Origin of the sequence: Caulobacter sp. RHG1, assembly GCF_013181195.1 — a bacterium.
In the GTDB taxonomy this organism is placed as follows: domain Bacteria; phylum Pseudomonadota; class Alphaproteobacteria; order Caulobacterales; family Caulobacteraceae; genus Caulobacter.
Window position 1 is genome coordinate 286,906 of the sequence record NZ_SMZP01000002.1, and the last position, 227,279, is coordinate 514,184.

General features: G+C 67.4%; 201 protein-coding genes, 4 tRNA genes and 4 pseudogenes (2 of these 209 only partly in view). 92 read left to right on the forward strand and 117 right to left on the reverse strand.

What is annotated here, in order from left to right; genetic code table 11:
* Together E1H18_RS05120 and E1H18_RS05125 are read left to right on the forward strand one after the other, a co-directional pair.
* Positions 1 to 268, forward strand: partial view of an ABC transporter permease subunit gene (locus E1H18_RS05120; RefSeq protein WP_172264352.1) — the 3' end only. Its footprint begins 1,133 nt before the window's first position; 268 of the gene's 1,401 nt are visible here — the last part of the coding sequence; its start codon lies beyond the left edge, outside the window; its stop codon occupies positions 266 to 268.
* A gap of 10 nt (positions 269 to 278) precedes the next feature.
* Positions 279 to 989, forward strand: coding sequence for an ABC transporter ATP-binding protein (locus tag E1H18_RS05125; protein WP_172264354.1), 711 nt, complete (start codon positions 279 to 281; stop codon positions 987 to 989).
* Here E1H18_RS05125 and E1H18_RS05130 read toward each other — a convergent pair.
* From E1H18_RS05130 to E1H18_RS05145, 4 genes are all read right to left on the reverse strand, one after another.
* Positions 986 to 2,614, reverse strand: coding sequence for an ABC-F family ATP-binding cassette domain-containing protein (locus E1H18_RS05130; protein ID WP_172264356.1), 1,629 nt, complete (start codon positions 2,612 to 2,614; stop codon positions 986 to 988). The genes E1H18_RS05125 and E1H18_RS05130 overlap by 4 nt on opposite strands.
* A gap of 41 nt (positions 2,615 to 2,655) precedes the next feature.
* Entirely contained in the window at positions 2,656 to 3,735 is a 1,080-nt protein-coding gene (locus E1H18_RS05135) for a phosphatidylinositol-specific phospholipase C1-like protein (protein ID WP_172264358.1), read from the reverse strand.
* Positions 3,736 to 3,746: 11 nt separating this feature from the next.
* Positions 3,747 to 6,002: a GH92 family glycosyl hydrolase gene (locus E1H18_RS05140; RefSeq protein WP_172264360.1), complete on the reverse strand. Its 2,256-nt coding sequence runs from the start codon at positions 6,000 to 6,002 to the stop codon at positions 3,747 to 3,749.
* 79 nt (positions 6,003 to 6,081) lie between these two features.
* On the reverse strand, positions 6,082 to 8,547 hold the full coding sequence (locus tag E1H18_RS05145) for a TonB-dependent receptor (protein ID WP_172264362.1): 2,466 nt from the start codon (positions 8,545 to 8,547) through the stop codon (positions 6,082 to 6,084).
* A gap of 119 nt (positions 8,548 to 8,666) precedes the next feature.
* On the opposite strand from E1H18_RS05145, the gene E1H18_RS05150 reads away from it, so the two are divergent.
* Entirely contained in the window at positions 8,667 to 9,284 is a 618-nt protein-coding gene (locus tag E1H18_RS05150) for a TetR/AcrR family transcriptional regulator (RefSeq protein ID WP_172264364.1), read from the forward strand.
* 16 nt (positions 9,285 to 9,300) lie between these two features.
* On the opposite strand, the gene E1H18_RS05155 is transcribed toward E1H18_RS05150, so the two are convergent.
* From E1H18_RS05155 to E1H18_RS05170, 4 genes are all read right to left on the reverse strand, one after another.
* The gene (locus E1H18_RS05155; RefSeq protein WP_172264366.1) at positions 9,301 to 10,047 is read right to left on the reverse strand and encodes an IclR family transcriptional regulator; all 747 of its coding nucleotides are present in this window, start codon (positions 10,045 to 10,047) and stop codon (positions 9,301 to 9,303) included.
* Between the two features lie 57 nt (positions 10,048 to 10,104).
* Positions 10,105 to 11,571, reverse strand: a complete 1,467-nt coding sequence (locus E1H18_RS05160) for an MmgE/PrpD family protein (RefSeq protein WP_172264368.1) — start codon at positions 11,569 to 11,571, stop codon at positions 10,105 to 10,107.
* Positions 11,572 to 11,645: 74 nt separating this feature from the next.
* Complete coding sequence (locus E1H18_RS05165) at positions 11,646 to 14,558, reverse strand: TonB-dependent receptor domain-containing protein (RefSeq protein ID WP_206679024.1); 2,913 nt, start codon at positions 14,556 to 14,558, stop codon at positions 11,646 to 11,648.
* 136 nt (positions 14,559 to 14,694) lie between these two features.
* On the reverse strand, positions 14,695 to 15,429 hold the full coding sequence (locus E1H18_RS05170) for an IclR family transcriptional regulator (RefSeq protein WP_172264372.1): 735 nt from the start codon (positions 15,427 to 15,429) through the stop codon (positions 14,695 to 14,697).
* A gap of 144 nt (positions 15,430 to 15,573) precedes the next feature.
* On the opposite strand from E1H18_RS05170, the gene E1H18_RS05175 reads away from it, so the two are divergent.
* The 4 genes from E1H18_RS05175 (at position 15,574) to E1H18_RS05190 (ending at position 20,983) form a co-directional block, all read left to right on the forward strand.
* On the forward strand, positions 15,574 to 16,689 hold the full coding sequence (locus E1H18_RS05175) for a serine hydrolase (RefSeq protein ID WP_172264374.1): 1,116 nt from the start codon (positions 15,574 to 15,576) through the stop codon (positions 16,687 to 16,689).
* 11 nt (positions 16,690 to 16,700) lie between these two features.
* Positions 16,701 to 18,308: a carboxylesterase/lipase family protein gene (locus tag E1H18_RS05180; RefSeq protein WP_172264376.1), complete on the forward strand. Its 1,608-nt coding sequence runs from the start codon at positions 16,701 to 16,703 to the stop codon at positions 18,306 to 18,308.
* Positions 18,309 to 18,330: 22 nt separating this feature from the next.
* Complete coding sequence (locus tag E1H18_RS05185) at positions 18,331 to 19,923, forward strand: carboxylesterase/lipase family protein (protein ID WP_172264378.1); 1,593 nt, start codon at positions 18,331 to 18,333, stop codon at positions 19,921 to 19,923.
* Between the two features lie 133 nt (positions 19,924 to 20,056).
* Complete coding sequence (locus tag E1H18_RS05190; protein WP_172264381.1) at positions 20,057 to 20,983, forward strand: SDR family oxidoreductase; 927 nt, start codon at positions 20,057 to 20,059, stop codon at positions 20,981 to 20,983.
* On the opposite strand, the gene E1H18_RS05195 is transcribed toward E1H18_RS05190, so the two are convergent.
* The 5 genes from E1H18_RS05195 to E1H18_RS05215 are packed head-to-tail and all read right to left on the reverse strand — an operon-like array spanning position 20,980 to position 24,236.
* On the reverse strand, positions 20,980 to 21,657 hold the full coding sequence (locus E1H18_RS05195; protein WP_194247877.1) for an MOSC domain-containing protein: 678 nt from the start codon (positions 21,655 to 21,657) through the stop codon (positions 20,980 to 20,982). The genes E1H18_RS05190 and E1H18_RS05195 overlap by 4 nt on opposite strands.
* The gene (locus E1H18_RS05200) at positions 21,654 to 22,349 is read right to left on the reverse strand and encodes a glutamine amidotransferase (protein ID WP_172264383.1); all 696 of its coding nucleotides are present in this window, start codon (positions 22,347 to 22,349) and stop codon (positions 21,654 to 21,656) included. Before E1H18_RS05200 ends, E1H18_RS05195 begins: the two co-directional genes overlap by 4 nt.
* Positions 22,350 to 22,406: 57 nt before the next feature.
* Positions 22,407 to 22,949, reverse strand: coding sequence for a carboxymuconolactone decarboxylase family protein (locus E1H18_RS05205; RefSeq protein WP_172264385.1), 543 nt, complete (start codon positions 22,947 to 22,949; stop codon positions 22,407 to 22,409).
* 16 nt (positions 22,950 to 22,965) lie between these two features.
* Complete coding sequence (locus E1H18_RS05210; RefSeq protein ID WP_172264387.1) at positions 22,966 to 23,502, reverse strand: redoxin domain-containing protein; 537 nt, start codon at positions 23,500 to 23,502, stop codon at positions 22,966 to 22,968.
* A gap of 11 nt (positions 23,503 to 23,513) precedes the next feature.
* Positions 23,514 to 24,236, reverse strand: a complete 723-nt coding sequence (locus tag E1H18_RS05215) for a hypothetical protein (protein ID WP_172264389.1) — start codon at positions 24,234 to 24,236, stop codon at positions 23,514 to 23,516.
* Between the two features lie 122 nt (positions 24,237 to 24,358).
* Between E1H18_RS05215 and E1H18_RS05220 the strand changes: the two genes are divergently transcribed.
* Positions 24,359 to 25,243 carry a LysR family transcriptional regulator gene (locus tag E1H18_RS05220; RefSeq protein ID WP_172264391.1) on the forward strand — a complete coding sequence of 295 codons (885 nt, stop codon included), beginning with the start codon at positions 24,359 to 24,361 and terminating at the stop codon, positions 25,241 to 25,243.
* Positions 25,244 to 25,259: 16 nt separating this feature from the next.
* Here the strand turns inward: E1H18_RS05220 and E1H18_RS05225 are convergent, their stop codons facing one another.
* The 3 genes from E1H18_RS05225 to E1H18_RS05235 form a co-directional block, all read right to left on the reverse strand.
* Positions 25,260 to 26,585 (reverse strand): hypothetical protein, encoded by a 1,326-nt coding sequence (locus E1H18_RS05225; protein ID WP_172264393.1) that lies wholly within the window; start codon positions 26,583 to 26,585, stop codon positions 25,260 to 25,262.
* Positions 26,586 to 26,662: 77 nt separating this feature from the next.
* Positions 26,663 to 29,728, reverse strand: coding sequence for a TonB-dependent receptor domain-containing protein (locus E1H18_RS05230; RefSeq protein WP_172264395.1), 3,066 nt, complete (start codon positions 29,726 to 29,728; stop codon positions 26,663 to 26,665).
* Between the two features lie 49 nt (positions 29,729 to 29,777).
* A complete protein-coding gene (locus E1H18_RS05235) occupies positions 29,778 to 31,112 on the reverse strand; it encodes a C4-dicarboxylate transporter DctA (RefSeq protein WP_172264397.1) in 1,335 nt (444 codons plus the stop codon).
* A gap of 246 nt (positions 31,113 to 31,358) precedes the next feature.
* On the opposite strand from E1H18_RS05235, the gene E1H18_RS05240 reads away from it, so the two are divergent.
* Entirely contained in the window at positions 31,359 to 33,197 is a 1,839-nt protein-coding gene (locus tag E1H18_RS05240) for an ATP-binding protein (protein WP_172264399.1), read from the forward strand.
* Positions 33,197 to 34,546, forward strand: a complete 1,350-nt coding sequence (locus tag E1H18_RS05245; RefSeq protein WP_172264401.1) for a sigma-54 dependent transcriptional regulator — start codon at positions 33,197 to 33,199, stop codon at positions 34,544 to 34,546. The genes E1H18_RS05240 and E1H18_RS05245 overlap by 1 nt, the downstream gene beginning before the upstream one ends.
* Before the next feature lie 54 nt (positions 34,547 to 34,600).
* On the opposite strand, the gene E1H18_RS05250 is transcribed toward E1H18_RS05245, so the two are convergent.
* From E1H18_RS05250 to E1H18_RS05265, 4 genes are read right to left on the reverse strand one after another with little or no spacing between them, the layout of a single operon-like run.
* Positions 34,601 to 35,404 (reverse strand): hypothetical protein, encoded by an 804-nt coding sequence (locus tag E1H18_RS05250; protein WP_172264403.1) that lies wholly within the window; start codon positions 35,402 to 35,404, stop codon positions 34,601 to 34,603.
* Between the two features lie 26 nt (positions 35,405 to 35,430).
* Entirely contained in the window at positions 35,431 to 35,790 is a 360-nt protein-coding gene (locus tag E1H18_RS05255; protein WP_172264405.1) for a PepSY-associated TM helix domain-containing protein, read from the reverse strand.
* Complete coding sequence (locus E1H18_RS05260) at positions 35,787 to 38,759, reverse strand: amidohydrolase family protein (RefSeq protein ID WP_172264407.1); 2,973 nt, start codon at positions 38,757 to 38,759, stop codon at positions 35,787 to 35,789. Before E1H18_RS05260 ends, E1H18_RS05255 begins: the two co-directional genes overlap by 4 nt.
* A 33-nt stretch (positions 38,760 to 38,792) precedes the next feature.
* Positions 38,793 to 41,921, reverse strand: coding sequence for a TonB-dependent receptor domain-containing protein (locus E1H18_RS05265; RefSeq protein ID WP_172264409.1), 3,129 nt, complete (start codon positions 41,919 to 41,921; stop codon positions 38,793 to 38,795).
* Between the two features lie 335 nt (positions 41,922 to 42,256).
* On the opposite strand from E1H18_RS05265, the gene E1H18_RS05270 reads away from it, so the two are divergent.
* On the forward strand, positions 42,257 to 44,125 hold the full coding sequence (locus E1H18_RS05270; protein WP_172264411.1) for a gamma-glutamyltransferase family protein: 1,869 nt from the start codon (positions 42,257 to 42,259) through the stop codon (positions 44,123 to 44,125).
* A 4-nt stretch (positions 44,126 to 44,129) separates the two neighbouring features.
* Entirely contained in the window at positions 44,130 to 46,001 is a 1,872-nt protein-coding gene (locus E1H18_RS05275; protein ID WP_206679025.1) for a gamma-glutamyltransferase family protein, read from the forward strand.
* 323 nt (positions 46,002 to 46,324) lie between these two features.
* Here the strand turns inward: E1H18_RS05275 and E1H18_RS05280 are convergent, their stop codons facing one another.
* Both E1H18_RS05280 and E1H18_RS05285 read right to left on the reverse strand, forming a co-directional pair.
* Complete coding sequence (locus E1H18_RS05280; protein ID WP_172264413.1) at positions 46,325 to 47,230, reverse strand: aldo/keto reductase family oxidoreductase; 906 nt, start codon at positions 47,228 to 47,230, stop codon at positions 46,325 to 46,327.
* A 35-nt stretch (positions 47,231 to 47,265) separates the two neighbouring features.
* Positions 47,266 to 48,144: an alpha/beta hydrolase gene (locus E1H18_RS05285; RefSeq protein ID WP_172264415.1), complete on the reverse strand. Its 879-nt coding sequence runs from the start codon at positions 48,142 to 48,144 to the stop codon at positions 47,266 to 47,268.
* 165 nt (positions 48,145 to 48,309) lie between these two features.
* Here E1H18_RS05285 and E1H18_RS05290 point away from each other — a divergent pair, with 165 nt between their 5' ends.
* From E1H18_RS05290 to E1H18_RS05305, 4 genes are read left to right on the forward strand one after another with little or no spacing between them, the layout of a single operon-like run.
* Entirely contained in the window at positions 48,310 to 50,589 is a 2,280-nt protein-coding gene (locus E1H18_RS05290; RefSeq protein ID WP_172264417.1) for a TonB-dependent receptor, read from the forward strand.
* An 18-nt stretch (positions 50,590 to 50,607) separates the two neighbouring features.
* Positions 50,608 to 51,672: an LLM class flavin-dependent oxidoreductase gene (locus tag E1H18_RS05295; RefSeq protein ID WP_172264419.1), complete on the forward strand. Its 1,065-nt coding sequence runs from the start codon at positions 50,608 to 50,610 to the stop codon at positions 51,670 to 51,672.
* Between the two features lie 3 nt (positions 51,673 to 51,675).
* Positions 51,676 to 52,929, forward strand: coding sequence for an MFS transporter (locus tag E1H18_RS05300; RefSeq protein ID WP_172264421.1), 1,254 nt, complete (start codon positions 51,676 to 51,678; stop codon positions 52,927 to 52,929).
* A gap of 18 nt (positions 52,930 to 52,947) precedes the next feature.
* Positions 52,948 to 54,030, forward strand: a complete 1,083-nt coding sequence (locus tag E1H18_RS05305) for a Gfo/Idh/MocA family protein (protein ID WP_172264423.1) — start codon at positions 52,948 to 52,950, stop codon at positions 54,028 to 54,030.
* A gap of 114 nt (positions 54,031 to 54,144) precedes the next feature.
* Here E1H18_RS05305 and E1H18_RS05310 read toward each other — a convergent pair whose 3' ends face one another.
* Entirely contained in the window at positions 54,145 to 54,561 is a 417-nt protein-coding gene (locus tag E1H18_RS05310) for a hypothetical protein (protein ID WP_194247878.1), read from the reverse strand.
* A 389-nt stretch (positions 54,562 to 54,950) separates the two neighbouring features.
* Here E1H18_RS05310 and E1H18_RS05315 point away from each other — a divergent pair, with 389 nt between their 5' ends.
* From E1H18_RS05315 to E1H18_RS05330, 4 genes are all read left to right on the forward strand, one after another.
* Complete coding sequence (locus E1H18_RS05315; RefSeq protein WP_172264425.1) at positions 54,951 to 56,447, forward strand: DUF4153 domain-containing protein; 1,497 nt, start codon at positions 54,951 to 54,953, stop codon at positions 56,445 to 56,447.
* A 5-nt stretch (positions 56,448 to 56,452) separates the two neighbouring features.
* Positions 56,453 to 57,157 (forward strand): response regulator transcription factor, encoded by a 705-nt coding sequence (locus E1H18_RS05320; RefSeq protein WP_241735898.1) that lies wholly within the window; start codon positions 56,453 to 56,455, stop codon positions 57,155 to 57,157.
* Complete coding sequence (locus E1H18_RS05325; RefSeq protein WP_172264429.1) at positions 57,154 to 58,737, forward strand: HAMP domain-containing sensor histidine kinase; 1,584 nt, start codon at positions 57,154 to 57,156, stop codon at positions 58,735 to 58,737. The genes E1H18_RS05320 and E1H18_RS05325 overlap by 4 nt, the downstream gene beginning before the upstream one ends.
* A 92-nt stretch (positions 58,738 to 58,829) precedes the next feature.
* A complete protein-coding gene (locus E1H18_RS05330; protein ID WP_172264431.1) occupies positions 58,830 to 59,027 on the forward strand; it encodes a hypothetical protein in 198 nt (65 codons plus the stop codon).
* Positions 59,028 to 59,089: 62 nt separating this feature from the next.
* On the opposite strand, the gene E1H18_RS05335 is transcribed toward E1H18_RS05330, so the two are convergent.
* The 3 genes from E1H18_RS05335 to E1H18_RS05345 all read right to left on the reverse strand — a co-directional run bounded on the left by E1H18_RS05335 (position 59,090) and on the right by E1H18_RS05345 (position 61,613).
* On the reverse strand, positions 59,090 to 60,334 hold the full coding sequence (locus E1H18_RS05335; RefSeq protein WP_206679026.1) for a DUF2252 family protein: 1,245 nt from the start codon (positions 60,332 to 60,334) through the stop codon (positions 59,090 to 59,092).
* Positions 60,331 to 61,155 (reverse strand): DUF1206 domain-containing protein, encoded by an 825-nt coding sequence (locus E1H18_RS05340; RefSeq protein WP_241735899.1) that lies wholly within the window; start codon positions 61,153 to 61,155, stop codon positions 60,331 to 60,333. Before E1H18_RS05340 ends, E1H18_RS05335 begins: the two co-directional genes overlap by 4 nt.
* Positions 61,156 to 61,265: 110 nt before the next feature.
* On the reverse strand, positions 61,266 to 61,613 hold the full coding sequence (locus E1H18_RS05345; RefSeq protein ID WP_172264435.1) for a CsbD family protein: 348 nt from the start codon (positions 61,611 to 61,613) through the stop codon (positions 61,266 to 61,268).
* Between the two features lie 177 nt (positions 61,614 to 61,790).
* Here E1H18_RS05345 and E1H18_RS05350 point away from each other — a divergent pair, with 177 nt between their 5' ends.
* Complete coding sequence (locus E1H18_RS05350) at positions 61,791 to 63,005, forward strand: FAD-binding oxidoreductase (RefSeq protein ID WP_172264437.1); 1,215 nt, start codon at positions 61,791 to 61,793, stop codon at positions 63,003 to 63,005.
* A gap of 40 nt (positions 63,006 to 63,045) precedes the next feature.
* On the opposite strand, the gene E1H18_RS05355 is transcribed toward E1H18_RS05350, so the two are convergent.
* The 3 genes from E1H18_RS05355 to E1H18_RS05365 all read right to left on the reverse strand — a co-directional run bounded on the left by E1H18_RS05355 (position 63,046) and on the right by E1H18_RS05365 (position 67,659).
* Positions 63,046 to 65,139 (reverse strand): catalase, encoded by a 2,094-nt coding sequence (locus E1H18_RS05355; protein WP_172264439.1) that lies wholly within the window; start codon positions 65,137 to 65,139, stop codon positions 63,046 to 63,048.
* A gap of 386 nt (positions 65,140 to 65,525) precedes the next feature.
* Entirely contained in the window at positions 65,526 to 66,659 is a 1,134-nt protein-coding gene (locus E1H18_RS05360; protein ID WP_172264441.1) for a hypothetical protein, read from the reverse strand.
* Positions 66,660 to 66,765: 106 nt separating this feature from the next.
* Entirely contained in the window at positions 66,766 to 67,659 is an 894-nt protein-coding gene (locus tag E1H18_RS05365; protein WP_172264443.1) for a LysR family transcriptional regulator, read from the reverse strand.
* 160 nt (positions 67,660 to 67,819) lie between these two features.
* On the opposite strand from E1H18_RS05365, the gene E1H18_RS05370 reads away from it, so the two are divergent.
* The 5 genes from E1H18_RS05370 (at position 67,820) to E1H18_RS05390 (ending at position 72,935) form a co-directional block, all read left to right on the forward strand.
* A complete protein-coding gene (locus tag E1H18_RS05370; protein ID WP_172264445.1) occupies positions 67,820 to 68,395 on the forward strand; it encodes a flavodoxin in 576 nt (191 codons plus the stop codon).
* Between the two features lie 25 nt (positions 68,396 to 68,420).
* Positions 68,421 to 69,419, forward strand: coding sequence for an aldo/keto reductase (locus E1H18_RS05375; protein WP_172264447.1), 999 nt, complete (start codon positions 68,421 to 68,423; stop codon positions 69,417 to 69,419).
* 27 nt (positions 69,420 to 69,446) lie between these two features.
* Positions 69,447 to 70,589 carry an aldo/keto reductase gene (locus E1H18_RS05380; protein ID WP_172264449.1) on the forward strand — a complete coding sequence of 381 codons (1,143 nt, stop codon included), beginning with the start codon at positions 69,447 to 69,449 and terminating at the stop codon, positions 70,587 to 70,589.
* 28 nt (positions 70,590 to 70,617) lie between these two features.
* The gene (locus E1H18_RS05385; RefSeq protein ID WP_172264451.1) at positions 70,618 to 71,805 is read left to right on the forward strand and encodes a carboxymuconolactone decarboxylase family protein; all 1,188 of its coding nucleotides are present in this window, start codon (positions 70,618 to 70,620) and stop codon (positions 71,803 to 71,805) included.
* 122 nt (positions 71,806 to 71,927) lie between these two features.
* Positions 71,928 to 72,935 carry an alpha/beta hydrolase gene (locus E1H18_RS05390; RefSeq protein ID WP_206679027.1) on the forward strand — a complete coding sequence of 336 codons (1,008 nt, stop codon included), beginning with the start codon at positions 71,928 to 71,930 and terminating at the stop codon, positions 72,933 to 72,935.
* A gap of 59 nt (positions 72,936 to 72,994) precedes the next feature.
* Here the strand turns inward: E1H18_RS05390 and E1H18_RS05395 are convergent.
* The 3 genes and pseudogenes from E1H18_RS05395 to E1H18_RS27230 form a co-directional block, all read right to left on the reverse strand.
* Positions 72,995 to 73,099 (reverse strand): annotated as a pseudogene (locus E1H18_RS05395) (integrase); the annotation flags it as partial.
* A gap of 51 nt (positions 73,100 to 73,150) precedes the next feature.
* The gene (locus E1H18_RS05400) at positions 73,151 to 74,467 is read right to left on the reverse strand and encodes a hypothetical protein (protein WP_241735900.1); all 1,317 of its coding nucleotides are present in this window, start codon (positions 74,465 to 74,467) and stop codon (positions 73,151 to 73,153) included.
* Positions 74,468 to 74,578: 111 nt separating this feature from the next.
* Positions 74,579 to 74,734: pseudogene (locus E1H18_RS27230) on the reverse strand (DUF4236 domain-containing protein); the annotation flags it as partial.
* Positions 74,735 to 74,845: 111 nt separating this feature from the next.
* Here E1H18_RS27230 and E1H18_RS05405 point away from each other — a divergent pair.
* Positions 74,846 to 75,127: pseudogene (locus E1H18_RS05405) on the forward strand (hypothetical protein); the annotation flags it as partial.
* A 722-nt stretch (positions 75,128 to 75,849) separates the two neighbouring features.
* Here E1H18_RS05405 and E1H18_RS05410 read toward each other — a convergent pair.
* Positions 75,850 to 76,368: a hypothetical protein gene (locus tag E1H18_RS05410; RefSeq protein ID WP_172264459.1), complete on the reverse strand. Its 519-nt coding sequence runs from the start codon at positions 76,366 to 76,368 to the stop codon at positions 75,850 to 75,852.
* A 146-nt stretch (positions 76,369 to 76,514) separates the two neighbouring features.
* Between E1H18_RS05410 and E1H18_RS05415 the strand changes: the two genes are divergently transcribed.
* From E1H18_RS05415 to E1H18_RS05435, 5 genes are all read left to right on the forward strand, one after another.
* The gene (locus E1H18_RS05415) at positions 76,515 to 77,987 is read left to right on the forward strand and encodes a HEPN domain-containing protein (protein ID WP_172264461.1); all 1,473 of its coding nucleotides are present in this window, start codon (positions 76,515 to 76,517) and stop codon (positions 77,985 to 77,987) included.
* A 165-nt stretch (positions 77,988 to 78,152) separates the two neighbouring features.
* Positions 78,153 to 79,319: a hypothetical protein gene (locus E1H18_RS05420; protein WP_172264463.1), complete on the forward strand. Its 1,167-nt coding sequence runs from the start codon at positions 78,153 to 78,155 to the stop codon at positions 79,317 to 79,319.
* Positions 79,320 to 79,552: 233 nt separating this feature from the next.
* A complete protein-coding gene (locus E1H18_RS05425) occupies positions 79,553 to 79,990 on the forward strand; it encodes a hypothetical protein (protein WP_172264464.1) in 438 nt (145 codons plus the stop codon).
* Positions 79,991 to 80,077: 87 nt separating this feature from the next.
* Positions 80,078 to 80,518, forward strand: coding sequence for a hypothetical protein (locus E1H18_RS05430; RefSeq protein ID WP_172264465.1), 441 nt, complete (start codon positions 80,078 to 80,080; stop codon positions 80,516 to 80,518).
* Positions 80,519 to 80,567: 49 nt separating this feature from the next.
* Positions 80,568 to 81,830, forward strand: a complete 1,263-nt coding sequence (locus tag E1H18_RS05435; RefSeq protein WP_172264466.1) for an SIR2 family protein — start codon at positions 80,568 to 80,570, stop codon at positions 81,828 to 81,830.
* Here E1H18_RS05435 and E1H18_RS05440 read toward each other — a convergent pair.
* Together E1H18_RS05440 and E1H18_RS05445 are read right to left on the reverse strand one after the other, a co-directional pair.
* Entirely contained in the window at positions 81,749 to 82,657 is a 909-nt protein-coding gene (locus E1H18_RS05440; RefSeq protein WP_172264467.1) for a DUF3800 domain-containing protein, read from the reverse strand. The two genes, E1H18_RS05435 and E1H18_RS05440, sit on opposite strands and share 82 nt — an antisense overlap.
* The gene (locus E1H18_RS05445) at positions 82,658 to 82,954 is read right to left on the reverse strand and encodes a hypothetical protein (protein ID WP_172264468.1); all 297 of its coding nucleotides are present in this window, start codon (positions 82,952 to 82,954) and stop codon (positions 82,658 to 82,660) included.
* Positions 82,955 to 83,125: 171 nt separating this feature from the next.
* On the opposite strand from E1H18_RS05445, the gene E1H18_RS05450 reads away from it, so the two are divergent.
* On the forward strand, positions 83,126 to 83,359 hold the full coding sequence (locus E1H18_RS05450) for a hypothetical protein (protein ID WP_172264469.1): 234 nt from the start codon (positions 83,126 to 83,128) through the stop codon (positions 83,357 to 83,359).
* 28 nt (positions 83,360 to 83,387) lie between these two features.
* On the opposite strand, the gene E1H18_RS05455 is transcribed toward E1H18_RS05450, so the two are convergent.
* Both E1H18_RS05455 and E1H18_RS05460 read right to left on the reverse strand, forming a co-directional pair.
* Positions 83,388 to 83,792, reverse strand: a complete 405-nt coding sequence (locus E1H18_RS05455; RefSeq protein WP_172264470.1) for a helix-turn-helix transcriptional regulator — start codon at positions 83,790 to 83,792, stop codon at positions 83,388 to 83,390.
* 155 nt (positions 83,793 to 83,947) lie between these two features.
* Positions 83,948 to 85,378, reverse strand: a complete 1,431-nt coding sequence (locus E1H18_RS05460; RefSeq protein ID WP_172264471.1) for a hypothetical protein — start codon at positions 85,376 to 85,378, stop codon at positions 83,948 to 83,950.
* Between the two features lie 113 nt (positions 85,379 to 85,491).
* Here E1H18_RS05460 and E1H18_RS05465 point away from each other — a divergent pair, with 113 nt between their 5' ends.
* Positions 85,492 to 86,526, forward strand: a complete 1,035-nt coding sequence (locus E1H18_RS05465) for a DUF2726 domain-containing protein (RefSeq protein WP_172264473.1) — start codon at positions 85,492 to 85,494, stop codon at positions 86,524 to 86,526.
* 107 nt (positions 86,527 to 86,633) lie between these two features.
* Positions 86,634 to 88,265 (forward strand): hypothetical protein, encoded by a 1,632-nt coding sequence (locus E1H18_RS05470; protein ID WP_172264475.1) that lies wholly within the window; start codon positions 86,634 to 86,636, stop codon positions 88,263 to 88,265.
* A 15-nt stretch (positions 88,266 to 88,280) separates the two neighbouring features.
* Here the strand turns inward: E1H18_RS05470 and E1H18_RS05475 are convergent, their stop codons facing one another.
* Entirely contained in the window at positions 88,281 to 88,787 is a 507-nt protein-coding gene (locus tag E1H18_RS05475) for a hypothetical protein (RefSeq protein WP_172264477.1), read from the reverse strand.
* Positions 88,788 to 88,856: 69 nt separating this feature from the next.
* Positions 88,857 to 89,648 (reverse strand): hypothetical protein, encoded by a 792-nt coding sequence (locus tag E1H18_RS05480; protein ID WP_172264479.1) that lies wholly within the window; start codon positions 89,646 to 89,648, stop codon positions 88,857 to 88,859.
* Positions 89,649 to 89,742: 94 nt separating this feature from the next.
* On the opposite strand from E1H18_RS05480, the gene E1H18_RS05485 reads away from it, so the two are divergent.
* The gene (locus E1H18_RS05485) at positions 89,743 to 90,372 is read left to right on the forward strand and encodes a hypothetical protein (protein WP_172264481.1); all 630 of its coding nucleotides are present in this window, start codon (positions 89,743 to 89,745) and stop codon (positions 90,370 to 90,372) included.
* Here E1H18_RS05485 and E1H18_RS05490 read toward each other — a convergent pair.
* Positions 90,369 to 90,899, reverse strand: coding sequence for an antirestriction protein ArdA (locus tag E1H18_RS05490; protein WP_172264483.1), 531 nt, complete (start codon positions 90,897 to 90,899; stop codon positions 90,369 to 90,371). The two genes, E1H18_RS05485 and E1H18_RS05490, sit on opposite strands and share 4 nt — an antisense overlap.
* Before the next feature lie 170 nt (positions 90,900 to 91,069).
* Here E1H18_RS05490 and E1H18_RS05495 point away from each other — a divergent pair, with 170 nt between their 5' ends.
* On the forward strand, positions 91,070 to 92,638 hold the full coding sequence (locus E1H18_RS05495) for an MBL fold metallo-hydrolase (protein ID WP_172264485.1): 1,569 nt from the start codon (positions 91,070 to 91,072) through the stop codon (positions 92,636 to 92,638).
* 122 nt (positions 92,639 to 92,760) lie between these two features.
* Here the strand turns inward: E1H18_RS05495 and E1H18_RS05500 are convergent, their stop codons facing one another.
* From E1H18_RS05500 to E1H18_RS05510, 3 genes are all read right to left on the reverse strand, one after another.
* Entirely contained in the window at positions 92,761 to 93,813 is a 1,053-nt protein-coding gene (locus tag E1H18_RS05500; protein WP_172264487.1) for a hypothetical protein, read from the reverse strand.
* Positions 93,814 to 93,952: 139 nt separating this feature from the next.
* Positions 93,953 to 94,546: a hypothetical protein gene (locus E1H18_RS05505; RefSeq protein WP_172264489.1), complete on the reverse strand. Its 594-nt coding sequence runs from the start codon at positions 94,544 to 94,546 to the stop codon at positions 93,953 to 93,955.
* A gap of 11 nt (positions 94,547 to 94,557) precedes the next feature.
* Positions 94,558 to 94,926, reverse strand: coding sequence for an MmcQ/YjbR family DNA-binding protein (locus tag E1H18_RS05510; RefSeq protein ID WP_172264491.1), 369 nt, complete (start codon positions 94,924 to 94,926; stop codon positions 94,558 to 94,560).
* A 279-nt stretch (positions 94,927 to 95,205) separates the two neighbouring features.
* Between E1H18_RS05510 and E1H18_RS05515 the strand changes: the two genes are divergently transcribed.
* Positions 95,206 to 95,658 (forward strand): hypothetical protein, encoded by a 453-nt coding sequence (locus E1H18_RS05515; RefSeq protein WP_172264493.1) that lies wholly within the window; start codon positions 95,206 to 95,208, stop codon positions 95,656 to 95,658.
* A gap of 125 nt (positions 95,659 to 95,783) precedes the next feature.
* Here the strand turns inward: E1H18_RS05515 and hutC (E1H18_RS05520) are convergent, their stop codons facing one another.
* Both hutC (E1H18_RS05520) and E1H18_RS05525 read right to left on the reverse strand, forming a co-directional pair.
* The gene (gene hutC, locus E1H18_RS05520) at positions 95,784 to 96,491 is read right to left on the reverse strand and encodes a histidine utilization repressor (RefSeq protein WP_172264495.1); all 708 of its coding nucleotides are present in this window, start codon (positions 96,489 to 96,491) and stop codon (positions 95,784 to 95,786) included.
* Positions 96,488 to 97,855: a formimidoylglutamate deiminase gene (locus E1H18_RS05525; RefSeq protein WP_172264497.1), complete on the reverse strand. Its 1,368-nt coding sequence runs from the start codon at positions 97,853 to 97,855 to the stop codon at positions 96,488 to 96,490. The genes hutC (E1H18_RS05520) and E1H18_RS05525 overlap by 4 nt, the downstream gene beginning before the upstream one ends.
* A gap of 89 nt (positions 97,856 to 97,944) precedes the next feature.
* On the opposite strand from E1H18_RS05525, the gene hutI reads away from it, so the two are divergent.
* From hutI to E1H18_RS05550, 5 genes are read left to right on the forward strand one after another with little or no spacing between them, the layout of a single operon-like run.
* On the forward strand, positions 97,945 to 99,150 hold the full coding sequence (gene hutI / locus E1H18_RS05530) for an imidazolonepropionase (protein ID WP_172264499.1): 1,206 nt from the start codon (positions 97,945 to 97,947) through the stop codon (positions 99,148 to 99,150).
* Positions 99,135 to 100,676: a histidine ammonia-lyase gene (hutH, locus tag E1H18_RS05535; protein ID WP_172264501.1), complete on the forward strand. Its 1,542-nt coding sequence runs from the start codon at positions 99,135 to 99,137 to the stop codon at positions 100,674 to 100,676. Before hutI ends, hutH begins: the two co-directional genes overlap by 16 nt.
* A 2-nt stretch (positions 100,677 to 100,678) precedes the next feature.
* Positions 100,679 to 101,512, forward strand: coding sequence for an N-formylglutamate deformylase (gene hutG, locus E1H18_RS05540; protein WP_172264503.1), 834 nt, complete (start codon positions 100,679 to 100,681; stop codon positions 101,510 to 101,512).
* Positions 101,509 to 103,176 (forward strand): urocanate hydratase, encoded by a 1,668-nt coding sequence (gene hutU, locus E1H18_RS05545; RefSeq protein ID WP_172264505.1) that lies wholly within the window; start codon positions 101,509 to 101,511, stop codon positions 103,174 to 103,176. Before hutG ends, hutU begins: the two co-directional genes overlap by 4 nt.
* Entirely contained in the window at positions 103,173 to 103,748 is a 576-nt protein-coding gene (locus E1H18_RS05550; protein ID WP_172264507.1) for a HutD family protein, read from the forward strand. The genes hutU and E1H18_RS05550 overlap by 4 nt, the downstream gene beginning before the upstream one ends.
* A gap of 78 nt (positions 103,749 to 103,826) precedes the next feature.
* On the opposite strand, the gene E1H18_RS05555 is transcribed toward E1H18_RS05550, so the two are convergent.
* The 11 genes from E1H18_RS05555 to E1H18_RS05605 form a co-directional block, all read right to left on the reverse strand.
* Positions 103,827 to 104,708, reverse strand: coding sequence for a copper resistance protein B (locus E1H18_RS05555; RefSeq protein WP_172264509.1), 882 nt, complete (start codon positions 104,706 to 104,708; stop codon positions 103,827 to 103,829).
* A complete protein-coding gene (locus E1H18_RS05560; RefSeq protein ID WP_172264511.1) occupies positions 104,708 to 106,408 on the reverse strand; it encodes a copper resistance system multicopper oxidase in 1,701 nt (566 codons plus the stop codon). Before E1H18_RS05560 ends, E1H18_RS05555 begins: the two co-directional genes overlap by 1 nt.
* Positions 106,409 to 106,418: 10 nt before the next feature.
* On the reverse strand, positions 106,419 to 107,687 hold the full coding sequence (locus E1H18_RS05565) for a DUF418 domain-containing protein (protein WP_172264513.1): 1,269 nt from the start codon (positions 107,685 to 107,687) through the stop codon (positions 106,419 to 106,421).
* Between the two features lie 83 nt (positions 107,688 to 107,770).
* Complete coding sequence (locus E1H18_RS05570; RefSeq protein WP_172264515.1) at positions 107,771 to 108,607, reverse strand: DUF4198 domain-containing protein; 837 nt, start codon at positions 108,605 to 108,607, stop codon at positions 107,771 to 107,773.
* A 40-nt stretch (positions 108,608 to 108,647) separates the two neighbouring features.
* Entirely contained in the window at positions 108,648 to 109,319 is a 672-nt protein-coding gene (locus E1H18_RS05575) for a hypothetical protein (protein ID WP_172264517.1), read from the reverse strand.
* Positions 109,319 to 110,011, reverse strand: a complete 693-nt coding sequence (locus E1H18_RS05580; protein ID WP_172265673.1) for a HupE/UreJ family protein — start codon at positions 110,009 to 110,011, stop codon at positions 109,319 to 109,321. The genes E1H18_RS05575 and E1H18_RS05580 overlap by 1 nt, the downstream gene beginning before the upstream one ends.
* Before the next feature lie 64 nt (positions 110,012 to 110,075).
* The gene (locus tag E1H18_RS05585) at positions 110,076 to 110,390 is read right to left on the reverse strand and encodes a DUF5666 domain-containing protein (protein ID WP_172264519.1); all 315 of its coding nucleotides are present in this window, start codon (positions 110,388 to 110,390) and stop codon (positions 110,076 to 110,078) included.
* Positions 110,391 to 110,446: 56 nt separating this feature from the next.
* Positions 110,447 to 111,184 carry a histidine utilization repressor gene (gene hutC, locus E1H18_RS05590; protein WP_370526435.1) on the reverse strand — a complete coding sequence of 246 codons (738 nt, stop codon included), beginning with the start codon at positions 111,182 to 111,184 and terminating at the stop codon, positions 110,447 to 110,449.
* Positions 111,185 to 111,318: 134 nt separating this feature from the next.
* The gene (locus E1H18_RS05595; RefSeq protein WP_172264521.1) at positions 111,319 to 112,332 is read right to left on the reverse strand and encodes an ImmA/IrrE family metallo-endopeptidase; all 1,014 of its coding nucleotides are present in this window, start codon (positions 112,330 to 112,332) and stop codon (positions 111,319 to 111,321) included.
* Positions 112,332 to 113,003 carry a cupin domain-containing protein gene (locus E1H18_RS05600; protein ID WP_172264523.1) on the reverse strand — a complete coding sequence of 224 codons (672 nt, stop codon included), beginning with the start codon at positions 113,001 to 113,003 and terminating at the stop codon, positions 112,332 to 112,334. The genes E1H18_RS05595 and E1H18_RS05600 overlap by 1 nt, the downstream gene beginning before the upstream one ends.
* Positions 113,004 to 113,111: 108 nt before the next feature.
* The gene (locus E1H18_RS05605; protein ID WP_172264525.1) at positions 113,112 to 115,781 is read right to left on the reverse strand and encodes a TonB-dependent receptor; all 2,670 of its coding nucleotides are present in this window, start codon (positions 115,779 to 115,781) and stop codon (positions 113,112 to 113,114) included.
* Between the two features lie 896 nt (positions 115,782 to 116,677).
* Between E1H18_RS05605 and E1H18_RS05610 the strand changes: the two genes are divergently transcribed.
* Complete coding sequence (locus tag E1H18_RS05610; protein WP_172264527.1) at positions 116,678 to 116,932, forward strand: hypothetical protein; 255 nt, start codon at positions 116,678 to 116,680, stop codon at positions 116,930 to 116,932.
* A 101-nt stretch (positions 116,933 to 117,033) separates the two neighbouring features.
* On the forward strand, positions 117,034 to 117,309 hold the full coding sequence (locus E1H18_RS05615) for a metal/formaldehyde-sensitive transcriptional repressor (protein ID WP_172264529.1): 276 nt from the start codon (positions 117,034 to 117,036) through the stop codon (positions 117,307 to 117,309).
* Positions 117,310 to 117,340: 31 nt separating this feature from the next.
* Here E1H18_RS05615 and E1H18_RS05620 read toward each other — a convergent pair whose 3' ends face one another.
* The 5 genes from E1H18_RS05620 to E1H18_RS27240 form a co-directional block, all read right to left on the reverse strand.
* Positions 117,341 to 118,186 carry a DUF4198 domain-containing protein gene (locus tag E1H18_RS05620; RefSeq protein WP_241735901.1) on the reverse strand — a complete coding sequence of 282 codons (846 nt, stop codon included), beginning with the start codon at positions 118,184 to 118,186 and terminating at the stop codon, positions 117,341 to 117,343.
* A gap of 23 nt (positions 118,187 to 118,209) precedes the next feature.
* Positions 118,210 to 118,710: a DUF2271 domain-containing protein gene (locus E1H18_RS05625; protein WP_172264533.1), complete on the reverse strand. Its 501-nt coding sequence runs from the start codon at positions 118,708 to 118,710 to the stop codon at positions 118,210 to 118,212.
* Positions 118,711 to 118,933: 223 nt separating this feature from the next.
* Entirely contained in the window at positions 118,934 to 119,110 is a 177-nt protein-coding gene (locus E1H18_RS27235) for a DUF1289 domain-containing protein (protein WP_172264535.1), read from the reverse strand.
* On the reverse strand, positions 119,107 to 121,128 hold the full coding sequence (locus E1H18_RS05635) for a cation-translocating P-type ATPase (RefSeq protein WP_172264537.1): 2,022 nt from the start codon (positions 121,126 to 121,128) through the stop codon (positions 119,107 to 119,109). Before E1H18_RS05635 ends, E1H18_RS27235 begins: the two co-directional genes overlap by 4 nt.
* A 13-nt stretch (positions 121,129 to 121,141) precedes the next feature.
* Positions 121,142 to 121,417, reverse strand: coding sequence for a metal-sensing transcriptional repressor (locus tag E1H18_RS27240; protein ID WP_172264539.1), 276 nt, complete (start codon positions 121,415 to 121,417; stop codon positions 121,142 to 121,144).
* 326 nt (positions 121,418 to 121,743) lie between these two features.
* On the opposite strand from E1H18_RS27240, the gene E1H18_RS05645 reads away from it, so the two are divergent.
* The 9 genes from E1H18_RS05645 to E1H18_RS05685 all read left to right on the forward strand — a co-directional run bounded on the left by E1H18_RS05645 (position 121,744) and on the right by E1H18_RS05685 (position 131,518).
* On the forward strand, positions 121,744 to 122,043 hold the full coding sequence (locus E1H18_RS05645; protein WP_172264541.1) for a CnrY/NccY family anti-sigma factor: 300 nt from the start codon (positions 121,744 to 121,746) through the stop codon (positions 122,041 to 122,043).
* Complete coding sequence (locus tag E1H18_RS05650; protein ID WP_172264543.1) at positions 122,040 to 122,486, forward strand: periplasmic heavy metal sensor; 447 nt, start codon at positions 122,040 to 122,042, stop codon at positions 122,484 to 122,486. The genes E1H18_RS05645 and E1H18_RS05650 overlap by 4 nt, the downstream gene beginning before the upstream one ends.
* Positions 122,483 to 123,031, forward strand: coding sequence for a sigma-70 family RNA polymerase sigma factor (locus tag E1H18_RS05655; RefSeq protein WP_172264545.1), 549 nt, complete (start codon positions 122,483 to 122,485; stop codon positions 123,029 to 123,031). Before E1H18_RS05650 ends, E1H18_RS05655 begins: the two co-directional genes overlap by 4 nt.
* A 110-nt stretch (positions 123,032 to 123,141) precedes the next feature.
* Positions 123,142 to 124,401: a TolC family protein gene (locus E1H18_RS05660; RefSeq protein WP_194247914.1), complete on the forward strand. Its 1,260-nt coding sequence runs from the start codon at positions 123,142 to 123,144 to the stop codon at positions 124,399 to 124,401.
* Positions 124,402 to 124,405: 4 nt separating this feature from the next.
* Positions 124,406 to 125,557 (forward strand): efflux RND transporter periplasmic adaptor subunit, encoded by a 1,152-nt coding sequence (locus E1H18_RS05665; protein WP_172264547.1) that lies wholly within the window; start codon positions 124,406 to 124,408, stop codon positions 125,555 to 125,557.
* Complete coding sequence (locus E1H18_RS05670; protein WP_172264549.1) at positions 125,554 to 128,766, forward strand: CusA/CzcA family heavy metal efflux RND transporter; 3,213 nt, start codon at positions 125,554 to 125,556, stop codon at positions 128,764 to 128,766. The genes E1H18_RS05665 and E1H18_RS05670 overlap by 4 nt, the downstream gene beginning before the upstream one ends.
* 241 nt (positions 128,767 to 129,007) lie before the next feature.
* A complete protein-coding gene (locus tag E1H18_RS05675) occupies positions 129,008 to 130,168 on the forward strand; it encodes an acyltransferase (RefSeq protein WP_172264551.1) in 1,161 nt (386 codons plus the stop codon).
* 44 nt (positions 130,169 to 130,212) lie between these two features.
* Positions 130,213 to 130,899, forward strand: coding sequence for a HupE/UreJ family protein (locus E1H18_RS05680; protein ID WP_370526452.1), 687 nt, complete (start codon positions 130,213 to 130,215; stop codon positions 130,897 to 130,899).
* A 13-nt stretch (positions 130,900 to 130,912) separates the two neighbouring features.
* Complete coding sequence (locus E1H18_RS05685; protein ID WP_172264555.1) at positions 130,913 to 131,518, forward strand: transmembrane anchor protein; 606 nt, start codon at positions 130,913 to 130,915, stop codon at positions 131,516 to 131,518.
* A gap of 8 nt (positions 131,519 to 131,526) precedes the next feature.
* On the opposite strand, the gene E1H18_RS05690 is transcribed toward E1H18_RS05685, so the two are convergent.
* On the reverse strand, positions 131,527 to 132,846 hold the full coding sequence (locus E1H18_RS05690; protein WP_172264557.1) for an MFS transporter: 1,320 nt from the start codon (positions 132,844 to 132,846) through the stop codon (positions 131,527 to 131,529).
* A 308-nt stretch (positions 132,847 to 133,154) separates the two neighbouring features.
* Here E1H18_RS05690 and E1H18_RS05695 point away from each other — a divergent pair, with 308 nt between their 5' ends.
* Positions 133,155 to 133,913, forward strand: a complete 759-nt coding sequence (locus tag E1H18_RS05695) for a DUF4198 domain-containing protein (protein WP_172264559.1) — start codon at positions 133,155 to 133,157, stop codon at positions 133,911 to 133,913.
* Between the two features lie 182 nt (positions 133,914 to 134,095).
* Positions 134,096 to 134,785 carry an amino acid racemase gene (locus E1H18_RS05700; protein ID WP_172264561.1) on the forward strand — a complete coding sequence of 230 codons (690 nt, stop codon included), beginning with the start codon at positions 134,096 to 134,098 and terminating at the stop codon, positions 134,783 to 134,785.
* Positions 134,786 to 134,879: 94 nt separating this feature from the next.
* Here the strand turns inward: E1H18_RS05700 and E1H18_RS05705 are convergent, their stop codons facing one another.
* The 6 genes from E1H18_RS05705 to E1H18_RS05730 all read right to left on the reverse strand — a co-directional run bounded on the left by E1H18_RS05705 (position 134,880) and on the right by E1H18_RS05730 (position 143,566).
* On the reverse strand, positions 134,880 to 136,898 hold the full coding sequence (locus E1H18_RS05705) for a heavy metal translocating P-type ATPase (RefSeq protein ID WP_172264563.1): 2,019 nt from the start codon (positions 136,896 to 136,898) through the stop codon (positions 134,880 to 134,882).
* Between the two features lie 78 nt (positions 136,899 to 136,976).
* Complete coding sequence (locus tag E1H18_RS05710; RefSeq protein WP_172264566.1) at positions 136,977 to 137,453, reverse strand: SRPBCC family protein; 477 nt, start codon at positions 137,451 to 137,453, stop codon at positions 136,977 to 136,979.
* Positions 137,454 to 137,504: 51 nt separating this feature from the next.
* Positions 137,505 to 140,729 (reverse strand): efflux RND transporter permease subunit, encoded by a 3,225-nt coding sequence (locus tag E1H18_RS05715; RefSeq protein WP_172264569.1) that lies wholly within the window; start codon positions 140,727 to 140,729, stop codon positions 137,505 to 137,507.
* Positions 140,726 to 141,892 carry an efflux RND transporter periplasmic adaptor subunit gene (locus tag E1H18_RS05720; RefSeq protein WP_172264572.1) on the reverse strand — a complete coding sequence of 389 codons (1,167 nt, stop codon included), beginning with the start codon at positions 141,890 to 141,892 and terminating at the stop codon, positions 140,726 to 140,728. Before E1H18_RS05720 ends, E1H18_RS05715 begins: the two co-directional genes overlap by 4 nt.
* A 10-nt stretch (positions 141,893 to 141,902) precedes the next feature.
* The gene (locus tag E1H18_RS05725) at positions 141,903 to 143,135 is read right to left on the reverse strand and encodes a TolC family protein (RefSeq protein WP_172264575.1); all 1,233 of its coding nucleotides are present in this window, start codon (positions 143,133 to 143,135) and stop codon (positions 141,903 to 141,905) included.
* A gap of 59 nt (positions 143,136 to 143,194) precedes the next feature.
* Positions 143,195 to 143,566: a hypothetical protein gene (locus tag E1H18_RS05730; RefSeq protein ID WP_172264578.1), complete on the reverse strand. Its 372-nt coding sequence runs from the start codon at positions 143,564 to 143,566 to the stop codon at positions 143,195 to 143,197.
* Between the two features lie 216 nt (positions 143,567 to 143,782).
* Here E1H18_RS05730 and E1H18_RS05735 point away from each other — a divergent pair, with 216 nt between their 5' ends.
* From E1H18_RS05735 to E1H18_RS27100, 8 genes are all read left to right on the forward strand, one after another.
* Entirely contained in the window at positions 143,783 to 144,151 is a 369-nt protein-coding gene (locus E1H18_RS05735) for a hypothetical protein (protein WP_172264580.1), read from the forward strand.
* Positions 144,152 to 144,319: 168 nt separating this feature from the next.
* On the forward strand, positions 144,320 to 145,108 hold the full coding sequence (locus tag E1H18_RS05740; RefSeq protein WP_172265682.1) for an ImuA family protein: 789 nt from the start codon (positions 144,320 to 144,322) through the stop codon (positions 145,106 to 145,108).
* Between the two features lie 13 nt (positions 145,109 to 145,121).
* Entirely contained in the window at positions 145,122 to 146,546 is a 1,425-nt protein-coding gene (locus E1H18_RS05745) for a DNA polymerase Y family protein (protein WP_194247916.1), read from the forward strand.
* Positions 146,543 to 149,707 (forward strand): error-prone DNA polymerase, encoded by a 3,165-nt coding sequence (locus tag E1H18_RS05750; protein ID WP_172264585.1) that lies wholly within the window; start codon positions 146,543 to 146,545, stop codon positions 149,705 to 149,707. Before E1H18_RS05745 ends, E1H18_RS05750 begins: the two co-directional genes overlap by 4 nt.
* Positions 149,708 to 149,715: 8 nt before the next feature.
* Positions 149,716 to 150,309: an alpha-ketoglutarate-dependent dioxygenase AlkB gene (locus E1H18_RS05755; RefSeq protein WP_172264588.1), complete on the forward strand. Its 594-nt coding sequence runs from the start codon at positions 149,716 to 149,718 to the stop codon at positions 150,307 to 150,309.
* Between the two features lie 188 nt (positions 150,310 to 150,497).
* On the forward strand, positions 150,498 to 151,271 hold the full coding sequence (locus E1H18_RS05760) for an exodeoxyribonuclease III (RefSeq protein WP_172264590.1): 774 nt from the start codon (positions 150,498 to 150,500) through the stop codon (positions 151,269 to 151,271).
* Positions 151,268 to 151,606: a hypothetical protein gene (locus E1H18_RS05765; RefSeq protein ID WP_172264593.1), complete on the forward strand. Its 339-nt coding sequence runs from the start codon at positions 151,268 to 151,270 to the stop codon at positions 151,604 to 151,606. The genes E1H18_RS05760 and E1H18_RS05765 overlap by 4 nt, the downstream gene beginning before the upstream one ends.
* Before the next feature lie 33 nt (positions 151,607 to 151,639).
* Entirely contained in the window at positions 151,640 to 151,765 is a 126-nt protein-coding gene (locus tag E1H18_RS27100) for a hypothetical protein (RefSeq protein ID WP_255500839.1), read from the forward strand.
* Between the two features lie 32 nt (positions 151,766 to 151,797).
* On the opposite strand, the gene E1H18_RS05770 is transcribed toward E1H18_RS27100, so the two are convergent.
* Positions 151,798 to 152,628, reverse strand: a complete 831-nt coding sequence (locus E1H18_RS05770; RefSeq protein ID WP_172264596.1) for a hypothetical protein — start codon at positions 152,626 to 152,628, stop codon at positions 151,798 to 151,800.
* Positions 152,629 to 152,788: 160 nt separating this feature from the next.
* On the opposite strand from E1H18_RS05770, the gene E1H18_RS05775 reads away from it, so the two are divergent.
* Complete coding sequence (locus E1H18_RS05775; protein ID WP_172264599.1) at positions 152,789 to 153,082, forward strand: hypothetical protein; 294 nt, start codon at positions 152,789 to 152,791, stop codon at positions 153,080 to 153,082.
* 66 nt (positions 153,083 to 153,148) lie between these two features.
* Here E1H18_RS05775 and E1H18_RS05780 read toward each other — a convergent pair whose 3' ends face one another.
* On the reverse strand, positions 153,149 to 154,618 hold the full coding sequence (locus tag E1H18_RS05780) for an RES family NAD+ phosphorylase (protein ID WP_172264602.1): 1,470 nt from the start codon (positions 154,616 to 154,618) through the stop codon (positions 153,149 to 153,151).
* 107 nt (positions 154,619 to 154,725) lie between these two features.
* Positions 154,726 to 154,929, reverse strand: coding sequence for a hypothetical protein (locus tag E1H18_RS05785; protein ID WP_172264605.1), 204 nt, complete (start codon positions 154,927 to 154,929; stop codon positions 154,726 to 154,728).
* Positions 154,930 to 155,071: 142 nt separating this feature from the next.
* Between E1H18_RS05785 and E1H18_RS05790 the strand changes: the two genes are divergently transcribed.
* Positions 155,072 to 155,467, forward strand: a complete 396-nt coding sequence (locus E1H18_RS05790) for a helix-turn-helix domain-containing protein (RefSeq protein ID WP_241735904.1) — start codon at positions 155,072 to 155,074, stop codon at positions 155,465 to 155,467.
* On the opposite strand, the gene E1H18_RS05795 is transcribed toward E1H18_RS05790, so the two are convergent.
* From E1H18_RS05795 to trbB, 11 genes are all read right to left on the reverse strand, one after another.
* Positions 155,464 to 155,685 carry a DUF2274 domain-containing protein gene (locus E1H18_RS05795; protein WP_172264608.1) on the reverse strand — a complete coding sequence of 74 codons (222 nt, stop codon included), beginning with the start codon at positions 155,683 to 155,685 and terminating at the stop codon, positions 155,464 to 155,466. The two genes, E1H18_RS05790 and E1H18_RS05795, sit on opposite strands and share 4 nt — an antisense overlap.
* Complete coding sequence (locus tag E1H18_RS05800) at positions 155,682 to 156,860, reverse strand: TrbI/VirB10 family protein (RefSeq protein WP_172264611.1); 1,179 nt, start codon at positions 156,858 to 156,860, stop codon at positions 155,682 to 155,684. Before E1H18_RS05800 ends, E1H18_RS05795 begins: the two co-directional genes overlap by 4 nt.
* Positions 156,857 to 157,642 carry a TrbG/VirB9 family P-type conjugative transfer protein gene (locus tag E1H18_RS05805; protein ID WP_370526436.1) on the reverse strand — a complete coding sequence of 262 codons (786 nt, stop codon included), beginning with the start codon at positions 157,640 to 157,642 and terminating at the stop codon, positions 156,857 to 156,859. The genes E1H18_RS05800 and E1H18_RS05805 overlap by 4 nt, the downstream gene beginning before the upstream one ends.
* Positions 157,639 to 158,325: a conjugal transfer protein TrbF gene (trbF, locus tag E1H18_RS05810; RefSeq protein WP_172264614.1), complete on the reverse strand. Its 687-nt coding sequence runs from the start codon at positions 158,323 to 158,325 to the stop codon at positions 157,639 to 157,641. Before trbF ends, E1H18_RS05805 begins: the two co-directional genes overlap by 4 nt.
* Positions 158,325 to 159,572: a P-type conjugative transfer protein TrbL gene (gene trbL, locus E1H18_RS05815; protein WP_172264617.1), complete on the reverse strand. Its 1,248-nt coding sequence runs from the start codon at positions 159,570 to 159,572 to the stop codon at positions 158,325 to 158,327. The genes trbF and trbL overlap by 1 nt, the downstream gene beginning before the upstream one ends.
* Positions 159,569 to 159,796 carry a putative entry exclusion protein TrbK-alt gene (gene trbK-alt / locus E1H18_RS05820; protein ID WP_172264620.1) on the reverse strand — a complete coding sequence of 76 codons (228 nt, stop codon included), beginning with the start codon at positions 159,794 to 159,796 and terminating at the stop codon, positions 159,569 to 159,571. Before trbK-alt ends, trbL begins: the two co-directional genes overlap by 4 nt.
* On the reverse strand, positions 159,793 to 160,509 hold the full coding sequence (trbJ, locus tag E1H18_RS05825) for a P-type conjugative transfer protein TrbJ (RefSeq protein WP_172264623.1): 717 nt from the start codon (positions 160,507 to 160,509) through the stop codon (positions 159,793 to 159,795). Before trbJ ends, trbK-alt begins: the two co-directional genes overlap by 4 nt.
* Positions 160,506 to 162,950 (reverse strand): conjugal transfer protein TrbE, encoded by a 2,445-nt coding sequence (gene trbE / locus E1H18_RS05830; protein ID WP_172264627.1) that lies wholly within the window; start codon positions 162,948 to 162,950, stop codon positions 160,506 to 160,508. Before trbE ends, trbJ begins: the two co-directional genes overlap by 4 nt.
* 3 nt (positions 162,951 to 162,953) lie before the next feature.
* Entirely contained in the window at positions 162,954 to 163,220 is a 267-nt protein-coding gene (locus tag E1H18_RS05835) for a VirB3 family type IV secretion system protein (protein WP_172264630.1), read from the reverse strand.
* Positions 163,220 to 163,525: a TrbC/VirB2 family protein gene (locus tag E1H18_RS05840; protein WP_172265694.1), complete on the reverse strand. Its 306-nt coding sequence runs from the start codon at positions 163,523 to 163,525 to the stop codon at positions 163,220 to 163,222. The genes E1H18_RS05835 and E1H18_RS05840 overlap by 1 nt, the downstream gene beginning before the upstream one ends.
* Positions 163,526 to 163,668: 143 nt before the next feature.
* A complete protein-coding gene (trbB, locus tag E1H18_RS05845; protein ID WP_172265691.1) occupies positions 163,669 to 164,577 on the reverse strand; it encodes a P-type conjugative transfer ATPase TrbB in 909 nt (302 codons plus the stop codon).
* A gap of 655 nt (positions 164,578 to 165,232) precedes the next feature.
* On the opposite strand from trbB, the gene E1H18_RS05850 reads away from it, so the two are divergent.
* The 9 genes from E1H18_RS05850 to E1H18_RS05890 all read left to right on the forward strand — a co-directional run bounded on the left by E1H18_RS05850 (position 165,233) and on the right by E1H18_RS05890 (position 173,461).
* Positions 165,233 to 167,398 (forward strand): TonB-dependent receptor, encoded by a 2,166-nt coding sequence (locus E1H18_RS05850; protein WP_206679028.1) that lies wholly within the window; start codon positions 165,233 to 165,235, stop codon positions 167,396 to 167,398.
* 12 nt (positions 167,399 to 167,410) lie between these two features.
* Positions 167,411 to 167,785, forward strand: a complete 375-nt coding sequence (locus E1H18_RS05855; protein ID WP_172264633.1) for a DUF6152 family protein — start codon at positions 167,411 to 167,413, stop codon at positions 167,783 to 167,785.
* The gene (locus E1H18_RS05860; RefSeq protein WP_172264636.1) at positions 167,772 to 168,533 is read left to right on the forward strand and encodes a hypothetical protein; all 762 of its coding nucleotides are present in this window, start codon (positions 167,772 to 167,774) and stop codon (positions 168,531 to 168,533) included. Before E1H18_RS05855 ends, E1H18_RS05860 begins: the two co-directional genes overlap by 14 nt.
* A gap of 4 nt (positions 168,534 to 168,537) precedes the next feature.
* Entirely contained in the window at positions 168,538 to 168,870 is a 333-nt protein-coding gene (locus E1H18_RS05865; RefSeq protein ID WP_172264639.1) for a hypothetical protein, read from the forward strand.
* Positions 168,867 to 170,402 carry a PepSY domain-containing protein gene (locus tag E1H18_RS05870; RefSeq protein WP_172264641.1) on the forward strand — a complete coding sequence of 512 codons (1,536 nt, stop codon included), beginning with the start codon at positions 168,867 to 168,869 and terminating at the stop codon, positions 170,400 to 170,402. The genes E1H18_RS05865 and E1H18_RS05870 overlap by 4 nt, the downstream gene beginning before the upstream one ends.
* Positions 170,399 to 170,722 (forward strand): DUF3325 domain-containing protein, encoded by a 324-nt coding sequence (locus E1H18_RS05875; protein WP_172264644.1) that lies wholly within the window; start codon positions 170,399 to 170,401, stop codon positions 170,720 to 170,722. Before E1H18_RS05870 ends, E1H18_RS05875 begins: the two co-directional genes overlap by 4 nt.
* A 42-nt stretch (positions 170,723 to 170,764) precedes the next feature.
* Positions 170,765 to 171,274: a DUF6644 family protein gene (locus tag E1H18_RS05880; RefSeq protein ID WP_172264647.1), complete on the forward strand. Its 510-nt coding sequence runs from the start codon at positions 170,765 to 170,767 to the stop codon at positions 171,272 to 171,274.
* A 4-nt stretch (positions 171,275 to 171,278) separates the two neighbouring features.
* Positions 171,279 to 171,794: a DUF6644 family protein gene (locus E1H18_RS05885; protein WP_172264650.1), complete on the forward strand. Its 516-nt coding sequence runs from the start codon at positions 171,279 to 171,281 to the stop codon at positions 171,792 to 171,794.
* A 128-nt stretch (positions 171,795 to 171,922) separates the two neighbouring features.
* The gene (locus E1H18_RS05890) at positions 171,923 to 173,461 is read left to right on the forward strand and encodes a hypothetical protein (protein ID WP_172264653.1); all 1,539 of its coding nucleotides are present in this window, start codon (positions 171,923 to 171,925) and stop codon (positions 173,459 to 173,461) included.
* A 7-nt stretch (positions 173,462 to 173,468) separates the two neighbouring features.
* Here the strand turns inward: E1H18_RS05890 and E1H18_RS05895 are convergent, their stop codons facing one another.
* The 10 genes from E1H18_RS05895 to E1H18_RS05940 all read right to left on the reverse strand — a co-directional run bounded on the left by E1H18_RS05895 (position 173,469) and on the right by E1H18_RS05940 (position 184,410).
* Complete coding sequence (locus E1H18_RS05895; RefSeq protein ID WP_194247883.1) at positions 173,469 to 176,459, reverse strand: TrlF family AAA-like ATPase; 2,991 nt, start codon at positions 176,457 to 176,459, stop codon at positions 173,469 to 173,471.
* Positions 176,460 to 176,619: 160 nt separating this feature from the next.
* Complete coding sequence (locus E1H18_RS05900) at positions 176,620 to 177,033, reverse strand: CopG family transcriptional regulator (protein ID WP_172264656.1); 414 nt, start codon at positions 177,031 to 177,033, stop codon at positions 176,620 to 176,622.
* Positions 177,030 to 178,985 carry a conjugal transfer protein TraG gene (locus E1H18_RS05905; protein ID WP_172264659.1) on the reverse strand — a complete coding sequence of 652 codons (1,956 nt, stop codon included), beginning with the start codon at positions 178,983 to 178,985 and terminating at the stop codon, positions 177,030 to 177,032. Before E1H18_RS05905 ends, E1H18_RS05900 begins: the two co-directional genes overlap by 4 nt.
* Positions 178,986 to 179,000: 15 nt before the next feature.
* Complete coding sequence (locus E1H18_RS05910; RefSeq protein ID WP_172264662.1) at positions 179,001 to 180,713, reverse strand: DUF3363 domain-containing protein; 1,713 nt, start codon at positions 180,711 to 180,713, stop codon at positions 179,001 to 179,003.
* Positions 180,714 to 180,941: 228 nt separating this feature from the next.
* On the reverse strand, positions 180,942 to 181,550 hold the full coding sequence (locus tag E1H18_RS05915) for a lytic transglycosylase domain-containing protein (protein WP_370526438.1): 609 nt from the start codon (positions 181,548 to 181,550) through the stop codon (positions 180,942 to 180,944).
* A gap of 221 nt (positions 181,551 to 181,771) precedes the next feature.
* On the reverse strand, positions 181,772 to 182,278 hold the full coding sequence (locus tag E1H18_RS05920) for a S26 family signal peptidase (RefSeq protein WP_206679029.1): 507 nt from the start codon (positions 182,276 to 182,278) through the stop codon (positions 181,772 to 181,774).
* Positions 182,275 to 182,733 carry a DUF2840 domain-containing protein gene (locus tag E1H18_RS05925; RefSeq protein WP_172264664.1) on the reverse strand — a complete coding sequence of 153 codons (459 nt, stop codon included), beginning with the start codon at positions 182,731 to 182,733 and terminating at the stop codon, positions 182,275 to 182,277. The genes E1H18_RS05920 and E1H18_RS05925 overlap by 4 nt, the downstream gene beginning before the upstream one ends.
* Positions 182,730 to 183,032 (reverse strand): AlpA family transcriptional regulator, encoded by a 303-nt coding sequence (locus E1H18_RS05930; protein WP_172264667.1) that lies wholly within the window; start codon positions 183,030 to 183,032, stop codon positions 182,730 to 182,732. The genes E1H18_RS05925 and E1H18_RS05930 overlap by 4 nt, the downstream gene beginning before the upstream one ends.
* Positions 183,033 to 183,142: 110 nt before the next feature.
* Positions 183,143 to 183,895, reverse strand: coding sequence for a DUF2285 domain-containing protein (locus E1H18_RS05935; protein ID WP_172264670.1), 753 nt, complete (start codon positions 183,893 to 183,895; stop codon positions 183,143 to 183,145).
* Between the two features lie 170 nt (positions 183,896 to 184,065).
* Positions 184,066 to 184,410 carry a helix-turn-helix domain-containing protein gene (locus tag E1H18_RS05940; protein ID WP_172264673.1) on the reverse strand — a complete coding sequence of 115 codons (345 nt, stop codon included), beginning with the start codon at positions 184,408 to 184,410 and terminating at the stop codon, positions 184,066 to 184,068.
* Positions 184,411 to 184,436: 26 nt separating this feature from the next.
* On the opposite strand from E1H18_RS05940, the gene E1H18_RS05945 reads away from it, so the two are divergent.
* The 4 genes from E1H18_RS05945 to E1H18_RS05960 all read left to right on the forward strand — a co-directional run bounded on the left by E1H18_RS05945 (position 184,437) and on the right by E1H18_RS05960 (position 191,681).
* Positions 184,437 to 185,078 (forward strand): RNA polymerase sigma factor, encoded by a 642-nt coding sequence (locus E1H18_RS05945; RefSeq protein WP_172264676.1) that lies wholly within the window; start codon positions 184,437 to 184,439, stop codon positions 185,076 to 185,078.
* Complete coding sequence (locus tag E1H18_RS05950) at positions 185,075 to 186,067, forward strand: FecR family protein (RefSeq protein WP_172264678.1); 993 nt, start codon at positions 185,075 to 185,077, stop codon at positions 186,065 to 186,067. The genes E1H18_RS05945 and E1H18_RS05950 overlap by 4 nt, the downstream gene beginning before the upstream one ends.
* Before the next feature lie 116 nt (positions 186,068 to 186,183).
* Complete coding sequence (locus E1H18_RS05955) at positions 186,184 to 189,234, forward strand: TonB-dependent receptor (RefSeq protein ID WP_241735905.1); 3,051 nt, start codon at positions 186,184 to 186,186, stop codon at positions 189,232 to 189,234.
* A 35-nt stretch (positions 189,235 to 189,269) separates the two neighbouring features.
* Positions 189,270 to 191,681 (forward strand): prolyl oligopeptidase family serine peptidase, encoded by a 2,412-nt coding sequence (locus E1H18_RS05960; RefSeq protein ID WP_172264681.1) that lies wholly within the window; start codon positions 189,270 to 189,272, stop codon positions 191,679 to 191,681.
* Here the strand turns inward: E1H18_RS05960 and E1H18_RS05965 are convergent.
* The 3 genes from E1H18_RS05965 to E1H18_RS05975 all read right to left on the reverse strand — a co-directional run bounded on the left by E1H18_RS05965 (position 191,603) and on the right by E1H18_RS05975 (position 195,592).
* Positions 191,603 to 193,387: an asparagine synthase C-terminal domain-containing protein gene (locus tag E1H18_RS05965; protein WP_172264683.1), complete on the reverse strand. Its 1,785-nt coding sequence runs from the start codon at positions 193,385 to 193,387 to the stop codon at positions 191,603 to 191,605. The two genes, E1H18_RS05960 and E1H18_RS05965, sit on opposite strands and share 79 nt — an antisense overlap.
* Positions 193,388 to 193,445: 58 nt before the next feature.
* The gene (locus E1H18_RS05970; RefSeq protein ID WP_172264685.1) at positions 193,446 to 194,093 is read right to left on the reverse strand and encodes a lasso peptide biosynthesis B2 protein; all 648 of its coding nucleotides are present in this window, start codon (positions 194,091 to 194,093) and stop codon (positions 193,446 to 193,448) included.
* 914 nt (positions 194,094 to 195,007) lie between these two features.
* Positions 195,008 to 195,592 (reverse strand): GntR family transcriptional regulator, encoded by a 585-nt coding sequence (locus E1H18_RS05975; RefSeq protein ID WP_172264686.1) that lies wholly within the window; start codon positions 195,590 to 195,592, stop codon positions 195,008 to 195,010.
* Between the two features lie 337 nt (positions 195,593 to 195,929).
* Here E1H18_RS05975 and E1H18_RS05980 point away from each other — a divergent pair, with 337 nt between their 5' ends.
* Entirely contained in the window at positions 195,930 to 196,481 is a 552-nt protein-coding gene (locus tag E1H18_RS05980) for a helix-turn-helix transcriptional regulator (RefSeq protein WP_172264688.1), read from the forward strand.
* On the opposite strand, the gene E1H18_RS05985 is transcribed toward E1H18_RS05980, so the two are convergent.
* A complete protein-coding gene (locus E1H18_RS05985) occupies positions 196,478 to 196,807 on the reverse strand; it encodes a DUF736 domain-containing protein (protein WP_172264690.1) in 330 nt (109 codons plus the stop codon). The genes E1H18_RS05980 and E1H18_RS05985 overlap by 4 nt on opposite strands.
* A gap of 378 nt (positions 196,808 to 197,185) precedes the next feature.
* The gene (locus E1H18_RS05990) at positions 197,186 to 197,506 is read right to left on the reverse strand and encodes a DUF736 domain-containing protein (RefSeq protein WP_172264692.1); all 321 of its coding nucleotides are present in this window, start codon (positions 197,504 to 197,506) and stop codon (positions 197,186 to 197,188) included.
* A gap of 720 nt (positions 197,507 to 198,226) precedes the next feature.
* On the opposite strand from E1H18_RS05990, the gene E1H18_RS05995 reads away from it, so the two are divergent.
* On the forward strand, positions 198,227 to 198,646 hold the full coding sequence (locus tag E1H18_RS05995) for a thermonuclease family protein (protein WP_172264694.1): 420 nt from the start codon (positions 198,227 to 198,229) through the stop codon (positions 198,644 to 198,646).
* A gap of 12 nt (positions 198,647 to 198,658) precedes the next feature.
* On the opposite strand, the gene E1H18_RS06000 is transcribed toward E1H18_RS05995, so the two are convergent.
* Both E1H18_RS06000 and E1H18_RS06005 read right to left on the reverse strand, forming a co-directional pair.
* A complete protein-coding gene (locus E1H18_RS06000; RefSeq protein WP_172264696.1) occupies positions 198,659 to 198,955 on the reverse strand; it encodes a hypothetical protein in 297 nt (98 codons plus the stop codon).
* Between the two features lie 174 nt (positions 198,956 to 199,129).
* Positions 199,130 to 201,319: a ParB/RepB/Spo0J family partition protein gene (locus E1H18_RS06005; RefSeq protein ID WP_172264699.1), complete on the reverse strand. Its 2,190-nt coding sequence runs from the start codon at positions 201,317 to 201,319 to the stop codon at positions 199,130 to 199,132.
* Between the two features lie 682 nt (positions 201,320 to 202,001).
* Between E1H18_RS06005 and E1H18_RS26410 the strand changes: the two genes are divergently transcribed.
* The 5 genes and pseudogenes from E1H18_RS26410 (at position 202,002) to E1H18_RS06030 (ending at position 206,223) form a co-directional block, all read left to right on the forward strand.
* Positions 202,002 to 202,676 carry a hypothetical protein gene (locus E1H18_RS26410; protein WP_194247884.1) on the forward strand — a complete coding sequence of 225 codons (675 nt, stop codon included), beginning with the start codon at positions 202,002 to 202,004 and terminating at the stop codon, positions 202,674 to 202,676.
* A gap of 56 nt (positions 202,677 to 202,732) precedes the next feature.
* A pseudogene (locus E1H18_RS06015) lies at positions 202,733 to 203,014 on the forward strand (HU family DNA-binding protein); the annotation flags it as partial.
* A 189-nt stretch (positions 203,015 to 203,203) separates the two neighbouring features.
* On the forward strand, positions 203,204 to 203,959 hold the full coding sequence (locus tag E1H18_RS06020; RefSeq protein WP_172264705.1) for a TIGR02391 family protein: 756 nt from the start codon (positions 203,204 to 203,206) through the stop codon (positions 203,957 to 203,959).
* 16 nt (positions 203,960 to 203,975) lie between these two features.
* Entirely contained in the window at positions 203,976 to 205,544 is a 1,569-nt protein-coding gene (locus E1H18_RS06025; RefSeq protein ID WP_172264708.1) for a hypothetical protein, read from the forward strand.
* A complete protein-coding gene (locus E1H18_RS06030) occupies positions 205,531 to 206,223 on the forward strand; it encodes a hypothetical protein (RefSeq protein ID WP_172264711.1) in 693 nt (230 codons plus the stop codon). Before E1H18_RS06025 ends, E1H18_RS06030 begins: the two co-directional genes overlap by 14 nt.
* A 70-nt stretch (positions 206,224 to 206,293) precedes the next feature.
* Here the strand turns inward: E1H18_RS06030 and E1H18_RS06035 are convergent, their stop codons facing one another.
* From E1H18_RS06035 to E1H18_RS27245, 4 genes are all read right to left on the reverse strand, one after another.
* Positions 206,294 to 207,742 carry a Shedu immune nuclease family protein gene (locus E1H18_RS06035; RefSeq protein WP_172264714.1) on the reverse strand — a complete coding sequence of 483 codons (1,449 nt, stop codon included), beginning with the start codon at positions 207,740 to 207,742 and terminating at the stop codon, positions 206,294 to 206,296.
* Positions 207,735 to 209,582 carry a hypothetical protein gene (locus tag E1H18_RS06040; protein WP_172264717.1) on the reverse strand — a complete coding sequence of 616 codons (1,848 nt, stop codon included), beginning with the start codon at positions 209,580 to 209,582 and terminating at the stop codon, positions 207,735 to 207,737. The genes E1H18_RS06035 and E1H18_RS06040 overlap by 8 nt, the downstream gene beginning before the upstream one ends.
* Before the next feature lie 231 nt (positions 209,583 to 209,813).
* On the reverse strand, positions 209,814 to 210,146 hold the full coding sequence (locus E1H18_RS06045; protein ID WP_172264720.1) for a DUF3768 domain-containing protein: 333 nt from the start codon (positions 210,144 to 210,146) through the stop codon (positions 209,814 to 209,816).
* 519 nt (positions 210,147 to 210,665) lie between these two features.
* On the reverse strand, positions 210,666 to 211,601 hold the full coding sequence (locus E1H18_RS27245) for an AEC family transporter (RefSeq protein ID WP_172264723.1): 936 nt from the start codon (positions 211,599 to 211,601) through the stop codon (positions 210,666 to 210,668).
* An 89-nt stretch (positions 211,602 to 211,690) separates the two neighbouring features.
* Here E1H18_RS27245 and E1H18_RS06055 point away from each other — a divergent pair, with 89 nt between their 5' ends.
* The 3 genes from E1H18_RS06055 (at position 211,691) to E1H18_RS06065 (ending at position 214,704) form a co-directional block, all read left to right on the forward strand.
* On the forward strand, positions 211,691 to 212,584 hold the full coding sequence (locus tag E1H18_RS06055; protein ID WP_172264726.1) for a LysR family transcriptional regulator: 894 nt from the start codon (positions 211,691 to 211,693) through the stop codon (positions 212,582 to 212,584).
* Between the two features lie 119 nt (positions 212,585 to 212,703).
* Positions 212,704 to 212,946 carry a hypothetical protein gene (locus tag E1H18_RS06060; protein WP_172264729.1) on the forward strand — a complete coding sequence of 81 codons (243 nt, stop codon included), beginning with the start codon at positions 212,704 to 212,706 and terminating at the stop codon, positions 212,944 to 212,946.
* Between the two features lie 15 nt (positions 212,947 to 212,961).
* Entirely contained in the window at positions 212,962 to 214,704 is a 1,743-nt protein-coding gene (locus E1H18_RS06065; RefSeq protein ID WP_172265710.1) for a recombinase family protein, read from the forward strand.
* Here the strand turns inward: E1H18_RS06065 and E1H18_RS06070 are convergent.
* From E1H18_RS06070 to E1H18_RS06130, 13 genes are all read right to left on the reverse strand, one after another.
* Positions 214,663 to 214,739: transfer RNA gene (locus E1H18_RS06070), tRNA-Arg, on the reverse strand. The two genes, E1H18_RS06065 and E1H18_RS06070, sit on opposite strands and share 42 nt — an antisense overlap.
* A gap of 28 nt (positions 214,740 to 214,767) precedes the next feature.
* On the reverse strand, positions 214,768 to 215,073 hold the full coding sequence (locus tag E1H18_RS06075) for an ETC complex I subunit (protein ID WP_172264732.1): 306 nt from the start codon (positions 215,071 to 215,073) through the stop codon (positions 214,768 to 214,770).
* Positions 215,074 to 215,099: 26 nt separating this feature from the next.
* A tRNA-Pro gene (locus E1H18_RS06080) sits at positions 215,100 to 215,176 on the reverse strand.
* Between the two features lie 55 nt (positions 215,177 to 215,231).
* Complete coding sequence (locus E1H18_RS06085) at positions 215,232 to 215,687, reverse strand: DUF192 domain-containing protein (protein ID WP_172264735.1); 456 nt, start codon at positions 215,685 to 215,687, stop codon at positions 215,232 to 215,234.
* 87 nt (positions 215,688 to 215,774) lie between these two features.
* On the reverse strand, positions 215,775 to 216,377 hold the full coding sequence (gene cspD / locus E1H18_RS06090; RefSeq protein WP_172264737.1) for a stationary phase survival cold shock domain protein CspD: 603 nt from the start codon (positions 216,375 to 216,377) through the stop codon (positions 215,775 to 215,777).
* 172 nt (positions 216,378 to 216,549) lie between these two features.
* Positions 216,550 to 216,624, reverse strand: a tRNA-Glu gene (locus tag E1H18_RS06095).
* A 46-nt stretch (positions 216,625 to 216,670) separates the two neighbouring features.
* Positions 216,671 to 216,745, reverse strand: a tRNA-Glu gene (locus E1H18_RS06100).
* Positions 216,746 to 216,824: 79 nt separating this feature from the next.
* Positions 216,825 to 218,639, reverse strand: a complete 1,815-nt coding sequence (gene recJ, locus E1H18_RS06105) for a single-stranded-DNA-specific exonuclease RecJ (protein ID WP_172264740.1) — start codon at positions 218,637 to 218,639, stop codon at positions 216,825 to 216,827.
* A 76-nt stretch (positions 218,640 to 218,715) separates the two neighbouring features.
* Positions 218,716 to 219,693, reverse strand: a complete 978-nt coding sequence (locus E1H18_RS06110) for a class 1 fructose-bisphosphatase (protein ID WP_172264743.1) — start codon at positions 219,691 to 219,693, stop codon at positions 218,716 to 218,718.
* A gap of 61 nt (positions 219,694 to 219,754) precedes the next feature.
* On the reverse strand, positions 219,755 to 220,708 hold the full coding sequence (gene glpX / locus E1H18_RS06115; protein WP_172264746.1) for a class II fructose-bisphosphatase: 954 nt from the start codon (positions 220,706 to 220,708) through the stop codon (positions 219,755 to 219,757).
* Positions 220,709 to 220,779: 71 nt separating this feature from the next.
* On the reverse strand, positions 220,780 to 222,069 hold the full coding sequence (locus E1H18_RS06120; protein WP_172264749.1) for a homoserine dehydrogenase: 1,290 nt from the start codon (positions 222,067 to 222,069) through the stop codon (positions 220,780 to 220,782).
* A 30-nt stretch (positions 222,070 to 222,099) separates the two neighbouring features.
* Positions 222,100 to 223,320, reverse strand: coding sequence for an LL-diaminopimelate aminotransferase (locus E1H18_RS06125; protein WP_172264752.1), 1,221 nt, complete (start codon positions 223,318 to 223,320; stop codon positions 222,100 to 222,102).
* A 112-nt stretch (positions 223,321 to 223,432) separates the two neighbouring features.
* Positions 223,433 to 223,870 carry a hypothetical protein gene (locus E1H18_RS06130; RefSeq protein ID WP_172264755.1) on the reverse strand — a complete coding sequence of 146 codons (438 nt, stop codon included), beginning with the start codon at positions 223,868 to 223,870 and terminating at the stop codon, positions 223,433 to 223,435.
* An 89-nt stretch (positions 223,871 to 223,959) separates the two neighbouring features.
* Here E1H18_RS06130 and E1H18_RS06135 point away from each other — a divergent pair, with 89 nt between their 5' ends.
* Positions 223,960 to 225,954 carry a class I poly(R)-hydroxyalkanoic acid synthase gene (locus tag E1H18_RS06135; protein WP_172264758.1) on the forward strand — a complete coding sequence of 665 codons (1,995 nt, stop codon included), beginning with the start codon at positions 223,960 to 223,962 and terminating at the stop codon, positions 225,952 to 225,954.
* Here the strand turns inward: E1H18_RS06135 and E1H18_RS06140 are convergent.
* Positions 225,951 to 226,313, reverse strand: a complete 363-nt coding sequence (locus E1H18_RS06140; RefSeq protein WP_172264761.1) for a hypothetical protein — start codon at positions 226,311 to 226,313, stop codon at positions 225,951 to 225,953. The two genes, E1H18_RS06135 and E1H18_RS06140, sit on opposite strands and share 4 nt — an antisense overlap.
* 52 nt (positions 226,314 to 226,365) lie before the next feature.
* Between E1H18_RS06140 and soxR the strand changes: the two genes are divergently transcribed.
* Positions 226,366 to 226,839: a redox-sensitive transcriptional activator SoxR gene (gene soxR / locus E1H18_RS06145; protein ID WP_172264764.1), complete on the forward strand. Its 474-nt coding sequence runs from the start codon at positions 226,366 to 226,368 to the stop codon at positions 226,837 to 226,839.
* 58 nt (positions 226,840 to 226,897) lie between these two features.
* On the forward strand, positions 226,898 to 227,279 hold the 5' portion of the coding sequence (locus E1H18_RS06150; protein ID WP_172264767.1) for a DUF1287 domain-containing protein. The gene runs 248 nt beyond the window's last position; 382 of the gene's 630 nt are visible here — the first part of the coding sequence; it begins with the start codon at positions 226,898 to 226,900; its stop codon lies off the right edge, out of view.

A 227,279-nucleotide genomic window follows, 5' to 3' on the forward strand; every position in this document is an offset into this window, starting at 1 on the left:
CGGCTCCGACGCCGATCGCGCCGTCGCTTTCCAGGGCCAGGCCATGGCCTTCATGGTCCGCGCCAAGGCCTGGCTGGGCGATCGCCTCGATCGCGACCTGCCCATGCAGATGGAAGACTACGGCCGCCTGCCCCGCTTTGAATATCAGGAGGCCAAGGGCGGCGCCTTCCAGGCCGGCGTGCTCGTCGACTTGGCCGTCCTCCTCGCCGCCATCGCCCTGCTCGCCGTCGCCGCCGTGTTCGGCCGCCGCGCCGCCGCCCAACTCTGAGAGCCTAGCCATGCTGACCGCGACCACCCTGACCAAGCGCTACGGCGACCACACCGCCCTGAACGGCCTGGACCTGAGGGTCGAACCCGGCCAGATTCATTGCCTGCTCGGCGCCAACGGCGCAGGCAAGTCGACGACCATCAAGCTGTTCCTGGGCCTGCTGCAGCCGACCAGCGGCTCGGCCACGGTCGACGGGATCGATGTGGCGGCCGACCCGCAGAGCGCGCGGCGGCGTATGCTCTATATCCCCGAGACCGTCGCGCTCTATGACGAACTGACCGGCCTGGAAAACCTCGCCTATCTGGCTGAACTGGGACAGGTTGCGGAACGCTCGCCCAGCCGCCTGAAGGATTGCCTGGCCGAAGCGGGCCTGCAGCAGGACGCCTTCGATCGTCGGACGGCGGGCTTTTCCAAAGGCATGCGCCAGAAGGTCGGCATCGCGCTGGCCATCGCCAAACAGGCCAAGGCGCTGCTGCTGGACGAGCCCACCTCGGGACTGGACCCGCAGGCCTCCGCGGAATTCCACGACCTGATCAGCCGCCAGCGCGATCGCGGCGCGGCGATCCTGATGGCCACCCACGACCTCTTTCGGGCCCGCGAGGTCGGCGACACGATCGGCCTGATGCGCGCCGGCCAACTCCGCCGCACCCTCGCCGCGAACTCGGTGACCGCTCTGGACCTGGAGGCGCTGTATCTCGAAGAGATGGGGCGCAGCGCCTAGCCGCCTGGGTGCAGCCCCGGCGCTTCCTGACCCGTGCGGGCGACATATTCCGTATAGCCGCCGCCGTACTGGTGGACGCCCTCAGGCGTCAGCTCCAGAACACGGTTGGACAGCGCGCCCAGGAAGTGGCGGTCGTGCGAGACGAAGAGCATGGTGCCCTCGAAGTCCGCCAGGGCCGCGACCAGCATCTCCTTAGTGGCCATATCCAGGTGGTTGGTCGGTTCGTCGAGCACCAGCAGGTTTGGCGGATCGAACAGCATCTTGGCCATGACCAAGCGCGCTTTCTCGCCGCCCGAGAGCACACGGCAAGGCTTTTCGACGTCGTCGCCCGAGAAGCCGAAACAGCCTGCCAGGGTGCGCAACGCGCCCTGGCCGGCTTGCGGGAACGAACGCTCCAGCGACTCGAAGATCGTCTCTTCGCCGTCCAGCAGGTCCATGGAGTGCTGGGCGAAATAGCCCATCTTGACGCTGGCCCCGATATTGACCGCGCCCTGGTCGGGCTTGGTGTCGCCGGCCACCAGCTTCAACAGCGTCGACTTGCCGGCCCCATTGGCGCCGAGCACGCACCAGCGCTCCTTGCGGCGCACCAGGAAGTCGAGACCGTCATAGATCGGCTTGGCGCCATAGCCCTTGTGGACGTTGCGCAGGCTGATCACGTCTTCGCCCGAACGCGGCGGGCTCTGGAACTCGAACTGCACCGACTGGCGACGGCGCGGGGCCTCGACGCGTTCGATCTTGTCGAGCTTCTTCACCCGGCTTTGCACCTGGGCGGCGTGCGAGGCGCGCGCCTTGAACTTCTCGATGAACTTGATTTCCTTGGCCAGCATGGCCTGCTGGCGCTCATACTGCGCCTGGCGCTGCGCCTCGCCCAGCGCGCGCTGCTGATCATAGAAGTCCAGATCCCCGGAATAGGTGATCAGCTGACCGCCGTCGATCTCGACCACCTTGCCGATGATGCGGTTCATGAAGGCGCGGTCGTGCGACGTCATCAGCAACGCGCCATCGTAGTTCTTCAGGAACGCCTCGAGCCAGATCAGGCTTTCCAGGTCCAGGTGGTTGCTGGGTTCGTCCAGCAGCATGCCGTCAGGCCGCATCAGGAGGATGCGGGCCAGCGCCACGCGCATCTTCCAGCCGCCGGACAGCATACCGACATCACCGTCCATGCGCTCCTGGCTGAAGCTGAGGCCCGCCAGCACTTCGCGAGCCCGCGCTTCCAGCGCGTAGCCGTCCAGCTCCTGGAAGCGCTCCAGCACCTCGCCATAGCGCTCCATGATGGTCTCGAGCTTGTCGGCCTGATCCGGATCGACCATGGCCGCTTCCAGCGTGGCCATCTCGGCGGCCAGCGCGCTGACGGGGCCGACGCCGTCCATCACCGCGGCGACCGCACTCTGGCCCGACATCTCGCCGACATCCTGGCTGAAATAGCCGATCTTCATGCCGGGATCGATCGCGACCAGTCCGTCGTCAGGCTGCTCCTGGCCGGTGATCATGCGAAACAGCGTGGTCTTGCCGGCGCCGTTCGGGCCGACCAGGCCGGCCTTCTCACCCTTCTGGACGCCCATCGAGGCTTCGATGAACAGGAGCTGGTGGCCGTTCTGCTTGGAGATGTTGTCGAGGCGGATCATGGGCGGTCTGCTAGCGCGAGCCGGAAGAGAACACCAGCCTTCTAGGGCTGCGCACCAACCGTCTCGAGTTGGCGACCGGCGCAGCGCTCCGCCCGAACGGGATTGCAGATCACCGCCGCGCCGTTGGGTAGCCGCACGGCGTAGCTGGGGAAACGCGGATCAGGCCACAGATAGTCGGTCGAGACGTACTGCGCGCCGCTGGCGAAGGCTGCGGTCCTGCGGGTCGTGTCGGCGCCGCGGGCCTCGATAGTCTCGGAGTCGGCGCGCGTGCGGACGATGAAGCCCTGGCGCACGGCGGCGCGGATCCGCTCGCCCGCCTTCAACGGATCGTTGATGGTCAGATAAGCGGCGGCCGGGCTGGCCTCGTCGGTGTTGACGAACATGGCTCGCCCCTGCAGCGACGGATGGCCTGCCAGATACGAGGCGATCTTCTCTCCCTTCTCGTCGAGGGCGAAGAACACCTTGCCGCGCGCGGCGTCCAGCTTGGGCCAGCCGCCGGCCAGCACGCCTTCTCGAAGCGTAGCGTGGCCGCCGCGCACCTGGTCCGGCGTGATAAGGCGGCCGTCGCCGAACACCGAGCGGATCTCGGCGTCCAGCGCGTCCCAGGCTGCGGCGTCGAAGTCCAGCGCCGCGACGCCGCCGGGCATCGAGGCCTTGCCGGTCTTGGCGTTGAGCATGATCAGCATCGGCGCGTGGCCGGGATGGGCCTTCGACCAGGTGCTGATCTGCGTCAGACACGCCACGAAGGTCAGGCACGAGCTGCGGAAGTCGATGTCGGGAATGTGTAGGGTCTTGAAGCCCGGCTTGGCCATCGCCGCCTGGAAGGCCGCATCGACCGGGATCCCGCCGCCCAACGCCGTCAGCGGCTTGGCGTAGCGCCCGCCCTGCGGATCGTGGAGCACGTCAATCTCGATCTGGCGCGCGCCGGCGTCCAGTTGCTCGGTCAGCGGCCGATGGGCGTAGTCGATGCCCAGGGCCAGGGGCGAGACGGCCAGCATGGCGTCCATCTCGGCCTTGGGGATGGCCTGCTTGTAGCTGTTGTGGGTGCCGACGACCTGGATGTCGGTCATCGATAGGCCCGGTTGGGCGGCCAGCAGCAGCGCCGCGAGAAGATCGAGCATCGAAAGGCTCCTTACGACTTGGGGAGGCAGCGCAGGGCGGCGCTGGCGGCGTCGGCGCCCGAGAGCGACGGCGGCAGCTCGCGCGTGCCGAAGGCGGTCGGCGCCGGCCCCATGGTCAGCACCAGCTTGCCGCCGCCGGCGATCTCGCTGTGGCGGAACCAGGCGCGATCGATGGGCTTGCCGTTGAGGGTCGCGGCTTGAACGTAGCGGTTGGCCGGATCGGCGACGCCCTTGGCCTCGATCTCGAAGGTCTTGCCCTCACCCAGCGCGATCTTGCTCTTCGTGAACAGCGGCGTGCCGATCAGGTAGAGGTCCTGGCCGGCCACCGGGAAAAAGCCCATGGCGTGGAAGGCGAACCAGCTGGACATGGCGCCGGAGTCCTCAGGGCCCGGCGTGCCGCCGCGCTCGTCCAGGAAGGCCTTGGATCGGTAGTCGATGATCCGTTGGGCCGACTTATCCGGCCGCCCGGCCCAGTGGTACAGCATCGGGACCAGGAAGCCCGGCTCGTTGGTCATGTCGAAGTGCAGGCGGTCGAAGGTGGCGTCCAGCCGCTGGATGAACGCCTCGCGGCCGCCGGAGAGCGCGATCAACCGGGCCACATCGTGCGGCGCGTACAGCGAATAGGTCCACAGGTCGGACTCGTAGAAGAAGTCTGGCCAGGTGCCACGCTTGGTCAGGTAGGGCTCAGCCCAGGTCCCGTCCGGCTTGCGCGGCCGCAGGAAGCCCTTGATCCCCTGATGGCTGAAGTCCTTGTCCCACAGGTTGGCGAAGTTGCCCGACTGCTTGAGATAGGCCTGGGCCACGTCCGGCTTGCCCAGTCCACAGGCCACCTGGGCGATTGCGAAGTCGTCATAGGCGTACTCGACCGTGCGCGAGCCGGCGCGGTCGTAGTCGGTGCTGATATAGCCTTTGGACAGATAGTCCGGCAGGCCACCGCGGCCTTCCTTCTCGGCGTCGGGCGGACTGACGGTGGCGTTCTTCAGCATGGCCTGGAAGGCGGTCGCATAGTCGATGCCTTGCAGCCCCTTCACGAAGGCGTCGGCGACCACGACGTCGGAATTGCTCCCGCCCTGGGTGCGGCCGTTGGCGTTGCCGACCCGCGCGTCCGGCATCCAGCCCTCATGCCGATAGACGTCGATCAGCGAGCGCAGCAGGTCGCGGCTGCGGTCTGGGTGGATCAGGGTCAGCAGCGGCCAGGCGCTGCGGAAGGTGTCCCAGACGGCCTGGTAATCGTCGTAATAGGGCTCGGTCGAGGTCCAGCCGGGGTTCTCGCCCGTGCGATCCGACGGCATCAGCTGCAGCTGGTAGAGCGCGGTGTAGAACTGGCGGCGATCGGACTCCCGGCCGCCCTCGACCTGGATCGGCGACAGCGCAGCGTTCCAGGCGGCCTGCGCCTGCTTGCGCGTCGCATCGAAGTCGCCCGCGTCCTGGGCGTTACGCCGCGCCTGCTCGACGCTGACGAACGAGATGCCGACGCGAGCATTGACCACCCGTCCGGCCTTGCCCGCGAAGTCGAAGACCGCGCCTAGCGGCTTGTCGCCCTCGACGGCGAGGCGCTGGTCGGCCTTGAAGCCTTCGGGACCCCAGACGCGCTGGCCGGCGGCGTCCTGGTCCAGGATCATCACGAAATGGACCCGGTACTCGCCGCCCAGGTTCCAGCCGCCGGTATAGCGGCCGACGCCGCGGATCTCGCGCGGCGAGTTCAGCGAGAGCTCACCACCCAGAAACTTCTGGCCTTCGCGGCCCGGGCTTTGGGTCAGGATGCGGTCCAGGCGCACGGTCAGGTGGGCGTCATCGCCCGAGCGGAAGGCATAGCGATGCAGGCCCGCGCGCTCGCTGGTGGTCAGCTCCACGCGCACGTCCGGGCGGGTCAGCGTGCCGGCATAGTAGCCAGGCTTGGCGACCTCTTGATTGGCCGGCGAAGCGATGTCGGCGAAGTCGACCGGACCGGTCGCCGGCATGATCCGGATATTGCCGTACTTGCCCGCCGCCCCCTGCAGGTGGAGGTGACTGTAGCCCAGAACGCGGCCGCCGCTCATGTAGCCGAACTTCGAGGCCTTGCCGTCGAAGCTCTCCATGTCCGGGCCCAGCTTGACCATGCCGAATGGCCGGGTCGCGCCTAGGAAGGCCTGTCCGTACCAGTCCGTGCCGATGAAGGGATCGACCTGGTCGACAGGCGCCCTGCCCTGCGCGACGGCCGCCGAACCATTGGCCAGCAGGCCGACCGCGGCGCAGGCCGCCAGAAGCTTGAGCGAGAACTTGCGCATGGCGGGCCTCGGATGGGATCGAGAAAGGTAGAAAGGCCGGCGACGCGAGGTCGCCGGCCCAGAAGGTTTGGAAGAAGGCTTAGAACTGGAAGGTCACGGCGGCGCGAATGCTGCGGCCGAAGATCGAGCTGCCGATATAGACGGACTTGCCCACCTCGCTGTTGTCGATCGTGCCCGCGCGCGGGTTGCCGTTCACCAGACCGATCTCGTCGGTCAGGTTGTTGACCACCAGGTTGAACTGCGTGTGATCGTTCAACTCGTAGCGGGCGCTCATGTCGACCTGCCAGTAGGCCGGCAGGTTGATCTGGTTGGCGACCTCGGCGAAACGCTGGCCGTAATAGCCGATGTCCGACTGCACCCGCAGGCGGCCGTCCATCAGGTTGACGCCCGGCGTGATGCGGAAGCTGTTCTTCGGGACCCGGATCAGGCGGTTCTTGGAGTAGTCGATCCGCTGGCCGGCGCTGTTGGTGTAGACGAAGTCGGTGAAGCGGGCGTTCTGGTAGGTCCACATCGCCCGGATGTCGAACCACTTGGTCGGACGCCACGAGCCCTCGGCCTCAATGCCGGTGGTCTTGGTGTCGCCGAACACGCGGTTCAGCACCAGCGTGCCGTCGGCGGCCGTGCGGTAGTCGCTGATCTCGTAGCTTTCGTAGATGGTGCGGAATCCGGTCAGGTACAGGTCGACGTTCCGGCGGCTGAACTTCACGCCAGCCTCGGTGAAGTTCATCGTCTGGATGACCGGATCGGCGCCGGCGTTCGACAGGAAGCTGGAAATGTTCGGCAGGCGGAACGTCTCGGTGTAGCGGGCGAAGACGCCGAAATCGCGCTGGAACTGGTAGTTGGCGCCCAGGGTCCAGGCGGCCTTGTCGAACTCGCGATCGTATTGGGCGAAGACGCCGTTGCCGACGGTCACCGAGTCATCCGCGGCCGTGGGGCTCTGATTCAGGTTGATGCGGCGGCGACCTTCGACCTGGCCGTCGATCTTGATCTTCTCCCAGCGCACGCCGCCGTCGATCCGCAGCTTGTCGGTGACCTGCCACTCGTCCGAGGCGTAGAGGGCGAAGGTCTTGGACGTGCCCTTGGCGTTGTTCCACTCCGAGCCGTAGGCCATCACCCCGCCGTTGGTGAACTGATACAGACGCTGGCCCGAGGCGCTCAGCAGATAAGCGTCCAGCACACCGGCGTTGTCACGCACGTCGGTCAGAACAGCGGCCGAGTTGGTGCCGTACTCCTCGTCGACCGAGGCGTAATAGGCGCCGACGGCCAGGTTGTGCGTACCTAGAACATCGAGCTTGGCCGTGAGGCGGGTGTCGGAGATGAACTCGTCCAGCGGCACGGTGTAGGAGCGCGCCAGGTTGACCAGGGCCAGACCGTTGCCATTCTGGCTGGCTTGGTTGAAGGTCGCGCCGCCCTCTCGATAGAACAGGCCCAGGCTCTGGCCTGCCCCGACAAAGCTGCCGTAGTTGGCCTTCAGCAGGTCAGCGGCGCTGGCGACACTGTAGGGCGTGATGCTGTTGCGGCGCGTGTAGCTGTCGCGATAGCGCAGGCGCTGCTCGATCTTCACGTCGTCGGTCAGGGCGTAGTCGCCGGTGAAGGTGAACTGGTTCAGCTCGACCTTGGTGCCGTTGGCGGCGTCGAACTTGTAGGCGCCGTTCGGACCCAGGAAGTCGAAGTAACGGCTCTGCGGGCCGGCGATGGTGTCGGTCTTGACGTCGAAGCCCGGCACGCCAACCGGATCGCCCGAGGCGTTGGTCATGAAGATGCCGCCGGCGGCGTTGCCGATCGTCTCGTCGATGCGCTTGACGCCGAACATCACCGAGCCGCGGCTGAACTCACGCGACAGGGTGGCGCGGATCTGGCCGCCGCCGTCCTGCTGGTAACCGCTGTGACGCTGGCCGTCTGACACGCGGTAATAGCCGCCGACGAAGAAGCGCCAGTCGGTGTCGGCGATCGGACCGCCCAGCCAGCTGTCGATACGATGCGAGCCGAAATCGGCCGCCTCATAGCGAACCAGGCCTTCCAGGTGGTCGCCGCCGCGGCGGGTGATGAAGTTGATCACCGCGCCCGGAGCGTTCGAATAGAAGATCGACGACGGACCACCGCGCACGACCTCGACGCGCTGCGAAGTCTGGTCGACGCGCATCGACTGGTCGGCGTTCAGCCAGCCGAGACCGGCGTCGGCCTGGGCCGGAATGCCGTCTTCCAGCAGGCCCACGGTCGAGTAGCCGTCGTTGGGAATGCCGCGCACGCGGATGTTGCCGCTGGCTTCGCCCGACGAGTTCTCGATCCAGAAGCCCGGGACGTTCTTCAGCACTTCGCCGACGCCCACGGCGGCGCGAATCTTCAGGTCCTCTTCCGAGATGGTCGAGATGGCGTAGCTGGCCTCGACCTTCCGCTGGGCCGCGCCCGAACGGGCGGTGACGATGATCTCGTCCAGTGCGGCGGCGTTGGGCTGGGCGACCTGGGCCAGAACGGGCGAAGCGCAGGCGCTGGAGGCCATCAGGGCGGCGAGCAACGACCAGCGTCGGGCGGAGGGACGGAACATGAAAGGGACCCCTTGGTTGAGGCCGCCCATATGATAGGTTTTAGTATCGTTTTTACGACGATCCGTGTTTTACAAGGCTCTGGCTGGACGCGGCCAACGCGTTGGGAGAGGAAGGGCCCATGTCGGGTCATCGCAAACCAGTGCAGGAACGGTCGCGACGGACCTACGACTCCTTGCTGGACACGGCTGCCCACCTGCTGGGCGAGGTCGGCATCGAGAAGCTGTCGGCCAATCTGATCTGCGAGCGCGCAGGCCTGACGCCGCCGGCCTTCTATCGGTATTTCGACGACAAGCAGGCCATCGTCGTGGCTCTGGCCGAACGGCTGATGGAACAACAGAACGTCGTCCTGGAGGCCTGGGTCGCGCGCTACGGCCAACAGGATCTGGCGATGATCTCCAGCAAGGTGGTCGAGCTGATGCGCCAGATGCATGTGGTGACCTCAAGCGCGCCGGGGGGCCTTTGGACGATGCGGGCGCTACGGGCGATGCCGGCGCTGACCCACCTGCGCCTGGGGTCGCACAACTATGTCGCCGACCTGCTCACCGACATCTACGCGCCGCACTACCCGCATGTGCCACGCGCGCTGCTGCGTCGCCGCACGCGCCTGTCGGTCGAGATCGCCTATGCGATGGACGAGATGCTGAAGGAGGGCGAGGCCGAGGCCGAGACCCTGTTCGAAGACGCCTCGCACATCTTCGGCGCCATGCTGGAATATCCGGACTACGCGCCGAAGTAAGGCTGGCGAAACAGCCTCAGCGGCGCGCGAGACCCAGGCTGATGCGCCGCGCGGCGTCGGCGAGCAGGTCGCCCATCGCATCGCAGGCGCTCTCGCTGACCCGTTCCACCGGCGCCGAAACCGAGATCGCCGCGAACGGAACACCCCGATTGTTGCGGATTGCCGCCCCCACGCCGTTTTCGTTTGGCCAGTTGGTGCGGAAGGCCGTCGCGAAACCGCGCTCACGCGTGCGGACCAATTCGGCCCGCAATTTCTCGGGATCGATGACGGTCAGTTCCGTCACGCGAGTGAGGGGACGCGCAAGATAGGCGTCCAACTCCTCGGGCGGCAGAGTCGCCAGGATCGCTCGCCCCAAGGACGACGGATGCATCGGCCCCAGCCGCCATAGGGGCCAAGCGTGGACGACGGGGTTGATGCCGTCCAACCGCTCGACCAGCGCCACGCCGTTGTCCTGCCGAATGGCAAGATAGACCGACTCCAGCGTCCGCCGGCGAAGCTCTTCCATCACTGGAATGGCGGCTGCGCGCAGGTGTCGAACCGCAAAATCGGCAGGCCCGACCGCCAAGCCGGCGCGCAGGGATAGCGACCAGGCGCCCTTCTCTTCAGACACCGCCTCGATCCAGCCGGCTTCGCCCAGCGATTTCAGAGCGCGCTGGACGGTCGACTTAGGCAAGTCGAGCGCCCGCGACAGTTCCGAAACACCGGCCGGCTGCAAGCGGCCGAGCGTCTCGAGGATGTGCAGTGCCGTGTCGATGGGGCGCATAGATTGTCGTCGATAAGGTTGTACGCCCACTGAAGCTGGTTCGTGGGCCAATGCAAGTCAGCGCGCGACGAGGCGCGCCAACTCGCCACCGGCCGGCAGCGACTGGAGGTCCCAGACCGCCGCAACGACCGCCTTGGCGCGGGCTGCGCCCAGTAGCGGGCTCATCAGCTCCAGCGCCTTGGCCTCGACATCGGCCTTGCTCATCGGATGCGACGGGAATCCGGCGACCCAGGGCACGAAGATCTCGTGGCGGCGACCGCCTTCCTCCTCGACGATCACACGGGCCGACTCCGTTCGCGCCTTCCCCTCCTCATGTTCCTGAGCCGGGTCGTGGACGACGTCGATCCTCGCCATCAGCGCCTTGACCGCCGCATCGCCGTGCATGCGATCCAGGGACTGGGCCGAGACGAAGTCCAACCGCCCGTCGATCAGGATGATCGCGCTCAGATACCGCAGGTTCAGCGCCGGCATCTCGGCGTCGCGGAACGCCTGCCAGCGGCCGGGCATCGAAATGGTCACACTGCGCACCGGACGGCGACCGACCTTGGGGAGCAGCTGCAACAAGCCGTGGACGGCGGGCTGGGTAGGGCCGCCGACCGGATAACGCTTATAGGCCGTCTCCAGCAGTTCGCTCCGCTCGCCCAGTTGCTCGATCAGATAGTCGGGCCGTGCGCCCTCGCCCCGGAAGATCGGCGAATTGAACCAGCCGGTCGGCTGGTCGAAGCTGTCTCGCACGCCTCGGAAACCCGTCTCGACCATGAGCGCCGCCTGCAGGCCGTTGCGCGCGCCCATGCCGGCGAACACAAAGGACTTCTCGATGTGCTCGACGTCGAGCATCCACTGCCAGGAACCGGAGGCCTGCTGGGCGCAGTAGGTCAGCACATCTCCGATGCGGTCCTCGGGCAAGCGCAGAAGCGAGGCGGCCGTGGCCGCGGTCCCGAACACCGGCCCAAGGCCATGGTTGGCGATATTGGCCTTCTGCAGATTCTTATTGCCCAAGGCTCGGGGGATGCGGCCGGCCAGTTCGTAGCCGACGATCACCGATCGCAGCACCTCCTCGCCGGTGCGACCCCGCGCCTCGGCCAGGGCGATGGCGGTGGTCACCACGCTGGGTCCGGGCTGCACGAAGGACGCGGGATTGAAGTCGTTGATCTCCGCGCCATGGGCGGTCATGGCGCCAGCGAACACCGCGTCGACCAGCGCGGCCTTTTCGCTGACGCCCAGGATCGTCACGGCGCTTTTGCGCGCGTCGCCGCTCTGGGCCAGGGCGTAGGCGCGCGCCAGGCTGGAGGGCTCCAGGTCGCGGCAGGCGACCGCCGAGGCCAGGGTGTCCAGGATGTGCCGTCGCGCCAGTTCGCGATGCTCCTCGGGGAAGGCGAAGCTCTGGCTGGAGGCGATGTAGCGCGCCAAGGCCGGCGTATAGCGCGGCCCTGGCGCCTGCCGTGCGAAGGCGGCGCCCGAGGGCGGCAGGCCGGCCAGCGCCACGGCGGCGGCCACGAAGTCGCGACGGTTGAACTTGGGCATGGCGATCCTTTGTCGAAGAAGCGCGAGCCCGTCCCGGTTTTGGAGGAACACAGAGGACGGGCTCGCCAGTCAGCCTAGAAGCGACGGGTCAAGCCGACCGAGTAGCGGCGCTGCAGCAGATCGTAGAGGCCCAGGTCGGTCGCCCCCTGCCCCACCCAACCGGGAGGAGCCTCGTCGAACAGATTCTGAACGGTGGCCCGCAGCTGGGTCTTGTCATCCACGCGCCAAGTGGCGGCCAAGTCGAAATACTGCCGCGTCTTGACGCCTGGCAGCGTGGAGTTCGCCACCCCGACGGCGCTGTAGTGGCTCATCGAGTCGGACCAGCGATAGCTGAGACGCAGGTCCAGGGGCCCCGTGCGCCAAGTGGTGGCCAGCGCCACCTTCCAATCCGGGAAGCCGATCGCCCCACTGTCGACCTGGCTGTTGCCGATCGTGCCGGCATAGTCGACGAACGCCGCGCCCTGCAGGTTCTGGATCTTGTACTGAAGCAGGCGCGAGACGATCAGATTGAAGCTGAGCGAGCCGCGATCGCCCAGGCCGATGTCGGCAAGATCGAAGCCCCAATCGATCTGCAGGTCGACGCCCGAGGTTTTGTAGGCGGCCAGGTTCAGGGTGGGCTGCACCTGGGTCTCGATGCCGCCGTTGGTGTTTCGCTGGGTCAGCTGGCAGTAGAAGTTGTTGGGGTCGTAGGTCGGATTGGACGCCCCATCGGCATTGAAGCAGCGCGACAGTCCGACCTGGGCGGTGATCACCCCGATCGCGTCTTCGACCTTGATGTCATAATAGTCGATCGAGGCTGACAGCCGGCGAGCCAGAGGGGCCTGGAAGCGGCTTTGCCAGACCACGCCGGCGGTGACAGTGTCGGCTGTCTCCTCCTTCAGATTGACGTTGCCTGAGGCCAAGCCGCCGACCGAACTGCCGGCGAAGCGGTAGATGTCGATGATGCTGGGCGTCACGCCCTGGGCGATGCAGAGCGAACGGACCTGAGCGGCGTTGGCGTTGAGCGCCGGATTGCGCAACCGCCCCGCGACATCGCAGGGATCGCCAGCCCCGATCGCCGTCGAGCCCAGCGCCGCCGAGGCCCGTTCCGGTGGCGCATAGAGCTCACCCAGGCTCGGGGCGCGAATGGCCCGCTGGTAGCCGCCGCGCAGGCGCACGCCCGCCCCGACGGCCCAGTCGACGCTGGCCTTGTAGGTATTGACCCCGCCGACGGTGTTGTAGTCGGAGTGACGCCAGGCCAGGTCCAGATTGAGCTCGTCGATGAAAGCGATATCCCTCAGCACCGGCACGAAGACTTCGGCGAAGGCCTCGCGCACGTTGTAGGCGCCGCGAGTGGGCCCGGTCAGTTGCACGGGCCAGACCTCGTTGCGCACCCGAGCCTCGGCGGGGTCATAGTCGTAGGTCGAGCGGCGATAGCTGCCCCCCGCGGCGAAGCGCAAGGCGCCGGCCGGCAGGGTAAACAGACTGCCCTGCACCGAGCCTTCGACGACCTGCTGGGTCAGCTCGGTGCTCTCCGCCAGGGTGCGGTTGAGATAGTTGAAGCAGGCCTCCTGCCCTGGAGTGTCTTCCAGAGCGGCGGGAATGAAGGGATTGAACCCGCCCGGGCAGATCGAAGCCCCGCCGTCGGCGGCATTGACCAGGTTGTTCCAGGCCTGGATGTTCACCCAGCCCGAGCTGGTCTCGTCCGACTTGGTCGTCCCGTAGGAACCGTAGAGGTCGAAGGTCCAGTCGCGGACCGGCAGCCCGCCCTTCAGTCCCAGCAACGTCTCGTTCAGATCGTAGCTGAAGTCGTATTGCGTGCGGCCGATCCGGCTGGTGCTGAAGACAAAATTGACCGGCGCGGTGGGATTGGGACGCGACGCCAGGATCGTGCGCATGCCCGCTGGGATGAAGGGGTTGGTGACCGGGATCAACGCCGTCGGGGCGGCCGATCCCGCCGACCAGCCTGGCCGGCTGTAAGCGGCGTCATACTGCATGTGGTTGAACTGGAAGTAGGCTTCCAGCGTGTCGCTGATCGCGTAGGAGCCCTTGGCGAAGGCGGTGTAGCGCTCGATGGGCGTCTGCAGCGGCAAGGTGTTGCCCAGCGGGAAGACGACCCGGTCCTCGTAGACGATGTAGGGCTGGTCATCGGGATAGCGCAGGTTCAGGACAGGCGCGGCGGTGGTGAAGAGGGTGCCGTCGGCATTGACCCCGAACGAGGCGTTGCGGACCGGCGCGCCCGCACCGTAACCGGCGAAGACGCCGTTGAGCGCCGCCTGAGTCGGCAAGTTGGTGGAGCTGGAGACGAAGCTGCCCCCCTGTAGAGCGCTGGCGAATCCCGAACGCTCGAAGAACGGCCGGCTGTCTCGAAACGTGCCGCCCCGGTCGAAATAGGTCAGAGCCGCCACCAGCCGGCCGCGATCGTCCCCGGTCCGCGCACCGAAGGTGGCCGACAGCGACACGGCCTTGGCGTCGTCGCGCTCGGTCACGCCGTATTGGGCGTCCAGCTCCAGTCCTTCGAAATTACGCTTGAGCTTGAAGTTGACGACACCGGCGATGGCGTCAGAGCCGTAGATCGCCGAGGCCCCGCCCGTGATCACTTCGATGCTCTCGACCAAGGCCGGGGTGATGGTGTTGAGGTCCACTGCGCCCAGGGCGTCCGACGGCTGCGTCCGGCGGCCATTCAGCAGAACGAGCGTGCGCTGAATGCCCAAGCCCCGCAGGTTGGCGTTGTTGCGCCCTTGCCGCGCGGGACTTGAGCCGCTGTTGGCGTTGCTGGCCGCGAACTGCGGCATCTGGTTGAACGTGCCGTCGATCGTGGCCGGGCCGCGCGCGGCCAGGGCTTCGGCGCCGATCGTGACGATCGGGCTTTCTGCGACATAGTCGGGTCGGGCGATACGCGAGCCCGTCACCACGACAGCTTCGACTTCCTGGACAGCTTGGGACTCTTGGGCGACGGCCGCACCGCCGCAGACGAGGGCCAGCGCCGAGGCGCCCCCCACCAGCATCTTCCGCATCGTTTCCAACCCCGGCATTTTGTTATGTGCCGCTTTACGGCACGCCTTGCCGATATACGCTGTCAGCAATGGAACAGCGTGTCAAACGAACGTTGGAAATCGCCATTTCTAAGCGCGAAAGACGGTGTCAGATCTCGCCGACGGCCTCGGCCATGCTGGCGCAGGCGTGCAGCATGGCTTCGATGATCAGGGCCTGCTTGGCGTCGGTCAGTCTGGCGGTCGGCGCGGTGACGGAAAGCGCGCCGGCGGCGTGTCCGTCCCGCCCCAGGATCGCTCCACCGAAGCCCATCACGCCGGCAATGGGCTGCGTCAGGGAATAGCCCCGCTCACGCACCTGCTGCAGCTGGGCCATGAAGGCGGCGCCATCGAAGTCGCGGCGGTTCAACAGGCGCTGCGCAACCCGCTCGACGATTTCGCCAGCGCCGGGCTCCTGGGCGAGAATGGCCACGCCACCAGCCGCCAGCGGCGCAGGAACCCTGCTACCGACCCGTGTGGAGTAGGCCATGGGCCGCGGCGCGGTGATCTTGTCCAGATAGAGCACGTCGTCACCGGCCAGCACCGTCAGGGCGACGGTTTCGCCGGTGGCCTGATGCAGCCCCTGCAGGAACGGCGCGGCCGCCCGCCGGACCGGGTGCTCGTCGACCACGGCCATGCCGATCTCCCAGACCTTCAGGGTCGGACGATAACGATCGGTGACGAGCTCCTGCTCGACGTGGCCCAGTTCGACCAGGGTGCGCAGAATTCGATGCACGGTGCTCTTCTGCAGCCCCAGATCATGGGCCAGGTCCGACAGCCGCAGGGGCGTGCTGGCGCGGCAGATCCGCTCCAGGACCATCAGGCCGCGCGTCACCGATCTGTCCATGAGTCTCCCCTGCAATGCCGAGCCTAGGCGCGCACCCGACGACGAGCAACGCCGGCCGAGAGTTGACAAGCCACCAAAGCCTCGAACAGATGTTCGAATAGATTTGGCATATTGTGCCGCATAACGGAACGCAACGGAGATCAGATGGCGCAGACCCTTCGGCCAGACCGTCGCGCCCTGCTGATCTCGGCCACCCTCGCGGCGACCGGTCTTTCAGCCTTGCCTGCCTGGTCTGCTGCGCCCCGCGGCCCTGGCAGGGGGCCATGGGGGATCGCCAAGCCAGAAAGCGCGGGCCTTTCGACAAAGGCCCTGGATCAGGCGGCCGACATCCTCGGCACGGCTGGCGAGCGGCAAGGCCTGGTGATTATTCGCGGCGGCCGTCTCGTCTACGAACGTTACTGGGCCAACGCCTGGCACGAGGCGCGCCCCGACTGGCGCAACGTCTCGTTCTCGTCGGGAAAGTCATGGGGCGCGACCCTGGTCGGCCGCGCCTACACTCAGGGCCTGCTCGGACTGGACGACCTGACGACCCGCTATCACCCGGCGGCCGTGTCGGGCCTGCGTCCGGAGACCACGATCCGGCACCTGCTGACCATGACCTCGGGCGGCACACTGGTGGTCAAGCCAAGCTCCAAGCCGCCGCGCCGCCTGGACGATCCAGCCCTGCCCGGCCCAGGCGTCGAGTATGCCCGCCAGGCTGAGGGCGAGCCTGGATCGCCACCCGGCTATGGTCGCGACATCCCGGCTGGCGCGCGCTTCTACTATGATGGCGCGGCGGCAGATCATCTGGCCGACATCGTAGCCAGCGCGACCGGCCGCACCAGCCTGCGCTACATGATGGACGAAGTTGTCGCGCCGCTCGGCTGCGAGACCTTCCGCTACCAGCCCGAAGGCGTCGACGCGGCGGGCCAGATCCGCATTGGCGGCTCGATCGAGCTGTCTTGTCGCGACATGGCCCGTCTGGGCCAGCTCTACCTGGATCGCGGCGTCTGGGGCGGCAAACGCCTGATTGCCGAGGACTACATCGTCGCGGCTGGAGCGCCCTCCCCGCTCAATCCCTCTTACGGCTTCCTGTGGTGGCTGAACACGCAAGGCCGCGTTCCCAAGGCGCCGAAGGACATGATCTTCGCCGCCGGCGCACGCGGGCAGTTCTGCTTCGTCTGCCCCGACCAAGACCTGGTGGTCGCCACCATGGGCTTTGGCGCCGCCCAGCTGAGCGCCGAGCAGGCCTGGGCCGCGCTGGCCCCGGCCCTGCTGTAAGGTCCGCCCGGATGTTGCATCGTCGACAGGCGCTGCTGGGCGGATTGGCCCTGGCGTCCCCCGTTTCCGCGCGCGCCGCGCCCGAACTCTTTCCCGTGGCGACCACGGCTGACGGAAAGGTGCGCGGCCTGGCCTCGGGCGGCATCCTGGCGTTCAAGGGCCTGCCCTATGGCGCGCCGACCGGCGGCGCCAACCGCTTCCACCCGCCCCGCCCCGTCAAGCCGTGGACCGGCGTTCGCGACGCCGTCGACTACGGCCAGATCGCCCCGCAGATTCCGTCAGACCGCCGCCATGCCTATGCCGACCTGATCCTCAACGACGTCCAGCCCGGCGGCATGGGCGAGGACTGTCTGGTCCTGAACCTGTGGACCCCGGCGTTGGATCACGCCAAACGGCCGGTGCTGGTGCGCTTTCACGGCGGCGGCTTCTACGGCGGCTCCAGCAACACGCCAGGCTCGGACGGCGAAATGCTGGCGAGGTTCGGCGACTGTGTCGTCGTCACGGTCAACCACCGCCTCAGCGCCTTCGGCTATCTGCATCTCGGCGGCGATGGCCCGCTTGCCGGTGCAGGCTCGGCGGGTTTGCAAGATCTGGTCGCCGCCCTGGCCTGGGTAAAGACCAACATCGAGCGCTTCGGCGGCGATCCGGAGCGGGTGCTGATCTTCGGGCAGTCCGGCGGCGGGGCCAAGGTCTGCCACCTGATGGCCATGCCCGCGGCCAAGGGGCTCTTCCATCGCGCCGCGGTGATGAGCGGTCCGCGCCTACGTGCAATGGACCCCGAGACCGGCCTGGCCGCCGCCGACCAGTTGCTGCGCAAGCTGGGCCTCGCCAAGGGCGATGTGCGCAAGTTGCAGGCTACCCCCTACGCAGTCATCCTGGCCGCGCAGGCGCAGATCGAGGCCGAAGCGCGAGCGCGCGGCGAAGCGCCCAACAGCTTCGCCCCGGTGCTGGGTCCGGCCCTGCCCCGCCATCCGTTCGATCCCGACGCCCCGTCGATCTCGGCGCACGTACCGCTGATCGTCAGCACGGTGTTGGATGAGCGGACGTATCGCGAGCGCAACTTCGACCAGACCTGGGACGGTGTGCTGGGACGCCTGCGGGCCCAGGTCGGCGCCGATGCGGCAGAGCTTCTGGCGCGCTACCGGGACGATGACTCCAAGGCCTCGCCGTTCGTGATGCAGGCGCGCATCGCGGCCGACCAGACCTATCGCCTGGGCGCTCATCTGATCGCCGGGCGCAAGGCGGCCCAGGCCGCGGCCGGCGGCGCGCCGGTCTGGAGCTATCTCTGGACGCAGCCCAGTCCGGCCTATGGCGGCCGCTATGGCGCCACGCACGGCATGGATGTTCCCGCCGCCATGCATGACGTACGCCTGCCGTTGCTGGGCCCGACGGCCGCGCACCAGCACTTGGCGGATCAGTTGGCCGGCGCCTTCGTCGCCTTCGCCGCCGACGGAAACCCCAACCATCCGGGCCTGCCGAACTGGCGCCCGTACGACACCGCCAACCGCGCGACGATGGTCTTCGGCTCGCCGACGCGACTGGAGAACGATCCGCGCGGCGCGTTCCGCGATTTCTGGACCCGCCGCGCCTCGACCGTCCCCAAGCCCGACGACGCCTGACGCCATGACCTTGGAGCCTCTCATGTTCGCCCCCGCCCTCACCCGTCGCTCGGTCCTGGCGACCGGCCTGCTGGCCGCCGCCCCTGCCTTTGCCGCGGCGGCCGAGCCCGTCGTCGAGACTGCTCAGGGACGCTATCGCGGGCGAGCGCTGGACGGCGTCCAAGTGTTCAAGGGGCTGCGCTACGGCGCCTCCACCGCCGGCCCGGGGCGCTTCTGGCCGCCCTCACCGCCCGAACCTTTCGCCGGCGTGCGCGACGCCTTCGACTATGGCGATCAGGCCCCTCAGATGCGCAGCCTCCTGGCCGGGTCGCAGCCGATGACCGAGGACTGCCTGCGGATCAATGTCTGGACGCCGGAAGCCTCTCGCGCCCGCAAGCGGCCGGTGATGGTCTGGTTCCACGGCGGCGGGTTCGAAGCCGGCTCCGGGTCCAGCGGCCTCTATGACGGCTCACGCATGGCGAGACGCGGCGACGTCGTCGTCTGCACGATCAACCACCGGCTCAACGTCTTCGGCTTCTGCGACCTCTCAGCCCTGGGACCTCAGTTCGCCCAATCGGGCAATGTCGGCTATCTCGACCTGGTCGCCGCGTTGAAATGGGTGCGCGAGAACATCGCCGCGTTCGGCGGCGATCCGGCCAATGTGATGATCTACGGCCAATCCGGCGGCGGACGGAAGGTCAGCCTCTGCTTCGCCGGCGCACAGGCCGCCGGGCTGTTCCACAAGGGTGTCGTCCAATCGGGATCGCATCTGCTTGTCCAGACGCCTGATCAGTCCCGAGCGCTCAGCACGGCGCTGATGAAGACGCTGTCCCTGGCCCCGACCGATGGCGCGGCCCTTCAGACGGTCCCCATCGAGCAACTGATCGCCGCCCAGCGTACGGTCATCACTGAGATCGGCTACCGGTTTGAACCCACCCTGGATGGCGTGTCGTTCACCGCCCACCCGTTCATCCCCCGAGCCCCGGCCCGGACCGCCAAGGTCCCGATGATGGTGGGCACGACCCAAACCGAACTGTCCAACCAACTGGGTCGGGACCCGAGCGTCTACACGCTGGACAAGGCAGGCCTGGCCGAACGGCTCAAACGCTTCCTGCCCGACGCCGACGTCCCCGACGCGATCGCCGTTTTTCAAGCGTCGGCGCCCCAGGCTTCACCGACAGAGCTCTTCTTCCGGATCACGTCGTGGCGATCTTACATCCGCAACGCCACCCTGATGGCCGAGCATCGGGCCAGTCTCAACGGCGCAAACAATCCGACCTGGATGTATCAGCTCAGGTGGCGTTCGCCCGCAGAAGACGGGAGGCGGTTCAGCCAACACACCCTGGATCTGCCATTCATGTTCGACAATGTCGATCGCGCCGCCCTCCTGACCGGCCCGGCCAGCGAGCAGACCCGCGCACTCACCGAAAGCATGGCCGGCGCCTGGCTTGCCTTCGCGCACAGGGGCGATCCCAACCACGACGGCCTTCCCGCCTGGCGGCCCTATGGCCTCAAGCGCCGCGAGACCCTGCTGTTCGATGTTCCGTGCCAGGCCGTCTCTGATCCCTCCAGGACCGAACGGGAGTTCATGACACGCTATCAGCCAGTCCGCGCGACAACCCGCGACGACTCCTGACGGCCCACACAGGCCAGTCGCCGCTCGCAAGGCGAAGGGAGACGAAGTCGTTCTTGATCTCGCCGCGCAGGATCTATCCAGTATGCTCGGCGCGGGCTCGGCGCTGTTTCAAATCCACCTCGAGGAGGTGATTTTGCAAGATAAGCGCGTCATCGTCGTCGGCGCTTCGGGAACCTTGGGCGGCGACATCGTCAAAGCCCTCCTCGACAAGGGCGCCAAGGTGCAGGCGATGGTTCGGGCGACCAGCAGTCGGGCCAGGCTCGAGGCGATGGGCGTGACGGACTTCGTGGTGGCCGACCTCAACGACCCAGCCTCGCTGCGTCAGGCCTTGGCGACCGAGCCACGAGCCGACGCCGTCGTCGCCAGCGCCGCGGGCTTCACCGCCCATTCGGCGCGCACGAAAGCTGACAACTCCAAGGCCGATACGGAAGGGTATCGCGATCTGATCGACGCGACCAAGGACGCTGGCGTGCCTCGCTTCATCCTCATCTCGATCCTCGGCTGCGATCGCGCGCCGGGCGTGCCGCACTTCTTCCAGAAATTCGAGACCGAGACCTATCTGGCCAAGACGGGACAGCCCTATCTGGCCCTGCGCGCCGGAGCATTCCTGGACCGGGCCCGGGACATCGTGCCCGACCAAATCGCCAAGGGCGTCTTTCCCGACATCCTGCCGGGAGTCCCGATGGCTCTGGTCTATTCGCGCGATCTGGCGCGGTACGCGGCCCAAGCGGCCCTGGAGCTTCCAGAGTCGGCGCTGAATCAGAGCGTCGACATTGGCAGCGCCTCGCCAGCTACGGGCGCGATGGTAGCCCAGGCCTTCACCCGGGTTCTGGGACGGCAGATCGTCGCCAAGCCGGTGTTCCCGGCGCTGGTCATGGCTCTGGCCCCGCTGCTTGCGTGCGTTCAGCCGCGCCTCCGCGACAACCTCGCGGTTATGAAGTGGCTGCGGAAAGGCGGTTATGTCAGCGACGATCCCCAAAAGCAGCAGCGGTTGTTCGGCGACCTGCCCACCATCGATGAAATCGTGGCCCGCTACAGTCGGGACAAGAGACTGAACTAGGGGCCATCGAGCCGCCGCGTCCAGTTCTCGACAAGGCCTGTGCGAAGCCGCTCGCGGGCGTAGGCCCTCCAGGTGTCCGGCAGAACTTCCAGCGCGGCCATGGCGGTCAGCTCTCCAGGGTCTAGCAGCCGGACATAGAGTATCCGCCACAGGCGCTCGATCGTCCAATCGGGCCAGGGACGCTCCAGGCGCTCCAGGCTGTCGCCGGCCCGCACGAGTCCAGGCTCGACGACCCGATAGTACCAACCGATCCGGCCACTGGCCTGAACCCGCCTCGCCATGTCGCGATGGCCAAAGCGCAGGTTCAACTTCCAGCACGGCTGACGGCCTTGGGTCACCGCCACCACCGCCTCGCCCAATCGAAAGACGTCGCCGACCGCGACGTCGGCCTCGGTCAAGCCGCGGGTGGAGAGGTTTTCGCCGAAGCCGCCCGGAACCGGCCCAAGAGGGTCTCCTTCGGCCCGCCAAGCGTCGTAGTGTTCACGCGGATAATGATGCAGCGCCTTGTCGACGCCGCCATGAAAGCGTCGGTCGCCTTGGGCGTCCCCGGTCAGGCCCAGCGGCGACAGAAACAGCGGCTGGTCAGACGGTCGCTTGTCGATACCGCTGAGCGCGCCCTGGTGGCCAAGCGGCGCGACCGCGCCGATCAGAAGATGATCGACACGGACGATCAAGGCGCCAGTCCGTCCAGCCAATCGTTCAGCATCGCCTGCCCGGCGCTCTCAAGGACTGCGGCATGGCGGCGGGCCTCGGCCCGAAGCGCGACAGGATCGACGCTCGCTGCCGCCAGTTCGCTTGCGTGGCCGACCAACCAGGACTCGATAGCCAGACAGTCGGCCTCCGCGTGAAACTGCAGGCCCAAGGCGTGAGTCCCGATGGAATAGGCCTGGTTGGGGCAGATCTCCGTACCCGCCAGCCGCACGGCGTCGGACGGAATCTCGAACATGTCGCCATGCCAGTGCAGCACTGGCACATCCTCGAGCCGGCTGAGCGGACTCGCGCGACCGGCTTGGGTCAGGGACACTGGCGCAAAGCCAATCTCCTTGACGCCCATCGGCCTGACCTTGGCGCCCAAGGCTGCGGCCATCAGCTGCGCGCCCAGACACAGGCCCAAGGTCGGCAGCCCAGCCGTGAGCCGCTCGTGCAGGATCGCCAGCTCATGGCCCAGGAATCGATAGGTTTCGACGTCGTCGACGCCCACGGGCCCGCCCAGCACGATCAGCAGGTCCGGCGCCCCGATGGTGGTAAGATCGGCCAACGGCGCGTCGATGATCCGGACCTCGTAACCACGCGCCGCGAGAACAGGCGCGAAGACGCCGAGGTCTTCGAAATGGACGTGGCGAAGGGCAAGAGCGGTCTTGGCCATGGTGTCTCCTGAAAGTCCGGCCGGGGAAGCGTCGAGCCTCCCCGGCGCGGCCTGTTCCTAAGCGCGCTTCAGCGCGACGGACGGGAAGTCGACCGGGACGTCCAGCGCGACATTGACGTAGTTGGTGAAGAGATTGAGCGCCACATGCGCGATGATCTCGACAATGGCCTCATCGTCGAATCCCGCGGCGCGCACGGCTTCGACGTCGGCCGCGGCGACAGCGGCCCGCTCGCGGACGACTTTCAGCGCGAAAGTCAGGGCGGCGTGGGTGCGCGGGTCGGTGGAGCGGCCTTCCTGAGCTTGCGCCATCTCTTCGGCCGTGGCGCCGGCCTTGCGGCCCAGGGCGGTGTGGGCGGCCAGGCAGTACTCGCAGTGATTGGCGTTGGCGATGGCGACGGCGATCTCCTCGCCAAGCCGCGGGCCCAGCTGTCCGCTCCCGAGCGCGCCGAACGCTCCCCACATGCTCGCCAGGGCCGCGGGTGAGTTGGCCACGGCCTTGAACATGTTGGGTACGACGCCGAACGCGCCCTTGATCTGATCGAGGGTCGGCTTGACGGTCGCAGGGGCCAGGGCCGGATCGACGAGGTTTACGTGGGTCATGGGTCTATCTCCTTGGTCAGGTGGGGATGGAACAGGCGCCGGCCGCGCAGTCGTCGGCCGGCGTGGCAGTGGGCTGGTTTGGCGCGGATTGCAGGATCCGGGTGATCTCAGCGCCGACGTTCAGATCGGGAGCATGGCCGAACACCTGCCGGCGCAGACGCCCCTCGGCGTCGATCAGCACCAAGGTCGGAGTGCCCCGCATGCGGTAGTCGAACATGGTGCGGGGGAGCGGGCCTTCGCTTCCCGGCGCATCGATGCCGACCGGGAAGTCGATCCGGTACTCGTGCAGGAAGGCTTCCAGCGTCGCGGGACTGTTGGCCTGGTGATGCTCGAAGACGCTGTGAAGGCCGACAACCTCCAGAGCTTCGGACGGAAAGGTCTCTCGCAGCCGCTGGGCCTGAGGCAGCGCCTGGCTGACGCAGCCGGGGCACAGCATCTGGAAGGCGTAGAGCGCGACCGCCTTGCCCCGTAACCCTTCCAGGGTCAGGGGCTTGGCCGTGTTGAACCATTGCGTCGTCGTCCAGGACGGCGCGGGATCGTTTAGCGAAGGCATGGCGAGACTCCTCAGTGGCCATGGACCGGGGCGACCTTGCCCGGCAGGCTCAGGTCTCCAGACGCCACGTCGAAGACATCCGACACGCAAAGCAGCGGCGCATGCAGGTTGGCGTTGACCTTCAGCGCCGAGGTGACGCCGTCGAACTTGACGCCCTCGAGCGCGCCGACCGCCGAGACCGGCACGCGCACCTCGACGGTGTCGGTCGCCAGGGTCGTCGGATAGGTCGGGCTGTCGATCAGCAGAGGCACGCCGGGCCAAGTGGCGGGCAGCTTCGGCTTGGCGCCGGGCGGGATGTCCTTGACCTTCAGGGCGGCCGGGCCGCAGACGGCGTCCTTGGTCAGCACGACCCAATGCGGATGCCAGACATGGCGATTGACCGCCCCGGCCGCGCCGTCGTCGAAGTCCGGGTGGAAGGTCACAGCCAGAGCAACGATACCCTGAGCTTTGTCGAAGCCGACCGTCGAGCTGTCCAGCGAGGTCGGCCAGACATAGCTGTAGACGGCGCTGCCGGCGAACTGGCCCGTGGCCTTGGGCTTAAGGTCGCCAGCCTTGCCGCGCACCTGGACCCGGAACGCCACCTCCGCGCCGTTCGAGACCACCTCGGTGCGGACGATGTCGAACGGCGCGGCGACGGCAGCTTGGGTGGGCGCATCGATCGCCTGGGCGCCGGCGCCACTGGCGGCCAGCAGGCTGGAAACAGTGGCGGCGAGAACCGAACGCGGGACGGACATGGAACAACCCCTTGGGAGGCGCCGCGGGGAGATCGCGGCCGATGCAGCCAAGGTGGTGGTTGAATTTCGACGCAGGACTGCCCAGGTTCGCCTGATCGCTATTCAAAATCGCATGGGCAAGCATGGACTGGGACGATCTCCGCGTGTTCCTGGCGGTGGCCAAGACGGGCAGCCTGACTCGCGCGGCCCAGGCTCTGGGTCTCAGCCAGCCGACCGTCGGCCGACGCATCACCGCGCTGGAGAAGCAGACAGGCGCGCGTCTGCTGGAACGCACCCCAACCGGTTACGCCACCACCGTCGCCGGCGCGGCGATCCTGTCCAGCCTGGAGCGGATGGAAGGCGAGGCTCTAACCGTCGAGCGCATGATCAGCGGCCATGACGCGGGCCTGAGCGGGCCCGTGCGGGTGACCGCGATCGAATGGTTCGCCTCCCGGGTGCTGGCTCCCATCTATGCGGGCTTCGCCCAGGTCCACCGCGAGGTGACGATCGAGCTCCTGACCGATGTGCGCCTGTTCAGTCTGACGCGACGCGAGGCCGACATCGCCCTGTCCTTCAACCGCTTCGACCAAGGCGACATCTTTCAGCGCAAGGTCGCCGAGGTTCCGCACGCCTTGTTCGCCGCGCCCAGCTATATCGCGCAATTTGGCAAGCCCAGCTGCGCCGACGGCATGCATGGCCACACCGTCATCCAGATGGACGAGCAACATGGCGGCCAAGTCGACGCCGAGTGGTTGGCGGGATTGGCGTCCAGCGCCCACATCGCCCTGCGCAGCAACAGTCGCGAGGCTCAGGCGCAGGCATGCGCCGGCGGCGCGGGCGTGGCCGTGCTGCCTCGCTGCCTGGGCGAGAAGACCGCTGGGCTGGTCGAGATCGTCACGCCCTCCCCGCCGCCCTGCAGAACCGTATGGCTGGGCGTGCATCGTGATGTGCGCCAGACGCCTCGCGTCCGCGCCCTCGTCGAAGCCACGGCGGAAGGACTGAAGGCCTCAGGCTACTTCGCCGACTGAGCGCGCCATCGATGCTCTACTTCAAGCCCGGCTTTGCGCGCGGATAGCTGCGGGTCACAAGGGCCGGCGGCCGGTAGTCGATCCTGAAGTGACAGGCTTCACCGTAGCGCTGCGCCGCCTCGCTGCAGCTCGCTGCCAGCGAAGCCGGGCTGGGCTTGGTCCCCTGCTCGATCCAGGCGCTCATGGCGCGAAACAGGGCTGCATACTCGGGCGTGGCCAGTTTGGAGTGCTCGTTCTCGTCCGTGAACGACTGGACCAGCAGGTCACTCTTGCCGGCCTTGGCGACGGTGTCGTGCAGCACCTGCTCCAGCTCTACGAAGGCCGTCGGGTCGTCGATGGCGTGCATGGTTAGGGTCGGGACCATCAGCTTGCCGGTCAGGTCGCTGTCTTCGGCCAGGCGGCGCACGCCGACGGGGTCGGCTTTGAAGCGGGTCACACCCTTGTTCAGCGCCTTGTCATCGTCGGAGCCCTTGTAGGCCACGCCAATGTTCGTGAAGGGGTTGGCCCCGCCCAACCGCTTGTTGACCATGTCGGCGAAGGTGAAGGTCGCCCAGTTCAGGTGGTTGTCCAACGTGCGCTCGGGGATCTTGGTCACCGCCAGGATATTGGCCAGCTTGCGCGCCTGTTCGGGACTGCGCTGGCCGGCCGGCAAGTTGAAGCCGGTGCAGGCGTTGAGGCGCTCTTCCAGCTGCTTGTTGGTCAGTTTCGAGCCGACCGGCTGGCCCTGCCACAGCGGATACTGGACCTCGTCCTTGGCCGGGTGGTTGCCGCAGTAGAACTGGTAGACGGCCCGCAGGTCGGCGCGGAAGTCGTAGGCGCGCGTGCCGCCCGAGACCACGCCGTTGGTGAGGATCACACCGTCATAGACCGGCTTGCTGTCAGCGCCCTGGCCGTACAGTTCGGCGGTCTTGGCTGCGATGTTGCCGCCCCAGGATTGGCCATGCAGCAGGGTGCGCTTGGGCCGACCATAGGTCGCCCAGAACAGCTTGCGCAGGTTGTCGCTGTCCTCCGCCGCCGAGCGGACCCCAAAGCCTTCGCGGCGATAGTTCGAGCCAGCCCAGGCAAAGCCCTCGGCCACGGTGACCGCGAAGCGCTGCAGATCCTCGATGGCGTCGTCGGGCTTGGGCGTCTTCAGCCGCGGACCGCCGTGGGTGTGGACCACGAGACTGCCGTTCCAGGCCTTGGGAATGGCGATCCAGTACCAGGCGCCGTTCTGGTCCTGACCGGCCAAGCACTTGGTCTCGGCCGGCAAGCCATCGGGACAGGTCTTTGGGGTCGGCGCCTCCGCGTGAGCGGCCGTGGCGACCATCAGACCCACGACGGCCGAGAGAAGCTTGATCACCTGCGAGACCTCATCATGCGAGAATGGAAAGGCGCCGGCCGCCCCCGGGGAGGAAGGAGCGGCCGGCCGGCTCAGCATCAGAACGACTTGCTGACGCTCATGTACCAGTAGCGGGCATAGGGATTGTAGAGCGAGCCGATGAAGCCGCCCGACGACAGCGGCGGATCCTTGTCGAACAGGTTGCGCGCGCCGACCCGGATGCGGGTGTCGTTGGCCCAGCCCTTCTGCTCGAAACGATACTGGCCATACAGGTTGACCGTGGTCAGGGGCTGCACGCGCCAGGGCTCGCCGGCCGTCGACAGGAAGTCGGTGTCCAGCACCGAACCGGTGTAGATCACAGAGGCGCCGACCTGGAACGGACCGCCGCGCCAGGTGGCGTTGCCGCTCCACTTCCACTTCGGCTTGCCGTTGCGCTTGAGCAGGTCGCCCGGATCAGTCAGCGGCGTGGCCGGGTTGATCGTACCGGCGCTGCGGGCGGCGAACAGCTCGGCGATCGGCGGGGCCAGCTGCTGCGAGTACTTGTCCATGTAGGTGCCGTCGACATTGACGGTGAAGCGGCCGACGCTCTCGGTGCGCAGGGACCAGTTCAGGCCGAAGTCGATGCCGCTGACCGTCTGAGGCTGCAGATTCTTGAACTGGTCGCGGATCTCCAGGATCTGGCCGACCGGCGTCAGGCCCGTGCCAGCGAAAGCGGCGACGTCGTCAACCGTCGGCGCCGAGCGGATCACGGCGGGGTTGCTCGCACCGCTCAGGCGGAACAGGTAGTCTTGGATGGCGATATTGGTCGAGCCCAGCGTGCCGACGATGCCTTCCTGCTTGATCTGCCAGCGGTCGACCGTGAACGTGAAGCGGCCGAACTGCTCGGGGATGAAGGTGGGCTGCAGCACGACGCCGACCGAATAATTCTCGCTCTCCTCGGCCTTCAGATCGGGATTGCCGGCCGTCGTGAAGCGGATGCCGACGCCGCGCGTACAGGCGGTGAACGTCGCGATGCGGCCCGAACGCAGATCGGCCTCGCAGCGGTAGTAGTCGGTGACCGTATTGGTCCGCGAATAGTTGAAGGGGTTGGTCGTCTCCAGGTTCGGAGCCCGGAAACCCTGCTGCCAGGAGCCGCGGAACCGCACGCCGTCGATCACGTCCCAGGCGAAGGCGATCTTCGGCTTCGCGACCGAGCCGAAGTCGCTGTAGTTTTCGTAGCGGCCAGCCAGCTGAAGGTCGATGCGGCGAACCAGCGGGATGTTCATCTCCGGCGAGACCAGCGGCACCGCGAACTCGAGGAAGGCCGAGCCGACGTCGCGCGAGCCCTTGGTGCTGGGCGTGTCGTTGACGCCGGTGACATTGCTGGCGGAGCGGTTGCCGGTCACCGGGTCGGTAAAGGGTGTTCGCCCATCCAGCATCGGATCGCGGCGGTCTTCCTGCGTCTCGTGGCGGAACTCGACGCCGGCGGCGACGCCCACCGGGCCCGCCCAGATGTTGACCAGGTCAGGCTTGGAGACCTTGAAGTCGGCCAGGGTCAGGGTGGTGGTCGAGTGGCGCTTCAGGCGGAAGCGGATGGCGTCCAACGCAGCCTTCGAACTGGGGGTGCAGTCACCGCCGCCTCGCCCGTCAAGGCAGCCGCCGTTGAACGGGTTGTAGGCGTCGGGGGTCGACAGGGCCAGCGAAGCGGCCAGCTTGGCGCTGTCGATGCCGTCGCTCTCGTCCTTGGCGTCGGCCTTGGAGTACAGCAGCGCCGAGTCCCAGCTCCAGCCCCACTTCTCGCCCTTCAGCCCTCCCAGGAAGCGGGTCTGGTAGTTCTCGACCTCGACCTTGTTCGGGCCCAGGTCGTTGAAGCGGTAGTTGGTGAAGGTGACCGGCAGGCCGGCGGCCGGCACGTTGGTCAGGTTCGCCAGGCGGTTGGGGTTGGCCTGGCCATTGGCGAAGGTCACCGGGCCAAAGGGGTTCCAATAGTTGCTGGCCGGTACGCCGATCACCACCAGGCTTGTGCCCTGGGTGGTCAGGGCCTCCGACGTGGCGTGGTAGAAGCCGACCTCGCCATAGGCCGTCAGGGTGTCGCTGATGTCGTAGTGGCCGTTCAGGAACAGGTTCTGACGCTTGATCTCCGGCGCGATGGTCGTCGCGTCGTTCTGAGGCGCGTTGTAGCGATAGGCGTTGGCGGTGCTGCCGGTCGCCAGGTTGCCCGTGCCCAGGCACAGTCCGTTGGCCAGTTGGGCCGCACAGCCGGCGATGGTGTTGGGCTGGACGTGAGTGGCGCCGGCGGCCGTGGTCAGGGCCGTCGTACCCTGGCGGATCACGCCGGGTCCGCCGAACACCGTGAAGTTGGCGAAAGAGTTCTGATTGCCGCGGTTGTCCGGCGCAGCGCTGGCGGCGTAGTCGGCATAGCCGGCGAACAGCGGGCGCAGATCCTGGGTCGCGGTATAGGGCCGATCGCTGGGACGCTGGGCCGTGCGCCAGGTGAAGTTGGCGTTGACCGAGATGTTGCCCCGCCCTTCGGCGAAGTTGCGGCCGGCGAAGATGTTGCTGCTGTATTCCTTGCGGTGCGTGCCCTCGGCCCAACCGTACTGGGCGTCCATCGACAGGCCGTCGAAATTGCTCTTCAGCACGGTGTTGACCACCCCGGCCACGGCGTCCGAGCCGTAAATGGCCGCGGCGCCGTCGCGCAGCACTTCCAGGCGATCCAGGTTCGAGGTCGGAATGGCGTTGGCGTTGAAGCCCAGCAGCGGCACGGTGCCCGACGACTGGCTGGTCGGGTGCGACACCAGCCGGCGGCCGTTCAGCAGCACCAGGGTGTTCCCGACGCCCAGGCTGCGCAGGTTGATCGAGTTGACGTCGCCGCGCGTCGAGTTGCTGGTCTGCGGGCTGTTGCTGGGGTTGATGAAGACGTCGCCCATCTGCGGGATCGAGCGGAACAGGTCATCGCCTGAGACCGCGCCGGTAGCAGCGATCGCGCTCTCGTCCAGCACCGTGACCGGCAGGGCCGCCGTGGTCTTGGCGCCCTTGATCTGGGTGCCGACGACGACGACTTCCTCAACGTTGTTGGCCTCGATCGATTCCTGGGCGGCGGCGCCGGTGGCGATCAGGAGACCGGCCAGGGCTGCGCCCTGAGCCAGCCGGCGGCGATACCCGCGAAGGCTTTGGTAGTTCATGTTTCAGCTCCCCAATATTTATTATTTTACGGGCCTTTAGGGCCCGGCGCTAAGGTCGCGCCGGATCCGGAAGTGGTCCATCGGACGGTGGCGGCGGCGCCTTGCCCGGGCTGAGCGCCGCCTTCAGGGCGTCGGCGTCCAGGCCGCGCTCCCAGCGCGAGACGACGATCGCGGCGACGGCGTTGCCGATGAAGTTGGTCAGGGCCCGGCACTCGCTCATGAAGCGGTCGACGCCCAGGATCAGGGCCATGCCGGCCACGGGGACCGACGGCACGACCGACAGGGTCGCAGCCAGGGTGATGAAGCCAGCGCCGGTCACGCCCGCCGCGCCCTTGGAGCTCAGCATGGCCACGCCCAACAGCAACGCCTGCTGCTCCCACGACAGGTGCACGCCGGTGGCCTGGGCGATGAACAGCGCCGCCAGCGTCATGTAGATATTGGTGCCGTCCAGATTGAACGAGTAGCCCAGCGGAACCACCAGGCCGACCACCGACTTCGGACACCCCGCCTTTTCCAGCTTTTCGATCAGGCTGGGCAGGGCCGCTTCGGACGAACTGGTGCCCAGCACCAGCAGCAGTTCCGCCTTCAGGTAACGGATCAGGCCGAAGATCGAGAAGCCGTTGGCCCAGCCGACCGCGCCCAGCACCACGATCACGAACAGGATCGAGGTCAGGTAGAAGGTTCCGACCAGCATGGCCAGGTTGGCGATCGAGGCGATGCCATATTTGCCGATCGTGAAGGCGAAGGCCCCGAAGGCGCCGATCGGGGCGGCCTTCATCACGATGTGCACGAACTTGAAGAAGGCCTGGGCGATGCGCTCCAGCATGTCGACGACCGGTTCGCCGGCCTCGCCGATCAGGGTCAGCGACAGGCCAAACAGGATCGAGATCAGCAGCACCTGCAGGATCTCGCCCTCGGCGAAGGCGCCCACCACCGTGTTCGGGATGATGTGCATCAGGAAGCCGACGGTGGTCTGGTCGTGCGCCTTGGCGGCGTATTCGGCGACCTTGTCGGTCTTCAGGGTGGCGGGGTCGATGTTCATGCCCGCGCCCGGCTGAACGACGTTGGCGACGATCAAGCCGACGACGAGAGCCAGGGTCGAGAACACCAGGAAATAGCCCAAGGCCTTCAGCGCCACGCGGCCGACCTTCTCCAGGTCGCGCATGCCGGCGATGCCGGTGACCACGGTCAGGAAGATCACCGGCGCGATGACCATCTTCACCAGCTTGATGAAGGCGTCGCCCAGCGGCTTCAGAGCCTGGCCGGTGTCGGGCGCGAAATGGCCTATGGCCCCGCCCAGCACGATGGCGACCAGCACTTGGAAGTACAGGTGGCGGTAGAACGGCAAGGGACGCGCCGGAACGGCCGGTTGGATCGTCTGCACTCAGAGCCTCTTCACCTGGCCCCGAGGGACCGCATTTCCACCCTGCGTCCCTTTGCCGGGACGCCTGGATAGACGATCCTCGTCGGAAGGACGGCGCGCAAGCGCTCCATGGAAAAGCCGCAAGACGTTGGTTTATATATTAATTTGCATGATCGAAGAGATCTGCGCCTGGGACGTCGGGGCGAATTTCCCCACCTCAGACGGATCGTTTGTGCGAATATCCGCACAAATCGCGGAAAAGCGTTCATGACCTCGTCCCGCCTGCCGAATCTGAGAGACCCCGCCGTGCGCCAATGGGCGGCGTTCCTGATCGTCGGCCTTGTCTTGCTGGCCGGCCTGGTCGGTTTCGCCGGCGCCATAGCCGAGCGGCGGGCCACAGCGGACCTCTCACGGCAGGCCCAGGCCTCGGCGACGCTGCACGCGGCGGTGCTGCGTAGCGAGTTGGCCAAGCACCGCTCCCTACCCTTCGTCCTGGCCCAGGATCCCGACGTCGCCCAACTGCTGCGCTCGAACGATCAGCGCGGCGTCGAGGCCATGAACCGCAAGCTGGAGACCCTCAGCGGCGGCACCCGCGCGGCGGTGATCTATCTGCTGAACGCCAAAGGCATGGCCGTCGCCGCCAGCAACTGGCGCGAGCCGACCAGCTTCGTAGGCTCCGACTACAGCTTCCGACCCTATTTCAAGGAAGCTCAGGCCGACGGCACGGCCGAGCTCTTCGCACTGGGCACTGTCAGCCGCCGCCCAGGCCTCTTCATGTCCAAGCGTATCGACGGCCCCGAGGGCGTGCTGGGTGTCGTGGTGGTCAAGGTCGAGTTCGACGCCCTCGAGGCCGAGTGGTCGGCCGCCGAGCCGGCCTTCGCGGCCGACGCGCGCGGCGTGATCATGGTCACCTCCATCCCGGCCTGGCGCTTCTCCACCCTCACGCCCCTGCCCCGCGCCGAGCAGACCCGCCTGCACGCCGAGCATCGGTTCGGCGACGCGCCGTTCGCCGTGCTGAAGATGTCCCCCCCGCCGCGCGCCGGCCGGGCGCCGACCTTGACCAGCGTCTCGCCGCCCGACCAGGAGGAGAGCCGCTTCATCGCGGCCAGCGCCGAACTCGGGGCCGTGGACTGGACCGTCTACACCTTGACCCCGGTCGGCGCGCCGCTGCGCACGGCGGTCGCCGGCGCGCGCGCGATCGCCCTGCTGATCGGCCTTGTCGCCTGCGCCATCGCCGCCGCCCTGCTGCGCTGGCGCGGCCAGTCCAGCATCCGCGCCGCCCGTCAGGAGGCCGCGCGCCAGGAGCTGGAGACCCGCGTGCAGGAACGCACCGCCGAACTGCGCAAGAGCAACAAGCGCCTGACCGTCGAGATGGAGGAGCGCCGCCGGGCAGAGGCTCACGTCCACCGGATGCAGGACGAGCTGATTCAGTCCAACAAGCTGGCCACCCTGGGCCAGATCGCCGCCGGCGTAGCCCACGAAATCAACCAGCCGGTGGCCGCGATCCGCGCCTATGCCGACAACGCCGCCGTCTTCCTGGAGCGCGCCGACGACAAGACCGCCAAGGCCAATCTCGGCTTGATCGCCGGCCTGACCGATCGCATCGGCCTGATCACCGATGAACTGCGCGCCTTCGCCCGCAAGTCCAGCGCACCGCCTGCCCCGGTGGTGGTGCGCGAGGCCATCGACGGCGCCTTGCTCCTGATCGGCCCACGCCTGCGCCAACAGGGCGTGAGTGTGATCCGCAACGAGGCCGACGAGGCGGCGAAGGCCATGGCCGAGCGTTTCCGGCTGGAGCAGGTGCTGGTCAACCTGCTGCAGAACGCCGTCGAGGCGATGGACGGCCGCCCCGATCCGGAAATCCTTATCCAGGTTTCCGTGAAGCGATCGCAGGTGCGGATCCTGGTCGTCGACAACGGCCCGGGCGTCGCGCCCGAGGCGGCCCAGACCCTGTTCACGCCGTTCGCCACCACCAAGCCCCGCGGTCTGGGCCTGGGCCTGGTGATCAGCCGCGACATCGTCGCCGAATTCGGCGGCGAGCTATCACTTGAGCCTGGCCCTGGCGGGGCCCGGTTTCTCCTGACCCTGTCCAAGGCGCGTTCCTAATGCCGATCACCATCAACCGGGTCGCCTTCATCGACGACGACGACGTTCTGCGCGACGCTAATGTCCAGACCCTGCAGTTGGCCGGGTTCGAGGTGTCGGCCTTCGCGTTGGCCGAGACGGCGCTGGCCGCCCTGTCCGAACGCTTCGCCGGCGTGGTGGTCAGCGACATCCGCATGCCGCACATGGACGGCCGCCAGCTGTTTCGTCGTCTCAAGGATCTGGACGCCGATCTGCCCGTCATCCTGATCACCGGACATGCCGACGTCAGTGAGGCGGTCGAGGCCATGCATGACGGCGTCTACGACTTCGTCGCCAAGCCCTACGCCCCCGAGCGACTGGTCAGCAGCATCCGGCGCGCGATCGAAAAGCGACGGCTGGTGCTGGAGAACCGCGAACTCCGCCGCCTGTCCGTCGAAGCTCAGGGCGATTGGCCGCTGATCGGTCAAACACCGGTCATGGAGCGCCTGCGCGCCATCCTGCGCCAGCTGGCCAACGCCGATGTCGACGTCCTGCTGGAGGGCGAGACCGGGGTGGGCAAGGAACTGGCCGCCCGCGCCCTGCACGCCTGGGGCCGACGTCGCGACCGCGAATTCATTGCCGTCGACTGCGCCGCCCTTCCCGCTGGCGCGCTCGACAGCGAGCTGTTTGGCCATGAACTGGGAGCGTTCAACGGCGCGGTTCGTCAGCGCACAGGCCGGATCCAGCAAGCCGACCGGGGCACGTTGTTTCTCGACGAGATCGAGACCCTGGCGCTGGAGGCCCAGGGCAAGTTCCTGCGGGTTCTGGAAGAGCGCGAGGTCACGCCCTTGGGAGCCAACACTCCACGGACGCTGGATCTGCGCGTTGTCGCCGCGGCCAAGTCGGACCTGACCGACGCCGTCGCCGCTGGAACCTTCCGCGAGGACCTGTTCCATCGTCTCAACGTCGTGCGCATCCGCATACCGCCCTTGCGCGAGCGTCGCGAGGACGTGCCGCTGCTGTTTGCTCACTTCCTGACGCGCGCGTGCGAGCGACTGCGCGTTTCCACGCCGGCCGTGGACGACCGGGTGCGCTGGCGACTGCTCAATGACGCCTGGCCAGGCAACGCTCGAGAGCTCAACCACTACGCCCAGCGCGTCGCCCTCGGACTCGCCGAAGACGGCCCTGCCTCGGACGCGCGGGATGTCGCTCCCCTGCCCCAGCGCGTGGCGACCTATGAAGCGCACCTGATCGAGGAGGCTCTATCCGGCTGTGGCGGCGACGTCCGCACGGCCCTGGAGCGCCTCCAGATCCCGCGCAAGACCTTCTACGACAAGATCCAGCGCCATGGCCTGGATCTGGACAGATTCCGGAGCCATCGACCGATTTGAACGAGATCCGGCCTGGCCCGCGAGTGAAGAATTCAGTTCGCCCCTCCGAACACGCTACTTCTTGAGCAGGTAGAACGTTCGGTTCGGGTAGTCCCAGACCGTTTTGTACTGCTTCAGCAGCGCGTGGCCGAGGCTGAGGATGTTGGGCGCGGCGTCAACGCCGATGGGCTTGGCGAAGGGAGCGGCCTGCGCGATGGGGTAGGTCCACAGCTTCGGCAGCACGACCTCGGGGCCATCGACGAAGCGCATCGTGACATCGGCGGCAGACTCCTCTTCGCCGGCCACGGGCTTCACCGCGGCGGCGTCGACCAGGCGCTTCATCGTCACCGCGTCGGTGTAGAGGCCGCCATATTGCCCGGTGTCGAACAGGGTGAGGAACGCCACGTCGCCGACCTTTGAGGTCATGACCGGATGGTTCGGCAGCTTCGGCAGCTGGAACGGCAGGGCCGCGACCACCGTCTCGCCCTTCAGGAAGGCGTCCGGCCCGCCGCGATAGAAGGTGGCGCGCGAAGCGACGTAATCCATCTTCACCGCGTAACCGTCCCAGAACCAGTATCCGAGCCAGCCGAGGAAATCGGGCGTGATGCCTTCGAGCTGCTTGGCGTCCTGGCTTTTGACGTGGCTGACCCGGGCGTAGGACAGCCCCCCGGCCAGGCGCACATTGTCGACGCCGGGGCGCAGGACGAGCGCGAAGCGCTGGCCGCTGCCGAACTGGCCCTGGCCCATGTCACGCCCCTCCTCCAGCTTGAGCGGATTGTGGTTCAGGCTGAGCGCTTCGGACGCGCCGGTATCCAGCATCAGCTTGCCTTTGACGCCGTCGATCTCGGCTTCGACAAACGGAAACTCGCGCACCATCACGAAGGGGATCGAGACCTCGTCGCCCTTCAGACGGAATTCCGGGGCCATGGCCGGCCCGCGCGGAATCTCCTGACCTGCGGACTGGCGCCCGGCTTGGATCGCAGGGTTAGCGTCGTCACGTTGGCGTCCGGCATGGCGCGCGCGAAGCGTTCCAGCAGGACGTCCGGCGACAGAGTCGGCGCGGACCGGACAGGCACGCTGGCCGCGCCCGGACTGAGCGCCGCCATGATGGGCTCCTCGAACGCCATGGTCGCGCCCGTTAGTCCCATGACGGCCAGCACCAGGCCCAGCGTCAGGCCCAGCCAGCGGTGGACTTGCAGGAAGCCTGCGCGCACCTGCACGCTCGTGATCCGCGCCCCGGCTCCATTGCGTGGAGCGACGGTCATTTGCCGACCAGATCCTCGACCGCGAAGACGCGGCCGTTGCTGATCACCTGGCGCACTCGGGTGGTGTTGGCGATGTCCTCGCGCGGGTCGCCGTCCAGCAGGACGATGTCGGCCAGCTTGCCCTTGGCGATCACGCCCGCATCCAGGCCCAGCAGGTCGGCGGGGGTCGCGGTCGCCGATTGCAGCGCCTGGAACGGTGTCAGGCCGGCGTCGACATAAGAGGCGATTTCGGCGTGCAGGTTGATGGCCACCTGGCTGTCGGTGCCGGCCACGACCCGCGCCCCGGCGTCGAACAGCGCCTTGATCCCCGCCAGATTGCCGGCGGCCGCTGACGCCGTGCGCGAAGGACGTTCGACCCGTACGCTATCCTGCGCCCATCCTGGATAGAGGTCGATGCGCGGGTCCTGACGCAGCTCGGGATGCGCCTTCAGATAGGGCGTCAGGGCGCCGAAGTTGGTCGGCGTGATCGAGCGCCCGCTGCGGCCGAAGATGTTGATCACGTCGGCATAGGAGCGGCCCAGCGGTCCCTGCTTGGGCGAATAGCCGCGCCGGCTGGTGGCGCCGATATGCTCGGTGGCGTCGACGCCGACGAAGGCGGCCGGGTAGACCTCGTGGGTGCCGACCGGCACGCCCATGGCGTTGTGGGCGAAGTCGGTCAGGCGGCGCTGCTGCAGGTCGGGCAGGCGCACATAGCTCTTCAGCAGATCGAACTTCAGGGCCTTGGCCCGCTCCAGTTCCAGCTCCAGATGGGCCGGTCCCGAAACCGCCACCCCCATCTTGTAATAGACGCGCTGCCACTCCAGCAGATTGCCGGTCGTGTAGATGCGAGGGCCGATCCTCACGCCCGCCTCGCTGGCCTCTCGGTCCTCGACGCCGTGATAGGGCTGGTTGCCGGGATCGCGCACGGTGGTGACGCCGAAGGCCAGCCAGGCCTTGTGGACATTGGCCCCGAAGTCCTTCTGGACGTGGGCGTGATAGTCGATCAGCCCCGGGATCGCCGTCAGTTTCGAGCCGTCCACCACCCTGGCGCCCACATGCAGGGCCGGATCGTGCGGACGGACATCGACGATGCGGTTGGCCTCGATGACGACGTCGACGTCCTGCTGGGTCTCGTCCTTGATCGCATCGACCAGGCGGCCGGCATGGACCACGATCCGGCCCTGCGGCTTGGCCAGGGTGTAGGACAGGTTCAGCGGAACCTCGGCGATGACGCCGGTCTCGATGTCGACGGTCTTCAGCTTGTCGTTCGACTGGAAGAGGATCGTGCGCGAGTCCGCCGCCCAGCTGGGATTGTGGGCGATCTCGCGGGTCAGGGTGCGCGGCGGCCCCAGCGGCTCGCCGTCAACCGAGACCGGCCAGACCCGCAGCGTGCCTTCGTAGATGGCCGCCATCTTGCCGCCGTCGGGCGACCAGACCGGCCCGCCGCCACCGCGGGTGTCGATCGAGAGGTTCGGAACCGGCGTGCGCCAGACCCCCTCCCCCTTGCCATCGGCCGACAGGACGAAGACTTGGTTAGTCCCCTCGCGGAAGCTCTTGGAAAACGACAGCGACAGGCTGATCGCCACGTTGCGGCCGTCCGCCGACCAGCTGGGCCGGCCCGGCTGGCCCAGGGTGCCGCTGATCCGCCGCGAGACGCCGGTCGCAACATCGACCACCGCCACGCCCGCTGTCCCCCATTGGCCGTCGAGATCGATATAGGCGATCGACTTGCCGTCCGGCGACCACACCGGCTCCAGCGGTTGCAGGTTCAGCGACGTCAGCCGCTTGTCGGTCCCGGCCGCCAGGTCACGGATCCACAGCTGCGGCAGACCACCGCCCTTGTCGGAGACATAGACCAGCCGCTTGCCGTCCGGCGACCAGGCCGGATCGGTGTCGACATAGGCGTCCTGGGTCAGGTTGGTCGCCGCCCCATCCTTAACCGACGAGACGTGCAAGTCGCCCAGGCCGGCGAACGCCACCTGGGTTCCATCCGGCGACAGGGCCGGCCGCACGATCCCCAGCGCGCGGCGGGGCGAGGTGGAGTCGAAGTCGCGCCGGGCCTTGTCGTAGACCGGCTTGACGACCTCCAGCCGCGCCGTGAACGGCGAGGTCCTGAGTTTGCCGCCCACCGCGTCGCGCCGACGGATCTTGCCGTCGGAGACGTAGTAGAACCCCTGCCCGCCCGGCAGCCACGAGACGCGGAACGGAAAGACGTTCTCGGCCCCCGACACAGGCTTGCCGTCGATCTCCAGCCGGCTCTCGATCCCCTGCTGGACGACATAGGCCAATTGCCCGCCCGGCCCGAACGACGGGGCGTCGATCTTTCCGTCGATGCGCCGCAGTTCCCGCTCCTGCCGCGTGGCCAGGTCGACGGCGTAGAGGGCCGAGACCCCGTCGCGGGTGGTCGAGAAGGCGATGGTCCGGCCGTCCGCCGACCAGGTCGGCAGGCGGTCCTCGGCCGGGTTGGTGGTCGCCTGCTCCAGCCGGCTGCTGGCCAGATCCAGTGTCCAGATGTCGTAGCTGCTCTTGCCGGGCCCGCCGCGATCCGAGGCGAAGGCGATCTTTGTCCCGTCCGGCGACCAGGCCGGGTCGCGGTCGTCGAACGCCCCGCTGGTCAGCTTGCGTCGATTGGAGCCGTCCGGCGCGATGGCCCAGAGGTCGTAGCCGCCGTCGCGATAGGCGAAATAGGCGATGGTCTTGCCGTCCGGCGACCAGACCGGCTGGCGCGCGTCATTGAAGAGATCGGTGATACGCCTGGCCTTGCCGCCCGCGGCCGGCAGCACCCACAGCGACCCTTGCAGATCGATCACGGCCTGGCGGCCGTCGGGCGAGACCGACACCGCCATCGACGAGCCCTCGTCGACCTCGAACGCCACCCGTTCGTCGCGGGGCGAGACCTTGGCCTCAAGGAGATCCTGGGCGGCGACCGGGCTCGACACCACGACCACCGCCAGGAGCGCCGCCGACAGCAGCAGGGAGGATCGGCTCATGTCACTTGCTTTCGAAACGCGGGCCATGACCGATCAGAAGGTCTTGCTGAGGTTGACGTACAGATAGCGGCCCAGCGGCTGGTACAGCGTCGGCAGATAGACCCCGCTGGCGTTCAGCGGCGGATCCTTGTCGAAGATGTTGCGTCCGCCGATCTCGGCGTTCAGGCCCGACTTGAAGGCGTACTGCAGCGAGGCGTTGTACAGCGTCGTGCCTTTGGCGATGAAGTCGCTGCCGTCGGGCCACGTCCCGGCCTGCACGTCGTCGATATATTGCGACGACACCCGCCCGGTCAGGTCCTTGTAACGCCAGACGAAGGTGCTGGTGACCTTCCATTCCGGCTTGGCGCCGTTGCGGGCCACTTGCTCGGCGCCGCCCGTGCCGACGATGATCGCCGGATCCAGCTTGCCGGCCTGTTGGGCGGCCAGCGCCTCCTGCAGGATCGGCAGCAGGTCCTGCTTGAACGAGCGCAACTGGCTGGCATTGACCGAGACCAGGAAGTCTCCGAACCGCGTGCCGCGCAGGTTCCACTGCCCCGACAGGTCCAGCCCCTTGGCGGTGACCGGCAGCAGGTTCTGGTAGAGGTCGTCGACACCGATCACTTGGCCCACCGGCGTTAGGCCCGTACCGGCGAACAGGTCATAGTCCTCCTGGATCAGCGCCGCACGCTTGACGGCCCCATAGGGCTGGCCGGTGGTGAGACGGTAATAGGCGTCCAGCACCAGACCGGCCTGCTCGCCCAGGATGCCGATGACGTTCTTCTGCCGGATCTGCCACAGGTCGGCCGAGACCGTGAACGCACCGAACTGCGATGGGATGAACGCCGGCCGGAAGACGAAACCGACCGACTTGCTGGTCGATTCCTCGGGCTTCAGGTTGGGATTGCCGCCGCGATAGGACTCGGTCGGGAAGCTGATATTGGCGCAGTCGGCATAGCGCTTGACGTTGGCGTACTGGGGATTGGTCGAGCGGACCTGGGCCTCGCAGCGGATCCAGTCGGTGGCGCTGTTGCGGCGGGTCAGGTTGGAGCCGTTGATCAGCTCCAGGTTCGGGGCCTTGAAGCCGCCCGACCACGAGCCGCGCACGGTCAGGCCGTCGAACACGCCCCAGGCCGCGGCGACCTTGGGCTTGGCGACCGAGCCGACGTCGCTGTAGCGCTCGACCCGTCCGGCCAACTGCAGCTCCAGCGACCGCACCAGCGGGATGTTCAGCTCGGGCGAGACCAGCGGCACGGCCAGCTCGGCGAAGGCCGAGGCCACGGTGCGGTCGCCGCGCGAGTCCGGCGTCGGGCTGGTGCCGCCCAGGTCGGTGGGGTTCACCGCGCCGGAGTACCAGTCGGTATAGGTCAGGGTGCCGTCGATGCTGGCGTCGCGGTCGTCGCTGTAGGTCTCGCGGCGGAACTCCACGCCCAGCGCCACGCCGACGTCGCCGGCCCACAGCTTGATCAGGTCGGGCTTGGTGGCCTTCAGGTCCCATAGCGCCAGGCTGGTCTTGGTCTTGCGCCAGCCCCAGAAGAAGAACTCGTCGCTGTTGCCCGGCGTGGCGTCGCCGACGCCGTAGTTCGAAAGGTCGCCGCCGTTGAAGGGGTTATAGGCGTCCGGCGTGCTGCGCGAGATCGCCAGCGCCAGGCGCGTGGGGCTCAGATACCGGCCGACGTCGTCAGCGGTGGCCCAGGAATAGACCAGCGCGCTGTCCCAGTCGAAGCCCAGCGCCTTGCCCTTCAGCCCCCCCAGCAGGCGGCCCTGGTCGTTGGTCACCTTGGCGTAGCCCAGGCCCTGGTCGGCGAAACGGTAGTTGCGGATCTCGATCGGCAAGCCGCTGTCGGGCACGCCGGTGAGGCCGGAAAGGCGGTTGGGGTTCAAGGTCCCGTTGGGCAGGTACAGCGCGCCGAACGGGTTCCAGTAGGCGGTCGCCGGGATGACGATCGGCTGGGTCGAGGACACGCCGCCCGACGCCACGCGCATCCGCGACGAGGCCCAGTAATAGCCCACCTCGCCATAGGCCTCGATGTCGTCGGTGACGTCGTAGCGGGCCGTCGTGAAGACGCTCAGGCGCCTGGTGGCGGGATTGATCTCGACGCCCTGCTCGGTCTCGTAGCGCAGGTCGCGATCATCGCCGGTGCCGGCATACTGGCCATCGTCGGTGGACAGGCCCTTGCCCAGATTGCCGAGACTGCCCGGCAGGACGGTGGGCTGGATGTGGAAGATCCCCGTCGCGCCGGTAATCCGCACGCCGTTCTGGGAAATCGGGACGCCCGCGCCTAGCACCCCCTTGCCGGCGGCGACATTCGGCAGGACCTGGAAGAACCCGCCCCACGGCGTGCTGGTCGAGCGAGTGTCCAGCGATGACAGCCCCTCGAGCGGCGTGCCGGGGAAGAAGCCGCGCCGATCGGCCGTGGCGGTGTACCAGTTGTCGGACACCCGCAGCGCGCCCCGCTTGGAGGCGGCGAACTGGAACGAGATGTTGCCCCGGTCCTGGGCGAAGTTGCGGCCGAAATAGCCGCTGGCCTCGATGTCGTTGACATGGGTCCCCAGCGCCTTGCCGTACTGGATCTGCAAGCCGCCGCCCTGCAGGTCGCGGCGGGTGACGATGTTGACGACGCCGGCGATGGCGTCCGAACCGTACAGCGCCGCCGCGCCGTCGCGCAGCACCTCCAGCCGCTCCAGGCCATAGGTCGGGATGGCGTTGGCGTTGTACGAGACGTTCGAGACCCCGCCGTCGCTGGTTTGCAAGGTGGCGTGGACGACGCTGCGGCGGCCATTGACCAGCAGCAGGGTGTTGGAGGCGCCCAGGTTGCGCAGGTTGATCGAGGCCACGTCGCCGCGGGCGGCGTTCTGCTGGTTGCCACCGTTCAGCCAGGTCGGGTGCCAGGTGACGTCGCCGGCCTCGGGCAGGCTGCGGATCAGGTCGTTGCCGTTGTTGACGCTCAGGGCGTCCAACTGGTCGGCGCCATAGACGGTGACGGGAATGGCGTCGCGCACGCCGGAACGGGCGATTTGCGAGCCGACGACGGTGATCGCCTCGACGGTCGAGGTTTCCTCAGCCAGGGACGCGCCCCCGCCGATCAGGGCCAGGGCCAGCGCGCCCCCGCCTACCGAGGCCAGGAGGTTACGGCGCTTGCCGCGCTGCGACGCGACCGCGCCAGCTTCAAGAGAACGATCCATTCGGCAGAGACCCCCAAGCGAAAACAAGCCCGCAAGAAGATCAGTCCTCCGGAAGCTCTCCAGAACCTGTCGATCGTCTTCGGGCGATAGCCTTCGGACGCGCCGCAAGACAGCATCCGCTGCACCGAGAAATGGATGTTTCTAAATCTGCTTTGAAATGATCGCGGAACATATGGTTATGGTCGGCACATAGGGATCGATATGCATGCCGACGACTGAGCTTATCGCCTCTGGTTATTTGCGGACGACCTAGGCCGCCCTCACCTTCCCGCGCCCGTTGCGGCGGTCGCCCGTGACTGTCTAGGCTCGCGCGGGCAAGGAGAGGCGGAGCAGACATGAACCAAGACGATAGAGCCGGCCTCAACCGCCGCGACCTGGGCCTGGCCGCCCTGGCCGCTGCCGCGGGTTTGACGCCCGCCGCCGCCCGCGCCCAAGCCCGCCCCGCGCCCGTCGAGCCGACGCGTCTGAAGGCCGCCGGCGAGACCCTGCGCCCTGAGATCACCGGCACGTTCGGCATCGTCGCCGCTGGCCGCCACTATGCGGTGTCAGCCGGGACGCAGATCCTGGCGGCGGGCGGCAACGCCACCGACGCGGGCGTGGCCGCCGTGTTCGCCGCGGCGGTGACCGAGTTCTCGCACTTCGGGTTCGGCGGCGAGGCGCCGGCGATGATCTTCGACGCCAGGAGCCGCAAGATCTCGGTGATCAACGGCCAGGGCTGCGCGCCAGGCCTGGCCACGCCGGCCCTGTTCGCGGCGCAGGGCGTGATCCCCGGCAACGGCCCCAATGGCGGCACCGTCCCGGCCGTGGTCGACGCCATGGCCCTGGCGCTGCAACTGAACGGCACGATGACCTTGAGCCAGGTGCTGCAGCCGGCCATCGCCTTGGCCGACGGCTTCGCCATGTACGGCTTCCTGCGCGGCGTGCTGATCAGCCAGCGCAAGGCCACCGAGACATGGCCCGCGTCCAAGGCGGTCTACTATCCGGAGGGCCGCGTCGCCGAGGTCGGCGAGATTTTCCGTCAGCCGGCCCTAGCCAAGACGCTACGGACAATCGCGGCGGCCGACGCCGAGGCCTTCGCGGCGAGCAAGGACCGTGACAAGGCCATCGAGGCCGGCCGCGACGCCTTCTACAAGGGCGACATCGCTCGCCGCATCGCCGCGGCGGTCGAGCAGGACGGCGGCGCGCTGCGCTATGACGACCTGGCCCGCTATCGCGGCAAGGTCGAGGCGCCCGCCACCACCGACTTCTACGGCTGCACGGTCTGCAAGCCCGGCTTCTGGAGCCAGGGTCCGGCCCTGCTGATGACGCTGAACATCCTCGAGGCCGCCGACATTCGCGGCAAGACGCCCTATGGCGTCGAGCACCTGCATCTGGTCGCCGAGGCGTTCAAGCTGGCCTTCGACGACCGCAACGCCCACTTCGGCGACCCGGCCTTCGTGACCCCACCGGTGCAGGGCCTGCTGTCCAAGGCCTATGCGTCCGAACGCGCCAAGCTGATCGGAACCGCCGCTTCGCTGGAGCATCGCTACGGCGATCCCTACACCTTCGACGCCAAGGCCAAGCGGCCCAAGGGCCCGCGCTTCACCCCGCACCGGCAGGAAAAGACCGGCCCGACGGCCGACACCACCGCCATCGAGGTGGTCGACAAGGACGGCAACCTGTTCAGCTGCACGCCCAGCTCGGGTTGGCTGCTGGGCGGGGCCTATGTGGCCGGCGACACCGGCGTGCCGCTCAGCAACCGGATGACGGTCTTCGATCTCGACCCGGCCAGCCCCAATGTGCTGGCGCCCTACAAGCGGCCGCGCACCACCCTGTCGCCGTCGCTCGTGCTCAAGGACGGCGCGCCGTTCCTGGCCATCGGCACACCCGGCGGCGACAACCAGGACCAGCAGATCTGCAACGTGCTGCTGAACCTGCTGGTGTTCGGCATGGGCCTGCAGCAGGCCATCGAGGCGCCGCGCATCAACTCCAACCACTTCCACAACTCGTTCGGCGACAAGAAGGACGAGCCCGGCGTGCTGGAGATCGAGGATCGCGTCGCCCCCGACGTCCGCCAGGCCCTGACCGATCGCGGCCACAAGCTGGACGTGCTGGGGCCGTTCGGCGTCTCGACCGGTATCGTTGCTGTCGGCCCGGCGCCGGGTCAGCCCAGCTTGAGGGGGGCGGCCGACGTGCGCCGCGAACGCTATGTCTTTGGCTGGTGATCCCATGACCGACCCGATGAATACCGAAGGCCTGGCGCGTCGCCGCCTACTGACCCTGGGCGCGGCCGGCGCGCTGGCGGGCGCCCTGCCCGCTTCGGCCGCGTGGGCGCAGAGCGGCGAGGCCGCGCCCGACGCCCCGCAATCGGCCCCACGCGACGTCGCCGCCCACCGCATCGAGGTTCCCGGACCCAATGGCGTGGTCACGGCCGGCCATCCCCTGGCCGCCAGCGCAGGCCTGCGCATGCTGATCCAGGGCGGCAGCGCCGCCGACGCCGCGGTGGCGGCCATGGCGGTGCTCAATGTCGTCGAGCCTTGGGCGTCCAGCGCCGCGGGCAACGGCTATGCGACGGTGTTCGAGGCCAAGACCAAGGCGGTGCGCAATCTCAGCTTCGCCGGCGCCGCGCCTCAAGGGCTGGATCCCGCGACGATCACGCCCGCCGATCTGGATTGGGGCCCCAAGGCCGCGGCCACGCCGGGCGCGTTCGGCGGCTGGATCGCGCTGGCCTCGCGCCATGGGCGGTTGTCGTTGAAGCAGCTCTTGGAGCCGGCCATCGGCTACGCGCGCGACGGCCACGCGCTGGAGGCCTCGATCGCCCGCACCATCGCCCGCGCCGCACCTCGGCTGGCCCAGTTTCCGACCACCGCCGCGATCTTCCTGCCCGGCGGCCAGCCGCCGGCCCCGGGCGCGATCTTCCGCAATCCCGATCTGGCCAGGACCTTCGAGACCCTGGTCGCGGCCGAGCAGACAGCGCTGAAGGGCGGCGCGGATCGCGCCCGCGCCTTGCAGGCCGCCCATGACGCCTTCTACGCCGGACCGATCGCGGCCGAGCTCGATCGCTTCTATCGCCAGGCCGGCGGCCTGCTGCGCAAGGCGGACCTGACCGCCTACCAACCGCACTGGAGCGATCCGGTGACGACCTCCTATCGCGGCTACCAGGTGTTCAGCTCGCCCCCGGCCTCGCGCGGCGGGCTGGAGGTGTGCCAGCAACTGAATCTGCTGGAAGACTTCGAGATCGCCCGCCTGCCGCGCCTGTCGGCGGCCTCGCTGCACTTGCAGATCGAGGCCATCAAGCTGGCCAAGGCCGATATCTATCCGTACGTCACCGATCCCGCCTCGCTCCGCGTCCCGGTGACCGGCCTGCTGTCCAAGGCCTATGCGGCGCAGCGGCGAGGCCTGATCCAGGCCGAGCGCGCGATCGCCTTTCCGGGTCCGGGCGACCTTCGGCCCTTTGATCCGACAGCGCCCGCGCCGCCGGCCGCGCCCGCGCCGGTCGCCGACGAGGCCTCGCGGTTCTCGGACACCACCAGCCTGTCGGTCGTCGATCGCGACGGCAATGTCGTGGCCGTCACGGTCACAGTCGGCGGCGGCTTCGGCACCGGGGTCGTGGCCGGAAGCACGGGCCTGCTGTTCAACAACGGCATGCGCCGCGGCTCGACCTCGCCCTATCCAGACACCGTCAACTATGTGGCGCCGGGGCGCGTGCCGGTGCTCAACAACGCCCCCACGATCGTGACCCGCGACGGCCGCTTCCATCTGAGCCTGGGATCGCCCGGCGGCGAAACCATCGGCCAGACCCAGTTCCAGCTGCTGGTCAGCCTGCTCGACTACGAGGTCCCGTTGCAGGAGGCGATCGAGGCGCCGCGTTTCGCCCTGGCGGCCAAGCCCAGCTTCTATCGCCCGGGCGCGGCGATCCAGGTGCAGGCCGAGTCCCGCATCGCCGGCGAGACCCTGGCCCAATTGCGAGCCCTGGGCCATCAGATCGCCGTCGCCGGCCCCTACGCCATCGGCAGCCTGCAGGCGATCCGGGTGAAGGGCTCGGGCGCCTGGACCGCCGGCGCCGATCCCCGGCGCATGGCCGCTGCGGTCGGATGGTGAGCCGCCCCGCTTATAGATGGGAAGCCTTGCCTTATAACCGCAGAGGGCCCGCTAAAGCCGACCCCAGGTTTTCTAGATTTGAGCAACAGCGCACCGGGCCTAGACAAGATCCGTGAAGCGCCATCGCTTCTGCCCTTCCTGGGCGTTTCCTCCTCGAAACTAAGCCCGGCCGCGTGTCGGGCTTTTCTTTTTACCGCAAGCGTCCCTCCAGACACCATCGCGGCTCTGCTTGCGGCGGTTTCGGGATGATCATGTTTGCTTTTCGATAGAGGAGATTATTGCGCCTGCAGCCGGCGTGAAGCGCACACTGGACTGCAGGGTGGTCATGGCAGCGCGACGCCGCGGCTGGCCGTCAGCACAGCGTACCACTGCGCGCGCGTGAAACGCACCGTCAGGGCCTGCGCCGCCTCGCGGATGCGTTCGACTTTTTGCGAGCCGATGATCGGGATCGGCCGGGCGGGATGGGCGATGATCCAGGCATAGGCGGCGGCGGCCCGGCTGACGCCGTGCGTTTCGGCCACGACATCCAGCGCCGCGATCACCGCCTGGGCGCGATCGTCGCCCCCGCCCAGGCGTCCGCCCGCCAGCGGCGACCAGGCCAGGACGCCGAGGCCGTGTTGCAGCGCCTGGTCCAGCACGCCGTCCGACAGCGGTTCGATGGCCAGGGCCGAGAACTCCGGCTGGATGCTGGCCAGCGGGAAGTCGAGATGGGCCTGCAGGGCCGAAACCTGCGACGGCGCGTAGTTCGACACCCCGACCTCGCCGATCTTGCCGGCCTCGCGCAGCCGCGTCAGGGCGTCCGCCGTCTCCGCTGGATGGGCCAGGCTGTCGGGGCGGTGGACCTGGTAGAGGTCGATGTGCTCGACGCCCAGCCGACGCAGCGAGGCCTCGCAGGCCTGCGTGAGATAGGCGGCCGAGGAATCGTAGGGCACGCCGAGGACGATGCCGCCTTTGGAGGCCAAGACCATGCGGGCGCGCAGCGACGGCGCCTGCCGCAGCACCTGGCCCAGCAAGGCCTCGGCCGAGCCGAAGCCTTGCGGCGTGTCGACGCCGTAGATGTCGGCGGTGTCCAGCAGGGTCAGGCCGGTGTCCAGCGCGGTCTCGACCAGGGCCTGGGCGTCATCCACCGACTCGCCCTTGAAGCGCCACATGCCCCAGGCCAGCGGGGAAGCGGTCAGGGCGCTCTGGCCCAGGACGCGCGGCGCGCTGGGGTCTTGGCGATCGGTCATGGGCGCTCTTTCGTCGATAACGAGGTGGAAATCGATCAGGTCTTGGCCGGCTTAACCGAGGCGAGCCAGGTCAGGAAGAGCCCCGGCCAAGCCGCCGCCGACGACCCTGTCGGCGCGCGCAGACCAAAGCCGTGTCCGCCCTGCTCGAAGACATGCAGCGCGGCCTCAGCCCCCGCCGCCTTCCAGGCCTGGAAGGCCTGAAGGCTGTTGTCCACCGACACGCGCGCGTCGTCGGCGGCGTGGAACAGGAACGCGGGCGGCGGCGCCTTGGGCGGGCCGGAATAGAGCGCCCGGCGCGGCGAGGCGGGAACGGTCAGATAGGGATAGCCCAGCCCCAGGAAGTCGATACGCAGCGGCGCCCGGTCGGCCGCGTCGACCGGCGCATAGGCGATCTCGTCCGCGCGGCTCGTCAGAGCGGCGGCGATCGTGCCACCAGCCGAGAACCCCAGCACCCCGATCCGCTTGGCGCCGGTGCGCGCGGCCAGGATCCGCAAGGCTCTGGCCGCGTCATGCAGCATCACGTCCTGCCCGGCCGCCCAGCCATCGCCGGGCAGGCGATAAAGCAACGCGCCGGCCGCATAGCCCGCGCCGGCCAGCCACTGGCAGACCTCCTCGCCCTCCTTGTCGAACACCACGCGGTTGAACGCCCCGCCGGCGATCACCAGCACGGCGGTGTCGGACGCGCGATCAGGCTGATGCACGCTGAGGCGTGGCTCACGGACGCCGGAAATGTCCCGACCCTTGTGGCCCTGGTCATCGACCACGCGCACGGTCTCCTGGACGGTGACGCCGGCGCCGCCGGGCGCGCCCGCGGGCCATAGCAGGATCGTTTCAGGCAATGCGGCCTTCGCCAAGGCCGGGGCTGAAAGGCTCGAAACACCAAGCCCGCCAGCAAGAAGGGCGCGTCTGTTCATGCAGATCTCCATCAGCCAATCCGCACGTAACAGAGATCACCGTTACCCCGCTTTTTAAAATCCTATAAATCCTATAGGAAAAATTGCATAACCTCGTGATCGCCCCTCACGCTACTCCGCAAGCCTCACAGGCCGGCCGTGGCCAAGCGCGTTGGGGGAGTTTTCATGTCGTCGTTTTTCCCGGGGCGCCGCGCCCTTCTCGCGCCGGCGCTGTTGCTGGGCGCCAGCCTTCCCGCCCTGGCCTGGGCCGCCGACGCGCCGCCCGAGGCGGCTGGCGCCGCGCAGATCGACCAGATTGTCGTCACGGCCCAGCGCCGCGCCGAGAACCTGCAAAAGGTGCCGGTGGCCATCACCGTGATCAGCGGTGAAGACCTGGAGAAGCGCCAGACCTTCTCGGCCGAACAGCTGGTTCAGCAGGTGCCGTCGCTGACGTTCCGCAAGGGCACCACCAACGTCAATTCGTCGCTGAACATCCGCGGCATCGGCACGACCTCGTTCTCGTCGGGCTCGGAGCCGGCGGTCTCGACCGTGGTCGACGGCGTCGTCTACGCCCGCTCGGGCCAAGCCTTCTTCGACTTCTTCGACGTCGAGCGCATCGAGGTGCTGCGCGGCCCACAAGGCACGCTGTTCGGCAAGAACGCCTCGGCGGGCGTCGTGTCGGTGGTCACCCGCCGCCCGTCGGCGACGACCAGGGGTTTCGCGGAGGCCAGCTATTTCGAGGGCGACGAGTATCGCCTGCGGACCGGCGTCTCGGGCCCGATCAGCGACACCCTGCGCGGCGGCCTGACGGCGGTCTACGGCAAGTACGACGGCTCGGGCGTCAACGTCTATGACGGCTCCAAGATCAACGGCTACGAGCGGCTGGGCTTCCGCGCCAAGCTGGAATGGACGCCGAACGACCGCCTGACCGTCGGGCTGATCGCCGACACGGTCAACGCCGTCGACAACGGCTCGGCCGATGTGATCGGCTACGCCACGCCGGGCGACGCGATTATCGGCCTGCAAAGTCCTCTGGCTGTCGGCCCCAGCAATCGCAACATCAACAACGACGTCGCGCCGGTCACCAAGGACAGCACCTGGGGCTATTCGGGCCAGGTCGACTATCTGGTCGGCGAGCACACCCTGACCTCGATCACGGCCTGGCGCGGCTGGGGGAACACCGAGGTGCGCGACGGCGACTTCACCTCGACCCTGGGCCGGCGCGTCGGCACGGCCTCGTCGCGCGACATCGGCGTGCTGGACTTCACCCAGTTCACCCAGGAAGTGCGCCTGGCCTCGCCGACCAGCGGCTTCATCGACTACGTGGTGGGCGCTTTCTACTACAAGACCAAGCAGGACAATTATTTCAACCGGACCAATGTCGCCTGCGCCAGCACGACGCTTGCCGGCGGCGTCTGCGCCCCCGGCTCCTCGACCTTCGCGGTCACCTCGAACGGCACGGCCAACTTTACGACCGAGCTCGAGAACTATGCGGCCTTCGGTCAGGCTAACCTGAACTTCACCCCGCGCCTGCGCGGCATCGTCGGCCTGCGCTGGTCGCACGACCAGATCAGCTACGACTTCGCCCGCGTCTCGGCCTTCCCGACCGCCACGGCCGGGGTGCGTCCCAGCTTCACGGCCCAGGGGACGACGACGACCGACGGCGTCTCGGGCCGAGTGGGCCTGCAGTACGACTTCTCGGACGCGGTGATCGGCTACGTGAACTACGCCCGCGGCTACAAGGGCCCGGCGATCAATGTATTCTTCAACATGCAGAGCTTCGACACCCTGCCCCTGTCGCCGGAGAAGTCCGACGCCTACGAGGCCGGCCTGAAGACGACCCTGCTGGACCGCAAGCTGGTGCTGAACCTGGCGGCGTTCTCGACCAAGTTCAGCGGCTTCCAGACCACCAATTTCGACACCGTGGCCGGCACGATCGTCAGCCGTCTGGTCAACGCCGGCGACGTCTCGACCAAGGGCCTGGAACTGGACGCCATCGCCCGCCCGATCAAGAACCTGACCCTGACCGGCGGCGGCAGCTATACCAACGCCAAGATCGTGAGCTTCTATTGCCCGCCGGGTTCGCCGGCCAGCTGCTCGGCGATCAACGGCCAGCCGCTGGGCCCGGCGAAGTTCCGCTGGTCGGGCGCGGTGGACTATCTGGTCGAGACCCCTGCCCTACCCTTCGACATCGGGCTGAACAGCTCTATCGCCTATCAGGGCAAGGGCCGGCCCAACGTCAACAACCCCAATATCGGCCCCGCGCCGGAAGGCTTCAGCCTGTGGGACGCCAGCGTGGCCCTGGTCGATCGCGACGACCGCTATCGCCTGACCTTCATCGCCAAGAACATCGGCGACAGCTTCTACACCACGGCCCGGATCCCCAGCACCTACATCCGCCAGCAGGTGCCGCGCGACTCCGAGCAGTATTTCGGGGTTAGCCTGCGCGCCAACTTCGGCCGCTGACGACAAGGCGCTCCTGGCATGACCGCATCGTGTGAAGTTTCCTGGTTCTCGGCGTTGTGCGACGACGACTACGAATTCCTCGGGGTTCCCGACCCCGCTCTGCAGTCAAGCTGGGAGCACTGCCGCAACATCGCCCTGGCCGCCGAGAAGGGCGGCTTCGACAACCTGCTGTTGCCGTCCGGCTATGGTCTGGGGATCGACACCCTGGCCTTCGCCGGCGGCATAGCCCCCCTGCTGAAGCGGATGCGACTGCTGACCGCCGTGCGGATTGGCGAAGTGTGGCCGCCGCAGCTGGCCCGTCAGCTGGCGACGATCGACCAGATGCTGGGCGGTCGGTTGACCATCAACATCATCTCCAGCGACCTGCCCGGCGAGACCCTGGCCAGCGGTCCGCGCTATCGCCGAACGGTCGAGGCCATGGCCCTGCTGCGCGCTTTCCTGAACGGCGAAAGCGTCGATGTCGACGGCGAGTTCTACAAGCTGAAGCTGGACCCGCCGCGCATCCGGCCGGTTTCTGGTCGCGCCCCGCCCTTCTATTTCGGCGGCCTGTCGGAGGACGCCCGTGAGGCGGCCGCCGAAGGCGCCGACGTCTATCTGATGTGGCCCGACCGGTTGGAGGCGGTGCGCGACACCATCGCCGACCTGCGGGCCCGCGCCGACAAGCACGGCCGCCAGTTGAAGTTCGGCTACCGCGTCCATGTCGTGGTGCGTGAGACCGAGAACGAGGCCCGCCTCGCCGCCGACCGCCTGCTGTCGCGCCTGGACGCCCAGACCGGCGAGGCGATCAAGAACCGCTCGCTGGACAGCCAGTCGGCCGGCGTCCGTCGTCAGGTCGAGCTGCGCGAGGCCGCGGCCGGCGACGGTTTCGTCGAGGACAATCTGTGGACCGGCATCGGCCGCGCGCGCTCGGGCTGCGGCGCGGCGATCGTCGGCGATCCCGACCAGGTGCTGGCCAAGCTCAAGGCCTACCAGGACCTGGGCATCGAGGCCTTCATCCTGTCGGGCTATCCGCACCAGGCCGAGGCCGACCTCTTCGCTCGTCACGTCCTGCCCCATCTCGAACACGGCCCGCTGGAGCTCTAGATCATGGCGCAGGCTGAAAACGTGCAGGCCGCGTCGAGGCGGCGTTGGCTGCTGCTGGCCTTCCTGATCGGGGCCGGCATCCTCAACTATGTCGACCGCCAGATCATCGCGATCCTCAAGCCGGTGATCGAGAAGGATCTCGGCTGGACCGACGCCGACTACGGGACCCTGGCGGCGCTCTTCCAGTTCTCGGCCGCGGTGGCCTTCGCCTTCACCGGCTGGATCGTCGACCGCCTGGGCGCGCGCCTGGCCGCCCCGGTCGGGGTGGCGGCGTGGAGCCTGGCGGCTATGGCCCACGGCGTGGCCGTCACCTTCGGCCAGTTCGGCCTGGCCCGGGTGGCGCTGGGCGCGACGGAATCGATGGGCACGCCCGCCGGCATCAAGGCGCTGCGGGCCCTGTTCAACGACCGCATGCGCTCGCTGGCCGTCGGCATCTCGAACGGCGCACCGAACGTCGGCGCCATCGTCACGCCGCTGCTGCTGCCGCTGCTGGCCGCCGCCATCGGCTGGCGCGCCTCGTTCCTGCTCGTCGGGGCCCTGGGCTTCATCTGGGTGGCCGCCTGGTTCGCCGTCTCGCGCAAGGCCGACCTACCGCACGAGGCTCCGACCGCCAGCGACCGCGGCCAGACCCGGGCGATGCTGACCGACCGCCGCACCTGGGGCCTGGCCGGCGCCAAGGCGCTGTCGGACCAGGTCTGGTGGCTGATGCTGTTCTGGGCTCCGGACTTCTTCCACCGGGTCTTCGACCTGACCATGGCGCAGCTGGGCCCCGCCCTGGCCGGCGTCTACGGCCTGGCGGCCCTGGGCTCGATCGCCGCCGGCTGGATCGGCGCGCGGCTGCTGGCCAAGGGCTGGAGCCTGAACGCCGTGCGCAAGACCTCGATGCTGGTCTGCGCCCTGCTGGTCCTGCCCGTGCCGCTGGCGGTGCTGGCCAGCAACCATTGGATCGCCGTCGGGCTGCTGGGCCTGACCCTGGCCGCGCACCAAGGCTTCTCGGTCAATATCTTCGCCACGATCACCGACGTCATCCCGGCCAAGCGGATCGGCGCGGTCACCAGCTTTGGCGCGCTGTGCGGCAACTTCGCCGGCATGGGCATCGTCTATCTGGCCGGCCGCATCCTGAGCGCCGGACTGGGCTACCTGCCGTTGCTGCTGATCGCCGCGGCGTCCTACCTTGTGGCGCTGGCTTGGCTGCAGCTTTGGCTGCCCCGCCTGGTTCCCGCCGAGGACGACGTCGTCCCCGCCCCTTCGATCTAGTTCAGCGTGAGTAGAGACATGACGCAGCCCCTACGGTTCGGGATCGTCGGCGCCGGCATGATGGGCCGCGAGCACATCCGCAACCTGAAGCTCCTGCCCGGCGCGCGGTTGACGGCCCTGGCCGATCCGACACCCGGCTCGCTGGACTGGGCCCTGACCGAGGCCGGCGATCCCGGCGTTGCGACCTTCGCGACCTCGGAAGCCCTGGCCGCCAGCGGCTTGGTCGACGCGGTCATCGTCGCCTCGCCCAACTTCACTCACCGCCAGGTGCTGGGGCCGTTGTTCGCCGCCGGCCTGCACATCCTCTGCGAAAAGCCGCTGTGCACGACGCTGGAGGACGCCCGCTGGGCCGTCGAGCGCGCCAAAGCCCACGACAAGGCGTTTTGGACGGGCATGGAGTACCGCTTCATGCCGCCGGTCGCCGCCTTCGTCGACCGCGTCCACGGCGGCGAGATCGGCCGGCTGGTGCAGCTGTCGATCCGCGAGCACCGCTTTCCGTTCCTGCCCAAGGTCGACGACTGGAACCGCTTCTCGCGCAACACCGGCGGGACGATGGTCGAGAAGTGCTGCCACTTCTTCGACCTGATGCGGCTGATCGTCGGGGCCGAGCCCGTGCGGGTGTTCTGCTCGGGCGCGATGGACGTCAACCACCTCGACGAACGCTATGACGGCCAGGTCCCCGACATCATCGACAACAGCTTCACGGTCGTCGACTTCGCCGGCGGCCAGCGGGCCATGCTGGACCTCAACATGTTCGCGGACGGGGCCGAGAACCAGGAAGAGATCGGCGCGGTCGGCGACACCGCCAAGCTGGAGGTGTTCATCCCCAGCGGCGACGTCGTTCTGAGCCCGCGCGTCGGCTTCCTGCAGCCCAAGCAGGTCAGTCGCACCCATGTCACGGTCGATCCCGCGGCGCTGCAGGCCGGGTCGCACCACGGCGCGACCTTCCATCAGTTGGAGGCGTTCCTGGCCGCCGTCGCCGGCGACGCGCCGGTCCAGGTCACGGCCGAGGACGGCCTGCGCGCGGTCGCCATCGGCGTCGCCGCCGAGATCAGCGCGCGCGAGAAGCGGGTCGTCGAGATGCGCGAACTAGGCTTCTAAGCGCAGCTGGAGGGCAGGAGCGCGCCAGAAGCAGGTCGTAGCGCAACTCCAGATCCTGGACCTTCAATGGAAGAGCCGGCGGCCACGTCCGACCTACGACCGCAAACGCTTCAGCTATTGGCTGTGGCGCCCAGGCTTGAACTCTACGCGTAGCGCCAGGAATTGGCCTGTCCCGCGGTTACGGACGGCGTGTAGCCCTTCAGGCGGCGCCGAGACTGCGCCAGTCAAGGCGTCGACCGGGGCGTCCACGCGTTCAATCTCGACCGGAGCGCCATCTACCAGCTTGTAGGTGATGTAGGTGATGGGCTGCGCCCTTTCGAAATACATCACGCTGGGCCACTGATGGTCGTGAACCGGCTCGGTCGCGCCAGGCGCGATGCTGACGCGCAGGACGCGGAGGCTTTCGTTCTCGAGGAGGACTTGGTGGCTGCTCGGCGCCGCTGCCACGGCATCGAAGTTTTTTGCGCCCTGCGACCATGCGGGCGAAGCCGCTGCGAGCAGCAGGATTGTGGTGGCGAGGTGCTTGATCATCGTCGGATCCCTGCAGCGAGTGATTGCCGCGCAACTCTATGCGAGCCCTAAGCGTGGGCAACCGCCAGAGCCGTCAGGCGCCAGCTGATCCACCTGAGAAGCGGGAATGTATCGACTTCGATCCCACCCAATCCATTGGCGCCGCAGCCTTCGTCGATGCTCCATTGGCCGACGTTGGCTCAAGTGCCGAAGACGGACGCCAAAAGACCGACCAATCGGCGAACTGCACCGAAACTGCACGCAACTACCGAGCCGCCTGCACCGATCCGACGGTCGCCGCTGGACGCCAGCATCGCATCTGTCGAGCTCCTTTCACGGGGTCTCGAACTATGCCGATCATGCCCGGACCACACGGCGCTTTCTGGCGGAAGAGCGCATTGGCGGTTCTTATGATCACGCTCGCCGACGTGGCGTTCTACCACCGGTCTATCGGCGCGAACTTCGGCGTCTACGCCCTGTCCCTGGTCCTTGCGGTGCTGGTTGCCGCCCCGGCGGCGAGGCGCTCGTCGCGCGCCTTGGTCGCCCTGATAGCAGCGGCCGGCGCGGCGCTTCTCTTCCTGGAGCATCCCACCGTCACCATGGCGTGCCTCTTCGTCCTGGCGTTGGGCGTGGCAGTGCTTTCGCCGCGCGCGCCCGCCAGCGATGACGTCTGGCCGTGGGCGCAGCGCCTGACCATGGCCATGCTGCGCGGCTTGATCGGGCCGTTGAAGGATCTTCGCCGGCTGCACGCTCACCGCCTACGCCAGCGACGCAGCGGTATGGGCCTTTCACGCTTCTCGGTCCTGCTGTTGCCGCTGGCGGGCGGCCTGGTGTTCTTCGCCCTCTTCGCGGCGGCCAATCCGCTGATCGCCGTGCTGCTGGAGGCCATTCGCCTACCGCGCCTCGATCTCGCGCGTTCGATCTTCTGGCTGCTGACCGGAGTAGCGGCCTGGGGCGTCCTGCGACCACGCGGCCTGCGCCGGACGATCGCGCTGCCGGATGGCCGCGGCGACCTCAAGGTCTTCGGCGTCACGCCAACCTCGCTCTTCCTGTCGCTGGTCGTCTTCAACGCTCTCTTCGCCCTGCAGAACGGCCTCGACCTGGCGTTTCTGTGGAGCCATGCGCCGCTCCCTGCTGGCGTGACCCTGGCAGAGTACGCCCACCGGGGCGCCTATCTGCTGATCGCCACCGCCATCCTGGCCGGAGCCTTCGTGCTGATCGCCCTGCGGCCTGGATCGACCACCGCCGCGTCGCCGGCCGTGCGGCGGATGGTCGTGCTGTTTGTGGCCCAGAACCTGCTGCTGGTGGCCTCCAGCGCCGTGCGGACACTGGACTATGTCGAGGCGTACGGCTTGACCCAGTTGCGCCTGGCCGCCCTGGCCTGGATGGTGCTGGTCGCGGTCGGCCTCATCCTCATCTGCGTGCGCCTGCTGCAGGACCGCAGCTCCGGCTGGCTGATCAACACCAACGCTGCGGCCACCGTCTTGGTGCTGGTCATCGCCAGCCTCGCCGATCTCGGCGCCGTCGCGGCGACCTGGAACAGCCGCAACGCCCGCGAGGTCGCCGGCCATGGCCCCCGGCTAGACCTCTGCTACCTCGAAGCGCTGGGCCCGGCCGCGCTGGTTCCGCTCGCCGAGCTGGAAGGCCGCTCCCTGCCCGCGCCCCAGGCCGAGACCATCACCTCGGCCCGCATCCAGGTGCTGACCGACCTGGATCATCGGCAGATGGACTGGCGGACCTGGTCCTGGCGCAACGCCCGTCGCCTGAACGCCGCTCGGGCGCTGATAGCCCATCACGCGCCGCCTCCGCCCTGGCCGACGCGGTACTGCGATGGCCGGCCTTACGGAGAAGAGAACATGTCGCCGCCGCCTGGGGCGTTGACCGACGCGGCTCAACCCGGAACATGACCGCCATGTCGCAACGCATCCTCATCGTCGACGACGATCCGCACATCCGCCAGCTCCTGGTCTTCGCCCTCGAGAAGGCCGGGTTCGCGACCCGCGACGCCGAGGATGGCGAGGCGGCGCTGGCCGCCATCGCCAACGCCGCGCCCGACCTCGTCGTGCTCGACATCAACATGCCGCGCATGAACGGCCTGGAGGTCTGCCGTCGCCTGCGCGGCGAGAGCGACGTGCCGATCCTGTTCCTCTCCTCGCGGGACGAGGAGATCGACCGGGTCCTGGGCATCGAGCTGGGCGCCGACGACTATGTGGTCAAACCGTTTAGTCCGCGCGAAGTCACGGCCCGGATCAGCGCAATCCTGCGGCGGACCGGCTCGCAGTCGATGAAGGTCGAGACGCCGCTCGCTATGGGCCGGGGCCGCCTGGGCCTCGACCCCGACGGCTGGATCGCTTCGTGGGACGGCCAGGAACTGACCCTGACCGTCACCGAGTTCAGCATCCTGCGCGCCCTGGCCGCCGCGCCGAGCAAGGTCTTCTCTCGCGACGCCATCATCGATCGCCTGCGTGGCCCCGGTTTCGCGATCACCGATCGCACCGTCGACAGCCACGTGCGCAACCTGCGCGGCAAGTTTGCGCAGGTCGGCGGTCATGACGTCATCGAGACCCGGGCCGGCGTCGGCTATCGCCTGGGCGCGTGCCAGGGCGGCGGCGCTTGATCGATCGGGCCAAGGCTTTCCTGAAGCGCCGCTGGCCGCGCCTGCGGCTGAGGGTAATCCTGTTCGCCGTGCTCTTCTTCGCCGCCGCCATGCCGGGGATCAGCGCGATCTTCTTGCGCGTCTACGAGAACACCCTGGTGCGCCAGACTGAGGCCGAACTGGTGGCTCAAGGGGCGGCCCTGGCCGCCATGGCGGCCGTCAACTGGCCCGGCGCACCGCCGCCGCCAAACTCGTCTCCCGATCGCGCGGAACCCGGCTACTACGCTCCCGAGCCGACGACCCTGGATCTGCGCACCGCCAGCATCCTGCCCGAGCGCCCGGTCCCGAGCGCCAACGGCAAGGTCGCCGACCCGGCCGCGACGCGCGTGGCCCATGTGTTGGACCCGGTCATCGAGCGCACGGCCCGCACGACCCTGGCCTCGATCGTGGTCCTGGATGGCTATGGCGTGGTCGCGCGGGGCTATGGCCTCGGCGGCGATCTTTCGGCCTTGCCGGAAGTCCGGGAGGCCATGGCCGGGCGTCCGAGGACGGTCGTCCGTCACAACGGCGACTATCGCCCCAGCTACGCCTTCGAATGGCTGAGCCGGGCGTCGGATGTCCGTCTACACCACGCCCGACCGATCCTCGTCGGCGACCGGGTGGTCGGGGTCATCCTGCTCTCCCGTTCGCCCCGCGCGCTGTTCCGCGGGCTCTACGAGGATCGCGGCAAGATTATCCTGGGCGTGGCAGGCATCTTCGCCATCCTCGTCCTGCTGTCGGGCCTGGTCTCGCGCGGCGTGACCCGGCCGATCGAGGCCCTGAGCGCGGCCTCGCGGGATATGGCGACCGGGCACGGCGCGCCGCCAGAGACGCCGACGACGGCGGCCCTGGAGATCCAGGCCCTGTATGACGACTTCCGCGCCATGGCCCAGGCCATCGATCGCCGATCGAGCTATTTGCGCGATTTCGCCACCGCCGTCAGCCACGAGTTCAAGACACCGCTGGCCGGGATCGCCGGCGCCGTGGAATTGCTGCAGGACCACGGCGAGACCATGACTCCGGAAGAGCGACGGCGCTTCCTGGACAACGCCGGCGCTGACACGGCGCGGCTGTCCCTGCTGGTCACGCGCCTCCTGGATTTGGCCCGCGCCGACATGGCCCGCGCGGAAACGAACGCGGCGACCAGCATTCTCGCTCCGCTTCGCCGCGCCGCCGACGCAGCCGTCGGCCGGTCCTTCAAGGTCGAGCTGCGCGTGTCGGACGAGACGCCGCTCGCGGCGGTTTCCGAAGCGACCCTGGACACCGTACTCAGCGTGCTCTTGCAGAACAGCCGCCAGGCTGGGGCCTCTGTCGTCGTTGTCACTGTGGACGAGACGCCGGACACGATCCGGCTGCACATCAGCGACGACGGCCCCGGCGTCCCCACCGCCGATCGCGGCCGGCTGTTCGAGGCCTTCTTCACCAGTCGACGCAGCGAGGGTGGTACGGGCCTGGGCCTGTCGATCGCCCGATCCCTGCTCGCCGCCAGCCACGGCGCGATCCAGCTGGTCGAGAGCGACGCCGGCGCGGCGTTCGAGGTGACCCTACCTCGCGCCGCCTAGGTTCTGCACGCCGTCTCCATCGGATCTCGACATCGACAGCGGTCGCGCCTGCACCGCCTCGCGCCATGCTCCTGGCTCAGGGAGGATACGACATGGATGACGATGGCTTCGGCTCGCCCTATCGGCTGGCGGTGTGCGAGGAGCGCGGGGCTTGGAGTTGGACGCTCCTGCGCGGCGAGGCAGTGGCTATGACGGGCCAGGCGCCTGGTCTGGAAGAGGCTGTCCGCCACGCCGCGTTCGCCGCGGGCGCCCATGCTGCGTTCGAGAGGATCGGGCGAAAGCGCTTCTAGTGCGGTCAAATGGACCGCGCCCGATCCAAGAGACCAAGCCCTATCGTCGGGCAAGTCGCGCTCTAGCTTTTGGGTTGCGCCAGGCCCAAGGCATAGCGACGACAGTGTTCCAGATAAGCCGCCTCGTGGACTGCAACGAGGTCCACAACGCTCGACCATAGCCAAGACGGCGCATCCAGCGCCCCCGAACGGTTGCGCGCCAGGTCGGCGATCCAGGCCTTGCGCGTGGCGGCGTCCATCTGCCGGCCATGCGCGTCGCCGACCACGCGCGCGAGTGAACGGGCCGCATCCATGGCCTCAGTCGGCTCTAGACCCACAACCTCCAGCTTCATGTCCTGCGGCATCAGCTCGCGCACGAAGACGGCCTTGTCGAGCAGACGGCCAGCCGCCATGCGTTGGCCAAGGTTCGGCGACAGCGCCCTCGCCCCGGCCACCACCCGCTCTGCGTTGCCGCGTGGCATGGCCGCGCCCGCCTCCCGCGGTGCGGCGGCCTTGATCGCCTCCTTGATGTCCAGAAAGCAGATGTCGGGCGGTCCATCGCCGCCATCGACCTCCAGCAGCGCGGCGAACCGCAGGCGGCCCAGGGAACTGCAGCCCTTTACCCAATAGGCGGCGTCCAGCATCCGGATCTCGTCCTTGCGCCCGCGCGACTTCAGACTGGTCACCAGGTCGCGCACCGGCGGGCTGGCGCAGATCGCTTCAATCTCGTGGCGTTCGGTGCAGGTAATGGGCCAGAAGTGCTTGCCGATCGAGATTTCCGGCCGCACGCCCGCCAGCCGATCATTGGCCAGGTGCTTCCAGGTTCGGCGATCGGCCTGGCGCAGGACCGCGCCGATCATCGGCGGATGCGGGGCCTCCTGATCGAAGTCGGCGGCCAGCGCCTCTTCATAGCCCACGATCATGGCCTCCAGCATCTGGGCGGTGATCACGCCCGGCAGATCCGAACCGCGCGCGGCCGACGCCAGGGATAGTCCCAGCCGGATCAGGTCGTGGGCGGGATTGCCGACCACGGTCTGGTCGAGATCGCGGATCTGGATGTCGACCCGCCCCTTGGCGTTGGCCAGGGGGCCGAGGTTGCCCAGATGGCAATCGCCGCAGATCCAGACGGACGGTCCGCTCGGCAAGATCGAGGCGCGCGTCCCCAGCCACTCGTAGAACTTGACGGTGCTGCCTCGAACATAGGCGTGGGCCGAGCGCGCCATTTTGAGGTTTCGGGTGCGCGCCAGGATCGGACCACGCTCACCGGGCTTCACCGCCTGGGCGCGCCGCGCGGCCCTCAGTCGGTCCAGGCGCTCGGCCTTGCTCAAGACGCCAGCGCCAGGCTGGGATGGATATGCCGAAAGCGGGCTTCAACGAAACCGAACAAGCCAAAGGCGATCAGGCCGAGGGCCACCAGACCCAGCATCCAGGATCCGAAAGGCTGAGCTTCAAGCGCCTGCAGCGCGCCGCCCCAGCTGCGCGCATCGCGGCTGCGCGCCTCCAGACCCGCCAGGATCAGAAATATACCCGCCGGCAAAGTCGCCAGCCCTCTCGCCGCGTAGCCGACCTTGGCCATCGGCACGACCCAGCGGCAGATCCGGTCGTCACAGCGCAAGCGCTTGGCGAAGTCCTGGGCTAGGCCCTGGACGACGTTGCCGATACCGACGCCCAGCATCACGGCACCCGCCAGGAGCAACAGGATTTCACCATATGGCAGAGCCAGAACGGTGGCTGCCGCCCCACGTGCGGTCTGTTCCTCGTCAGCCTCTCCGACATCCTCGAACGCGTCGAGTAGTTCCAGCGCCCAGAAGCCAAGGCCGCCATAGATCAGGCCGCTGACCGCCTGCCCAATCCGAACCGCGACGCCCTTGGGCGAAGCGCCATGCTGGTCCGCGTCGAAGATCGCTTGCAAGGCACGCCAGACGGCAAAGGCCAGCAGGCCCACCGCGACAATGCCAACCAAGGCCAGGCCAAGCGGCCAGCCCGCCCAGGCCGCCAGCATCGCCTTGGCCCCTTGGGCCCGTGGCGTCACGTCGGTCGCCGCCAGCAGGACGATCACCCCAAGACCGACATAGACCAGCCCGCGCGCCGCATAACCCAGGCGAGACGCCCCTTCGAGCACCCACGTCACGTTCAGCGTCGCCGCCAAGCGCCGCGGCGTCCGCACGATCCTCGCCAAATCCATCAATTTCACAGCCCCGCCAAAGGCGACGCCCTCGGGGACGACCCGAGGGCGCGATGAGTCAACGCCTCGGGACGCTAGCGCGGAGCGCGGGTATAGACCGTCCTCGTACGGCCACGCAGCAGCAGCCCCAGCAACAGACCCACGCCGGCCGCGACGCCAAGCGCTTGCAGCGGGCGCGTCACAACATAGCCTTCAACCGTGTCGAGCTGTGTGTGGAGCTCGCCGCGCACGCTGCCGACGATCTCGTCGACGGCTTCGAGAAGGCTGCTCTTGGCTTCACCGAAGGCGTGCTGCGCCGCACCGGCGGCTTGGTTGATCTTGCCCTTACCCTGCAGGGCCGTGTCGCCCGTCAGGCCACCGACAGCGTCCTGCACCCGACCAAAGCCTTGCTTGGCCACACCCATCACTTGATCGTCCATCATCTGCTCCTGCGGCGCTGAAAGCCCGCGTCTGTCGCGGCGCTATCCCCCAAACCCGCGCCCATGGTCGCGGTTCCAGATCAAACGTCGACCCAGGGCGGCAAGCTCAAAGCTAAGGCTCAGCGGCGGCGGAACTGCAAAGGACTTGGAGAGCTAACTCTCGCTCATAGAGAGGCCCTGATGACCGGAACCACGATCAAGCGCGATCTCAGAACAGGCCGATCGCTGTGGGCCGACAGCCCTGGATTGGGCGTGCCCGTACGGCCACTGGACGCCGCGATCAGCGTTGATGTCGCCATCGTCGGGGCAGGCATCAGCGGCGCCTTCATGGCTCACGCGCTGTCGAAGGATCACGCGGTCGCGGTGCTGGACCGCCGCGCGCCCCTGATGGGGTCGACCCTGGCGTCGACGGCGTTGCTGCAGTGGGAGATCGATCTGCCGCTGACGACGCTCACCCAGAAGATCGGCGTAGCCAACGCCAAGCGGGCTTATCTCAGGTCCCGCCAGGCGGTGGACGCCCTGAAGCAGATCGTCGCCGAAGAGCGCATCGTCTGCGGGCTGAAGGACAAGTCTTCGCTCTATCTGGCGGGCGACGCTTATGGCTGTCGCGCGTTGGAAGCCGAGGCGGACGCCCGCGCGGCGATCGGCCTGGATAGCCAGTCCTTGAGCGCGGCAGCCTTGAGCGAGCGGTTCGGCGTGACGCGAACGGGCGCCATCCTTTCAAGCGGTTCGGCGAGCGGCGATCCCGCCCGACTGGCGGCAGCGCTTCTGAGACGCGCCCATGCGAACGGCGCGCGGATCTGGTCGCCTGTCGAGGTGATGCAAGTCGTCAGCGATCCAGACGGGGTGACGCTGCTGACCGATGCGGGTCACGCGGTGCGGGCCAAGTCGGTGGTGTTCTGCTGCGGCTACGAGTTCCCCAAGGGTGTCCCGACCCCGGGGGCAGAGATCATCTCGACCTGGGCGATGGCGTCCAAGCCGCGCCAGCGTTGTCCTACCTGGCTGAAGGACACGGTGATCTGGGAGGCGTCCAACCCGTACCTCTATCTGCGTATGGGCGGTGACGGTCGCCTGATCGTCGGCGGCGAAGACGAAGCCTCTGCGACCGCCCACCAGGACAAAGCGAAGCTGAAGCGCAAAAGCGAGATCCTCACCGGAAAGCTGCAACGGCTTCTGCCGGATGTATCGTTCGAGCTCGATTATGGCTGGGCCGGCGCCTTTGGCGAGAGCGCGACGGGGCTGCCCAGCATAGGCCCCGTGGAGAGCATGGATCATACCTGGGCCGTCATGGGCTTTGGCGGCAACGGCATCACCTATTCGGTAATCGCCTCGCAGATCGTCGCGGCCGAAATCCGAGGTGAACGCGACCCTGACGCCGACCTCTATCGAGCCTGACCCAGGTGACGCTCGCACCACGAGCGTCACCTCATCAAGGCTAGGCTAGCACGCGCACCTTCGGCTCGCGATCCCAGAAGCGCTTGGCCGCCGCAGCGATGAAATCGCCGCCCAAGTCAGTCACGCCTCCGTCTGGCTCGACGCCGGCCTTGTCGAGCAACGGCTGAGCCGCCTCTGTCGCGCCAATGGCTTTCAGGTGGCCGAACGCATCCATGACGAATTGGACGGCGGCGGCCTCCTTGAGCAGGGCCGAGCAGCCGTCCTCGGAGAGAACAAGCGCGATGGCGTCGACAGTCACGGACGGCGTCCCAGCCAGCTGGCCGTCAGCCGGTATCAAGGTTCCGTCTGCGCCCTTGGCCCCGCCGATTTTCGGGGCGATGACCTTGGCCACCGCGCCGGCCTTCTTGATCGCCGCCTTCAGCTTGTCGACCGCCTTGGCGTCCGACCCGTCTGCGACAAGCACGCCGATGACGTGGCCCTTGATGTCGGTCGGTTCCAGCGGACCGTTGATGATCCGCAAGGCCGGCGACAGCTCCAGGTCCTGGACCGGAACCGCTGCTTTCGAGGCCTTGGGAACGGGCATGTTCAGGCCCGCGCCGACCCGCTTGGCGAGGTCAGGGTCGACATTGACCAGGTTGGACAGCATCCGCGTCCGCACCGCCTCGATGCCGACTTTGGAAAGCTCGAACACCAGGGCAGAGGCCAGGTGAGCTTGCTCGGCCGGGTCCAGCGAACGGAAGAACAAACGCGCTTGGCTGTAGTGGTCGGCGAAGCTCTCGGGACGGACCCGCAACTTCTCCACACCCAGGTCGCCGCCAGCGCTGGTGGTTCGGAATCCAGTCACCGGGCACTCACGCGGCCCGCCCTCCTCGCTCGCCGTCTCCGCCAAGCTGTTGGGCTCATAGTTGGCGCGCCCCTTGGGCTGCAGCATCTGCATCATGCCGTCGCGCTGGAAGTTCATCACCGGGCACTTGGGCGCATTGACCGGGATCTGATGGAAGTTGGCCGTGCCCAGCCGGCTCTTCTGTGTGTCGAGGTAGGAGAACAGGCGTCCCTGCAGCAGGGGGTCCTCGGTGAAGTCGACGCCCGGCACGATATTGCCGGGACAGAAGGCCACCTGCTCGGTTTCGGCGAAGAAATTGTCGGGATAGCGATCCAGCACCATTCGGCCAATCGGCTGCACCGGCAGCACCTCTTCGGGGATGATCTTGGTCGGGTCCAGCACATCGAACGGCAGGCTGTCGGCGAAGGCCTGGTCGAAGGCCTGGACGCCCAGCTCCCACTCGGGGAAGTCGCCGCGCTGGATGGCCTCGAAAAGGTCGCGCCGCTGGAAGTCGGGATCGGCGCCGGCGATCTTCACCGCCTCGTCCCAGATCGTCGAGGCCACGCCCTGCTTGGGTTTCCAGTGGAACTTGACGAAGGTGACCTTGTCCTTGGCGTCGACCAACCGGAAGGTGTGGACCCCAAAGCCCTGCATGGTGCGCAAAGAGCGCGGGATGGTCCGGTCGCTCATCGCCCACATGATCATGTGGGTGGCCTCGGGCATCAGGCTGATGAAGTCCCAGAAGGTGTCGTGGGCGCTGGCGGCCTGCGGATAGCCGCGATCGGCCTCCATCTTCACCGAATGGACGAGGTCGGGGAACTTCATGGCGTCCTGGATGAAGAACACCGGGATGTTGTTGCCCACGAGATCCCAGTTGCCCTGCTGGGTGTAGAACTTCACCGCGAAGCCGCGCACATCGCGGGGCGTGTCGACGCTGCCCGCGCCGCCGGCCACCGTGGAGAAGCGCACGAAGACCGGGGTCCTCTCGCCGGGGCACTGGAAAAGGTCGGCCTTCGACAGCTTGGCCGCGCCCTCATAGGCCTCGAAGTAACCGTGCGCGGCTGAGCCGCGGGCATGGACGATGCGCTCGGGAATCCGCTCGTGATCGAAGTGGAAGATCTTCTCGCGAAGGACGAAGTCCTCCAGCAGCACCGGCCCACGCGCGCCGGCCTTCAGTTGGTTCTGGTTGTCGGAAACGCGAATCCCCTGGTTGGTGGTCAGGTGGCCTGCGGAGCTATGCGGGCCGCCGTCGGGAACGCGCTGATGGGTCTCATCGCCCTCGCCGCGCTCGGTGGTGAAGCCGTCGTCCATGGTCGCCTCCTCGATCTGAAAATCGAGGGGCAAACTCGCCCTGGCCACGCCGGTTCCTAAAGCCAACCTTAGGCAAAGCGGAGCGGGTGAAACTTGCTCGCCTCCTCCTTTTTCACACCGCTTTTGCAGAACGCAGCGCCATTTGCTGTTTCGAGCACTCTCCGGAATCGGGCGTTCAAGGGAGGTGCTGGCGTCGCAGGCGGGGGCCTTGGTCATCACTCCCGGACACCGGCGAACCCTATAACGACCGCTGGAGCTTTCGATACGTTCGGCGCAACAACGGGTGGCGATGCGCCAAGAGCTGTCGTTGGCAATCCACCAGGAAAGTGGCGGCTTCTCCGGCTTTTCGTGCTGGGCGGCTGGATCGCGCGACTTTCAGCATCGAGCTAGAAAGGTCGCCCGGCCCGTTCATCGACCCATTTGAGGATGATGTCCGCGATCTGCAGGTTGTTCTTATCCTGCATCAACATGTGGCTGTTGCCCCTAATGCCGCGGTCGGCCGTCACGACTATGTCCGCTCGCCCACCTGCCGCCACGATCCGCGTCGCATAGGCCCGGCATCCGTCGAGCCGGTTTTGCCAGGTCATCGCCCCCAGCCCAGTCGGCGCGGTCAGATTGTCGCCAAACACTACCAAGGTCGGGATCTTCGCGAGCTTGGCGATCTGGTCGTCGGTGTAGTTGGCCCGGCAGACGCCCGGCTCGAGGGCGACGATGGCGCCAATGCCCTTCGGATCGACCAGCGCCGCATCCATGGGGAACGGACCGGACTGCGAGTGGCTGATCAGGACGGAGCCGTTCAGGCCGCCCGCCAGTTCGGAGAGCGCCTTCAAGGTCGGATTGGGCTGCGGCACCTGCGAAGTCAGATCCGGGATGGCCTGCTTGGAGAGTTCACCGACGGCCTCGACCGGGAACTGCCCCCCGGGGAACGCCTCGCCGAACCTTGGCCCGAAGCGGAAGTTGGTCCAGACGCCGATGCGATCGCCGAAGCGGAAGGCTCCCTGCCCGATCGCCGCCGGTGCGCCCGGCGCGGTCGGAGCCACCGACCCGGTCGGCGCGGTGCTGGCGCCCGAAAGCCTGTTGTTGATGGCCGACTGGTTGAACCCGGAGCGCGCCCGACCGACCTGGTCGACGACATAGGTGGGATGGGATTTGCGGACGAAATATTCGAACCACCCCATTCGCCCGTCGGGCGTGGTGTCGTAGCTCTTCCCACTCAGGCCCGCGCCGTGGATCATCACCACTGGGATCTTGGCCTTGCCGGTTGGGACCATGTACTCGACGTACATCTGGTCGACGGTCACGCTATCGTCCGGGCCCAGCAGGATTTCCCCCGCTTTCTGCTCGACCGAACGCCCGCCCACGAAGAAGCTGCCGCGATCCTTCAGGACGAGGGGCTTGGCCGGCGCCTGAATGGACTTGAGTGTCTGCGCCGGCGCCGTCCCGGCAAGCGCAAGGCCGCCGAGGATCGCGCCGAGCACAGCGAGGCTGGCGCGCTGCGAAAGCTTGGTGGTTAAGCCCATGACGGATCTCCCTTCGTGTTCGAAGGGAAGCTATCGCGCCGCCATATCGACGATTAGCCGGTAGAAAGGACTTGCTCCCTTTAGTCCTGCTTACAAGTACTCGACGCTACAGCTCCCTGAACCGCAGGGCGTCCAGAAGCAGCGAAAAGGCCGGCGAGGCGTGGCGGCGGCTGGGATAGTAGAGGTGATAGCCGGGGAACGGCAGGCACCAGTCCTCCAGCACCCTGACCAGTTCGCCGGACGCGATGCAGGACGTGGCGACGTCCTCGGGCATGTAGGCCAGGCCCAGGCCCTGCAGGGCGGAGTCCAGCCGCTGCCGGATGGTGTTGAAGGTCAGCTGGCCGTCGACCCGGACCTTCACCTCGCGGCCGTCCTTCTCGAACTCCCAGGGGAAAAGGCCGCCATAGGTCGGTAGCCGCATGTTGATGCAATTGTGCTCGGTCAGATCCTGCGGGATCTGGGGCTTTGAACGATCGGCGAAGTAGGCCGGGGAGCCGACCACGGCCATCCGCATCTCCGGGCCGATGCGCAGGGCGATCATGTCCTTGGCCACCTGCTCGCCCAGCCGCACGCCCGCGTCGAACCCCTCCGACACGATGTCGACCAGGCCGTAGTCGACCACGATCTCGACCCGGATGTCGGGATAGTCCGGCAGCAGCTTGGCCAAGCCGGGCTGCAGGACCGAGCGCGCGGCATGCTCGCCGGCGGTGATGCGGATCGTGCCAGCGGGCCGCTCTCGCATCTCGCCCAAGGCCGCCAGCGCCTGTTCGATCTCCTCGAAGCGCGGCGCTACCGTCAGCAACAATCGGTCCCCGGCCTCCGTTGGCGCCACGCTACGCGTGGTGCGGGTCAGCAGCCGCACGCCTAGCCGCTCCTCCAGGCCCTTGATCGTCTGGCTGAGCGCCGAGGGCGAGACACCCATCTTAGCGCCGGCGCGCGTGAAGCTACGTTCCTTGGCCACAGCGGCGAAGGCGGCCAGCTCGTCGAAACCTCGCGCCATTTATTAGCCCTACTAAAAGCGACATGGCGATTATCGCGCCTAATTCGATCAGTGGGCCAGCGCTATCTTTTCCCCTGTCGAAGGCGTTGGGGGCTTCGCGTTCGCGAACGAGGAGCACGGGATGACCAAATCCACGACGAGATCCAAATCCCCTGAAGCCATGTCCCGCCGCGCCGCGCTCGGCGCGCCGGCCGCCTTGATGCTGGCCTCGGGCGCCAGCGCATGCATGGCCCAGGAGCGTGATAATGCCTCGCCCGGTTCGGGCCAGCTGGTCGCCTATTTCACCCGCTCGGGCAACACCCGAGTCATCGCCGGTCAGCTGCATCGCGAGCTGAAGGCCGACCTGTTCGCGATCGAACCCGCCAAGCCCTATCCCGAAGACTACGAGCAGACGGTGCAACAGGCGCGCCAAGAACGTGACGCGGGTGTTCGGCCGGAGCTGAAGGCCAAGATCCCAGGCATCGCCCGCTACGACACCCTGTTCCTGGGCTTTCCGATCTGGGGCGAAACCGCCCCGCCGATCATCCGCAGCTTCCTGGCCGCGCACGATCTTTCGGGCAAGACGATCCGGCCCTTCATCACCCATGGCGGCTTCGGGCTCGGCGACAGCCAGGACGTCCTGAAGCGCCATGCGCCCCAGGCGCGCTTCCTCCCGGCCTTCTCGATGGAAGCCGATCAGGAGCGGCGGACCATGACCCAAGTCCGCCAATGGCTGGGCGCGATCGCCCGCGCCTGACCCACCCAATTCAGGAGAAGAGATCATGCAAAAGCGCAAGCTCGGCCAAGCCGGCCTGGAAGTCTCCGCCCTCGGCTATGGCTGCATGGGCCTGAGCTCGGCCTACGGCGCGCCGACGCCCCACGAGGAGGCCCTGGGCGTCATCCGCGCGGCGTTCGATGGCGGCGTGACCCTGTTCGACACGGCCGAGGCCTATGGGCCGTTCGCCAACGAGACGCTGTTGGGCGAAGCCGTCGCGCCGTTTCGCGACCAGGTGGTGATCGCCACCAAGTTCGGCTTCGACATCGACCTGGAGACCGGCGGCCGCAACGGCGGTCTCAACAGCCGGCCCAAGCACATCCAGGCCGTGGCCGAAGCCCAGCTGAAGCGCCTGCGCACCGACCACATCGACCTGCTCTACCAGCACCGTGTCGATCCTGCCGTGCCGATGGAGGATGTCGCCGGGGCCGTGAAGGACCTGATCGCGGCCGGCAAGGTCAAGCATTTCGGGCTCTCTGAACCGAGCGTGGAGTCGCTTCGCCGGGCCCACGTCGTTCAGCCCGTCGCCGCGCTGCAGAACGAGTACTCGCTGTGGACCCGCGACGTGGAGCACAACGGCATCCTCGCCGCTTGCGAGGAACTGGGCATCGGCTTCGTGCCGTTCAGCCCGCTGGGCGCGGGCTTCCTGACCGGCAAGATCGACGAGACCACCAAGCTCGACCCCACCGATTTCCGGTCGATCTCGCCGCGCTTTGCCACCGACGCCCGGGCTGCCAACATGGCGCTGGTCGATCTGCTCAAGGCCATCGCCGAGCAAAAGCAGGCCACGCCCGCTCAGGTCGCCCTGGCTTGGCTGCTGGCCCAGAAGCCCTGGATCGTACCGATCCCCGGCACCACCAAATTGCATCGTCTGACCGAGAACCTGGGCGCGGCCAACGTCGAGCTGACCGCGCAGGACCTGGCTTCGATCGAAGAGGCCGCCGCGAATATCCCCATCCAGGGCGCGCGGCTTCCTGAAGCCGTCCTGGCCCAGACCGGCCGCTAGCCCATCTTCCCGCGACAGGAACTCTTCATGGATGACAAGACCAACAGCATCGCCGGCGTCGGCCGCCGCAATCTCCTGGCGCTAAGCCTGGCGCTGCCGGCCGCAGCTGCCGCCGGCGGGGCCGCAGCCCAGACCAGGGCCAAGGCGCCCGCCGCCAGCGGCGAGCGGCGCAAACTCGGTAGGCTGGAGGTCTCCAGCATCGGCATGGGCGTGCAGAACATGCACCGCGCGTATACGACCACGGTCCCCTATCGGCCCGAGATGCTGAACATCCTCCGGGCCGCCTATGAGCGGGGCGTCACCTTCTTCGACACGGCCGAAGCCTATGGTCCGTTCGAGAACGAGCGCATCCTGGGCGAGGCCATCCAGTCGTTCCGCGACAAGGTGGTGATCACCAGCAAGTTCGGCTGGAACATCGATCCCGAGACCGGCCGGCGCGGTCCCGGCCTCAACAGCCGCCCCGAGCACATCAAGACGGCGGTCGAAGGCATGCTCAAGCGCCTGCGCACCGACCGCATCGACCTTCTCTACCAGCACCGCGTCGATCCCCAGGTCCCCATCGAGGACGTCGCCGGCGCGATCCAGGACCTGATGAAGGCGGGCAAGGTCCTGCACTGGGGCCTCAGCGAGATGGGCCAGCAGACCCTGCGCCGCGCCCATGCGGCCCTGCCGGTGACCGCCGTCCAGAACGAGTATTCGCTGCTCTGGCGCGGGCCGGAGAAGTGGGTCCTGCCGACCTGCGAGGAGCTGGGCATCGGCTTTGTCTGCTGGAGCCCGCTGGGCGTGGGGTTCCTGAACGGCGCCATCGACGCGGGCACCCGCTTCGCCGACGGCGACATCCGCAAGGTCGAGGGCCGGTTCGCGCCGGAGAACCTGCCCCACAACCTGGCCCTGGTCGAGCTGCTCAAGGCCTGGGCGCAGCGCAAGAACGCCACCCTGGGCCAGATCGCCCTGGCCTGGCTGCTGGCCCAGAAGCCGTGGATCGTGCCGATCCCGGGCGCCACCCAGATGGCGCACATGATCGACAACACCGGGGCCGCCGGCGTCCGCTTCACGCCTGCCGAACTTGGCGAACTGACAGCCGCCGCCTCTGCGATCGAGATCCAGGGCTTGCGGCTGCCCCAGGGCGTCCTGGCCTTCTCGGAGATCGAGGCCCCCGCCAAGACCTGATCCCCATTCCTCCGAAAAGGAGCTTTCGATGAAGAAGCCTGTCGTCGCCGCCATCGCGGCCTTGACCTTGGCGACCCCGGTCGAGGCGCAGGACCGCAAGTCCGTCGCGCCCAAGGCCATGCAGGCCGTCGCCCCGGGGCTTGCCGGCTACACCGACGACGTCCTGTTCGGGGACGTCTGGATCAATCCGGCGCTGAGCCCGCGCGATCGAAGCCTGGTGACCGTGTCGGTGCTGATCGCCACCGGCAAGACCGCCCAGCTGACGGGGCACCTGGGCCGCGCGCTCGACAACGGCGTCACGCCCGGCGAGATCTCCGGCGCCGTCACCCACCTGGCCTTCTATGCCGGCTGGCCCAATGCGGTGTCATCGCTGGAGGTGATCGAGAAGGCGTTCACCGACCGGGGCGTCGACATGGCTGCCTTGCGCGCCCCGGTGACGGCGAGCGTGCCCCTCCCCGCCTCGGACGCGGCCCGCGCCAAGGCGGTGACGGCGACCATCGGCCCGGTCGCACCCAAGCTGGCGGCGCTGACCAACGATGTGGTCTTCGCCGACCTGTGGCGGCGGCCCGACCTGACCTCACGCGACCGCAGCCTGGTGACCCTGGCCGCGCTGGCCGCCAACGGCGACGAGGCGGGCCTGGCCTTCCATGTCGGCCTGGGCCTGCAGAACGGCCTGACGCGGGCAGAGATCGGCGAGACGCTGACGCACCTGGCGTTCTACGCCGGCTGGCCCAAGGCGACCGCCGCGGTCGCCGTCGCCGAGAAGGTGTTCAAAGACCAGGACCCCGCGCAGGCGCCTTCGGCGGCCGAGGGCCTCGCGATCACCGGCCCCGAGCGGCAGCCGGTCCAAGGCCCTGCGGCGACCTTCACGGGCGCGGTCAGCGTGACCTCTCCGTTCAAAGGAACCGGCCAGGCCCGTCTCGGCGGCGCCACCGTCACCTTCCAGCCGCGCGCGCGCTCCAACTGGCACAGCCATCCGCTCGGCCAGCTCCTGATCGTCACCGCCGGCGAAGGCCTGGTCCAGGCCGAGGGCGGGCCGGTCCGCCGGATGAAGGCCGGCGACGTCGTCTGGACCGGCCCCGGCGTCAAGCACTGGCACGGCGCCGCGCCGACCAGCGCCATGACCCATGTCGCCGTGGCCGAGGCCCTAGACGGCGCGAGCGTGAGCTGGCTGGGCCCGGTGAGCGACGCCGAATACCGCACGCCATCCCAATAGGCGCTGAGCCCGCGATCCAAAACGGAATTCCCATGACCAACGATGCGATCAGCAAAAACAGGCGGCAGTTCCTTGGAGCGTCCGCACTCGCCCTTTCAGGCTCAATTCTCGGAGTGACGGCCATGAGCACGACCCCTGCCGCCGCGGCGGCCGAGAGCAGCAACCCCTTCACCCTGGTCTATGGCGGCGCGATCACCAAGAACGAGCCGGGCAAGGTCAATATCCATCCAGTCACCTACAAACTGGGCGGTCTGGACATCGTCGCCAACGTCTACACCCCGGCGGGCTACGATCCGGTTCGCAAGTATCGGGCGATCGTCGTGGCCCACCCCAATGGCGGGGTGAAGGAACAGGTCGCGGGCCTCTACGCCCAGCACCTGGCCGAGCAGGGCTACATCACCATCACTGCGGACGCGGCCTATCAGGGCGGCAGCGGCGGGCTGCCCCGCAGCGTCGACAAGCCGATGTTCCGGATTGCGGACATCCACGGCATGGCCGATTTCATCACTCGCTATCCCGGCGTGGATGCGGAGCGCCTGGGCCTCTTCGGGATCTGTGGCGGCGGCGGCTATTCCCTGGCCGCCGCCAAGACCGATAAGCGCTTCAAAGCGCTGGCCACGCTCAGCATGTTCAATTCCGGCCGGGTGCGCCGCAACGGCTACCAGGACTCGGCCCTGGCGACGATCCAGCAGCGCCTCGACCAGGCCTCGGCCGCTCGCGCGCAGGAGGCGGCCGGCGGTGAAATCCTCTACTCCGGCGACGCCAACCTGACCGACGCCCAGATCGCGGCCCTGCCGTTCGATCTCTATCGCCAAGGCTACGAGTACTACTGGAAGACCCACGCTCATGCGGGCTCGACCTTCAAATACACGACCAGCAGCTTGCTGGATCTGATGCGCTGGGACGCGACCGACCAGATCGACCTCATTGACGTGCCGCTGTTGATGATGGCCGGCAGCAAGGCCGACAGCCTCTACATGACCGAGGACGCCTTCCCCAAGGCGACCGGCACCAAGGACAAGACCTTCTTCAAGATCGACGGCGCCACGCACATCGAGACCTATTGGGCGCCGAAGTTCGTCGACGCGGCGATGGGACAGCTGACGCCGTTCTTCGCCCGCACGCTCTGAACAAATCGTCAGCCCGCCGGTAGGCCTAAAGCCGGCCGGCGGTGATCGCCACCGGGGGTCTAGAGGTCGATCTGCTCTGACATCTCGAGAGCATCATCGACCTCGATCCCACAGTATCGAACCGTGCTCTCAAGCTTCCTGTGTCCGAGGAAGAGGTGGCAGGCTGATACCCGCGCACGCAGGGAACTCCCCGGCCTCGCGACCACTGACGGAGACTAGTAGATCGCCGCGGCCACGGCCTCGCTGCTCGCGGTCTGGGCGGGCGCCGTTGCGCTTGGTTGAGCCTCGTCGGGCTCGGAAGGCTCGGCGGCGGGCGCCGGCGGCATCGCGGCGGCGGCGCGGCTCGCGACCTTGCGCTTGTTCCGAGCCGGCTCCTTTTTGACCACAACAGGTTGCGGCCCTGCGACGGGCGTAACGGCCGCAGCGTCATCGGCGGCGCCCGCGCTTCTCGGCCAATGCGCCTGGGTCCAGCCCGCGCCGAAAACCAGCGCGACCACGATGACCGACAGCAGAACCCAGTCGGCCGCCAAGTGTTTGCGCGGCTTGGCGGCGAATGCCAGGGGCCCTTCAAAAGGGTCCTGATCCGCGAGGGCCTCATCGACCGGCGCCGGCAAGGCGACGGCGTCAGCGCTGCTTCCCAAGGACAGCTGCCGCTCGTGCTCGGCCAGGACCCTGGCCAAATCGGCACCCTTGTCGAAGTCGCTCACCATGTACGCCTCGGCCAGGCCGGTCTGGCTCGAGAGGGCGAAGGCGCCGTACTGCATCACGGGGATCTGGTAGTTGTTGTTGAAGCGCATGTCGCGCGAGCCATTCTTGTTGGCGTACTTCCAGGTCGCGCCGACCTGCGTCGCGTCCGCGGGAGCGGATTCTTCCTCGATGAAGTTTGAGGGGCCATAACGGCAATCGACTTCGTCGAATTCGATCAGGGCAAAATCGCCGCTCGGCTCCCTCATCATGAAAAACCCTGGATAGATCTGAAGAGGGCGGCCGTTGGCGTTGCCCAGTCGGAGGGCCTTGAACTCGGTCCGGACGAGTTCTGGCTCCACCTTCTCGAAAGTCACCGGCTCGCGCGTCAGGGCGGTGGAGGCGGTTGTCCGTGCCGCGACCCGATCAACCCCTGCCCGGCTCGTGACGTCCCAAATGCGGCGACAGGAGGCGACGCGCTCAAAGGCCGTGACCAGGTTGGCGTAGCTCGCCCGGGCTTGCGGACCGAGATTGAAATCGACCTCGACAAAGCAACCGTCGAGCTGGGCCTTGACGTCCTCGTGCGCGTCGTGCGCCGCGTTGGCCGCGTCCACGAGACCCGGGACCCAGCGCTTCGTGACCAGGCGCACGATCACCGCCTCCGCCAAGCGTAGACGCCCCCTGGCGCGCCTCAGGACCTCGGCCGTATTGGTACGCTCGCGGAGAAGTTCGGACTTTCGCTGCCAGGCGGCGTTGATCAGGGCCTTCAACTCGTTAAGCCCCGCGCTCGTCAGTTGGGAGACGTCCGCGCTGCGGATCTCCTGCTCGGTTCCAGGGATCGCTGCCACACCTGGAGCGCCCCGAGGGATTGGACGTCGAGATTCAGGCCAGGCCGACACCGGCTCTTCGACCTGCAGCGGCCTGCTCGTCGGCGGTGAAATACGCGTTCGGTAAGATAAGCCCGAGCCGGGAAGGCCAAGGTTAAGATGAGCGCCGTGCTGGCCAAGGGTCACGGCGGCGCCACGAACTCCAACGGTCGTGCTCACCCCGCTGCCGCTGAAGTTAAGCCTGACGCCCGGAAACAGCCGCACTGATCGCCGAAATCGTAGTCCCATTTCCCTGCGCGCCCCTGCACACGTGGAGCGACACCCCACGCAGCCCGCCCGCGTTACAGTAGAGCTAGACTAGAGAATGGCGCAATGCCTTGAGAGGGCGGCGCCTATCGCTACTACACCTGCAGCACCAAGGCCCGGCAAGGCGCTCGCGGTTGCAGCGGCATGAGCGTGCGCATGGACCTGCTCGCCGCCTCGGTCATCGACCACATGGAAAATCGCCTGCTCAATCCGACCAGAGTGATGACCGTGCTGGAAAAGATTGTCGAACGCCGGGCCAACTGGAACAGGCGCCGTCATCGCCAAGTCGCCGACCTGCGAAAGCGGGCGACCGAGGTCAACCAACGCCTGCAACGCCTCTACCTTCCATCGAGCAAGGCGTCGCCAACCCGATAGCAGCGCGCCGCCGCTAAGATCCACCAGATCCCGCCTAACGTGACGCATAGCTTGTCCGGACCTTCTCTGAGCAGCCAGGGCGATGGTCCGGAGCCACAACGGCGCCTATCGTCGCAACCTCATTCGAGCCGTAGTCCGGCGGGTGGAAGTGATCTCTCCGCTCGAGATCAAGATCTACGGGTCGAGAGCTGACTTGCTCCAGACGCTCAGCGGCGCAACGTCTTAGGCTCGACTGCTCACCACAATCGCATCAGACAGTACGACGGATGCTGTCTCCCCTCACCCGCCATCACACTTGACGATTTGGGGCGTTAAATCTGATCGCTTGAGACAATTGGACTGGCCAACGCCATGGATCGTTCGGCTCGAAAAATTCCTCGCGACCATATCGGGGCTTCCCGGCCAAATACACGTCAGGGCGCCGCGCCCAAAATTCACTAAACCTCTGAATTCAAAGAGCTCTATTACCCGAAAGACCGGTGGCGCCCTTTGTCGGACGAAACCGATTACTATGAGTACGCTATTGTACTCCAGAGGATCCCTAGGAGCGACAAAGGGCGTCCGCGACCGTCAACACGGAAGATCTCTTGAATGCCAAGAGGTCGCCGTCGCTGCAAATTCTACTCCACAGTACGAGACAGTATCCAGTGCCCCGCTAGGGGCGCCGATTACACGAGTCCCGATCGGCAATCTCTTCGCTCCTTGATCATCGCGATACCGCTTCAGCTTTTGAGATTGCTGCAGGTCACGTGGAACGCTTCGCTGGCGCTCTTGGCGTCGGACCGAAGCTTGACCGCCGCATCGAAGGCCTGCGTGCGTTCGATGACAAATCTCCCGCGCTCGAATCTATCACTTGATAGACCTCTCCAGGGATCAAGCTCGCCGTCACGAGTCGCGGGCCCTCGCCCAATCCCAGACGCATAGTCATCGAAGTGCTCGATCATGTCGCGGATCGCCTTTAACTGGCGAACGCCATCCACTGTGAACTGATCATCGAAAGCTCGGATCGCGGCCTTCGCTTCTACTTCAATCGCTGGAAGTTTCGTCAGCGCCAAGACCCTGGCTCGATACAGCCAGAGCCGAATGATGAAATTCTCCCAGTGGTACTCAACTTCGATGGTCAGCTCTTCGTCCGCCCCGAACCTCTCAAGCGCTCGATGGGATAGGACCAGCATGTTCCATGTGTGCGTATGCCTTGGCCCATAGAAGCCCCAGACGGCGAGTTGCTCTTTCAGGTCCACGACTAACGGTGCCTCGCTGACTGACGCCTGCCCTCAAGCATATCTTCTAAAGCGGTTACGGTTGCCCTCCACCGCGGGCGCATATCCTTGATATCGGGCAGACACATGGTTCAGCTTGCCTAGCCCCGCCGTCGAGACCCGGTATCGTGCACGACCTGGAAAACACAAAACATTCTGGACGCTTCCGGATCGGCGATCGGTGGATCGACGGCGATCTCGACTGCCGGGGGCCAGACACCACCTTGCGCCTCCACGATGAGACACGCTTCGAGGTCGCCGACGGCGCCACTATTGAGGGACTGTTGTCCAACCGCGTGAGCGTCACACTGATCGGCTGCCTGCCACCGAGTGGCCTGTCCGCGGCTGGCGCAAGCGATCGCCTTTTCTACTACGCCGACATCTTCGTGCACCATGTCGTCGCTGGGCCTCGTCACTTCGATCCTGCGGCGGCCAGCGTTCGTCGGCTAGCGTTCATCACTGGTGATACCAACATCATCTTCCACGACCGGTCCGCCTTCGGAACCGTCCACGGCCAGGTTCGGGACGATCTCTTCAAGCGCCTGGTCGCCGAGGCCGGGCGCCCCGTCGAGATCGGAGATTACGCCGAGTTGATGTACTTCACCGGCAAGTTGGAGATCTGTGCGGTCGAGACTGACATTGGCCGCCTCGTCGCCGAGCATCGTCCCCGCGGCCGGCTCGGAAGCATCATGGGCGTCGGCATCAGCAACCAGGTGATGGTGACCTACGCCCCGCGCGAAGCCAGATGCTTCGCCGATGCACTGGACGACTTTCTGGTCTTTCTGCGGTTCTTTGGCCAACTGACCGGACGCCAGCAGTCGCCCACCGAGTTCCTCCTCGAGACGAGCGACGACGACGAACCCTGGCAAGACTGGCTGCGCGTCCATTGGTCGCTCAGACCACCGCGGCCGTCCCCCCAGTACGGACCGCAGCCGGGCGATCTGCCGCTCCAGGCCGCCAAGGATCCTGAGGTGTTCGGCGAGGTCCTGGCAAGCTGGGTGGCGCGCGAGGCCACCTGGCGCACGCCCAGAATGCGGCTCGACCGGGTATGGAGCCAGACGCGCGGCTACGACGTCGATCGCTTGGTCTCGGCGGCCAACATGTTCGACATCCTTCCGGCCAGCGCAGCGCCCAGAAAGGTCGCGCTTACGGCCGAGCTGGAGACCGTACAGCAAAAGATCCTCGCGCTCTTGAAACCGCTTCCTGAGAGTCTCGAGAAGGACAGTCTCCGCTCCGCCGCGGGCCGGCTCGGCAGCGCCAGCCTGAAGCGCAAAGTGCTTCACTGCGCCGACCGGCTTCCGCAGGGCGTGCTTGACCGTCTTCCTGACCTTGCCCAGGTGCTGAAGGAAGCGGTCGACTGCCGAAACCACTTCGTCCACGGTTCGGCGCGGCGCTTCGACTATGACGACGGCGCTCTCGTCACATTCTTCACCGACGCTCTGGAGTTCGTTTTCGTGGCCTACGACCTGGCCTTGGCGGGCTGGTCGCCGCACTGGCCCGCCCGCGGCTTTGGCGGCAGCCATCCGTTCCAGGCTTTCGTGTCAGGCTACGACCCGCGCCTTGCGGATCTCCGCAGCCGCAGGTTCACCGCCCAGCCTTAGAAGCGGTTCTGGAGGCGAGGCTACACCTCACGGCGCAGCAGACCGAGGAGCCGTAAACTCAACCGTGTGATAGCCTTGCCTTTACGCGCGCGTTCCGCGCGAGGGGCCGCCCATGAGGCCGCCTGGATATCATAGGGTCATGACGAGGCGCGAAGGGAGGACGCATTGGCCGAGGCCGGAAGCAATCCAAAGTACGACAACTTGGCCGTACTGTTGCCGAACGTGGCCGCGCTACGCGCTGGCGACTTGGTATTGACGCGCAACCAACATGGCACCAAGCCTGCTGGATGGGCGATGTCGCAGCTCGTCCTGAAGACGACGGGCGGCAACTTCGATCACGTGATGATATGCACCGTGCCACCAACCTTGCTTGAGGCGGTGACTTCTGGCGTCGGGAATTTGTCGATGGCTCGCGCCTTCGCACACGGCCTTACCGGCGTCCGAGTGCTTCGCTATCACGATGCGAGTATCGCTGCGGCGGCTGCATCGGCGGCGCTGAGCTACCTGGGTCGCCCTTACGCCCATATTGGCGCGGCTAAATCGATATTTCCGGCTGGCATCTTCGGGGAAATCTCCGGGAACAACATCTTCTGCTCAGCGCTGGTCGCTCAAGTTTACCAAAAGGCCGGTGCGAGCGAATTTTCGGCCACGCCTGTGGAAAAGACGACACCCGCGACCATCGAGCGGATGGCAGGCCTGACCGACGTAACCGCCGAAGTCTTCGTAACTGGCCTGGCGCCGCGCAATGTCGAAGAAATGGCCGCGCTCGATGGTGACCGAACCCCCTCACCTGCCGACAAACAGGCGGCGTTGTTCGCCAGCTACTTCCTGCATCTAGAGCCTAAGGCCCGAGCGATCGTATCAAAATATCCCGACGCGAGGCTGGTCGCGCCACGGTCGTTCCTTGAATGCCTCGGGTTTTTGATGAGCGCTCACGACGCCGCACGGAGCGCGCCACCGGCCCTGCAGGTCAGCTTCGCGTCCGACCTTGCCTCCTTCGATGATGCCGCCTTCGCGTTGATCGACAAAGGCGAATGGGACGCGATCCAAACCGAAATCGGCCTCAAGGACGAGATCACGATGAAGCGCGATCTGGATGAGTCGAGAAGGCCTGATCCAGACATTGATCCCCGTGCTATGGCCGGCCTGAGGGATGCGACCGCCATGCAGCTCAAGGAGCGGTCCGGCGCTGTCGAAGGCATTCGAAACTGGGGCTTAGGTCGGTCCAACACCATCGACCGCTATCTGGTGATCGCCGAGAAGACATTGATCCATCTGCATCACCGCGAGCACGCGATCTGGGAAATCGAGAAACGTTTGGGAGGCTTGTGAGGCTAGGACGGCATGGCCGGAACGACCGCCAGCGCATTCGGTAGGGCCGGCGCGGATTGGGCCTGCGCAGATTCTGAGCTTGAAGGGGCTGCGGCCAGTGTTTCTGTTGGACCGTTAGACCAACTACAGCTTGGCGTGAGCACACCTGAATTCAACCGCCGTAGGCGTCGCTTCAGCCTGTTGTTACGCTGCGATGGGCTCTGTCATCTGGGACCAAGAGATCGGACTGGATCATGGCGCCTGACTTCACGAGAGCGGACCTTCTCCATCGCGCCTGCCTGCGGGCGGCCTTCTGTATCCGCAGCCTTTATGAGGAGAAGGCCAGCTCAGACTCTCGCCTGCTCAACCCGCCGATCATCCCTGACGCCCTGACCATCGTGGGCCGGTCGAAGAACTGGTCCGCGCCAGGACGGCGCGAGCACGTGGTGCCGAGGCGGGTGATCACGATGGAATGCCACGAGATGATCAAGGCCGGGCGAAGCGACGAGGAGATCGCCGCCTTCATCGCCGCCCACCTGAAGATCGTTCTGGTCAGCCCGCAGGAAAGCGCCCATCTCGACGCCAAGGCCGGCGCCGATGTCCGCCAGAAGATGCCGCTGGATTGGAAGCTTGGCGGCGATCCCTATCGTCGTCTCGGTGACGCCGGCATCGTGTGGGACCCGATCTCCTAGAGGCCTTTCGGCGAAGCGAACTTGGGCGCTATCGTTCGCCCCCACGAGATGGCGTCGACGCCACAGGATCCTAGAGAGGAAGTCCCCATGGCCGCCTACAACGAAGATGACATCCGCAAACTCGTCCAGGGCCTCGGCAATCCCGAAAACCCCACTTTCAACGCGCAAGCACGTCACCTGTTGAAGAAGGTGGTGGGTGATCCGGCCTCAGGCCTCAGTGACGCCCTGCTCGACGAAACCAGACGTGTCCTTGATCTCCCCTCCACCCACGAGATCTCGACACCTCGTCCGGTGTGGATCCAGCTCTATCGGACAATGCCGGGAGATCTGGAAATAGGTGACATCGCTTGGCCCGCAGATGAGGATCCGATCGAAAGGGCCAGACAAACGCTGCTGCTACAGCTTCAAGAGGCCCCACGTACCGGATGGGAGAAGCCACGCTACGCACGGGTAATTGACGACCGCACGGGGGCCGAGCTTTGCCTCTGGAGGGTCACCCCCGCGGGAACCGTGGAAGCGGCGTCCTAATCGCGCCGATGCTGATCGCGAGACCCCATCCTTGAAGGCCGCGAGATCCATGCCCGCCAAACCCAAGCTTCTGGTCGTGCTAGGCGCGGGCAGCTCGCTCGGCCTTGGGTTGCCCAAGGTCGAGACGCTGAGCGCGCGCATGCGGGACTGGGCCGCCGAGTGGAGCCGACGCTACGGACAGCTAAACTACTACCAGGCCGTCGAAGCCGCCGCTCAGGCCTATGCGGCGGACGGCCAGGCCTGTCCCCGGCCCGCCGTCACCTTCGAGACGGTTCTGGGCGACATGGCCCACCTGTCGCACTGGGTGACGCCGGCCCCGCTGGGCGCATCCCTGCGCCAGTTGGTCGGCGCCGACACACCACCCTTCCCGCGCCCCGCCCACTATGGCCAGGCCCACCTGGTGCAGGACCAGCTCCAGTTTCTGCTGGCCGCGCTGGCGGACCATATCCGCCAGGGCTCGCGGCGGATCGATCCCGCGGGACCGGCGATGGCCGAGTACAGGCGGTTGATCGACGGCCTGCGCGCACGGTTTGAACTGGGCGTCTTCAACCTCAACTACGACACCGGGGCGCTGACGGCTTGGCCCGATGCCGACACCGGCTTCGTCGGAGCCGACTTCGCGGCCGCGCGCCTGCACGCCAAGCGGCGCTGGAACTTCCTCTATCACCTGCACGGCAGCGTCCATCATGATCTGGCCGATCACGCCAGCACGCGCCTGACCTGGCGCACGGACCTCCACGGGGCCTTCAACGACAGCCTGCAGAGCGTGCTGGGCGACGAGCGATCGGAGGGCCGCACCTTCCCGCGCTCGACCTTGATCGCGGGCGGGCTGAAGCTGGACCAACTGCTGCCCGAGCCGTTCCATTCGATGCACGCCGCGCTCGTCCGCCACACCTATAGGGCCGACGCGATCCTGATCGGCGGCTACGGCTTTGCCGACGTCCATGTGAACCGCGCGCTGCGCAACCGCCTGCGAGACCTTGCCCCATCATCGCGGCCGCCGATCATGGTGCTCGATTGGGCCTCGCCCCAGACTCCAGCCATGCCGGAGCGCCGGGACGCCTGGAGCCGCAACCTCGACCGCGCCCTGGCCGCCCCCGCTGGGCTGTTCACCGATCCAAGCGGGCAAGGCTGGGCGCATTCGGCCCGCCTCGCCGGCCCGGGCGGCTTCGAGGTCTCAGCGAGCGCCCGGACGGCGATTTGGCGGGGCGGCTTTCTGGAGGCGGCGGCTCATGTCGAGGCGATCGCCGATTGGCTGTCGGGTGCGGACGGCGCATTGAGCGCCTCGGGCGGGCCAGCGCCAGCGGCCTGAAGGGCCAGGATCGCCTGGCGGGTGTCGCGCCAGGATCGTTTGGTCCGCACGCTGTCGAGATTGGGGACGGTACGCATGTCGCGGGCCAGATCCGCCAGGATGTCGGCGGTCAGGTTGAGCATGACGTGACGGCCATCGCCGCGCAGCAGATCCAGCGCCGGCCGGCTACCCGGCGGATCCAGGCCCTCGGCGTCGCGCCGCACGTGCCAGGCCAGCATGTCGGCCGCCTGCAGCTGCGGAAGGCTGCGATCGTCGCCGAAGGTCGGGGGCGGCCCGAGAAGCCGGCTCCAGGGCTCGGGCCGTCCGGCCTTGACCCAGTCGTAGACCATGGTGGCGTCCTGGCCGAGCACGCCCTGCTCGTCGAAGACGAAGGCGATGGGGTCCTTGACGCCGCCGGCGTGAGCGAAGCGCGCCAGACCCAGGGTCAGGGCGTAGAAGCAGGTGAAGTAGGGCTGGGAGAGGCCATAGGGCGCGTTGGGGGCCAGGATCGCCTGGAAGGTCTGGCGGCTGACGCTGACTTGCATCGACACAGGGCGGGAGTCGGCGATCAGCTTGGCCAGCCCCAACACCTTGCGGTCGCGATCGGCCTCGGACCAGCCCTTGAACTGGCCGCGCAGGTTTTGCGCCTCGACCATGTGCAGGTAGTCGATCGACGGCGGCGCCTTCAGCGCCGCGCGCCAGGCCGCCGAGAACACCGCCCACTGGGCCTTGCGGTTCAGATAGCCGGCCAGGAACATCTGCTGGGCGCCGGACTGGCCCACAGAGTCATCGACGAAGCACAGGAGGGGTCCAGGCTGAAGCAGGCGCTCGCGGCGCGGCCGGGCCAATCAGGGCCTCGCGCCGGGGCGGCTGTCGCTCCATCCGGCCACGGCGCGGACCGCCAGCTGGTTGGCGGCATAGCTGGCGGCGAACTTCCCGGTCATCAGGACCATCAGCCAGGCGGCGATCGCCAGGCTGGTCGCGCTCAACCCGTCGCCGCCCTGCGCCAGGACTCGCAGATAGGTCGGGGCGATTTGGGCGAAACTCTCCAGCAGCACCCCGGCGAACAACAAGAGCGACGCCGCGCAGAGCCCGTTGATCGCCCTCTGCGTTTTGCTCAGCTCGACCGCGATCCGACCCGTCATGTCCGCCTCCCTGGATACCAGGTTTAGATTGCCTCGCCGCGGCCCCGGCGCAAGTCCGCCCCATGCCAGGTTTCGTGCAGAGGAGCCTCGGCGCAGGCCGTCCGCACCGGCGGCATGGACGGGTGGCCCCGAACCGGCTAGCTCACCGGCTTTCCTCGACGAAGCCGCCCCATGCCGCAGACCCCCGCCGAAGCCGTGTCCCAAGCTCGAAAGCTTTGCCGCACCCTGGCCAGCGCGCCGCTGCCCCAGGCGCGCGCCAAGGACCTCTTCCAGATCCTGGCGCGCGCCCGCGGCTGGAGCCCGGCTCAGCAGGACCAGATCCTGGCCTTTGGTCAGTGGCTCGACACGCGGCCCGCGCCAGGCGCGATCAAGGCGCAGTGCGATCGGTTGCTCGAAGCCCTGTAGTGCGGCCGCCCTGTGGCCGGCCGGGCGTTCAGGTCTCGGCCTCGTCGGCCAGAGACCGCGCCAGCGCGATGATCGTGGCCTTGCAGTCCGGCGACAGGGCTGGAAAGGCCTTGGCCAGTTCAAAGCCTTCGCGCTGGAGAAAGAAGGCGTGCAGCGACGGGCCTTCGCGCCCGTCGGGCGCGTCTTCCCCCGACATAGGATCGGGCAGTCCCTCAAAGAACCACGCCACCGAGGTCTGAAGGACCGCGGCCAGCGCGTGGAGCTTGGAGGCGCTGATGCGGTTGGCCCCGCGCTCGTACTTTTGCAGCTGCTGGAACGTCAGGCCGACGGCTTGAGCGACGGCGCCCTGGCTGCGGGCCAAGGCCCTACGGCGCATCCTCAGCCGCGCGCCCACATGCAGATCGACGAAATGAGGCGTGGTGTCGGGCGCCATCAAGACCTTCTCACAGACCAGAGCGTCCTTGGGAAACCTCCGAGGCCGCCGATCGGTCCAGAAAATCCTCAGCTCTCCGAGTAGGTCCGCCCACGAGCCCGGCGAGGTCAACTGGCCACATCCGTTTTCCAGGCGGCGTATGCGCCGCCGCACGCTCAGGGCTGCTCCTCACCAGGAAGCCTGATCGGCGCCTCACCGTCGAACACGACATCGACGTGAGCGGGATGGGTGATGGCCAGGATGCGGTCCCAGCCGCCCAGCCTGTCGGTTCCCCACCGCGACCAGGAGAGATGGATGACCACGCCCTCGACCGTCAGGGTCTGGGGATCCTCGCTCAGCAGCCGCGGGGTCAGATCCGCGACGGCCGCCTCGCCCAGCGCCCAACCGACCAAAGCCTGGGCCAGGTCACGCCAAAGCGCCTCGATCTCCGCGTCGTGACCCAGCTGGTTGACCTTCAACTGAAGCCTCAGGCGGGTGGCGGCCTCCTGATTGCCGGTGACGGAATAGGAGACCGACGGGCGCCAAGGCCCCTGCCCCATCTTGAGGGTCTGGGCCTGGGCCGACCAGGATCCGAAGGCGCGATGATAGTCGCCCGGCGCCAGGCCTTGGCTGGCCAGGGCCGAAGCGGCCAGGAATGGCGACCAGCCGACAGCGCGATCGATGGGCGGCGGATGGCGCGCCTGGCGCGCCACCGCCTTGATCTCGGCGATCGCCGCGCGAACTCCGGCTCGATCGGTGATGTCGCGTAGCTTGATATCGCGGGTCAGACGTCGCGCCCCTGCGAAATCGACGCCGAAGGCCAGGAACGCCTGACGCTGGACGAAGCCGACGAAGGCGCGGTCGTGGCCGCGGAAGGTGAGGCTCACCGTCTCGGACTCGGCCTCCATCACCACCGCCAGGACCAGCAGGAACGGGATGAAGGCCAGGGAGAGGATGATCGGGACGGCGAACTCGCGAAGATTGTTCCAGGTCAGGAAGTCGTCGGGGTCCTTGATCACGCCGATCAGGCTGAAGACCAGGATGGCAAGGCCCGCCCAGATCTGCAGCTTGGTCAGGGGGCCAACCAGGATGGCGTGTTCGGACTGGCTTTGCGCCACGATCAGCAGCAGGCCCAGCAAGGTGAGCGCCGGCAAGAGCAGGAGTTCTCCCCACAGCGGAAGGGTGTGGACCTCGCCCAGGAAGAGGATGATTTCGGTCCAGGCGATGGCCTCGCCGGCCATCCGCCGCACCGCCGTTGGATCCTTGGGGATTTCGACGGCCTTGGAGACGGCCGTGAACCCGACCGTCAGCCACCAAAAAAGCGTGGTCTTCAGATTGCTCGCTTCCCAGGCGTTCAAGGCCCAGAGCACCGCGACCATGGCGACGACATAGAGCGTCATGATCGCAAACAGCGATCCCAGCTTCGGCCCCAGGATGATCTTGGCGATGTTCAAGGCGCTCTGGCGGATCTTGCGCTGGCTCAGGGCCCAGACCGCAAAGAAGCCCAGATAGATCAGGCTCGCCCACTCGCGGCTGTTGAGGTCAAAGCCAAAGTGGGCGGGATCCAGACTTTGCGAGGATGTCGGCGGCGTAAGGGGCGCGGCCATGGACGAGGCGACTCTTGGCGAAGGGGCGGCGATGGGCGGGAGGCTGGAGGGTTACCGCAAGCTTAGCAATAAACATTCAGCGCTCGGCATGGCTGCTCGCCCTAGGGTTGGCCATGCCCAAACCCCTCCTCGCCGCCCTGCTGGCCGTTTTCCTGCTTTTCCCGATCAGCGCCGCAAACGCATCGCCTTCCTCCGTCTCAGGTCGCAGCGCCGTGGCCGAACCCGCCGCGCCCCATCCCGTGGCCCGCGTGATGCTCAAGCCGCCGAGCTGGCTGGACACGCTGACCGCCGTCGCCTTGGCGGGCGCTGTGCTGACCTTGCTGGGTCACCGTCTGGCGCGATCGGCGGGCGACGCACGCACGCGAGCCCGCCCGCAAGCTGGAACACAGGGCGCCGCGCCCCGAAACCTGACGCGGTTCGACCAGGCGCAGGTCGAGATCCAGACCTTGCCGCACATGACCCCGGCGGTAGGGCTGGCGGAGACGGAGCGAACGGCGACGTGGCAGGCGACAATCGAGCCCGAGCTGGATCGCGCGCGCGATGACACTCTGTTCGACGACGACACTGACGTGGAGGTTTCCGAAGACGCCTACGTCGAGACCGGCGGCCGGCGCGACGACGCGGAGGCCTGGCAGCGCGAAGCGTTGGGGCGGTTGAAAACGGCCTTGGCGAGCCACCCTAAGGCCCTCCAACGCAAGCGCCTGCTGAACCGCGAGGAATGGCCGCTGTTCGAAAAGGTTCTCGATCGCTGGGCCTGGTCCCAGCAGCTGAGGGTGATGGTCCAGGTCAATATGGGTGAGTTCATCCGCACACGGAAAGATGCGCCGGACACTGATGACCTCTACCGCGTCTTCGGCTCCAAGCGCGTCGACTTCCTGGTCTGCGACTGGCGGTGCCGGCCCTTGCTGGCGGTCGAGTATTTCGGCGGCGGCCATGGCCAGGGTACGGCCGAGCTTCGCGATGTGATCAAGGCGCAGGCCCTTATGGCGGTCGGAATCCCCCTGGTGATCGTCCAGGAGGCTTATGATCCCTTTGAGGTCCGGTGTTCCCTGGACGCTGCCCTGGCCCAGGCGCGCGACGTCGGCGAAGTGCAGCCGGTCTTTGCGATGAAGCCGATCCGCGGAGAGAGGCCGCGTCGCGTGAACTAGCCCGCGCGGCCTGCTCGCGTTGAGGGCTGCGGCGCATGGGAGCGCGCGGGCTGGCGCAAAGGCCTGCGCGCCCCAAGATAGAGAGCTCGCAGCCAAGCTGAGCCGCCATGACCGACCGCACCCGCTTTCTCGATCACAAGGCCTTCGGCGCCCTGCTGGCCGATCTGCGCCTGACCCCGAATGTGTCCCAAGACCGGCTGCTGGAGTTCCTGGAACGGGTGGGTCTGGTCGCGCCCATCGCCCGCATCGATTGGCCCCGCGCCCTGGTCGTGGAAGGCCGGGGCGGCGTGGCCTCGCCCCCGGCCACGCCCACGGAGCGATCGGAAAGCCAGGCGCTGTCGGACGCGTTGGACGGCTGGCGGCGGCGCGACGCCGATCCGGCCGCGCCCCATCCGCTGGACATGGACCCGACGTCGCCGGGCGGGACGCTGATCACCCGGACCTTCTCGCCTGAGACCTTCCGACCGTGGACCCGCTTTGACACCGAGATCGTCGGGGTCCGGGCCAAGCCGTTCTCCGTGCCGGACGCGGTCGACACCTATTATCACGACTGGCAGGCGCTGCTGGTGGCCGACGCGCTGGAGACGGGGATGCGGCTGGTGTTCGACACCCGCGATCCGCAGCTCTTGGCCCTGGCCATGGATGGCGACCTGGCCGCCCTCCCCCAGGACCGGATCTACCAGCATGTCTCGTTCGAGGGGCCGCGGGGCCTGCGCGACGGCATGACCTGGGCGGGTTATTTCGACGCCGCCGCCCAGCTGGAGGTCGCGCGAAGCCGCAAGGTTCTGCAGCTGGCTCAACGCCAGGATGGCCCGGCCTTTCGCCTGAACGACGCCGAGATGCAGGAACTGGCCGATCTCGAGGCCGCGCGCGCCGTCGCGGCGCTGGCGGCTCTGGAGGCGCCCCGGTCCCAGGTGATGGCTTTCATCGTCTATCTCTGCGAGCGCTGGGACGAGAAGCGACGGCGCGGCCAGGGGGAGATCGCCGCCGAGTACAAGCGTCAGATCGAGCTGGCCGCGCGGCTGGCGATGTCGGCCTATGGCGTCGGCATCGCGGACCTATCGGTGGAGGTCGGGCGGGTGACGGGCCACTTCGCCAACACGCTCGACGTCATCTTCCCCGACTGGTCGCACAGCGCGCGGCAACGGGCGGAGCTGTCGCTGAAGGCTTCGGTGGTCGCCCAGGCCCCCTTGGCCTCGCCCGAATTGATCCTGACCGACGCCGATGTTGGCGATCTCCTGGATTGGCTCGAGCGCGATGGCCAATGGCGCGTGCATCTGGGCATCGAGGCGATGCTCAAGCACCAGTTCACCGGAGACCCGGTGGACCATGCGGCCCTGGCCAAGGAGGTCGAGACCCTGGCCACGACCCTGGAGCATCTGATCAACGCCCTGCTGCGCGAGGCCGGTTGCGACGACAAGGGCACGCTCATGAAGAAGCTTGCCCGGTACTGGGGCGCGGTTGCCGACGTCGGCGCGATCCTGCGCGATCGCTATGACCTCGTTACCCTCAAACGTCCCCTCTCCGACCAGCTCGCCATGATCGCCGAACTGCCCGCGACCGGTCCGAACCTCTCCGTGGCCCAGACCCTGCTGCGAGCGGTGCTCTACCGCAACGCCGGCCAGCACACGGGCATGGCCAGTTTCACGGAGGAGGCGCTGCACGAGGCCGCGCGGGCCATGCTCACGGCGATGCTGCTGTGTCGCAAGGCGCTGCGGGTCGCCCCGCCTCAGCCCTGACCGGCCGGCGCGGTTTCAGCGGGCGGCGATCTGGTAGGTCTTGGCCTCGCCCGACCCGTCGCTGTAACGGGTGGTGATGGTAACGGAGGGACCGGCGACGGCGAAGGTCATGACCTCGTCCTCAGCGGCCTCGCGCCAGCGCCCCGGACCGCCGCCGGGACCATAGATATCGATGCCGGCCCAGATGATCCGCTGGCCGTCGGCGCGGCAGCGGTTCTTCCAGACCTTGCCGTCGTCGGGCCGGGCGTAGCTGACATAGGCCATGCCATCCTCGACGCGATCGAGTTTGATGATGGCCGGATCGCGCCCGTTGACGGCCCCGATCGCGGCCCGGCAGATCCGGCCCAGGTCCTTGTCGCTGAGCGCCACCGGCGCCGGGGGCGCGACGGGCGCCGGTGCCGCGACAGCCGGCGTCGAGGCGGTGCGCACAGCCGGCGGATCGGCTGGCGTGGTGGGACTGGAGGACTGGCCGCAGGCGGACAGCAGCAGGAAGGTCATCACAGCCCATACAAGGCGAATCATTTTGCGCTCACCACCTTCGATTGACCCATCGTCGTGGGCGCGGATCCGGGCCGCAAGCCTGACGCGCGCCTACTCGCCGCGTGGGGCGATGATCACCCGCACGGTCATCGGTGCGTTGTGCTGTTCCAGATCGCGCTCGATGCCGACAGGGTTGCCGATCCTGCCGTCCGGATCATAGACGAAGCAGAACAGCGCCTTGCAGTCGGGGTGGGCCTGATAACGCTCACGATCGACAAGCAGCTGCTCGCCCAGCTCCCTGGCCTTCAAGGTCGCGCGGGTCTTCTTGACCTCGATGACGATCTGCTCGGCCTTCAGCAGGAAATCGACCCGCGAGGCCCCGCCGGCATAGCTGGGGGTCCATTCCTCGCTGCGGATGTCGTCGAAGTGCAGCCGCAGCAGGCCGTGCAGCAGGTCCTGGACGTCATACTCGTCCTCGATCTCCAGGGTCGCGCGCTCGGCGTGGCGGTGTTGCAGCTGCCGGGCGACCTTGTGAAACCGCAGACAGATCTTCTCGACCAGAGCCAAGGCGTCCACGGCGACACCGCCGTCGTCGCGCTCAAAGCCGAAGGTGTTGATCTCGTCGATCATCGAGTTGATCACGGCCCGCGCGCTGTCGAGTCCATTGCTGTAGGCGGCCAGCTGCCGCGACGTCGGCCCCGTGGCGTGGTAGGCCACCACGGAAAATCGGATGGCGCGAAAATCGCTGATGTTGCGGGCCTCGGCGCCGAAGATCTTCTCGATCGCGACCTCGGTGTCGCGGCGCCACTTCTTGAATTCCGGGCTGGTGACGTAGCCGTGCCCGAGGGTGGAAATGGCCTCGCGGCGCTGCTGGAGAAGGTCGAGAGCTTGAGCCTTGTTCATACTCCAGGCGTGCCACAAACCCGTCCGGCAAGCCAAGCCTTGGCGGTCCGACGCCGCCGTTGCGGGCAAAGCTGCGCCGTTCTAGCGTTGCGCCATGCCCCCTCCTCCGCCGCCCTTCAAGATCGACATTTCCAGTCTTTTGGAGACTGCCGCGCGCGGCGAGGCCGCCCTCTATTCGCCGATCGCCATCGATCTGCCGTTCCTGACCTTGCTGGTGGAACCGACGGGCAAGGACGCGCGCCTGGGGCGTGAACTGTTGGTGAGGATGCGCGACCGGCGCGTTCTGGATCAAAACGAATGCTGCGACGACTGCATCGACCGGGCGCTGGTTTCCCTGCAGGAGGTCCGCAGCGCCCTGGTCGCGGTGCAGCTGGAGTTGGCGAAACGGCCCGAGAGCCCGCTGGCCTTGCTGACCCAGTTGATGGCCGCGGCGATCCGTCAGTTCCTGACCTATGAGCAGCGCCTGAACGCCAGCGCCGCCCCGGCCCGCGACGCCCCGCGTGGCGACGCCCCTGAGCCCCGCCCTCGGCCGTGGGAAATCCACCAAGCCTATCGCGACGCCTTGGAACGGCTCCGGGGCCATCTCAACCGTTGCCTGGGCCTGATCGCGGTGATCGCTGAAGACGAGGCCTTCGCCGCCGCCTTGAACCCGCACTATCAAGGCCCCTGGCCGTTGGACGCCTATGTCACGCCCATCGCCCTGGATCACCTGACCGGGACCTAGCGCCCATGGAAGACATGCACTTCGTCATGCCCAGTCTCGACGGTGAAAAAGTCGCCATTGATCTCGGCGTCGCGGGCCATGGCCTCATAGTCGATATAGGAGCGTAGCGCTTCGGGAATGGTGACGGTTTCCTCGGTCAGATCCTGGAGATAGTCGGCGAGACGCGCGAAGACCCCGCAGTATTGCTCGTCGAGCGCCTCGGCGGCCGCCTCCAGGTCGCCGCCGACATGGGCCAGGACCAAGGCGCCGAGCCCACCGCGTTCGCGCAGGAAGACGGCGATGGCCACCACGGCGTCGATGGCGGCGTATTCCGACAGTTGCACGCCGCCGAAGTCTTCGTAGTCGTGGATGGCCCATTCTTCGGCGTCGGGCTCTGGAGAGCCCCGCAGCATCGCGGCGATGGCGCCCCGCACCGCGTCGGCATCGTCTTCGACATCAATCCAGGCCCCATGAAGCCGGCCGCTGTTATAGGCGGCCAGACAGGCGACATAGATACGGGGCTCAAGGTTTTCAGCAGCTTGTCCCATGATCCTGATCCTCAAGGCAGGGGTTCGAACATCGAACCCTTGCCCGTCGGCGAGACCGGGGGTGCAAGCGGAGGGGCGGCTTCGCGGGGACCCGGCTGCAGGACGGCCAAAGGCCGGACGAAGCTGGGCGGAAGCCGATCCGAAGCGCGCCGGGGGCGGCGCCCCAAGCCATGGCCGCGGACGCGGCCCAGCAAAAGCCGGCCGCCTGCAACGCCGTCGTCGAGAACCGCACGGCCCTGGGCTGCTTTCGCGATCGCCGTGGCTCAACCTGCAGGACCCTTCACGACCGAGTCGTCCGCATGAGCCGCCCTTTCGCCATCGAGGTCATTCCCGCCGAGGCAGGCCAGACCCGTCCCAACGCCATCGTCCACGATCGCCGGCAGATGCCCGTGGGCCAGGGCGGTTTCCATGTCGGGGCCCTGCGCGCGCTGACCTTGGACGACCTGTTCGGTAGCCGGCGTGGTGTCGCCCGCTTCCAGGCCGCCGATTATCTCTACGTCTACGACTGCGGCTCCGAGCCCAAGGCCGCCGTCATTCGCGAGATCAAGGCCCTGGCGGCGGCTCGCACCAGCCAGCGGCTGGACGTGCTGGTCCTGTCCCACTTCGACCGCGACCACATCTGTGGGACCCCGCATCTGCTGCACGCCAAGACCGGCCTGAGGGTCGACACGATCGTCCTGCCCTATATCAATGACGTCGAGCAGATCGCCGCCTTCGCCCGCGCGGCCGCAGCCGTCGAGGACCATGGCGGCGAGATCGACGACTTCTTCAGCGACCTCTGCGTGGACCCGGTCGGGACGCTCGCCGCATTCGGGCCGGAACGCATCATCCTCGTGAGGGCGGAGGGGCCGGACGGCGCCGTGGACGAGACGGGCCCCAAGGGCGAGCCTGACGAACCGGCGGATGGTGAGCGCAAGACCCGCGATCGGTCTCGGCGCGAGCCGGACCTGATCGCGAAGGATCCTGCCCGCCCCATCGATCAGGTCCGGCTCCCCCAGCGCCGCGGCGCCGAGGTGCTGAGCGTGCGCAACGCCGCCCTCCGGGCGGTCGATCCCACCACCGCGATCGCCTGGAAGCTTTCGCCCCATGTCCGCGACGCCGACCCAGCCGACCTGGCCAAGTTCCGGACCGAAGTGGAGACGCGCATGGGTTGGGGCCCAGGAACGTTTGCCGCGCAAGTCGCTCGGCCGGCCATCCGCAGACAGTTGGTGACGACAAAGCGCACGCCTCTCGCTGCCGCCTACCGCGAGGCCTTTGGCGACAAGAACCTCACCTCATTGTCGCTGTACTCTGGTCCCCTCGAGCCAGAGACCCTCGACGCCCGCTGCGTCGACCATGACCTGCCCCTGCATCCCCTGACCAAGATCGGCTGGCTGGGGACAGGCGACGCGCATCTTCGGCTCGGGGCCGACATCGCCGCCTTCAAGGCCGGGCTGGGCGCGGACCTGGATCTGGTCTGCACCTTCGTGCTGCCCCATCACGGTTCGATCGAAAACAGCGACCCCACGGCCCTGGTCAGCCAGGCCGAGCAGTGGGTGGCGTCGGCCGATCCGATCCACAATTGGAAGCATCCGCACTGGAAGCTGCAAGCGGCGGTGGACGGCCTTGGCGCCAACTTCCACCACGTACGGGCGTCCGAGCACTCGGCCTTCGACGAGTGCTTCCATGTCGCCCGCCGGGGGGTGACGGGCCCCTTCTGGGTCTGCGGACCCGACTGGCTGTGTTGGCATATCGATTAGGCCCCAGCATGAGCGCAAGTCGCCGGCGCGGTCATTACGCCGTCAGCGACGGACGGCTAAACCCACTGGCGCCCGATACCTCGATATCGGGCCATGCCTCTCATCACTGTTGAAGCTTTGCCCTAACGCGCCCGATCGATCTCATAGAGATAGGCCATCGGGTGCCGTCGCAGCACAGTTCGGCGGGCTGTCGCGAGCTTCGTCTGCGCGCTCAAAATTCCCCCAAGCGCGATGCTTGCTCCGCTAGCGCCGAGCACCTCGGGGACCGGCGCTGAGACGCCCGTCACGGCGGCTCCAACGGCGCCGATCCCGATCGCGACCAGTCCAACGACTTCCTTCGTCAAAAAGGCTTCGCGCCGCGCCAGACCAAGTTCCGACTTCAGGTCGGCGAGGTCGTCCTCCATTCTCTGTTCGAAGACCCGGTCCACTTCCCGGCGATCCGCCGACCCGTGGGGATGTTCAACCGCCACTTTCAGGTGCGCATTGATCTGATCAAGATAGTTGTGCCGCAGCGCGCGCCGGGCCGCGCCGCCTTCCCTGGCTTCCCGTTTCCGGAAATCGACAAGCCGTTCGATCGGCACATGCTCCAGAGCAAGGGTCTTGAAGGTCAGAGGGACGATCTGGAGGTGGTCGGCCGTAAGCGCTTCACCGGTGTGCGGTCCTAGGAGCTTGATCAAGGTGGAGTAGGCGCGGGTCCGGTCTGTGACGCGGGCGTGCGCCTTACCCGCCATGACATCAGCAAGCATCGACATCATCAAAAGCCCGAGATGTCTGTGCGTGTGGTGCCAGCCGTCCCTTTCCCCGGTCGCGAGATCAGCCTCAAAAAGCAAGCGCCAGGTGTTGCGCATGAATTTCTCGACCCTGATCCCGTACATCTCCGATTCCAGGAAATAGTCTTCGTCTGGATCGGGGTCCCTGGGGAGACGGAAGGCGTCAGGGAGGCCTCTGGTCACCAGATCCTCGATCAGGACATGAACCTCTTCAAGCTCGGCGGAACTGGGCCGGCGGAACCGCACCAGAACCTCGACGGCCTCAGCCAGGTCTTCCCTAAAGTTCCGACGCGCGAACCGAGGATCAGGGGAGATGATGTCCAGGTGATCCCAGGTCAGGAGAGCGGTGCGCAGCAAGCTCTCGCTCTCGATCGTCATGTGCGGATAGTAGATCGCTGAATACATGTGGGCCCCTCCGCTCGCGATCAAAGCACAGGCGCCACAACCCTGGCGAGGCCCGTCATGGCGGTCAAGCTCAGGCCCTGGCGCCTGGCCGGTCGTTCGGGCGGAGCCGTCTCCCCGGTCCGCCTCGCGACGTTCTGGTCTAGGGATGGTGGGGCAGTAGTTGTCGTTGGTTGATCGCTTCGATGACCCCCTGGCAAAGGCGGCTCAATCGGGTGGCGCGCCGGGCCATGGCCTGCAGCTCGACTAGTTGGTAGCGCCGCCTGCGCTGCTGCAGCTCGCCATCGAACCGGCCGACCTCCCGGAAGGTGATCCCCATCGGCGGCAGGACCTCCATGCGCGCATGGGCCATGGTGTTGCGCAGGGCCGCGCTGTCGACGAAGCGCTGCAACAGCCCATGTCCATATGAGCGATAGGGATGCAGCGGGCCCGGTGCGTCCAACACATCGCGCAGATACTGTACGCGCTCGTGCAAGATGCGCGGGTACTTGGCCAGTAGCGGCTGATAGTCCTCATGCCAGGAACAGCGCACGGCGGTTTCGTTGAGATGGGTTTCGATGAACCCCCACGCCGACACGATGGCCCCGCGATAGAGCATGGCGCTCAACGCCTCGTGCTCGGGGGTCCAGGGATTGATCTCGACCATGCAGTCGAAACGGCCAGGATCGCGGCGCGCGCCCGGCCCGACCATGCCGCGAAGAAGCCCGTCGTGGGTGAAGCGTTGCGCGAGGTCCATGATCGCCTCTCCTAGCCGCGCGCCACCAAGCCCAGGCGATCGGCAGGCCTGGACGCGCCGCGCCCCGCCTGGCGATAGACTTCGCCGAAAGCCGCGGCCAACACCTCGGCGACCAGGTCTGGTTCGGCGTCATGCAGGCGCACCAACGTCACCCCGGTCTTGCGGCGACGCCCCGGCTCGAGGCTCAGGGCGTCGCTGCGCGGCAGGAGATCGGCCTGATCTTTGCGGCTGAGCTTGACGACGGCCCAACCCGGCGCGGGCCAGCCCAGGGTCGCGAACGCCCTGTCGCCCACCCGAAACTGGACGGCGTCAAGGATGGAGCGGACCTGGACGCCCGGTCCCAGGCGATGGGCGAGTTCGGAGAAGGCTTCAGGCGTCATGCGGGTCCTCGCGCGCGGCGGCCCGCCTTGTGTCTTACGAGTCGCGCCATCGTCGCAAAGCTGAGCCCGCCCTGCGTCAGGATCGGTCGGACCGCGTGATGTCGGATGCGGTAGGGATTAAGGCCAGCCCCGAGGCTCTCTCCAGAGCAGAACCAGGCGCGGTGGGTGTTCTGGCTTCGGCGTCGCCGCTCAGGCGAGGGAGAGGCTCGCGGCCCGCGTAAAGGATGATGCCTGGGATGATCTCGTGTCGGGCGACCTGATATCCGACGGATTGTCCCGATGAGCTTTGCCCCGCCGTCCTGGCTGCAGTTACTGCTGGCCGCGCTTGTCCTGGTCGGGGCTGTGTGGTTCGCGCGCGGCTTCCGGGAGCGGATGCACGAGACCTTCGCCGGCCGCCGCCCCGTGCTTGGTCGGCAGTGGATCGTGGCGACGCAGCCGCAGCCGCTGCTCTTGAGCCTCCACGAAGGCCCAGAGGGCGTCCGGTTTCAGGTGCGCGCCGCCTTGGGCAAGCCGCCCCGGGCGCGTGACATCACCCTGATCTCGCTGCGATCGGACGGCCTTGGCCAACGGTTCGATCTCGTCGATCGCGGGACCTATCTCGAATCCAAGGCCCTGGTCCCCAAGCCGCACGCCTTCACGGTTCGCTTGTGGCGTCGGCCCGATCCGCAAGGCTATGATGTCGAGATCGAAGATATCGACGGCCAACACCACCTCGACGGGACGGCGTCCTAATCCGGACCGCCTATCGCACGATCAGATCCATCAACCGCTTCTGGCGCGGCCTCTGGCAGCTTCGGCGGGCGAACCAAACGAGGATGCAGGCTGGTGCGCACGAGCCGGTCCAGCCCAAGAGTTGTCTACGGCGTTGGTCCAAACCGGGCGACCAGATCGTAGCTCTCGCCGGGGAACAGCTGCCAGACCCGGGTGACGTGCTGGCCTTCACGCCAGGTGCGGCGCTCGACGACCAGGCAAGCGGCCCCCTTCTCCAAAGCCAACAGGCGCGCGTCCTCGGTGTCGGCATTGGCGGCGCTGATGCGGCTTTCGGCCTCGGTCCAGGCGACATTCTCCAGGAGCCAGGCGCCGGGCGGGGCCGCCTCGAAATCGGCGTCGGCGATCTCCGGCGCGGCCTTCAGCGACACCAGGCGCCGTTCCAGCGCGAACGGCCGCCCGCCGGCGTCATGGACGCCCTGCAGCTCCAGCAGCTTGCCGCCCGCCGCCAGCTCGATCTCGTCGGGACTGTCGCGATCGGCCGCCCGTACCGCCCGCGACAGCAGACGAAAGGCGTAGGCCTCCCCCCGCGCCACGATCTCCGACTGGATGTCGGGGATGTTCAGAACCGGCGCGTGGACGCGTGGCCGGGCCACGAACGAGCCGGCCCGCTTGCGACGCACGATCAACCCGGCTTCGACCAGGGCGGTCATGGCTTTGTTCACGGTCATTCGCGAGCAGCCGTATTGGGCCATCAGTTCGGTTTCGAACGGCACGCGGTAGCCCGGCTCCCAATCGCCCGATCGGATCTTGGCCTCGATATCGGTGCGGATGCGCTGATGCAGTGGGCCGGTCACGCCAGTAGGACCTTCAAGGTTTCGGCATAGCGCGCCTGGATAGCGTCGCGCGCCTGGTGACGCCCGCCTGAGACGACCTGACGTCCGTGACGCCAGACCGTGTCTATGGCCCCGCCGGCGAAAACCAGACTGTCGATTAGGGCGTCATTGGCACGCCCGACCATCGCCGGATGCGACGGATCCAGGGTCAGGAAATCGGCGGGCGCGCCGCGCCGCAGACCAAAGCGCACGCCCAGCGCCTGAGCGCCGCCGGTTCCGGCCGCGCGCCACAGATCACCGCCGTTCGAGCGTCCCGCGCCCAGCGCCAGCAGGTTGCGCCCTCGGTGCGTCAAGCGTTGGCCATATTCCAAGATGCGCAGCTCCTCGGCGGCGTCGATCAGCACATTGGAGTCAGAGCCGATTCCGAACGCACCTCCAGCGGCGACATAGCTAACGGCCGGGAAAACGCCGTCGCCGAGATTGGCCTCGGTGATCGGGCATAGCCCCGCGATCGCACCGCTCTTGGCCAGGCGCTCGGTCTCGGTCGCGTTGATGTGGGTGGCGTGGACAAGACACCAACGCTCGTCCACCTCGGCGTGGTTCATCAACCACCGGACAGGACGCTGGCCAGTGGCGGCCAGGCAGGCGTCAACCTCCTGGGTCTGCTCGGCGATGTGGATGTGGATGGGGCCGCCCGCCGCCAGGGGCGTGATCGCGGTCAGTTCTTCGGCAGTCACCGCCCGCAGGCTATGGGGGGCGATGCCCACGACAGCATCGGGCAGATTGGCCAGGGCGCGACGGCTGGCCTCGACCAGAACGCCGAAGCTGTCGACATCATGGATGAACCGCCTTTGGCCAGGGGTCGGGGCCGCGCCGCCAAAGCCTGAATGGGCGTAGAATACCGGTAGCAGGGTCAGGCCAATGCCGGTCTCTTCGGCGGCGGCCGCCATCCGCGCCGCCATCTCGGCCGGGTCGTCGTAAGCGCCGCCGTCGGGGGCATGGTGCAGATAGTGGAACTCGCCCACCCGCGTGAAGCCGCCCTCGAGCATCTCGACCTGGGCCATCGCGGCGATGGCTTGGACCGCCTCAGGATTCAGCCGTTCCAGGAAACGGTACATGACCTCGCGCCAGGTCCAGAAACTGTCGCTCCCCTCCCCGCGATGTTCCGCCAGACCCGCCATGGCCCGCTGAAAGGCATGGCTGTGCAGGTTGGGCATGCCGGGAAGCGCAACGCCCAATCGCGCCGCATCGCCGGGCGCGACATCGGTATCGATCCTGGCGATCCGGCCCTCAGCGAGGGTGAATTTCACGTCACGCGCCCAGCCGTCGGCCAGCAGCGCGCTCTGGCACCACACCACGCGGGTTTCCGGTTCAAGATTTTGCATCACGGTCACTAGACAAACGCCCACGGTCGAAAATATGTATATACATATGAGAGCGGTTCGCAAGGGCGGCCGCATGCCTCGGATTCGACATGCGCTGCGACAAAGTTTGGATCAACGCTCGCCTCGCCACCCTCGCGCCAGAGCGTGAAGGGCTGGGCGTCATCGAGCGTGGCGTCGTCGCCAGCCTGGACGGCGACATCGCCTATGCCGGCCCCGCCGCCGACGCGCCGGTCTTCGAAGCGCAAGAGACCATCGACTGCGAAGGCCGCTGGATCACGCCCGGCCTGATCGATCCGCACACCCATCTGGTCTTCGCCGGCGACCGCGCTCATGAGTTCGAACTCCGCTTGGCCGGGGCCTCCTACGAGGAGATCGCAAGGGCCGGCGGCGGCATCGTCTCGACCATGCGGGCCACGCGCGCCGCGACCGAGGATGAGCTGATCCAAGCCGCCCTGCCCCGCCTGGACGCCCTGATCGCCGAGGGCGTCACCACGGTCGAGATCAAGTCCGGCTATGGCCTCTCCCTCGACGACGAGATCAAGAGCCTGCGCGCCGCCCGCGCCCTCGCCGACATCCGCCGCGTTGGGGTCAGCACCACCTTCCTCGGCGCCCACGCCCTGCCGCCGGAATATCGCGACGACCCGGACGGCTACGTGACCCTGGTCTGCGAGACCATGATCCCGGCGATCGCCGCGCGCGGCCTGGCCGACGCCGTCGACGGCTTCTGCGAAGGCATCGGCTTCTCGCCCGCCCAGATCCGCCGCGTGTTCGAGGTGGCGCGCCGTCACGGCCTGCCCGTCAAGCTGCACGCCGAGCAGCTGTCGAACCTGAATGGCGCGGCGCTGGCGGTGGAGTTCGACGCCCTGTCGGCCGACCACCTGGAGCACCTGGACGAGGCCGGCGTCGCGACGATGGCCGCCTCGCGCACGGTCGCGACCCTGCTGCCCGGCGCCTACTACTTCACCCGCGAGCACAAGGCCCCGCCGATCGCGGCGCTGCGGGCCGCGGGCGTGCCGATGGCCCTGGCCACCGACTGCAATCCCGGCACCTCGCCGCTGACCTCGCCGCTGCTGGTCATGAACATGGCCGCCACCCTCTTCCGGATGACCGTCGAGGAATGCCTGGCCGGCGTGACGCGCGAGGCCGCGCGGGCGCTGGATCTGCTGAACACCTGCGGGACGCTGGAGGCCGGAAAGGCCTGCGATCTCGCCATCTGGGACATCGAGCGTCCCGCCGAACTTGTCTATCGCATGGGCTTCAATCCGCTCCATGCGCGCGTGTGGAGAGGCCAGTGACCGACGTTGTTCTGAACCCCGGCGACGTGCCGCTGGCCGACTGGAAGGCGATCTATCGCGGCGCGACGGCGACCCTGGCCGAGACCGCCTGGCCGGTGATCGCCGAAAGCGCCGCCGCCGTCGAACGCATCCTGGCCAAGGGCGAGCCGGTCTACGGCATCAACACCGGCTTTGGGAAACTGGCCAGCGTCCGCATCGGCGACGAGGACCTGGAGACCCTGCAGCGCAACATCGTCCTGTCGCACGCGGCCGGGGTGGGCGAGCCCTCGCCCGTGCCGGTCATCCGCCTGATGATGGCCCTGAAGCTGGCCAGCCTGGCGCAGGGCGCCTCGGGCGTGCGGGTCGAGACCGTGCGGATGCTGGAGGTGATGCTGCGCCAGGGCCTGACGCCCGTCGTGCCAGCCCAAGGCTCCGTCGGCGCCTCAGGGGATCTGGCGCCGTTGGCCCACATGGCCGCGACCATGATCGGGGTCGGCGAGATCTTCGTCGACGGCGAACGCAAGCCGGCGGCCAAGGCGCTGAAGAAGGCCGGCCTGGAGCCCCTGACGCTCGGCCCCAAGGAAGGCCTGGCCCTGCTGAACGGCACCCAGTTCTCCACCGCCAACGCCCTGGCGGGCCTGTTCGACGCCGAGCGGCTGTTCCAGTCGGCCCTGGTCACTGGCGCGCTGTCGACCGAGGCCGCCAAGGGCTCGGACACCCCGTTCGATCCGCGCATCCACGCCCTGCGCCGCCACGCCGGCCAGATCGAGACCGCCGCCGCCCTGCGCAGCCTGATGGCAGCTTCCGCCATCCGCGCCTCGCACCTGAAGGAGGACGAGCGCGTCCAGGATCCATACTGCCTGCGCTGCCAGCCCCAGGTGATGGGCGCGGCGCTGGACGTGTTGCGCCAGGCCGCGACCACCCTGGCGACCGAGGCCAACGGCGTCTCGGACAACCCGCTGATCTTCCCGGAAGCCGACGAGGCCCTCTCCGGCGGCAACTTCCACGCCGAGCCGGTGGCCTTCGCCGCCGACATGATCGCCCTGGCGGTCTGCGAGATCGGCTCGATCGCCGAGCGCCGCATCGCCATGCTGGTCGACCCGGCGCTGTCTGGCCTGCCGGCGTTCCTGACGCCCAAGCCGGGCCTGAACTCCGGCTTCATGATCCCGCAGGTCACGGCCGCCGCTCTGGTCTCGGAGAACAAGCAGAAGGCCTATCCGGCCAGCGTCGACTCGATCCCGACCTCGGCCAACCAGGAAGACCATGTGTCGATGGCCGCCCATGGCGCCCGGCGCCTTTCGGGCATGGTCGAGAACGCCATGGCGGTGCTGGGCATCGAACTGCTGGCCGCCGCCCAGGGCTGCGACTTCCACGTGCCGCTGCGGTCGAGCGAGGCCCTCGAAGCCGTCCGCGCTCTGACCCGCGCCCAGGTCCCGCACCTGGATGACGACCGCCACTTCCACCCGGACATGGAGGCGGCCAACGAGCTGATCCGTTCGGGCGCCGTGATCGAAGCGGCGGGCGATCTGCCAGGCGTCAGCGCGTGACGATGGCCGACGCCCTGAATTCTGAAACTTGGCTGACGGTGACGCGCGGCGAGGCGCCCCTGGTCGTCAGCATCCCCCACGCTGGAACCGAGATCCCGAGCGAGGTCGAGGCTCGTCTCGCCTCGCCATGGCTTGCCCGCAAGGACGCTGATTGGTGGATCCCTGAGCTCTACGCCTTCGCGGCGGACTTGGGGGCGACCATCGTTCGCACGGCGATTTCGCGCACTGTCATCGACGTCAATCGCGACCCGTCGGGCGCTTCGCTCTACCCAGGCCAGGCGACCACGGGCCTGTGCCCCACTGAAACCTTCGACGGTGAACTGCTCTACCGTGAAGGCCAGGCGCCCGACGACGCCGAAACCGCCGAACGTCGCGAACGGTTCTTCCAGCCGTATCACCAGGCCTTGGCTGACGAGCTGGACCGGTTGAAAGCGATCCATGGCCGAGTGGTGCTGTACGACGCCCATTCGATCCGCTCCCATGTCGCCCGGTTGTTCGACGGCGAGCTGCCGCAGTTCAATCTCGGGACCAACAGTGGCGCGTCGTGCGCAGACGCCCTGACCGCCGCTGTCGAGGTTGCCTGCGACGACTCGGGCTTCTCCCGCGTCACCAACGGCCGCTTCAAGGGCGGCTGGATCACGCGCCACTACGGCCAGCCCGCGACGGGCATCCACGCCATCCAGATGGAACTGGCCTGCCGCGGCTACATCGACGAGCCGGTCGCGCCGGACGAGCGCAACTGGCCAACACCTTTCGACCAAACCCGCGCCGCGCCGCTGCAAGCCGCGCTCAACGACATCCTCAAGGCCTGCGTCGCCTTCGGAGCCTCCGCATGACCCGCCACGACAACACCCGCGTCATCCGCCCCGCCACCGGGAGGCAGCTCTCCGCCAAGTCGTGGCTGACCGAGGCCCCGCTGCGGATGCTGATGAACAACCTGCACCCCGACGTCGCCGAGCGGCCGGAGGAACTGGTCGTCTATGGCGGCATCGGCCGCGCCGCCCGCGACTGGGAAAGCTACGACAAGATCGTCGAGACCCTGCGTCGGCTCGAAGACGACGAGACGCTGCTGGTGCAATCCGGCAAACCGGTCGGCGTCTTCCGCACCCACGCCGACGCGCCGCGCGTGCTGATCGCCAACTCCAACCTGGTGCCGCGCTGGGCCAATTGGGAGCACTTCAACGCGCTCGATAAGAAGGGTCTGGCCATGTATGGCCAGATGACCGCCGGCTCGTGGATCTATATCGGCGCCCAGGGCATCGTGCAGGGCACCTACGAGACGTTCGTCGAGATGGGCCGCCAGCACTATGCCGGCGACCTGTCGGGCAAGTGGCTGCTGACCGCCGGCCTGGGCGGCATGGGCGGCGCGCAGCCGCTGGCGGCGGTGATGGCCGGGGCGTCCTGCCTGGCGATCGAGTGCCAGCCGTCGCGGATCGAGATGCGCCTGCGCACCGGTTATCTCGACAAGTCCACCGACAACGTCGACGAGGCGTTAGCCTGGATCGCGGAGGCCAACACCGCCAAGTCGCCGATCTCGGTCGGCCTGCTGGGCAACGCCGCCGAGCTGCTGCCGGACCTCTTCAAGCGCGATGTCCGGCCCGACCTGCTGACCGACCAGACCAGCGCCCACGACCCGATCAACGGCTACCTTCCGGCGGGGTGGGCGTTGGACCAATGGGCCGAGGCAAAAGAGCGTGACCCCGCCTCGGTCGACAAGGCCGCTCGCGCCTCGATGGCCGTCCACGTGCAGGCCATGCTGGACTTCCAGGCCGTTGGCGTCCCGACCGTCGACTACGGCAACAACATCCGCCAGATGGCGCTGGAAGAAGGCGTCGCCAACGCATTCGACTTCCCCGGCTTCGTGCCGGCCTATATCCGGCCGCTGTTCTGCCGAGGGATCGGCCCGTTCCGCTGGGCGGCGCTGTCGGGCGATCCCGAGGACATCGCCAGGACCGACGCCAAGGTCAAGGAACTGATCCCGGACAATCCGCACCTGCACAACTGGCTCGACATGGCCGGCAAGAAGATCAAGTTTCAGGGCTTGCCGGCGCGCATCTGCTGGGTCGGCCTGGGCGACCGCCACCGCCTGGGCCTGGCCTTCAACGAGATGGTCGCATCGGGTGAGCTGAAGGCCCCGATCGTCATCGGCCGCGACCACCTGGACTCAGGCTCGGTCGCCTCGCCCAACCGCGAGACGGAAGCGATGCAGGACGGCTCGGACGCGGTGTCGGACTGGCCGCTGCTGAACGCCCTGCTCAACACCGCCTCGGGCGCGACCTGGGTGTCGCTGCACCACGGCGGCGGAGTCGGCATGGGCTTCTCGCAGCACTCGGGCATGGTCATCGTCTGCGACGGGACCGAGGCGGCGGCGCGGCGGATCGAACGCGTGCTGTGGAACGACCCAGCCACCGGCGTCATGCGCCACGCTGACGCCGGCTACGACATCGCCCTCGACTGCGCGCGGGACAAGGGCCTGGACCTGCCGGGGATCTTGGGTTGACCACGACCCTGCTCCGCGCCGCCGATCGGGTGGCCCGGCCGTGGAAGAACGGCGGCGGGGTCACCCGTGAGGTCGCCGCCTCGCCCGCGGACACCGCCTTCGACTTCGACTTCGAGTTCGAGTTCGAGTTCGAGTTCGACTGGCGCGTCAGCATAGCGGAGGTGTCGTCTAGCGGTCCGTTCTCCAGGTTCTCGGAGGTCGATCGCATCCTGACCGTGCTGGACGGCGCCCTGCGCCTGTCCATCGCGGGCCGTCCGCCCGTCACGCTCGACGCTGCGTCAGGGCCCTTCGCTTTCAAGGGTGATGAGGCCTGTGAGGCCGAACTGATTGCGCCTGTCGTCGACTTGAACGTCATGGTTCGTCGCGGCGCCGCCAGCGCCAATGTCCACCTGCAAAGCGATGGCCTCTTGGCCTTCCCAGCCTCGACCACCTTGCTGATCGCGCGATCTCCTGCGGTGTTGGGCAGCCTGACCTTGGCCCCCCTCGACGCGGTGCGGATTGACGGCCCCGACGCCGAAGCCCTCGCCTTCTCGGGCTCGGCTTGGCGCGTGACGATCGAGGCCGACCGCTAGCTGCCCAGTATTCAGCCCTCCGAATGCCGGGTCCCGCCCGCCCCCCGTTCGATAACGTCCTAAGCGTCTCGCGCGGGCTCAGCGCCAGGCGCGGACGCCGACCACCACCGCCGTGCTTCCCGCCCGCTCGCCAATGACGACGGCGGGTCCGAAGGCCCGCTCACGGACGATGCCGACATAGGGCGCGAACTCGCGCTTGAACTCGTAGCGCAGGCGAAGACCGCCTTCGAGCCGCGCCGCGCCGGCCTCGGCGACATCGGCCTCGACGCGCGGCTGCAGGATCAGCTTCTGGGTCAGACGCAAGTCGTAGGAAGCCTCGGCCCGCGCCGACACGTCGCCCTGGTCGGAGACATAGGCCGCGCCCTGGATCTCGAACCAGTACGGCGCCAAGCCCTCGAAGCCGAGGCTGGCATAGGTTCGCCCCTTGGGCGCCAGGTCGTAGCGGATGCCGGCCTGGAGGTCGAAATAGGGGCCGATCGTCCAGGCCTTCAGCGCCTCGAACTCGCCGTTCTCCCAGCCGCTGCCGTCGGCGCGTTCGCCGCGCGCCTTGATCACCCACTTGTCGAAGTCGTTGCCCCACCAGGCCTCGCCCTCGAAGGCCTGGGCGTCCGCGCCCTTGCGGAACCGGTGCTCGGCCTGGTCGGCGCGAACGGTCCAGAAACTGCCGCCGCCATGCTCCTGGGCCAGCTGGGCGCGGGCGGCTCCCATAACCTGCGGATTGTAGAACCGCTCGGCGGCGTGATCGGTCGGGACCGGCGGCGGTCCGGCGCTGGCGACGGGCGCCGCCATGGTGTGGCCCGCGTGAGGGTCGGCCATAGGAGAGGGAGCCATCTGATGGCCCGCATGCGGGTCGGGGGCCGGCGCGGGCATGCGATGGCCCGCGTGCGGAGCCGGCGCGGGCGTCGGCGCGGCCTGGTGATGCTCGTGCTGGCCGGCGGCGAGGAGGAGAAGCAGCAGCATCACGCGCCCTCCCCTTCCATCTGACCCTCAAGCGGTCGCACGGTGACGACGTTGAACATACCCGCATGCATGTGAAGCAGCAGGTGGCAGTGGAACGCCCAGTCCCCCGGCTCGCTGGCGGTGAAGTCGAAGGCGACCTTGCCGCCCGGCGCGACATTGACCGTGTGCTTCAGCGGCTGGCGGTCCTTGCCGTTGACCAGCTCGAAGAAGTGGCCGTGTAGGTGGATCGGGTGGGCCATCATGGTGTCGTTGATCAGCACCACCCGCGCCCGCTCGCCGCGCCGGAACGGGATGGGCTTCTTGACCGGCCCATAGGCCTCGCCATCGAACGCCCACATGAAGCGCTCCATGTTGCCGGTCAGGTGGATCTCGACCGTCCGCTCGGGCGGGCGCGGATCGTCGGGCGGGTTGAGATTGGCCAGTTCGGCATAGCGCAGCACCTTGTGCCCGACATCAGCCAGGCCCTGCGGCGGCTCGGCCATGCGGTCGGCCGGCATGGGCGAAATGGTCTGCACGCCGGGCGTCAGTGGCACGTTCGGCGCGTTGCTCTGGGCGCGCATCGACATGTCCATGCCGGGCATGTCCATCCCATGGTGCATGTCGCCCATCCCCATGTCCTTCATCGTGGCCACAGGACGCTTGCGCAGCGGCGGGACGGCGGCGGACATGCCCGCGCGCGGGGCCAGGGTGGCGCGGGCCAGGCCCGAACGGTCCGAGGCCTCGGCCACCAGGGTGAAGGCGCGGTCCTCCGTGGGCCGCACGATGACGTCGAAGGTCTCGGCCGGCGCGATCTGGAACTCGTCGACGCTGACCGGCGACACCGGCTGGCCATCGGTCGCCACGACCTCCAGCGATAGACCCGGAATACGCACGTCGAAGATGGTCATGCCGGCGGCGTTGATGAATCGCAGCCGCACCCGCTCGCCCGGCGAGAATAGGCCCGTCCAGTTGTCGCCCGGCCCGTGGCCATTGACGAGGTAGGTGTAGACTGAGCCCGTGACGTCGGCGATGTCGGTCGGGTCCATGCGCATCTTGGCCCACGCGGCGCGGTCCTTCAGCGACTGATCCTGGCCCGCCAGCAGGCCGCCGACCGTCTGGCGCTGCATGTTGAAGTGGCCCGGATTGACCTTCAGCTTTCGGAAGAGGTCGTGCGGATGCAGGAAGCTCCAGTCCGACAGCACCACCACGTGTTCGCGGTCATAGGCGATCGGGTCTTCGCCGGCCGGGTCGATGATCATCGGCGCATAGAGGCCGACCTGCTCCTGCAGGCCCGAATGGCTGTGCCACCAGTAGGTCCCGGACTGCCGGACCGGGAAGTCGTAGATGAAGGTCTCGCCCGGCTTGATGCCCGGGAAGCTGACGCCCGGCACGCCGTCCATTTGGAACGGCACCAGCAGGCCGTGCCAATGAATGGAGGTGTCCTCGTCATGCAGCGCGTTGGTCACCGCGATGCGGGCGCGCTGGCCTTCCTTCAGCCGGATCAGTGGCCCCGGGACCGTGCCGTTGGCGGTCACCGCATGGCCGGACTTACCGTCGATCCGCGCCGCCGCGTGCCCGATCGTCAGCTTGATGTCCCCGCCCATCAGCGCTGCGGGCGACCGTCCCGGATCGGCCGCCCGCGCCCAGGCCGGCAGAAGCCCGGCAGCGCCTAATCCCAGGGCGCCGCGCAGCAGGGTCCGTCGATCGAAAGCCGTCATCACTGATCCGTATTCATGGCTTCAAGGTCCGAACCTGGGCGCATCGCGGCCCGTAGGCCCAGCGGCGCAAGATCCATTCGAGCGGCCCGGTCTCGAAGACCCTGAGCCACAGAACACTGGCGAGGCCCTGCCCCAGCCAAATAACGCCCGCCAAGGCCGCCAGCTCAGCGAAACCAAGGCGGTCGAATAGGCCAAGACCCATGAACACAAGCAGCGCAATGGCCGACTGGGCCATGTAGTTGGTCAAGGCCAGACGCCCGACCGCCCCCAGGGTCACGCCCAGCACCCGTGGCAAGCCGAGCTTGAAGGCCAGGAGCACCAAGCCTGTCAAACCCAGCGTAATCGACAGCCGCGCCCCTTCCGAGACGAACCCCTGCCATGCGGCGGAGGTCGGGTCTGGTACGAAGCCGTGATGCCAGCCGATCCCCGCCAAGGCGCCCCGCGCCGTAGCCCCCAGAGCGTAACCGCCAGCGGCCAAGCCAGCATAGAACCGAAGGGATCGCTCGGCCGTCAGCACGCCGTTCGCCAGGAGCGCCATGCCGATCAGCATGAAGGCCAGCGACCTCAATTTGTGCAGCACGCCCTGCCAGGAGATGTTGGACGCGATCCAGCGCTGCAAGCTCCAAGTCACGGCCTGCGGGAAATGGGTTCGCGCCTGGCGCTCGGCCTGCCGCTCCGGGGCGGTCACGATCTGGTTGGAAACGATGTCTTCGCGCGCGAAAATCGCCGCAGCCTGGTCCAGAGTCACGGGCCGCCCTTGGGTCTGGATGGCCAGCGCAGTCTCGCCAGCACGCAGCGCGCCGGCCCGCGTCAGGCCTGGCGCCCCCTCTATCAAGCTAACCACCAACAGGATCACCAGAGCCGCCGACCCGAGAAGGCGTGGGTTGGCGGCGCGGAACAGCAGCAACACCAGGCCGCAGACGCCGTAGTCGAACAGGATCTCGCCGGGCCAGAGCAACACCGCGAAACTGGCGACACCCAACGCCATCAAGGCGAAGGCTCGGGTGGCGAAGGCCTGGACCCGTTCGCCCCGCCCAGCCTTATCCGCGTCCTGGAGCATCAGGGCCATGCCCGCGCCGAAGAGCAGCGTGAAGAGACCCCGCATGGCCCCCGAGAGCAGGACGTCCTGGACCATGAACACGATCCAGTCGGCGTTCAGCGCGACGGGCGGATCGGGGCGTCCAAGGAAATACGGACGTCCCATCTGCTGGATATTCATCAGCAGGATGCCCAGCACCGCGACGCCGCGCAGCACATCGAGCGCCTCGATCCGTGATCGCATCGCGATCGGCCCTGGGGCCTGCCCAGTCAGGCCGTCCCGTCCTGGACTGTCGAGAACGACCGATCCCACCACGGGTGATCCGGTCAGCGGATTTCGAAGGTCAAGGTCGACCAGTTGGACTCGTAGGTCGCCTCGCCGCTGGCCTTTTGCATGTTGATCAAGGTGATGAACCAGCGACCTGGCCGGGTGACCTTGAAAGCAGCCCTGCCGTCGGTGTCGGTGCGCAGGCGAACGGCCCTGCCCGCGCCGCCACCGGCGATCTCACCCTCGAAGCCCTCGTAGCTGGCGTAGACCAGCTGGTCCGCCATCGGCGCGCCTTTCAGCAGGGCTTGAAACGCGAGCGTGTCGCCGGCCTTCACTGTCGCGGGATTGGCCGCCAGCAGGATCTCGGCGGGAAGCCCCAGCGGCCGGGCATAGTCGTCGGTCTGGGCGTCACCGACCTGCAGGATCGTCTTGACGTGCTTGGAATAGCGCTCGCGAACGGCGGTGCGCGGCGTATGTTCGGCGACGCGGGCTTTCAGCGTGTCCTCAATGCCGTCGTGGCGCAGGTATTCCTCGAAATTGTCGGCCGACAGTTCAATGATCCTGGCCTTGGTCGAGACACCGACGATGTAGGTCCCCGGCCCGGCGACCGGCAGGTCGAGATAGGACGTGACCTTGTCGTCACGCCATTGGCCCGCGTCGGGTGTGGTGGTCGTGGCGTTGGCCATCACCAGGACGCGGTTCATCCGGTCGCGGGTGATCGGGTTCTCGCTCTTGTCGATGGTCCCGTTGAAAAGCGCGATCACGGCGGTAGACCCAGGGACAGGATCAAAGCGCGTGGGTTTGAGGAACATCTCGTGCGCCCCGGCCGGAGCCGAGAGCATCGCAAGCGCCGCGCCCAGGCAAAGCACAAGGCGATTTGCGGTCTTTCGCGTCATGTCCGTTGTCCTTGCATTGACCACCGTGATCGTCAGTCGGCTAGCGCCCCGACGCGGCCGGCGCCGCGTCGGGCTGGATCCCCGCCAAGTTGCCTTCCTGGCCGCCGGGGATGAGCGTGTAGAAGCCCGAGAGCTTCAGGCGGATCTTGATCGGCTTGGCGGCCCGGTTGCGGAAATACCAGCCGTGAATGCCGTCGACCGCCGCGACCAGAGCGCCGTTGGCCCCCGCGCCGCTGCCGCGCTCGTAGTTGGCCACGCTGACCGGCCCCTTGGTCTCGGCCGCCACGCTGTGTCCGTGGAAGTCGAACATCAGGTCCTCGGGCGTATCGAGCCCTTCAGCCTGCCAGCTGTAGAGGACGCTGGCGCCCTTCGGCAGGCGCACCTTGAACTCCAGCGCATTGCGGCGAGCTTCGTCTCCACTGGCGGCGAGCGGGATTTCGAAGGTGTCCGTGCGGAACGCCACCGACTCTCGTCTGGCCGACGGCCCGGAGGCGGCGTTGGCGTCGACGGTGATTTCCTCGGGCGCCCAGAGGCGCGAAAGCCCCGTGGCGCGGCCAAGGCCGAGCGGATCCTTGTTGTATTCGGCGGGCAGCACCGCGGCGAAGGTGATCACCACCGCGGTGATCGCAGCCCCGCCGATCGAATACAGCAGGGTTCGCTTGGAAGGGGACGCAGCGTCGATCGCGTCCGCCGGGATCTTGGGGTCCGACATCAGGCCGGTGCTCCGTAGGCGAGGCCCCCGAGTTGGAGGCCGATGAGAATAAAGCCGAGCGTCATCAGGACGACGTTGGCGGCGGTGGACATGCGCCGGTAGCCTGGCAGGGTGCGCCAGATCATGATGAAGGCCAGCATGAAGGTGAGCGCGATCAGCTGACCGATTTCGACGCCGACATTGAACGCCAGCATGTTGGTCAGCAGGCCGTTCTGCGGCAGCTCGAGGGCTTGCAGCTTGGTCGCCAGGCCAAAGCCATGGATCAGGCCAAAGCCAAAAACGGCCGTCTTCGGATTGGGCTGAACGCCGAACAGGGTTCGAAAGCCGCCCAGGTTGTCGAAGGCCTTGTAGGCGACCGATAGGCCGATGACCGCGTCGACGAGGTAGGAATTGACCTCGATCCGGCCCAGCACCCCGGCCAGCAGGGTGAGCGAGTGACCCAGCGAAAACAGGGTCACATAGAGGCCGACGTCCTTCATCTTATAGAGGAAGAAGATGACGCCCAGGATGAACAGCAGATGGTCGTAACCGGTGACCATGTGCTTGGCCCCCAGGTACAGGAACGGGATAATGTCGGGCCCGGTGGTGCCCGCGACGAAGGCGGCGTCCTTGCCGCCTAAGCCGTGAGCCATGGCCGGACCGGCGGCCGCGAGGATCAGGAGGACGACGACGCCCAGCGTCGCGCGCCCCATGCCCCGCGGTGTGAGAGAAAGGTCTTTCACGGGATCATCGAGATTGGCGTTTGCGGATCGGGGCTCAGCGACCCTTGGCGGGGGCCAGGATCGTCACGTCGATCGCGACCAGGTCGGTCATGCTGTCGCCGTAGCCCAGAGCCTTGACCGTTTGGCCGACCTTCAGGTCCTTCAGACCGACGCGTTTGCCGCCCTGCTCCACCCGCGTGTTGTTGTCGACGTCGAGCGTGGCGACTTGGCCGTCCTTGGTCTTGACCTTGATGGCCGTGGCGGTCACGGCCGTGACTTGGCCGTCGATCGGCAGCTCGTCGTGGGCGGCGGCCGGCAGGGCCGACAGCAGGGTCGTGGCCAGGACGAGCGGAGCGAGGAACTTGCGCATTGGGAACTCCAGTTGGGGTTAGTCAGAGAGAAGGAAAGAAGAGAGCCCCGACCGTGTCAGGCCGTCGGCGGGTTGGGTCGCGGCGAGAAGCGCGCGACCAAGTCGTAGGCGTCGCCCGGATAGGTCAGCCGAACGTGCGTGATCTTGTCGGAGCCGCGCCAGGTGCGCCGTTCGACGACGAGGCAGGCGGTGTCGATGGCGATGGCCAGGATCGCGGCGCTGGCGCGTGCGGCGTTTACCGCGCTGATGCGGTGTTCGGCCTGGGTCCAAGGCACGTGCGCCAGAAGCCAGCTGTTGGGAGGCTCGGCGCTGAAGTCCGCCCGTTCGGCTTCGGGCGCCGCCTCCAGATTGATCACGCGTTCCTCGAAGCCGTAGGGCCTACCGCCGGCGCGATGCAGGCATCGCATGACCAGCACCCGAACCGGGCGATCCAGATCCAGGTGTTCCAGGTCGGCCTGGGTGGCGGTGCGGATCGTGTGGGACAGAAGTTCGTAGGCGTAGGTCTCGCCGCGGGCGATCACTTCGGCGGCTATGTCGGGCACGTCCAGCACCAGCGAATGGGTTCTCGGGCGGGCCACGAAGGTGCCGAGTTTACGACGGCGCTCGATCAATCCCGTTTCCGCCAGCGCGCCGAGGGCGCGGCTCACGGTCATGCGCGAGCAGCCATACTGAGCTGTCAGCTCGTGCTCGAAGGGGATGCGGTAGCCCGGCGGCCAGTCTCCCGACAGGATGTGATCGGAAATCTCCGACCGGATGCGCCGGATCAAGGACTTCTCGGGCTGATCGATGGTCACGCGCGGTGGGCTCCTGGTCCCGAATCTTCCGTGCTCCCGGCGCTCTAGGTCGCGCGGGATCAAGACGCGATGGGCCGGTCGCGCCGCCAAGGCGGCCGCACAAGGGCGAACCGAGGGGCGCGACCGGCCGCAGATCACCAGTTGGGATCCATCTTCGACTGGCCCGGGAATTGGACGGCCTTCTGGCCGTACAGCGGGTCGTAGTAGTGGCCGCCCTCCTTGTAGTCGGGGTTCCACTGCTTGGTCCCGTCACTGCGCAGCCGGTAGAGGTAAGGCGACGCCAAGAGGCGCTCCAGATGCCAGCGACCAGCCTCGCCCGCTGGCACATCCACGCCTGTGCCGTACAGCATCAGCCCGCCGTCGGCGTACACCTCATGGGCCGGCGAGGTCGTCTTGTACTCATGGCTGACGTTCATCACCTTGTGGCCGATCTCATGGGCGATCGTCCGGCGCGCCCGTCCGGGCGTGGACAGGTTGGTGATGGTGATGGCTCCGCGATAGGCCTCTGGGATGGTGTTGTAGTAAGAGTAGGACGGGAACGAGAGCCCCCCGGTCCGCACCATCTTCACCGTCCAGTTGCGGCCTTCGGCCAGTTCCAGGAACGGCATGATCACGTCCTGCAGGCCGATCAAATAGAGCGTCCGTGTGTTGTCCTTGTCAGGCTCGATCACGCTTTCGAACGCCTCGCGCGCCATCTGCGTCAGCTCTGTGGGATGGCGTTTGCTGGCCTCGTAGGAGTTGAGATACTCGGTGTCGGGCACCCGCGGGATTTCGTTGGCCTGGATCGACAGAAACCGAGGATCAATGACCCCCGTCTTGACCGACACCAGCTTGATCTGGACGCCGGTGGGCGCATAGATCTCCTTGGCCGCGCGGATGCCGTCGATCATCTGCTCGACGGAAATCTTTTTGAACGCCGGGTCGAAGTTGGACGGCACATAGACCGCCACGTCCATCGTCGGTTTGCCGGCGACCAGGTCCTTGTTGAACGCGGCCAGATCCACCGATGCGACCGTCTTCCAGGCGACCGGCGTGACCTTGGCGTGCCCGGGGTGCGCCTGAGCGGAAGCGGCGCAAGCCGCTCCCACCACCAGCGCCGCCACCGCGGCCGACAGGGCCCGCGAACCTTGCTTGGGCGAGCTGCGCATCAGGGCTTGATCTTCAGGACGGCGTCGAAGTCGGGGTTGACGCTGCGGGCGAAGGCCAGGGCCGGATCGTCAGGCTTCAGCTCGCTGTAGTAGAAGGCCATGCCCTTGGCGCGATCCTTCTCGGTCGAGGTCTTCATCGCCTTGATGCTGCGGTTGAAGAGATCGAAGCTAGTGCTCTCGCCCTTGGGCTTGACGACCAGCAGCAGGGCCGGTTCGCCGAACGGGTCTTCCCAGCCGGTCGGCATCTTGTCGCCGAAGCGGAACAGCGAGCCGGCTTCCATGACCTGGCGCTTGCCTTCGCTGGCCAGCACCCACTTACCGCGCACGGTGTAGATGATGCTGCCGATGTCATGCGGGTGCTCGGCCAGGAACATGCCCGGCTGCAGCTCGATGAAGAAGGCGCGCGTCTGCTCGGCGAACAGCAGCGGTCCAAACAGACCCTCGTGGGTCATGGTCGCGGCCTGGGATTTGACCGCGGCCTCCAGGTTGGGGATCACCTCGACATTGGTGGCCAGCTGGACGAAGGACGGGGCCACGGCCGTGGCCGGCACAGTGGTTTTGGGCGCAACGGCTGCATGCGGGTGCGCATGGCCTTGGTGAGCGTCGCTCGTTTGGGCGAGTGCGGCGGCCGGCAGGGCCAGCGAGATCAGGAGAGCAGCGGCTAGTCTCACGGGGGTACCCTTTCGTGTGGGTCCGCGCTTTTGGCGCGCGGGCTGGGATGGTCTCGAAGATTGAGGATCGCGCCGCCGCCCATGCGGCGACGGCGCGCGCCAAGGGGGTTAGAACTTGTACTTCATGCTCACGTAGCCGCGCCGCCCGACCAGGTCGTAGGTCATGGTGTCGGTGTTGCCGTCCGTGTAGCTGGGCAGGTACGGGGCCTTTTCCTCGAAGAGGTTGTCGACGCCGACGGCCAGGGTCGCGTTCTCCTTCACGCGATAGGCGAACTGGGCGTTGTGGTAGAAGACGTTCGGCGTGCGGTAGCCGATCGCGGTGGGGGCGGCGTTGAAATCCGTCGCCTTGCCGATCCACTGAACCGTGTAGCTGGCGCTCCACTTGGGATCTTCGATCGAGATGCTCGTGAGGCCGCGCCACTTGGGGTAGCCGCCGTTACCGCCGCCGATGTGGCCGCGATAAACGATCGGCGCCCCGCCCGGGTAGGGAATGATCGTGTAGTCCTTGAGGTAGGTCACACTGCCCTGCCAGGTGGCCCGGCGGCTGAGCACGTCGAAGCCGTAGGTGACCGCCGCGTCGTAACCGCTGGTCGACTCCGCGCCGACATTGACCTGTTGCGAGGACAGGAAGTTGATCTCGCCGGTCAGCGTGTTGCGGGTGAAATTGTCCGCCGTGCAGAACGGGTGGTTGCGACTTGGCGTGTTGTAGCAGACCGACAGTTTGGTCGAGCCGGCGATCGAACGGATCGCGTTGTCGATGTCGATCTTGAAGTAGTCGAGGGTGAAGGCCAGGCCCGAGACGAACCGCGGCTCCCAGACCAGGCCCAGGGTCAAGGTCTCGGCCTCTTCGGGCGTCAGGTTCAGGTTTCCGCCGGTCGTGGTGAGAATGGCGTTGGTGGGCTGGCTATACCCAGCCGGCACACCCGCGGCCTGACAGTTGGCGACCAGGACGGTGTTGGTGCTGGTCGAATAGCGGCTGCACGGATCGCTCGTGGTCAGCTGGCCTTGCGTGACGCCGCTGAACAGCTCAGCGACATTGGGCACGCGGAAGGCCGTGCCCCAGGTGGCGCGGGCGCGAAGACCGAAGGCCACCGACCAGTCGAGGGCGGCTTTGTAGTTCACGTCGCTGCCGAACCGCTTGTAGTCCGAGTAGCGGATGGCGCCATCGAACCGAAGGCTTTCGATCAGAGGCAGATCCTTCAGCAGCGGGGCGCTGATCTCGGCATAGGCTTCAACAGCCTCCACCGCGCCGCGGATCGGGCTTTGCTGGTTGGAGTTGGCGATGCCCAGGACAATCAGGTTGTCCGGGTCACGCCACCCCTTGTCCTTGCGGTAGGTTGCGCCGGCCGCGACCTGCAGCAGGCCGGCCGGGAGCGAGAACAACGAACCTGCCGTATCGAAACTGGCGTTGACGGTTTCGTTGCCCCCCGTGTCGATCGTGGTGGCCATGATATATTTGAGCACCGCCGGCGAAACGTCGCCCGGGCCCAGGTAGTCGCCGCACGGGATCGCCGCGCCGGCCGCGAACGAGCAGACCGCCGTGTTCAGCGTGTTGGCCACGTTCTGCTTGTTGGCGATGTTGGTGAAACCGTCACGACCGCTGTTGCGGCCATAGTTGGCGGCCAGTTCCCAGGTCCAGTCCGCGCCGAACTTGCCACGCGCGCCGCCCGTCACCTGGAAGGTGTCAGTTTCCTGGAACGCCATTCGCGCGCCGCCCTCGACCAGACGACGCTGGATCAGGGTGACTTGCTGGCCGGTGGGATTGGTGGGGTTGTTGGCCGCCACCACGAAATTGGCCAGCGTGCCGGGCGCGCTGCTCTGTTCGGTTTCGCGGTGGGTGTAGAGGAACTCGCCGAAGACCTGGACGGCGTCGGTGACCTGATAGTCGCCGAACAGGCCCGTGGTCAGGCGCTGGATCGGATTGACGGCGTTGATATAGCTGGTGCCGTCGAACCCGTGCCTTGCGGCGCTATAGGTTTCGTAGGCGTTGCCGCCGGTGAAGTTGATGATCTGGCCATTGGGCAGTGAGGCGCGGCCGCCGGCGGTGGCCCCGCCGCCCAGGCAGATCAAAGAGCCCGAAGCGCCATTCAACTGGCAGCCGGCGCGGCTCAGCATGCCCACGGGCTTGGTCTTCTGGTAGCTGGCGGCGAACTGCAGGCCGCCCCGCTCGTTGCGCACGCCATAGGCCAGATCGGCGGTGAAGTCCTGGCCGTCTCCATCGTCGCTGGCGCCATAACGCGCGCCAATCTCCAGGCCGTCGATATCCTTGCGGGTGATGATATTGACCACGCCCGCAACCGCATCCGTGCCATAGACCGCCGAGGCGCCGTCCTTGAGCACTTCGATCCGGCCGATGATCGAGGTCGGAATGGTGTTGAGGTCCGGCGCGCTGTTGGCGCCGGTGCCGCCGTTCACCAGGCGACGGCCATTGAGCAGGACCAGCGTGCGGTTGATGCCCAGGCCGCGCAGATTAACGGTGGCCGTCCCCCAGCCCCGCGACGCCCAGTAGGCGTTGCCCTGCCCGCCGGCATAACCGGCCGCGGCCGGCAGTCGCTGCAACAGTGTTTCGACATTGACGATGCCGGTCTTGGCGATCTCGGCCGCGCCAATGACAGTGGCGGGCCCGACCCCTTCGATGTCGGTGCGCTTGATGCGGCTGCCGGTGACGACGATCTCGTCGACGGCGGCGCTGTCTGGCGTCTGGGCCAAGGCCATTCCTGGCGGCGCCAACACAGCGCAGGCGCTGGCGAGCAGAAGCTGTTTGCCGAACTTTTTCATGATCAAACCCCCGTGGTTTTCCGCGCCGCCCGCCGTCCGCAGGTCTTGGCCACGAGGCGAGAACACCGTTCCCGCACCCCTCCCGTCAAGTCATGTATATACATATTCACCAGGCAAGCTCAGAACGCTTAGCCCCGAAAACGACGGTTTTTCCGGACGATATTTTGCCAAATTGCGGCGATACCGCACAAAGCATTCCAACTAACCCCCACATCAAAGCACGATGAAATCTATTTTTACATGACACTCCGGAGACAAGCCGACTCCGCAGTTGATCACTGAATCGACAAACCATGATGCGGATTCGAGCAAATGAAAACACTCTTAAGACGCAACACATGACAAGCCATACACCGTCGATTGACTCTAAATCACGAGCCCCATCGCACGGACGCGCCACACAACATCATACTCACGTGAGTTCAATTTGATTGAATATTTTGATATACTTGCAAACGACTTTAACCGCAGCCCAAGTTGAGCTACGGGCGACCGGCGCACTGCGTCGTTACGGGGCGCATCGGAAGCGCGCCTCATTGACAGTTACGCAGCTGATTGGAGCCCCCCTCGCCCGGCCTGCTAAAAATGCGCGAAAGCTTCCGCTGGCCGTTTTTCGGTCAACTGCGCGGGCGCCTCACTGGGCGGCCGGACAATCCTCAGTGAGCGCGTCACTGCCAGGTCGAGGGCGCCGCCGCGCTGCTGCGTAAGTCGATTGCCGGCCGGGCATTGAGACCCCGGGCAAGTTCGAGACCGCTTTTGTCTGCAATGGCCCTACGCACCCCACCCACACGATCCGCCACCCTGCCCGGACACCCCCTGCCCTGCCCAGACGCCAAGGTCAGACGTCTCGCCAACGCATCATGCCGGTAGTCTCGCGACTGTCTGGCGAAGGGCGATTGCGCATCGGCGCGATCACCCACGAAGTGGGCTACACGTTGGTGGTCACCCTGCGCCGCCGAGGCTGTTCGGCCGAAGGCGTCATCGAAGCGAGCGCCAAGACGATCACCGCGGCGTTGGTCCAGCCGACCTGCCGCTTGGCGCTAAGCGACGGCACGGTAGTGCGCGTGTCCCTGCGCCGGCGCGGTGCAGACGGCCCTCTGCTGGCCAAGTCTGTGGGCCCGATCCCGTTCCTGCGCCCCTTTGCCTGGTGACCGGGCCTATCGCCTGAAGTCGAAAAGGTGGCGCCCGTGCGGGACCGGCGTCGAAAAGCGCTACTCGCCTAGGGCCGCGCCATAGGCTATGGGGCTAGCCTATGGCTCACCTCCAGGTCCAATCCCCAGAACTGATCGCGCGCATCCGGCGGATCGCCGGCCAGGTCGCCGCGATCGAACGCGGCTTGGAAAACGGCGCGGGCTGCGCCGAGATTCTTCATCTGACAGCTGCGGTCCGCGGCGCGGTGAACGGCTTCCTCGACGAGGTTGTCGTCGAACACCTTGAGGCCCACGTCTCGGCCCCGGGCCTCTCCGACGCCGACCGTGTCCAAGGGGCCGAAGAGCTGAAGACCGTCATCCGGCGCTACAACAAATAGGCCCCCTGGCTCAGGCCGAGCGGCTTTTCCGCTAAGGCAGCTGAGCCTCGATCGTCGCGGTGTAGCTGGCGCTGTAGCCATCGCCGGGCAGAGGTTGAGCCGGCCCCTGTTGCCCGCCGGGGCCCGGGCCGCGAACGCTTTCGCCCGTGCGCACACTGGCGCTGATCCACCAGACGCCGCCTTCGGGCGGCGTGATCTTGAACTCGCCGTCAGGCCCGGTCTTGACCTTCAACTCGGCGGGTTTGGTTGTCCAATGGTCGCCGCCGCGCATGGCCACCACCTCGACGCCTGCGACCGGTTTGCCGTTCAGCAGGAAGCGGAAGCTGGCGACCTCGCCAACGACGACGTCGGACGGATGGGTGATCGCGTCCATCTCCAGGCCCTGACCTGTGGTCTTTAGGGCCGCCCTGGTGGGGGTGTCGCGCGTGACGAAGCTTTCGCTGCGGCTGACGGACCGGATGGTCTTCAAGGCTTCAGCGCTGGCGGGGACCTGTTTGGCGAAGTCCTCCTCGGTCCCGCGGAAACGCTTGGTCTCGCCGTTCTCGCTCCAGCTGGCGACAACCGACGTCGTGACCGAGGCGATCTTGTAGGTGCCCGGCTTGGCGAGCTGCACGTCGAGGGTCGAGCGCAGCTTGCCCATGATCGCGCCCTGCAGCGCGACGGGCTGACCATCGGCGTCCAGCACCGTGATCGAGGTCAGCGGGAGCGGTCGAAGGCCGGGGATATAAAGTTCGTCTGAACTGGCCGCGTCCACCGTCACCCAGGCGTTGGGCCCCGACAGCACGGTCGACGACGGCAACACCCAGTTTCGTGCGGCCTGGGCGGCGGCGGGAACCAGGATCGCCGCGCCCATGGCGACGGCGAACAGGCGGCTCATGGATCGGTTCATGCGCCTTGCCCTCACTTCACCGACACGGTGACAGCGCCCAGCTCTGTCGCGCCCTTTACGGTGACAGGCTTGCCGGGCTTGCCCCAGGTAAACGGCACGCGAACCGACTCGTGGCCGCCCGCCTCACGGGCGGCTTCGACCACCAGCGTGTACTGGCCCGGCTTGAGATCCTTGAGCGCGCCCTTGGCGCCGCTGAACACGACCTTCTGGGGACCAGGCGCGCGGGTCGCGCCCGTGACGCCGTCGGCCTGCCAGGTCATGGTCCGTCCGGCCTTGCGCCACCACTGGCGCATGTCCTTGAGCCACTTTTCGTGGTTGGGCTTGAACCAGATCGAAAGGGTGGCGGCCGCACTCGCGTCGGGGTTCTCGATCCAGACGCTGACATAAGGCGCGTGATATTCCGCCACCGACAGCTTGGGCACCTCGAACGCGACATTGAGATCGGTGGCCAGGGCCGGCGCGGCGCTGGCTGCGCCCGCCGCGAAGGTCAGGAAAGAGATCGAACGCTTCACGGATCTGCCTCGGTTTGCTCGGAGATGGACGACCTGGAGCGGCCTTGACCTCACGGCCAAGCCGACGCTCATGGCGCTGCATATTGAGAACGACTTGCAGCTTCAAGCGCTCTGACGGCCCTCGAAAAATAAACCGCCGACCACGAGGGTCGTCGCTGGACGCTGCGTAAATAGGCCCGCCGACGGCCGGCGCGGACGCCTTGCGTGAGCCGCCGGCAGGGCGTCAGGCCGCGCCCAGCCGCTGCAGTCGGCGCGCGAGGTCGCGATCGATGACTGTGCGCGCGCGCGGCTGGAGTTTGCGCCAAGCGCGCACTTCTTGCAGCGTGCGCCCGCAACCGAAGCACCAACCGGTCCGGCCATCGAACCGGCAAACAGAGGTGCAGGGATCTTTGACGCTCATTGTGTTTCGGTCGCTGTCGCGACGCCGCCTTCCTTGTTTCGCGCCGGCAAGAGCCGCGCGGAGTTGAGAATGAACGCCATTTCCGAGGCCACGTGGATGAACGCCGCCAGCAGCGGCCCCAACAGGCCAAACGCCGCCAGGCCGATGCCCAGCAGATCGATAGCGATGGTGCCGGCGAAGTTCTGCCAGATGATCCGCCGGGTCCTTCTGGCGACCTTCAGCGTCTCGACGAACCGCACCAGATCGTTGCCCAGCAGGACGATATCGGCGCTCTCCTGGGCCACATCAGTGCCCGAGCCCATGGCTACGCCGACATTGGCTTGAGCCAGCGCCGGGGCGTCGTTGACGCCGTCGCCGATCATGGCCACGCAGCGTCCTTGCTGCATCAGCGCCTGCACGCGTTGCAGCTTGTCCTCCGGCAGCAGACCCGCCTCGATATGCGAGATATTGAGCGTGCGGCCGACGGACGTGGCGACCGCTTCGGAGTCGCCGGTCAGCAGGACGATCTTCAGACCCATCATCCAGAGCGCATGGATGGCGTCACCGGCTTCAGGCCGGACCGTGTCGGCGACGGCGATCGCGCCGAGATAGCGGCCATCGCGCCCGACAAAGACCTCAGACACCGCCCGCGCCTCATCGGCGAGATCGGCTGGCAAGGCGATCGTCTGGTCGCGCATCCAGGCGGCGTTGCCGACGACGACGCGCGCGCCGCCGATCGAGGCGATGATGCCGCGGCCCGGCGTGTAATCGAAGCGCTGCGGCTCGACGATGACCAGGCCATCGGCCTTGGCGCGCGCCACGATCGCCTTGCCCAGCGGGTGTTCCGATCGCAGCTCGGCCGAGGCGGCCGCCGCGAGCAGGTCTTCGACAGCCACGCCCGAGGCGGGCGACAGCTGCTGGATTTCGGGCCGCCCGAAGGTCAGGGTCCCGGTCTTGTCGACGACGACCGTGTCGACACGGCCGAGCGTTTCCAGGTGGACGCCGCCCTTGATGATCGCGCCAAGGCGCGCGGATCGGCCGATGCCCCCCAAAATCGCCAGCGGCGTGCCCGCCGCGATGCCGCAGGCGCCCGCTACGATGATCACCGAGATCGTCGCGTAGAGATCGCGGGTAATGGCGTAGGTGAGCGCCGCCGAGCCGATCGCGAAATAGACGAGGTAGCCCGCCATGCGGTCAGCCAGGCGCTGGACTGGGGCGCGCGAGCGCTCGGCGCGCTCCACCGCCTCGATGATCTTGCCGTAGCTGGTGTCGCGGCCGATGCGGTCGGCGCGGATCTCGATCGCGCCCGACTGGTTGATGGAGCCGGCGAAGATTGCCGAGCCCGCGAGCTTCTCCACCGGCATGGATTCACCGGTGATGCGCGACTCGTCGACGAACGAGTGTCCTTCGAGAACAACGCCATCGACCGGGATCCGGCCGCCGGGCGAGACGAGGATCGCGTCGCCGACGCCGAGATCTTCGGCGGCGATCGTGGAGACCTGACCGGTGCGTCGCACCGACACTTCGCGCGGCAGGAACTCCAAGAGATCACGGATGGCCTTACGCCCGCGCCCCACTGTCAGGCCTTCGAGCACTTCAGCGACCAGAACGAAGAGCGTGATGACGAGCGCGGTGAAGAATTCGCCGATCGCCGCGGCCGCGACGATCGCGATCGACATGGACAGCTCCATGGTCATCCGCTTTTGCAGGATGTTCTCGAACGCCTCCTTGAAGATCGGCCACCCGCCGATCGCCAGGCCGGCGACGCCGATCACGCTGACGGCTGTCAGCGGCTCCCAGAGCTTGAACCAGACGGCAAGCGCAGCCAGCGCCACCAGCCCGATCCGGACGGCTTCGGCGACCTCGAACGGATGGTCATGGTCGTGGCCGTGTTCGTCATGATCATGATCATGATCATGATCGTGATCGTGATCGTGGTCGTGGCCATGGTGCGTGTCCGCCCCCTTGGCGGAACGGTGCGCGGCTGGCGCGATCGTGCGCGCCTCAGCCGCGTCGGCGAGGTCTTGCGGTGCGGACATGGTCGTTCCAGTGCTATTTCAAATAGGATCGCAGGACGTCGATGAGCTCGTCGGCGCCTTGTTTTCGCGCCTCAGGCGTCAGGGCCGGGTCGGCGAGGTGGCAGGCGATGTGGTCTTCGACGACTTCGACCATCAGACCGCCGATCGCGCCGCGCGAAGCGGCGATGAGCTGCAGGAGAGCGGCACATTCCTTCTCCTCGTCGAGGGCGCGTTCGATCGCTTCGACCTGGCCCTTGATGCGCCGGACCCGGTTCAGAAGCTTGGTCTTGTCTCGAAGGGTGTGGGCCACGGCCGCCTCAGGTTCGCATATATCATACCCCCCTACCCTATATCGGACCCTAAGTCCATCGTAGCGACGGAGATGGGCGCCGCCTGAATCGCCACCGAGGCTGACGCAGGACGCATTCCGCCCTAGAGCGGCGCGGGTGAGACCGACCGGATGCGTAAACCCTAGAGAACGCCTTCGGGTTTGGCCGACGTGAGACGCCTGTTGATGAGCTGCACCAATGCCGACCCGAAGCACGCGCTCGCGCTCGCGCTCGCGCGTTGTATGGGTGACAAAACGCTCGACGCGCAGCCGTGGCCGGCGATTGATGGCGTTCGTGGAGAACTGCGATGAATGATATCGATAAATGGTTGGAGGACGCGGGCAAAGCACGCGTCGATCTTTCCGTTCAGGCGGTTGACGCCCTGGCCTTGCGGCTAGCCGGTGAGCCCGCGCCCAAGACGATTGAATCGCGCCGTGAGTGGCGGCAACTGACGGCCTGCCTGTTGGTGGCGACCCTGATTGGCGGGGCGACGACCAGCGGGCTCGGCCTGATGCTGCGGCCGCAAGTGGAGGTGGCCACCCTTTGGCCGGCCGCCGCTTTCACGGCCTCGCCCTCGAACCTGCTCGCGCCGCGACCCGCCGGATGAGCCGCGCCAACTGGACGCGAATGGTGGTGAGCGCCGCGATCGCCGGCGCGGCCGGCGCGGTGGTGGTCTCGGCCGCCCACTGGCTCTTGCAGTCGGCCCATCCAACCTCGACGGACCTGCACCAGGAACTCCACGAGCAGGTGCCTTTGAGCGCCCAGGAGTCCCAGCGATTGGAGTCGCGCGAGCAAGCCTACCAGACGCGCCGGGCGGCGATCGAACAGCGCGTGAAGGCTGCCAACGGACGTTTGGCGCGCGCCATCGCCCTGCAACCAGGCTGGACGCCGGAGGTCGAGGCCGCCAGCCGTGAGGTCGAGGCCGCGGCGGGCGAACTCGAGCGCGCCACCCTGCAGCATGTCGTTGAAATGCGCGAAGGGTTGGACGCCCAGCACCGGCCAGCCTACGACGCGGCTCTGGTCAAGGCGCTGTCCGACGGAGCCAAGTGATCGACGCCCCGGATGACGCCGCGCTCGCCGCCCGCGCCATCGCAGGCGATCGCTCAGCCTTTGTCGAACTTTTCCGCCACCACGGCCCGGCGGTCGCCAAGCTGAGCCGCGCCTATGGCGCCCCGACTTCCGAGGTCGAGGACGTCGTGCAGGAGGTGTTCCTCTCGGCCTGGCGACGGCTGGCGGACTATGATCGCCAGAGGCCTTTTCGCGCCTGGCTGTTCGGCATTGCGCTGAATCGGGTGCGCGACATGGCGCGCCGCCGCCGGGTGCGGGCCTTTTTCTTTGGCGCGTCCGAACTGGACGAGAACGCCACCCGCATCGAGGTCGAAGCGCCCGATCCAGAGGCTGAAGCCCATCATCGCCTGGCGCTGGAACAGGTCTGGGGCCGTATCGCTCACCTGCCCGACGATCTTCGTAACGCCCTCGTGCTGACCGCTGTTTCTGGCCTCAGCTACCAGGAAGCGGCCGACAGCCTGAACATCACGATCAAAGCACTGGAAGGCCGCATCGCCAGGGCGCGCAAGCGCCTCGCGGCGGGCTGACCCCACCCTAGAAAAATCTCCCCCGCGACGTGGGCGCCGCCACGGGCCTGCGTAATCGCAAGTAGGCGGCTGACGGCTCCACCGCGTCGGCCAAGCTCTGGGGATGTATCCTGTCTAGACTCTCATACCTCGCCCTCGCGTGCGCCGCGTGGGGCGCCGCCGCGGCGGCGACGCCCGCCTGGGCTCAAACCGCTCCGCCCTTTGCCGACCTCCTGCGCCAGGCCGGCCAGGTCGCGCCCCGCTTGAAGCAAGCCGAGGCCGATATCCGCGAGGCCGAGGGCTTGGCCACCCAGGCGCGCGCCCGGCCCAATCCTGTGGTGGGCTTAGAGTTCGAAAACTTCACGGGTCAGGGTCCCTACAAGGGATCGGGCATGATGGAGTCCACGGTTTCGGTCGCCCAGGCCCTGGAATTGGGCGGCAAGCGCTCGGCGCGACGCATCGCGGCAGACGCGGCGGTCACCGCCGCCGAGGCGCGCAGCCGCCAGGCCGCGGCCGATTTCGCCTACGATCTGGCCCTAGCCTATGCCGGCGCCGAATCCGCGGAGGCCCGCGCCGCGTTGACCGCCCAGGCCCTCAAGCGCTCCCAGGATGACCTTGGCGTCTCGCGCGCCCTTGTCGAGGCCGGGCGTGAAGCCAATCTACGCCTGGTCACGGCGCAGGCGGCCGAAGCCTCGGCCCGCGCCGACGCCGAGGCGGCCCGCGCCGACGCCATCGAAGCCTTGGCCCGACTGTCGGCCCTGGCCGGCGCGAACGAGCCTTACACCAGCCTTTCGGGGGGCCTACTCGACGCGCCCGCCTTGCCCGAAACCGCAGACGCCATTCCACCGGCTGACATGCCCGCCTTGCAGGTGGCGCAGGCCGAACGCGAGGCCGCCAGCCGCGAGGTGGTCGCCGAGCGTCGCCGCGCGGTTCCCGACCTCACCGCTTCACTGGGCGTGCGCCGACTGAATGGCCAGGGCTTTGGCGGCGACAACGCCACCGCGCTCATCGCGGGCGTTTCGCTGCCGTTCCCCGTCTTCGATCAGAACCGCGGCAACGTCGCGGCCGCCTCGGCGCGAGCCAACGCGGCAGACGCGCGGTTCCAGGACGCCCGACTGCGGGCCGAGGCCGACTGGCGCTCGGCGCGCGCTCAGGCCGACGCCGCGGTCAGTCGCCTGGGGGCCTCCAAGCAATCAGAAGCCGCCGCCGACGAGGCCTATCGCCTGGCCCGCCTCGGCTACGAGTCCGGCAAGACCCCGCTCGTGGAAGTCCTCAACGCCCAGCGCGCCCTGACCAGCGCGCGCGGGGCCACCCTTGATGCGCGTGTGGCGCGGGTACGCGCCCAGGCCACCTTGGCCCGCCTCGCCGGCCGCGCCCCTTTCGGAGAATAGAAGTATGGCTATCCGTTCCGCGGCCGGACCGCGCAATCTCCTGCTCGGAGTCGCCGCCGTCGCGCTGCTGGGCGCCGGCTTTGGCCTGGCCAAGCTGACGACCAAGGCGCCGCCAGCGCCTACTGCCGCGCCCGCGGCTGAGACCGGCCCCGTCGAGGTCAAGGTCGAGGATGCTTATCTGAAGGTCTCCAACATCGGCCTGCAGACGGTGTCGGCCGGCGATTTCGGCGGCCAGATCCAGGCTTCGGGCAGCGTCGCCGCCGCCCCGGGCGGGGAAGCCGTCCTGACGGCTCATTCCGCCGGCACGGTGATGCGGGTGTTCAAGCGCATCGGCGAGCCGGTCCGCGCTGGCGAGACGCTGGCGCTGGTGGAGAGCCGTGACGCAGCGCTCGTCGCCGGCCAGCGGGGCGCGGCCGAAGCCAGGGCCGCCTTGGCGGTGTCAAACCTGGCCCGGGAAAAGACCCTGTTCGAACAGGGCGTCACCTCTCGCCAGGACTTCGAGACGGCCAGGGCGCAAGCCGACGCGGCTCGCGCTGAAGCCGCCGGCGCGCGCGCCGCGGCGGGCGCCGCGCGGGTCTCAAACGATGGTCGCAGCGTCACCGTCATCAGCCCGATCAGCGGGCGCATCACCGCCGCCCCGGCGGTCCTGGGCGCCTTCGTCCAGCCCGAGAGCGAACTCTTCCGGGTCGCCGACGCCCGCGCCATTCAGATCGAAGTGGCCGTAAGTCCTCAGGACGCCGCCCAGATCTCGGTCGGCGCCGCCGCGACCGTGCGCAATGCCGCCGGTTCGGACTTTCCGGCTGTCGTTCGCTCTGTGACCCCGACGCTCAACCCCGAGACCCGATCGGCCACCGTGCTGCTCACCGTGAGCGGCGCGGCGCTGGTTCCCGGCGAGGCTGTTCAGGCGATCATCACCGGCCAGGCCAGCGGCGGGGCCGGGTTCATCGTTCCCGATGAAGCGATCCAGTCGATGGGCGGCCGCGACGTCGTCTTTGTCCGCACCGCCGGCGCCTTCGGGGTTCGGCCGGTGGTCGTGGCCAAGCGCAGCGGCGGACGCGCGCTCGTCGTCTCGGGCCTGAAGGCCGGCGAGACGGTGGCCACGCGCAACGCCTTCCTGCTGAAGGCCGAAATCGTCAAGGGTGGTGACGAGGAATGATCGACAAGGTCCTCTCGTTCTCGGTCCGGTCGCGATGGATTGTCCTCGCGATTGTGACGATCATCTCCGTGTTCGGCGTCTGGCAGCTGTGGAAGCTTCCGATCGACGTCACGCCCGACATCACCAACAAGCAGGTGCAGATCAACACCGTCATTCCCACCCTGGGTCCGGTGGAGGTCGAAAAGCGGGTGACCTTTCCCATCGAGACCGCGTTGGCGGGCTTGGCCGGCGTGGAGAGCACCCGCTCGTTTTCACGCAACGGCTTTTCCCAGGTCACGGCGATCTTCAAGGATAGCGCCGACCTCTACTTCATGCGTCAGCAGGTGTCCGAGCGCCTGGCTCAGGCGCGTCCGAACCTCCCCCAAGGGGTCGAGCCGCAGATGGGGCCGGTGTCTACCGGCTTGGGCGAGATCGTCCACTATGCGGTGGACTTCAAGAACCCCGAAGGCAAGGGCGCGAAGGTTACGGACGGCAAACCCGGCTGGCAGAGCGATGGCGCGTTCCTGACCGAGGACGGTGAGCGGCTGGGCGACGAGATCTCGCGCCTGGCCTATCTGCGCACGGTGCAGGACTGGATCGTTCGCCCGCAACTGCGCAGCGTTCCGGGCGTCGCCGACGTCGACTCCCTGGGCGGCTTCGTCAAACAGTACGTGGTCGAACCTGATCCGGCCAAGCTGGGGGTCTACGGCATCTCCTACAGCGAGCTGGGCGACGCCCTGGAACGGGCCAATCTCTCAGTCGGCGCCAACTTCATCCAGCGCTCGGGCGAGAGCTACATGGTGCGCGGCGACGCCCGCATCCGCTCGGCCGACGAAATCGCCCGCGCGGTCATCGCCACGCGCGGCGGCACGCCGGTGCTGCTGCAGGACGTGGCGCGGATCAATGTCGGCGGCGAGCTGCGCCGCGGCGCGGCCAGCCGCGACGGCCACGAGATGGTGGTCGGCAGCGTGCTGATGCTGGTCGGCGAAAACAGCCGGACAGTCGCGGCGGCGGCGTCCAAGAAGCTCGAGACGATCGTCACCACCCTGCCCCAAGGCCTGACCGCCGAGGTGGTGCTCAGCCGCTCGCAGCTGGTGGAGGCCACGATCGCCACGGTGGCGCGCAACCTGACCGAGGGCGCGCTTCTGGTCGTCGCCATCCTGTTCTTCATGCTGGGCAACTGGCGTGCGGCGCTGATCGCCACCTTGGTCATTCCCCTGTCGCTGCTGTTCAGCGCCATCGGGATGAACGCCTTCAAGATCTCGGGCAATCTGATGAGCCTGGGCGCGCTCGACTTTGGCCTGATCATCGACGGTGCGGTGATCATCGTCGAAAACACCCTGCGCCGGCTGGCCGAGCGACAGCATCATGAAGGGCGGATCCTGACGCTTCAGGAGCGCCTGGAGGTGTCGCTGCGCTCCACTCAGGAAATGGTCAGGCCCTCGGTGTTCGGCCAGATCGTGATCTTCCTGGTCTTCCTGCCGTGCCTGACCTTCCAGGGCGTGGAGGGCAAGATGTTCTCGCCGATGGTCATCACCTTGATGCTGGCCCTGGCCTCGGCCTTCGTGCTCTCGCTGACCTTCGTGCCGGCGATGACCGCCATCCTCATCCGCGGCAAGGTGTCGGAGAAGGAAGTCTTCATCGTCGCCAAGACCAAGGAGGCCTACGCGCCGTGGCTTCGCCGCGCCGTCGACCGTCCCTGGCCGTTCATCGGCGCGGCGGCGGGGGTGTTCGCCCTGGCGGTCATCACCTTCGGCTTCGTGGGCCGCGAGTTCATGCCCTCGCTCGACGAGCAGAACCTCAACCTGTCCTCGGTCCGCATCCCTTCGACGTCGATCGACAAGTCCGTCGAGCTGGATCTGCCGATCGAACGGGCGATCCTGCAATTGCCGGAAGTCGAGACGGTCTATTCGAAGGCCGGCACCGCCAGCCTCGCGGCCGACCCGATGCCGCCGAACGCCTCGGACAACTACGTCATCCTCAAACCCAAGAAGGACTGGCCTCAAGGCGTGAAGACCAAGGAGCAGGTGGTCGAGCGGATCCGCAAGGTCACCGAGCCGATCGTGGGCAACTTCTACGACGCCACCCAACCCATCGAGATGCGCTTCAACGAGCTGATCGGCGGGGTGCGCAGCGACGTGGCGGTCAAGCTATACGGCGACGACCTGGGCCAGATGACCGCCACCGCGGATCAGATCGCCAAGGTCCTGCGCAGCATCCCTGGCGCGGCCGACACCCGCGTGGCCCAGACGGAAGGCTTCCCGACGTTCGACATCAAGTTCGATCGCGACGCCATCGGCCGCTACGGCCTGACGGTGCAGGATGTGGCCGACACGGTTTCGGCCGCACTCGGCGGGCGCGAGGCTGGCCAGGTGTTCGAAGGCGACAAGCGCTTTGACATCGTGGTGCGCCTGCCCAACGCCAAGCGCGACGACCTCGACGCGCTGGGCGCCATTCCGGTGATGCTGCCGCAAACGGGCGTTGGGCCGCGCGCCTCGGCTCCGCTGCGTCAGCTGGCCAGCTTCCACTTCACCGAAGGCCTCAACGAGGTCAGCCGCGATAATGGCAAGCGCCGGATCTATATCGAGACCAATGTCGAGGGGCGCGATCTGGGCTCCTTCGTCGACGAGGCCCAAAAGAAGATCGCCCAACAGGTGCGCGTCCCGGCCGGCTCGTACATCGCCTGGGGTGGCCAGTTCCAGAACCTCCAGGCCGCGTCCCAGCGCCTGGGCCTGATCGTCCCTGTCTGCTTCCTGATGATCTTCGGCGTCCTCTATCTGGCCCTGCGCAGCGCGGCCCTGGCCGGCACGGTGTTCACCGCCGTACCGCTGGCGCTGGCGGGCGGGATCTTCGCAATCTTCCTGCGCGGGATCCCGTTCTCGGTCTCCGCGGCGGTCGGCTTCATCGCCGTCTCCGGCGTGGCGGTGCTCAACGGCCTGGTGCTGATCGCGGCGGTCCGCCGCAACATCGAGGAGGGGATGGGGGTCGACCGGGCGGTGATTGACGGCGCACTGGAGCGCTATCGACCCGTTCTGATGACCGCCCTGGTGGCTTCGCTCGGCTTCGTACCCATGGCGATCGGGACCGGCACCGGGGCGGAGGTCCAGCGGCCGCTGGCCACCGTCGTCATCGGCGGCCTGATCACCTCGACGGCCCTGACCCTGTTCGTGCTGCCCGCCATCTGCGGCCTGGTCCTGCGCCGGGGCCGGCGGACAGGGTCAGCCGCCTAGGAGAGCGCCGGAGCCATGCCCTTTCCCCCGCAAGGCTCCGACGTCCGCAGCCGGGTCCACCCCAGCCCCCGGCTGCAAGCCCCCTTCCCCAGCCTGGGAAGGGGGCTCCCCTCTCGCCGCCGAGGTGTCCCCCGCTCGCTCGACCGCCGCGGCTCTCCAGGGCCCGTCAGTCTTGGGCCCGGCCATCCCTCCAAGACCTGCGTGATCCGACACCGCCCGAGCCGTCCGCCTGATGGAGATCATGTCCTTGTTCACGGCCCAAAGAGGCGCAGGCCGGCCACCGCCTCTGGCCTCCGCGGGAGGCTCGTACGCGGCCCAGAACCTTCCAGCCCTGACCAGCATAAGGTTCCTGCTCGCCCTGGGCGTGGTCCTGTTCCACCTCCAGATCGTCATGCTGTCGCCGGACGCGCCCCCCATCGCCATCATCGAGCGGGCTCGGCTGGGGGTGGATATCTTCTTCATCCTGTCGGGCTTCGTGCTGGCCCACACCTATGGCGAGGCCTATCGCGAAGGTCGCTATAACCACCGCCGCTTCCTGGTCGCGCGGCTGGCGCGGATCTATCCGAACCATCTGGCCATGTTGCTGCTGATGACGGGGGTGGCCGGACTGGCGATCGCACTGCGCCAGCCTTTCGACGCCGAGCGCTATTCGCTGTCGCGCTGGGTCATGGAGCTGACGCTCACTCAGGCCTGGCTTCCCGTGATCCCCCCTTCGGAGTGGAATGGGCCGGCCTGGTCGCTATCGGCCGAATGGGCGGCCTATCTGGCGTTTCCGCTATTTGCCTTCGTGGGCCTGAAGGCGGGCCGCAAGCCCTGGGTGACGCTCCTGGCGGCCGGCCTGGTGCTGGTGATCATGGACCAGCTCTACCAGTGGCGGTTCGGCCAGATCGTCACCCATGCCGACTCCCTGCTGGGCGTGATGCGCATCCCTGCGCCGTTCCTCTACGGGATCGGACTGCAGCAGCTTGGCCTGCGGATCCAACCTGGCCGCAGCCTTTCGCGTCTGGTGGTGGTCATCGCAGCCCTTGTGCTTCTGACGGCCATGCAGTGGCGGATCGACGAGCGCGTCACCGTCGCCCTCGCCGGTCCGCTGGTCTTGGGCCTGGCCTGGCTCAGCGCCACGGGCCCGTTGAAGATCCTGGGCCACCCTTTGGCCGTCCGGGCGGGCGAGGCGTCCTTCGCCCTCTATCTTCTGCACCTGCCGATGCTGGTGATCTGGAAGAACGCCGCGACCGTGCTGTCGGGGATCGACAGCAGCTACCGCATGCCCTTGTGGGAAGCGGCGCTGTTCCTGCCGCTCTGCATCCTGTCCGCCTTCGTGCTCCACGCCGCCTGGGAAGTCCCGGCGCGCGACTGGTTTCGATCGCGCTTTTCTCCCCGCCACCCCGAAAGGATCCCATGAGCCCTCTTGTCTCGCATGGCGCGCCGGCCTGGCGCGGCGCTTCCATGGCCAGGCTCTTGCTCTTCGCCGCAGCCGCACTGCTGATGTCGGGCGTCTTGGCCCCGGCGTTCGCCCATGGGGTGGCCGAAGGCGACAAGGGCTACATCCAGGAGACCACGGGCTTCCTGTTTTGGCCGTTCGTCTATCTGGGGGCCAAGCACATGGTCACCGGCTATGACCACCTGCTGTTCCTGTTCGGCGTGATCTTCTTCCTCTACCGGATGAAGGACATCGGCGCGTATGTGACGCTGTTCGCCATCGGCCATTCCACCACCCTGCTCCTGGGCGTGCTCACCGGCGTGTCGGTCTCCAGCTATCTGGTTGATGCGATCATTGGCCTATCGGTCGTCTATAAGGCTTTGGACAATCTTGGCGCCTTCCAGCGTTGGTTCGGGTTCCAGCCATCGACCAAGGGTGCGACCCTTGTGTTTGGGCTGTTCCATGGCTTTGGTCTGGCGACAAAGCTTCAGGACTTCAAGCTCTCGCCCGACGGCCTGCTGGGCAATCTCGTAGCCTTCAATATCGGCGTCGAGATCGGCCAGCTCCTCGCCCTTGGCGCCATCCTGATCCTGATGGGCTTTTGGCGGCGCACCAACAGCTTCTGGCGCTTGGCCTTCGCCGCCAATGTCGTCCTGATGACCCTGGGCTTCCTGCTGACGGGCTATCAGCTCGCCGGCTTCTTCATCCTCTGATCGGAGCAGCAAGATGTTCAACGCCAATCGCCCCGACCTTTCCGATCTGCCCTCGACATTCCAGTTGCTCAACGCCACGGGGGGCGCATTGCTGGTGGCCGCCGGCCTCTTGGTGACTGTGGTCCTGCCGGCCGAGTACGGCGTGGACCCGACCCGGGTCGGCTCTGTCTTCGGCCTGACCGAGATGGGCCGCGTTAAGCGTCAGCTGGCCATCGAAGCCAAGGCCGAAGAAGCCGCGGCGCGCGCTGCCCCCGCGAGCCCCAGCCGCAGCGCCGAGCCGGCCCCCGCCAAGGGTCCGGTCACGGAACGCACCGACGAAATGCAGGTCGCCCTGGCGCCGAATGAAGGTGCGGAAATCAAGCTGACCATGCCGGCCGGCGCCTCGGTGCGCTACAGCTGGCGCAGCACCGGCGGCAAGGTCAATTTCGACATGCACGGCGACCGGCCCGGCATCTCCTATCACGGCTACGCCAAGGGCTCGATGCAGGCCTCTGAGGGCGAGCTGGAGGCGGCCTTCGACGGCAAGCACGGGTGGTTCTGGCGCAACCGCTCAGGCGGGCCGGTCACCGTCATCCTGAAGACGACCGGGGCCTACAGCCAGATCAAGCGCGTCGGCTGATCCCTGGCCTATCGCTTCGTCCTTGGCCAGCGGCGGTGTTGCTGGTCGATGACGAAGGGATGGGCGTGGTCGCCGTTCTGGCCCGACTGCGCCAGGTGCGCATGATCGTCGGGCAGATCCTCATGCGTGTGGGGCAGGTTGTCGGGATCGTTCGCGGGCCAGACCAGCAAGCCCAGGATCGCCCCCAGGCCGCAAAGACCGGCCAGCACCAGGAAGGCCGCGCTCGGATTGGCCTGGGCCGAGACCAGTCCCGCTACGGGATAGGCGATCAGCCAGCAGGCGTGCGACAGCGCGAACTGGGCGGCGAAAAGGGCCGGCCGATCGGCGGCGGTCGCCGAACGGCGCAGGGCGCGCCCTGCCGGGGTCAGGGTCAGCGAATAGCCAAACCCCGTCACCAGCCACAGCGCCAGAAGCGCCGGATAGGATTTAGCCACGAAGGCGCCGGCCAGCAGCACGGCCGTCATCAGCACCGCGCCGCAGACCATGGCGCGACGATCGGTGATCTTTTCAAGCACCCGCGGCAGAGCGAGGGCCGCGCTCATCGAGCCTAGCCCGAACACCGCCAGGGCCCAGGCGCTGGCCTGATTTGAAAGGCCGAAATTGGACTGCACCAGCACGACGGTATTGATGAACACCATCGCCCCGCCCGCCGCGGTCGCCAGGCTGACGGCCAAGAGCCCACGCAAGCGCGGCGTCAGGGCGAAGAGCCGCAAGCCTCCAGTCAGCCGCTGCATGAACGGCAGGGCCTGGGCGGTCGAGGCCACCGGTAAGGTGGCGGTCACAACGAACCCCGCCGACAGCATGAAGCCCAGCGCCGTGCCTAGGAAGAGATCGTTGAAGCTGATCAGCGACAGCAAGAGCGCGGCCAGCACGGGGCTGGCGACGCTTTCCAGGTCGGCCGCCAGACGCGAGAGCGAGAGCGCCTTGGTGTATTCGGCTTCGTCCTCCAGCAGGTCGGGGATCATGGCCTGGAAGGCCGGGGTGAAAGCGGCCGAGGCGATGTAGAGCACCGTCATCAGGCCGTAGATCTGCCAAGGCTCACGGACGAACGGCAAGGCCACGGCGACACCGGCGCGAACGACGTCGAGCGCGACCAGCAGCGTCTTGCGGGGAAGCTTGGTGGCCAGGGCGCTGGCGAAGGGCGCGACCCCAATATAGGCGACCATCTTGATCGACAGCACCGCGCCGAGGATCTGACCCGCGCTCGCGCCGGCCAGGTCGTGGGCCAGCAAGCTCAGGGCCACGGTCGCCATGCCCGTGCCCAGCAAAGCGGCGATCTGGGCGCTGAAGAGGTGACGGTAGGCCTTGTTGCGCAGCGGCGAGAACACGATTTCGACTTCCCTTGTGGTGGACCGCGCGCTTCACGGCCTTGATCGACGATGTCGCCGTCGCAGAGCGGGTTTCCAGTCAGACTTACGCACGCGCGGGTCCGTCCCCTCGCCGCTCCTGCGCAGTGTGCGCTGAAAACACCGTCGCCGCTGGGCAAACTGTCGCTCACGACCGCCCTCGTCGGTTCAGGAGGCACGACCCGACATATTTCGTCTGATTGTCAGACAATCATCGCCTGATCGTAGCCCTGGGAATAGGGCTCCGTCACCGCGCCTCGTCCCTCGGCGGCCGGTCTTTGGAGCCCGACATGAGACTTCCCCTTCGGCTATCGATTTGCCTGGCCTTAGTAGCGCCCGCGGCCGCCTGGTCGCATGACCTGACCATCTTCCCGCGCGTGTCGTCCAATGCGCTGACCCTGCGGCTGCACCTGGGTGATCCTGGCGCCTATCAGCCGATCGAGCCGGTTCAACTGGTCCGAATGCAGTTGATCGCGCCGGATGGCGAGGTGAGCGAGCATCGGGCGGACGTCGTGCGCGACACGCCCGACCAGACCCTGGCGAGCGCCAAGCTGCCGCGCCCGATCAGGCCGGGCCTGCACATGATCGCCTCGGTCTATGACAACCGCTTCGCCACCTTCGACGCCAAGGATGTCGCGATCGGCACCACAAAGGACTGGCGCCCAGACGCTGTCGATTCCGCCCATTTCATCAAGTTCGCCAAGACCCTCTTCATATCGGGCAAGTCCGGGCCAGGGTTTGACCGAAAGCTCGGCGCCCGCCTTGAGTTCGTGCCCCTGGCCGATCCGTTCGGCCTGCCGGTCGGCGCGAGGCTGCCGGTGCAGGTTCTGTTCGACGGCCAACCCTTGGCGGGCCACAAGGTGGAGTTCGGCGACGCCACGACGTCGTCCCTTGGCGGTCCCCTGAAGACCGACGATCGCGGCGTCGTCGAAATCGCCCTGTCGCGGGCGGGGGTCTATCGCCTGGCGGTCGATATGCGCGCCAAGTCGCCCTATCCTGCGCTCTATGACTTTGACGACTACACCGCGTCGCTGGTGTTCGAGCGCTGAGATCGACGCGGGGGTTCTTGCCCTATCAGAACCGCAGGGCCGGCCGCCCCCGCGTTCCGGTCTTGCGGGCTAGGCCGCGCGAGGTTCAGCCCCTTTTCGCCAACACACAGAATTTCTCGCTCAAGCTTGCCGTCTGTCCCTGCTAGGTACGCATACCCCCCTCCCCTTTCAGGATGTCTCGCGTGCGTACCATCGGACTTCTCGGCGGCATGAGCTTCGAAGGCTCGGCGACCTACTATCGACTCATCAATGAAGGCGTGCGCGATCAGCTGGGCGGCTTGAATTCGGCCGACACGGTCCTGAGATCGGTGAACTTCGACAAGATCGTGGAGATGCAGAAAGCAGGGCGTTGGGACGATGCTGGCCAGTATCTGGCTCAGGCGGCCCAAGGCCTGGAGCGCGCCGGCGCCGAGTGCGTGATGATCTGCGCGGTGACGATGCACCTCGTGGCCGACGCCGTGGAGGCCGCGACCGCCCTGCCCTTCATCCACATCGTCGACGAGACCGCGCGCCGGTTGTCGGCCAACGGCCGCCAGCGCCCACTGCTGATCGCCACGCGCTACACGATGGAGAACGGGTTCTATCAGGCCCGTATGGCCAAGCAGGGCATCGAGGTGATCGTTCCCGACGAAGCGGGCCGCCTGGCCGCCCACGACATCATTTTCAACGAACTTTGCCAGGGCAAAATCCTGGACACGTCGCGCCAAGTGCTGATCGACCTGATCGCGACGGCCAAGGTCGCCGGCGCCGACAGCGTCATTTTCGGCTGCACGGAGATCGGTCTGATTTTGGATCCAGACGCCCTGCCTCTGCCCGGCTTCGACTCGACGGTCATCCACGCGGACGCGGCCGTTGCGTTCGCCTTGGGATAGGCTCGCCCTCACCTTTCGCTATCGGCGGATCGGCTAAGCCCGCCGGACGAATGCGAGCGCCGCCTCCCATGGAGCGGCGCTCGCTCCCGTCGCGTCAGGCTACCGCAGCGCGCGATGGGGCCTCGCGATAGGCCAGCAAACGCAGGGCGTTGATCACGACAAGCAGGGTCGAGCCTTCGTGGACGGCGACAGCCGGGCCGATCCCCAGTCCCAGGATGGTCGCTGGAACCAGGAGCGCCACGACGCCCAGGCTGACGAAGAGGTTCTGGCGCACGATCCACCGGGTCTTGCGGCTGAGGCCCACGACGAACGGGAGCCGCGCCAGATCATCGGCCATCAAGGCCACATCCGCCGCCTCCAAGGCCACATCCGAGCCGGCCGCCCCCATGGCCACGCCCACCGTAGCGCTGGCCATGGCCGGCGCGTCGTTGACGCCATCGCCCACCATCGCGACTTTATCCTGGGCGCTCAGCTTGCGGATCGCTTCAACCTTGTCCTCGGGCATGAGATCGCCCCACGCCTCGTCGAGGCCAACCTCCGCGGCTACGGCGTCGGCGACCTTCTTGTGGTCTCCGGAGATCATGATCATCCGGGTCACGCCCAAGGCGCGCAGTTGCGCCAGCGCCGGCTTGGCCCCAGGCCGCGGGGTGTCCAAGAGACCGATCACGCCAAGATCGCGGTCGCCCAGGCGCACGACCATCGTCGTGCGGCCCTTGTCTCGCAGCTCAGAGATTGCTTCGGCGGTCGGGGCGTCCAGCGGCGCGAGACCTTCGACGCCGAACATCTCGGCCTTGCCGATCCAGACCCCCTGCCCGTTCAAGCGCGCTGTGACCCCTCGCCCCGTCAGGCTTTTCAGATCTTGGGCCTGAGCGATCGCGCCGCCACCGAGCCGCTCGCGCCCGTCGCGGGCGATCGCTGCGGCCAAGGGGTGGTCGCTGAGTTGCTCGACCGCGACGGCGACCTGGAGCAGCTCCTCCTCGCCGCCGGCGCCCGTCACGACCACATCGGTGATCCGCGGACGTCCCTCGGTCAGGGTGCCGGTCTTGTCGAAGGCGATGGCGCGCAAAGCGCCCAGGTTTTCCAACGGCGCGCCGCCCTTGATCAACACGCCGCCTCGCGCCGCGCGCGCCACGCCCGAAAGGACCGCGCTCGGCGTGGCGATCGCCAAGGCGCATGGGCTGGCCGCCACCAGCACGGCCATGGCCCTGTAGAAGGTCTTGCTGAAGGGCTCGTCGATGAAGACACCCGGCGTCAGCAGCAGACAGACCGTGATCAGAACGACGGGCACGAAGACCCGTTCGAACTGATCGGTGAAACGCTGGGTCGGTGACTTTTGGGTCTCGGCCTCGCTGACCATCTGCACGACGCGGGCCAGGGCGCTTTGACTCGACAGCTTGGTGACTTCGACCTCGATAGCGCCCTCGCCATTGATTGTGCCGGCGAAGACCTTGGAGGCGGCCTCGACCCCATTGGGCCGCTCCCGGGCGCTGGCCGCGTCCTCGACCGGGCGCTTATCGACCGGCACGCTCTCGCCGGTGATCGGCGCCTGATCAACCGAACTGACCCCCTTGATGACGAAGCCGTCAGCGGGAAGACGCTCGTTGGGGCGCACCACGACGATGTCACCGACGACGACCGCCTCAACCGGCGTCTCGATCAGATCCTCGCCTTGGCGGACACGTGCAATCGTCGGGGCGAGCGCGGCCAGGGCTTCGATCGCCTTGCGCGCCCGGCCCATCGCATAGTGCTCCAGGGCGTGGCCCAGGCTGAACAGGAACAGCAGCAAGGCGCCTTCGGCCCAGGCGCCCAGGCTCGCCGCGCCGATCGCGGCGACCAGCATCAGACTGTCGATCTCGAATTTGCGCCGGCGCAGCTTCTCGACCGCCTCACGCGCGGTGAACCAGCCGCCCAGGGCGTAGGCCCCGACATAGGCGCAGAGCGCGATCCAGCCGGGCGCGCCGGCCGCGAGCTTCTCGATCGCAAAGCCTAGGCCAAGAAGGGCGCCGCACAGCAGGGAGGCGATGAGTTCGGCGTTGCCAGCCAACAGACCACCGGGTTCGGCATGCGGGGTCGAAGCGCCGGGCTTGGCGCTGTGATCGTGTCCTGCTCCCATGAGGTCGGCTCCATACGGTTGGGATGATAGACGGCGGGGCGGGCCAGAGGGTCCGGGCGCGCGGGTGAAGATCAGCCGTCAGAGGCGGCTTCTGGTTTTGGGGATGGCGCGGCGCTTGACGGGGCGCGCCCCGCCAAGATGGCGCGTCAAGCCGCTGGCGGACTGTCGATAGGCTTCCTTGACCGAGGCTTCGTATCGCTCTCGGCCGCCATTGAGGGCTGCGGTCCAGCTGGGAACGACGGCCACCTGGGTTAGGCGGGTTCCCGTCTTGGAGGGCGTCAGCTCAAAGCGTTCAAAGCTATAGCCGGTCAGCCAACGGCCGAATTTGAAGCTGAGGCAACGCTCGTCTTCCAGGACATCGATGCGGCAGGGCGTCTTGCGTCGCAGCGCATGGGCGCGGGGCGTCACATGAACGACGCGGGCCCTGAGCTGCGCCTTGCCGACCAGACTACGATGCGGGTGCCACTCGCCCCACCGGTCGAAGTCGATCAGCCGCCGCCAGACCTCGGCGATCGGGGCGGGAATATCCGTGCTGAAACTGATCTTGAGGGTCATGGCGATCTCGAGGGCAGTGGCGCTGGCCGGCGCGAACCGGCCAGCGCCCCTTCAGACTTGGGACGCCGCCTCGTCTGCGACCGGTGTGGGCCGGCGCAGGACAAAACGGCAGATGGCGGGCAGGACGAACAGGGTCAGGGCGGTGGCGGTGATCAGGCCGCCGATGACCACGGTGGCCAGCGGGCGCTGAACCTCCGAACCGGTGCCCGTCGCCAGGGCCATGGGCACGAAGCCCAGGGAGGCGACCAGCCCGGTCATCATCACCGGGCGCAGGCGCTCCATCGCCCCGTCGATGATCGCCTTCTCCAGCGCCAGGCCAGAGGCCAAGCGCTGGCGGATGGCGGTCATCATCACCAGACCATTCAACACCGCCACGCCCGAGAGCGCGATAAAGCCGACGGCGGCCGAGACCGAGAACGGAATGCCCCGCAGCGCCAGGGCGAACACCCCGCCGGCCAAGGCCAGCGGAATGGCCGAGAACACCGCCGCGGCGGGCGCGACCCCGCCCAGGGCCATGAACAGCAGGCCAAAGATCAGCAGGAAGCAAAGCGGCACGACCAGGGCCAGGCGCGCCTGGGCGGCCTTCAGGTTCTCGAACTGCCCGCCCCAGACCAGCCAGGAGCCGGACGGCAGCTTGACCTGCGTCGCGACCTTGTCCTGCGCCGTGGTCACGAACGCGCCAAGATCTGCGCCCCGGACGTTGGCCTGAACCACGACCCGACGCTTACCCGCTTCGCGGCTGACCTGGTTGAGGCCTTCCGAGAAGGTGAAGCGGGCCACATCGCGCAGCGGCACCGAAGCGCGTGCGCCGCCGGCCCGTTCGGGCAACATGACCGGCAAGGCGCCGACGGCGTCGAGGTCGTTACGGCTGACGTCCGGCAGACGGACCACCACGTCGAAGCGGCGGTCGCCTTGGAAGACCAGGCCCGCCTCACGGCCGCCCATGGCCACGGCCAGGGTATCGGCGACTTCCTCGACGGTCAGGCCCAGGCGCCCGATGGCGTCGCGGTCGAGTTGGACGTCCAGGGTCGGGAAGCCCGAGGTCTGCTCGACCTTGACGTCGGCCGCGCCCTTTACCGTGCGCAGGACCGTCGCGATCTCTTCGGCGGTCCGAGTCATGGCGTCCAAGTCGTCGCCGTAGACCTTGATGGCCACGTCGCCGCGCACGCCAGCGATCAGTTCATTGAAACGCATCTGGATTGGCTGGCTGAACTCGAAGGCGTTGCCCGTGAGCCCTTCCAGCTTGGCCTCGATCCGACCGATCAGCTCGGCTTTGGTCTCCCCCTTGTTAGGCCATTCCTTCTGCGGCCTGAGAATGATGAAGGCGTCCGAGGCGTTGGGCGGCATCGGGTCGCTGGCGACCTCGGCCGTGCCAGTCTTGGAGTAGACGAAGTTCACTTCCGGGAAGCTGGCGACGACGCGTTCGATCCGCCGCTGCATGCGCAGCGACTGTTCCAGCGAGGTCGAGGGGATGCGTAGGGCCTGGACGGCCATATCCTTCTCGTCGAGCTGCGGGGTGAACTCGCGGCCCAGGAACCCAAAGGTCACGACGGCCGCGACGAAGATCGCCAAGGCGGCGCCGATCACCGGCCAGGGACGGGCCACGACCTTGTTCAGCAACGGCTCATACCGCGACTTGGCCCAGCGGACTGGCGCCACTTCCTTTTCCGCCACCTTGCCGGTGATCAGCAAGGCGATCATGGCCGGGATGAAGGTCAGGGACAGCACGAAGGCGCCGGCCAGGGCCAGCATCACCGTGATGGCCATCGGCGAGAAGGTCTTGCCCTCGACGCCAGTGAAGGTCAGCAGCGGGGCGTAGACCAGCAGAATGATCGCCTGCCCGTAGACGGTGGGCGAAATCATCTCGCGGGCGGCTTCCCGGGTCTCGGCGAGACGCTCGGACAGGGTGAGCAGACGGCCTTCATGGTGCTGGCGTTCGGCAAGACGCCGCAAGGCGTTCTCGACGATGATCACCGCGCCATCGACAATCAGCCCGAAATCCAGCGCGCCCAGGCTCATCAGATTACCCGACACGCCCAGCCTGTTCATGCCGATGGCGGTCATCAGCATCGACAGCGGGATGACCAAGGCCGTGATCAGGGCGGCGCGGAAGTTCCCCAGCAGCAGGAACAGCACGACGATGACCAGCAGCGCGCCTTCGACGAGGTTCTTCTCGACGGTCTTGATGGTGGCGCCGACCAGTTTGGAGCGGTCGTAGACAACCTGCACCTTCACACCGGGCGGCAGGGACTTGGCGACCTCGGCCAGTTTTTCGGCCGAGGCGCCGGCGACGGTGCGGCTGTTCTCGCCGGTCAGCATCAGGACGGTGCCGACGACGACTTCTTCGCCGTTCTCAGAGCCGGCGCCGGTGCGCAACGCGCCGCCCAGCCTGACGCTCGCCACGTCGCGCACCAGCACCGAAACGCCTTCACGCGCGGCGACGGTGGCGTTGGCGATCTCGTCGACCGTGCGCACGCGGGCGTCGGCGCGGACCAGGAAGGCTTCGCCGCCCTTCTCGAGGAAGTTGGCGCCGACCGCGAGGTTAGCCGCCTCCAGCGCCTTGGCCAGTTCGCTGAACGAGACGCCTAGCGCGGCCATGCGGGTCGGATCGGGCTGGACAACAAACTGCTTTTCGAAGCCGCCGATGGAGTCGACGCCGGCGACACCGGGCACCGAGCGCATCTGCGGCCGGACGATCCAGTCCTGCACTTCGCGCAAGTAGGCCGCCTGGGCCGTGGGGTCAGACAGGCGCTCGCCGGTCTGGGTGAGGTATGATCCATCACCCTGCCAGCCCGTTGCGCCTTCAGCGACCTTGGCGCCTTTGCCGCCGGGGTGCTCGAAGGCGACAGTCCACATCAGAACCTCGCCCAGGCCCGAGGAGATCGGCCCCATGGCCGGCTCGGCGCCGGCCGGCAGGCTCTGGCGAACCTGGGTCAGACGTTCGGCCACCTGCTGGCGGGCAAAGTAGATATCGGTCTTCTCCTGGAAGACGATGGTCACCTGCGAGAAGCCGTTGCGGGAGATCGAGCGGGTGGTCTCCAGGCCAGGGATGCCGGCCATGGCCGTTTCGACCGGATAGGTGACCAGTTTTTCCACTTCGGCCGGGGCAAGGGTCCCAGCGACAGTGTTGATCTGCACCTGCTTGTTGGTGATGTCGGGCACCGCATCGATCGGCAGGCGCACGAGGTTGTAGACGCCCAGGGCTGCGACAAGCGTGACCAGGGCGATGACGGCCCAGCGGAAGCGGACCGAAAGGTCGAGGACGCGGCCGATCAATGTTCCGCCTCCCCTTTGCCGAGTTCAGCCTTCAGGAGGAAGGCGTTCTTGCTGGCGATCTGATCGCCGGCGCTGACCCCCGACAGGATCTCGACCTGGCCGCCGCCGCGACGGCCCACGCGCACGGGACGCGGTTCGAACCCGTCCTTGGTGCGCACGAAGACCACGTCGCCACCGTTGACCGATTGGACGGCCTCATCGGGAGCGGCGAAGCGATTGCCCGCTCCGGCCACGGCGGTGCGGGGCGTGATGCGGGCGCGCAGGGCCTGACCGGGCGTCAGCATTTGAGCGGGGCCGCTCAGGGTCAGGACCGCCGTGGCTGACCGGCTTTCGGCGTCCAGACCGGGCGTGACGCTGCGGACGACGGCCGGGACCGCGCCGCTGGCGGTCTCAACCGTGGCCGTATCGCCAGGTCTGACGCGCTGGGCGTCGGCGACCGGCAGGGCGGCCTGGATCTCGATGCTGCCCGGGTCGGCGACGCGGAAGAGTTCCGAGCCGGCCGTCACATAGGCGCCGAGCGTGGCGCTCGCGGCCGTGATCCGGCCCGAGATCGGGCTAGTCACCGACAAGGTGCGGCCATTGCCGCTGACCCCGGCCGCGGCGCTGGCGCTGCTGGCGCGCCCCAGCTCGGCCTCGGCGATGGAGGCTGCGGCCTGGGCGGCTTCCAGGTCCTGACGCGCCGTGATCTTGGCGTCGAAGAGCTTGCGTTCACGCGCCAGGGCCTGACGGGCGGCTGCGGCCTTGGCGGCGGCAGCGCTGCGGTCGGCGCTGATGGTGGCCGCGTCACGGCTTTCGATCGTGGCGATAACCTCGCCAGCGCGGACAGGGTCGCCCAGGCGCTTGTTGATGCGCACGATCGCGCCATCTGCGCGGGCGGCCAAGGTCGCTACGCCATGGGGCGTGGCTACGACCGTGGCCTGGGCGGGCACGGCGGCGTCGAGGCCGCCGGCGGCCAGGGTCAGCAGCTGGATGCCGTCGGCGGCGATACGCTCGGCGGTCATGCCGACGTGGGGCTTTTCGTCGGCGTGGTCTTCGCCGGCCTCAGCGGCCGGCGCCGGCTTGGGCGCCAGCAGGGCCTTGCCCGCGAAGGCGCCGATCCCTGCGGCGAGCAGGCTGCTAACCGCCACGGCCGTCAACAGGGTCTTTCGATCAATGGTCGTCATGGTGAGGGTCCTATTGCGCGGCGGCGCGTTCGAGCACGGCCAGCGCCTGAGCGCGCTCGAGGCGCGCGGCGATGAGGTCGGTGCGGGCGGTCGTCAGGGCGGTCTGGGCGTCGAGCACGTCGAGCAGGGAGAACTTCCCGGCCTCGAAACCGCCTCGGGCCAGGTCCACGGCCATCTGGGCCTGGGGTACGATCTTCGTCTCCAGCGCTTCCAGACGAGCATTGGCCGCCCGCAGCGAAGCCTCGCCGTCCCGGACCGCCCGGACCGAATTGGCCAGGACCAGACGCTCGCGCGCCTCGGCGGCCGTGGCGTCGGCGCGCGCCGCCGCGACCGTGCCCTGGTTGCGATCCGAGATCGGGATCGGCGCGGTGAAGCCGACGATCAGCGCCGAGTCGCCGGTCTGCTCGAACCGCCGTACGCCGGCCTGGACGGTGACGTCCGGACGACCGATCGCCCGTTCGCGATCGATGACCGCCCGGGCCGTTTCGCGCTCGGCGCGCGCCAGGCGCACATCGAGGGTTTCGGCCGGATCGATAAGGCCTGGCGCCGGCTGGGCGCCCGGGGCCTCCCGCACCAGTTCGACCGCGCCTTCGACCTCGCCCCACAGGGTGGCGAGCGCGCGGCGCGCCGCCGCTGCATCGGCCTCGGCGGTGACCACGGCCGCGGCGGCTTCGCGGCTGACGGCTTCGGCGCGCATCGCCCGCAGGGGCGGTTCGCGACCAGCCTCGACGAGGGTGGCGGCGACCTTGGAAAGGCCCTCAGACCGTTGGGCGGTCTCGCGCGCCAGGGTCAGGCGATCCTCCGCGGCCACGGCGGCGGCGTAGCGAACCGACACGTCACGTGTGAGGTCGGCCTTGGCGATGACGAAGCCGATGCGCGCGGCGTCGACCTCGGCGGCAGCCGCGGCCATGCGGGTGCGCCGCTTGCCGCCCAGCTCCAGGCGCTGGCTGATCGTGGCCGTGGTCTCGGCGGCGTCGAAGCCGCTGTATTGGCCCGAGCCGGCGACGTTCTCGGTCTGTAGGCCCGCTTCGGGGTTGGGGATCAGGCCGGCCTGACGGGCGCGGCCTTCGGCCGCCCGCACCGAGGCCTCGGCGGCGGTGACAAGGGGTGACTGGGATTGGGCGCGCGCGGTGGCGGCGCTCAGGGTGAGGGGCTCGGTGGCGGCGCGCGAAGGCGCGCCAAGACCGGCGAGCGCCAGGACCGCGCCAAGAATGGCGGCGGACCCGGCAGATCGGGAATGCATGGGAAGTCCCTGCTTGCGTACTGACGATGGCGATCACGCGCGCGAAGGCGCGGCCAGGGTCAGGCGCGAGGAGGTTCCATGGGACCGTCAGGTCCGCGCGACGGCGGCCAGCCGGTCTCGGCAGGCGTAAGCTTGGCGCCGCTGACGGCGACGGCTGCGACGTCGATCACGACAGGCGCGACCGAGGTCACGGGGTGATGGCAGTGGCCATGCACACAGGCGTCGCCGCCGGTTTCGCGGTGGCTTTTGTCGCCGTGGTCGGGGGCCTGCGCGGTGACCTGATCATAGGTCTGAACCGAAGCAGCTTGAGCCGCGGGGGCGTCGGCGGCGCAGATGAGCGCATCGGCCAAGGGGACGAACGACAGGCAAAGCACCAGGCAGGCCAAAAGCGCCCTGCTCGTCTGCTTCAACCATGTCGACACGCTCGTCATGAGGGCCTCTTAGCAGCCGCGTTCGCCAGCGGGAACGCGTTACATGATCACACACCAGAGCGGATCGTCGCTCGCCCTCGCCCCCCGGCCGTCTGAAATCGACCGCCCACGCTCGGCGCGACGGGCGTTGCGGATGATGATTGAGGTGCGGTCCAGCGCGAGATCCTGGCCGCCTGAGCCCTTCGCCGCCCCGATCGTAACCGCTATAAGCCCGCCATGAACGCCCTCACGGACGAACCGATCGACTACTGGCGCGCCGTCGTGCGTCGCGGCGTGCTCTGTCTCGGCTTCTGCGTGCAGCACACGGTGCAGGGCCCGATCCTGGTCGCCGACCTGTCCGAGCCTCTGGACGGTTGGTCACGCCGCGCCGCTGTTGCGGCGATCGCGATCCACAACCTCACGGCTGGATCGATAGACCCCCCGATCGCCGCCGCGCGCACGGTCCTGGCCATGGCGCTCGACAAGAGCGCTGCTTCAGCGCCCTTGGCCGACTACCAGGCCCTGCTCTGCGCGGCCGTCTGGTCGGCGGTCGAGGACGATCCCCCGCGCCGGATCGAGGCCCTGAGCCAGACACAGGCGGCTTAGTCCCGATCGGGCCTGCGTCAGCTTCGGTCGCCGCGAAAGATTTCCGAATCCGCTCAAACCGTTGCCCCGCCTGGATCGTAGCCGGGCGCGCGCCTGCGCCGCACCCCCAGCCCCGTTGACTCGCAGGCGCTGAAGAGAACAAAGGTGGAACAAACCCGTTCTCCCGACATGGCCCAAGCAGCTCCATTCCCTCGCCCCGACGCCGCGCTTGACGCGCTCCGCCGCAAGGTCCGCGCCCTCGAAGCCGAGGATCGCGTCACGCGCGCAGTGTTGCCGTTCGGCGTGCCGCCTCTGGACGCGCGCCTGCCTGGCGGCGGCCTGGCGCTGGGCGCCTTGCATGAGGTGGCCGGCGGCGCCGAGGAAGCGCTTTACGGCGCCACGGCCGCCAAGTTCGCCGCCGGGATCCTGGCGCGTGCGCCAGGCGAAGTGCTCTGGTGCCGGCGTCAGGCTGACCTCTTCGCGCCCTCCCTCGCCCAGGCCGGGCTGCCGCCGGAACGGGTAATTTTCGCGGACGCCCGCGACGAGGCTGGCGTTCTGGCGGCGATGGAGGAAGGCCTTCGATGGCGCGGCCTGGCCGGCGTGATCGGCGAGGTCGGCAAGCTGTCGATGACCGCTTCGCGGCGTCTGCAGCTGGCGGCCGAGAAGAGCGGCCAGATCGCCATCGCCGTCCGACGATGGCGGCGCGTGGCCGACGCCGCCGATCTTGGCCAGCCGACGGCGGCCCAGACCCGATGGCGAGTCTCGTCCTTGCCCTCCTCACCGTTGCCTGTTCCCGGCGTGGGCCGTCCCCGCTGGTTTCTCGAACTTCTCCGCTGCCGCGCCGGCGACGCCTTCGACATCGAGTTAGAAGCCTGTGACGCAAAGGGTCATCTCCGTCTTCCTGCCCCGCTGGCCCACCGACCGGCTGGCCCGCGGCCAGGGCCCAAAGACCTTGGGCAAAGCCGCGCCGTCGCCTGACACCCCCATCATCATGGTCGGGCGGATCGGACGCCGCCGCGCGATCGCGCATATGAACCTGGCCGCCGCCCAGGCCGGCCTGCGCCTTGGCCAGGCCGTGGCCCACGCCACGGCCCTCGTTCCAGGCCTGGTTCTGCACGACCTCGACGCGGCCGGCGATCAGGCCGCGCTCGAGCGTCTGGCCCTGTGGGCTCAGCGCCTCTACTCGCCGACCGTGGCGGCCGATCCGCCCGAGGGCCTGGTCATCGACGCCACCGGCTGCGCCCATCTCTTCGGCGGCGAGGAGAAGATGCTGCTCGATCTCCGCCAGCGTCTGGCCAAGGCCGGCCTGAGCGCGACCTTGGCCATCGCCGACAGCTGGGGCGGCGCCCACGCCTTGGCGCGCTATTCGCGTCGCTCGGTCTTTGTCGCCCCGTCCGGCGCGCTGGGCCTGCAGCTGAAGGACCTGCCCGTGGCGGCCCTGCGCCTGGCGCCTGATCTCGTCCAGGCCCTGGCCAAGCCAGGTTTCGACACGATTGGCGAGCTGGAGGCCACGGCCAAGGGACCGCTGGCCCATCGGTTCGGCCTGGAGCCCATCCGGCGCCTCGATCAGGCCTTCGCCCGCGAGCGCGAGCCGATCGAGCCGGTGTTCGCCGCCCAGACCCCGCGCGTGGCCAGGGTCTTCGCCGAACCGATCGGCGCGCCCGAGACCCTGGCCCGCTATCTGACGGAACTGACCCTAGACCTATGCGCCGCGCTGGAGGCCGCCACCCTGGGGGCAAAGGCCATCGACGCCTGGTTCTACCGGGTCGACAACCGCATCGAGGCCGCCCGCATCGCCTTATCGGCGCCGGCGCGCGACGCTCGCCGGCTGGCCAAGCTGCTTTGCGAGAAACTCGAGACCATCGATCCAGGCTTTGGCGTCGACAAGATGGTGCTCGCCGCGCCGGGGGCCGAGCCCCTGGCCTACAAGCAAGACGAGGCGCTTGGCGGAAAGGCCGTCGCCGCCGATCTCTCCGGGTTGATCGACACCCTGGCCGCACGGCTCGGCGCCGAACATGTCTATCGCCTGACCAGCGCCGATAGCGACATCCCCGAGCGCAGCGTCCGCAAGGCTCCGGCGCTCGAGCGCCCGGTCGCCTTTTCCTGGCCCGCCGACTGGCCGCGCCCCACACGGTTCTTCCCACGTCCCGAGCCGATCGAGACGCTCGCCCTTCTGCCCGATCAGCCGCCGGCCTGGTTCACCTGGCGCGGCGTGCGCCGACGGGTGCGGCGAGCCGACGGTCCCGAGCGCGTGTTCGGCGAATGGTGGAAGGCCGACGCCGAGCTGGCCCGCTCAAGAGACTACTTCCAGGTCGAGGACGATGGCGGCGCGCGTTATTGGATCTATCGCGACGGCGACGGCGAGGATCAGGCCAGCGGTAGCCAGCGCTGGTTCATGGCCGGGGTGTTCGGATGAGGATCCCGGATCAACCCACTGAAGAGCTTGGCGATTACGTCGAACTTCACTGCGCCTCCCACTTTTCGCTCCTGCGCGGAGCCTCTTCGCCGGGCGAGCTTTTCGACGAGGCCCAGCGGCTGGGTTATCCGGCGCTGGCGATCTGTGACCGCAACAGCGTGGCGGGACTCGTTCGGGCTCATATCGCCGCCAAGGCGACCGGGGTTCGGCTGATCATTGGCTGCGAGTTGGTGCTGCGCGATGGCATGACGGTTCTGGTCTACCCCACCGACCGAGCCGCCTATGGCCGGCTTTGCCGGCTTCTGTCCTTGGGCAAGGCCCGCGCCGGCAAGGGCGCGTGCGACCTCGACCACACCGACCTGGCCGCCCACGCGCAGGGGCTGATCGCCATCTTGGTCCCGGACCAGCCCGATGATCTGTGCGCCCAGCAGTTGGCGCGGCTGGCGGCGATCTTCGGCGCCGACGCCCATGTCGCCCTGACCCTGCGGCGGCGCCCTGGCGATGCTTTGCGGCTCTACGACCTGGAGCAGTTGGCGATGCGGGCCGGCGTCACCCCGGTCGTCACCAATAGGGTGCTGTTCCACGACAAGGACCGTCGCCTGCTGCAGGACGTCGTCACCTGCATCCGCGAGAACACCACCATCGACGATGTCGGTTTTCGGCGGGATCGCCATGCTGACCGCTACCTCAAGCCCCCGACCGAAATGCAACGGCTCTTTACGCGCCATGCCGCGGCGCTGGCCGCATCGGTGGATATCGCCCGCCGCTGCCGGTTCTCGCTGTCGGAACTGAGCTATCAGTATCCGCGCGAGGTGGTCGAAGCCGGTGAGACGGTCCAGCAGACCCTGGAGCGGCTGACGTGGGCGGGCGCAGACCTGCGCTTTCCCGACGGGGTGACCCCGGAGATCCGCCGCATCCTGAACCACGAACTGAAACTGATCGGCCAGTTGGGCTATGCGCCCTACTTTCTGACCGTCAATTCGATCGTCCGCTACGCCCGGAGCCAGGACATCCTCTGCCAGGGCCGCGGCTCGGCCGCCAATTCGGCGGTCTGCTACGTCTTGGGCATCACCAGCATCGACCCCGAGCGCAATGATCTTCTCTTCGAGCGCTTCGTCAGCGCCGAGCGTGACGAGCCGCCCGACATCGATGTCGACTTCGAGCACGCCCGCCGCGAGACGGTGATGCAGTGGATTTTCGAGACCTATGGTCGTCACCGGGCGGCGCTGGTGGCCGTGGTCCAGCGCTTTCGCCCGCGCGGCGCGGTGCGCGACGTCGGCAAGGTCCTGGGCCTGCCCGAGGACATGACCAAGGGTCTCTCCAGCCAGATCTGGAGCTTCAGCCGCGAGGACATCGAGGAGAAGCACGCCCGCGACATGGGTCTGGATCTGTCGGACCGGCGCCTGCGCCTGACGCTGGAGCTGGCCCAGCTGCTGCTCAACACGCCCCGCCACTTCTCCCAGCATCCTGGCGGCTTCGTGCTCACCGAGGAGCGGCTGGACGAACTGGTGCCGATCGAGCCGGCCCGGATGGATGATCGCCAGATCATCGAATGGGACAAGGACGACATCGACGAGCTGAAGTTCATGAAGGTCGACGTCCTGGCTCTGGGGATGATGACCTGCTTGAAGCGCGGCCTTGATTTGCTGAAAGATCACAAGGGCATCGCGCTGGATCTTGCGACCATCCCGGCAGAGGATCCCCGCACCTATGCGATGATCCGCAAGGCCGACACCCTGGGCGTTTTCCAGATCGAGAGCCGGGCGCAGATGGCCATGCTGCCGCGCCTCAAGCCGCGCAGCTTCTACGACTTGGTCATTGAGGTGGCGATCGTTCGCCCCGGCCCGATCCAGGGAGACATGGTCCATCCCTACCTGCGCCGGCGCGAGGGCAAGGAGAAGGTGACCTATCCCAAGCCCGAGTTGGAAAAGGTCCTGGGCAAGACCCTGGGCGTGCCGCTCTTCCAGGAGCAGGCCATGCGGGTGGCGATCGAATGCGCCGGCTTCACGCCCGGCGAGGCTGACCAGCTACGCCGGGCCATGGCCACCTTCAAGATGACCGGCGGCGTCAGCCACTTTCGGGACAAGCTGGTCGGCGGCATGGTGGCGCGCGGCTATCCGCAGGACTTCGCAGAAGGGACCTTCAGCCAGCTGGAGGGGTTCGGCTCCTACGGTTTTCCGGAAAGCCACGCGGCCAGCTTCGCGCTTCTGGCCTATGCCTCCTCCTGGCTCAAATGCCACCACCCCGAGGTCTTCTGCGCTGCCCTGCTGAACAGCCAGCCCATGGGCTTTTACCAGCCGGCCCAGATCGTCCGCGACGCGCAGGAGCATGGCGTCGAGGTTCGACCGATCTGCGTCAACGCCTCGCGTTGGGACTGCACGCTGGAGGAAAGGTCCGACGGGGCCCTGGCCGTCAGGCTCGGCCTGCGCATGGTCGGCAAGCTGGCGGAAGTCGACGCGGCGCGTTTGGTGCTGGCCCGCGCCGAGGCCCCCTATCGCACGATCGACGATCTTTGGCGGCGGGCTCAGATTGGGACCGGCGCCTTGTCGCGCCTAGCCGAGGCCGACGCCTTCGCCCCCAGTCTTGGCCTGCAGCGCCGCGAGGCCGGCTGGACGATCAAAGGCCTACGCGACGTCGCCTTGCCGCTCTTCGACCAGGCCGACGCGTCCGAGCTCAACGAGCCGCCGCCGACTTTGAAGTCCATGACCGAGGGCCGCGAAATCATTGAGGATTACAGCCATGTGGGCTTGTCCTTGCGGCGTCATCCGTTGGCGCTGCTGCGGCAGGACCTGCACGCCCTGGGTCGCGTCCCTTGCCGGGTCGCCGCCGACGCTCGCGACGGCCGCTTCATCAAGACCGCGGGCCTGGTGCTCGTGCGCCAGATGCCCGGCACGGCCAAGGGCGTGATGTTCATGACCATCGAGGACGAGACCGGCGCGTCCAACCTGGTGATCTGGAAGAGCCTCTACGAGAAGCAGCGCCGCATCGCGCTTGGCGCCCACCTGATCGGGGTCGACGGCCGCATCCAGCGCGAAGGCGATGTCGTTCACCTGGTGGCCTACCAACTGCACGATCTCAGCCCGCTGATGACGACCTTGCAGGATCGCGGCGTCGACGCCGGCGACCTGGCCTGGGCGCGCCGCAGCCGCAATTTCTGCTGAAGGATCCGATGTCCCCCGCCCAGCCCTTGCTTTTCGACCTGCCCACCGCGCCCAGGCCGCCGAAGACGCCCCTGCCCGACGGCTTCCGCCACCAGGCCGAGCTGATCACCGCCGCCGAGGAGCAGGATCTCGTCACCCAGTTCCGGGGCCTGCCGTTCAAGCCCTATGAGCACCTGGGCTATTTCGGCCACCGCCGGATCGCCGGTTTCGGCTGGCGCCAGGACGAGGCCGGCAGAATGGTCGAGACTGGCGAGTCGATCCCCGACCTCCTCCTGCCGCTGCTGGCAAAGGTCGCCGCCTTCACCGGCCTGGCGCAGGACAGCTTCCGCCACGCCCTGGTCACCGAGTATTCGCCGGGCGCGGGGATCGGCTGGCACCGCGATCGTCCGCCGGCCGTGGCCATCGCCGGGGTTTCGCTCGTCTCGCCCTGCCAGTTTCGCCTACGCCGTAAGCTCGGCGATCGATGGGATAGGGCCTCGATCATCGCCGCGCCGCGCTCGGCCTATCTGATGAGCGGACCCGCACGGAGCGATTGGCAGCACAGCATCCCCGCCGTGGAAGCGCTACGCTATTCGGTGACGTTCCGGACGGTGCGGCGTTAGCCCCGCGAGGTTGGCCGGTCCGCGGGCGCTAGAGGGCGACACAACGGACCGGCGTCCCCGCCCGCCTTACACACGCAGCGGACGGAGATTCAGCGCTTGGCCGACCAGCGCAGTTCCAAGCCAGATCGCCCAGGAGCCGGGGAACGCGCGGTCCAGCACACGGGTTGAGGTCGCCAGGAGACCTCGCGTTGCGCATCGCCACCTTCAACATCAACAACGTGGTGAGCCGGTTCGATGTCCTGATCGACTGGCTCGCGCAGGAAGAGCCCGACGTCGTCTGCCTGCAGGAGCTGAAGGCCGAGCAAGGCCGTTTTCCCGCCGAGGCTCTCAAGCAGATGGGTTACCACGCCGCCTGGAAGGGCCAGCGCACTTGGAACGGCGTGGCGATCCTGGCCCGTGGCAGGGAGCCGGTGGTGACCCGCACCGCCCTGCCCGGCGAGCCTGATCCGGGCCAAGCGCGCTATATCGAGGCAGCGGCGCACGGCGTCGTGGTCGGCTGCCTCTACCTGCCCAACGGCAATCCGCTCCCTGGACCCAAGTTCGACTACAAGCTGGCCTGGTTCGAGGCCCTGATCGCCCATGCTAAGGGCTTGATGGACAGCGGCGCACCGGTCGTCCTAGCCGGCGACTACAATGTCGTTCCGACCGAAGCCGACATCTATCCCAACCACTCCTATAGCGGCGACGCCCTGCTGCGTCCCGAAAGCCGCGCCGCCTTCCAGCGCCTTCTGGACCAGGGCTGGACCGACGCGTTGAAGACCGTCCACCCCGACCATCCGCCCTGGACCTATTGGTCCTATCTCCGGGAGCGCTGGCCCAAGGACAAGGGTCTGAGGATCGACCATCTCCTGCTGTCACCAGATCTCACGACACAGCTGACGGACGCTGGCGTGGATCGTTGGGTGCGTGGCGAAGACGGCGCCAGCGACCATGCTCCGGCCTGGATCGAGCTGGCGCGATGACTAACACGCCGCCGGCCCAGCCCCCCGTCACCCCCGACGGTCGCTATATCGTGGTGCGCGGCCGTCTGTGGCGACGGAGCGATCCCGACCTGTCGCCGCAAGCGCGCCAAGCCTTGGTGGACGCGCTGATGGACGCGCGCCGCGCGGTGCGGACCGCCCTGGCCGCCCAGGACCCGCGCCAGCTGGCCTCGGCGCGCGCCCGGGTCGACGCGGCGAAGGTGGGTCTGGGCGAGCGCGGTCCAGTCTGGTGGACAGACGCAGCGCCGGACCTGAACAGGCATCTGGCCCGAAACACGCCCTATGCCGATTGGTGGACAAATCTAGGCCACACCTAGCGTCGCCATGAGCGGCGCCGTACCATCAGGGCTATGCCGCCTCGTTCCCGTCCGACCGCCCGCCTGCTGACCCCCGCCGGTTGGGCCGGCCTTGGCGCCCTCGCCGCGCTCCTGGCCGCCATGGCCTTCATGGTGTCGCAGGTGCTCGCCCGCGCCTAGGGCGCAAACAGACGTCAATCGCGGCAATCCTATCAGGTCTTCGGCGCAACGCCTTGAAAGAGAACCAACTGGGCGTCGAACACACCGAGCGCCGTCTGGGCCATGTCGTTCAACACGCGGCGCACCACCGCGCCGTTCGGATCCTGAGCCGAAACCGCCAGCGCGTCGGAGAACGCCGCCTGTTGGCCATCCCGCACCCGTAGCCCGATCGCCTTTCGGCCTCGACGTTCAGCGTCCTTGAGGTCCGCCGCCATCTTGAAGACCGTCTCACGCAACGGCCGCCCATCGATCTGAAGGCGCATGCCGAGAGTCTCGCGCAACGCCCCTGGAGACACGGCGGTCAGCGGTTTGGGCTTGGAGAAACACCAGACGCCTTCGGGATTGAAGGCGACGCTATGGGATCCGTTGCTCAAGGCCCCGATCTCCTGCGGACGGACGAGGACGGAGTGATCTTCCACCTCACCCTTGCGCCAATGGGTGTTGAGCGCGGCCAAGCTCGTAAACTCCGGCGCCACGTAAAAGACGTCCTGTTCGCCGTTATCGAGTTCCAGCAGCATCTTGTGCTGATTGGACTTCGCCGCATCGGTGATCGCGAAGCGGTGGTAGGGGGCGACCAGCCCGTACCCTTCTTCGGCGGACAGCTTGGCCTCCTTGCCGCTGGCTCTGCGGATGCGTTGGGAACGCTTGAACTGCAGATAGAGCGGCGCCGCGGCCATCTCGAGATTGACGTCCCAACCCCCGCCGGGCCCGCCTTCGGCCAGAAGACTCGGAAAGATCGGCGCCATCGCCAGGGATTCTAAGTTGGCCAACTCGTGGGTCAGCGCAAAGCCGTAGGAAAACTCAGAGAACTCCGAATACGACACTTGGCCTCCCAAGCCAGCGTGATCGTTCTTGCGCCGGAGAGCACGCACCGGACGGACGATCGATTTTCAAATTGGCAGGCGCCAGAAGATCTCAATCCCCCCTGTCGCCATCCCAGAGATGCACCATCTCCCCAGCTTAACCATAGGGAGAATGCTCATCGTGCTCGACTTGAACAGCGCCTTCACCACCCAGGACGTCGCCAACCTGCTCGCGTCGAAGGACGACAGCGAAGACCGCCAGATCCGCGTGGACACCGCGGGCATCGCGTACCTTTCGGATGAAGTCGGCGCCCTCAACCTCACGGGCGTGGCCTTTCGGTTCGAGACGTTCGACGCCGGCGGCCGCCACACGGGGCCAGAGGCCGCGGCCGACGCTAACTTCGTGGCGCGCATCGAAGCGGCGCTTCGGGCCAACTGGCCCAAGCCGACCTCGACCTATCTCGAGCTCTACTGACGCGCCGCCACCCAGGCCGCTCCAGGCCGCCCCGCCCGCCAAGGGACTAGCCGGTCCCGGACAGGGTCACTTCCTGCCCGGGACCACCAGCTTGGTATGGCGATGACGCGTGACATCAAAGGCGTGAGTTCCGATCGTCAGCGAATGCACGTGATGGACTTGCAGCGTGTCGAGCGCCACGGCCAACGCGGGTTGACGATCGTCCTCGGGCTCGGCGAACGGATTGGTGAAGGGACCGGGCTGGAACATGGCCAGGATCTTGTCGGGGTCTTCGTCCGGGGGCTGGGCGACGACGGGCGGTACGGCTTCGGACACCCAATAGGCCGGCACGGCGCCGCCGTCGTCGAAATGATCCAGGTATACCGACACCTCCGTGTCGGCGGCCAGGTCGAGCGGCTTGACGCGTGAGGCGCGCCGGAACAACACGACGTTCTGGTGCTTCCCCGCCTGCTGGACCGACGGGTACAGCAGGCCGTCCAAGTCCAGTTCTGTATCGGAAGCCAGATAGTCGGCGATCACCTGAGTGATCAGGTATTCGGCCGGTTCGTCACCCGGCATGACCGGCATGGTCATCCGGTGTCCAAGGCTTTCGAGGAACTTGGCCAGTTCCAGGCGGCCCATGAAATCGGGATCGAAGATGCTGCCCGTGACATAGACCGACCGCAGCGCGTCGATGTCGAGCAGGCGAAGCGGTCGGATGACATCGAACCGGCCGACCAAGACCCGGCCGCCGACGGCGGGCCGCACCTCGGCGAGCGCGGCCTCGGGATCGGTCGCGCCGTAATAGAGCGACACCCCCATCGCATTCATCCGTCCGGCGGCCGCGATAGCGCTTGGCGGCGGGGCGAGTTCAAGATCTGGGCGTTCCAGCGCCCGGCTCAGGGCCTTGTCGGAATGGAAGACGCGGGCGCGGAAGAAGCTTGGCAGTTTGGTGTCTGGCCCGGCCTTGCGAACGACGCGGCGCCCGTTGGCGGTCTTGTAGTGAGCCACTCCGCTGAACAGGCGCTTGAGCAGGCCTTCGGCTTCCTTGTTGAAGAACCGGGTCTCGGCCTTCAGCGAACGCTCCAGACTCTGCCAGGCGAGCTGGAATTCGATGTCGTTGGGCCCCAGCCGGGCATAGCGGCTTTCGGGATCGAATTCGCATTCGTCTCCCATGGCCGCGGTGTCGAAATCGCTGTGGCGTTCGCTGAGCACATCGAGCACCTCCTGGGCGATCTCTTCGGAGACTTCGGCGGCTTCCGCGATGGCCCACAGCACATCATCGCCCGGCCGTTCGAACTCGTAGGCGCTCTCTCGGTCCCGCAGCATCATCGACTGCATGGCGTCGGGCTCATTGCTGGTCCGGTAGTAGTGCGCGCCGAAGGCCGTCTCGACCCAGCCGGCCAGTTCGTCGATCGTGATACAGGCCGCCTCTTGCTCGCAGAAGGCGCAGGTGGTCTCGTCGCGCGACGCCAGGATCTGATCGCTCAGATAGGTTTCGCCCACGCACTCGGCGCACACCCAGCGACCATCGTCATCTTCATCATCGTGGGTCATGCCCTAACCGCGCCTCGCGTCCCGACCTTGCCCGCCGATAGAGGTCGGCATGCGGGCACGACATCACCGGCTCTGGCCTGGCCGTCAACCATCAGTGCAAGCGGCCCTTAGTTCATCATCCGCTTGCGGATATGGGCCGCGGCGCGGCGCATGGACTCGGCCTCGCGGGCCTTGCCCCAGTCGTCGAGCGTGACGGCCGCCGCTTCGGCGCGGGCCACGACCTCAGCCAAGGACGCGCCAGGAAAGGCCCCGACCAAATGGCCGGCAGCCTCGTCCCAGTCGACATCATCGAGCGATTTGGGCGCCTTCATCCCCGCAGCTAACGCGCTAGGTTCGTGATCGACAACCCCGCGGACCGGGCCAGGAGGCCCGGATCGCGCAGAATATATTTCCGCCGCCACTACCAACCCCCGCCGCCTGGCGCGTCCCCAGACCAACCGTCTGGAGTCTATCTTGCCAAGCCTCAAGCCTCACCCCGTCGATCAGCACGTCGGCGCGCGCCTTCGTCTTCGCCGCAAAGCTCTCAAGATCAGTCAGAGCGCTCTGGCGGCCAGCTTGGGACTGACCTTCCAGCAGGTCCAGAAATATGAGCGGGGCGCCAACCGCATCAGCGCCTCGATGTTGCACGGCATGGCCAAGGCCCTGGGCGTGCGGCCTGAATGGTTCTTCGAGACCTTACCGTCGACCACGGCGGAAGACCCCGCCGAGCCGCCCGGCGCCGCGGCGCTCAACCTGCTCATCGCCTGTCCGGAGGGGATGGCGATGGCCGACGTCATGGCGCGCTTGCCTCGCCGCCTTCAGAAGCGTGTGCTTGGCCTGCTGGCGGCCATGGTTGGCGACACGACCTAGTCGCGCGGCTTGCGCCCACGCACGAAGGCCCGGTCGGTAGCCATGAACCGCGCCAGCATCGGCGCCACCAGCCGGCCTGGATCGACAGCCTTGCCGCCCTCCTGGGCGGCATGAGCGGCCGCGTACGCGACCAGGTCACGGTGAATGGCGGCGGGCAGCTCGAGGGCCAGCTTGACGGGCGTCTCGTCCTCCAGCGGCCCGAGTTTCAGTTTGCTCATCGGGCATTCCTTTCTTGATAGGGTTCCAGCACCAGGTCGTGGCTCAGCAGCACCCGCAGCGGCGCGCCGGGGCGGATGGTCAGGGTGGGTTTGAGATCCAGGCTCCTGCCGACGATCTGCTGTCCCATCTGGCTGGCCGTATTGCCGCCGCCCCGGCGCAGGGCCCGGACGAGCGCGTCCTCGTCGCGATCGCCGCCGGCTTCCGCGCCGATGGCCAGGAGCGTCGAGAGCCCCGCGGCGGCCAGCACCTGGCGGCCATGGCGATCGACACCGTCCTGCAGGCCGGCCATGCCTTGAGCGTCGGCCGCCGGCAGCTTGTCGAGGATGATCGAGCGGCCGGACGGCAGGATCAGCCGCGTCCAGCTCACCCGGAGCCGGGCCTGACCGCCCTGCACCTGGGCGTCATAGTCGCCGACGAGCCGGGCGCCGGCCGGGATCAGCAGCACCCCGCCGCCCAGGCTGTCATGGACGTCCTGAGTGACCTGGGCGATGGCCAGGCCCGGCGCGTCCGAGCGTAGCCCGGTAATCAGGGCCGCGGGGATCATCGCGCCGGCCTGCAGAACATAGGGCGAGGCCGGGGCCTGAAGTCGCTCCACGCTGGTGGTGCGGGTATCGGCTTGCCCGACCTCGGCCGCGGGCGCCGGCGACGGGCCGATCGCGCGCCCTGCTCCCGCGCTTTGGGCGGCGAAAAGTCCGCTCTGGCGGGCGGTCTGGCGAGCGATGGTCTGGACGTCAGCCTCGGGTCTGGCCGTCAGTGACGAGGCCGGCGGTGGCCAGGATCCGCCAGGCTCGGCGCTAACCGGCCGGTTCTCTGCGCCCTGGGGCGTGGGCCAGTCCGTGGACTTGCCTTGGCGTTGAGCGTTCAGCATCGGCCGGCCCAGATCCCCGGGGAGCGGCGGTCCCAACGTCGGAACGCCAGCGGGACCGACATAGCCACGCGGCAAGGCAGTCACGCGCTCCGACGGCGTGGCCATTCGCGGCGCCTCGGCGACCGGCGGCCGCGCGCGCTCACGCTGGGCCAGCGACCACCCCACTGCGCCACAAAGGCTGAGCGAAACCAGCACGCCTGTGGCGATCAGGGCGCGGCGGGACAGGCGGGCCACGGGCGGGGTCGCGGCTCGCAGACGCAGCGTCTTGGCGATAGCGTCTTCGGCTGGGTTGCGATTCTGGTTCATCGGCCGGTCTCCGACACGGCCATCCGCACAAGACGAACCCGGCCGGCCGCGCCCTTACCACCCAGTCGCAGCTCAGCGCGGTCGATCAGGCGTTCGGTGACAAGCCGCCCGTCTTCGACGTGGTAGTTGATCAACTCGGCGCTCTTGCCGTCGATGCCGGTGCGATAGAGCGGCGGCAGGTCGTCGAGCACGGCGCTGGGCCCAAACTCGACATAGGTCCGCTCGCCATCGTCGAAAACCGTGATCGGCCGCCAAGCGGGATGGTCGCCCTTGATGCGGTAGGCGCGATTGACGCGCGATAGGTCGAGCCGAGGCCTCGCGGAGACTGGTGCCGCTGCCACCAGGACGATCGGGGCCGGCGGGTAGCGCCAGGAGACCTGGGTCTGCCAAGTGTGGGCTGAAGCGCGTAGCTCCAGATGATAGGTCCGCCGATCGGTGTTGATGAGCATGTTCGTGGCCAGGCCCGCGATCGTGGGCTTGACCAGGACACGCACCCTGCGGGTCTCGCCGGCTCCGCTCGCGGTGTCGCCGATCACCCAGCGCGTGGTGTCGCCGGCTGCGATCGGTCCGGTGGCGACCAGCGCCTCACCCGGCTCGAGGACGATGTCGGTAATGCGCCCCGGGGTGGCGATCACAGGATAGACGCCGGTCTCGACATAGTCGAAGCGGGCTATGCCGGCGGGCGTGGCCAGGCGGGGATCGGCGACGCCGGGCTGGGCATGAACGGCGGCGGTTGTGGCGGTGGCGACGATGAGGCCGGCCAGGACAGCGGTGCGGTTCACGCTCCAAACTCCTTGGACCAGGCGATGGCGGTGACGAAGACGCCGAGCGGGTTGGCGCGCAAACCCTCGGGGCTGCGCGGCGGCTTCAGGCTGATGGTCAGGATGGCCGTCCAACGCTCGGTGGCGATGAGCTGACCGTCGGCGTAGCGCTGCTCGGTCCAGGACAGGCGAAAGCTGTTGGGCGAAGCGCGCACCACGCTGGAGATCGACACCGTCGTCTGGGCCTTGCCGACCTGGCCGAAGGGGTCGGCTCGGCGGGCATAGTCCGACAGAGCCGCCGCGCCGTCCGCGTCCGTGAAGTCGTAGGCGCGCAGCCAGGCCTGACGCATCAGCACCGGGTCGGTGGACAGCGAGCGCACGTCGGTGACGAAGCGGGCCAGCGTCCAGGCGATCATCGCGTCGCTGGCCCGCGCGCCCTGCGCGGCAGGCGCGGCGACCCGGGGTTCGCCCAGCCGGTCCACCTCCACCACCCACGGCGTCACGCCGCCGCGTAGCGACAAGGTCACCAGCCCGGCCGTCAGCCCGCCGCTGAGCGACAGGAGCCCCAAGGCCATGAGGCGCCAGTTGAAAGCTTGGACCCGGGCCGATCCCAGGCGGGCATCCCAGGCCTGCCCCGCCCGGTGATAGGCGGTTTCGGGCGGTGGGGTCGCGCCAAAGCGCGCTGGTCCCTTGAGCGGGCTCATCATCTGTCCTCCGAGAGACTGGGCGCCGCGCCGGCGCTGTGATCGCCGCCGCTGCCGGCGGCGTGGACGGCCATGGTCGCGCCATGAGCCAGGGATTGGCGGTGCTGCAGGTCGCGCGCCCAGGGCGGCGGTGACGCCCCGCCCCCATCCGAACTCGTTGCGCCGCCCTGCCCGTCGTCGCCGGCAGGATCACCGGTCGGCGGCGGCGGCGGGGTCGAAGGCCCCGCACTGGCGCCGCCCCCTCCGCCTGGAGGGGCGGCCGGCGGCGGACCGCCTGGCGCGGGCGAGCCGCCGGGCGGCGGACCCCGACCGCCAGCAGCGCCCGCTGCGGCCGCCCCAGCGCCAGAGGCTCCAACACCTGTGGCGACCATCTGGGCCGCCGCCGCGCCGGCCATGGCCATGCCGCCGACCATAAGGCCGGTCCCGACCGCCGCGCCGGCCCCCAGTTGCGGCGCGCCGGAGACCAGGCCCGAGGCCACGCCCGGACCGAAGATCGACAGGCCCAGCAGTGTCAGGGCGGCCAGGGCGATGGCCAGGACCTCTTCCAAGGTCGGCTGGCCGGCCACGGCGTCGTTGAATTCGGCGAACAGCGACGAGCCGATGCCGACGACGATGGCCAGGACCATGACCTTCACGCCGCTGGCGATGACATTGCCCAGCACCTTCTCGGCCAGGAAGGCGGTGCGGCCAAAGAGGCCGAACGGTACGAGGACGAAGCCGGCCAGGGTCACCAGCTTGAACTCGATCAGCACCACGAAGACCTGGATGGCGATGATGAAGAAGGCGACGATGACCAGGAGCGCCGCGGCCAGCAGGATGACGATCTGGACGATGTTCTCGAAGAAGCCCGGAAAGCCGCCCAACTCGGCGGCCGCTTCCAGGAGCGGCTTGCAGGAGGACACGCCGAGGGCCGCCAGACGTCCTGGCCGCAGGAAGTCCTCGGCAGAGATCCCCGCGCCGGAAGCCTTCAGGCCCAGGCCCGAGAAGCTCTTGAGGACGATCAGGCTCAGGGCCTGAAAATTGCCGATCAGGAAGGCGAAGAACCCTACATAGAGGGTCTTCTTGACGAGGCGCGCGAGGATATCCTCGCCCTGGGCCCAGGCCCAGAACAGCGCCGCCAGGGTGACATCGATGGCCACCAGCGTGGTCGACAGGAAGGCCACCTCCCCGCCCAGCAGCCCAAAGCCGCTGTCGAGGTAGCGATTGAAGGTGTCGAAGAAGCGATCGATGACGCCGACGTCGGTCATGACGCGGCTCCGCCGAAGAAGCGCGAGCGGGCCGCGGCCCAGGCGGCGCGACAGCGGGCCTCCTCTCCGGCCGCCTCGCCAAGCGTCCGGCAGCGCGCCAGCTCGCCGTCGCGCGCGGCCAGCGCCTTCGGCGCCGGCTTGGACGTCTGGGAAGCCCCGCCCGCCAAGACAGCGGCCCCCAGCAAAATGACCAGTGCGGTCCCCCAGGCGAGGGACCGGTTCATGGCGTGGTCGGGCTCCCCATGAAGCGGCCGAACCGCGCCTTGGCGTCGGCCCGCGCGGCGGCGCGATCGGCGGCGTCCAGCGCTTGGGCGCGGCCCTGGGCGGCGCCAAGCGCGATCAGGTCGGCCAACTGCTGGGCTTGGAGGGCCAGCAGTTGGTTGCCCGCCTGAGCCGCCTGAAGTCCGCCCTGCGCACCCTGGCTCTGATCAACGAGGGCGCTCATCTGATCGCGGCTGGCGCCCAGGCCACCGACCACCCCGGCCTGGACTTTCAAAGCGTCCTGGAAGCTGGCGATCGCCGCGCCCCAGCGCGCGTCCGCCCGCTCCGTCAAGGCCGCGTCGGTGATCGACAGCGGGGCCTCGCCGTACTGGGTGCGAAAGGCGTCGCGGATCGATTGGACGTCATAGGCCAGCCCCTGGGCCTGACCCAGCAGATCACGCGTACGATCGACCTGCGCCTGCAGCACCGCCAGCGACGAGTACGGCAGGCTGGCCAGGTTCCGGGCCTGGCCGATCAGCATCTGCGCCTGGTTCTGCAGCGCGGTGATCTGATTGTTGATGCTCTGCAGGGTCCGGGCGGCGGTCAGGACGTTCTGGGCGTAGTTGCTCGGATCGAAGACCGTGAACTGGGCGCTGGCGGTCGAGGCGGCGCCCAGCAGGCCCAAGCCCAGGCACGCGCCCAGGCCGGCCGCCAGACGGCGACGTGAAGGGATCATGACGATGTCTCCGGAGACACAGGGACCGGGACGGCCAATCCGCCCGGTAGGAGATCGGCGGCCCAGGCCAGACGCTTTGCGCGCAGCCAGGCGGCGGCGAATCCGGCGTGGCCGTGGTCGGCCAAGGTCTTGGCGATCGCGGCCTGATCGGCCTTGGACGAGGCGGCGGTGAAGGCCAGGGCCACGGGTCCCAGGCCCAGGTCGAACAGACGGTCCCCGATCCGCGATTGCAGGTAGTAGTCGCGGGCCGGCGTGGCCTGGGCCAGGATCTCGATCTGCCGGTCGTTGAGCCCGAAGCGGCCGTAGGCGGCCGCGCCCTGCGGCTCCAGGGCGCGCGGGTTGGGCAGGAAGATCCGGGTCGGGCAGCTTTCGATGATCGAGGCTGCGATGGCGCTGTTGGTCACGTCCGCCAGGGACTGGGTGGCGAAGACGACCGAGGCGTTCTTCTTCCTCAGGGTCTTAAGCCACTCGCGCAGCTGGGCGCCAAAGGCGGGGTCATCCAGGGCCAGCCAGCCTTCGTCGATCAGGATCAAGGTCGGACGCCCATCGAGCCGTCGGCCGATCCGGTGAAAGAGATAAGCCAGGACCGCCGGGGCGGCGGCGGCGCGCGCCAGGCCCTCGGTCTCGAACACCTGGACGTCGGCCTCGCCAAGCTTCTCGCCGGTTCCGTCCAACAGCCGGCCGTGCGGCCCGCCCAGGACGAAGGGCGCGAGCGCGGCCTTCAGCGCCGGACTGGCCAGCAGCGCCACCAAGCCGGTCAGGGTTCGCTCGGCGACCGGCGCGCCGCTCAACGATCCCAGCGCGCTCCAGAGGTGCTCGCGCACGGTCGGGGTGATGGCGAGGCCTTCGCGCGCCAGGATCGCCGCCAGCCATTCGGCCGCCCAGGCGCGCTCCTCGGGCAGATCGATCAAGGCCAGGGGCTGCAGGGTTGGGGCAAACCCGCGCTCGCTCGACAGATCGTGGAAATCGCCACCCATGCCCAGCACCGCCGCGCGGCTGGAGGCGCCGAAATCGAAGGCGAAGATCTGGGCCTGCCGGTAGCGCCGAAACGACAGGGCGAGCATGGCCAAGAGCACGCTCTTGCCCGCCCCGGTGGGTCCCACCACCAGGGCGTGGCCGACGTCATCGACGTGCAGGGACAGACGAAAAGGCGTTGAGCCGGCGGTGCGGGCGATCAGCAGCGGCGGCCCGTCCAGGTGGCGGTTGCGTTCCGGGCCGGCCCACACCGCCGACATCGGGGCTAGATGCGCCAGGTTGAGCGTCGAGAGCGGCGGCTGGCGGACATTGGCGTAGACGTGGCCGGGGATCGTTCCCAACCAAGCCTCTACGGCGTTGACGTCTTCGCGGATGACCGTGAGATCGCGCCCCTGAATGACCTTCTCGGCCAGGGCCAGCTTGGCGTCGGCGCGCGCGGGGTCCTCGTCCCAGACCACCAGACTGGCGGTGACATAGGCGTAGGCCACTGCGTCGCCGCCCAGATCCTGCAGGGCCTGGTCGGCTTCGCCGGCCTTATTGGCGGCGTCGTTGTCAACCAGGGCCGAGGGCTCCTGGGTCAGGGCCTCGCGCAACAGCACCAGCACGGACTTGCGCTTGGCGAACCATTGGCGGCGGATCTTGGTCAGCAGGCCTGTGGCCAGCGTCTTGTCCAGGCACAGCGCCCGGGTCGACCACCGGTAGGCGAAGGCCAGGCGATTGAGGTCGTCGAGGAGACCCGGCGTCGTCGCGGGCGGGAAACCCACGAGCGTCAGGACCCGAAGGTGAGCCCGCCCCAGGCGAGGCTCCAGCCCGCCGACCAGGCCTTGCGTCGCCAGGAGGCTGTCGAGGTAGATCGGGGTCTCGGGGACGGCGACCTGTTGACGTCCGGTCGAGGCCGCGCCGTGCAGGAAGCTCAAGGTCGCCTTGTCGTCCAGCCAGGCCAGACTGGGCATCAGCCCGTCGAGCAGCCCCAGAAACCGATCGGCGCGGTCGATGAACCCGGCCAGTTCGGCCCGCCAATCGACATGGTCGCCGGCGCGGCCTTCGACGAACAGCCGCTCCAGGCGCCCTCGGCGCTCGGCGGGCGGCAGATAGGACAAGGTTAGAAAGTAGCGGCTCTCGAAATGCTCGCCGCTCTCGACGAAATCGGCGCGCCGTTCCGCATCGACCAAGGCAGAGACAGCATCGGGAAAGGCGCTGCCTGGATAGGCCGCCGACGGATCGCGTCGGGCCTCCACGAAGATCGCCCACCCCGAGCCGAGACGACGCAGAGCGCCGTTGAACCGCGCGGTGACGGCGGCGACCTCGGCGTCGGTGACGCTGTCGAGATCGGGCCCGCGAAATTCGGCGGACCTCTGGAAGCCGCCATCCTTTTTGAGAACCACGCCCGGCGCGACCAGCGCGACCCACGGCAGGAAGTCGGCCAGAAGCGCGGGGCGGCGGCGGTATTCGCGAAGGTCGAGCATGGGCTAGACCTCCAGGTGGCTGGGCAGGCGCACATGACGGCGGCCGACCTCGAAGATCTGCGGGTCACGGCGCGCAGCCCAAACCGCCAGGCCATGGCCGACCAGCCAGACCAGCAGTCCCACCGCCCAGAGCCGAAGGCCCAGGCCCAGGGCCGCGGCCAGGGTGCCGTTGACCAGGGCGATCGCGCGCGGAGCGCCGGCCAGCAGCATCGGTTCGGTCAGCGCCCGATGGACGGGCGCGGCGAACCCCGTCGCGCGATCGCCGGCCATCAGACCATCGCTCCGCCGCCGAACGAGAAGAACGACAGGAAGAAGGAGCTGGCCGCGAAGGCGATCGACAGGCCGAAGACGATCTGGATCAGCTTGCGCGAACCGCCGGAGGTCTCGCCGAAGGCCAGGGTCAGGCCCGTGACGATGATGACGATCACCGCGATGATCTTGGCGACCGGGCCCTCGATCGACTCCAGGATCTGCTGGAGCGGCTCTTCCCACGGCATGCCCGAACCGGCGGCCTGGGCCTGGGCGCTGGCCAGGACCAGGCCGAGGCTGAGGCCGGCCAGAAGCCAGGGCTTCAGACGCGGAAGACGCTCGCGCAGGCGCCAGGGCGAAGGGGAAGCGGGGGACGGAAGGCCGGGCGCATAGGCGCGCGGCAGGGCAAGGCTCGTGGACACGAGGCCATCTCCTTGAACTGGATAGGGGTTGGGGGGCTCTTAGGGTCTCAGGCGGAGCTGAGCTGGTAGGCGCCGTCGGGCGCCTGGCCCTCCAGGCGGACAAGGTCGGTCAAGCGTCGCGCTCGCCCGCGTCCGGCGAGCACGGCGATGACATCAATGGTCTCGGCGATCAGGGCGCGGGGCACGACGGCCACCACTTCCTGGATCAGCTGTTCCAGGCGCAGCAGCGCGCCCACGGCCGAGCCAGCGTGCAGGGTGCCGACCCCGCCGGGGTGCCCCGTGCCCCAGGCCTTGATCAGATCCAGGGCCTCGGGGCCGCGCACCTCGCCGATGATGATCCGGTCTGGCCGCAGGCGCAGGGCGGAGCGGACCAGGTCGGTCAGGCTGACGACACTGTCGCAGGTGCTCATCGCCACCTGGTTCTGGGCCGCGCACTTCAGCTCCGGCACATCTTCGGCGACGATCACCCGATCGCCGGTCCGGGCCATCTCCGCCAGCAGGGCGTTGACCAGGGTGGTCTTGCCGCTCGACGTGGGGCCGGCGACCAGGATGTTGGCCCGATCGCGCACGGCGTCGGCCAGCACCTGGCCTTGGCGTTCCGTCATGACCCCGTCGCGGACATAGTCGCCGAGGCTGAAGACGAGGCTGGCGGGCTTGCGCAGGGCGAAGGTCGGCGCCGCCACCACGGGCGGCATCCAGCCTTCGAACCGCTCGCCGGTCCCGGGCAGTTTGGCCGACAGACGTGGTCGACCGGCATGGACCTCGGCGGCCACATGGTGGGCCACCAGTCGCAAGATCCGTTCAGCGTCTGCGGCCGAAACGCTCAGGCCCGCATCGGCGAGCCCCGTGTCGAACCGGTCGATCCACACGCGCCCGTCAGGATTGAGCATGACCTCGGCCACGCCCGGGTCTTCGAGCCGCGCCAGGAGCAGCGGCCCAAGGGCGGTGCGCAGCATCTGGCGGCTGCGCTCACGTCCGGCTTCGGTTTCGGAAAGGTCCACGGCGGGTCCCCGTTGCTTACGGGGATGAGTAAAGGGACCCGAAAATCACCGATCTCAACAGTCAAATCGGCGCGTCGTACCCTGGCGTACAAAGACAGGGAAACGGCGGAACCCCGCACACACGAGCGGTCGGGCATCGCGTATCAAAACAAAAATGATACCCTACCGGCCTATCCTATTGCATTGCGGGCCGGCCCATGGTTCCTGCCCTGGCCTTCTCGCGACGCCCTGCGCGTACGACGCGCGGCCCCGCCTCGGCGTTGACGCCGGCTTGCGATCGAAAGCCACCCCATAGTCGTTCAGACTCGGATTCCGACTATATTCTAAGTATTCCGCGCATATTCGTTTATGATTTTGCGTCGCAGATTGATCTAATGAGTCAATCAGAATGACAAATTTCCCATCAATGCTCGCATCGGCTGCACTCTTCACAGAACGATGCGCTCAATAACTTCCAGTCAAATCCGCATCGCGACGCCATCCTCTTCATATCGACCCAGAACACCTGAATCATGGGTGAGAAATTCTCGATGGGATAATCCCCACCACGGAAATAGGGATTTCACCCAGCGAGCCACGGGGGCCTCGCCCAGTCGCTATGGACGCCTTGATGACCCAGCTTCGCCACACCCTGCCGCTATTGACGGCCCTGCTGGCGAGCGTCGCCACCGGCGCCCTGGCTCAAGAGGCGACGCCCTCGACCGCCCTGGATCAGGTGGTGGTCACGGCCACCGCCCGCCCGGAGACGCGGGGCCGGGTGGCCGGCACCATCCAGGTCATCGATGAGCAGGCCATCGCCCGCTCGCCCGCCAAGTCGCTGACCGAGCTTTTCGCTGAGAACAGCGTCGCCTTCCTGAGCGAATGGTCTCCGTCCCAAACCTCGATCAATCTGCGCGGCGGCGCCAGTGACGGTCAGGGCCGCGACTATCTGGGCGAGGTCCTGGTCCTGCTCAACGGCCGCCGCGCCGGCACCGCCAACCTGTCCAAGCTGTCAGCGGCCGACATCTCGCGGGTTGAAATCGTCCGCGGCCCAGCGTCGGTGCTTTACGGCAGCCAGAACATTGGCGGCGTCGTCAACGTGATCCTGAAGGACGGACGAGGTGCTCCGGGCGGTTCGGCGATCCTCGAGGCCGGGTCGGCGGGACTGCTCAAGGGCGTGATTTCCTACAGCGGCGATCTGGGGCCCTTCGACTTCTATGTCGGGATCAACGCGGCCAAGAAGGACGACTATTCGACCGGCCGAGGCGGCGGCGGGACCCTGGCCAACACCGCTTGGAAACGGCGCGGCGCCACGGCCGCGCTTGGCTGGGACATCACACCCCTGCACCGCGTGGCGCTCGAGGCGCGCACCGACGGGGTCTATGACGCCGGGTTTCGCGGCTCGGGGTCCAACATCTATTCGTTCGACGATCGCGACAACCGCTCGCTCGACCTGACCTATGACGGCAAGACCGCCGACGGTCGCTTCACCTGGAGCGCCCATGGCTATGTCGTGGCCGATGTGGACGAGCTTTGGCAGGCCTCGCCGATCATCAAGAACGGCACCTTACCCGCGCCAGGCACGGCGCATGACAACAACCTGCGTCACCAATGGGTCAGCGGCTACCAGATCCGGCCGACCGCGCGGCTGTGGAGCGGCAATACCCTGGTGCTGGGCCTGGACGGCGAGCGCGCGGTTCTGCGCTCGACCCGGTGGCGCGAGGGCGTGCCCGGCACGACGCTGGCGCAGATCCCGCCCTCGGACAACAACCAGACCGACAAGAGCCGCGCCTACTATGTCGAGGACAGCCAGGACTTCTTCGACGGGCGAGTGACGGTGCGCGGCGGCGGTCGCTGGACCGAAGGCAAGATGAGCTTCGACCCGACGCCAAACCTGGCCCTGCAAAGAGCCCGGACCGTCGACTACGACGCAACCACCTGGTCCCTGGGCGCCACCTGGCGTCCCATCGATGGCCTGGCCTTGCGGGCTGGGGCCTCCACCGGCTTCCGCGTCCCGTCGGCGACGCAGCTGGGCGCGGACTTCACATCGCTCGGCGGCGGACGGGTGTTCGGCAATCCCAATCTGCGGCCGCAAACCAGCAAGCAGTACGAGATCGGCGCCCTGTGGTCGCGCCCGACCTTTACGCTCGACGCGGCCCTGTTCCAGAACACCATCCGCGACCGTATCATCACGGTTCTGCGCCCCGACAACACCAACACCAGCGACTACGCAAACAATCCGGGCGACGTCCTCGTCCGCGGCCTGGAGGTGCAATCCAACACCGACCTGGGGACGCTGCTGCTGGGGGCCAGCGACTGGGGCCTGAAGCTGCGGGCCGGCGGCTACTACAACTTCGACATGGCCGACAAGGGCGCGGCCGCCACCCTGAACACCAACAATGTCCAGCGCATGTACCGCTATGAGGGCTCTTTCGACGCGCGCGTGGAGCACACACTGTTTGGCCGCCGCGCGGGCGCGGACCTGGTGGCCATCCTCCGTGGGCCGGTCTTCTACGATACCGAGGAAAACCTGCTGATCCCGCAGGGCGAGCCCCGGTCCAACTGGGTGCACCGCAAGAGCCCGTTCGTGGTGCTGAACCTCACCGGCGACATCGAACTGACCGAGCGGGTCAATCTCTCGGCCACGGTGACCAACCTCCTGAACCGCAACTACAGCACCCTGTTCATCGCCGAGGATTCCGATCCGCGCATCGCAGACCCTCGGTTCCAGAACGGCGGACGCGGCACCTCCAACCCCGGCCGCGAGTTCGTCGCGCGCCTCAGCGTCAAGTTCTAGGGGAGCCGACGCATGCGCTTTCGATCCTTGCTGATCCTCGCCTCGGCCGGCGTCCTGTCGGCCGGCGCCGCCTTGGCTCACCATTCCACCGCGATGTTCGACCGCAAGAAGGTCGTGACCATCGTGGGGGTCGTGACCGAGTACCAGTGGACCAATCCGCACGTCTTCATCGAGCTGGACGTGCCGGAAGGCGGCGCCAAGGCCCACTACAGCATCGAGGCTGGCGACCTGCGGACCATGACCAATTTCGGCTGGAAGGCGCGCACGCTCAAGCCTGGCGACCGGGTGACCCTGACGATCAATCCGCTGCGCTCGGGCGCCAAGGGCGGGTTGCTGTCGAGCGGAACGCTCAGCGATGGAAGGACGCTGCGCTATGAAGTGGGCTGATCGCGCTTCGTGGCCTTGGCCCGTCCTGGCCACGATCGCCGCCTTGATGGTCTCCCAGACGGCGGCCGCCGCGCCGGTCGACCTGACCGGCGTTTGGCTTCGCCCGCCGCAGAAGGGCGACAACGCCCGGCCCGACCGGATCAATTCGCCAATCCCGAAGCCACCCTTGCAGCCGCAGGCCGCCGCCGAGTACGCGGCCACGCGGGCCAAGCGCCAGGCGGCCGAAGCGGCCGGCACCCCGATCGCCACCGAGAAGGCGGTTTGCCTGCCCGACGGCATGCCCGCCGTATTGGGCACCACGCTTCCGCTGCAGATCGTTCAGACGCCCGACGAGATCCTCATGGTGTTCGAGGTCAACACTCAGGTGCGTCACATCTATCTGAACGCGACCAGCCATCCGGCCGACGAGGACCTGGAGTTCACCTTCTTCGGCGACTCGATCGGGCGCTGGGAGGCCGACACTCTGGTCGTCGACACGGTGGGCGTGCGCAAGCCGACCCTATTGTTCGAAGGCGCGCCACACGGTGATCGACTGCGCATCTCCGAACGCTATCGCCTGCGCGAGCCCGACTTGCTGGAAGTCACCGTGACCCTGACCGATCCCGACGTGCTGGACGGTCCTTGGACCGTCACGCGCCTGTTCGCCAAGCAGAGCGGGATGCGGTTGCGCGAGTACATTTGCCTGGAGAACCAGCGCACCTATGCCGACGACAAGGGTCAGCTCGGCACGATCCTGAAATCGAACTAGGCCGATGAGCACCAAGGTTTCAGCCACCGCCGCCCCGGCCCGGGCCAAGGTGTCGGCGGGCCCCTCGCCCGCCGACATTGCGCTGCGGGTGCTGGTCGCCATCCTGGTCGGTTACGGCCTCAGCTACGGCTTGACCGCGGCGGCTGCGGCGCTGCTCGTGCGCGGCGCGGGCCTTTCGCGCGTGGACGCGGCCCTGGTGTCGACCAACCTGGCGCTGCTGGCCTACCCGACCCTGTTCATCGCCGCCTTCGCCGTGCGTCGCATTGCGATCCTGGCCCTGGCGGCCACGCTCGCGTCGCTCGCGCTCGGAGCCCTGGGCTGGAGCCTGCGACTATGAGGAAGACCTTCACCCTCAGCATGTCGTGGCTGCACACCTGGGCCGGCCTCGTGCTGGGGTGGATCCTGTTTGGCGTGCTTTTGACGGGCTCGATCGCCGTCTTCCACAGCGAGATCACCTATTGGGCCAGCCCCGAGGTGCGAGGCGGCCTGCACCCCTCCCCCACCCGCAGCCTGCTGGTCGGCCAGGCCTTCCTGGAGCGTCAGGTGCCAAATTCGCGGATGTGGCGCATTGAGTTGCCCAGCGGCCGCTCGCCGGCCCTCAAGGTCAGTTGGCGCAACGACAAGGGCGCCACGACCGTGCGTCAGCTGGATCCGGAAACCGGCGCGGCGATCGCGCGCGAAACAGACGCCGGCGGCTTCTTCCTCGACTACCACTACATGCTCAACATCGACCGTACGAAGAACATGGCCGGCTTCCTGCTGGTCGGTCTGGCGGGCGTGGGCATGCTGGTCGCGTCGATCAGCGGCATCGTCGTCCACAAGCGGATCTTCAAGGACTTCTTCCTGTTCCGCCCACGTGGCTCGGGACAGCGGGCATGGCTTGATGGCCACAACCTGCTGGCGGTGTTGCCGCTGCCGTTCCACATCATGATGGCCTACACCGGCCTGGTGATCCTCTACTGGGTCTACATCCCCGCGGCCGTTCACGTACTCTACCAGGGCAAGACCGAGCCGTTCCGGCGCGAAGCGATCGCGCTGGAGTATCGCGACTTCAAGACGCCGGCGGGCGGACCCGCGCCGCTGCGGCCTCTCCCCGACCTTCTCAAGCGCGCCGAGGACCAGCTTGGCGTCGGTAAGATCGCCTACGTCTATGTCCGCGACCCCGGCCGAAGCAACGCGACCTTCGAGGCCTATCGCTCGCGCGAAGACTACGTCACCCAACAGGTGCAGCAGGTCGCCCTATCGGCGGTGACCGGCGCGACCCTGAGGGTGCGCCAGGACTCCCCCGCCGCCAGGACCCAGTCCTTCATCGCCGCCCTGCACTTCATCGAGTGGGGCGGCCCGATCGTCCGCTGGTTCTATTTCCTGGCTGGGCTGGCCAGCACCGGCATGGTGGCCAGCGGTCTTATCGTCTTCGTGCGCAAGCGCGCCGAGCGCCGCCAGGTCCCCGCGTGGCTTCCATGGGTGGATAGGATCAATGTCGCGGCCATGGCTGGGATCACCTTGGCGTGCATCGCCTTCCTCTGGGCCGAGCGCCTGACGCCGGCCGCCTGGCCCCACCGGATCGACGGCCCCGTGATGGCCTTCTTCTGGACGTGGGCGGCCGCGGCCATCCACGCCGCCGTTCGCCCGCCCGCCCGCGCCTGGACCGAGCAACTGGGCCTGACCGCCGCCCTCTGCATCGGCGCGCCTCTTCTCAATGGCTTGGGCTGGCGCAACCTCGTCACCCTCGACACCGTGCGGCTGGGCATGGACCTGACGCTGGTGGCCAGCGGGATCTGCCTGCTGGCCATCGCCTGGGCCGTGTCCAAGGCCGGCGGCGAAAAGCCCGCGAAATCGGCGAAGTCTGCAAAGGCCGCCGGACGATGAGGCTGATCCTGTCGCTTTATCTGTCGTACGCCGGCGCGCTGCTGATCGCCCTGTCTCAGGCGCGCCATCATCAGGCCGCGTTCAATACGGCCGCAACGCCCCTGCGGATCCGCCGCCTGCGGTGGGCGGGCGCCACCGCCCTGACCATCGCGCCGCTCCCGTGGATAGCCCTGCAAGGGATCGATATCGGCCTAGTCACCTGGGCGTTCTGCGGGCTGCCGATCGCGGGCCTCCTGGCTGTGCTGGTCCTGACCTACGCCCCCCGGCGCGCCGCCCAATCGGTGCTTGCCCGTCCGCCCAAGGAGCAGACCCATGCCTAGGCAGCGCAAGGCTGAAGGCTTGGCCGGCCAGAGATCGCGTCCATGCTGACCCCCATCCTTTCCGCCGCGCGCGCGCTGGCCGACACGCCGCTGAGCCTGGCGTTTCAGGAAGCGCTCTGGCTCGTGCCGGCGACGCAATGCCTCCACATCCTGGCTGTGGGCCTCCTAGTCGGCTCGGCGCTGATGCTGAACCTTCGCATCCTGGGCGAGGCAGGCGCATCCCAGACGCTGTTGGCGACCAGCCAGCGTTTCACGCCCTGGATCTGGATCACCGCGGCGGTCGCTCTGGCGACGGGGCTGGTGATGGTGATCGCCGAGCCCGTGCGCGACCTGGTCAATCTGGTGTTCTGGAGCAAGATGGCCGCCGTGCTCGTGGGCCTTGGCGCGACCCTGGCCCTGCAGCGGCTCATCCGTCGCCACGGCGAAAAGCTCGATCGAGCCGGCGCGCCCCGGATGCTGCTGCGCGCGGCGGCCGTGGCCGTAACGGGGCTGTGGGCTGGCGTCGTCGTCCTGGGCCGCCTGATCGCCTACGCCCAACTCAAGCTCGGTTAGCGCCATGCCCGATCATTTCGTGAACTGGCTGCAGGGCCTGCCCTGGTCGCTCTACATGCAGGAGTCGCTTTGGGCCTTCCCGGTGCTTGAGGCGGTCCACGTTCTGGCCGTGGCGGTCTTGTTCGGCTCGATCGCGGTGGTGGACATCCGACTGTTGGGGCTGGCTTCCACTCGGGCGCCGCTGACGGAGCTTTCCAAGGACGCCTTGAAGTGGACCTGGGGGGCCTTCGTCGTCGCAGCGGCGAGCGGCGTGGCGATGCTGATCCCGCGCCTGAGCGACTATCTGGCCACGCCATCCCTGTGGCTGAAGTTTTGCTTCATCGCGATCGCCGGGATTAACATGGCCATCTTCGAAGGCGTGGTCTTTCGCGATGTCGCCGCCTGGGATCGAGGGCCGCCGCCGCGTGCGGCCAGAGCCGCGGGCCTGATCTCTCTCGTCTGCTGGACGTTGGTCATCGTCTTCGGCCGCTGGATCGGCTTCACGGTGGGACATGGCGAGGTGTTCGGCGGCGGCTTCTAACCCTCTCACGCTGACCGCGCTCTCCGCCGAATTGAGGTTTCCACTCGACCCGGGAGATCGCAACTGCCGCTCGCGAAGCTTCACCCAACGTGCGAACGTCGAGGAGTCGGAGCCTTAGAGGCAGCGTCTTGAGCAAGTTGAAGGCTATCAGGGCCAAGAACCGCCTTCACGGCGATCTGGCGCTAGCCGATGATGAAGCCTTCTGCCGCCTGATCTGGGCGACACGCGAGTTGCAGACGCGGGCTGGCGACGCGCACCGAAAAGTCTTCCTAGCCCCGCCAGAAGCCCACACGACCGAGCTCAACAAGGGACAGTATATCTTTCCTTGGCTGCTTGAGACCTTGGTCAACGAGTTGATGACCACTCCAAAGCGACGCCCCCGTGCTGGTCAGCAGCCAGTCCTCCTAAATTGCGGTCGGTGGGCCACCATTGCGAGAATGGCCAATCGGTTGCGTCGATGGGAGGACTTGGAGGATGGCCTTGAACTTACCCCGGAAAACATCCTTCGCGCCGTCGATCGCATCACCCACCAGCAGTTTCACTGGCAACACGGGGACCTGAATCTCTCATCCTTCTATCGATCGGCTCGCCTCTACGGCGGGGATCACGCGGCCGCGCATCTGCGTGATCGCGGCCTGTCGCTGAACGCCCTGTCGGCCACCGGCATGGCGGTCTGGGGCGCCCTTGAGCGTTCACCCTACGTGGATTTCACGCTGGATTTGTCGCCGCTGGGCATTTCGCGGCAACAGCAAGAGAACGCGATGGCGGCAATTTGTGCGCCTCTGTCCTCGATGCGAAGCCAGGCGCGCAGTCTACGCGCCGGCCGCCGGCATCCGGCGTACGCGCCGAGCGTGCTTCGCGCCAAGCCCGGCATTCGAGGCATGTTGGACGGCTCCAAAGTCCTCGTGCCGTTGCCGGAGTTGGTGTTGGCGCGCACCACTGCGGGCGTATACTACGACGTCATTGGCGGCGGAGCCGAGGTTCGGAATGAAATCGGCGCCAGGTTCGAGACCTACGCCTCCGATTTGCTGTCATCGACAATTCAAAGCCTCACCTTCTCGGGCGAATACAGATATCGAAGGCGCAAAAATCACATCGACTCCCCCGACCTTCTCGCCAGGCACGGGGGAAGCTTGGTTTGCGTCGTAGAGTGCAAGGCGACCAAGATGTCGTTCGACAGTAAGTTCACCTTGAACCCACTGGATGATGGCAACCGCGGCTTTGACGAAATCGCCAAGGGCGTTTTTCAGATCTGGAGATACTTTGCCCATTCGCGGGAAGGCGATACCGCTGACACCGCTATTGACGACAACGCCATCGGTGTCGTGTTGACTTTGGACTCATGGGTCCAAGTGTCCTTCACGACGAAGGAAAAAATCCTGTCTAGGGCGCGGCAGATGGTTCTCGAACGGGCCCCTGAAATCGCAGAGAGCGATATGAAGCCGATCGCGATCTACTCAGTGGAAAATCTTGAAAACCTCGTTCTGAACCAGCCCGACGAAATCATCCTCGACCAGTTGCGACGGGCCTGTCGAGACAAGCCTATCCCAGATGAGGCTGAGCCCGATTTGACCCTGACCGCGATCGAAAAACCTTACCCCTTCAAGGACAAGCTAGGGCTGGTCCTACCCTGGTGGGACATCCTGAGCCAGGGCCGGGAGCCGTGATCGGGAGTTAGCGCTCCAGCCTGACGCGCAGTCGCCTGGCGCGTTCCTGAAATGCCGTCTCTCCTCCCTCGAGAATATCGCAGACGTGCCGGCGCATCTCCGCGTTTTCAAGTCCACCAGACAGGTAGCGGATTGGCGGCAGCTCACCAGGAGTGTGAGCACCAGCGCGCGCGACGATAATCTGATCGGCGTCGGTGTTGACCACCAGGTTAGCGTTATGGGTGACCATGATCACCTGACGCTTCACCTTGGCTTCAATGAAGAGCTGCACCAGCTCGTCATAGATCGACTTTGGATCAAGGTTCTCCTCGGGCTGATCGATAATCAACGGACGGTCATCGGCGTCATCGAGCGCGAGGTAGAGCAGCAGAAGCACGATCCCGCGCGTGCCGGGCGACAGCTTACGGATGTCCACGCCTTCGTAGTCGATGCTGTAGCTCAGCTGAATGTGCGCGGTGCCGTAAAGCCATTTGGCAAACCGACGCAGCCAAGCGCGATAGTCCGCCTGCTGGGATTTTGGCGCGTCGGACAGATCTAGTAATTCAGCCTGATGCGCCTGCCGAAAGCCTAGCATCGCTGAGGCCACCGCAGCCGGGTCTCCGGTTTCCCACGCTTCTTTGAGAAGGGCTTCAGCCCAAGCCTCAAGCGTTCCAACGCCCTTGAACGGGCCTGCGCGCCGCTTGTCGAACAGCCCCTCCCCCTCCTTAGCCCAACGCTGCACATCGGCGGCACGGGTGACCGAAAATGACAGCTTCTTGAGTGTGCCCGATGCGGCGCCGAGACGATCCATCAGAGGGCGGTAAAGCTCTTGAAGAACTTGTTCCTCGCCGACGATCGCATTGAAAATCCGAGAATAGGCCGCTTCACGATCGATCTGCAGCTGCACAATGCGCTCGTCTGCGGCCTCACAGTCGGCGAGCGACGTACGAAGCCGAGCTAAGGCGGCGTTTTCGTCACCGATCTTGGCGGTCATTTGCCGAAGACGTGTCGCCGTATCGGTATCGATGTTGATCAGCCGCTGGATCCGCCCGACCTCGGCCTCCAACAATCCCAAGGAGCTCTGCTTCAGGTCAGCGTCCTCAGCGAGGTAGGATTCCTGAACGTCGGCCTTCGGTTGCTGCGCCTGGCCGCGCCATAGACCAACCTGCTTGTCCGCGTGCGCCAGTTTCTCCAGCAGAGTGATGTCGACATCCCCTAGATAGGTCTGCTTGAAAGCATCCCACTGTTCATCCCCTAGCTTAGCGCCAGCGAAGGTCTGTTTGGCCGTTCGGAGAGCCATTGGAGACCGGTTGGTTCGGAAATCGGATACGTCGTTTTGAAGCGACCTCAATGTTTGAGCTTCGAGGGACCAGAGACGAATCTGAGTGCGAACATGGTCGGCGGCCTCGGCCAAAGTGTTTAACCGCGCCACCCGCTCGGCGCCGCCTGTTGAAACCAGCGCGTCCCGGCCCTTGATGTAGCCCGCGATCAACTGCTCTTTCTGAGTGATCTGAGATTTGAATCCGGCGACCTGGGACTGCTTCTCACGTTCGATGCCGATCTGGTCGGAGAGAGCGGCGATCGCCTCTTCATCCCGCACACGGCTGTCACTGAGCACCGTTGTGCGAAGGTCCCGAAGTTCCGCGAAATCCGTCGTACCGTCGCGCTCCAGCGGCGAATGAGCCTCGAAGATCACCCGCTCGATCTCGCTGATCAGATCGTCTCTAAGGCCATCGGCCGAACACAGCTCTTCGACGAATTTCTGAGAGAGATAGCGTGCGCGCGGGTACAATGAGGGATCCGCGTCTTTGTCGATTAGGGACCGGGTCGATGGCTCGCCGGTTTCCCACACAAGTCGAACCCCCGCGCCTGTCAGATGCTCGCGCGCCCTGACGAGAAACGACGCGTTGCTCAGGCGGTCTGAAGTGGCGTCGCAACCTGCCGCGATCGCATCGGCAAGGGCCGTCTTTCCAGATCCGCGAGCGCCGATAACCGCTACGAGGCCTGGGTTAAGGGGAAGGTTCGGGGTCGTGGCCCAAGCCGCGCCGGTTACCTCCACGCGAGAGATCACCCGCGCGGGAGTGGCGCGGAAAGGCGGCTGCGCCCCCACATATGCGCGCCCCGCCGGATCGATACAGGCCTGACGTAACGCGTCGAATTCCAGCCCGCCTTTCACCCAGGAGTAGCGCTCGCCAAAGGGCTTGCCGACACTTGCGGTGTCATGCGCGTCACTGCCGTGCAGGCAAGGCTTGCAGCCGTCGTAACGCTCGCGCAGTTGCTCCGCGCTCATGCCTGGCTTTCGACCTAGCCAAAAATCCCGCTGACCTGGACTGCTGGCGAAGATGACATGGGCGAACTTCTCGATCTCCTGGCGGAGGGTGGCGTCGGCGGCCTCGCGGATCCCCGATGTCCCATCGGTTTCCGCGCCCGCGACGGCGACTAGAATGTTGGCCTTAGCCCAATCGCTGCGGGCGAACTCCTCGCGCAGCTTTCCGAAATTGACTTTGAACTGCGAAGCCCCGTGCCGGAATGCGGCCTGGTCGTCCACGATCTCCGGTTTAGATTTTCGACCCAGCTTGATCAGGTCCGCCCGCGTGCAAGACAGATGATCGCCGTGCGCCTCGAAGCGCAGTCGGCCTAGGAATCGCTCAATCTCCTGAACATGATCAGGATCCTCGGGACTGACGAGCAAATGGAGGTTGGTCCAGCGCTCCTTGACCGTGGCGACATCCAAGCGCAGCTCTACGTTCGGAAAGACGAGACCCACATCGGGCAATCGCCCATCTCGGCGCTGGGCATCCACCACGCGCTGATAGGTTTCGACGCCATAGTAGTCTGTGACGGCGACGGCTCGAATAACCGGTGTCGCTGTCTCCAGGGCGGTGAGGTAGTCCGCCCAGGCGTCGGGGCCTTTGAACTGGTCATTGAATAGCGTTCCTGGAGCATGGATGTGCGGCTCCCATCGACGCCAAAGCGAGCCAGCATCGGTCTGATCGGGCGCCCGTTCGATCGTACTCAATGGTCTTACCCCGTCGGTCGAAAGTCTCGTGCAGGACGGTAAAGCTACACCGCTCGCCCCGGTAGCAAAGATCTTAGATCACCAGTTTGAGGAGCCCAGCACAAACAGGTCGATTGGTGCTGCGCAACTGCGAAGCCGCCCGGGTTCTCGATGACCATGTCTATCCGGCATCAGCCTCGGCTTCGCTGAGCACTTCAGTTCGCAGCAGCCGCCCCGACGAAAGTCGTCGCGACAGCGCTTCAAGGAACCCGGCGTATCGCTCCTGCCCCTTGATGTTCTGAGCCCGCTGATCGCCTGACGCCAGGCTTGGCGTCGCCGTCAACCAGGCCTTCACGAACAGTGCGACGGCCTCGTTGGAGATGGTGACATCTCGCGCCAGCCGCTCCATCTCGCGGGTCATTCGATCGAGACGACGACTGACCGCGGCCTCGGCCGCCTCATCCCCATCAGGCGACAGGTAAGAGGCCAAGGCCGCTTGAGTGATCTCGGATTTCGACCGCTTCATCCGCCGCGCCGCGGCGTCAAGCGCCAGCGACAGGTCGCGCGACAGGAAGACCTTCGTCTGAACCTTCATAGCGGGATGCCGTCATCTGGATCCATCGCCGCGATCCGAGCCGCGGCGCGGAACCGGCGCGACTGCTCAGCCTGGATGGTGTCGTCGACATCGAGGTCCTGATCGACGTCCGGTCCAGCTGGCTCGCTCGCAGGTACCTCCTTCACCGGCGCATCCAGTTCAGGTTCAATCTTGAGCCCGCCCTCATCGGTCTCGGTCGCAACGCGACGCCGCGCCTCATCCTCGGCGACCACGACCGAGACCCAGTCCGAAAGCGAAGTTGGCAGCAGTATTGCCGGCTCCTGCGGCGGCTTGCCGACACGAGACTGCAACTCGCGATCCAGGTAATAGCGCACCTTCGTGGCCCGGATGGGCGCGACCCCGGACACCTGCACGATCGCCTCGTCCGCCGACAGCTGCATCACCTCGCCAGGCGTGAGCAGGGGTCGCGCCGTTTCCTGACGGCTGACCATCAAGTGACCAAGCCAGGGTGACAGTCGATGGCCGGCGTAGTTTTTCATCGCCCGCATCTCGGTGGCGGTGCCAAGGCTGTCGCTGATCCGTCGCGCCGTGCGCTCGTCGTTTGTCGAGAACGCGACCCGAACGTGGCAGTTATCGAGGATGGAATTGTTCTCGCCGTACGCCTTGGCGATCTGGTTCAGGCTTTGAGCGATCAGGAAGGCCTTGATGCGGTACCCGGCCATGAACGCCATCGCCTGCTCAAAGAAATCGAGCCGTCCGAGCGCCGGAAACTCGTCGAGCATCAGCAGCAGCTGAGGCCGATGCCGGGCCGACTCCAGCCCCTCGGTAAGACGTCGACCGATCTGATTGAGGATCAGACGGATAAGCGGCCGCGTCCGACTGATATCCGAGGGCGGCACCACCAGGTAGAGCGTGACGGGCCGTCCCGGGGCGACGAGGTCGTCGATCCGCCAATCGCACCGGGAGGTCACGGCCGAAGCGATCGGATCTCGATAGAGACCCAGGAAGCTCATCGCGGTGCTGAGGACCCCTGATCTTTCGTTCTCGCTTTTGTTCAGCAGCTCTCGCGCTGCGCTGGCGACGACGGGGTGGACCCGGTCGCCAAGATGCGGGGTCGCCATCATCGCCCGCAGGGTCGCCTCAATGGTGCGCTTGGGGTCGGCGAGAAAGTTGGCGACGCCAGCCAGGGTCTTGTCCGGCTCGGCATAGAGGACGTGGAGAATGGCTCCGACCAAGAGGCTGTGGCTGGTCTTGTCCCAATGGCTGCGTCGCTCCAGGGCGCCATCGGGGTCGACCAGGATGTCGGCGATATTCTGAACATCGCGAACTTCGGTGGGGCCGCGCCGGACTTCCAGCAGGGGGTTGTAGGCGCTGGATTTTGGGTTGGTCGGGTCGAACAGCAGGACCGCTCCGACCTTGGCCCGACAGGCCGCGGTCAGCTCCCAGTTCTCGCCCTTGATATCGTGCACAACGGCAGAGCCGGGCCAGGTCAAAAGTGTCGGGACGACTAGGCCCACACCCTTGCCCGAGCGCGTCGGGGCAAAGCACAGGATATGCTCGGGACCATCATGGCGTAGGTAGTGCTGGCCAAGGCGCCCCAGGACCACACCGTCCTGACCGAGCAGGTTCGCCGCCCTCGCCTCACCTTCCGTCGCCCACCGCGCTGAGCCGTAGGTCGTGACTTTCTTGGCTTCGCGGGCGCGCCAGATCGACATGCCGATGGCGACGAAGACAGCGGCCATCGTTCCGCCAGCCGCCATGAACGCGCCGCGCGCGAACACATCGGGGGCATAGGCGTCGAAGACGAACCACCAAAAGAAGAAGGCCGGTGGCGGATAGACGGGCCATGTCCCGAGGTAAAACCACGGTGGTCCAAGCTGCGGTTGAAACCCCAACCGCCACGCTGTCCACTCCGTCGCCAGCCACACGCCAGCAATGGCCAGAAGGCCGACGACCAGGATCTGGCCCCAGAGAATTTTCGTTCCACTCATGGAGATGGCTCACATTCAAAGCCCTCTCCCCCGCTTGCGACCGAGCGCCCAGTCGACCCCTCCGCCCGGGGTCATCGTTCCCTTCACCTCCTGCCCGAGGCGGTCTTCCAAGGCCCTGGTCCAGGGCACGAGCTGGAAGCCAAGTCCGTCGTCGATCATGGCGAACCGACCCGACGCCAAGTCGAACCGGCGCTGGTAGACGCCCTGGACGCCGTCGCCGATTTTGGCGTCGTTGAGGGTCGCGCCCGTCTCGGTTCGGATGTTCGCGGCGATGCGTTCCAGCTCCTGCGACCGAAGCGTCCCGAGCAGCCCCGCCCGGGGTCGCCCGAGCCGGTCGGCTAGCCCCAGCCGCTGCAGGTGCGCGCGCCGCGCATCCAACGCGACGCGGACCTCCTGTCCGAAGCCATGGCCAGCCAGCGACGCCGGGTCCTTGACGACCAGTTGGCGGTCCAGCCAGGTGGCGCCCGAGGCGGTCACCTGCTTTTCGATGGTCAGGTCGGCGCGATGCGCCAGCTCCAAGGAGGGCTTTTCTCCCTCGATGACACGCTGGCGGATTTCGACGATGCCGCCGATGGGCGTGTCACCCGCCGCGCCGAGATCGCGCAAGCGGACGTGGTACAGCCGGCCGTCCACAGCATCGACGACGACATAGGCCTGCCCGGTCAGTTCGTCATGCAACCCACGATCGGCAAGCCGACCCAGCAAAGGCGCCTCCAGGCGCTCGCCGCGGATCTGCAAGTCTGTCGCGTCACGCTCGCCGCGCCAGGCGCGATGGAGGGTCTTGATGATGTCGCCGCGCTCTCCAAGGGCGCGAAGCCTCGCCTCGATGTCGTCGTCTAGCCGCCATTGTCCGCCATGCTCCGAGGCCAGGCCGAGTTTTTGCAGAAAGCGCGCTCGCCCGATAAGCCTTGGCGGGACAGAATCCACTCCGCCAGGATCGGCGCGCAGGTCGACCAGATCTTCCGCGTTCAAACGATCGCGAAGCTGGCGGTCCAGGCTCGTCCAGCGCTCGGCTTCGACCTCCCTGTCCAGACTTGCGGCCAGCTCGGCCGGCGTCCTGGGTCCCAGCTCGATGGACACCAGCGCTTCGGCGCGCCGGCGCATGCCCTCGCTGATGTAGTCACGGTCTATGACCAGGTCGCGACCATCCTCGCCGACACCCCGGACCAGGACGTGGACATGAGGATGTTCGGTGTTCCAGTGATCGACCGCGACCCAGTCCAGTCGGGTGTTCAGGTCCTTCTCGGCCTGCGCCATCAACTCCCGGGTCGTGGCGCGCAGGTCGGCGAGCGCCGCGCCATCCTCAGGCGAGACAATAAATCGGAAATGGTGCCGGTCATGCTCGCAGCGTTCGGCGAAGGCGCCGTGGTCGGCCGGCCCTTCGCGATCGAACATTTCCGCCGGGGTGCCGTCCCTGGTGACGCCTTCTCGCCGCAAGTACCGCAGGTGCATGGCCAGCGGCGCCGCGCGATAGCGCGCGCCGCCGTGGCGAACGATACGGGCCTTGATGACGACCCTGCGATTGGACGCGAAGGATCGGCGCCCAGCATCCCGTCCTCGGCCCGATCGCCGCACGCGCGCCTCGCCCTTCACATCAAACGCGCCCAGCCCGGTCTTACGCGAAGCCGCCAGCACCTCGTGTACGAAACTGCGGGCGCGCGGCAGGCTTCCAGCACCGCGATCGCCGATCCGGCCCAATCGAAGGAAAAACGCCTCGTCGTCAGACATCGCGGTCAACCCCCGCTAAGGTCCCGGATAACGGGTTGAAAAAGCGGGAAAACTCTTGGACTCCGGGACCTGAGCCGCTTGGCAGGTCCCGGAAATTCTTCAACACCATCAAGGCCATGGACCCAAAGGGTCCCGGCCCTTTTATCTCGCCATCTCTCCCGCCCTGGAAATCGCGCTCCTCAAGGCTCTTCCGCGAGCCCTTCAAACCGGTCGGCGTCCTGAAGTCGATCATGGCGCGACCCGCCCCGTCACACCGACGAACAGCGTTTGGGTCGTCCCCTGGTCTATCCGCTCCTGATCCGAAGCAAACAGTCCGGCCGCGCGCCAATCGATACTGCGCGGCGCATTCCAAGCCGCCGCCCCCTCACCCCAGTCCAGAATCGACCGTTCGACTCGGGCCACATAGATCAGCGTCTCGGCCGGCAATTGCCTGCGCCCATCGCGCGCCTCGGCGTATCGGCCTGGTCCTGCGTTGTAGGCGGCCAGAAAGCCATCCGCACCGAACCGGTCGTAGAGTTCTCGCAGGTAAGCCGCACCCGCCAACACATTGCTGCGTCGATCGAATGGATCCGCGCCCAACCCATGCTCGGCGCTGAGGGCGCGCCAAGTGGCGGGCATCAGCTGCATCAACCCCATCGCGCCCTTGGGCGAGACGGCGCGCGCATCGCCCCCGCTTTCTGCGGCGATCACCGCATAGATCCAGCTGGGCGGCAGTCGAAACCGCGCCGCAGCTTCCTCGACAGCGCTGGGTATGGACATCCCCTCCCGGGCGGACACGGTCGCGCCATGCGACTTTGACAGTGGTGCGAGACAGACCACCGCCGAGACGAGGATCACGGCCCACCCCATCGGCCGTGGGGGAACGAGCTTGTGCGAAGCCCCGCCAGTCTCAAGCGTGCGACCGTGCTCGCCGCCGTCAAGGGAAGCGCGCGAGGCGCGCCGGCCCAGGGGCCGCCCTTGACCGCGGCTGCGCGCGATCGCTGTCTCGACCTTGGCCGGGACGAGGAAAGAAACGCAAAGCGGGCCGAACCAGGAAAGAGGTGGTGTGAAGGCCACGGTCAGCGCCCCCACGTCCAAAGCGGCGTCAGGCGGCCGACGACAGACTGGCGCGGCAAAGGTCCGAAGTAGCGTCCGTCCAGGCTGCGCGGCGCGGTGTTGAGAAGGAAGACCTCTTCGGCGCGCAGGGGGCGGCAGATCGTCGAGGGGTTCAGCAGACGGCCCGCCCGGTCGCGCTTCAGGACCGCGCCGACGTTCCTGCCGTCAATGGTCACCACGTCGTCCTGGATGCAGACGACCTGTCCCTGAACGGCGGCCACGCGCTTGATGAGCGGCACGTTGAGCGGCAGGTAACGGCGTGCGGCCATCCATCGGGCGAGCTGGAGCGGAGGCCGGACAAGCGCCAGATCGCCGACGACCGGTTGGCCGGACCCGAGCCAGTAGAAGCCCAGGGGCGCGCTACTCGTCGCGTTATAGATGAGCCGCTTGTTCGGCGGGGTCGCCAGCGGCGCCAGGATCAGAGCACAGCCGAAGCCGGCCGCCGTCATGAGGTGAAATCGAGCGGTCATCGCGCCAATCTCCGGCGCAGGAGCCAGGCGCGATGGCGTGCGCGCTCATAGGTCCGAGGCGGTAGCCCAACGCCGATCCGGGCGCCGACATGTCGCCAATAGTCGGGTGCTACGTCGCTTGGGACGAAGCCCAGACGCTCGACGGCATCGACGGCGTCCAGCACGGCCTGGACGCGCGCCCAGCCGCTGAGGTTCAGCAGGATCTCCGCGCCCGGAGCGACGAAGGGATAGGTGGTGAAAGCCTCACCGGGCCGGACCGCGCGCAAAATGGCGATACGGGACTCGACCGTTCCGTAATCGCCGCTGCGCCAGCGCACGAACGCAAAGACAGCCCCTGGCGCGAACACGACGACGCGACGGCGCCGATCGACGATGCGTTCGCTCGCGCTACGGCCAAAGCGGATCCAGCGCTCGATCTGTCCGTCGAGCCAGAGAAGATCGACTTGGGTGGTCACCGCCCGTCCTCCTCGTCGCGCGAAGTCGGCGACGCGAAGGCTGGCGCGCTCGCGGCATGGCGCTTGGCCGGCGACACGATCTGGGCGTTGGGATCGCTGGTGGACACGCGCGCGGCGCGCTCAGACCAGGCCTGCAGATCATCGAGCGTGTAGACGACCCGCCCGCCGATCTTGCGGTAGATCGGACCGGTTCCGTAGGAGCGATGCTTCTCCAGGGTCCGGTCGGACAGCCCGAGGAAGCGCGCCGCTTCCGGTGTCCTGAGATGTCGCGGTGGGCCCGCTGCGCCGTTGGCGGTCATGGCGTATCCTCGGCGACGCGCGGATACGGCCGGCGTCGTTCGGATAGGCTGGCGGACGATCGGCGCCTGGGGGGATGACGAAGACCGCCTCCCCTGTTTTCGTCACCCCCTCAGAGGCCGCCGCGAAGGAGCTTCAAATACCCACCCTCCATCAGCGCTTTGCCCGCGCGGGCCAGGCGGATGGTGGTGGCCCGCAAAGACGCCGTCCGCCATGCCTCTTCCGCGATGACGTGCTCGCCGAAAAGGGCCGAGGCGATTGAACGGTAGCTATCGCCGCGAAGCCGTCCGTCCAGCGCTTCAAGACAGCGCGCTAGGCGCAGACGCTGCGCCATCGTCAGCCGCGACTTCGGCGGCGGCCGCCCTCGCGCGGCACGATGCAAGGCTTCGGCCGCGCGTACGCGCAGCCCGAAGTCTGCGTCATAGGCGAGCAAAACAGCCATGGGGCCGGAGCTATCTTCTAAACCGCGAAGCAGCACCTGCAGGCCCGCGGCCAGCCGAATGTGAAGCCCCTCCTCCGAGGACCGGACGCGGCCTGGCGGTAGTTGGAGGACGATCAATCCCCGATCGACGGAATGGCGCGTCAGCGGAACGACAATGCCCGGCGCCACTTCGGGCCGCCAGAACACATCGGCCTCGCCAGCCCCCTGCTCCGGATCGACGGGAAACCTCAGACCCCATCGAAGGTCCACCGTGGCGGGATCGCGCGCGTCACGGCCCGCGAACTCTCTTCGGTAGACGGGATTGCGGCGCAGGAACTCCCACGCGAATTGCGGCACATCCAGCTTGGCGTAAGCGCGCCAGCCGCCGTCGGCGCCTCCGCCGGGCGACTGCCTCGATCCCGTCGGAGATGCGAGCGCGGCCATGAAACCATGGCGCCAGAAGCGCTACCGACGCGCACAGCGTGGCCATGGAAAAGCGTTTTCGCCATAGCTTCGGGCGCTAAAACCGCGCCAACAGGCGCGGCATATCCGTCGATTTACTAGGATTAATCGCGCTTTTTGGGCAGGATCCCCGCGGCAATCCCCGCAGTCGATTAACGCGACTTCTTGATCCGCAAAGCAGCTCCAATCATCTCGTCGACCGCAACAAGCTCCTCAGCGGTTAGCGGCGCGAGCTTGGACACGATGGCGACAAGCGGATCATGATGATCATCCCGAACAGGGTGAACGCCGACGCCGAAGAAGTCGCGGATCTCGACACCAAGCGCACTCGCCAAGCTTGAGAGCGTCTCGAAGGATGGTGCCGCTTCACCGGTCTCAATGCGGGTGACAGCACCGGTTTGTCGGCCAATCCGTTCAGCGAGCTGAGCCTGGGTCAGGCCAGCAAGCTTACGGTGATGCCGCACCAGCGCTCCAACCTGCTCTTCAAGACTTGCCATACACTCCGACCCAAATGCGTCAGGAGATGTTCGGCGACGGCAATACGCTCAGACAGCGCTCAACAAGCCATGTTTTCCGAATTACTATCTTCTCAGGCTACATTTTATGTAGGATTCTGTGGGGCAATCTCTGGTTGGATATCCCCGTGGACGGCTCGCTCCCCCCATCGCCGAGTTTGGCGGAAGTCAACGCGGCGCTCGAAAGACTCTGTCGGCGTCACGACAAGTGGCTGCGCGACAAGCTGCGCAAGCGCTACGGCGCAGCGCTCGCCGACGACCTGGCGCAGGACACCTATCTGCGCGCCGCGCCCTATGAGGTCGCCGGGTCGATCCGACACCCAAAGGCGTTCTTGATGGAAATCGCCGACAATCTGGCGCGCGACTGGTTCCGCAATCGCCGCCGCGAGATCGGGCAGGACGAAGCCGCCAGGGTGATCGACGAGGCCGCCGAAGACGCGCAACAGGAGGTCGAGACCAACCTTTCTCGAATCGTGCTGGCCCTGCCGTCTAAGTTGTTAGATGTTTTCGTTCTGACACACGTCCAAGGCCTGTCCTATGCCGATGTCGCGAAGCTCAGGAACATTCCAGTGACGACGGTTCATCATCGCATGCGCGAAGCACTGGCACTCACACGTAAGGCGCTGCGCGAGACGAACGCTCCGTCATGATCGCCAACACGCCAGAGACGGAACGGCGCGACCTTGAGGCCGCAGACTGGTTTGCGCGCCTGAGCCGCACGCCGATCGAGACCGAGGAGCTGACACGGTTCCAGCGTTGGAGCCGCGACCCCGCCAACCTCGCAGCCTACAACGAGATCGAGGATATCAGTCGGGCGGTCCGTGGACTGCGCGACAACCCGGCCATGCGCAAGGCCGCCGAGGCAGCGCTGGCGCGGTCGCCTGAACGTCCGCGCCGTGGCCCGGCCGCCGATGCGCGCTTCTGGAGCGCGGGCCTGGCGCTCGCGGGACTGATCGGCGTCACGATCGTGGTCCTCAAGCCCTTCGTCGGCGAAACCTATGGCACCCGGATTGGCGAAATCTCGAGTCTGCGCCTGGACGACGGCACCCAGGTGCGTCTCAACACCGACAGCAAGCTGCGCGTGCGCTTCTCCGGCGCGATGCGACGGGTGGAGTTACTCCGTGGCGAGGCCTTCTTCGACGTGGCCCACGACAAGGCTCGGCCCTTCGTGGTCGCCGCAGGTCCCGCCCAAGTACGCGCGGTTGGAACCCAGTTCGATGTTCGTCGCGATGGTCAGGAGGTCCGGGTCGTGCTGGCCCAAGGCCGCGTGGCGGTCACCGAACAGCACGATGGTGAGGACGGATGGACGCTCGCGCCCGGCCAGGGCTTGGTCCTGGGGGGCGCCGCGGCTTCGGCACGCCCCACCGCAGTGGATGTCGCCGCGGCCACCAGCTGGCGAACCGGCGCCATCACCTTCCACGGCGCGACCCTGGCCGAAACCGTCAAGGAACTGAACCGCTACAGCAAGACCAAGATCATTTTGGACGCTTCCGCGCCACGAGACCAAGTCATTAGCGGCGCGTTCGAGGCCGGCGACACCGCCGAATTCGTCTCCGCCGCCACCCTGCTCTTTGGGCTTAAGGCCACGAAGCTGAAGAACGGCGACATCATGCTCGGCGCAAACGGCGCGCCGACATGACGTCATAATTTTTTCACGAGCCAACTACCCGAGCCCCCCCAGTTGCGCGTCCCCCCCTCACCGCTGACGGCCAAAGCGCCTCGCCAAGACGGCGCCCGTCAGCCAGGGGGATGAGAATGGGCAAGTTTCAGGCGATGCTGCTCGGGGGCGCGGCGATGACCATGATGGTGGCGGCGCCCGCGCGGGCGGCCGATCCCGCCGAAGCGCCGGCGGCGGTCAAGATCAGCGCCGGACCGCTAGACGCAGCGATCATCAGTCTGGCGACCCAGGCACGGGTGCGGATCCTGTTCTCGCGCGATCTCGTCGCGGGAAGGCGCGCTGCGGCGCTTGAGGGCCGGTACAGCGTCTACCAGGCGCTCGATCAGCTGTTGGCCGGTTCCGGCATCCAGGTCGAAACCGCCAGGCCCGGCGTGCTCGTGCTGCGCGCCGGCCGCCTGCCTGTGTCTACCGCGCCGCCCACGACGCTACAGGGCGACGACACGGTGTCTGCGGCCGTGACGCAGACGGCGCCGTCGCCGATCAGGCTGGCGGACGCCAACGAGACGGCGACTGAGCTTTCTGAGATCGTCGTCGGCTCCCACATTCGGGGCGTCAAGGACGGGGCCTCGCCCGTCGTGGTGCTCGATCGCGCTGAGATCGATCGCGCCGGCTACGCCACGGTCGCTGAGGCGCTCAGCAACACGCCGCAAGCGTTCGGCGGCACGGCGAGCGATGACGCCGGCGCCACGGGTTCGGACCCAACGACGACAAACGGCAGCCGCGCGACCGGGGTCAATCTGCGCGGCCTTGGCGCGGACGCGACGCTTGTCCTGATCAACGGTCGGCGGATGGCCGGGGCGGGTCTGATGGGTGACTTCGCCGATGTCTCGGCGATCCCGCTCGCCGCCGTCGCCCGGGTCGAGATTCTGCTGGACGGCGCCTCGGCGCTCTATGGCTCGGACGCGGTCGGCGGTGTGGTCAACATCGTGATGCGTGACCGCTACGAGGGCGCGGAAACGCGGGCCCGGATCGGCGGCTCCACCCGCGGGGACCTGGGCCAGAGACAGTTCGCCCAAACCTTCGGACGTGGTTGGGGCAGCGGCTCGATCCTGCTCAGCGGCGAGTACCAACGCCGGGACCGCCTGATGGCGGCGAGGCGTGACTATGCGGCCGACACGGATCTGCGCCGGTTCGGGGGGACGGACCATCGGCTGTTCTACAGCCAGCCGGCCACGATCCTGGGCGTTGATCCCGTGACGTTCTCACTCGTGCCGATCTACGCCATTCCGGCGGGTCAGGACGGGACGGCCCTCAAGCCCAGCGACTTTCTCCCCGGCCAGCGCAATCTGGCCAACTGGCGCAAGACGATGAGCCTGCTGCCGACCCAGGAACGCGGCAGTCTCTACATCGCCGCCACCCAGGATGTCGGCCCGCGCGTCACCCTGACCGCCGACGCCCGGTACAGTGATCGGCGTTACAATGACTACTCTGCGGCGCCGCAAACCTCCCTGACCGTCGGTCGCAACAACCCCTACTTCGTCTCGCCGAACGGCTCGGCGTCGCACATCTTGGCCTACTCGTTTTTGAACGAGACCAATGGCCTGAAAAGCGCGGGCAATGTGCAGAGCCGAGGTCTGTCGATCGGGGCCAAGGTGCGCTTGCCCGGCGACTGGCGGCTGGACGCCTATGGACTCCACGCCGAGGAACTCGCCACCAATCGGGCGTCGAATGTGCTCAACGCGACGTTCCTCAATGAAGCGCTGGGCAACATCCCGGACAATCCGGCGACGGCCTACAGCGCCGCGCGCGACGGCTATTTCAACCCGTTCATCGGCACAGGGCGCAACAACCAGAAGGTTCTGGATTTCGTGACCTCCGGCTGGGAGACGCGGCGCACAGTCGGGCGCCTGGACACCGCCAGCGTGACGGCCGACGGCGCGCTCTTTCGTCTGCCGGCTGGGCCGGTACGGTTGGCGCTCGGCGCCCAGTGGCGGCAGGAGCACCTCAAAACCATCGGTCTATCGGCGGCGTCCGGCCTCACCCCCGTCCCCACCTTCTCGCGCTATGGTGACCGCAAGGTCGGGGCCCTATTCGCCGAAGCGCGCGCGCCGCTGTTTGGTCCGGACAATCGGCGACCGGGCTTGGAGCGTCTCGACCTGTCCCTGGCCGTGCGGCGCGAGCAATACGAGGGTGGCGCAACCAGCACCGTTCCCAAGCTTGGTCTGGTCTGGTCGCCGGTGCAGGACTGGAACGCCAAGGCCACCTATGGCGAGTCATTCCGCGCGCCGTCACTGGGTGAGCTTACCGACGCCCAGCGCGTCACGCCCGTGAACATCAGCGTTGGGACAAGCACGGTCCTGACCTTGCTGCGCTATGGCGGCAACCCCGACCTACAACCGCAAACCGCCAAGTCCTGGACCACGGGCCTGGAGTATGCGCCCGCGACCCGCCCCGATCTTCGGCTGAACGCCACGCTCTGGAACACGACCTTCGCCGGCCGCATCGGTCAGCCGGCGATCAACAACCTGGCGACGGTGCTGACCGCGCCGGATCTGGCCCCGTTTCGCCAGTTCGTCAGTCCGAACACCAACCCGGCCGACCTGGCCCTGATCAAGGAGCTGTTGAAGCAGGCCACCTCCACGGCCGCTGGGCTCTACGCGCCAGAGGCCTACCGCGCCATCGCCGACGCCCGCTACGTCAACACAGGCGACTTCAAGGTTCGGGGCGTTGATCTCTCCGGGTCCTATGGCCTGCGCGTGAACGGCGATCCGCTGGTGATCTCCGGCAACCTCTCCTGGTTGCTGTCCTACAAGCGCAAGATCACGGCCGCCGCCCAAAGCGTGGAGCTGGCCGGGATGGCCGAGTACCCCGCCGACTTGCGCGCGCGGGTCTCGGCCACCTGGTCGCACGGCCCCTACAGCCTTACCGGCAGCCTCAACCATGTCGGTGACCTCCACACGGTCACGGGCGTCAGCATCTCGGCCCAGACCACAGCCGACCTGCAGGTCCAGTACACGGGCTCGGCCCGCAGCGGTCCGTTGAAGGGGGTGACGCTCGCCCTCACCGTCCAGAACCTCTTCGACAGCGATCCGCCGTTCTACGACTCGCCGGTGGGTGTCGGATACGACCCAGCCAACTACGACCCTCAAGGCCGCGTCGTCGCCCTGCAACTGACCAAGGCCTGGTAGGCCCCCTCTTTTCCTGAAAATCCCGGAGATCCGTGATGCGAGTTTTCGCAACGCTTGCGCTCGCCTGCGCGCTGGGCGTCTCGCCCGCCCGCGCCGAGCGTCCCTTCACCGTCGAGGACCTTGTGTCGCTCGAAGACCTAGGCCATGCGGCCTTCTCGCCGGACGGGCGCTGGCTCGTCCTGGAGCGGCAAGGCCCCATGAAAGACGCCCCCAACTTCGACCACGAATGGCTGCACGGCCATACCATTCGCCGTCTGCTGGTGGTCGACACCCATTCCGGCGGCCCCGCCCGCCCCCTGCTGCTCACCGACCCGCAGGCCGGCGACAGTTTCGGGGCGTTTTCGCCGGACGGCGCCAGGGTGCTGGTCTTCCGCCTCAAGAACCGCCGACGGGAAATGGGCGTCGTGACCCTGGCGACCGGCGCGGTCCGGTGGTCGGGCTTGACGACGGACGCCGAGGTCTGGACCGCCTCCGCGCGCTGGCGCAACGATCGCGAAGTCGTCGTGATCGACAAGCCGCCGGAGGTCGGCTCGATGGTGCTGGGGGCGGGATGGCAGACCCAGGCGCGCCTGTCAGCGGCCTGGGCCGACCAGGGCCGCGGGCTCTATTCCGGCACTGTCCTGGGGAGCGGTCGCTATCGCGACCTGACGCCGAAGCCGCAGCCTCTGGCGCTCGTTGCCTTTAATGCCGAGACAGGCGTCGTGCGGCCCCTGGCCAAGGGCGCCTTCATCGACATGCTGCTATCGCCCGACGGCGCCAGCGCGGCGATGCTCGAAGAGGACGGCCTCACCCAGCCCGACGCAACCGTGCCCAGGGCGCTTGGGGGACAGCCGTCACGCTGGCGGCGGCTCAGCTTCGTCGACCTGCAAACTGGCCAGCAGACCAAGCCCTGCCCGCGCTGTGACATGCTCTACAAATCCTGGGCTTGGTCGCGCGACGGCAAGACAATTGCCGCCGCCGCTCGGGAGGGAGACCGCTACGCCAAGCCCTACACTTACTGGCGCTTTCCCGTGCGCGGCGGGGCTGATCAACTCGCGCCGAACCTCGTCCTCGACGAGGTCTCTCAAAGCAGCCTGGTTACACCGGTGGGCCAGGCGGTCTGGGTCGGCGGCGAGCCCGCGGGCTATGCGCGTCGCGCCGGCGACGCCCGCGCCGACTGGTGGAGCCTGGGCGCCAAGCCGCGCAATCTCACCGCCACGCTGGAACAGACCTCGAGCACGGTCGCGGCAGCACAGGGCGATGCGGTCCTGGTCCGAAGTGCAAAGGGGGTCTTCCGCATCGACGGCCGAGCCCCCCCACGTCTAGTGGCATCCTCGACGGCGCGCCTTGCGCCCGGCTTGTCACTCGGCGGGGTCAGGCCCTCGATCCTGCTCGACCCAAACGGGGACAAAACGCGGTGGTTGGCGGCCGACGGCGCGACGGGTCCAGGCGCCTCCGTCGACCCGGCCGATCGCATCCTGGCCTTCTCGACGCGCACCGGCGCGGTCGCGACAGCAGCCACGGATCCGCACGGGGTCACGCATGTCATGCTGCGCCCTCGCGATGACAAACCTATTCCGATCACAACGATCAACCACCCCCTGTCGGATGTGGGCTTTGCCAAACCTATCACCGTCACCCACACGGGCATCCATGGCGAACCGCTCACCTCCTGGCTCTATCTGCCTCCCGGACACAAGGCTTCCGACGACCGAGGTTTGATCATCGTTCCCTATCCGGGAACGCGATATGACACCGCTCCGGCCCGCCAGTCGCCAGGCGTCGACTGTTTCGATACCTGCGCCCAAGCAATGGTCGGCAAGGGCTATGCCGTCCTCGTGCCGAGCCTGCCCCTGGCGGTCGATGAGCCGCCCGCGCCAAGGCTGGCCGAGGCGATGCTCCTGGCCGTCGACGCGGCGCGCCGCCAGCAACCCGGTCTTTCGGCGACCAAACTGGCGATCTGGGGCCATAGCTATGGCGGCTATGGCACGCTACTCGCGGGTTCGGAATCCCCGCGCTTCAAGGCCCTGATCGCCTCGGCCCCGATCACCGACCTGGGATGGATCCACGACACCTATCGGCTCAACACCCTGACCGCGCCGGAGGTGGCCGTGAGCCTTGGCGGCTTTCAATCCTACACCGAAGCCGGCCAGGGACGCATGGGCGCCAGGCCCGAGGAGGCCCCCGAACTCTACCAGGCCAACAGCCCCCGCTACCAGGCCAGCAAGATCTCCGCTCCGGTGCTGATGTTCCTGGGCGACCTCGACTTTGGCATCATTCTGGCGCAGGGGATGTTCTCGGCCTTGGCCCGGGACGGCAAGGACGCCCAGCTCGTCGTCTATCGCGGCGAACAGCACATGACGATCAGCCCCGACAACACCCGCGACCTCTATCGCCGCGCCTTCGCCTTCCTGACAGAGGCGTTCGGCGGTCCGGAGGCCGTCAACGGCGCGCCCTCTGCGCCCTGACGGCCGGCCGCCGCGATCCTCCCCTCCCAGTGGCCGATCCAGGCCTCTAGGGTCGCGGCGGCCAAGATCTCGACCGAGGCGTCCTTCCAGACCATGGCCTCGACGTTGAGCGCCGCCTCCAACCGCTCGGTGTCGATCAAGCCCTCGGCGGCCAAGCGCCCTTCGAGCAGGAAGGGACGCAGGAAGTCGAGGCTGGCGGCCAGGCTGCGTCCCAGGAAGACGCTGATGTCGCCCTTGGACCGCCGCTCGACGATCGACGTCGGCAGGCGATCGGAGAAGGTCTCTCGGGCGTAGCTGCGTTCGGTCTCGCCGGCGCTCAGCACGGTCGCGGGGATGCCCAGGCACAGCTCGATCACCGGCTGGCTGAGCAGCGGATGAGCCAGACGCGCGCGCTCGGCGCGCCGTGTGGCGCCGTTCAAGGTCAAGCTCCCTACCAGGCCGCCGATCTGCGCCCTCTTGCCCGACGCCACACCTTCGACCACCCAGGGGTGTGGCGTATGCGGGACGCCGCGCCTGACGATCCCGAACGGCGAGACCTGCCCCTCCGGCGAAAGGGAGCTCGGTTTCCCGCGCACCGCTTCAAGGCCGAGGCTCCAGATCGAACGCCGGGTGCGCCGCGCCACCTGGGCCAGGCGCTGCAGGCGACTGCCTTCGCAGGGGGCGCCAGCCAGCAGGTCGGCGGCGAGACTCGCCGCGCCGACCTGCAGGAAGACCACATCGCCCCCGTGCCCGGTGAAGAGCACTTCAGCGCCCGTCCGCGCCAAGGCGTCACTCAAGGCCTGGTCGTAACCCGGATCGAGCGCATTGAAGTTGGGACGCACCGATCCTGCGCTAAGGGCCAGGGTCGCCGTGTCCAAACCGAAAGGGGTGCGGCGAACGACCTCCAGCGGCACGCCGGCGCGCTCGGCCGCGTCCTGTGCGTAGATCCGCTCATCGGCCTCGAACTGATCACGGAAGAAGTTGATGCCGTGGTCCGCAGGTCGTCCTACCGCCGTCAGGCTGGTGGCGACGATCGCCGAGTCCAGGCCACCGGAAATCTCGCAGACGATCCTGTCCGTTTCGGCGGCCAGGGACGCAACCACGCCGTCAACGCAGGCGCGCAGCTCGGCGCGACTGGCCCACGCGCCGCCGCGCCCCCGGTGCGCGAAGCGGGCCGGCGACCACAGCACGCGATCGAGTTGGCCCCCTGGGCCAAACCGACAAGCCCCTGGATCCACGGCCAGGACGCCCGTCAACGGCAGCGCCCCGCCGCTGCGGGCCGGGTCGACGAGGATGTTGGCGATCTGCTCCCAGTCCAGCGCCAGATCAGGCGGCGCGGCGAGACCTTCAGGGAGGTCCGAGCTGATGACCGTGACACCGTCGCGACGCCAGACGAAGGCCTCGATCGAACCGGTCGGGTCGCGCAAGACCGTCGGTGGCTCCCGGCGATCCGGGGCCAGCACAGCGACGTAGCCGCCCCAGACCTTGTCGATCAGCCAAGCGCAGGCGTCGTGCGGCTCTTGCTCGATCAGCCCTTTGAGATCGGCTTCATTCAAGGGCCCCGCGCCGAGTTCGCCACGGTCATGGACACGACCGATCAAGACGCCGCCCACGCCCTGGCGCCCCTCAAGCGCCATGACAGGCGGAGCGGCGCCCTGCGTCAGGACGACCAGCGCGAACGCCTTCATCTTCACGACCCAGCCCCGCGCCTTGAGGTCGGCGACCATGGCGTCGCATGTCTGTCCGGGCTGCCCTGGCGCGTGGACGAGAACAAGGTAAGCCATCTCAACGCACCATGATCGGGTGATAGGCGTTGACGCGCTCGGCCTCGTCATCGAGCGCGACGTCGCCGGCCTGCAGCCAGCAGTGGGCGCGGAACGGCCAGGTGCGGACCCCAAACATCCAGTCGACGGAATGGCCCAGGGCGACGAGGTAGGTCCTGAGCAGATGGCTGCGATAGAGGCAGAGCCCGTCCAGCGGCAGCCATGGGACCAATCGCCGAAACACCGCCAGGTCTGTCAGGAGGCGCGGATCTGGCGCCGGCGCATGGACGCCCTGCACGGGGAGGAGCCGCGCGAAGGTTTGGCGGCGCCCGATGGCAGCGGCGATCGCCGCCTGGCCCAGGGCGCGCCAGTGGCGGCCGCGCGGCCAGGCGGTGTCCAGCGTTTCTGGACCGATCAGCGCGCGCGCCGTACGCGTCGGCGGTGACGGCGCAGGCGCCCGACGCAAGGCGGACGCGTGGATTCTGGCCAGACCCGAGGCGCACAAGCCGTCGGCCAGCGCTTGTTCGGGTGTCGATAGGACCGAGCCTTCAATGGTCAGAGCCGCGCCGATCTGCGGCAGGCAGAAATAGGCGTCGGCGTTGACGTCGAGAAAGACGGCGTCGCCGTCGATCATTACGGCATGAACGTCCTCACCGAGACGAAGCTGCATCACGGACCTCTGGGTCTCGAGGTGGCCTTGGGATGGAATGGGGGATCTACCATGGGCCGCCGGACGCCCCTGGCGGCGGCCCACTCAGGTCAGATCGGGTCGTACCTGAGGATCATGTTGTCTTCGAGGAACAGCGTTCCGCCACCAGACTGGGTCAGGGCCGAAGCCTTTCCCACGCGGGTCAGAGCGAACTGAAGCGTCATTGACGGGTCTCCTTGATAAAGCGCCGCGAGACGTCGCGACACCTCAAGGAGGCCGGGCGGATCACCTATATTCAAACCTATATTTGAACCGTCCGCGCAGGCGCTCAGACGTCGTAGCGAGTGATCGGACTGGCGTCTTCCGGGTAGATAATGCCCTTGCTCTGGGTCAGGCGGCTGGCGCGGCCCAGGGTTATCAGGCGCGGGATCGACGTCATCGTGGTTTTCCTCGTCGGAATGGGGACGCCCTGCGGCGCAAGGATCGCGGGCCGCCTCGAACGACGGCCCGCGCGGGGCTTTCAGTGAGGGCCGCTACATCCAGCGCAGCGGGCTGAAATCCTCGGGGAACAGGACACCGCCGCCTGATTGCGTCAGGGCGCGGGCCTGGCCCAAGCGAACGAGATGGAGTTGCACGGTCATGGCGTGCTCCTTCGGTCTGGACGTTGAGGGGATCCGGCGGCAGCTACCGCCACTGCCGGCGCGAACGCTGGCGCGAGACGTCTCCGGCGACCCGCGCCAGTTCGACTTAGATTTGGTCTTGGCGCAGGAACGGGTTGGCGTCCTCGGGGAACAGGACGCCGGTGCCCTGGGTCAGGGCCTTGGCTTGGCCGAAGCGGATCAGGCGGATGGGGGTGGTCATGGTCGCCTCCTCTGGCGTTGTCGCCGCAGATCGCGGCCCCACCATCGGGCGCCTTTAGTTGAGTATATTCAACGCTATATTTGCGGACGCCGAAGTAGCCCGTGGGCGAGGATGTCGGCGCTGCGCTCGATCCGCCGGCCGTAATAGCGGCGCACCGCGCGCACGAAGGACGGCCCGCCCTCGCCAAGGGCCAGGCCCAAGCGATCCCCCTCCTGGTCGGCGCCGCCGAAGATGGCCGCCTCGTCTACCGCCAGGGGCGCCAATCGGGCTTGCACCTGAGCGAAGGCTCGAACGAAGGCCTGATTGCCCCCGCGGTCGATCACATGGCTCAACATCTGGCCGGCGTGACGCATTACGCCCGGTGCGGGCTCTGCAGGGCGACGCCGAAACGCGGCCAGCACCAACAACAGCGCCAGTTCGTAAACATGGGCGAGATCTTCCGCCTCGTAGGTTGCGCCGACATAACCACTGCGGGTGCGATGGATAAGGGTTTCGCCCGCCAGCCAAGCGAGGGCTTCACGTACGGGCGTCTGGCTGACGTCCAGATCGGCTGCCAGGAGATTGATGAGGAGCGGCGCGCCCTGAAGCGGCCCGGCCGCCACGAGCCGCTTGCGAAGGGCGCCGATGGTGCGTTCGAACGGATCGCGATCTCGGCCCAACCGGCGGCTCCCCGCAAAAGCCGCAAGGGTGTCGCCGCGCCGCGAGGGCGTCGAGCCTTGCTCGGCCGATCAGACGGATCAAGCGGTCGATAATCGGGTCGTCGCGTATTGGGATGCGGCGGCTCAGCGCCAGGGTCCGCGATCGTTGCCGATGAACTCCGTGATCTCTGCGTAAAAACCCGCAGCGATCGAGCAGAACTGATCTGCTCACCGACATTTTGGGGTTTCACACTGCGCCGCAGCATCGTCAGCGCCAAACGGGACAATCCGCAATTGCACTAAACCCACAGTGGAGGGCTAATGGACACCTAAAGTTGTTAGTCGAGTGGAGTAAGGCATGTCTGGCTCGCCTTCGACGCCGCTGGCCCGCCAGGCCCGCCTTTTGCGGAGGATCCTGAAGGTTGTCCGAAAAGAGCGGCGACTATCCCAGCAAGAAGTCGCCGACAGCATGCGCATGCCCTTGCGGACTTACCAGGACTTCGAAGCCGGTGTCGGCGCCCTGGACCTGCGCAAGCTTCGGCTTTTCGCACGAGCCACCCGGTCAGACCCGGTCGCGCTACAGCTGGCGCTGTTTTTCAAACGCCCGGAGGTGGCGCTCTATACACTCGACAGCAAGCTACCGATGACATTTTGGATCGCGTTCTTCGAGTTGCTCAACAAGGTCGGCCCCCGCCTGAATGTCGTGCCAGCAGGTTTGGTGCTGTCGGGCATGCGGCGAATGTCGGAAGAGATCGACGAGTATCTGGTCCGTCACGCCGCCAGCGCCGAGAGCTTCCTGGAGAAGGCCTGGGCCGACATCTACAACGGCGACGGCGACGGCGACGGCGACGACGATGATGAAGTCGCCGCCGACGACGATGAGGAAGAGCGAGGCCGTTCGGACGGCTAACCGGGCGTCGGCGCGGTCGCTGCCGGCGGATCAGCGCGCCGGATCCAGACCAAGGGCAGAACGCCGTCCTCGGCGGCCATGATCCGGGCGCCGATCGGCTCGGGCCAGGTGGGGTCGTCGAGCTTGAGGCTCAGCAGCGTGCCGATGGCGTCACTGACCTTCCAGGCGGCGCCGCACTCGCGCTCGCTGGCAAAGGCGAGGAAGTCGGGCGCCTTGGCCGAGAACTTGTCGGCCGGCGTCAGGGTAATGGCGACGTCGAGGCCGAGCGTGGCCATACGGCCGGCAAAGCCCTCGCCGTCACGCCGGAAGTATCCAATGGTGATCATGTTCCGTCCTTAGAGGCCCGCCCGAGCAAGGCGCCGAATGGCCCGTCCGGCGGCGGCTCGAGGACCAGCTGGGGGGAGTTGAGCTGGTTGATCGAGCCGCCGCCTCGCCGCGCTCCGGGGGGACGGGAGCGCGGCGACGGCGCGGGTGCGAAATGGACGCCTGGGCGGGCGGTTGGAAGCGTCCTCGCGGGACCCGCCCAACCGTTCTGATCCGCCTGGAGGGGGATCTCAAGACGTCCGGACGGGCGATCGTACAAAGACAGGCCATGGCGTAGAAACGGCGGGTCAGGTCGTGATCTGAGCCGCCGCCCCTAATCCAAAAGCCCTTCGCGCGCGCCGCGCCCGCCCCGCCGGATCGGCGGGGCGGGCTGGCCGCCGTCAGTCCTCCTTGTGGCCGCTGCTGCGCGACCAGACCAGGGTGTGGACCTCGTCGATCACCACCAGGGCGCAGTTGATCGCGTTGCCGAAGGACGGATCGTCCAGCCGGACCGACAGATACTCGTTGTTGTCCTTGCTGGTCTTCTTCCAGGCCGCGCCCAGATCGGCGTTGCCGGCCGTGACCCGAAAATCGGGGCTCTTGTCGCTGGTCTTGTCGGCGATGGGGCGGAACTGGACCTTCTTGAGGTCGATGGCCAGGGTGGTGATGGCGCCCGTGAACGAGCCGTTAGCATTGGCGGTGAAGGTGCCGATGGTAGCCATGATGGTCTCTCCGATCTGAACCGGGCCGCGCCGATCGCGGCCTCGATGGCGATCGTCGGACCGGGGCCGATGTCCGCCCGGCAGAGCGCGCCCTGCCCTCCAGCCCATCGTCTGGGGGCGCGCTCCCGAAGCCTCGGCGGAGGACCGAAGGCCTCAAGTTTCTTGCCTCGCGAGGAATGGCGCTCGCGCCAGGGGAAGAAAGGCGAAGGCCAAGGTTGCGGGAAGGACCGGTCCCCGGTCAGATCAGGCCAGAAGAGGACGCGGTCGACGCGCCCGGCTCAGATCTCCCGGAGAGACCAGCTGGCTGCCTCGGCGCCTTTGCCGTCCAATCTAACGGCGAGCCCACGGGCGCTGTCGCCGCCCCGGTCGCCGCCCTCAAGCCGGTCCGGTTGCGCCCTATCGCCGACAAAGCCAGCGACAAGTGTCCCGACGCCCGGGGCCACGGCCGGTGACCCGACCAGGATGCGGCCGGGGAGAAGACCGGCAAGGCCAACCACGAGCCTCCGTCGATCCGGCGGACGATCTGCCCTTCGGCGCCGCGATCAATTGCGCCCTGGCGGTGATCGACGCGGTTCACAGCCTGATCTGGTCACGCAGCAACGGCCACAAGGCGGACTGACGGCGGCCAGCCCGCCCCGCCGATCCGGCGGGGCGGGCGCGGCGCGCGCGTTTCTCTGGCCTTGGGATGGCGGCCGGACAGAACCGCTCTATAGGATCGCCATGCCCGTCCCCGCCCTCCTCGCCGGCGCCATGATCGCCTGCACCGCGCCGACCGTCCACGACGGCGACACGCTACGCTGTGGCCAGGATCGGATCCGGTTGTTTGGTGTGGACGCCCCCGAGGTCCGGCGCGGCAAGACGCCGGCCGAGCCTTTGGCTTACGAGGCCCGCGACCAGTTGATCGCGTTGACACGCGGCAGGGTCGGCTGCCGGGTGGTGACCCAAGATCGCTATAACCGCAACGTCGCGCGCTGCTGGTCGAGCGCCAGTCCCGACGTCAACGCCGCGATGATCCGGTCGGGCCTGACCACCGAATGGCGCGCCTACAGCAAGGGCGTCTATGCCGCCGCGCAGGACCAGGCCCGCGCGGCCCAGCGCGGGTTCTGGGCGCCGAACGCGCCTGCCCGAACGCTTCGCTAAGTCGTCGCCCCGCTAGATCGCGGCGTCCTGGACGCTCTTGAGGTCTTCCAGGTGCTCGAGGCGCTCGCCCGCCGCCAGCGCCTCGCCGTGGGTCCAGACGCGCGTCTCGCGCTCTCGGCTGATCGTGACGCGGATGCCGCGATAGCGAATGCCGCGCCAGATCGCCGTACAGCAGGTGGGCAGGTCAAAGCCGATCCAGTCGTCGGACTGGAAGGTGATCAGCCCTGGCCGGTCGGCGTCGTCGCCGGTTTTCTCGAACTCGACCTGCATGGCGTCCAGGAGGGCGTCGATTTCGGCTTGGGTGATCATGCCGTCCGGTTAGGTCGATTCCGATCGGGCGGAACGGCGCGGCGCACTTCGCGCGCGCGGCGTCCACAGCTTTGTCGGCGCGATGGCGACACAGGAAAGCGGCCGATCCCAAAGGATCGGCCGCCCCGGTGAAGGTGGCGGGCGGCCCAAAGGCCGCCCGCCTGTCTTCGCCCGCTAGGGCAATAGAGCCTCGATAGCCGCCGCCTCGGCCTCGGACGGCTCGGGCTCGACCTGAACGGCTTCCTCCAGGCTGGCCAAGGGCTCGGCGTCGTCGGTCAGGGGCTCGGCCGGGTCGAGGGGAAACGACACCCCCGCATCCGTCTCGCCCTCGCCCTCGACGCCGTCGGCCTTGTCCGAGGGCGCGGCGTCCACGGGCTGGGCCGTGCGCAGCAGGGTCGGAAGCCATCCCGCCTCGACCAGCAGCGGCTCGGCGGCGGCGACCATGTCGGGCTTCTTGAGACCCGACAGGCGCACCGCGACCTCACCCGAGACGCCATCGGTGACGGCGACGACGATCTGGGCCTTGGTCACGCGATCGAGGTAGCGTACGGCGGTCGGCTTCCAGTAGTCGCGCATGTCGAGGTTCAAGGCCGTGGCCAGGGCCTCGATGTGGGCCAGAACCGGTGTGGGCCTGCGTTCCCAGGCCCGCACCGCATCGAGCGACAGGCTCACGCAGTGCGCCAGCAGGCTGGCGCGGCTGTCGCCGTCCAGGCCGACCACGAAGTCCCACAGGTCTTCGGGCCGCGCGGGCATCTGCCGCGCCCAAAGGCGATGGCGCTCGGCGATGGCCACCCCCGCCGCGCTGTCCTCGATCCCCTCGCCGTACTGGTTGAGATCGCGCGACACCCAGCGGATATCCAGGCAGGTGGTCGGCGCGCCCGCCCTGAACACCCGGTTGACCAGGGCGTGAACCAGGGCGACCTGGGCCAGATCGGGGTCCTGGGCCAGGGCGTCGCGCAAGGCGGCGCTGCGGTGGGCGGTCAGTTCGGAGATGACCCGTTCGGGCAGCGGGGCGTTGGTGTCGCCCAGCGGCTCCTCAACGTCGCCACCCTCGCCGCCGTCGTCGCCCGTCTCTTGACCGGGCGTCGATCCGGCGACGCCCTGGTCGCCGCCGGGTTCTGGCTGGACTTCGGTCTCGGGGTCGGGTTCAGGCGCAGGCTCGTCCTCGGGCCGAACGAATCCGCGATCGAACCGGACCTCGCCCTTGTCGCCGAGGATGACAAGGACCCCGGCGCGGGCCTTCTCCTCGCCGGTGTGGCCGTAGTCCTGGCCCAGCGCCTCCAGTTCGGCCTCCATGGCCTCGAAGCTGTCGGCGATTTCCGGCGGCAGCGGATCGACGTCGGCCCACTGGTCCGTCAGGGCCGAGACAGCGGCCTGCAAGGCGTTGATGGCCTCCACCTCCTCGGGCGTTCGGCTCAGCACGTGTTCCCAGATGCGCCCCCAGCCGTGGCCGTGCGGGAAGTCGAGGTGAGCCGAGGCCCACTTCCAGCCTTCCCGGTCGCGCACCTCTTGGGCGATGGCGACGAGCTTTTCGCCGACGAGACGGTCGAGCAAAACCACGTCCTCGGCCCAGCCGTCGTCGCCCTCGGTAAAGAGGTCGCGCAGCACCGGCCCGCCCGCCGCGACATAGGCGTCCAGGCCGATGAACCGCAGGCGGCGGTCGTCGGCGGCGACCTTGGTCTCGGTCATGGCGCGGCGGATGGCGTAGGGCTGGCGGTTCTGGGCGGGCAGCTGCGCGTAAACCTGCATCTGCCGTTCCTGGTCGGGATTGACCGCGAAGGCCATCAGCTGGTCCAGGGTCAAGACCTCTTCGCGGTAGAGGTCGAGCAGCGCGGGCGCCGCCGCACCCAGACGCAGACGTTTGCGCACGGTGTCGGGGCTGGGGCCAAAGCGGGCGCTGATCTCCTCGGCGCTGTAGCCCTTGCGGTCGGCCAGATCGCGGAAGGCCTCGAACTCATCGGCCGGGTGCATGGGCTCGCGGCTGAGGTTTTCGTCCATCGACACCTCGGCCGGGTCGTTGGTCGTATCGACCACGCAGCGCACCGGCGCGCCCTTGGCCAGCCGCTTGCGCTTGGCCAGCAAGCGCAGGGCTTGGCGGCGACCTTCGCCCGCGCTGACGAGATAGTAGCCGGTTTCGCGGCCGTCCTTGATCTCCGGTTCGACGACGAGCGGCTGAAGGACGCCCTTGTAGGTGATCGAGGCCGCGCGAGCCTCGATTACCTCGGCGCGATGCCCGACCTTGCGGGCATTCTTGGACGAGGCCTTGAGGCGGTTGAGGGGGATGTCCCGAACCTCGCCGTATTGGACGACGATGGTCGCGGGGACAGCAGCCTCGGGGGCGGCTGGGCTGTGAGGGGAAGTCATGATCTGCCTCCTTTGGACAGGGTTGCAGGCGCAAAGCGCGCCTGAAACCCTGCCCACCGGCGAGGTCGGGTGTGCAAACGGAGGGGCGTCTTCGCGGGGACCCGGCTGCAGGGGCCGCCTTTCCATGGGCCCGATGTCGCCGCGTAAGCCCCGAAGCTGGGCGGAAGACGATCCGAAGTGCGCCGAGGGCGGAGCCCTAAGCCCGCGGCCGCGGCAGCGGCCGGAGAAAGCCGCCGAAGGCCCGCCCGCGTGTGGAACCCAGCCCAGGGTCGATGTCCGACCTGGACGGGGCCTTCGCAGAGATGGACCCTCGCCAGCGCCGCCTGGGGGACTTTGACGTCCGCCTAGCCCGCCAGGATCCACAGGCCGGCGAAGATCGCGACCAAGGCCGCCAGACCCCAGCCTTCGGCCACGATCTGGCCGCTCTTGATCTTGAGAAGATGACGATGGTGCATGCAGTGGATCTCCGGTGATGGGCGCCCAGGATCGCGGAGCCAGGCCCCTCGAAACAGGCCGTTTCAATGGCCCCACCCTGAGATCACGACGCGGCCGTGTCGCCATCGCGCTGTTGTGCGCAGCGCGCCTCACAACATGAGCGGCGCGATGGCCATGCCACACACGCCGGACTTGGCCGGCGCGGCTGGCGACGGCATGGTCTCCTGAAACTCGTAGGAACACACCCTTGGCCGCAGACCCCAAAGCACGCGAAGACGCCGACCGCGCGGCCCTGAGCCTGGCGCTGGCCGAGACCGGCGTGCGCAATTCGCGCCTGGAAGAGCTGCACGCCGGCACGTTCCCCCAGAGCGCGGTCGGCGACTACAGCGACGTCAAGGTCGTCACGCCCTACGGCGAGATCCCCTGGGCGCGGGTTTCGCGGCTCTGCGACGAGGAGATGAAGGGGCTGATGATCGAGGTGGTCGATCGCCTCTACACCGTGCTGACCCATCCCGAGCCGTTCTCGCGGCTGATGGGCGCGCGGACCTGGAACGCGCCGGCCCTGGATCCGGCGATGATGGTGGTGGTCGCGCGGCATGAGGCCCGACAAACGGGCATGGCCGAGGCGGACATCTGGACGGCGTGGCCGCTTGATGCGGCGGCGCATCGGCCGCCGCTGCGTCGTGACGCCGAGGCCATCGGCTCGGCTGACGGCGCGGACGAGGCCCAGACGGTCACGCCGGTACGGGCCAAGGTCGAGGCCTCGCCTGAGGGCCTGCGAGCCTTGGCCGACGCTCCGCTCGCCGACCCAGCCTGGATCGCCCAGGCTCGGCAGGCCCTGGCGGCAGCCGCCGATAATCTGGAGCGCGCCCAGTTGGATATCCTCGACGAGATCGAGGCGGCGGCCTATGGCCAAGACTAAGTGACAAGGCGCTCAGCGCGCAGCAGGCTCGGACTTTCGATTCCCAGAAGGATAGTCCCGTGAACGTTTCGGATCTCATCGACGCGGCCGTCGCCGCCGAGCCCAAGCTGACCAAGGCCCAGGCCAAGGCGATCATCGACGGCGTCTTCAAGTCGCTGACCGACGCCGCCACCAAGGGCGAGGAGATCTCCATCCCCGGCTTTGGCAAGTTCAAGGTCCAGGCCAAGCCCGCCCGCACCGGCCGCAATCCCTCGACCGGCGCCGCGATCGAGATCGCCGCCAGCAAGAAGGTCGCCTTCACGCCGGCCAAGCATCTAAAGGACGCCGTCAACGGCTAAGACGACCGCCCGTGACGGAGTCCGCCGTCGCAGAGATGGTCCCTCGAAAGCGTGGCCGGGTCGTAAGACGGGGCCACGCCAGGGCCTGATGGCGATCGCAACGCGACCTTCACAGCCCCGCGCTGGGCGCTCTGACGTCCTGGCGTCCCTTGACGCGACACCGGCCCAGGATCGGCGTTAGCATCGGCCATGGCGACGGTTCCAAAGCTGATTCCCGAAATCGACGCGCTTCTGGGGCTCGCTCCCGAAGAAGTCGCTCAGGCCGTGCTGACCTCGGCCAACGCCCTGACGCAGAACGGCCTGTTCAGCGCCCTCTCTGTGATCGGGGCCGAGACGATCTATGGCCGCGGCTATTCCGGTGAGGTCGGCTATCCGCGCGCCCGCGAAGCGGAGATCAACGAAGCCCTCGGCACCGCCTGGCTCTGGCTCGAGATCAACATGTTGATCATGCCCGCGCCGGGCGCGAATGGTCAGAACGGCCATCGCCAGTTGACGCGGCGCGGTCGTGAATTGCTCGCCGCCCCGGAAGCCTTCCAGAGCTTTCGCCAGGCTGCTGCGTTCCCCAAGGCTCTTCTTCACCCCGCGATCGCCGACGCCGTCTGGCTCGACCTGGCGCGGGGCGACTTCCAGGTCGCGGTCTTCCGGGCGTTCCGCGCCGTCGAGGAGGCGGTGCGCGAGGCCGGGGGCTTTGCGCCACAGGCTGTCGGCGTCGACCTGATGCGCCAGGCCTTCAACGCCAAGAACGGTCCGCTGGCCAAGTCGACCGATCCTGCCGCCGAGCAGGACGCCTTGGCCAACCTGTTCGCCGGGGCCATCGGCTCCTACAAGAATCCGCACTCCCATCGCACCGTCGAGCACCTGGACGCCCGCGACGCCCAGGAGATGGTCTCGCTGGCGTCGCACCTGCTGCGGATTGTCGACTCCCGCCGGCCGGCCAGGGCCTAGGCGCGTCAGGTCCCGCATGTCGCGACTGAAACGCACCGTCGCCGCCAACAAGGTCCCCAAGCTTCGCCGACGACTGGAACGGGGTCTCTCGCGGGTCGATCGCGAGGCGTTCCTGCAGCTGATGTGGTCGGTCTGGGGCCTTCAGCAATCCGAGCCCGTCGCCCAAGCGCGCCGCCTGATCCGCTATCCGCAGGAGGCCTTGGGCGCGGGGCTAGGCTCGAAGTGGGCGATCCATCCCTGGGAACTGGAGACCTTGTTCAATCTGCTGATCCGCGTCGCCCCGGATCGCAGCCGGCCCGCCCTCGCCGTCCAGGACTTCAGTGTGGCGTCCGACCTCGTCAATGCCCTCCGCAATCTGGAGAACGTCGAGTCTGGCGCCTACCTCGATCGCGACCTGATCTTCAGCGAGATGCACCGCGTCGGCCAAAGGCAATTTCCCTGGCAGCGTGACGGGGTCAATCGCGCCGAGCTGTACCGAAACCTGTTCCTCTACGGGCAAGGGACCTGCGGCGCGTTCTTCGAGACCCACCACGGCGTCTCGGTCGAGGACTTCACCAAGACCGGCCTGGTGCTCTACGTGTCGTGCAGTCAAAACCCCCTCGCTGGGGACGCCCTGAGCACGGGGGTTCTGGGCCTTGAGCGCGCGGCCGCCGAGCGGGCCGCCGCGATGATGACCGTGTCCCTGGCGGACGCCGGCTCGGCCCTGACAGGGATCGACCAAAGCCTCGGGGCGGCGGGCCTGCCCACGGCGTTCCAGCCAAGCCTGCTTCGCCGCGCGCCGATCCTCGACCTGGGCGGCGGTCGGCTTCACGCCCCTCTCCCGCCGCTGATCCTGCAACGGATGACGGCGGGGCTCTATTACGACCTCTTGCCGGGCGGTGGCCGGATCCGCGCCGAGATCGGACGCAATTTCGAGATCTATTGCCAGCGCCTGCTGACGGCGGCGTGGCCTCAGTTGACCGTCGGACCTGAGCACCGCTATGCGCGGCGCGGGCCTGGAGACCAGGTCGACTCTCCGGATCTGCTGATCGCGGACTCGCAGGGTCTTGTTCTGGTGATCGAGTGTAAATCCACCAAGCTGACGTTCTCGGCCCAGTTCGCCGAGGATCCGGTGTCGGCCGCCGCCCAAAAGTATGACGAGCTGGCCAAGGGCGTCTTCCAGCTCTGGCGCTTCTTCGCCCATTGCCGGCTGGGCCTGTCCGGCGACACCCTCACCCCCGACACTCAGGGCCTCGTCGTCACGGTCGATGTCTGGTTGATGCTCTCTCGCAGCATGCAAGATCGGGTGATGAGCCTGGCGCGCGCCAAGGCGGCCGCGGATCCGGACATCACGCCGGTCGATCAGCGCACAATCGCCTTCGTCTCCGTGCAAGACCTGGAACGGGTGCTGTTGCGGGCAGACGCGGCCGGCTTTCTCCGCACCGTCAGGACGGCCGCCACCGATGAGCAGTTTTCCGGCTGGATGCTGCCGGACGTGCGTCGAGAACTCGGGGAGACTGCTGAGGACCGGGTGGCTTATCCGTTCGAGATCGGCGAAATCCTGCCGTGGTGGAACCAGTTTGAGGGACCGCATGACGCTGGATAGTGAGCCTGACGAGGCTGAACCGGCGGCGTCCTTCGACCTGACGCAACTGGCCGGCCGGCTTGCGCAGGATCGTTACCGCCCGGTGGTCAAGCTCATCGAACTGGTCGCCGCCCACGCGGCGGTCCAGATGGATCTCCAGCGCGCCGGGCTCTGCCTCTCGCAGATCCGTCAGGTGGAAATGGCCGGACATCTCCACCGCTTCAGCGAGGAAATGGGTCTCCTGACCGAGAGCCTCTTCATGAACGCCATTTTCCACTACACGCGCGCGGTCCACAGCACCCCGACCAGCCGGCGCCGGGTCAATGTCGAGAACCGGTTCACCACCGAGCAGAAGGCCCTCCATCGCAGCATCACCAAGCTGCGCGACCAGTGCCTGGCGCACTACGGACGCGGCGCGGTGTCGGCGGACGACTTCTGGGTCGATGACCGGGTCATCTATGTGCCAGGCGATCCCGAGCCGGTGCAGTATCCGTTCCTGCGCATCCACCACAACAGCCTGATCGACGCTGGCCTGATGGACCTGATCGAGACGGCCGGCCCCGTCGTGGTCGAGGCTCGCGCCAAGTTGGCCGAGCAGCTGACCGAGGCGTTGGAGCGTCTGGCCGCTGAAGATCTTTACTTCGCGGGCGTGCTCGCCGAGTGCAGCTTCGACACCCAGGCGTTTCACGGCCGGGCCTAGCGTCTGCGGACTTTACCTTCTAACCGGCGACGCCGGCGAGGGCTGGCGGCGCCGGCGAGGGCTGCCGGCGTCATTCGGCGATGGGCTCTGACGCTCCGGCTGGGGACGCCAGAAAGTCTCGCAGTCCCACCAGCCGGGCCAGCAGTTCGCCATAGGTCAAGACCACCACGTCCTTGAGGCTCTGCCGATAAAGCTCGAGCGCCTTTCGCTCATCCTTGTCCTGCGGGTCCCGCCCAGCGATGACCACACAGCTGACATGCCAGCCTTCAATCTCATGGCCGTCAGCCTGATGGAACTTCAGATGGGTCAGGAGACGATGTCTTTGGTCCAGCACCTGCATCACCGCCTGGATCAAATCCGCGCCAACCTGGCGAACCCCCGCATAGCTCCCCATGCCGATCAGCACGGTCTCGGGCCGCTTGAGTTCGACCAGGGCGGCGCTGTTGGTCACGGGGTTCTTCAGCAGGAAATCGGCGAACCGTGCGTCACGCCCCTCGAGATCGGAGCCTCCGACGCCGGCCTGTTCCTGGACCAGCACCACCGGATAGCCGAAGACCAGGGACAGCAGGAAAGGATTCTGGCTGAGCAGGGCCTGCCAGTCGGCTTCCGTGCTGCGCGGCTGAGTGAAAAGGACTTGGAAGCGCTCCACAAGATGATCGAGGTTGGCGACCTGGACAGCGGCGACCATTGCCGACAAGGCCTCGGGCGCCTCGCGCGCCAGGGTCTTGGCCCGCTCGCCCACCGCCTCAGCCAGCGCGCGTCCATCTTGTCGTGACAGCCTGGGCGGCTGGCCATCGGCGCGGAGCATCTTGTAGATCGTGTCGGGCTTGTAGACCGCCGCCTGACGCGGATAGGCCAGCGGATCGAGATCAGCCAACAAGGTGTTGTGGGTCAGCGCCAAGCGCTCGGCCAGGCCCCGCTCGCGATGATCCTTCTGGATGCGCAGAAGGCTCCGCCTCAAGCGATGGAAGTCCGAAAGGGCCAGGACGTACTGGCTTGTCGCGATATGGGTGCGGGTCTGACGGGTCAGTCGCAGCGACCGGCCCAATCGTGGCCTCCCGAAAGCAGCCTCAAGGGGGTCTTGGTCGCCCCGGATCTCGCTCTGGCGGACAACATGCACGATGGGTTCGACGGGCTTGTGCAGGCCAAGACCCCAACGCCAATCCTTGATGAAGCCGTCGGGCAGATCCTCGAACACGGCTTCGGCCTGCTCGGGGGTATCGACAGCGATCGGGCCTTCCATCTCGACGACGATCTGCTCCAGCAGCGGATACTTCTCGCGCAGAAACTTGGTTCCGGGCCGGGTGTTCAGCGGATAGAGGGTGACGTGGTTGTTCCGTTCATCGAATTCCGCGAGCGGCCGCGCGTAGAGCCGCAAGGGGCTTCGATCGGCGCCGGTCACCGCCTCGACCGTCCGGGCGCAAGGCTGGAACAGGGCGCGCGTGACATCATCATGCACCCGCTCGATCTGCAGGGTGTCCTCGGTCAAGGCTTCGAGCCAGGCGTCAACCTCACGCATCGCCGGCGGCGCCTCGGTCTTTCTTGAGCTTGCCGCCCTTCGCCGCCACACCGACGAATTCGGCGCCGACGGCCATGCAGGAGAGCCGGGCCGACAGCATCAGGGTGTCGAGCTGCTTGACGCGCACTGAGCGCGCCCTGGTCGCGTTCGGCTTCCAGCAATCGTCGTGCTCGCATTCCGTCAGCTGCGGCTGAAGAACGATGACGGCGCGGCGATAGCTGGCCGGGAGGAAACGGGCGCGGGCGATCATGCCGCCTCGGGCGCCAACGCGCTTGCCGTCATACCAGACCGCGGTCGCGATCTGCTTATGTCGCCCGCGTTTAAGCTCATCGTGGAGGGTCTTGCTTTGAAGGTGGCGAAGGTTTTTGACGGCCTGGCCGACCACGACTTCGTAGTTTGAGACCGAAACGGCCCGGGTCAGGTCATTCGAGTTGGGCGCCTTGACGTGGATCAGCGTGACAGTGTTGTCGTCGGCGATATGGATGAAGTCGGCCATCTCCATGGAGCCGTCGTCGCAGGCCAGCCAGCCCTTCTGGCCGGTCGTGGCCAAGACGTAGGCGAACAGGGAGTCGTCCATCTTCCCGTCTTCCTTGGGCGCGCCAATGACGTCGGGGAGCTTGAGCGTTCCATAGGGCTTGGGTTTCTCGTCCTCGACCTCGTAGCCCGACAGATCCTCGAACTTCCATGGGAAGACCTGGTCGCGATAGGCGGACTGGTAACAACGACCCAGGCTGATCGCATGGCCGCTCTCATAGTAGACCTTCAGCCACCTGGGGTCGGCGAGAAGGCTCGCGCAGTCCGCTCGCAGCGCCTCATCGCCCACCGTGGCGGGGTCCCAAACCGGCGTCGCGACGATCGTCTCGCCGTCCAGCCGCACCGTGACATCGACCCGGCCGAGGCTTGTGTCCTTGAGCTTTACCATCGCGCCGAAACTGGGACCCGCGTTCGGCACGACGCCGAACTCAGCCTCGTTGGCCCATAGCTGGGCTGCCTCGCGTTCGGCTTTCGACAGCTCCTCATCGGCGACCATTTCGGGCGGGGCCAGGGTGACCGCATAGGCCCGATCGACGTCGGCGAGATCGGAGACGGCTTGAGCCAAGGCCGCGAACTTGACCTTAGAGAGCGGCGGCGTGGCGACCGCATCGAAGATGACGGTCAGCGCGTGCTTGAAGTCGTCCCAGGTCTTTGGCCGGTTCAGCCAGATCCTGCCCGAACCGGGTGCGGCCCCGATCAAGGCGTCAGCGCCACCTGGCCAGGCCACACGGGTCCGGACCGCTGAGTAATAGAAGCTCTGATCGCCGAGCGGGTCGAGCGCATACTCCAGCGCCGAGCCTGAAAGGGTCTTGGCGTTGGGCCGCGCATCGATGGGCGTATGAATGCCATTGAGCCACATCACGCTGGCCCGATCGCCGACGAAGGCTTGCTCGATCAGCGCGCGCGGCAAAGGACGAGCGATGGTCAGCAACCGGCTGAGCTTGTTCCGCAGCGCCGGATCCGATGTGGCCACGGCGGCGTGGTCGCCTCTGCACGCGACCACGATCAGATGATGATTGAGGTCCTGCAAGGGGCCCGTCGGGGCCCAGGGCGGCCGGCTGGCTTCCACGTACTGCAGCGTGGAGACGGACATGGCGCCAATCTCTTCCACGGCCGTCGTCTCCGGGATCGAGCGATCAACGCCGCCGCCCGATGCTACAGCCCCGCTCACCCGGGTGATGAGGTCGGCCATGAAGCCGGCTTCTGAAGGCGCTTCGGCTCGGGCGAGAAGCAAGGGGGCCAGGAACGGCCGAAGGTCGATGGCGGCGAGCGGTAGGTCGTCGCCAGCATTGTCAGGAAGCGCCATGGCTCAGCTTAACGCTACCTCGGCGCGCACGGCTAGCCACCACACGCGTATTGAGCGCGACAAGGTCAGATTGGGCCGTCATAGCCCCGGCCCCTACGATGAGCCGTATTGAACGCGGCCGATCCCAAAGGATCGGCCGCCCGGCGGCCCCTCGCCCCCCGCCTGCTTCGCCCCCGCCCTGCCAAGCCATCGTGACGCCGCCGCGCCGTCCAGCGGCGCGGCGGCGGATGGTCAGTATTCCTCCACCAACATCAGGGTCAGCACTCGCTTGGTCACGGCCGAGTCCGCCGGATTCGGCGAGCCCTTGCTGAGGTCGAGGTCGTAATAGTCGATCTTCCAGTACAGACGCACGCCACCGACCTCGAAGGCGCCGAAATCGCGTTCGCCGTGTGGGTCGTTGCCCTCGCTGAAGTCGGAAAAGCCGCGCACGGCGGCCACCGCCTGGACGAGAGCCATCGCCCCAAGGGCCTGGACGCCGGCCGTCAGCACCCAGCCTGCTCCGGGTTCGGCCCGACAGGCGTCGTTCAGGGCCGCGATTGCGGCGGTATGGTCTTGCTCGGTCATAGGAATATTCTCCTCGGAGTTCGGGGTCAGGGCGCAAAGCGCGCCTGACCCCGGCGCCCGTCGGCGAGACCGGGTGTGCAAACGGAGGGGCGGCTTCGCGGGGACCCGGCTGCAGGACCCGAAGGGTCCGAAGCTGGGCGGAAGCCGATCCGAAGTGCGCCGAGGGCGGAGCCCTAAGCCCCGCGCCCGCCAAGGCGGGCGCTTAGAAACAATGAAGCCTGCACAGGAGCCCGCGCGCAGCGCGTGGCGGGAGGCGGCGTCGAGCGGCCGGCGGCAGGCTCCAAAGCAGAGCTTTGGGGACTGCCCGTAGGGTCGCGCCCGAGGGAGCGGCGAAAGCCGCGGGACCGAGCGTGACCGCCGGTGGCTCTCCGGATCGGGCGAAGCCGGGCGCGAAAGCGCCCGGCGAAAGCCCCAGGGTCCACGACGGCGCGAGCCAGCCGATGGATCCGAGACGCGGAGACGAACTGCCCATTCGATGGAGGATGCGGAACCCGAGCCGCCGCCAGGTCACCGCGTCGATCACCCGATGTGGAGAAAGCAGATCAGGATCGTCACCGTGACGGCGGACAAGGCGGTCGTCATCAGGATGGTCTTGGAGGTCACGACTGCTTCGCGCCCATAATACTCAGCCACCATGAACGGCCCCGTGCCCGTCGGCAGAGCCGCGATCACAACCGCGATCGCCATGAGCGCATGAGGCAAGCCCAGGGCGATCGCGGCAAGGCCGGTTAGAGCCGGCTGCCCGACAAGCTTCAACGCGGTAAACGCGATGGGCGGCGCTTTCGCACCAGGAACGTCACGCCGGATCGCCAAGAAGAGACCCAACGCGACCAGGGCGCAGGGCGTTGTGCTGCCGGCCAGCAGCCGCACGAACGTCTCCAGCGGTCCGCCCAGTGTCAGTCCGGCGGCTGACCACGCCAAGCCAAAGACCGGCGCGATCAGGAGCGGGTTCCTGGCCAGATTGCCGATGACCTTGAACGCGACTTGGTGGGGCCTGGCTTCCGACTGCAGGCCGCTCTCGACGATGATGAGCGCGACGCCGAACAGGACACAGACAGTCAGCACCGTCGCGATGGTCGCAAACGGCAGGCTGGCGCGGCCGAAAATGGCTTCGCACAGCGGCAGCCCCACAAAGCCAGCGTTGGCGTAGCCTGCGTTCAACCCATCGATGGCCGCATCGGCGACGGGCCGTCCTGACCATACCCGCCCGGCCAGGGTGGCGGCGAAAACACCAAAGGCGCCGATCCCGAACGCAGCAATGAAACCTGGCTGCCAAAGCGCGACCAACTTGGTCTTGGCCATGACCTCGAACAGCAGGGCGGGCAAGGCGAGATAGACGACGTAGCGGTTGAGCGTGCTGCTGGCCCCTGCGCCCAGGAGATCGAACCGACCGACCCCATAGCCCGCGCCAATGACGCAGAAGATCGGAATGACAGTGAAGATGGTGGTGAGCACGTTGGCCCCCTGGTCGCGGGACCTGATCGATAACGTTGCCGATCATTCCAATCCAATATGATCAAAGGCATTCGTGATACCCTACAGGTATGGCGCTAACCCTGACCCAGCTTCGCTACTTCTGCGTCGTGGCCGAGACGGGCCACTTCGGTCGCGCGGCCCGACGGCTGCATATGTCTCAGCCGCCCCTATCGCGGCAGATCGCTCTCATGGAAGCCGACCTGGGCGTGGCGCTCTTCGACCGAGGATCCAAGGGGGTGACCCTGACGGTGGCCGGCCGCCAACTCAAGATCGACGCCGAGGAGATTCTGCGTCTGGCCGGGCTTGCGCCTAAGAATGCGCGTGCAGTCGGCGCCGGGGGAGCCGGCAGGCTCGAGATCGGGTTTACGATGTGCGCCGCCTACAACGTCGTGCCCGGACTGGCGCGTCACTATCGCGCCGCGTTTCCTCAGGTCGCGCTGCGTTTGCGCGAACTGATGCCCAGCGCCCTGGACGAAGCCTTGCATCAGGGCGAGATCGATATCGCGATCAGCTTTCCGGCCGAAGCGATGGTCGATGTCTCCTCCAAGCTCCTGCTGCGCGAGCCGATGGTGCTGGCGGTTCCGCTCGATCACCGCCTTGCCGGCGCCAGGAGCGTGCGTTTGGAAAATCTCGCGGACGAAACCTTCATCATAGCGCCGCGAGATACCGCCCGAACACTGCATGACGCGGTGCTGGAGCGCTGCCGAGAGGCTGGGTTCACCCCGAAGCTGGGCTTCGAGGTCTACCTCCAACAGACCATCGTCGCCTTCGTGGCCGAAGGCCTCGGCATCGCGCTAGTTCCACAATCGATGCGCAAGGCTCAGGTTCAAGGGGCGGCGTTCGTCACCTTGGCGACGCCGCCGATGATCGATCTCGTCGCGACATGGCGCTCGAGCAATCCCAACCCGTGCGTGCCACCCTTCTTATCCGTGTGCGACACATCCGGCGGCGGTGAGGGCTGAAGGTCCGATCAAGAGCGGCTAGACGTTGATCGCCTTCGCCAACGCCGCCGATCGCCTGTCTTTCTACGACGAGGACGGGTCTCGACTTGCTCGTTGGGGCGCACGGGCGAACCTAGGACATGACCCGAAAACGCCCGCGTCTCCCAACCACCCCGCTCGATCTCTACGACTACGAAGACTATTCCGCGAAGCGCCCGCAAAATAATTCTCCGAAGCCACTACCAAGACCCCGCGCCTCACGCGTCTCCATCAGGGTCGCCGATAACTGGCCGGACGCAGTGCCCATCAGCCTGCGCGAAATCCAGCTCACCGAGGCCTATCTGGAGAAGGTGCTGGCCGAATTGCTCGGCCCCCTGCCCTGATCCTCAGGAGCAAAGATGGCTAAGCGTAAGACACCCCCGCCGCCCAGCCTGCCAAGCGCGGCGCTGTATCTTCGGGTCTCGACGGGCCGTCAGGCCGAGAGCGACCTGTCCATTCCCGACCAGCGCCGGCAGTTGCAGGACTACTGCAAGGGCAAGGCCTGGCCGATGGCCGAGGAGTTCGTCGAGCCTGGCAATACCGCCACCGATGACCGCCGCCCGGCCTTCCAGAGGATGATCGACACGGCGATGGCCAAGCCTCCGCCGTTCCACGTCATCCTGGTGCACTCGTTCTCGCGCTTCTTCCGCGACCAGTTCCTGTTCGAGTTCTACGCCCGGAAGCTGGCCAAGAACGGAGTGCGGATCGTCTCGATCACCCAGGAAGTCGGCGATGATCCCATGGGCGTGATGGTTCGTCAGATGATGAACCTTTTCGACGAGTACCAGTCGCGGGAGAACGCCAAGCATACGTTGCGGGCCATGAAGGAGAACGCCCGGCAAGGCTTCTGGAACGGCTCCCATCCGCCGATGGGGTACAGGGTCGTCGCCGCCGAGCAGCGCGGCGAGAAGATAAAGAAGAAGCTCGAAATTGACCCGATTGGTGCCGAGACAGTGCGCAAGATCTACCGCTTGGCGCTCTTTGGCGTCGGCGGCAGCGGGCCGATGGGCATCAAGTCGATCGCCACCTATCTCAACGACCACAACATCACCACGCGCGCCGGTGGCCGCTGGGGCGTCGGCACGGTGCATCACACGCTGACCAGGACGACCTATATCGGCGAGCACGTGTTCAACAGCCGCAACTGGGCCAGCCAGGAACTCAAGGATGAGACCGAGCGCGTTGTCATGCAGGTTCCGCCTCTGGTCGATCGCGACACTTTTGAAGCGGTTCAGAACGCCATGGCGCTGCGCAACCCCCGCACCATGGCGCCACGGTTCGTCACCAGCCCGATCCTGCTGGGCGGGATCTGCTTTTGCAGCCTATGCGGAAACGCCATGACCCTTCGCACCGGCAAGGGCGGCGCTTACCGGTACTACACGTGCTGCACCAAGGCGCGCCAAGGGGCGAGTGGCTGCGAGGGCATGTCGGTGCGGATGGATCTGCTCGACGCTTCGGTCATCGACCACCTGGAGAACCGGCTTCTCAACCCGGAACGCTTGGCCACGATGATGGACAATATCCTCGATCGCCGCTCCGAGTGGATCGACCGCCGACGCCGCCACGTCGCCGACCTTCGCAAGATGTCGACGGAAGCCGACCAGCGACTTGGGCGACTTTACCTCTCCATTGAGCAAGGCATCATCGATCCGACAGACCCATCGCTCAAGCAGCGCATCGCCGAACTTAAATCCCAGCGGGATGCAGCGGAAGGCGACGCCAAGCGCGCCGCCGCTGCGGTCGAGAAGATCACGCCCACGCTCACCCCCGACCTGTTGAGGCGCTTCTCGGAGGCGACCCGAGAGATGTTCCGAGACGACAATGGGGCCTACAGGCGGGATCTCATCCGAGCCGTCGCGCAAAAAGTGGAAATGCTCTCGCCCTTCGAGGCGAAGATCTGCGGATCAAAGGTCGAACTGCTCAGGACTTTAGCGTCCAACAACGGCGTAGAATCGACGGCTCTCGCAGTGCCGCCTTTAGTACGGCGGTGGCACCCCATGTCCGACAAAACCAAGAACTCGGCAGACGCCGGCGCGCAAGTGCATGGTTCTGAACCGGGGTGGCGCGCCCTGCTGGATTCGAACCAGCGACCGCTCGCTTAGAAGGCGAGTGCTCTATCCAGCTGAGCTAAGGGCGCGCATTGGCCGGCTTAGCCCGGGAGGCCCTTAGTGGGTCCAGGGCTGCTTGCGGCCGGCCGCGAAGTTGTCGGCATAGGCCTTGATGATGCGCTTGGGAGTCTTGGGCTCGAACAGCTGGAACGCGATCTCGTGGCGCTGGGCGTAGGCGATGGCCTCGTCGCGCGTCTCGAAGGTCAGGCGGATCTGGCCGTTCATGTCGCTGGACGTGGTCCAGCCCATCAGCGGATCGGGTCTGCGAGCCGACGCGGGTTCGAACTCCAGGACCCAGTCCTTGGTCTTGGCCTTGCCGGACTGCATGGCGTTCTTGGCGGGGCGATAGATGCGGGCCAGCATGGACCTCTCCCAAAGTACCTTGCCGGTGGTCGGAGCGGCAGGATTTGAACCTGCGACATCCTGGTCCCAAACCAGGCGCGCTACCAGACTGCGCTACGCTCCGAAACACCGGCAGGCGCGTGCTCTACAGGCGTTTGATCCGCGGATCAACGGATGCGTCAAGTCTTGGGAAATATCCTGTGCAGGACGCGGTCGCCCGGCAGGATGCCAAGCTGCGCCGCGCGACCGCCGGCGATCTCCAGAACACCCAACACCAGTCCGCCCGACGGCAGCAAAGTCTCGTCATGCGGACGGGCGTTGCGCACGATCGACAGGATCGTTCCGTCCGGCCGGATGTAGATGATGTCCAGTGGGATCAGGGTGTTCTTCATCCAGTAGGCGGCCGGCTGCGGCCGCTTGTAGGTGAAGAGCATGCCGCGGTCGGGCGCCAGGGACTTGCGGAACATCAGCCCCCTCGCCTGCTCGGCCGGCGTGGCGGCGAGCTCGACCTGGAAGCGCGTGCGGCCGCGACCGGAGACGACCTCGACCGTCTCCAGCTTCGGCGCGGCAAGCGAATGACCGCCCGCGCAGAGGCCAAGCCCCAGCGCGGCCAGCAGCGCCCGCCGTTCGATCATTCGTTGCGCCACGCGTCACCTCGCCGAAAGCCGATCCCCGCCAAGACTAGCGTCCAGGCCGGGGCGGCGAAAGTCAGGCGCTGAAGATCAGACGTCGCCGGGCGTGATCTCGGCGACCACCAAGCCCTTGGGCCCCCGCGCGAACCGCACCAGGACATCATCGCCCGGCTGAAGGTCCTCGAGACCGCCCCGGCGGAGCGTCTCGATATGCACGAAGATGTCGCCCGGCTCGGCGTCGCGGATCACGAAGCCATAGCCCTTGGTGCGGTTGAACCACTTGACCTTGGCGTGCTCGGCCGGCCCTTCCGGCGTCAAAGCGTCGCGGCCGTGACCATGTCCGTGACCATCCCGCAGGCTCTCGCGTCGCGCCACGCCCTCGGCGAAGCTACGCTTTTGCCGCTCCAGCGGCGCCGGCGCGGAGCTTTCGTCGAGATTGACCACTTCACTGACCTGCCAGCCCTTGGACCGGCGGACCACGTCGCACACGATAACGGCGCCTTCCATGGCGGTTTCGCGGCCGCAATTGCGCAGCGACGTCACATGTAGAAGCACGTCCTTCAGCCCGGTCTGGTCGGGATCATCCGGTACGATGAACCCATAACCCTTGCCGGCGTCGAACCACTTCACCTTGCCGCTGATGCGCACGAACTCTTCGTGCGCCGCGGCGTCCTCAAAATCGAAACCAGACATCCCACCCCTCTGGCTTGCCCAATCAGCCCATCGGAGCAAGCACTACGAGAACAGTGTTCTCGCGTAACGAGAGCCGTCAATGACGAAATCACGTCAAAACCGCGAGCGGGTGCGTTCCGCGACATTTCGTCGCAGAAACAAGCCAGAAACAATTAAGAAATACAGCCAGAGATGGCAGTCCCTAGGGGAGTCGAACCCCTCTCTCCAGATTGAAAATCTGGCGTCCTAACCGATAGACGAAGGGACCACGTCGCCGCCGAAGCGGAACATCGTCAGTAGTATGGCCTCGCGGGTGGCAGTCCCTAGGGGAGTCGAACCCCTCTCTCCAGATTGAAAATCTGGCGTCCTAACCGATAGACGAAGGGACCACGGCCCCGCGAGGAAGCGGGTGTATAGCCGCGACCTCTGGGGTGCGCAAGCGGCTGAAAGTCATTTTTTCAGTCCGTTCTAATCCGCGTACCGCGCTCTGGGATCGTGGGCGTCCTCGATCTCCAGTTGGACGCCGTTGCGGCCCATATAGTCGTCCGGTTTCAGCTTGCCGACGACGTCCAAAGCCCCGCCTCCAGCCAGCAGGCGCTGGCCCAGCGGCGTCTCGGCGCTTCGCCAACTGATCGCCTTGATGCGGTCGCCGGTGGGGCCGACGAGGTCCATGCGCACATGGCCGCCCTTCAGAGCCGAGACGCGATCGGGGCGCACCTGGGTCAGGGCGAACAGCGGCTCGGGATTGCCGGGACCGAACGGGGCCAGGCGCTGGAAGTCGTCGAGCAGCGCGCGATTCGCCGCGCGGGGCTGAACCAGGGCGTCGATCTCGACCGATTCGATCCCCACCGCCTCCATCTCGCCCGCCAGGCGCTCTTCGAGGAAGGCCCGGAACTCGGGAATCATCTCGGGACGAATCGACAGACCCGCCGCCATGGCGTGGCCGCCGCCGGCCATCAGCAGGCCGGCCTCATAGGCGGCCTGGATGGCGCGGCCCAGATTGACGCCCGGCTGCGAGCGGCCCGAGCCCTTGCCGACATTGGCCGCGCGGTCGACGCCGATCACCACCACCGGCTTGCGATAGCGCTCACGCAGCCGGCCAGCGACAATGCCGATGACGCCCGGGTGCCAGCCCTCGCCCGCCACCACGATGACTGGAGCGCTGGTATCGAAGTTGCCGCGCTCCAGCATCGCCGCGGCCTCCTCGACCACGGCGGCCTCGACGGCCTTGCGCTCGGTGTTGAGGCCGTCCAGTTCCTCGGCCAGGGCGGCGGCCTCCAGCGGGTCGTCGGTGGAGAGCAGTTTGGCGCCGAGGTCCGAGCGGCCGATGCGGCCGCCGGCGTTGATGCGCGGTCCCAGGATGAAGCCGGCGTGGAACACGGACGGTTCGCCCGAACCCTTGCCGACCTCGAACAGGGCCTTCAGCCCCGGATTGGCCCAGGCGCCCATGGTGCGCAGGCCCAGAGTGGTCAGGGCGCGATTGAAACCGACCAGCTGGGTGACGTCGCAGATCTCGCCCAAAGCCACCAGATCCAGCCACTGGCGCGGATCGGGCTGTGGGCGCTCGTCGGTGAACAGGCCGCGCTTGCGGGCTTCGCGGTTCAGGGCGGCCAGCAGCACGAAGGTCACGCCGGCGGCGGCCAGGACACCTTGCCCGCTCTGGCAGCCTGGGCGATTGGGATTGACCACGGCGGCGGCGGTCGGCGGGTCCTCGCGCATCAGGTGGTGGTCGATGACCACGACCTCCAGGCCGATCTCGCCAGCGCTGGCGATGGCGTCATAGGCCGCAGCCCCACAGTCCAGGGTCACGACCAGCTCGGCCCCGCCCTCGCGGATCGTGCGGAACGCCGCCGGACTGGGGCCGTAGCCCTCGGTCAGGCGATCGGGAATATAGATCGGCAGCTCGACGCCCATGTGCCGGAACCAGCGGACCAGTTGGGCGGCGCTGGTGGCGCCATCGACGTCGTAGTCGGCGAACACCATGGTCGGCCGTCCCTGCTCCAGGGCGTCGATCAGGATCTCGGCGGCGCGATCCATGTCGGTGAAGGTCGACGGATCGGGGAACAGCGCCTTCAGGGTCGGACGCAGATAGTGCTCGGCGCTGTCCAGGGTGACGCCGCGCGAGACGAGCGCTCGGGCCAAAGGTTCGGTCAGGCCGTGGCGCTGCTGGATGTCGCGCACCACGGCCATGTCCGCCGGGCGTTCGCGCCAAGCTCGGCCGCTCAGCGAGCGCTCGACGCCCAGGAAAGCGCTGGAAACGATATTGGGAGCACCATCGGCCATCGCGGCAGACTATCCGTTAACGCGGATTCGCTCCATGCCACGCCGTCACGACCATACCGGACGTGAGTCTGACGACTTAGCCCGCCGTCATCTCGGCGCGAACCGCCTCGACCTCATTGGCCGACCCCAGGACGACGGGCACGCGCTGGTGCAGCTTGGTCGGCTGGACATCGAGGGTGCGCGTGACGCCGTCGGTGGATGCGCCCCCTGCCCGCTCGATCAGCAGGCTCATCGGATTGGCTTCGTACATCAGGCGCAGCTTGCCGGGCTTGTCGGGCTCGCGGGCGTCCCACGGATACAGGAAGATGCCGCCGCGCATCAGGATGCGGTGTACGTCGGCGACCATGGCCGCGACCCAGCGCATGTTGAAGTTCTTGCCCCGCGGGCCGTCCTTGCCCTGCAGGCAGCCGTCGACATAGCGGCGCATCGGCGCGGCCCAGTGGCGCTGGTTCGAGACATTGATCGCGAACTCGGCGGTGTCGGGCTTGATGGTGATCGCGGGATGGGTCAGCAGCCACTGGCCGTCGGCGGCCAGGGTGAAGCCGTTGACGCCATCCGCAAGCGTCAGGACCAGCATGGTCTGCGGGCCATAGACGGCATAACCGGCGGCGACCTGGTTGGCGCCGGGCTGCAGGAAGTCGGCTTCGACCGCCGCTTGGTCGGCCGGCGCAGGCAGCACCGAGAAGATCGTTCCAACCGGGGCGTTGATGTCGATGTTGCTGGAGCCGTCCAGCGGATCGAAGGTGACCAGGAAACCGCCGACACGACCCGTCGGCTCGACCTCTTCCAGCTCTTCCGAAGCCAGACCCGCGACCGGGGCGCAGGCCTTCAGGGCGTCGCTCAGCATGTCGTTGGTGATGACGTCGAGCTTCTTCTGCTCCTCGTCCTGGACATTGGTGCTGCCGGCCGCGCCCAGGCTGCCCGACAGGGCGCCGGAGGCCACGACACCGCTGATGTCGGCGCAGGTCTTGGCGATCGTCGCGACGACGTCCTTGAGCGCGGCGTCGGCAGGCTGGGCTTCAAGCCAGGCGGCGAGATCAACGAAGGTCGTCATGGGAGCCTCGAAAGAGAAAGCAGAACGGCCGCCTCTACCCGGCGGCCGTGACAGGAAGGTCTCAGACCTTCCGCTTCATGCGAACTTCACGAACGGTGCCCGTCGAAGAGTTCATCACCAGGGTGTGGGTGTGCACGCAGCCATCACGGAAGATGACGCCGTCGACCAGACCGCCGCGCGTGACGCCCGTGGCGGCGAAGATCGCCTCGTCGCGGACGATCTCGTGCAGGTCGTACTTCTTGTCGAGTTCGGTGATGCCCCAGCGGGCGGCGCGGGCGCGCTCGTCGGCGTTGCGGAATAGCAGACGCCCCTGGAACTGACCGCCGACGCACTTGAGGGCCGCGCAGGCTAGGACGCCTTCCGGCGCGCCGCCCGAGCCGACATACATGTCGACGCCGGTCGAGGGGTCGGTGGTGTTGATGACGCCGGCCACGTCACCGTCCGTGATCAGATGAACGCGAGCGCCGACCGAGCGGACGCTGGCGATGATCTCGGCGTGACGCGGACGGTCCAGCACGCAGACGGTGATCTCGGTGGGCGCGACGCCCTTGGCGGCGGCCAGGGCCTGGACATTCTCGGCTGGCGACTTGTCCAGATCGATCACGCCCGCGGGCAGACCCGGACCACAGGCGATCTTGTCCATATAGGTGTCGGGCGCGTTCAGCAGCGTGCCCTTGGGGGCCCAGGCCATCACCGTCAGGGCGTTGGGCTGGGACTTGGCCGCCAGGGTGGTGCCTTCCAGCGGGTCCAGCGCGATGTCGACCTTGGGGCCCTTCCCCGTTCCGACCTTCTCGCCGATGTAGAGCATCGGCGCTTCGTCGCGCTCGCCCTCGCCGATGACGATCTCGCCGTCGATGTTCAATTCGTTCAAGGCGTTGCGCATCGCGTCGACGGCCGCCTGGTCGGCGGCCATCTCGTCGCCGCGGCCCAGCTGGGTCCACGACGCGATGGCGGCGGCTTCGGTAACGCGAACGGCGTCCAGGACCAGCGAGCGGTCCAGGGTGTTCGAACTCATCCGTCTCTCCCGGCCCCCGAACGGAGGCCTAGTTCCCACACTCGCCTTGGACGCCCGCTTTCCGCGAGTCGTCAGATGCGCGCGACGCGCAAAAGGCGAGGACGCTCTAGCACGGTCTCGAGCTTTTCGATGCGGCTAATCGCATCCAGCAGCTTCGATTCCGGGGTCGCATGAGTAACGAGCACGATCGGCACGCCGCCCGCCCCTTCGACGGGCTTCTGCAGGAAGCTGTCGATCGAGACGCCGCATTCGGCCAGGGTCTCGGAAATCGCCGCGATGACGCCCGGCTGGTCTTGGACCATGACCCGCAGATAGGCCTTGCCCACGGCGCGAGCCGGGTCGACGGCGATGAACGGGGCCAGTTCGCCGGCCGGGGCCTGGAACACCGGACGCTGGGCCTTGGTCATCACGTCGGCGATGTCGGCGGCGACGGCGGCGGCGGTCGGTCCCGCGCCGGCGCCAGGACCTTGAACGAAGATGCGGCCGATGCGAGCGCCTTCGATAAACAGCGCGTTCAGCGCGCCGCCGGCCTGGGCCAGCGGATGATCCAGCGGCACCAGCGACGGATGCACCTTCACCGCCACGCCGCCGTCAGTCTTGGCCGCGCCGGCGATCAGCTTGATGCGATAGCCCAGGTCCTTGGCCAGCTTGATGTCGAGCAGGTCGACGTCGCTGATGCCCTCGATTTCAGCCGCCTCGAAGTTCGGGGCGCAGCCGAAGGCGAGCGCCGCCAGGATGCTGATCTTGTGGCCGGCGTCGAAGCCGCCGACGTCCATGGTCGGGTCGGCCTCGGCATAGCCCAGGCCTTGGGCCTCACGCAGCACGTCGGCGAACGAACGACCGGTGCGCTCCATCTCCGACAGGATGAAGTTGCAGGTGCCGTTGAGAATGCCGGCCACCGAGACGATGTCGTCACCGACCAGAGCCTCGCGCATGATCTTCACGGCCGGAACGCCGCCCATTACTGCGGCCTCGAACAGCAGCGGCGTACCCGTGGCCTCCGCCAGGGCGGCCAGTTCGGCGCCGTGTACAGCGATCAGGGCCTTGTTGGCCGTGACCACCGGCTTGCCGGCCTTCAGGGCGGTCTCGACGGCGACCTTGGCTGGGCCATCCGAACCACCGATCAGCTCCACGAACAGGTCGACGTCCGGCGAGGCCGCCATGGCCACCGGATCGTCGAACCAGGCCAGGCCCGAGATGTCGACCGTGCGCGGGCGCGACTTGTTGCGGGCCGACACGGCGGTCACGACCGCCTTGTCGCCGGCCGGCGCGAAGCCCGGGCGCTCGGCCAGGAACTGCAGGAGGCCGCCGCCCACGGTGCCCAGGCCCGCGACGCCGACGCGCCAGGTCTTGTTGGTCATCTCGGAATCCTTGGAAGCGAACTGAAGCCCTTAGGCCTGTTCCATCTTGTTGTGGGCCTTGGCCAGGATGGAGTCGGCGTTGGCGATGAATTTCTTCACGTTGCGCGCCGCCTGGCGGATGCGGTGCTCGTTCTCGACCAGACCGATCCGCACATAGCCTTCGCCGTACTCGCCGAAACCGATGCCCGGAGCCACGGCGACGCCGGCCTCCTCGATCAGCAGGCGCGAGAACAGCATCGAGCCGGCCTCACGGTACTGTTCCGGGATCTTCGCCCAAGCGAACATCGAAGCCGGCGGGTTGGGGATGTCCCAGCCCGCGGCCTTCATCGACTTGATCAGGGTGTCGCGGCGGCTCTTGTAGATGCCGCGGATCTCGTCGACGCAGTCCTGCGGGCCGTTCAGCGCCGCGGCCGCGGCCACCTGCACCGGGGTGTAAGCGCCGTAGTCCAGATACGACTTCACACGGGCCAGGGCCGCACAGATACGGGCGTTGCCGACCACCATGCCCACGCGCCAGCCGGCCATGGCGTAGGTCTTCGACAGCGAGTTGACCTCGACGGCGATGTCCTTGGCGCCGTCGACCTGCAGGATCGAAGGCGGCGGGTTGTTGTCGAAATAGATCTCGCCATAGGCCACGTCGCTGATGACCAGCAGATCGTGCTTCTTCGCGAGGGCAACGGCGTCCTTGTAGAAGTCCAGGTCCACCCACTGCGCGGTCGGGTTGGACGGATAGGACAGGATCAGCACGCTGGGCGGCGGCACCGAGTGCTTCACTGCACGGCTGATGTTGGACAGATACTCCTCCGGCGACAGGGCCGGCACGTGACGGATGATGCCGCCGGCCATGATGAAGCCGAAGGCGTGGATCGGATAGGCCGGGTTCGGACAGATGATCACGTCGCCGGGGCCGGTCAGCGCCTGGGCCAGGTTGGCGAAGCCTTCCTTGGAGCCCAGGGTGGCGATCACCTCGGTGTCGGGGTTCAGCTTCACGCCGAAACGGCGGCCATAATAGTTGGCCATGGCCTTGCGCAGGCCCGGAACGCCCTTGGACGCCGAATAGCGGCCCGCTTTGGGGTCGCGCGCCGTCTCGATCAGCTTGTCGACGATGTGCTGCGGCGTCGGCATGTCGGGATTGCCCATGCCGAAGTCGATGATGTCGGTCCCCTCGGCGCGGAGGCGCGCCTTGATCTTGTTGACCTCTTCGAAGACGTACGGCGGCAGGCGGCGGATACGGTGGAAATCGGTGCTCATGAGGGCTCTGTGCGCCGCTTCGGCGCTCTGGGAGCGAAAAGTCGGGCATGGATAGACCCCAAGCGGGGCCGCGCCAAGCCGGTTGAAGGAAGATTATGCCTCCGTCGCCCGATTAGGGCTGGGACGGAGGCGCGCTAGCTCGGCCGCGGGCTGCGCGGGCGAAGGCTTCGGTGGCTGCGCGGTCGGCGTCGGTCGGGGCCGCAATGGCCGAGGCCTTCACGTCACGCTGGGCCTTGGCGGCGTAGCCTTCGCTGTCCTTCAGCTCCCAGGTGTTCGGCGCAACGGCCTTGGTCACGGCGTCGCCGGCGATTTCCTGCTGCGCGACGGCCGCACGAACCTGGTCGGCGGTCGGTACGTCGGTCGGGATCGTCGGGATATCCGAGAACTTGCGGCGCTCGCCCTTTTCCTTGGCGGCGGCGGTCACCGAGGCGGCGACCGGCGAGCTGGGATCGACCTGGGCGGTCTTGAACGGCCCCGCACACGCCGCCGCACCGCCGGCAAAGCCGACGATCAGGGCAAGGCGTACGATTTTGCGGGTTTCGCCGTTCATCGGTTCTGGTCTTATGCGATGATCGCGGCGAGCGAAAGGCGTTCGACGCGGCTTTTCGCAGACGACTTCGGACGAAGCGGAGGAAACACATGGCGACGGCGAAATCGGGTTCCAAACCTCGCAAGAAAGCCGCCCCTGGAGCCGAAGCGCCCGAACCCAAGCCCGCCGCCGCCAAGAAGGCCGCAACTCCCAAGGCCGACAAGCCCAAGCCTGAGACGGCCGAGCCGCCGCCGCGCGCCGAATCAGCCGCTGGCGCCCAGCAGAAGCAGGCCCCGCCCTTTTCGGGCTTCGCTGACATGCTGTCGGCCGATCAGATAAAGGTGGTCGAGACCCTTTCGGCCAACCTGGCCCGCGCCGCCGTCACAGCCCAGGGCGCGATCGCCGAGGCCGCCTTGCGCCAGGCTGACCGACCGGCGGCTCTTACGCCAGATCCCTTCCACGTCGCCCCGGCCCTGAACGAGGTGATGACCCGCCTGGCCGCTCAGCCCGACCGGCTGATGCGCGCCCAGGCCGATCTCTTCGGCCAGTACATGGAGTTGTGGCAGTCCGCCGCCCGCCGCGCCTCTGGCGAGGAGGTCGCCCCCGTTGTAGCTCCGGCGGCCGGCGACAAGCGCTTCAACGACCCAGACTGGGCGTCGAACCCGATGTTCGACCTGATGAAGCAGTCCTACCTGCTGTCGTCGAACTGGCTGAACGGCCTGATTGCGGAGGTCCAGGGCGTCGACCCGGCCGCCAAGCGCCGGGTCGAGTTCTTCACCAAGATGCTGACCGACGCGTTCTCGCCGTCGAACTTCCTGATCTCCAACCCCGCCGCCCTGCGCGAGGTGGTCCAGACCCAAGGCCAGAGCCTGGTGCGCGGCATGGAGAACTTCGCCGCCGACCTGGAGCGCGGCGGCGGCCAGCTGGCGATCAGCCAGACCGATCTGGCCAAGTTCAAGGTCGGCGAGAACGTCGCCACCGCGCCAGGCAAGGTCGTCTACCAGAACGACATCCTGCAGCTCCTGCAGTTCGATCCGACCACCGAGACGGTCTGCGAGATCCCGCTGCTGATCTTCCCGCCATGGATCAACAAGTTCTACATCCTGGATCTGCGCCCCGAGAACTCGATGATCCGCTGGCTGACGGGCCAGGGCTTCACGGTGTTCGTCGCCTCGTGGGTCAATCCCGACCAGCAGCTGGCCGCCAAGACCTTCGAGGACTACATGCTGGAAGGCGTCTACGACGCCACCCAACAGGTCATGACCCAGTGCGGCGTCGATAAGGTCAACACGGTCGGCTACTGCATCGGCGGCACCCTGTTGTCGGTCGCCCTGGCGCACATGGCCGCGCGCGGCGACCAGCGCATCAATTCGACCACCTTCTTCGCCGCCCAGCAGGACTTCGCCGAGGCCGGCGACCTGCTGCTGTTCACCAACGAGGAATGGCTGCAGTCGATCGAGCAGCAGATGGACGCGGCCGGCGGCTTCCTGCCCAGCCAGTCGATGGCCGACACCTTCAACGCCCTGCGCGGCAACGACCTGATCTGGTCGTTCTTCGTCAGCAACTACCTGATGGGCAAGGAGCCGCGGCCGTTCGACCTGCTGTTCTGGAACGCCGACCAGACGCGCATGCCCAAGTCGCTGCACCTGTTCTATCTGCGCAATTTCTACAAGGACAACGCCCTGACCACCGGCCAGCTCAGCCTGGGTGGCGAGCACCTGGACCTCTCCAAGGTGAAGACTCCGATCTACGTTCAGTCATCGAAGGACGACCACATCGCCCCGTTCCGCAGCGTCTATCGCGGCGCCAAGGCGTTCGGCGGGCCGGTGACCTTCACCATGGCCGGCTCGGGCCACATCGCCGGGGTGATCAACCATCCGGACGCCAGGAAGTACCAGCACTGGACCAACGCGGCCTTGCCCGGCGAGGTCGGCGAGTGGATCGCCGGCGCCCAGGAGAACCCGGGTTCGTGGTGGCCGCACTGGGCCGAGTGGCTACGCGCCAAGTCCGGCAGCCAAGTCCCGGCCCGCGATCCGGCCAAGGGCAAGCTGAAGCCGCTGGAAAATGCGCCAGGCAGCTTCGTGCTGGTCAAGTCGCAGGTCTAGAGCTCGCCAGCGGCGTAGACCTCCTCAAACACGTCGGTATCGACGCGATCGACCAGCGGCCGGATGCGCTCCAGGTGAGCCAGCCGGCGCGGGTCGCGTGCGAACTCCAGCACGTCCGACGGATCGTCAAAGCTGGAAATCACCACGACCACCTGGCCGGCCCGCAGGCAGCGGACGCCGCGCAAGCCCGCGACTCGGCCGTCCAGACGCCGGTGCTGCGCCTCCTGCGCCGCCAGAACGGCCTCCAGCCGGCCGGGCTTGGGGTGGATGACGCTGATCGAGACGGCCGGCGCGGCCGGTCCCAGCAGTTCGAAGGTTTCCAGGCGGATGGCGGTGGCGGTGGCGGTGGCGGGCGACATGCTTGCTCCTTTGGCGTTGCCGGTTGGGAGCCCTTTTCGTAAAACCTCAAGCATGGTTGAGGTCAAGCATCGATCCGCAAAAGGCCCTCTGCCCGCCACCCTGAGCGTCGGCGACGTCGCGCGCCGCAGCGGCGTGGCGGTTTCGACGCTGCATTTCTACGAGTCCAAGGGCCTGATCCGCAGCCTGCGGACCGAGGGCAACCAGCGGCGCTATCCGCGCGCGGTGCTGCGCCGCGTGGCGATCATCAAGATTGCCCAGCGCACCGGCATCGCCCTGGCCGGCATCCGCCAAGCGCTGGAGCACCTGCCGCAAGATCGCCCCCCTAGCGCCGAGGACTGGCGCGCCCTTTCGCAGACATGGCGCAGCGAACTGGACGCTCGCATACGCGCCCTGACCGGCCTGCGCGACCAGATGGACGGCTGTATCGGCTGCGGCTGCCTGTCCGTCGACGCCTGCCCCCTGCGAAATCCTGGGGACATCATGGGGGAAGCCGGGGCCGGCCCTCGCGTCCTGATCGAAGACTGAGCTATAGACGACCGATGTTCGCCCAAATCTCGCCGGGATCGTAGCGAAGCTTCCGCCCATGCTCAGCTTGAGTCGCCGCACAGCCCTGACCCTGCTCGCCGCCACGCCTTTCGCGGCGGGGCAAAGCCATGCGCTGATCGCCAATGGCGGCGCCAAGCTGGCCGCCGCCGCCCGCGAGCAGATCGGCGTGACGGTGGAATACGATCCGGGCTACCGGGCGATCGGCTATCCCAACGGGGACGTGTTGCGCACCAGCGGCGTCTGCTCGGACGTGCTGATCCGCGCCGCCCGCGACGCTTGGGACATCGACCTGCAGCAGCGGGTGCACGACGACATGGTCAAGGCGTTCGCCGCCTATCCCTCGCGCCGCGAATGGGGCCTGACCAAGCCGGACGCCAATATCGACCACCGGCGGGTGCTGAATCTGGAGACCTTCCTGG

Coding starts and splice junctions, on each gene's coding strand:
- E1H18_RS05125 (WP_172264354.1), top strand. CDS start 279: ATGCTGACCGCGACCACCCTGACCAAGCGCTACGGCGACCACACCGCC.
- E1H18_RS05130 (WP_172264356.1), bottom strand. CDS start 2,614: ATGATCCGCCTCGACAACATCTCCAAGCAGAACGGCCACCAGCTCCTG.
- E1H18_RS05135 (WP_172264358.1), bottom strand. CDS start 3,735: ATGCTCGATCTTCTCGCGGCGCTGCTGCTGGCCGCCCAACCGGGCCTA.
- E1H18_RS05140 (WP_172264360.1), bottom strand. CDS start 6,002: ATGCGCAAGTTCTCGCTCAAGCTTCTGGCGGCCTGCGCCGCGGTCGGC.
- E1H18_RS05145 (WP_172264362.1), bottom strand. CDS start 8,547: ATGTTCCGTCCCTCCGCCCGACGCTGGTCGTTGCTCGCCGCCCTGATG.
- E1H18_RS05150 (WP_172264364.1), top strand. CDS start 8,667: ATGTCGGGTCATCGCAAACCAGTGCAGGAACGGTCGCGACGGACCTAC.
- E1H18_RS05155 (WP_172264366.1), bottom strand. CDS start 10,047: ATGCGCCCCATCGACACGGCACTGCACATCCTCGAGACGCTCGGCCGC.
- E1H18_RS05160 (WP_172264368.1), bottom strand. CDS start 11,571: ATGCCCAAGTTCAACCGTCGCGACTTCGTGGCCGCCGCCGTGGCGCTG.
- E1H18_RS05165 (WP_206679024.1), bottom strand. CDS start 14,558: ATGCTGGTGGGGGGCGCCTCGGCGCTGGCCCTCGTCTGCGGCGGTGCG.
- E1H18_RS05170 (WP_172264372.1), bottom strand. CDS start 15,429: ATGGACAGATCGGTGACGCGCGGCCTGATGGTCCTGGAGCGGATCTGC.
- E1H18_RS05175 (WP_172264374.1), top strand. CDS start 15,574: ATGGCGCAGACCCTTCGGCCAGACCGTCGCGCCCTGCTGATCTCGGCC.
- E1H18_RS05180 (WP_172264376.1), top strand. CDS start 16,701: ATGTTGCATCGTCGACAGGCGCTGCTGGGCGGATTGGCCCTGGCGTCC.
- E1H18_RS05185 (WP_172264378.1), top strand. CDS start 18,331: ATGTTCGCCCCCGCCCTCACCCGTCGCTCGGTCCTGGCGACCGGCCTG.
- E1H18_RS05200 (WP_172264383.1), bottom strand. CDS start 22,349: ATGGCCAAGACCGCTCTTGCCCTTCGCCACGTCCATTTCGAAGACCTC.
- E1H18_RS05205 (WP_172264385.1), bottom strand. CDS start 22,949: ATGACCCACGTAAACCTCGTCGATCCGGCCCTGGCCCCTGCGACCGTC.
- E1H18_RS05210 (WP_172264387.1), bottom strand. CDS start 23,502: ATGCCTTCGCTAAACGATCCCGCGCCGTCCTGGACGACGACGCAATGG.
- E1H18_RS05215 (WP_172264389.1), bottom strand. CDS start 24,236: ATGTCCGTCCCGCGTTCGGTTCTCGCCGCCACTGTTTCCAGCCTGCTG.
- E1H18_RS05220 (WP_172264391.1), top strand. CDS start 24,359: ATGGACTGGGACGATCTCCGCGTGTTCCTGGCGGTGGCCAAGACGGGC.
- E1H18_RS05230 (WP_172264395.1), bottom strand. CDS start 29,728: ATGAACTACCAAAGCCTTCGCGGGTATCGCCGCCGGCTGGCTCAGGGC.
- E1H18_RS05240 (WP_172264399.1), top strand. CDS start 31,359: ATGACCTCGTCCCGCCTGCCGAATCTGAGAGACCCCGCCGTGCGCCAA.
- E1H18_RS05245 (WP_172264401.1), top strand. CDS start 33,197: ATGCCGATCACCATCAACCGGGTCGCCTTCATCGACGACGACGACGTT.
- E1H18_RS05255 (WP_172264405.1), bottom strand. CDS start 35,790: ATGACCGTCGCTCCACGCAATGGAGCCGGGGCGCGGATCACGAGCGTG.
- E1H18_RS05260 (WP_172264407.1), bottom strand. CDS start 38,759: ATGAGCCGATCCTCCCTGCTGCTGTCGGCGGCGCTCCTGGCGGTGGTC.
- E1H18_RS05265 (WP_172264409.1), bottom strand. CDS start 41,921: ATGGATCGTTCTCTTGAAGCTGGCGCGGTCGCGTCGCAGCGCGGCAAG.
- E1H18_RS05270 (WP_172264411.1), top strand. CDS start 42,257: ATGAACCAAGACGATAGAGCCGGCCTCAACCGCCGCGACCTGGGCCTG.
- E1H18_RS05275 (WP_206679025.1), top strand. CDS start 44,130: ATGACCGACCCGATGAATACCGAAGGCCTGGCGCGTCGCCGCCTACTG.
- E1H18_RS05280 (WP_172264413.1), bottom strand. CDS start 47,230: ATGACCGATCGCCAAGACCCCAGCGCGCCGCGCGTCCTGGGCCAGAGC.
- E1H18_RS05285 (WP_172264415.1), bottom strand. CDS start 48,144: ATGAACAGACGCGCCCTTCTTGCTGGCGGGCTTGGTGTTTCGAGCCTT.
- E1H18_RS05290 (WP_172264417.1), top strand. CDS start 48,310: ATGTCGTCGTTTTTCCCGGGGCGCCGCGCCCTTCTCGCGCCGGCGCTG.
- E1H18_RS05295 (WP_172264419.1), top strand. CDS start 50,608: ATGACCGCATCGTGTGAAGTTTCCTGGTTCTCGGCGTTGTGCGACGAC.
- E1H18_RS05300 (WP_172264421.1), top strand. CDS start 51,676: ATGGCGCAGGCTGAAAACGTGCAGGCCGCGTCGAGGCGGCGTTGGCTG.
- E1H18_RS05305 (WP_172264423.1), top strand. CDS start 52,948: ATGACGCAGCCCCTACGGTTCGGGATCGTCGGCGCCGGCATGATGGGC.
- E1H18_RS05310 (WP_194247878.1), bottom strand. CDS start 54,561: ATGATCAAGCACCTCGCCACCACAATCCTGCTGCTCGCAGCGGCTTCG.
- E1H18_RS05315 (WP_172264425.1), top strand. CDS start 54,951: ATGATCACGCTCGCCGACGTGGCGTTCTACCACCGGTCTATCGGCGCG.
- E1H18_RS05320 (WP_241735898.1), top strand. CDS start 56,453: ATGTCGCAACGCATCCTCATCGTCGACGACGATCCGCACATCCGCCAG.
- E1H18_RS05330 (WP_172264431.1), top strand. CDS start 58,830: ATGGATGACGATGGCTTCGGCTCGCCCTATCGGCTGGCGGTGTGCGAG.
- E1H18_RS05345 (WP_172264435.1), bottom strand. CDS start 61,613: ATGATGGACGATCAAGTGATGGGTGTGGCCAAGCAAGGCTTTGGTCGG.
- E1H18_RS05350 (WP_172264437.1), top strand. CDS start 61,791: ATGACCGGAACCACGATCAAGCGCGATCTCAGAACAGGCCGATCGCTG.
- E1H18_RS05355 (WP_172264439.1), bottom strand. CDS start 65,139: ATGGACGACGGCTTCACCACCGAGCGCGGCGAGGGCGATGAGACCCAT.
- E1H18_RS05360 (WP_172264441.1), bottom strand. CDS start 66,659: ATGGGCTTAACCACCAAGCTTTCGCAGCGCGCCAGCCTCGCTGTGCTC.
- E1H18_RS05365 (WP_172264443.1), bottom strand. CDS start 67,659: ATGGCGCGAGGTTTCGACGAGCTGGCCGCCTTCGCCGCTGTGGCCAAG.
- E1H18_RS05370 (WP_172264445.1), top strand. CDS start 67,820: ATGTCCCGCCGCGCCGCGCTCGGCGCGCCGGCCGCCTTGATGCTGGCC.
- E1H18_RS05375 (WP_172264447.1), top strand. CDS start 68,421: ATGCAAAAGCGCAAGCTCGGCCAAGCCGGCCTGGAAGTCTCCGCCCTC.
- E1H18_RS05380 (WP_172264449.1), top strand. CDS start 69,447: ATGGATGACAAGACCAACAGCATCGCCGGCGTCGGCCGCCGCAATCTC.
- E1H18_RS05385 (WP_172264451.1), top strand. CDS start 70,618: ATGAAGAAGCCTGTCGTCGCCGCCATCGCGGCCTTGACCTTGGCGACC.
- E1H18_RS05390 (WP_206679027.1), top strand. CDS start 71,928: ATGAGCACGACCCCTGCCGCCGCGGCGGCCGAGAGCAGCAACCCCTTC.
- E1H18_RS05425 (WP_172264464.1), top strand. CDS start 79,553: ATGGCGCCTGACTTCACGAGAGCGGACCTTCTCCATCGCGCCTGCCTG.
- E1H18_RS05430 (WP_172264465.1), top strand. CDS start 80,078: ATGGCCGCCTACAACGAAGATGACATCCGCAAACTCGTCCAGGGCCTC.
- E1H18_RS05435 (WP_172264466.1), top strand. CDS start 80,568: ATGCCCGCCAAACCCAAGCTTCTGGTCGTGCTAGGCGCGGGCAGCTCG.
- E1H18_RS05445 (WP_172264468.1), bottom strand. CDS start 82,954: ATGACGGGTCGGATCGCGGTCGAGCTGAGCAAAACGCAGAGGGCGATC.
- E1H18_RS05450 (WP_172264469.1), top strand. CDS start 83,126: ATGCCGCAGACCCCCGCCGAAGCCGTGTCCCAAGCTCGAAAGCTTTGC.
- E1H18_RS05455 (WP_172264470.1), bottom strand. CDS start 83,792: ATGGCGCCCGACACCACGCCTCATTTCGTCGATCTGCATGTGGGCGCG.
- E1H18_RS05460 (WP_172264471.1), bottom strand. CDS start 85,378: ATGGCCGCGCCCCTTACGCCGCCGACATCCTCGCAAAGTCTGGATCCC.
- E1H18_RS05465 (WP_172264473.1), top strand. CDS start 85,492: ATGCCCAAACCCCTCCTCGCCGCCCTGCTGGCCGTTTTCCTGCTTTTC.
- E1H18_RS05470 (WP_172264475.1), top strand. CDS start 86,634: ATGACCGACCGCACCCGCTTTCTCGATCACAAGGCCTTCGGCGCCCTG.
- E1H18_RS05475 (WP_172264477.1), bottom strand. CDS start 88,787: ATGATTCGCCTTGTATGGGCTGTGATGACCTTCCTGCTGCTGTCCGCC.
- E1H18_RS05480 (WP_172264479.1), bottom strand. CDS start 89,648: ATGAACAAGGCTCAAGCTCTCGACCTTCTCCAGCAGCGCCGCGAGGCC.
- E1H18_RS05485 (WP_172264481.1), top strand. CDS start 89,743: ATGCCCCCTCCTCCGCCGCCCTTCAAGATCGACATTTCCAGTCTTTTG.
- E1H18_RS05490 (WP_172264483.1), bottom strand. CDS start 90,899: ATGGGACAAGCTGCTGAAAACCTTGAGCCCCGTATCTATGTCGCCTGT.
- E1H18_RS05495 (WP_172264485.1), top strand. CDS start 91,070: ATGGCCGCGGACGCGGCCCAGCAAAAGCCGGCCGCCTGCAACGCCGTC.
- E1H18_RS05500 (WP_172264487.1), bottom strand. CDS start 93,813: ATGTATTCAGCGATCTACTATCCGCACATGACGATCGAGAGCGAGAGC.
- E1H18_RS05505 (WP_172264489.1), bottom strand. CDS start 94,546: ATGGACCTCGCGCAACGCTTCACCCACGACGGGCTTCTTCGCGGCATG.
- E1H18_RS05510 (WP_172264491.1), bottom strand. CDS start 94,926: ATGACGCCTGAAGCCTTCTCCGAACTCGCCCATCGCCTGGGACCGGGC.
- E1H18_RS05515 (WP_172264493.1), top strand. CDS start 95,206: ATGAGCTTTGCCCCGCCGTCCTGGCTGCAGTTACTGCTGGCCGCGCTT.
- E1H18_RS05525 (WP_172264497.1), bottom strand. CDS start 97,855: ATGCAAAATCTTGAACCGGAAACCCGCGTGGTGTGGTGCCAGAGCGCG.
- hutI (WP_172264499.1), top strand. CDS start 97,945: ATGCGCTGCGACAAAGTTTGGATCAACGCTCGCCTCGCCACCCTCGCG.
- hutG (WP_172264503.1), top strand. CDS start 100,679: ATGGCCGACGCCCTGAATTCTGAAACTTGGCTGACGGTGACGCGCGGC.
- hutU (WP_172264505.1), top strand. CDS start 101,509: ATGACCCGCCACGACAACACCCGCGTCATCCGCCCCGCCACCGGGAGG.
- E1H18_RS05555 (WP_172264509.1), bottom strand. CDS start 104,708: ATGCTGCTGCTTCTCCTCCTCGCCGCCGGCCAGCACGAGCATCACCAG.
- E1H18_RS05565 (WP_172264513.1), bottom strand. CDS start 107,687: ATGCGATCACGGATCGAGGCGCTCGATGTGCTGCGCGGCGTCGCGGTG.
- E1H18_RS05570 (WP_172264515.1), bottom strand. CDS start 108,607: ATGACGCGAAAGACCGCAAATCGCCTTGTGCTTTGCCTGGGCGCGGCG.
- E1H18_RS05575 (WP_172264517.1), bottom strand. CDS start 109,319: ATGTCGGACCCCAAGATCCCGGCGGACGCGATCGACGCTGCGTCCCCT.
- E1H18_RS05580 (WP_172265673.1), bottom strand. CDS start 110,011: ATGGGGCGCGCGACGCTGGGCGTCGTCGTCCTCCTGATCCTCGCGGCC.
- E1H18_RS05585 (WP_172264519.1), bottom strand. CDS start 110,390: ATGCGCAAGTTCCTCGCTCCGCTCGTCCTGGCCACGACCCTGCTGTCG.
- E1H18_RS05595 (WP_172264521.1), bottom strand. CDS start 112,332: ATGCGCAGCTCGCCCAAGCAAGGTTCGCGGGCCCTGTCGGCCGCGGTG.
- E1H18_RS05605 (WP_172264525.1), bottom strand. CDS start 115,781: ATGAAAAAGTTCGGCAAACAGCTTCTGCTCGCCAGCGCCTGCGCTGTG.
- E1H18_RS05615 (WP_172264529.1), top strand. CDS start 117,034: ATGGCTCACCTCCAGGTCCAATCCCCAGAACTGATCGCGCGCATCCGG.
- E1H18_RS05620 (WP_241735901.1), bottom strand. CDS start 118,186: ATGAGCCGCCTGTTCGCCGTCGCCATGGGCGCGGCGATCCTGGTTCCC.
- E1H18_RS27235 (WP_172264535.1), bottom strand. CDS start 119,110: ATGAGCGTCAAAGATCCCTGCACCTCTGTTTGCCGGTTCGATGGCCGG.
- E1H18_RS05635 (WP_172264537.1), bottom strand. CDS start 121,128: ATGTCCGCACCGCAAGACCTCGCCGACGCGGCTGAGGCGCGCACGATC.
- E1H18_RS05645 (WP_172264541.1), top strand. CDS start 121,744: ATGAATGATATCGATAAATGGTTGGAGGACGCGGGCAAAGCACGCGTC.
- E1H18_RS05650 (WP_172264543.1), top strand. CDS start 122,040: ATGAGCCGCGCCAACTGGACGCGAATGGTGGTGAGCGCCGCGATCGCC.
- E1H18_RS05665 (WP_172264547.1), top strand. CDS start 124,406: ATGGCTATCCGTTCCGCGGCCGGACCGCGCAATCTCCTGCTCGGAGTC.
- E1H18_RS05670 (WP_172264549.1), top strand. CDS start 125,554: ATGATCGACAAGGTCCTCTCGTTCTCGGTCCGGTCGCGATGGATTGTC.
- E1H18_RS05675 (WP_172264551.1), top strand. CDS start 129,008: ATGTCCTTGTTCACGGCCCAAAGAGGCGCAGGCCGGCCACCGCCTCTG.
- E1H18_RS05680 (WP_370526452.1), top strand. CDS start 130,213: ATGGCCAGGCTCTTGCTCTTCGCCGCAGCCGCACTGCTGATGTCGGGC.
- E1H18_RS05685 (WP_172264555.1), top strand. CDS start 130,913: ATGTTCAACGCCAATCGCCCCGACCTTTCCGATCTGCCCTCGACATTC.
- E1H18_RS05695 (WP_172264559.1), top strand. CDS start 133,155: ATGAGACTTCCCCTTCGGCTATCGATTTGCCTGGCCTTAGTAGCGCCC.
- E1H18_RS05705 (WP_172264563.1), bottom strand. CDS start 136,898: ATGGGAGCAGGACACGATCACAGCGCCAAGCCCGGCGCTTCGACCCCG.
- E1H18_RS05710 (WP_172264566.1), bottom strand. CDS start 137,453: ATGACCCTCAAGATCAGTTTCAGCACGGATATTCCCGCCCCGATCGCC.
- E1H18_RS05720 (WP_172264572.1), bottom strand. CDS start 141,892: ATGACGACCATTGATCGAAAGACCCTGTTGACGGCCGTGGCGGTTAGC.
- E1H18_RS05725 (WP_172264575.1), bottom strand. CDS start 143,135: ATGCATTCCCGATCTGCCGGGTCCGCCGCCATTCTTGGCGCGGTCCTG.
- E1H18_RS05730 (WP_172264578.1), bottom strand. CDS start 143,566: ATGACGAGCGTGTCGACATGGTTGAAGCAGACGAGCAGGGCGCTTTTG.
- E1H18_RS05735 (WP_172264580.1), top strand. CDS start 143,783: ATGAACGCCCTCACGGACGAACCGATCGACTACTGGCGCGCCGTCGTG.
- E1H18_RS05740 (WP_172265682.1), top strand. CDS start 144,320: ATGGCCCAAGCAGCTCCATTCCCTCGCCCCGACGCCGCGCTTGACGCG.
- E1H18_RS05745 (WP_194247916.1), top strand. CDS start 145,122: ATGGTCGGGCGGATCGGACGCCGCCGCGCGATCGCGCATATGAACCTG.
- E1H18_RS05750 (WP_172264585.1), top strand. CDS start 146,543: ATGAGGATCCCGGATCAACCCACTGAAGAGCTTGGCGATTACGTCGAA.
- E1H18_RS05755 (WP_172264588.1), top strand. CDS start 149,716: ATGTCCCCCGCCCAGCCCTTGCTTTTCGACCTGCCCACCGCGCCCAGG.
- E1H18_RS05765 (WP_172264593.1), top strand. CDS start 151,268: ATGACTAACACGCCGCCGGCCCAGCCCCCCGTCACCCCCGACGGTCGC.
- E1H18_RS27100 (WP_255500839.1), top strand. CDS start 151,640: ATGCCGCCTCGTTCCCGTCCGACCGCCCGCCTGCTGACCCCCGCCGGT.
- E1H18_RS05780 (WP_172264602.1), bottom strand. CDS start 154,618: ATGACCCACGATGATGAAGATGACGATGGTCGCTGGGTGTGCGCCGAG.
- E1H18_RS05785 (WP_172264605.1), bottom strand. CDS start 154,929: ATGAAGGCGCCCAAATCGCTCGATGATGTCGACTGGGACGAGGCTGCC.
- E1H18_RS05795 (WP_172264608.1), bottom strand. CDS start 155,685: ATGAGCAAACTGAAACTCGGGCCGCTGGAGGACGAGACGCCCGTCAAG.
- E1H18_RS05800 (WP_172264611.1), bottom strand. CDS start 156,860: ATGAACCAGAATCGCAACCCAGCCGAAGACGCTATCGCCAAGACGCTG.
- trbF (WP_172264614.1), bottom strand. CDS start 158,325: ATGAGCCCGCTCAAGGGACCAGCGCGCTTTGGCGCGACCCCACCGCCC.
- trbL (WP_172264617.1), bottom strand. CDS start 159,572: ATGACCGACGTCGGCGTCATCGATCGCTTCTTCGACACCTTCAATCGC.
- trbK-alt (WP_172264620.1), bottom strand. CDS start 159,796: ATGAACCGGTCCCTCGCCTGGGGGACCGCACTGGTCATTTTGCTGGGG.
- trbJ (WP_172264623.1), bottom strand. CDS start 160,509: ATGATCCCTTCACGTCGCCGTCTGGCGGCCGGCCTGGGCGCGTGCCTG.
- trbE (WP_172264627.1), bottom strand. CDS start 162,950: ATGCTCGACCTTCGCGAATACCGCCGCCGCCCCGCGCTTCTGGCCGAC.
- E1H18_RS05835 (WP_172264630.1), bottom strand. CDS start 163,220: ATGGCCGGCGATCGCGCGACGGGGTTCGCCGCGCCCGTCCATCGGGCG.
- trbB (WP_172265691.1), bottom strand. CDS start 164,577: ATGCTGCGCACCGCCCTTGGGCCGCTGCTCCTGGCGCGGCTCGAAGAC.
- E1H18_RS05850 (WP_206679028.1), top strand. CDS start 165,233: ATGACCCAGCTTCGCCACACCCTGCCGCTATTGACGGCCCTGCTGGCG.
- E1H18_RS05855 (WP_172264633.1), top strand. CDS start 167,411: ATGCGCTTTCGATCCTTGCTGATCCTCGCCTCGGCCGGCGTCCTGTCG.
- E1H18_RS05860 (WP_172264636.1), top strand. CDS start 167,772: ATGAAGTGGGCTGATCGCGCTTCGTGGCCTTGGCCCGTCCTGGCCACG.
- E1H18_RS05865 (WP_172264639.1), top strand. CDS start 168,538: ATGAGCACCAAGGTTTCAGCCACCGCCGCCCCGGCCCGGGCCAAGGTG.
- E1H18_RS05870 (WP_172264641.1), top strand. CDS start 168,867: ATGAGGAAGACCTTCACCCTCAGCATGTCGTGGCTGCACACCTGGGCC.
- E1H18_RS05875 (WP_172264644.1), top strand. CDS start 170,399: ATGAGGCTGATCCTGTCGCTTTATCTGTCGTACGCCGGCGCGCTGCTG.
- E1H18_RS05880 (WP_172264647.1), top strand. CDS start 170,765: ATGCTGACCCCCATCCTTTCCGCCGCGCGCGCGCTGGCCGACACGCCG.
- E1H18_RS05885 (WP_172264650.1), top strand. CDS start 171,279: ATGCCCGATCATTTCGTGAACTGGCTGCAGGGCCTGCCCTGGTCGCTC.
- E1H18_RS05900 (WP_172264656.1), bottom strand. CDS start 177,033: ATGAAGGTTCAGACGAAGGTCTTCCTGTCGCGCGACCTGTCGCTGGCG.
- E1H18_RS05905 (WP_172264659.1), bottom strand. CDS start 178,985: ATGAGTGGAACGAAAATTCTCTGGGGCCAGATCCTGGTCGTCGGCCTT.
- E1H18_RS05910 (WP_172264662.1), bottom strand. CDS start 180,713: ATGTCTGACGACGAGGCGTTTTTCCTTCGATTGGGCCGGATCGGCGAT.
- E1H18_RS05920 (WP_206679029.1), bottom strand. CDS start 182,278: ATGACCGCTCGATTTCACCTCATGACGGCGGCCGGCTTCGGCTGTGCT.
- E1H18_RS05930 (WP_172264667.1), bottom strand. CDS start 183,032: ATGACCGCCAACGGCGCAGCGGGCCCACCGCGACATCTCAGGACACCG.
- E1H18_RS05935 (WP_172264670.1), bottom strand. CDS start 183,895: ATGGCCGCGCTCGCATCTCCGACGGGATCGAGGCAGTCGCCCGGCGGA.
- E1H18_RS05940 (WP_172264673.1), bottom strand. CDS start 184,410: ATGGCAAGTCTTGAAGAGCAGGTTGGAGCGCTGGTGCGGCATCACCGT.
- E1H18_RS05945 (WP_172264676.1), top strand. CDS start 184,437: ATGTTCGGCGACGGCAATACGCTCAGACAGCGCTCAACAAGCCATGTT.
- E1H18_RS05950 (WP_172264678.1), top strand. CDS start 185,075: ATGATCGCCAACACGCCAGAGACGGAACGGCGCGACCTTGAGGCCGCA.
- E1H18_RS05955 (WP_241735905.1), top strand. CDS start 186,184: ATGGGCAAGTTTCAGGCGATGCTGCTCGGGGGCGCGGCGATGACCATG.
- E1H18_RS05960 (WP_172264681.1), top strand. CDS start 189,270: ATGCGAGTTTTCGCAACGCTTGCGCTCGCCTGCGCGCTGGGCGTCTCG.
- E1H18_RS05965 (WP_172264683.1), bottom strand. CDS start 193,387: ATGGTCGCCGACCTCAAGGCGCGGGGCTGGGTCGTGAAGATGAAGGCG.
- E1H18_RS05970 (WP_172264685.1), bottom strand. CDS start 194,093: ATGCAGCTTCGTCTCGGTGAGGACGTTCATGCCGTAATGATCGACGGC.
- E1H18_RS05980 (WP_172264688.1), top strand. CDS start 195,930: ATGTCTGGCTCGCCTTCGACGCCGCTGGCCCGCCAGGCCCGCCTTTTG.
- E1H18_RS05985 (WP_172264690.1), bottom strand. CDS start 196,807: ATGATCACCATTGGATACTTCCGGCGTGACGGCGAGGGCTTTGCCGGC.
- E1H18_RS05990 (WP_172264692.1), bottom strand. CDS start 197,506: ATGGCTACCATCGGCACCTTCACCGCCAATGCTAACGGCTCGTTCACG.
- E1H18_RS05995 (WP_172264694.1), top strand. CDS start 198,227: ATGCCCGTCCCCGCCCTCCTCGCCGGCGCCATGATCGCCTGCACCGCG.
- E1H18_RS06000 (WP_172264696.1), bottom strand. CDS start 198,955: ATGATCACCCAAGCCGAAATCGACGCCCTCCTGGACGCCATGCAGGTC.
- E1H18_RS06005 (WP_172264699.1), bottom strand. CDS start 201,319: ATGACTTCCCCTCACAGCCCAGCCGCCCCCGAGGCTGCTGTCCCCGCG.
- E1H18_RS06020 (WP_172264705.1), top strand. CDS start 203,204: ATGGCGACGGTTCCAAAGCTGATTCCCGAAATCGACGCGCTTCTGGGG.
- E1H18_RS06025 (WP_172264708.1), top strand. CDS start 203,976: ATGTCGCGACTGAAACGCACCGTCGCCGCCAACAAGGTCCCCAAGCTT.
- E1H18_RS06030 (WP_172264711.1), top strand. CDS start 205,531: ATGACGCTGGATAGTGAGCCTGACGAGGCTGAACCGGCGGCGTCCTTC.
- E1H18_RS06035 (WP_172264714.1), bottom strand. CDS start 207,742: ATGCGTGAGGTTGACGCCTGGCTCGAAGCCTTGACCGAGGACACCCTG.
- E1H18_RS06040 (WP_172264717.1), bottom strand. CDS start 209,582: ATGGCGCTTCCTGACAATGCTGGCGACGACCTACCGCTCGCCGCCATC.
- E1H18_RS06045 (WP_172264720.1), bottom strand. CDS start 210,146: ATGACCGAGCAAGACCATACCGCCGCAATCGCGGCCCTGAACGACGCC.
- E1H18_RS06055 (WP_172264726.1), top strand. CDS start 211,691: ATGGCGCTAACCCTGACCCAGCTTCGCTACTTCTGCGTCGTGGCCGAG.
- E1H18_RS06060 (WP_172264729.1), top strand. CDS start 212,704: ATGACCCGAAAACGCCCGCGTCTCCCAACCACCCCGCTCGATCTCTAC.
- E1H18_RS06065 (WP_172265710.1), top strand. CDS start 212,962: ATGGCTAAGCGTAAGACACCCCCGCCGCCCAGCCTGCCAAGCGCGGCG.
- E1H18_RS06075 (WP_172264732.1), bottom strand. CDS start 215,073: ATGCTGGCCCGCATCTATCGCCCCGCCAAGAACGCCATGCAGTCCGGC.
- E1H18_RS06085 (WP_172264735.1), bottom strand. CDS start 215,687: ATGATCGAACGGCGGGCGCTGCTGGCCGCGCTGGGGCTTGGCCTCTGC.
- cspD (WP_172264737.1), bottom strand. CDS start 216,377: ATGTCTGGTTTCGATTTTGAGGACGCCGCGGCGCACGAAGAGTTCGTG.
- recJ (WP_172264740.1), bottom strand. CDS start 218,639: ATGGCCGATGGTGCTCCCAATATCGTTTCCAGCGCTTTCCTGGGCGTC.
- E1H18_RS06110 (WP_172264743.1), bottom strand. CDS start 219,693: ATGACGACCTTCGTTGATCTCGCCGCCTGGCTTGAAGCCCAGCCTGCC.
- glpX (WP_172264746.1), bottom strand. CDS start 220,708: ATGAGTTCGAACACCCTGGACCGCTCGCTGGTCCTGGACGCCGTTCGC.
- E1H18_RS06120 (WP_172264749.1), bottom strand. CDS start 222,069: ATGACCAACAAGACCTGGCGCGTCGGCGTCGCGGGCCTGGGCACCGTG.
- E1H18_RS06125 (WP_172264752.1), bottom strand. CDS start 223,320: ATGAGCACCGATTTCCACCGTATCCGCCGCCTGCCGCCGTACGTCTTC.
- E1H18_RS06130 (WP_172264755.1), bottom strand. CDS start 223,870: ATGAACGGCGAAACCCGCAAAATCGTACGCCTTGCCCTGATCGTCGGC.
- E1H18_RS06135 (WP_172264758.1), top strand. CDS start 223,960: ATGGCGACGGCGAAATCGGGTTCCAAACCTCGCAAGAAAGCCGCCCCT.
- E1H18_RS06140 (WP_172264761.1), bottom strand. CDS start 226,313: ATGTCGCCCGCCACCGCCACCGCCACCGCCATCCGCCTGGAAACCTTC.
- soxR (WP_172264764.1), top strand. CDS start 226,366: ATGGTTGAGGTCAAGCATCGATCCGCAAAAGGCCCTCTGCCCGCCACC.